This is a genomic window from Flavobacterium maritimum (assembly GCF_040049085.1).
In the GTDB taxonomy this organism is placed as follows: Bacteria; Bacteroidota; Bacteroidia; order Flavobacteriales; family Flavobacteriaceae; genus Flavobacterium; species Flavobacterium maritimum.
Map to the genome: position 1 here is coordinate 173,015 of NZ_JBDLZY010000006.1, position 230,686 is coordinate 403,700.

General features: G+C 34.7%; 190 protein-coding genes and 6 tRNA genes (2 of these 196 cut by a window edge). 120 read left to right on the forward strand and 76 right to left on the reverse strand.

What is annotated here, in order from left to right:
* The 3 genes in view from ABEB23_RS14085 to ABEB23_RS14095 are tightly spaced (at most 45 nt apart) and all read left to right on the forward strand, a layout consistent with a single transcriptional unit that may run on beyond the window.
* Nucleotides 1–1,084 carry the 3' portion of a beta-alanine-activating enzyme beta-propeller domain-containing protein gene (locus ABEB23_RS14085; protein ID WP_348813248.1) on the forward strand. Its footprint begins 260 nt before the window's first position, so 1,084 of the gene's 1,344 nt are visible here — the last part of the coding sequence; its start codon lies beyond the left edge, outside the window; the stop codon is at nucleotides 1,082–1,084.
* A gap of 45 nt (nucleotides 1,085–1,129) precedes the next feature.
* Complete coding sequence (locus ABEB23_RS14090) at nucleotides 1,130–3,763, forward strand: DUF5916 domain-containing protein (protein ID WP_348813249.1); 2,634 nt, start codon at nucleotides 1,130–1,132, stop codon at nucleotides 3,761–3,763.
* A 41-nt stretch (nucleotides 3,764–3,804) separates the two neighbouring features.
* Nucleotides 3,805–4,950 carry a hypothetical protein gene (locus tag ABEB23_RS14095; RefSeq protein ID WP_348813250.1) on the forward strand — a complete coding sequence of 382 codons (1,146 nt, stop codon included), beginning with the start codon at nucleotides 3,805–3,807 and terminating at the stop codon, nucleotides 4,948–4,950.
* 128 nt (nucleotides 4,951–5,078) lie between these two features.
* Here ABEB23_RS14095 and polA read toward each other — a convergent pair whose 3' ends face one another.
* Entirely contained in the window at nucleotides 5,079–7,922 is a 2,844-nt protein-coding gene (gene polA, locus ABEB23_RS14100; RefSeq protein WP_348813251.1) for a DNA polymerase I, read from the reverse strand.
* A 133-nt stretch (nucleotides 7,923–8,055) separates the two neighbouring features.
* Here polA and ABEB23_RS14105 point away from each other — a divergent pair, with 133 nt between their 5' ends.
* Together ABEB23_RS14105 and ABEB23_RS14110 are read left to right on the forward strand one after the other, a co-directional pair.
* Nucleotides 8,056–9,291 carry a metallophosphoesterase gene (locus ABEB23_RS14105; RefSeq protein WP_348813252.1) on the forward strand — a complete coding sequence of 412 codons (1,236 nt, stop codon included), beginning with the start codon at nucleotides 8,056–8,058 and terminating at the stop codon, nucleotides 9,289–9,291.
* A 74-nt stretch (nucleotides 9,292–9,365) separates the two neighbouring features.
* Nucleotides 9,366–9,662, forward strand: a complete 297-nt coding sequence (locus tag ABEB23_RS14110) for a thioredoxin family protein (protein WP_348813253.1) — start codon at nucleotides 9,366–9,368, stop codon at nucleotides 9,660–9,662.
* Nucleotides 9,663–9,697: 35 nt separating this feature from the next.
* On the opposite strand, the gene ABEB23_RS14115 is transcribed toward ABEB23_RS14110, so the two are convergent.
* Entirely contained in the window at nucleotides 9,698–10,330 is a 633-nt protein-coding gene (locus ABEB23_RS14115; protein WP_348813254.1) for a polysaccharide deacetylase family protein, read from the reverse strand.
* Between the two features lie 82 nt (nucleotides 10,331–10,412).
* Complete coding sequence (locus ABEB23_RS14120) at nucleotides 10,413–13,694, reverse strand: glycosyltransferase family 117 protein (protein ID WP_348813255.1); 3,282 nt, start codon at nucleotides 13,692–13,694, stop codon at nucleotides 10,413–10,415.
* A 241-nt stretch (nucleotides 13,695–13,935) separates the two neighbouring features.
* Between ABEB23_RS14120 and ABEB23_RS14125 the strand changes: the two genes are divergently transcribed.
* Nucleotides 13,936–14,006: transfer RNA gene (locus ABEB23_RS14125), tRNA-Gln, on the forward strand.
* 140 nt (nucleotides 14,007–14,146) lie between these two features.
* On the opposite strand, the gene ABEB23_RS14130 is transcribed toward ABEB23_RS14125, so the two are convergent.
* From ABEB23_RS14130 to ABEB23_RS14140, 3 genes are all read right to left on the reverse strand, one after another.
* Nucleotides 14,147–14,305 (reverse strand): universal stress protein, encoded by a 159-nt coding sequence (locus ABEB23_RS14130; protein ID WP_348813469.1) that lies wholly within the window; start codon nucleotides 14,303–14,305, stop codon nucleotides 14,147–14,149.
* Nucleotides 14,306–14,422: 117 nt separating this feature from the next.
* Nucleotides 14,423–15,130 (reverse strand): PKD domain-containing protein, encoded by a 708-nt coding sequence (locus tag ABEB23_RS14135; protein ID WP_348813256.1) that lies wholly within the window; start codon nucleotides 15,128–15,130, stop codon nucleotides 14,423–14,425.
* Between the two features lie 922 nt (nucleotides 15,131–16,052).
* Nucleotides 16,053–16,877: a universal stress protein gene (locus ABEB23_RS14140; RefSeq protein ID WP_348813257.1), complete on the reverse strand. Its 825-nt coding sequence runs from the start codon at nucleotides 16,875–16,877 to the stop codon at nucleotides 16,053–16,055.
* Nucleotides 16,878–17,051: 174 nt separating this feature from the next.
* Between ABEB23_RS14140 and rimP the strand changes: the two genes are divergently transcribed.
* From rimP to infB, 3 genes are read left to right on the forward strand one after another with little or no spacing between them, the layout of a single operon-like run.
* Nucleotides 17,052–17,516, forward strand: coding sequence for a ribosome assembly cofactor RimP (gene rimP, locus ABEB23_RS14145; RefSeq protein WP_348813470.1), 465 nt, complete (start codon nucleotides 17,052–17,054; stop codon nucleotides 17,514–17,516).
* Nucleotides 17,517–17,529: 13 nt separating this feature from the next.
* Complete coding sequence (gene nusA, locus ABEB23_RS14150) at nucleotides 17,530–18,783, forward strand: transcription termination factor NusA (protein ID WP_348813258.1); 1,254 nt, start codon at nucleotides 17,530–17,532, stop codon at nucleotides 18,781–18,783.
* Between the two features lie 48 nt (nucleotides 18,784–18,831).
* Nucleotides 18,832–21,711 carry a translation initiation factor IF-2 gene (gene infB, locus ABEB23_RS14155; protein ID WP_348813259.1) on the forward strand — a complete coding sequence of 960 codons (2,880 nt, stop codon included), beginning with the start codon at nucleotides 18,832–18,834 and terminating at the stop codon, nucleotides 21,709–21,711.
* Between the two features lie 740 nt (nucleotides 21,712–22,451).
* On the opposite strand, the gene ABEB23_RS14160 is transcribed toward infB, so the two are convergent.
* Nucleotides 22,452–22,841, reverse strand: a complete 390-nt coding sequence (locus tag ABEB23_RS14160; RefSeq protein ID WP_348813260.1) for an SPOR domain-containing protein — start codon at nucleotides 22,839–22,841, stop codon at nucleotides 22,452–22,454.
* 218 nt (nucleotides 22,842–23,059) lie between these two features.
* Between ABEB23_RS14160 and ABEB23_RS14165 the strand changes: the two genes are divergently transcribed.
* From ABEB23_RS14165 to queG, 10 genes are all read left to right on the forward strand, one after another.
* The gene (locus ABEB23_RS14165) at nucleotides 23,060–24,388 is read left to right on the forward strand and encodes a cytochrome c3 family protein (protein WP_348813261.1); all 1,329 of its coding nucleotides are present in this window, start codon (nucleotides 23,060–23,062) and stop codon (nucleotides 24,386–24,388) included.
* A gap of 29 nt (nucleotides 24,389–24,417) precedes the next feature.
* Nucleotides 24,418–27,474, forward strand: coding sequence for a TAT-variant-translocated molybdopterin oxidoreductase (locus ABEB23_RS14170; protein ID WP_348813262.1), 3,057 nt, complete (start codon nucleotides 24,418–24,420; stop codon nucleotides 27,472–27,474).
* Between the two features lie 38 nt (nucleotides 27,475–27,512).
* Nucleotides 27,513–28,916 carry an NrfD/PsrC family molybdoenzyme membrane anchor subunit gene (nrfD, locus tag ABEB23_RS14175; RefSeq protein WP_348813263.1) on the forward strand — a complete coding sequence of 468 codons (1,404 nt, stop codon included), beginning with the start codon at nucleotides 27,513–27,515 and terminating at the stop codon, nucleotides 28,914–28,916.
* Nucleotides 28,909–29,433 (forward strand): DUF3341 domain-containing protein, encoded by a 525-nt coding sequence (locus tag ABEB23_RS14180; protein ID WP_348813264.1) that lies wholly within the window; start codon nucleotides 28,909–28,911, stop codon nucleotides 29,431–29,433. Before nrfD ends, ABEB23_RS14180 begins: the two co-directional genes overlap by 8 nt.
* A gap of 8 nt (nucleotides 29,434–29,441) precedes the next feature.
* Nucleotides 29,442–29,987: a c-type cytochrome gene (locus ABEB23_RS14185; protein WP_348813265.1), complete on the forward strand. Its 546-nt coding sequence runs from the start codon at nucleotides 29,442–29,444 to the stop codon at nucleotides 29,985–29,987.
* A 27-nt stretch (nucleotides 29,988–30,014) separates the two neighbouring features.
* Complete coding sequence (locus tag ABEB23_RS14190; protein ID WP_348813266.1) at nucleotides 30,015–31,376, forward strand: quinol:cytochrome C oxidoreductase; 1,362 nt, start codon at nucleotides 30,015–30,017, stop codon at nucleotides 31,374–31,376.
* A 19-nt stretch (nucleotides 31,377–31,395) separates the two neighbouring features.
* Nucleotides 31,396–32,553, forward strand: a complete 1,158-nt coding sequence (locus ABEB23_RS14195) for a cytochrome c oxidase subunit II (RefSeq protein WP_348813267.1) — start codon at nucleotides 31,396–31,398, stop codon at nucleotides 32,551–32,553.
* A gap of 29 nt (nucleotides 32,554–32,582) precedes the next feature.
* The gene (locus ABEB23_RS14200) at nucleotides 32,583–34,379 is read left to right on the forward strand and encodes a cytochrome c oxidase subunit I (RefSeq protein ID WP_348813268.1); all 1,797 of its coding nucleotides are present in this window, start codon (nucleotides 32,583–32,585) and stop codon (nucleotides 34,377–34,379) included.
* Nucleotides 34,380–34,533: 154 nt separating this feature from the next.
* Entirely contained in the window at nucleotides 34,534–35,556 is a 1,023-nt protein-coding gene (gene ruvB / locus ABEB23_RS14205) for a Holliday junction branch migration DNA helicase RuvB (RefSeq protein ID WP_348813269.1), read from the forward strand.
* A 158-nt stretch (nucleotides 35,557–35,714) separates the two neighbouring features.
* The gene (gene queG / locus ABEB23_RS14210; protein ID WP_348813472.1) at nucleotides 35,715–36,638 is read left to right on the forward strand and encodes a tRNA epoxyqueuosine(34) reductase QueG; all 924 of its coding nucleotides are present in this window, start codon (nucleotides 35,715–35,717) and stop codon (nucleotides 36,636–36,638) included.
* Between the two features lie 5 nt (nucleotides 36,639–36,643).
* Here queG and ABEB23_RS14215 read toward each other — a convergent pair whose 3' ends face one another.
* The 6 genes from ABEB23_RS14215 to ABEB23_RS14240 all read right to left on the reverse strand — a co-directional run bounded on the left by ABEB23_RS14215 (nucleotide 36,644) and on the right by ABEB23_RS14240 (nucleotide 44,693).
* Nucleotides 36,644–37,669 carry a LacI family DNA-binding transcriptional regulator gene (locus ABEB23_RS14215; RefSeq protein ID WP_348813270.1) on the reverse strand — a complete coding sequence of 342 codons (1,026 nt, stop codon included), beginning with the start codon at nucleotides 37,667–37,669 and terminating at the stop codon, nucleotides 36,644–36,646.
* A 247-nt stretch (nucleotides 37,670–37,916) separates the two neighbouring features.
* Nucleotides 37,917–38,936, reverse strand: a complete 1,020-nt coding sequence (locus ABEB23_RS14220; RefSeq protein ID WP_348813271.1) for a LacI family DNA-binding transcriptional regulator — start codon at nucleotides 38,934–38,936, stop codon at nucleotides 37,917–37,919.
* 120 nt (nucleotides 38,937–39,056) lie between these two features.
* Nucleotides 39,057–40,802, reverse strand: a complete 1,746-nt coding sequence (locus tag ABEB23_RS14225; RefSeq protein WP_348813272.1) for a glycoside hydrolase family 13 protein — start codon at nucleotides 40,800–40,802, stop codon at nucleotides 39,057–39,059.
* A gap of 19 nt (nucleotides 40,803–40,821) precedes the next feature.
* Nucleotides 40,822–41,712 (reverse strand): carbohydrate kinase family protein, encoded by an 891-nt coding sequence (locus tag ABEB23_RS14230; protein WP_348813273.1) that lies wholly within the window; start codon nucleotides 41,710–41,712, stop codon nucleotides 40,822–40,824.
* A complete protein-coding gene (locus ABEB23_RS14235) occupies nucleotides 41,709–43,043 on the reverse strand; it encodes a sugar porter family MFS transporter (RefSeq protein ID WP_348813274.1) in 1,335 nt (444 codons plus the stop codon). The genes ABEB23_RS14230 and ABEB23_RS14235 overlap by 4 nt, the downstream gene beginning before the upstream one ends.
* A gap of 51 nt (nucleotides 43,044–43,094) precedes the next feature.
* Nucleotides 43,095–44,693 (reverse strand): glycoside hydrolase family 32 protein, encoded by a 1,599-nt coding sequence (locus ABEB23_RS14240; protein ID WP_348813275.1) that lies wholly within the window; start codon nucleotides 44,691–44,693, stop codon nucleotides 43,095–43,097.
* A 195-nt stretch (nucleotides 44,694–44,888) separates the two neighbouring features.
* Between ABEB23_RS14240 and ABEB23_RS14245 the strand changes: the two genes are divergently transcribed.
* From ABEB23_RS14245 to ABEB23_RS14380, 28 genes are all read left to right on the forward strand, one after another.
* A complete protein-coding gene (locus ABEB23_RS14245) occupies nucleotides 44,889–46,895 on the forward strand; it encodes a kojibiose hydrolase (protein WP_348813276.1) in 2,007 nt (668 codons plus the stop codon).
* A gap of 500 nt (nucleotides 46,896–47,395) precedes the next feature.
* Nucleotides 47,396–50,368 (forward strand): SusC/RagA family TonB-linked outer membrane protein, encoded by a 2,973-nt coding sequence (locus tag ABEB23_RS14250; protein ID WP_348813277.1) that lies wholly within the window; start codon nucleotides 47,396–47,398, stop codon nucleotides 50,366–50,368.
* Between the two features lie 10 nt (nucleotides 50,369–50,378).
* A complete protein-coding gene (locus tag ABEB23_RS14255; RefSeq protein ID WP_348813278.1) occupies nucleotides 50,379–51,893 on the forward strand; it encodes a RagB/SusD family nutrient uptake outer membrane protein in 1,515 nt (504 codons plus the stop codon).
* Nucleotides 51,894–52,052: 159 nt separating this feature from the next.
* Nucleotides 52,053–55,370: a VCBS repeat-containing protein gene (locus ABEB23_RS14260; RefSeq protein ID WP_348813279.1), complete on the forward strand. Its 3,318-nt coding sequence runs from the start codon at nucleotides 52,053–52,055 to the stop codon at nucleotides 55,368–55,370.
* A complete protein-coding gene (locus ABEB23_RS14265; RefSeq protein WP_348813280.1) occupies nucleotides 55,363–58,623 on the forward strand; it encodes a VCBS repeat-containing protein in 3,261 nt (1,086 codons plus the stop codon). Before ABEB23_RS14260 ends, ABEB23_RS14265 begins: the two co-directional genes overlap by 8 nt.
* Nucleotides 58,624–58,653: 30 nt before the next feature.
* Nucleotides 58,654–59,979, forward strand: coding sequence for a vanadium-dependent haloperoxidase (locus ABEB23_RS14270; RefSeq protein WP_348813281.1), 1,326 nt, complete (start codon nucleotides 58,654–58,656; stop codon nucleotides 59,977–59,979).
* Nucleotides 59,980–59,983: 4 nt separating this feature from the next.
* A complete protein-coding gene (locus ABEB23_RS14275) occupies nucleotides 59,984–60,901 on the forward strand; it encodes a GyrI-like domain-containing protein (protein ID WP_348813282.1) in 918 nt (305 codons plus the stop codon).
* A 141-nt stretch (nucleotides 60,902–61,042) separates the two neighbouring features.
* Nucleotides 61,043–62,344, forward strand: a complete 1,302-nt coding sequence (locus ABEB23_RS14280) for an MFS transporter (RefSeq protein WP_348813283.1) — start codon at nucleotides 61,043–61,045, stop codon at nucleotides 62,342–62,344.
* A 4-nt stretch (nucleotides 62,345–62,348) separates the two neighbouring features.
* Nucleotides 62,349–63,527 carry a glucosidase family protein gene (locus tag ABEB23_RS14285; protein WP_348813284.1) on the forward strand — a complete coding sequence of 393 codons (1,179 nt, stop codon included), beginning with the start codon at nucleotides 62,349–62,351 and terminating at the stop codon, nucleotides 63,525–63,527.
* Nucleotide 63,528: 1 nt separating this feature from the next.
* Nucleotides 63,529–64,467 carry a carbohydrate kinase family protein gene (locus ABEB23_RS14290; RefSeq protein ID WP_348813285.1) on the forward strand — a complete coding sequence of 313 codons (939 nt, stop codon included), beginning with the start codon at nucleotides 63,529–63,531 and terminating at the stop codon, nucleotides 64,465–64,467.
* 22 nt (nucleotides 64,468–64,489) lie between these two features.
* On the forward strand, nucleotides 64,490–65,719 hold the full coding sequence (locus ABEB23_RS14295) for an MFS transporter (protein ID WP_348813286.1): 1,230 nt from the start codon (nucleotides 64,490–64,492) through the stop codon (nucleotides 65,717–65,719).
* Nucleotides 65,703–67,568: a trehalase family glycosidase gene (locus tag ABEB23_RS14300; RefSeq protein WP_348813287.1), complete on the forward strand. Its 1,866-nt coding sequence runs from the start codon at nucleotides 65,703–65,705 to the stop codon at nucleotides 67,566–67,568. The genes ABEB23_RS14295 and ABEB23_RS14300 overlap by 17 nt, the downstream gene beginning before the upstream one ends.
* A 61-nt stretch (nucleotides 67,569–67,629) precedes the next feature.
* A complete protein-coding gene (locus ABEB23_RS14305) occupies nucleotides 67,630–68,055 on the forward strand; it encodes a CBS domain-containing protein (protein ID WP_348813288.1) in 426 nt (141 codons plus the stop codon).
* Between the two features lie 160 nt (nucleotides 68,056–68,215).
* Nucleotides 68,216–70,492 (forward strand): NADP-dependent malic enzyme, encoded by a 2,277-nt coding sequence (locus tag ABEB23_RS14310; protein ID WP_348813289.1) that lies wholly within the window; start codon nucleotides 68,216–68,218, stop codon nucleotides 70,490–70,492.
* Between the two features lie 92 nt (nucleotides 70,493–70,584).
* The gene (ruvA, locus tag ABEB23_RS14315; RefSeq protein ID WP_348813290.1) at nucleotides 70,585–71,166 is read left to right on the forward strand and encodes a Holliday junction branch migration protein RuvA; all 582 of its coding nucleotides are present in this window, start codon (nucleotides 70,585–70,587) and stop codon (nucleotides 71,164–71,166) included.
* A 25-nt stretch (nucleotides 71,167–71,191) separates the two neighbouring features.
* Complete coding sequence (sov, locus tag ABEB23_RS14320) at nucleotides 71,192–78,361, forward strand: T9SS outer membrane translocon Sov/SprA (RefSeq protein WP_348813291.1); 7,170 nt, start codon at nucleotides 71,192–71,194, stop codon at nucleotides 78,359–78,361.
* A gap of 87 nt (nucleotides 78,362–78,448) precedes the next feature.
* The gene (gcvH, locus tag ABEB23_RS14325) at nucleotides 78,449–78,829 is read left to right on the forward strand and encodes a glycine cleavage system protein GcvH (RefSeq protein ID WP_348813292.1); all 381 of its coding nucleotides are present in this window, start codon (nucleotides 78,449–78,451) and stop codon (nucleotides 78,827–78,829) included.
* Nucleotides 78,822–79,193: a VanZ family protein gene (locus ABEB23_RS14330; RefSeq protein WP_348813293.1), complete on the forward strand. Its 372-nt coding sequence runs from the start codon at nucleotides 78,822–78,824 to the stop codon at nucleotides 79,191–79,193. The genes gcvH and ABEB23_RS14330 overlap by 8 nt, the downstream gene beginning before the upstream one ends.
* Nucleotides 79,194–79,389: 196 nt before the next feature.
* A complete protein-coding gene (gene deoC, locus ABEB23_RS14335; protein WP_348813294.1) occupies nucleotides 79,390–80,133 on the forward strand; it encodes a deoxyribose-phosphate aldolase in 744 nt (247 codons plus the stop codon).
* A 19-nt stretch (nucleotides 80,134–80,152) separates the two neighbouring features.
* Complete coding sequence (locus ABEB23_RS14340; RefSeq protein ID WP_348813295.1) at nucleotides 80,153–82,270, forward strand: gliding motility outer membrane protein RemB; 2,118 nt, start codon at nucleotides 80,153–80,155, stop codon at nucleotides 82,268–82,270.
* Between the two features lie 100 nt (nucleotides 82,271–82,370).
* Nucleotides 82,371–83,273: a heme o synthase gene (gene cyoE, locus ABEB23_RS14345; RefSeq protein ID WP_348813296.1), complete on the forward strand. Its 903-nt coding sequence runs from the start codon at nucleotides 82,371–82,373 to the stop codon at nucleotides 83,271–83,273.
* 2 nt (nucleotides 83,274–83,275) lie between these two features.
* A complete protein-coding gene (locus ABEB23_RS14350; RefSeq protein ID WP_348813297.1) occupies nucleotides 83,276–83,863 on the forward strand; it encodes a cytochrome c oxidase subunit 3 in 588 nt (195 codons plus the stop codon).
* 43 nt (nucleotides 83,864–83,906) lie between these two features.
* A complete protein-coding gene (locus ABEB23_RS14355; protein ID WP_348813298.1) occupies nucleotides 83,907–84,884 on the forward strand; it encodes a cytochrome c oxidase subunit 3 in 978 nt (325 codons plus the stop codon).
* 20 nt (nucleotides 84,885–84,904) lie between these two features.
* Nucleotides 84,905–85,261 (forward strand): cytochrome C oxidase subunit IV family protein, encoded by a 357-nt coding sequence (locus ABEB23_RS14360; RefSeq protein WP_348813299.1) that lies wholly within the window; start codon nucleotides 84,905–84,907, stop codon nucleotides 85,259–85,261.
* Between the two features lie 79 nt (nucleotides 85,262–85,340).
* Nucleotides 85,341–85,982: a hypothetical protein gene (locus tag ABEB23_RS14365; protein WP_348813300.1), complete on the forward strand. Its 642-nt coding sequence runs from the start codon at nucleotides 85,341–85,343 to the stop codon at nucleotides 85,980–85,982.
* Nucleotides 85,983–85,993: 11 nt separating this feature from the next.
* The gene (locus ABEB23_RS14370) at nucleotides 85,994–86,680 is read left to right on the forward strand and encodes an SCO family protein (protein WP_348813301.1); all 687 of its coding nucleotides are present in this window, start codon (nucleotides 85,994–85,996) and stop codon (nucleotides 86,678–86,680) included.
* Between the two features lie 2 nt (nucleotides 86,681–86,682).
* Nucleotides 86,683–87,225 (forward strand): DUF420 domain-containing protein, encoded by a 543-nt coding sequence (locus ABEB23_RS14375; RefSeq protein WP_348813302.1) that lies wholly within the window; start codon nucleotides 86,683–86,685, stop codon nucleotides 87,223–87,225.
* Nucleotides 87,215–87,472: a hypothetical protein gene (locus ABEB23_RS14380; protein ID WP_348813303.1), complete on the forward strand. Its 258-nt coding sequence runs from the start codon at nucleotides 87,215–87,217 to the stop codon at nucleotides 87,470–87,472. The genes ABEB23_RS14375 and ABEB23_RS14380 overlap by 11 nt, the downstream gene beginning before the upstream one ends.
* 118 nt (nucleotides 87,473–87,590) lie before the next feature.
* Here the strand turns inward: ABEB23_RS14380 and ABEB23_RS14385 are convergent, their stop codons facing one another.
* The gene (locus ABEB23_RS14385; RefSeq protein WP_348813304.1) at nucleotides 87,591–89,000 is read right to left on the reverse strand and encodes a DUF4403 family protein; all 1,410 of its coding nucleotides are present in this window, start codon (nucleotides 88,998–89,000) and stop codon (nucleotides 87,591–87,593) included.
* A 172-nt stretch (nucleotides 89,001–89,172) separates the two neighbouring features.
* On the opposite strand from ABEB23_RS14385, the gene ABEB23_RS14390 reads away from it, so the two are divergent.
* From ABEB23_RS14390 to tsaB, 7 genes are all read left to right on the forward strand, one after another.
* Nucleotides 89,173–89,874 (forward strand): ABC transporter ATP-binding protein, encoded by a 702-nt coding sequence (locus tag ABEB23_RS14390; protein WP_348813305.1) that lies wholly within the window; start codon nucleotides 89,173–89,175, stop codon nucleotides 89,872–89,874.
* Nucleotides 89,867–91,111 (forward strand): ABC transporter permease, encoded by a 1,245-nt coding sequence (locus ABEB23_RS14395; protein ID WP_348813306.1) that lies wholly within the window; start codon nucleotides 89,867–89,869, stop codon nucleotides 91,109–91,111. Before ABEB23_RS14390 ends, ABEB23_RS14395 begins: the two co-directional genes overlap by 8 nt.
* 2 nt (nucleotides 91,112–91,113) lie before the next feature.
* The gene (locus tag ABEB23_RS14400; protein ID WP_348813307.1) at nucleotides 91,114–92,379 is read left to right on the forward strand and encodes an ABC transporter permease; all 1,266 of its coding nucleotides are present in this window, start codon (nucleotides 91,114–91,116) and stop codon (nucleotides 92,377–92,379) included.
* A 45-nt stretch (nucleotides 92,380–92,424) separates the two neighbouring features.
* Complete coding sequence (locus tag ABEB23_RS14405) at nucleotides 92,425–93,540, forward strand: efflux RND transporter periplasmic adaptor subunit (protein ID WP_348813308.1); 1,116 nt, start codon at nucleotides 92,425–92,427, stop codon at nucleotides 93,538–93,540.
* Nucleotides 93,541–93,619: 79 nt separating this feature from the next.
* A complete protein-coding gene (locus ABEB23_RS14410) occupies nucleotides 93,620–94,984 on the forward strand; it encodes a TolC family protein (protein ID WP_348813309.1) in 1,365 nt (454 codons plus the stop codon).
* 7 nt (nucleotides 94,985–94,991) lie between these two features.
* Nucleotides 94,992–96,284: an efflux RND transporter periplasmic adaptor subunit gene (locus ABEB23_RS14415; protein WP_348813310.1), complete on the forward strand. Its 1,293-nt coding sequence runs from the start codon at nucleotides 94,992–94,994 to the stop codon at nucleotides 96,282–96,284.
* Nucleotides 96,285–96,341: 57 nt separating this feature from the next.
* Nucleotides 96,342–97,010, forward strand: a complete 669-nt coding sequence (tsaB, locus tag ABEB23_RS14420) for a tRNA (adenosine(37)-N6)-threonylcarbamoyltransferase complex dimerization subunit type 1 TsaB (RefSeq protein ID WP_348813311.1) — start codon at nucleotides 96,342–96,344, stop codon at nucleotides 97,008–97,010.
* On the opposite strand, the gene ABEB23_RS14425 is transcribed toward tsaB, so the two are convergent.
* From ABEB23_RS14425 to ABEB23_RS14440, 4 genes are all read right to left on the reverse strand, one after another.
* Nucleotides 97,011–97,838, reverse strand: coding sequence for a mechanosensitive ion channel family protein (locus tag ABEB23_RS14425; protein WP_348813312.1), 828 nt, complete (start codon nucleotides 97,836–97,838; stop codon nucleotides 97,011–97,013).
* A gap of 81 nt (nucleotides 97,839–97,919) precedes the next feature.
* Nucleotides 97,920–98,405, reverse strand: a complete 486-nt coding sequence (locus ABEB23_RS14430) for a YtxH domain-containing protein (protein ID WP_348813313.1) — start codon at nucleotides 98,403–98,405, stop codon at nucleotides 97,920–97,922.
* Between the two features lie 276 nt (nucleotides 98,406–98,681).
* On the reverse strand, nucleotides 98,682–98,882 hold the full coding sequence (locus ABEB23_RS14435; protein ID WP_348813314.1) for a dodecin family protein: 201 nt from the start codon (nucleotides 98,880–98,882) through the stop codon (nucleotides 98,682–98,684).
* A gap of 107 nt (nucleotides 98,883–98,989) precedes the next feature.
* The gene (locus tag ABEB23_RS14440) at nucleotides 98,990–99,889 is read right to left on the reverse strand and encodes a NifU family protein (protein WP_348813315.1); all 900 of its coding nucleotides are present in this window, start codon (nucleotides 99,887–99,889) and stop codon (nucleotides 98,990–98,992) included.
* A gap of 167 nt (nucleotides 99,890–100,056) precedes the next feature.
* Between ABEB23_RS14440 and ABEB23_RS14445 the strand changes: the two genes are divergently transcribed.
* Together ABEB23_RS14445 and ABEB23_RS14450 are read left to right on the forward strand one after the other, a co-directional pair.
* Nucleotides 100,057–101,043, forward strand: coding sequence for a PorP/SprF family type IX secretion system membrane protein (locus ABEB23_RS14445; protein WP_348813316.1), 987 nt, complete (start codon nucleotides 100,057–100,059; stop codon nucleotides 101,041–101,043).
* 17 nt (nucleotides 101,044–101,060) lie between these two features.
* Complete coding sequence (locus tag ABEB23_RS14450; protein WP_348813317.1) at nucleotides 101,061–101,576, forward strand: gamma carbonic anhydrase family protein; 516 nt, start codon at nucleotides 101,061–101,063, stop codon at nucleotides 101,574–101,576.
* A 16-nt stretch (nucleotides 101,577–101,592) separates the two neighbouring features.
* On the opposite strand, the gene ABEB23_RS14455 is transcribed toward ABEB23_RS14450, so the two are convergent.
* The 5 genes from ABEB23_RS14455 to ABEB23_RS14475 all read right to left on the reverse strand — a co-directional run bounded on the left by ABEB23_RS14455 (nucleotide 101,593) and on the right by ABEB23_RS14475 (nucleotide 105,714).
* Nucleotides 101,593–102,306 carry a LytR/AlgR family response regulator transcription factor gene (locus ABEB23_RS14455; protein WP_348813318.1) on the reverse strand — a complete coding sequence of 238 codons (714 nt, stop codon included), beginning with the start codon at nucleotides 102,304–102,306 and terminating at the stop codon, nucleotides 101,593–101,595.
* Between the two features lie 146 nt (nucleotides 102,307–102,452).
* Complete coding sequence (locus ABEB23_RS14460) at nucleotides 102,453–103,541, reverse strand: sensor histidine kinase (RefSeq protein WP_348813319.1); 1,089 nt, start codon at nucleotides 103,539–103,541, stop codon at nucleotides 102,453–102,455.
* Nucleotides 103,542–103,901, reverse strand: coding sequence for a DUF4907 domain-containing protein (locus ABEB23_RS14465; RefSeq protein ID WP_348813320.1), 360 nt, complete (start codon nucleotides 103,899–103,901; stop codon nucleotides 103,542–103,544). It abuts the gene before it with no gap.
* Nucleotides 103,891–104,883, reverse strand: coding sequence for a Kelch repeat-containing protein (locus ABEB23_RS14470; protein WP_348813321.1), 993 nt, complete (start codon nucleotides 104,881–104,883; stop codon nucleotides 103,891–103,893). Before ABEB23_RS14470 ends, ABEB23_RS14465 begins: the two co-directional genes overlap by 11 nt.
* Before the next feature lie 15 nt (nucleotides 104,884–104,898).
* Entirely contained in the window at nucleotides 104,899–105,714 is an 816-nt protein-coding gene (locus ABEB23_RS14475) for a DUF6268 family outer membrane beta-barrel protein (RefSeq protein WP_348813322.1), read from the reverse strand.
* Nucleotides 105,715–105,977: 263 nt separating this feature from the next.
* Here ABEB23_RS14475 and ABEB23_RS14480 point away from each other — a divergent pair, with 263 nt between their 5' ends.
* Both ABEB23_RS14480 and bamG read left to right on the forward strand, forming a co-directional pair.
* Nucleotides 105,978–107,309 carry a DUF4270 family protein gene (locus ABEB23_RS14480; RefSeq protein WP_348813323.1) on the forward strand — a complete coding sequence of 444 codons (1,332 nt, stop codon included), beginning with the start codon at nucleotides 105,978–105,980 and terminating at the stop codon, nucleotides 107,307–107,309.
* Entirely contained in the window at nucleotides 107,310–108,545 is a 1,236-nt protein-coding gene (gene bamG / locus ABEB23_RS14485) for a BamG family beta-barrel-assembly machinery protein (RefSeq protein WP_348813324.1), read from the forward strand.
* Between the two features lies 1 nt (nucleotide 108,546).
* Here bamG and murI read toward each other — a convergent pair whose 3' ends face one another.
* The 8 genes from murI to ABEB23_RS14525 form a co-directional block, all read right to left on the reverse strand.
* Entirely contained in the window at nucleotides 108,547–109,323 is a 777-nt protein-coding gene (gene murI, locus ABEB23_RS14490) for a glutamate racemase (protein WP_348813325.1), read from the reverse strand.
* A gap of 113 nt (nucleotides 109,324–109,436) precedes the next feature.
* Nucleotides 109,437–109,937 (reverse strand): OmpH/Skp family outer membrane protein, encoded by a 501-nt coding sequence (locus tag ABEB23_RS14495; RefSeq protein ID WP_348813326.1) that lies wholly within the window; start codon nucleotides 109,935–109,937, stop codon nucleotides 109,437–109,439.
* A gap of 25 nt (nucleotides 109,938–109,962) precedes the next feature.
* Nucleotides 109,963–111,018, reverse strand: coding sequence for an OmpH/Skp family outer membrane protein (locus tag ABEB23_RS14500; RefSeq protein WP_348813327.1), 1,056 nt, complete (start codon nucleotides 111,016–111,018; stop codon nucleotides 109,963–109,965).
* 34 nt (nucleotides 111,019–111,052) lie between these two features.
* Nucleotides 111,053–113,812 carry a BamA/OMP85 family outer membrane protein gene (locus ABEB23_RS14505; RefSeq protein ID WP_348813328.1) on the reverse strand — a complete coding sequence of 920 codons (2,760 nt, stop codon included), beginning with the start codon at nucleotides 113,810–113,812 and terminating at the stop codon, nucleotides 111,053–111,055.
* Nucleotides 113,745–114,485: an undecaprenyl pyrophosphate synthase gene (gene uppS, locus ABEB23_RS14510; protein ID WP_348813329.1), complete on the reverse strand. Its 741-nt coding sequence runs from the start codon at nucleotides 114,483–114,485 to the stop codon at nucleotides 113,745–113,747. The genes ABEB23_RS14505 and uppS overlap by 68 nt, the downstream gene beginning before the upstream one ends.
* A gap of 3 nt (nucleotides 114,486–114,488) precedes the next feature.
* On the reverse strand, nucleotides 114,489–115,172 hold the full coding sequence (gene porG, locus ABEB23_RS14515) for a type IX secretion system protein PorG (RefSeq protein ID WP_348813330.1): 684 nt from the start codon (nucleotides 115,170–115,172) through the stop codon (nucleotides 114,489–114,491).
* A 172-nt stretch (nucleotides 115,173–115,344) separates the two neighbouring features.
* Nucleotides 115,345–116,229, reverse strand: coding sequence for an NAD kinase (locus ABEB23_RS14520; RefSeq protein ID WP_348813331.1), 885 nt, complete (start codon nucleotides 116,227–116,229; stop codon nucleotides 115,345–115,347).
* 59 nt (nucleotides 116,230–116,288) lie between these two features.
* Nucleotides 116,289–116,948 (reverse strand): CBS domain-containing protein, encoded by a 660-nt coding sequence (locus tag ABEB23_RS14525; RefSeq protein ID WP_348813332.1) that lies wholly within the window; start codon nucleotides 116,946–116,948, stop codon nucleotides 116,289–116,291.
* A 114-nt stretch (nucleotides 116,949–117,062) separates the two neighbouring features.
* Here ABEB23_RS14525 and ABEB23_RS14530 point away from each other — a divergent pair, with 114 nt between their 5' ends.
* The 11 genes from ABEB23_RS14530 to ABEB23_RS14580 all read left to right on the forward strand — a co-directional run bounded on the left by ABEB23_RS14530 (nucleotide 117,063) and on the right by ABEB23_RS14580 (nucleotide 127,542).
* Complete coding sequence (locus ABEB23_RS14530) at nucleotides 117,063–117,776, forward strand: pyridoxine 5'-phosphate synthase (protein ID WP_348813333.1); 714 nt, start codon at nucleotides 117,063–117,065, stop codon at nucleotides 117,774–117,776.
* Nucleotides 117,777–117,893: 117 nt separating this feature from the next.
* Nucleotides 117,894–118,661 (forward strand): alpha/beta fold hydrolase, encoded by a 768-nt coding sequence (locus ABEB23_RS14535; RefSeq protein WP_348813334.1) that lies wholly within the window; start codon nucleotides 117,894–117,896, stop codon nucleotides 118,659–118,661.
* A 51-nt stretch (nucleotides 118,662–118,712) separates the two neighbouring features.
* Nucleotides 118,713–119,057, forward strand: a complete 345-nt coding sequence (locus ABEB23_RS14540; protein ID WP_348813335.1) for a phage holin family protein — start codon at nucleotides 118,713–118,715, stop codon at nucleotides 119,055–119,057.
* A 90-nt stretch (nucleotides 119,058–119,147) separates the two neighbouring features.
* Nucleotides 119,148–119,504 carry a hypothetical protein gene (locus ABEB23_RS14545; RefSeq protein WP_348813336.1) on the forward strand — a complete coding sequence of 119 codons (357 nt, stop codon included), beginning with the start codon at nucleotides 119,148–119,150 and terminating at the stop codon, nucleotides 119,502–119,504.
* Between the two features lie 147 nt (nucleotides 119,505–119,651).
* Nucleotides 119,652–120,212, forward strand: a complete 561-nt coding sequence (locus ABEB23_RS14550) for a DUF3347 domain-containing protein (protein ID WP_348813337.1) — start codon at nucleotides 119,652–119,654, stop codon at nucleotides 120,210–120,212.
* A 2-nt stretch (nucleotides 120,213–120,214) separates the two neighbouring features.
* On the forward strand, nucleotides 120,215–120,775 hold the full coding sequence (locus ABEB23_RS14555) for a helix-turn-helix domain-containing protein (RefSeq protein ID WP_348813338.1): 561 nt from the start codon (nucleotides 120,215–120,217) through the stop codon (nucleotides 120,773–120,775).
* A 107-nt stretch (nucleotides 120,776–120,882) separates the two neighbouring features.
* Nucleotides 120,883–121,338 carry a heavy metal-binding domain-containing protein gene (locus ABEB23_RS14560; RefSeq protein WP_348813339.1) on the forward strand — a complete coding sequence of 152 codons (456 nt, stop codon included), beginning with the start codon at nucleotides 120,883–120,885 and terminating at the stop codon, nucleotides 121,336–121,338.
* Nucleotides 121,339–121,483: 145 nt separating this feature from the next.
* Nucleotides 121,484–124,018, forward strand: coding sequence for a heavy metal translocating P-type ATPase (locus tag ABEB23_RS14565; RefSeq protein WP_348813340.1), 2,535 nt, complete (start codon nucleotides 121,484–121,486; stop codon nucleotides 124,016–124,018).
* A gap of 1 nt (nucleotide 124,019) precedes the next feature.
* Nucleotides 124,020–126,215 carry a multicopper oxidase domain-containing protein gene (locus ABEB23_RS14570; protein ID WP_348813341.1) on the forward strand — a complete coding sequence of 732 codons (2,196 nt, stop codon included), beginning with the start codon at nucleotides 124,020–124,022 and terminating at the stop codon, nucleotides 126,213–126,215.
* A 178-nt stretch (nucleotides 126,216–126,393) separates the two neighbouring features.
* A tRNA-Glu gene (locus ABEB23_RS14575) sits at nucleotides 126,394–126,465 on the forward strand.
* 258 nt (nucleotides 126,466–126,723) lie between these two features.
* Nucleotides 126,724–127,542, forward strand: coding sequence for an MOSC domain-containing protein (locus ABEB23_RS14580; protein ID WP_348813342.1), 819 nt, complete (start codon nucleotides 126,724–126,726; stop codon nucleotides 127,540–127,542).
* A 152-nt stretch (nucleotides 127,543–127,694) separates the two neighbouring features.
* Here ABEB23_RS14580 and ABEB23_RS14585 read toward each other — a convergent pair whose 3' ends face one another.
* The 5 genes from ABEB23_RS14585 to ABEB23_RS14605 all read right to left on the reverse strand — a co-directional run bounded on the left by ABEB23_RS14585 (nucleotide 127,695) and on the right by ABEB23_RS14605 (nucleotide 130,939).
* Nucleotides 127,695–127,874, reverse strand: a complete 180-nt coding sequence (locus ABEB23_RS14585) for a hypothetical protein (RefSeq protein WP_348813343.1) — start codon at nucleotides 127,872–127,874, stop codon at nucleotides 127,695–127,697.
* A 79-nt stretch (nucleotides 127,875–127,953) separates the two neighbouring features.
* On the reverse strand, nucleotides 127,954–128,325 hold the full coding sequence (locus ABEB23_RS14590; protein ID WP_348813344.1) for a hypothetical protein: 372 nt from the start codon (nucleotides 128,323–128,325) through the stop codon (nucleotides 127,954–127,956).
* Nucleotides 128,326–128,382: 57 nt separating this feature from the next.
* On the reverse strand, nucleotides 128,383–129,390 hold the full coding sequence (locus ABEB23_RS14595) for a phosphotransferase (protein ID WP_348813345.1): 1,008 nt from the start codon (nucleotides 129,388–129,390) through the stop codon (nucleotides 128,383–128,385).
* A 135-nt stretch (nucleotides 129,391–129,525) separates the two neighbouring features.
* A complete protein-coding gene (locus ABEB23_RS14600) occupies nucleotides 129,526–129,924 on the reverse strand; it encodes an FKBP-type peptidyl-prolyl cis-trans isomerase (protein ID WP_348813346.1) in 399 nt (132 codons plus the stop codon).
* A 298-nt stretch (nucleotides 129,925–130,222) separates the two neighbouring features.
* Nucleotides 130,223–130,939, reverse strand: a complete 717-nt coding sequence (locus ABEB23_RS14605) for a DUF3667 domain-containing protein (protein ID WP_348813347.1) — start codon at nucleotides 130,937–130,939, stop codon at nucleotides 130,223–130,225.
* Nucleotides 130,940–131,392: 453 nt separating this feature from the next.
* Here ABEB23_RS14605 and ABEB23_RS14610 point away from each other — a divergent pair, with 453 nt between their 5' ends.
* The 8 genes from ABEB23_RS14610 (at nucleotide 131,393) to ABEB23_RS14645 (ending at nucleotide 138,491) form a co-directional block, all read left to right on the forward strand.
* Nucleotides 131,393–132,718: a trigger factor gene (locus ABEB23_RS14610; protein WP_348813348.1), complete on the forward strand. Its 1,326-nt coding sequence runs from the start codon at nucleotides 131,393–131,395 to the stop codon at nucleotides 132,716–132,718.
* A 238-nt stretch (nucleotides 132,719–132,956) separates the two neighbouring features.
* Nucleotides 132,957–133,631, forward strand: coding sequence for an ATP-dependent Clp endopeptidase proteolytic subunit ClpP (clpP, locus tag ABEB23_RS14615; protein WP_348813349.1), 675 nt, complete (start codon nucleotides 132,957–132,959; stop codon nucleotides 133,629–133,631).
* Nucleotides 133,632–133,797: 166 nt separating this feature from the next.
* Nucleotides 133,798–135,030, forward strand: a complete 1,233-nt coding sequence (clpX, locus tag ABEB23_RS14620; protein WP_348813350.1) for an ATP-dependent Clp protease ATP-binding subunit ClpX — start codon at nucleotides 133,798–133,800, stop codon at nucleotides 135,028–135,030.
* 258 nt (nucleotides 135,031–135,288) lie between these two features.
* Complete coding sequence (gene serB / locus ABEB23_RS14625; RefSeq protein WP_348813351.1) at nucleotides 135,289–136,524, forward strand: phosphoserine phosphatase SerB; 1,236 nt, start codon at nucleotides 135,289–135,291, stop codon at nucleotides 136,522–136,524.
* 142 nt (nucleotides 136,525–136,666) lie between these two features.
* Nucleotides 136,667–137,077, forward strand: a complete 411-nt coding sequence (locus ABEB23_RS14630) for an SRPBCC family protein (RefSeq protein WP_348813352.1) — start codon at nucleotides 136,667–136,669, stop codon at nucleotides 137,075–137,077.
* Between the two features lie 11 nt (nucleotides 137,078–137,088).
* Nucleotides 137,089–137,499 (forward strand): VOC family protein, encoded by a 411-nt coding sequence (locus ABEB23_RS14635; protein ID WP_348813353.1) that lies wholly within the window; start codon nucleotides 137,089–137,091, stop codon nucleotides 137,497–137,499.
* A gap of 93 nt (nucleotides 137,500–137,592) precedes the next feature.
* A complete protein-coding gene (locus ABEB23_RS14640; protein WP_348813354.1) occupies nucleotides 137,593–138,030 on the forward strand; it encodes an SRPBCC domain-containing protein in 438 nt (145 codons plus the stop codon).
* A 32-nt stretch (nucleotides 138,031–138,062) separates the two neighbouring features.
* The gene (locus tag ABEB23_RS14645; RefSeq protein WP_348813355.1) at nucleotides 138,063–138,491 is read left to right on the forward strand and encodes a VOC family protein; all 429 of its coding nucleotides are present in this window, start codon (nucleotides 138,063–138,065) and stop codon (nucleotides 138,489–138,491) included.
* 222 nt (nucleotides 138,492–138,713) lie between these two features.
* Here ABEB23_RS14645 and ABEB23_RS14650 read toward each other — a convergent pair whose 3' ends face one another.
* Nucleotides 138,714–140,240 (reverse strand): GH3 auxin-responsive promoter family protein, encoded by a 1,527-nt coding sequence (locus tag ABEB23_RS14650; protein WP_348813356.1) that lies wholly within the window; start codon nucleotides 140,238–140,240, stop codon nucleotides 138,714–138,716.
* Between the two features lie 102 nt (nucleotides 140,241–140,342).
* Here ABEB23_RS14650 and ABEB23_RS14655 point away from each other — a divergent pair, with 102 nt between their 5' ends.
* Nucleotides 140,343–141,137 carry a DUF2797 domain-containing protein gene (locus tag ABEB23_RS14655; protein WP_348813357.1) on the forward strand — a complete coding sequence of 265 codons (795 nt, stop codon included), beginning with the start codon at nucleotides 140,343–140,345 and terminating at the stop codon, nucleotides 141,135–141,137.
* 54 nt (nucleotides 141,138–141,191) lie between these two features.
* On the opposite strand, the gene ABEB23_RS14660 is transcribed toward ABEB23_RS14655, so the two are convergent.
* Nucleotides 141,192–143,813, reverse strand: a complete 2,622-nt coding sequence (locus tag ABEB23_RS14660) for an AsmA-like C-terminal region-containing protein (RefSeq protein ID WP_348813358.1) — start codon at nucleotides 143,811–143,813, stop codon at nucleotides 141,192–141,194.
* Between the two features lie 196 nt (nucleotides 143,814–144,009).
* The gene (gene sppA, locus ABEB23_RS14665) at nucleotides 144,010–145,770 is read right to left on the reverse strand and encodes a signal peptide peptidase SppA (protein ID WP_348813359.1); all 1,761 of its coding nucleotides are present in this window, start codon (nucleotides 145,768–145,770) and stop codon (nucleotides 144,010–144,012) included.
* A gap of 139 nt (nucleotides 145,771–145,909) precedes the next feature.
* Between sppA and folK the strand changes: the two genes are divergently transcribed.
* Nucleotides 145,910–147,046 (forward strand): 2-amino-4-hydroxy-6-hydroxymethyldihydropteridine diphosphokinase, encoded by a 1,137-nt coding sequence (gene folK, locus ABEB23_RS14670; protein WP_348813360.1) that lies wholly within the window; start codon nucleotides 145,910–145,912, stop codon nucleotides 147,044–147,046.
* Nucleotides 147,047–147,059: 13 nt separating this feature from the next.
* Here folK and ABEB23_RS14675 read toward each other — a convergent pair whose 3' ends face one another.
* The 4 genes from ABEB23_RS14675 to ABEB23_RS14690 form a co-directional block, all read right to left on the reverse strand.
* Nucleotides 147,060–149,246 (reverse strand): Ig-like domain-containing protein, encoded by a 2,187-nt coding sequence (locus tag ABEB23_RS14675; protein ID WP_348813361.1) that lies wholly within the window; start codon nucleotides 149,244–149,246, stop codon nucleotides 147,060–147,062.
* Nucleotides 149,247–149,467: 221 nt separating this feature from the next.
* Nucleotides 149,468–151,621 (reverse strand): Ig-like domain-containing protein, encoded by a 2,154-nt coding sequence (locus tag ABEB23_RS14680; RefSeq protein ID WP_348813362.1) that lies wholly within the window; start codon nucleotides 151,619–151,621, stop codon nucleotides 149,468–149,470.
* 34 nt (nucleotides 151,622–151,655) lie between these two features.
* On the reverse strand, nucleotides 151,656–152,192 hold the full coding sequence (locus tag ABEB23_RS14685; RefSeq protein ID WP_348813363.1) for an RNA methyltransferase: 537 nt from the start codon (nucleotides 152,190–152,192) through the stop codon (nucleotides 151,656–151,658).
* 74 nt (nucleotides 152,193–152,266) lie between these two features.
* Nucleotides 152,267–152,719 carry a DUF1573 domain-containing protein gene (locus ABEB23_RS14690; protein ID WP_348813364.1) on the reverse strand — a complete coding sequence of 151 codons (453 nt, stop codon included), beginning with the start codon at nucleotides 152,717–152,719 and terminating at the stop codon, nucleotides 152,267–152,269.
* 161 nt (nucleotides 152,720–152,880) lie between these two features.
* On the opposite strand from ABEB23_RS14690, the gene mutS reads away from it, so the two are divergent.
* From mutS to ABEB23_RS14710, 4 genes are all read left to right on the forward strand, one after another.
* Complete coding sequence (gene mutS, locus ABEB23_RS14695; protein WP_348813365.1) at nucleotides 152,881–155,487, forward strand: DNA mismatch repair protein MutS; 2,607 nt, start codon at nucleotides 152,881–152,883, stop codon at nucleotides 155,485–155,487.
* A gap of 145 nt (nucleotides 155,488–155,632) precedes the next feature.
* Nucleotides 155,633–155,708, forward strand: a tRNA-Gly gene (locus ABEB23_RS14700).
* A gap of 12 nt (nucleotides 155,709–155,720) precedes the next feature.
* Nucleotides 155,721–155,806 (forward strand) — tRNA-Leu (locus ABEB23_RS14705).
* A gap of 115 nt (nucleotides 155,807–155,921) precedes the next feature.
* Nucleotides 155,922–156,269, forward strand: a complete 348-nt coding sequence (locus ABEB23_RS14710) for a DUF1508 domain-containing protein (RefSeq protein WP_348813366.1) — start codon at nucleotides 155,922–155,924, stop codon at nucleotides 156,267–156,269.
* Between the two features lie 133 nt (nucleotides 156,270–156,402).
* Here ABEB23_RS14710 and ABEB23_RS14715 read toward each other — a convergent pair whose 3' ends face one another.
* The 3 genes from ABEB23_RS14715 to ABEB23_RS14725 all read right to left on the reverse strand — a co-directional run bounded on the left by ABEB23_RS14715 (nucleotide 156,403) and on the right by ABEB23_RS14725 (nucleotide 160,331).
* A complete protein-coding gene (locus ABEB23_RS14715; RefSeq protein ID WP_348813367.1) occupies nucleotides 156,403–156,609 on the reverse strand; it encodes a PG1828 family lipoprotein in 207 nt (68 codons plus the stop codon).
* A gap of 227 nt (nucleotides 156,610–156,836) precedes the next feature.
* A complete protein-coding gene (locus ABEB23_RS14720; RefSeq protein WP_348813368.1) occupies nucleotides 156,837–158,978 on the reverse strand; it encodes a S46 family peptidase in 2,142 nt (713 codons plus the stop codon).
* Nucleotides 158,979–159,089: 111 nt separating this feature from the next.
* Nucleotides 159,090–160,331: a 3-deoxy-D-manno-octulosonic acid transferase gene (locus tag ABEB23_RS14725; RefSeq protein ID WP_348813369.1), complete on the reverse strand. Its 1,242-nt coding sequence runs from the start codon at nucleotides 160,329–160,331 to the stop codon at nucleotides 159,090–159,092.
* Between the two features lie 147 nt (nucleotides 160,332–160,478).
* Here ABEB23_RS14725 and ABEB23_RS14730 point away from each other — a divergent pair, with 147 nt between their 5' ends.
* Both ABEB23_RS14730 and galE read left to right on the forward strand, forming a co-directional pair.
* Nucleotides 160,479–161,612, forward strand: a complete 1,134-nt coding sequence (locus tag ABEB23_RS14730) for a DegT/DnrJ/EryC1/StrS family aminotransferase (RefSeq protein ID WP_348813370.1) — start codon at nucleotides 160,479–160,481, stop codon at nucleotides 161,610–161,612.
* Nucleotides 161,613–161,684: 72 nt separating this feature from the next.
* A complete protein-coding gene (galE, locus tag ABEB23_RS14735) occupies nucleotides 161,685–162,698 on the forward strand; it encodes a UDP-glucose 4-epimerase GalE (RefSeq protein ID WP_348813371.1) in 1,014 nt (337 codons plus the stop codon).
* Nucleotides 162,699–162,798: 100 nt separating this feature from the next.
* Here the strand turns inward: galE and ABEB23_RS14740 are convergent, their stop codons facing one another.
* The 7 genes from ABEB23_RS14740 to ABEB23_RS14770 form a co-directional block, all read right to left on the reverse strand.
* On the reverse strand, nucleotides 162,799–163,479 hold the full coding sequence (locus ABEB23_RS14740) for a DUF4919 domain-containing protein (protein WP_348813372.1): 681 nt from the start codon (nucleotides 163,477–163,479) through the stop codon (nucleotides 162,799–162,801).
* A gap of 114 nt (nucleotides 163,480–163,593) precedes the next feature.
* Nucleotides 163,594–164,466, reverse strand: coding sequence for an ACP S-malonyltransferase (gene fabD, locus ABEB23_RS14745; protein WP_348813373.1), 873 nt, complete (start codon nucleotides 164,464–164,466; stop codon nucleotides 163,594–163,596).
* Nucleotides 164,467–164,836: 370 nt separating this feature from the next.
* Nucleotides 164,837–165,367 carry a YceI family protein gene (locus ABEB23_RS14750; protein ID WP_348813374.1) on the reverse strand — a complete coding sequence of 177 codons (531 nt, stop codon included), beginning with the start codon at nucleotides 165,365–165,367 and terminating at the stop codon, nucleotides 164,837–164,839.
* A gap of 65 nt (nucleotides 165,368–165,432) precedes the next feature.
* On the reverse strand, nucleotides 165,433–166,149 hold the full coding sequence (locus ABEB23_RS14755; RefSeq protein WP_348813473.1) for a pirin family protein: 717 nt from the start codon (nucleotides 166,147–166,149) through the stop codon (nucleotides 165,433–165,435).
* 432 nt (nucleotides 166,150–166,581) lie between these two features.
* Nucleotides 166,582–167,157 (reverse strand): Crp/Fnr family transcriptional regulator, encoded by a 576-nt coding sequence (locus ABEB23_RS14760; protein ID WP_348813375.1) that lies wholly within the window; start codon nucleotides 167,155–167,157, stop codon nucleotides 166,582–166,584.
* A 3-nt stretch (nucleotides 167,158–167,160) separates the two neighbouring features.
* On the reverse strand, nucleotides 167,161–167,478 hold the full coding sequence (locus ABEB23_RS14765) for a DUF6370 family protein (RefSeq protein ID WP_348813376.1): 318 nt from the start codon (nucleotides 167,476–167,478) through the stop codon (nucleotides 167,161–167,163).
* Nucleotides 167,479–167,534: 56 nt separating this feature from the next.
* A complete protein-coding gene (locus ABEB23_RS14770) occupies nucleotides 167,535–167,897 on the reverse strand; it encodes a DUF983 domain-containing protein (protein WP_348813377.1) in 363 nt (120 codons plus the stop codon).
* 92 nt (nucleotides 167,898–167,989) lie between these two features.
* Between ABEB23_RS14770 and ABEB23_RS14775 the strand changes: the two genes are divergently transcribed.
* Nucleotides 167,990–168,853: an AraC family transcriptional regulator gene (locus ABEB23_RS14775; protein WP_348813378.1), complete on the forward strand. Its 864-nt coding sequence runs from the start codon at nucleotides 167,990–167,992 to the stop codon at nucleotides 168,851–168,853.
* On the opposite strand, the gene purT is transcribed toward ABEB23_RS14775, so the two are convergent.
* The 5 genes from purT to ABEB23_RS14800 all read right to left on the reverse strand — a co-directional run bounded on the left by purT (nucleotide 168,854) and on the right by ABEB23_RS14800 (nucleotide 175,234).
* Complete coding sequence (gene purT, locus ABEB23_RS14780) at nucleotides 168,854–170,014, reverse strand: formate-dependent phosphoribosylglycinamide formyltransferase (protein WP_348813379.1); 1,161 nt, start codon at nucleotides 170,012–170,014, stop codon at nucleotides 168,854–168,856.
* 130 nt (nucleotides 170,015–170,144) lie between these two features.
* Nucleotides 170,145–172,004 carry a peptidase U32 family protein gene (locus ABEB23_RS14785; protein ID WP_348813380.1) on the reverse strand — a complete coding sequence of 620 codons (1,860 nt, stop codon included), beginning with the start codon at nucleotides 172,002–172,004 and terminating at the stop codon, nucleotides 170,145–170,147.
* A gap of 260 nt (nucleotides 172,005–172,264) precedes the next feature.
* Nucleotides 172,265–172,621, reverse strand: coding sequence for a bleomycin resistance protein (locus ABEB23_RS14790; RefSeq protein ID WP_348813381.1), 357 nt, complete (start codon nucleotides 172,619–172,621; stop codon nucleotides 172,265–172,267).
* 202 nt (nucleotides 172,622–172,823) lie between these two features.
* Nucleotides 172,824–174,029 (reverse strand): pyridoxal phosphate-dependent aminotransferase, encoded by a 1,206-nt coding sequence (locus ABEB23_RS14795; RefSeq protein WP_348813382.1) that lies wholly within the window; start codon nucleotides 174,027–174,029, stop codon nucleotides 172,824–172,826.
* 110 nt (nucleotides 174,030–174,139) lie between these two features.
* Entirely contained in the window at nucleotides 174,140–175,234 is a 1,095-nt protein-coding gene (locus tag ABEB23_RS14800; protein WP_348813383.1) for a fatty acid desaturase family protein, read from the reverse strand.
* Between the two features lie 108 nt (nucleotides 175,235–175,342).
* Between ABEB23_RS14800 and rsmG the strand changes: the two genes are divergently transcribed.
* Complete coding sequence (gene rsmG, locus ABEB23_RS14805; protein WP_348813384.1) at nucleotides 175,343–175,972, forward strand: 16S rRNA (guanine(527)-N(7))-methyltransferase RsmG; 630 nt, start codon at nucleotides 175,343–175,345, stop codon at nucleotides 175,970–175,972.
* 48 nt (nucleotides 175,973–176,020) lie between these two features.
* On the forward strand, nucleotides 176,021–176,695 hold the full coding sequence (locus ABEB23_RS14810) for a DUF2490 domain-containing protein (protein ID WP_348813385.1): 675 nt from the start codon (nucleotides 176,021–176,023) through the stop codon (nucleotides 176,693–176,695).
* 104 nt (nucleotides 176,696–176,799) lie between these two features.
* On the opposite strand, the gene pruA is transcribed toward ABEB23_RS14810, so the two are convergent.
* The 5 genes from pruA to map all read right to left on the reverse strand — a co-directional run bounded on the left by pruA (nucleotide 176,800) and on the right by map (nucleotide 181,917).
* On the reverse strand, nucleotides 176,800–178,425 hold the full coding sequence (gene pruA, locus ABEB23_RS14815) for an L-glutamate gamma-semialdehyde dehydrogenase (protein WP_348813386.1): 1,626 nt from the start codon (nucleotides 178,423–178,425) through the stop codon (nucleotides 176,800–176,802).
* Between the two features lie 113 nt (nucleotides 178,426–178,538).
* On the reverse strand, nucleotides 178,539–178,925 hold the full coding sequence (gene apaG, locus ABEB23_RS14820) for a Co2+/Mg2+ efflux facilitator ApaG/CorD (protein ID WP_315162671.1): 387 nt from the start codon (nucleotides 178,923–178,925) through the stop codon (nucleotides 178,539–178,541).
* A gap of 81 nt (nucleotides 178,926–179,006) precedes the next feature.
* A complete protein-coding gene (locus tag ABEB23_RS14825) occupies nucleotides 179,007–180,260 on the reverse strand; it encodes a type IX secretion system plug protein (protein WP_438861678.1) in 1,254 nt (417 codons plus the stop codon).
* Between the two features lie 68 nt (nucleotides 180,261–180,328).
* A complete protein-coding gene (locus tag ABEB23_RS14830; RefSeq protein WP_348813388.1) occupies nucleotides 180,329–181,099 on the reverse strand; it encodes a methyltransferase domain-containing protein in 771 nt (256 codons plus the stop codon).
* Nucleotides 181,099–181,917, reverse strand: a complete 819-nt coding sequence (gene map / locus ABEB23_RS14835) for a type I methionyl aminopeptidase (protein WP_348813389.1) — start codon at nucleotides 181,915–181,917, stop codon at nucleotides 181,099–181,101. Before map ends, ABEB23_RS14830 begins: the two co-directional genes overlap by 1 nt.
* A gap of 279 nt (nucleotides 181,918–182,196) precedes the next feature.
* Here map and ABEB23_RS14840 point away from each other — a divergent pair, with 279 nt between their 5' ends.
* On the forward strand, nucleotides 182,197–183,474 hold the full coding sequence (locus ABEB23_RS14840) for an acetyl-CoA hydrolase/transferase family protein (RefSeq protein ID WP_348813390.1): 1,278 nt from the start codon (nucleotides 182,197–182,199) through the stop codon (nucleotides 183,472–183,474).
* A gap of 33 nt (nucleotides 183,475–183,507) precedes the next feature.
* Here ABEB23_RS14840 and gpmI read toward each other — a convergent pair whose 3' ends face one another.
* The 3 genes from gpmI to ABEB23_RS14855 form a co-directional block, all read right to left on the reverse strand.
* A complete protein-coding gene (gpmI, locus tag ABEB23_RS14845; RefSeq protein ID WP_348813391.1) occupies nucleotides 183,508–185,025 on the reverse strand; it encodes a 2,3-bisphosphoglycerate-independent phosphoglycerate mutase in 1,518 nt (505 codons plus the stop codon).
* Between the two features lie 136 nt (nucleotides 185,026–185,161).
* Nucleotides 185,162–187,582: a DUF5916 domain-containing protein gene (locus tag ABEB23_RS14850; protein WP_348813392.1), complete on the reverse strand. Its 2,421-nt coding sequence runs from the start codon at nucleotides 187,580–187,582 to the stop codon at nucleotides 185,162–185,164.
* A gap of 180 nt (nucleotides 187,583–187,762) precedes the next feature.
* On the reverse strand, nucleotides 187,763–190,156 hold the full coding sequence (locus tag ABEB23_RS14855) for a DUF5916 domain-containing protein (protein WP_348813393.1): 2,394 nt from the start codon (nucleotides 190,154–190,156) through the stop codon (nucleotides 187,763–187,765).
* Nucleotides 190,157–190,358: 202 nt separating this feature from the next.
* Here ABEB23_RS14855 and ABEB23_RS14860 point away from each other — a divergent pair, with 202 nt between their 5' ends.
* Entirely contained in the window at nucleotides 190,359–191,069 is a 711-nt protein-coding gene (locus ABEB23_RS14860; protein ID WP_348813394.1) for a murein L,D-transpeptidase catalytic domain family protein, read from the forward strand.
* 31 nt (nucleotides 191,070–191,100) lie between these two features.
* On the opposite strand, the gene ABEB23_RS14865 is transcribed toward ABEB23_RS14860, so the two are convergent.
* Nucleotides 191,101–191,559: a GNAT family N-acetyltransferase gene (locus tag ABEB23_RS14865; protein ID WP_348813395.1), complete on the reverse strand. Its 459-nt coding sequence runs from the start codon at nucleotides 191,557–191,559 to the stop codon at nucleotides 191,101–191,103.
* A 173-nt stretch (nucleotides 191,560–191,732) separates the two neighbouring features.
* Here ABEB23_RS14865 and ABEB23_RS14870 point away from each other — a divergent pair.
* Nucleotides 191,733–191,805: transfer RNA gene (locus tag ABEB23_RS14870), tRNA-Gly, on the forward strand.
* 43 nt (nucleotides 191,806–191,848) lie between these two features.
* Nucleotides 191,849–191,921 (forward strand) — tRNA-Gly (locus ABEB23_RS14875).
* Nucleotides 191,922–191,977: 56 nt separating this feature from the next.
* Here ABEB23_RS14875 and pepE read toward each other — a convergent pair.
* Nucleotides 191,978–192,685 carry a dipeptidase PepE gene (gene pepE, locus ABEB23_RS14880; protein WP_348813396.1) on the reverse strand — a complete coding sequence of 236 codons (708 nt, stop codon included), beginning with the start codon at nucleotides 192,683–192,685 and terminating at the stop codon, nucleotides 191,978–191,980.
* A 147-nt stretch (nucleotides 192,686–192,832) separates the two neighbouring features.
* Between pepE and ABEB23_RS14885 the strand changes: the two genes are divergently transcribed.
* The 7 genes from ABEB23_RS14885 (at nucleotide 192,833) to ABEB23_RS14915 (ending at nucleotide 198,934) form a co-directional block, all read left to right on the forward strand.
* A complete protein-coding gene (locus ABEB23_RS14885; RefSeq protein WP_348813397.1) occupies nucleotides 192,833–193,594 on the forward strand; it encodes a hypothetical protein in 762 nt (253 codons plus the stop codon).
* Nucleotides 193,584–194,312 carry a carboxypeptidase-like regulatory domain-containing protein gene (locus ABEB23_RS14890; protein ID WP_348813398.1) on the forward strand — a complete coding sequence of 243 codons (729 nt, stop codon included), beginning with the start codon at nucleotides 193,584–193,586 and terminating at the stop codon, nucleotides 194,310–194,312. Before ABEB23_RS14885 ends, ABEB23_RS14890 begins: the two co-directional genes overlap by 11 nt.
* Nucleotides 194,302–195,045: a BamP family beta-barrel-assembly machinery protein gene (gene bamP / locus ABEB23_RS14895; protein ID WP_348813399.1), complete on the forward strand. Its 744-nt coding sequence runs from the start codon at nucleotides 194,302–194,304 to the stop codon at nucleotides 195,043–195,045. Before ABEB23_RS14890 ends, bamP begins: the two co-directional genes overlap by 11 nt.
* Nucleotides 195,042–195,545, forward strand: a complete 504-nt coding sequence (locus tag ABEB23_RS14900; protein WP_348813400.1) for a DUF6702 family protein — start codon at nucleotides 195,042–195,044, stop codon at nucleotides 195,543–195,545. Before bamP ends, ABEB23_RS14900 begins: the two co-directional genes overlap by 4 nt.
* A 69-nt stretch (nucleotides 195,546–195,614) precedes the next feature.
* On the forward strand, nucleotides 195,615–197,858 hold the full coding sequence (locus tag ABEB23_RS14905; RefSeq protein WP_348813401.1) for a M1 family metallopeptidase: 2,244 nt from the start codon (nucleotides 195,615–195,617) through the stop codon (nucleotides 197,856–197,858).
* A 111-nt stretch (nucleotides 197,859–197,969) separates the two neighbouring features.
* Nucleotides 197,970–198,371 (forward strand): Sec-independent protein translocase subunit TatA/TatB, encoded by a 402-nt coding sequence (locus tag ABEB23_RS14910; protein WP_348813402.1) that lies wholly within the window; start codon nucleotides 197,970–197,972, stop codon nucleotides 198,369–198,371.
* The gene (locus ABEB23_RS14915) at nucleotides 198,371–198,934 is read left to right on the forward strand and encodes a phosphatase PAP2 family protein (RefSeq protein ID WP_348813403.1); all 564 of its coding nucleotides are present in this window, start codon (nucleotides 198,371–198,373) and stop codon (nucleotides 198,932–198,934) included. The genes ABEB23_RS14910 and ABEB23_RS14915 overlap by 1 nt, the downstream gene beginning before the upstream one ends.
* Nucleotides 198,935–199,080: 146 nt before the next feature.
* Here ABEB23_RS14915 and ABEB23_RS14920 read toward each other — a convergent pair whose 3' ends face one another.
* The 4 genes from ABEB23_RS14920 to ABEB23_RS14935 form a co-directional block, all read right to left on the reverse strand.
* Nucleotides 199,081–199,722 carry an O-methyltransferase gene (locus ABEB23_RS14920; protein WP_348813404.1) on the reverse strand — a complete coding sequence of 214 codons (642 nt, stop codon included), beginning with the start codon at nucleotides 199,720–199,722 and terminating at the stop codon, nucleotides 199,081–199,083.
* Between the two features lie 191 nt (nucleotides 199,723–199,913).
* Complete coding sequence (locus tag ABEB23_RS14925) at nucleotides 199,914–201,308, reverse strand: hypothetical protein (RefSeq protein ID WP_348813405.1); 1,395 nt, start codon at nucleotides 201,306–201,308, stop codon at nucleotides 199,914–199,916.
* Nucleotides 201,309–201,320: 12 nt separating this feature from the next.
* Nucleotides 201,321–201,887, reverse strand: a complete 567-nt coding sequence (locus tag ABEB23_RS14930; protein ID WP_348813406.1) for a YceI family protein — start codon at nucleotides 201,885–201,887, stop codon at nucleotides 201,321–201,323.
* 694 nt (nucleotides 201,888–202,581) lie between these two features.
* Nucleotides 202,582–203,298: a LamG domain-containing protein gene (locus ABEB23_RS14935; protein WP_348813407.1), complete on the reverse strand. Its 717-nt coding sequence runs from the start codon at nucleotides 203,296–203,298 to the stop codon at nucleotides 202,582–202,584.
* 261 nt (nucleotides 203,299–203,559) lie between these two features.
* On the opposite strand from ABEB23_RS14935, the gene rlmN reads away from it, so the two are divergent.
* The 6 genes from rlmN (at nucleotide 203,560) to dnaG (ending at nucleotide 210,311) form a co-directional block, all read left to right on the forward strand.
* Nucleotides 203,560–204,603: a dual-specificity RNA methyltransferase RlmN gene (rlmN, locus tag ABEB23_RS14940; protein WP_348813408.1), complete on the forward strand. Its 1,044-nt coding sequence runs from the start codon at nucleotides 203,560–203,562 to the stop codon at nucleotides 204,601–204,603.
* 86 nt (nucleotides 204,604–204,689) lie between these two features.
* Complete coding sequence (locus ABEB23_RS14945; RefSeq protein ID WP_348813409.1) at nucleotides 204,690–205,667, forward strand: polyprenyl synthetase family protein; 978 nt, start codon at nucleotides 204,690–204,692, stop codon at nucleotides 205,665–205,667.
* A 209-nt stretch (nucleotides 205,668–205,876) separates the two neighbouring features.
* Nucleotides 205,877–206,437: an RNA polymerase sigma factor gene (locus tag ABEB23_RS14950; RefSeq protein WP_348813410.1), complete on the forward strand. Its 561-nt coding sequence runs from the start codon at nucleotides 205,877–205,879 to the stop codon at nucleotides 206,435–206,437.
* Nucleotides 206,424–207,125, forward strand: a complete 702-nt coding sequence (locus tag ABEB23_RS14955) for a hypothetical protein (protein ID WP_348813411.1) — start codon at nucleotides 206,424–206,426, stop codon at nucleotides 207,123–207,125. The genes ABEB23_RS14950 and ABEB23_RS14955 overlap by 14 nt, the downstream gene beginning before the upstream one ends.
* Nucleotides 207,126–207,153: 28 nt before the next feature.
* Nucleotides 207,154–208,203 carry a hypothetical protein gene (locus ABEB23_RS14960; protein WP_348813412.1) on the forward strand — a complete coding sequence of 350 codons (1,050 nt, stop codon included), beginning with the start codon at nucleotides 207,154–207,156 and terminating at the stop codon, nucleotides 208,201–208,203.
* A gap of 131 nt (nucleotides 208,204–208,334) precedes the next feature.
* Nucleotides 208,335–210,311 (forward strand): DNA primase, encoded by a 1,977-nt coding sequence (gene dnaG, locus ABEB23_RS14965; protein ID WP_348813413.1) that lies wholly within the window; start codon nucleotides 208,335–208,337, stop codon nucleotides 210,309–210,311.
* On the opposite strand, the gene ABEB23_RS14970 is transcribed toward dnaG, so the two are convergent.
* Nucleotides 210,308–210,937 carry a LuxR C-terminal-related transcriptional regulator gene (locus tag ABEB23_RS14970; protein WP_348813414.1) on the reverse strand — a complete coding sequence of 210 codons (630 nt, stop codon included), beginning with the start codon at nucleotides 210,935–210,937 and terminating at the stop codon, nucleotides 210,308–210,310. The two genes, dnaG and ABEB23_RS14970, sit on opposite strands and share 4 nt — an antisense overlap.
* A gap of 95 nt (nucleotides 210,938–211,032) precedes the next feature.
* A complete protein-coding gene (gene nadE / locus ABEB23_RS14975) occupies nucleotides 211,033–211,839 on the reverse strand; it encodes an NAD(+) synthase (RefSeq protein ID WP_348813415.1) in 807 nt (268 codons plus the stop codon).
* Between the two features lie 99 nt (nucleotides 211,840–211,938).
* On the opposite strand from nadE, the gene gldB reads away from it, so the two are divergent.
* On the forward strand, nucleotides 211,939–212,895 hold the full coding sequence (gene gldB, locus ABEB23_RS14980; RefSeq protein WP_348813416.1) for a gliding motility lipoprotein GldB: 957 nt from the start codon (nucleotides 211,939–211,941) through the stop codon (nucleotides 212,893–212,895).
* Nucleotides 212,895–213,230, forward strand: coding sequence for a gliding motility protein GldC (gene gldC, locus ABEB23_RS14985; RefSeq protein WP_348813417.1), 336 nt, complete (start codon nucleotides 212,895–212,897; stop codon nucleotides 213,228–213,230). Before gldB ends, gldC begins: the two co-directional genes overlap by 1 nt.
* An 85-nt stretch (nucleotides 213,231–213,315) precedes the next feature.
* Here the strand turns inward: gldC and yihA are convergent, their stop codons facing one another.
* Together yihA and ABEB23_RS14995 are read right to left on the reverse strand one after the other, a co-directional pair.
* Nucleotides 213,316–213,936 (reverse strand): ribosome biogenesis GTP-binding protein YihA/YsxC, encoded by a 621-nt coding sequence (gene yihA / locus ABEB23_RS14990; RefSeq protein ID WP_348813418.1) that lies wholly within the window; start codon nucleotides 213,934–213,936, stop codon nucleotides 213,316–213,318.
* Nucleotides 213,937–213,953: 17 nt separating this feature from the next.
* The gene (locus tag ABEB23_RS14995; protein WP_348813419.1) at nucleotides 213,954–214,739 is read right to left on the reverse strand and encodes an alpha/beta fold hydrolase; all 786 of its coding nucleotides are present in this window, start codon (nucleotides 214,737–214,739) and stop codon (nucleotides 213,954–213,956) included.
* 381 nt (nucleotides 214,740–215,120) lie between these two features.
* Between ABEB23_RS14995 and mraZ the strand changes: the two genes are divergently transcribed.
* The 13 genes from mraZ to ftsZ all read left to right on the forward strand — a co-directional run.
* The gene (gene mraZ, locus ABEB23_RS15000; protein ID WP_348813420.1) at nucleotides 215,121–215,594 is read left to right on the forward strand and encodes a division/cell wall cluster transcriptional repressor MraZ; all 474 of its coding nucleotides are present in this window, start codon (nucleotides 215,121–215,123) and stop codon (nucleotides 215,592–215,594) included.
* Nucleotides 215,569–216,477: a 16S rRNA (cytosine(1402)-N(4))-methyltransferase RsmH gene (gene rsmH / locus ABEB23_RS15005; protein WP_348813421.1), complete on the forward strand. Its 909-nt coding sequence runs from the start codon at nucleotides 215,569–215,571 to the stop codon at nucleotides 216,475–216,477. Before mraZ ends, rsmH begins: the two co-directional genes overlap by 26 nt.
* Nucleotides 216,478–216,486: 9 nt before the next feature.
* Nucleotides 216,487–216,834 (forward strand): FtsL-like putative cell division protein, encoded by a 348-nt coding sequence (locus tag ABEB23_RS15010; protein WP_348813422.1) that lies wholly within the window; start codon nucleotides 216,487–216,489, stop codon nucleotides 216,832–216,834.
* On the forward strand, nucleotides 216,825–218,831 hold the full coding sequence (locus ABEB23_RS15015) for a PASTA domain-containing penicillin-binding protein (RefSeq protein ID WP_348813423.1): 2,007 nt from the start codon (nucleotides 216,825–216,827) through the stop codon (nucleotides 218,829–218,831). Before ABEB23_RS15010 ends, ABEB23_RS15015 begins: the two co-directional genes overlap by 10 nt.
* Nucleotides 218,828–220,291: a UDP-N-acetylmuramoyl-L-alanyl-D-glutamate--2,6-diaminopimelate ligase gene (locus tag ABEB23_RS15020; protein WP_348813424.1), complete on the forward strand. Its 1,464-nt coding sequence runs from the start codon at nucleotides 218,828–218,830 to the stop codon at nucleotides 220,289–220,291. The genes ABEB23_RS15015 and ABEB23_RS15020 overlap by 4 nt, the downstream gene beginning before the upstream one ends.
* Before the next feature lie 6 nt (nucleotides 220,292–220,297).
* Complete coding sequence (gene mraY / locus ABEB23_RS15025) at nucleotides 220,298–221,527, forward strand: phospho-N-acetylmuramoyl-pentapeptide-transferase (protein WP_348813425.1); 1,230 nt, start codon at nucleotides 220,298–220,300, stop codon at nucleotides 221,525–221,527.
* Between the two features lies 1 nt (nucleotide 221,528).
* Nucleotides 221,529–222,860 carry a UDP-N-acetylmuramoyl-L-alanine--D-glutamate ligase gene (gene murD, locus ABEB23_RS15030; protein WP_348813426.1) on the forward strand — a complete coding sequence of 444 codons (1,332 nt, stop codon included), beginning with the start codon at nucleotides 221,529–221,531 and terminating at the stop codon, nucleotides 222,858–222,860.
* Between the two features lie 66 nt (nucleotides 222,861–222,926).
* On the forward strand, nucleotides 222,927–224,216 hold the full coding sequence (locus tag ABEB23_RS15035; protein ID WP_348813427.1) for an FtsW/RodA/SpoVE family cell cycle protein: 1,290 nt from the start codon (nucleotides 222,927–222,929) through the stop codon (nucleotides 224,214–224,216).
* Nucleotides 224,217–224,284: 68 nt separating this feature from the next.
* Nucleotides 224,285–225,373, forward strand: a complete 1,089-nt coding sequence (gene murG, locus ABEB23_RS15040) for an undecaprenyldiphospho-muramoylpentapeptide beta-N-acetylglucosaminyltransferase (protein WP_348813428.1) — start codon at nucleotides 224,285–224,287, stop codon at nucleotides 225,371–225,373.
* A 29-nt stretch (nucleotides 225,374–225,402) separates the two neighbouring features.
* Complete coding sequence (gene murC, locus ABEB23_RS15045; protein ID WP_348813429.1) at nucleotides 225,403–226,752, forward strand: UDP-N-acetylmuramate--L-alanine ligase; 1,350 nt, start codon at nucleotides 225,403–225,405, stop codon at nucleotides 226,750–226,752.
* The gene (locus ABEB23_RS15050; protein ID WP_348813430.1) at nucleotides 226,739–227,461 is read left to right on the forward strand and encodes a cell division protein FtsQ/DivIB; all 723 of its coding nucleotides are present in this window, start codon (nucleotides 226,739–226,741) and stop codon (nucleotides 227,459–227,461) included. The genes murC and ABEB23_RS15050 overlap by 14 nt, the downstream gene beginning before the upstream one ends.
* Nucleotides 227,462–227,467: 6 nt before the next feature.
* Nucleotides 227,468–228,850 carry a cell division protein FtsA gene (ftsA, locus tag ABEB23_RS15055; protein ID WP_348813431.1) on the forward strand — a complete coding sequence of 461 codons (1,383 nt, stop codon included), beginning with the start codon at nucleotides 227,468–227,470 and terminating at the stop codon, nucleotides 228,848–228,850.
* A gap of 99 nt (nucleotides 228,851–228,949) precedes the next feature.
* A protein-coding gene (gene ftsZ / locus ABEB23_RS15060) for a cell division protein FtsZ (RefSeq protein ID WP_348813432.1) crosses the window boundary here: on the forward strand, nucleotides 228,950–230,686 show its 5' portion. The gene runs 216 nt beyond the window's last position; the window shows 1,737 of its 1,953 coding nt (coding positions 1–1,737); its start codon is at nucleotides 228,950–228,952; its stop codon lies off the right edge, out of view.

Below are 230,686 nucleotides of genomic sequence, written 5' to 3' on the forward strand. Positions count from 1 at the left end.
AGGTAAAACAAATTGGAAATTTAAAACCGGAGGAGCAGTTCACAGTTCTCCGGCTATTTTCAAAAACATGGTTTACATAGGTAGTTTTGATGGTTATTATTATGCCATTGATACAAAAACAGGTCATTTGAAATGGAAATTTAAGACGGGAGGAGAGCAATGGTCTGGCGAGATAAGTTTTTTAGGAATGAAACCCGTTGACAGGTATATGGAGGATTTATGGGATTTCTTTTTGTCCTCTCCAGTTATAAATCCTGATAAACAAAATCCAAGCGTTTTCTTTGGGAGCAGCGATGGAAATGTATATGCACTCAATGCAAATACGGGTCAGTTAAAATGGAAGTTTGAAGCAAAAGGATCGATTCACTGTAGTCCAGTTCTTTATGAAAACACATTGTATATTGGCAGTTGGGATGCTAATTTATATGCCATAAATATGGAAACCGGAAAGGTGCGTTGGCAATTTGAAACTGGAAAGCAGACTGGTTTCAAAGGCATTCAATCTACTGTTGCGGTTGCCAATGGTTTGGTTTATTTTGGAGCCCGCGATCCATTTTTATTTGCGTTGAATGCTGAGACCGGAAAACTGGTGTGGAAGTATGATGCTGCTTATTCCTGGATAATCAGTTCGCCGGTTGTAGCGAATAATGTAGTGTATGTGGGGACTTCGGATACTTATGCGTTATTGGGTTTGGACGCAAAAACAGGAAAAGAATTGTTTAAGTTTAAAGCTAATGGTTATGTATATTCTTCCCCTGCTATAGTTGGTGAAACTGCTTACTTTGGAGATTTTACGGGTAATTTTTTTGCTGTAAACACGAAATCTCCGGATAAGGAATGGAACAGCTTTGCTACAGAAAACAGAAAAGCGTTTGCTTCAGAAGTATTAAATAATAATCTTCTTGACTTTTCTTATGCTGCCAAAGGAGCAGATGTTTCCATGTATGACATCAATAAAACGGTAATGGATCAGTTTTACAAATTGGGTCCCATCGTTTCTTCTCCTTTTATAGCCAATAATACTGTTTATTTTGGAAGTGCCGACGGTAATTGTTATGCCATTGAATTGCAGAATAAAAAATAATTAAACACATCAGATTACAAATAAATTAGACACTAATAAAATTGTATGACTATTAAGCAAATACGGTTTTTGCTGGTATTCTTATTCTCTTTTTGTTTTTGTTCAGGGCAAGATATGCCTAAAAATGAAAAGAGAGTTTATACCACAAAATCATTAGAAAGCCTTGAAGCACCCATAATTGATGGTGTTTTATCAGATACAAGTTGGGATATTGTAGAATGGCAGACTGATTTTATTGAAAACCTCCCCGATGAAAACACTCCGCCCACAGAGCAAACCAAGTTTAAAGTGATGTATGATTCAAAGTATTTGTATGTTGCTTTCAAATGTTATGATATTGAGCCCGATAAAATTGTGAAAAGACTCTCCAGAAGAGATGGTTTTGATGGTGATTTTGTGGAAGTCAATATCGATAGTTATCATGATAAGCGAACCGGATTTTCATTTACCATATCGGCATCGGGAGTAAAAAGTGACGAATTTATTGCTGATAACGGTAATAATTGGGATGCGAGTTGGAATCCAATTTGGTATGTAAAAACCAATGTGGATACCGAGGGGTGGACAGCCGAAATGAAAATACCGTTGAGTCAATTGAAGTTTAGTGCCAGTGAGGATCAGGTTTGGGGTTTTCAGGCAACACGCCGATATTTTCGAAAACAAGAACGTTCCATTTGGCAACGCATTCCTGCTGACGCACCGGGCTGGGTAAGTGAGTTTGGAGAATTGCGGGGTTTAATTCATTTGAAACCTCAAAAACAGCTCGAAATTCAACCGTATGCTTTAACGCAGGTGGATGTCTATGAAAAAGAAGAGGGGAATCCCTTTCGAGAAGGAAAAGAACTTCATTTAAAAGCTGGGCTTGACGCCAAAATTGGAATCACAAATGATTTGACTCTGGATTTAACCATTAATCCTGATTTTGGTCAGGTGGAAGCCGATCCGGCCGTGATAGCCTTGGATGGATTTCAGGTATTTCTTCAGGAGAAACGCCCATTTTTTATTGAGAATAAAAACATTTTCGATTATAATTTTGGAAATAATGAAGACAATCTTTTTTATTCAAGACGCATTGGTAGAAGTCCACAAGGGATTATTTCGACTCAAAAAGAGGAGTTTGTCAAGCGTCCGCAAAATTCTACTATTTTGGGAGCAGCAAAGTTTAGTGGAAAAACAAAGAACGGTTGGTCTTTAGGTATATTGGAAAGTGTTACCGCAAATGAATTTGTCGAAATTGATAATGGTTCAGAATCGCGGAAAGTCTTGGTAGAACCGCTTACCAATTATGTAGTGGGTCGTGCCCAAAAAGATTTTAACGACAGAAATAGTTTTCTGGGAGCTATTGTAACCGCAACCAATAGAAATACAGATGAACCACAATTTACTTTTTTAAGAGAATCAGCTTATTCTGGCGGTTTCGATTTTAAACACAATTGGAAAGACAGAAAATATTTTGTCACTGGGAATGTTGTGGCAAGTCATGTTTCGGGGTCCAAAGAATCCATTTCAAATACTCAAAAAGAAATAACCCATTTGTTTCAACGGGTCGATGCTGATTATGTTTCGGTAGATAGTGACCGAACATCATTGACGGGAACAGGAGGAAAGTTGGAAGCGGGGAAAGTTTCTGATGGGCATTGGCGATACAAAGCGAGTGTTACTTGGCGTTCACCAGAATTAGAGCTCAATGATATTGGGTTTCTTCGTCAGGCGGATGAAATCAAACAGACTGTATATGTAAGTTATCAATCTTTAAAGCCTTTTGGTGTTTTTAGAAGCGGAATGGTGCGTTTTGAACCATTTACGACTTATGATTTTGGAGGTTTTCATAACAGAACGTATTATGATCTTTTGGGAAGGGCAGAGTTCAAGAACTACTGGTGGGCCAATATCGGTTTTTCATACAAACCCAGAATTTATAACAATGCCTATTTACAAGGCGGGCCAAAATTCAGATTTTCGGAAGAGTTTGTGAGTTATAATGTTTTTGGTACCGACACGCGAAAAAAACTTCGTTTTGAAGCAGGTGTGTTTTTTGCACAAGGAAAGAACAATTCGTTTTCATATACAGAGTTCAATCCGAGTTTTACCTATCAGCCTACAAACGCATTGTCAATTTCTGTCAATCCCAATTATAATAGCAATAAAAGTAAAACACAATACGTTACCCAATCTGCTTTTGAAGGGGGGACACGTTATATTACATCAAATTTAGATCAACAAACAGTTAGCGCGTCGCTACGTTTGAATTATAATATTAATCCAAATTTCACCATTCAGTATTATGGACAGCCGTTTGCTTCAACAGGGAAATATTCGGCATTTAATTATGTTACCAATCCGAGAGCATCTTATTTTGGAAACCGAATAGCTTTGTATACTAACGATCAAATCTCTTATGACAGTAATAGCAATGTTTATAGTGTAGATGAAAACCAAAACGGTGTAACTGATTATTCTTTTCTAAATCCTGATTTTTCATTTGTTCAATTTCGTTCCAATTTGGTTCTTCGCTGGGAATATATACCGGGTTCCGAAATCTATTTGGTCTGGTCACAAGGAACTAACGGTTCAGGAAATCCTGTAGACGATTTGTTCGTTAATCTGGACGCCCAAATTTTAGGTAAGCAGCCACAAAATACATTCATATTAAAAGCAACTTATAGATTTTTGTTGTAAGTGAATACTGCTGGTGATTTATAAATTTTAAAAGTAATGTTATGTTTAGAAAAACGATTCAATTTCTTGCAATGCTCATCCCGCTCTGCTTGTTTTCGCAAACGGACACTATAGAAAGGTCAGTCCAATATTTGTCGAATAATAAAATGTCGCCTCAGGAATATATTGTTTCTAAGTTTGTGACAAAAGACATAGTTCTTTTGTCCGAAGAACATAGGGTTAAGGAAAATCTCGAATTGGTGAAAAGTTTAATTCCTGATTTGTATAAAAAGGGTGTTTATACAATAGGAATGGAATTTGGCGCAAGCGAAAATCAAAAGACGCTGGATTCTTTGATTCTCGCACCAGAATACAATGAAGATGTAGCCCGAAAATTGATGTTCAATTACAATTCAGGTTGGGTTTTTAAGGGATATACGGATGTATATAAAGCAGCTTGGTCATTTAATAAGTCACTTCCAAAATTAGCAAAGAAATTCCGTGTTCTGAATTTAAGTTACCGATACAATTGGTCTTCTTTTTCAGGGTACCGAACTCCTGAAAAAATGAAAAAAGTGTTCTATAAAGGAAATACAGAAGCCTATCGATTTGGGATTGTTGAGAATGAAATTATGGCAAAAGGAGAAAAGATTTTGATTCTTACGGGAGATATTCATGCCTTTACAAGATATAGATTTCCAGTATATGATTTCTTGGGAAAAGATTTTATAAGATTAGAAAACGGGTATTTCGGAAATCTTTTGTATGATAAATATCCTCAAAAAGTGTATTCGATTTTGTTGCATAAACCTTTTATGAATCGTCCTGATACAAAACCCGAATTAGTTTCACCTGCAAATGGTACAATAGAAACGATAATGCAAAAACTGAATAATGAGCCGTTGGGGTTTGATTTAATTAATACGCCTTTAGGTAAGTTGCGAGACGATAGTTATTATTCTTTAGGATATGAAAATTTTGTCTTAGCCGATTTTTACGATGGGTATGTCTTTTTAAAACCTATAAAAAAACTTTCAGGTTGTGACATTGACACTGCTTTTCTTACTGAAAAGAATTGGGAACAAGCGAAAGAAAATGTTACGGATCCGGATTGGAGACCCAGACCCAGAAGTTTAGAGGAATATTGGAAGCAAATCTTGGAATATGCTGATGTTCCAAAAAAATACGCAGAAGTAGATAAATACTAGAGTTGTTGTTAGTTTAAATTTAAAAAATCCGCCAAAAAACAATTGCTTTTGGCGGATTTTTATATTTAAAATAATCGATTAACGCTAATAGAACTGATTACTTAAAAACGGAATACTGCTGACTAAAATTAATGCGCTGCCAGCCAGTCTTTACCAGCTCCTAAATCCACGTCCAAAGGGACATCGAGTTTAAAAGCGTTTTCCATTTCGTATTTGATTATTGGTTTAATTTTTTCCAGCTCAGAATTGTGAACATCAAACACAAGCTCATCATGAACCTGGAGCAACATTTTGCTTTTCCAGTTTTCGGAAGTTAGTTTTTTATGGATGTTAATCATTGCAATTTTGATAATATCGGCAGCACTTCCTTGAATAGGTGCGTTGACAGCATTTCTTTCGGCGGCTCCACGAACTACTGCATTCGCAGAATTAATGTCTTTCAGATAACGACGGCGTCCTAAAATAGTTTGGACAAAACCATTTTCACGGGCACTTTCTATTTGCTCCTGAATGTATGATTTCAATCTTGGGTAGGTTTGGTAATAAGCTTCAATCAAAGCGGCACTTTCAGAACGGGAAAGTGAAGTTTGGTTGCTCAGTCCAAAAGCAGAAACACCATAGATAATACCAAAGTTTACTGTTTTGGCATGACTTCTTTGCTCACGCGTCACTTCTTCTAATGGAACATTGAATACTTTTGAAGCCGTTGATTTGTGAATGTCCTCATGATGTTGAAATGCTTTAATCATGTTTTCCTCACCACTTAAAGCCGCAATAACGCGTAATTCTATCTGCGAATAATCCGCAGAAACAATGGTGTAGTTTTCGTCTCTTGCGACAAAGGCTTTTCTGATTTGGCGGCCTCGTTCTGTACGAATTGGAATGTTCTGTAAATTAGGGTTATTGGAACTTAAACGACCGGTAGCCGCAACAGTTTGCATGTAGTCGGTGTGAATCCGCTGCGTGATTTTGTCTACTTGATTCGGTAATGCCTCAACATAAGTATTCTGTAGTTTTACCAATTGACGCCAATCAAGTATATCTTTCACAATTGGATAATCAGTAGCCAGATAACTTAAAATTTCCTCGCCCGTGGCATATTGACCGGTTTTGGTTTTCTTTTGTTTGGCTCCGCCAATTTTTAATTTGTCAAATAAAACGTCACCCAACTGTTTTGGTGAAGCGAGATTAAATTTCTCACCGGCAGTTTCGTAGATAGACGCTTCCAAAATCTTAATATCATCGCCTAATGTTTTGGATAAAGATTTCAAGAAATCAACATCGACCCTGATTCCTTCTTTTTCCATGTCGGCCAATACCTGTACTAATGGAATTTCAATTTCATCAAATAATTTTTTGGTTCCCGTCTTGTCTAATTCCAAGGTGAAAATTTCCTTGAGTTGCAAAGTGACATCAGTATCTTCAACAGCATATTCTTTAATGTCTTCCAAAGCGACATCGCGCATTGATTTTTGGTTTTTCCCTTTTTTACCAATTAATGTTTCGATAGATTTTGGGGAATATTTCAAATAGGTTTCGGATAAAATATCCATATTATGACGCATATCCGGATTGATGAGGTAATGCGCAATCATGGTGTCAAACAATTTCCCTTTTACAGTAATGCCATAATTAGAGAGAATTTTTAAATCGTATTTTAAATTCTGTCCAATTTTTTCAATGTTTTCATTTTCGAAAAAAGGAATGAATTTTTCGATTAATGTTTTGGCTTCATCCTGATTTTCTGGAAACGGAACATAGAACCCTTTTCCTTTTTCATATGAAAATGAGACACCAACTAATTCAGCATGCAGAGCGTCCAAACCGGTTGTTTCGGTATCAAAACAAACCGATGTTTGGTTTTGCAGGTTTTGCAATAATAATTTTGTTCCTAAATCACCTTGAATGATTTGATAGGAGTGTTCTGTGTTTTCTAGTGAATTGTAATAGTGATGACGTGTTTCTTCTGAAGTATCCTCAGGAATTGCACTCCCAAAAAGGTCAAACTGATCTTCGTTTTTGGGTTGCGGTTTCTTATATAGTTTGGCTTGGTCAACAGGAGGCGCAGTTGCAGTTAAAGTTCCTCCTTTTTTAAAAATAGCATCAAATTGTTCCGCCATTCTTCGGAATTCCAATTCGTTGAAAAGCGCATCCGTTTTTTCGACATCGGGCGTCGATAATTCATAATCCGTCTCATCAAAAATTACGGGACAATCCAATAAGATAGTTGCCAGAGTTTTAGATAGTAAACCTTTTTCTTTGTTGGCTTCAATATTCTCTTTCATTTTCCCTTTCAGCTTGTCGGTATTAGCCAAGAGGTTTTCCATTGTTCCAAATTCTTTTAGTAATTTCTTGGCAGTTACTTCCCCTACACCCGGTAAACCAGGGATATTATCGGCTGTATCTCCCATCATTCCCAAAAAGTCAATTACCTGATCTGGTCTTTCTATTTCAAATTTCTCTAATACTTCCGGAACTCCCCAGATTTCTATTCCGTTACCCATTCGGGCAGGTTTGTACATGAAAATATTCTCGGAAACCAGTTGTGCAAAATCTTTATCAGGGGTTACCATAAAGACTTTGTAGTTTTGTTTTTCGGCTTGTTTGGCAATAGTTCCTATTAAATCATCAGCCTCGAAACCTTTGACTTCAATAATTGGAATATGCATGGCTTTTAGTAATTCCTGAATATAAGGAACAGCAATTTTTATCGCTTCTGGTGTTGCATCACGATGTGCTTTGTACTCTGGAAAGATTTCATTTCTCAAATTACTTCCGCCATTATCAAAAGCAACCGCTAAATGGTCTGGTTTTTCTCTTTTAATAACATCCATCAGTGAATTCATGAATCCCATAATGGCCGATGTATCCATTCCTTTGGAGTTAATCCTTGGGTTTTTGATAAAAGCATAATAGCCGCGGAAGATTAAAGCATAGGCATCGAGAAGAAAAAGACGTTTTTGAGCAGACATATATTTAATTATGAATTTTGAATCGGTAAAAATAAACAATCGGAATTAAAGTTTAGTTTTAGAGTTAAATTTTAATTAATTAAAATCCAATGCATCCATTTATGTTGTTATTTTGTGTAAAATTTTAATTAAAATGGGTTTTAGACTTCTAATACTTAGCCTTGTACTTCTTGTTGTTGAACTTTATGCTTTTCAGGCATTACGAACTTTAGTTAAGTTAAAGTGGGTTTTGATATCGTATCAGGTTGTAAGTGTACTTCTCTTAATTTTTATTGTTTATTCTTTCATGCAATTTGACCGTTCTGTCGGTCAGACAAAGCAAACTATGTTTACCATGGGGTTGTTACTCTTGGTGTATATACCTAAATTGGTTTTGACTCTTGTTTTGTTAGGAGAAGATGTCTTCAGAATCGGGGCTGGTTCAGTGAATCATTTTATCGTAAAAAATGATGATATATCATTCCTGGCATCCCGAAGAAAATTTATTAGCCAGATAGGAATGGGGTTGGCGGCGGTGCCTTTTTTGTCATTGATTTACGGGATTTTCGAAGGGAGATATAATTATAAGGTAATCAAGCAAAGTATCTTTTTTCCAGATTTACCGGACGCTTTTGATGGTTTTAGAATCACTCAAATTTCGGATGTACATAGCGGTAGTTTTGACAATCCGGATAAGATCAATTATGCTATAGATTTGGTCAATGAGCAAGATTCAGATATGATTTTGTTTACTGGTGATATTGTAAATACCCATGCCAATGAAATGCTTCCTTGGATCGATGTTTTTAATAGAATAAAAAAGCATGAGTATGGTAAATATTCTGTTTTGGGTAATCACGATTATGGAGAATATATTACCTGGCCGACAGAAAAAGACAAAGCGGATAATTTTCAGAATATAAAAGATTTGTATGGGAAAATTGATTTCAAACTGCTGTTAAATGAGCACACTTTTATTGAAAAAGGAAGTGATAAAATTGCTTTGGTGGGAGTTGAAAATTGGGGGCATAATTTTAAGCAAGCTGGTGATTTGAATAAAGCTGCCCAACATGTTAAGAAAGAAGATTTTAAAATTTTAATGTCCCATGATCCTTCTCATTGGGAACATCAGGTGCAACATCATGAGAAGCATTTTCATTTAACATTATCCGGTCATACTCATGGAATGCAATTTGGAATTGAGATTCCAGGTTATTTTAAATGGAGTTTAGCGCAATATGTTTACAAGCAGTGGGCGGGTTTATATGAGAATTTAGGTCGCTATGTATATGTAAATAGGGGATTTGGGTACCATGCTTATCCCGGAAGAGTAGGAATAATGCCAGAAATCACTGTGATTGAACTAAAAAAAGGGCGGAATGTGACTTAATTCGTTAAAAATGCTACATTTGTAAAATAATTATCTCTTTTCGGTAGATTTAGAAAATTAAAATTTTTGGTTTTATGTCAAAATTTGGAGAACTTATAAATGCACAAGTACCTGTGCTAATAGATTTTTACACAGATTGGAACGAGTCATCTGTTTCGATGCATCCTGTAATTAGAGATGTAGCGGCTGCTCTTGGGGATAAAGCCAAAGTCATAAAAATAGACGTGGATAAAAATCAGGAATTAGCCGATGCTTTAAGAATCAAAGGTCTTCCTACCTTAATGATTTATAAAGAAGGTCAGATGATCTGGAGACAGGCAGGTGAATTGGATGCGAACACTATTATTGGTTTGGTTCAGGAACAATTATAGTTGTTACAACACATTTTCCTTTTTGATTTTATTTTTTAGGATTCAATTAAATCGAATTCAAATCCTTTTTCTTTTAATAATTCAAGTGTTTTAGGTAACGCAAATTTTAGATTGTGCGATGCTTTAACACTATCGTGAAATACAATTATACTTCCGGATTTCACGTTTGATACTACATTTTTTAAGCATTGTTCAGGACTTATAGTTTGATCGAAATCGGCGCTAAGTACGTCCCACATGATTATTTTATATCCTAATTGTCTTAATTGTTTGGATTGTTCTGTTTTTATTTTGCCGTAAGGCGGACGAAATAAATTGGTCTTTTGATTAGGCATTGCCAGTTCGCAAAGCTTGACGTTTTCTAAATATTCTTCGGTTGTAGCTTTCCAGCCGTTTAAATGATTGAAAGTGTGATTTCCGATAGAATGTCCTTCCTGAATTACTTTTTCGAATAATTTCGGATGTTTTTGAATGTTATTACCAATACAAAAGAAGGTCGCTTTTACCTCATGTTTTTTTAGCTCTTCCAATACCCACTCCGTAATTTCAGGAATAGGACCGTCGTCAAAGGTTAGGTAAATTTTATTCTTTGTGTTAGGCAAATCCCAAATATAATTGCAGAATAATTTTTTTATAAGCTGCTTCGTTTTTATCCAATAAAAGCTCATTTTTTCGGCGTTTTCACTTAAACTAAAAAATGTAGCACTTTTTTAGGTGCTACATTTTTAGTGGTTAATTTTTTAATATTCATTACTCTTTTTCGCGTCCGAATCGTTCGAACATGTTTATATAAGTGTTGAATGTGATTTTACTTTCGTTATAGAGTGCCAAATCATTATTTTTTTTCATGATTTGTAATAATCCTCTATAGCGTTCAATATCAGTGATGATCTCAATAGCAATGCTTGTTTGGTCTGAAGGTTCAAGTTTGCCATAGTAATTAAGATTCTCTCTGTATTTTTCGATTAGTTTTTTCAAAAGCTCTTGCGCTTTTGCTTTTTCACCTATAGCATAATAGCCTTCTGCAAATGGGTCAATCAAAGAATAATAGTCATATTTTTCCAGTGGCATTTTAGTCATAGCCAAATCGATGATATTTTTAGCTTTGTCTTTTTTGCCTTCAGCAATTAATTGATTCATCAATCGGGATAAGTTCGATCTATAGGTAATGCTGTTTCTTCTGGTTTCCGGGTCGTGATAAATAGAATTACTTTCACTATTTCCCCAATCCCATTTCATAACATTAGAATACATTTTATCAGAATCTATCTGTCCCATATCAAGTGGACTGCCGTCTTGAGGGACAGCATTTTTTATAGGAACCAATTTATAAACCATTCCCTCCAATTGTAAGTAGTCTTTCATCCAAAGATAGTCTTCATTATCAAAGGCACCACCGCTAAAATAAACAGGTCTTTTCCAATTGTTGTTGGCAACAAGGTCAAGCATCATTAATCTGTTTTTATACAAGGCGTTTCCTTTGATTTCGATGTCTATGTAAGGAACAATTGAATCGTAGTATTTTGGAGCAACTACTTTGTTCTTAATAATGATGTTTTTGTCTACAGGGATCCTTATTTTATTGGTTGGGTAGAAATGAATGGTTTGTCCATTTTGCATTTCAACTGTAGATTTAGGGTTTTTAATGAAATTGATAAAATCTTTTATATCCCATCTGCTTTCTATTTTTGGAATATGGGCTACATAATCCAGTTTGTCTCCGACGTATTCATCGTGCACGAATGAAATAGGCAACGGATTGGATTCGTAGGTTTTGGTTTTCATTTGGTCAATATACCAATCGGTCATGAAAAGACTCGTGTTTACGATTTTGACGTCGGTTCTCACTTTTTCAATTTCTTGAGCATACCAAAGCGGAAAGGTGTCATTGTCTCCTATCGTAAACAATATCGCATTGGGATCGCATGAATTGAGGTATGATTTTGCCATTGCTACAGCAGTATATTTTCCGGAACGATCGTGATCATCCCAGTTTTGAGAAGCCATTAAAATTGGAGCAGCCAGTAAACTTGCTCCTAAAATTATCGGTCCGGCAATCTTTGGAGCTAGATAATTTTTGGCAGTTTCGTATAATGAATATACTCCGAATCCAATCCATATCGCAAATACATAAAAAGAGCCCACTAAGGCGTAATCTCTTTCACGAGGTTCGAAAGGTCTTTCGTTTAGGTATATTTTTAATGCAAAACCTGTAAATAAGAATAAGGCCAATAAAACGTAAAAACTCTTTAAGTCTTTGTTGGCGTGATACATCAATCCTATAAGGCCTAAAATAAATGGTAAAAAGTAGTAAACATTACGTCCTTTGTTGTTTAAGACATCAGAAGGTAAATTGTCTTGAGAACCTAAATGCAGGCTGTCCATAAATTTAATACCACTGATCCAATTTCCATTTAGGTTGTCGTATTTTCCTTGAACATCACTTTGACGGCCAACAAAATTCCACATTAAATACCTCCAGTACATATAACCAAACTGGTACTCAAACATAAAACTTAAATTATCTGCAGTGGATGGTTTTTCTACTATCAGATAATCACCATAACTTTTAAGAAATTTAATGTAGCCTTCATTGTCAATTTGTTTTTGAGCATAGGCTTGTCTAAATTCAGTTACGATTTTTTCGACTTCATTTCTTAATTGGGCTATAGCTTTATTGTATTCCTCTTCGGTCAGTTGACCGGCATCAATTCCGTATTTTGCCAAATCATCCTCATAAGGATAGTCAGGGTTTAGTCTAAACGCTGGAGGGTTTGTAAAGTTCATGTAGTTTTCAATGTGTTCTGAACTCCACATTCTAGGCAAAATAGTTTTTTGATTGTCGTCACTATTCTGCTCGGCATTTTTGAAATTATTTGTAATTATGTATTTGCCGGTTTTATAATCTCTTTCGTAATTGGGTTTCTTGTCTAAATACGGTTTGTCTTTGTCTAAGCCAGCAAAGGTTTCGGTGTATTGAGGTCCGTAGAACAATGGGTTTACACCGTATTGTTCTCTGTTGTAGTAGGCTAAAACTTCTGCGGCATCAGAGGGTTTGTTTTCATTTATTACCGTATTGGCATTTGCTCTGATTGGTAACATCATCCAAGTAGAGAAACCAATTAGAATAAATAAGATGCAAAGAATGATGGTGTTATAAAAAACAAGGCCTTTTTGTTTGGTGTATTTTAAACCAAAATAAAAGAAAGCAATAAAGATTAAGGCAACAAAGATTGTCCCTGAATCAAATGGTAACCCCAAATCATTAACCATGAAAACTTCGGTTTTACCAAAGAAAGCCATAGTTAGAGGTAATAGTAATTTAAAAATAAATAATAAAATAGCGATAACAACCACATTTGCAATAATGAAATTTTTCACAGTGACAACTTCATAATTTTTGAAGAAGTATAAAAAGCCTATCGCAGGAATGGTTAATAAGGCCATAAAATGGACGCCAAAAGAAAGTCCGACAACAAGTGAAATAATCAAAAGCCATTTGTCTCCTCTTGGGGTATTCATTTCTTGTTCCCAGCGTAAGCCAAGCCAAAAAAGTAATGCAATTAATAATGAAGCCATGGCGTAAACTTCGGCTTCTACTGCGTTAAACCAAAAACTATCGGAGAATGTGTAAGCTAATACTCCTACTAATGAGCTTCCAAGAATTACAATTTCGTTTTCCTTAGTCACGTCAGAAAAACGGGAAATTAATTTTTTAAGAAGTATGGTGGAAGACCAGAACATAAATAGAATTGTAAAGGCGCTTGAGAAGACGGAAGTCATGTTAACCATTAAGGCAATTTTTGTATTGTCTGTAGCGAACATGGCAAAAAAAGCACCAATCATTTGAAATAAGGGAGCTCCGGGCGGATGACCTACTTCTAATTTGGCCGCTGTTGCAATGTATTCGCCACAGTCCCAAAAGCTCATTGTTGGTTCAACAGTAAGTGTGTACGTTATTAATGCTACTGCAAATGCAAACCAACCTATTATTGTATTCCATTTATTAAAATTGAATTCCGCCTTATTCATGTAATAAAATTTAGATTTTTTTTAAGTTACAAAGAAAATGTTTTTTTGTCTAATGAAACGAGCATTAACAAAAAATTCTAAAAAACTAATGCGATTCTGTAACGTCTTGTTTTTTAGTTTGTTTCGGTTTTTGGGGAAATAAATTCAGGGTTTGGTGAAATTTTTTTTAATAAATTTGCGCAAAAAGCTTGCAGAAAATAAAATTTGTATTAAATTTGCACTCGCTTAACAGCAACACTGATGGTCTATGGTGTAATGGTAACACAACTGTTTTTGGTGCAGTCTTTCAAGGTTCGAGTCCTTGTAGACCAACAGAAAGCCTCTCAAGAAATTGGGAGGCTTTTTTATTTATGAAAAATTAGTGTTCGTGATATTGAAAACGGGCTAATTATTTAAAGTCAATATGCTTTTAAATAATTAGCCCGTTTTTTTTTGGAAGTAAGTTGCTTTTTTTAGATTTTAAAAGCAGGTATTGGTTTAGTGGAATGGTTTACCAGATCTTCGCTAACGCTTCCGTTAAAGAAATGGGATAGAGCAGTTCTGTTGTGTGTACAGATTCCTACTATGTCTGCATTATTGCTATTGGCTAAATTGATTACTCCTTTTTCTATGTTAGCATCGTTGTATGTGTGTAGGGAGTGCTTTTAAGTTAGTTCAATAGCTACTATGAAGAATTCAATATCGACATTTATTATTGTATTAGTAATACATCGTCATAAAAATCTATTTCAGTATACAATTTTTACAGATGGAGAATCGTTCGTATCTTTTTCATAATAAAAAATGTATAAACTGCCGTAATTATACATTCCAGCGCCATCTGGTCGGGTTTCTATAAAATACTCATATTTATTTGTTAAATCTTCAGAGATAAGTGTTACTTCTTCCCAATTTGGGTTGTTGTCCCTTTGAATATAAACTTTAAAAATACTTTGGGGTGTTATAAGGTTGAAATTTTTTATTTCAACTGCACTATACCAAGGGAAAATCCATTCCAAGTCTATAAAATTTAACTCTTGCGGGGTTTTTGACATTTCGCCCACATTAATTTTTACTCTGTCTTTTGCGGTTAAACCTCTCTTATTAGAGACTGTTAATTCAAATTCATAAATTCCTTCTTCCAGTTTGCTTACTTTGGTTCGGAGTGAATTTGGACTTTCCAAATTATAGGAAGAAGGTCCAGATATTTTTTCCCAGACAAAGTTATCAATTGTTTCGTTGTAGGCATACCCTCCCGATAACCAACCAAAATCTATAGGCAATATTACCTGGAAGTCCACTCCTGCAAAAGAAATTAATTCTGAGTTTTCAGCTGAATTTATGGTGAGGGGATTTGTTTTTGGTAGGGATGTTGGCTGATTTTCTTCTGTACATCCACTATTTGTAAGCAGTGTTACGCTAAAAAGTAAAAGCCCTAATAAATTAGTTGTTTTCATAATACTACGATTTAAATGAAACTTTAATTATGTTCTTGTAAACGTAGGTTGTTTTTGTTAGGGTTTATTGTATTGGATTTGTATTGATATTTATTTAAGTAGTAACTTTTGGCAGTTTAAGCTTGTTATTGTAAATTTTAAAATAGTATATAGAATTGTCAAAAAATAAATTTTTGGGACTTGGGTGCAATTATGAAAAATCTATTTTCACATAATGGTCTTTTTTTAAATCAAATTTAAAAAAATATTATTAGAACATTGTTAAAGTTAAATTAAACTCTAATATTTAAAAGACTGATAAAGAGTACTTTAGTGTTAATTGTAAGGTGATGCGTTTAAATATAAAGTGGAAATAGTCGTTGACTTTACTCAGAAAATAATATGTATTTAAAATAATGTAAAAACCTAAAAGTAATTTTTGATATGCTGCTTTTAGATTTATTTACAGAACTTTATCAAAAACACGTTTTGTATTTCTTTTGTATTTCAATAAGATTTTTTTTCAGTTTCCAAAATGTCAAAAATATCTTTTACTAGCAGTATGATAGTATCATCTTTTTTATGTGAGCAACTTTTTAATTTAAAGTAATCAGAGCAATTGTTTGATTCTATGTATTCGATAATATTTCTCACAAATACCATTAAGCTAATGGAAATTTTAGGGTTTTTATAATTGTTTAAAAAGTAAATAAATACGTCATTATGATGTTTAATAAGATTGAAAAGTATTTCAATGTTTTTCAATATTTTTCTTGACGTTTAATATAGTCCTTGTTGACCAACAGAAAGCCTCTCGAGAAATTGGGAGGCTTTTTTATTTATGAAAAATTAGTGTTCGTGATATTGAAAAAAGGGCTAATTATTTAAAGTCAATATGCTTTTAAATAATTAGCCCGTTTTTTTTGGAAGTAAGTTGCTTTTTTTAGATTTTAAAAGCAAGTATTGGTTTAGTGGAATGGTTTACCAGATCTTCGCTAACGCTTCCGTTAAAGAAATGGGATAGAGCAGTTCTGTTGTGTGTACAGATTCCTACTATGTCTGCATTATTGCTATTGGCGAAATTGATTACTCCTTTTTCTATGTTAGCATCGTTGTATGTGTGTAGGGAGTGCTTTTTGACATCAAAGTTAGCAACAAAGTCATTCATGATTTTTTCCGCTGCAATTGTTGTTTTGAAGCTATTTGGAGTGCAAATCATTACTAATTTTAGGTTTGAATCGAAAAGATTAGCGAATTCGACCATTTTTCTGAATGGTTTTTTTGCTTCTTTTGAAAAATCGGAGGCAAAAATAATATTGTTAGCTTGGAATTCTTTGTCTTCTTTTTTAATGACTAAAACAGGAACTTCTGAAAGACGAACTACTTTTTCGGCATTAGAGCCAACAAGTAATTCTTCTAATCCTGAAGATCCGTGAGATCCCATGACAATTAAGTCTATTTCTTTCTTTTTGCAAAAAGCGATAATTCCGTCGAAGGCTCTTTCGAAATGTACGGCCTCAGTGATTTGGATCCCTTTTAAATAAGGGCTTTCTTTTATTTCTTCAAGTTTTTCTTGTGCTTTTTTTATGTATAACATTACTTCTGGGATACTGCTGCCTCCGCTAATTGCGTCGCTCATTTGGTGAGGTAGTTCTAGCATGTGAAGTAAAAATATTTCGGCATTATTTTTTTTGGCGATTTGTGAAGCTGCTTTTAAGGCTTTTTCGGCATGCGATGAAAAATCAGTAGGAACTAAAATTCTTTTCATAATAATGAATGGTTTGATTGTGGGAAAATTCAATTTTTTTTAACGTAAGTATAAAGATAGGGAATTTTTAATAGGAATCAATTATTTAGTTTGTAAAAAAACACTATATTTGCACCGTTATTTATTAAAATCTAGATAATGAGGGGACTAAATGTCCCCTCTTTTTATAAAAATATGACATTTAAAGAAAAAGTAAATACGTTGTTGACAGAGGCTCTGTTAGATAAGCCGTCTATTTTTTTGATTGACTTAACTATCACAGATGCTTTTAAAATTATTGTGTCCTTAGATGGAGATAATGGTGTCGCTTTGCAAGATTGTATTGATATAAGTAGAGCGATAGAGAATAATTTAGACAGAGAAGAGCAGGATTATTCTCTTGAAGTGGCTTCGGTGGGAGTTGGTTCGCCGTTAAAAATGATAAGACAATACAAGAAAAATGTTGGCAGGACCCTGATTGTAAAGACTGCCACAGAAAATATTGAAGCAGAATTAGTTGAAGCTAATGATGATTTTGTAATTTTGTCTTGGAAAGCAAGAGAGCCAAAGAAGATCGGAAAAGGTAAAGAGACAGTTCAAAAAGAACTAAAATTACCTTATGTAGATATAAAAGAAGCAATTGTTACAGTAACATTTTAATTAAAGAATTCGCATGGAAAATTTAGCATTGATCGATTCATTCTCAGAGTTTAAAGATGATAAACTTATTGATCGTGTAACCCTTATGGCTATTTTAGAAGATGTATTTAGAAATGCATTGAAAAAAAAATACGGTTCAGATGATAATTTCGATATCATTATAAATCCTGATAAAGGAGATATGGAAATTTGGAGAAGAAGAGTAATCGTTGCAGACGAGGATTTGGATTTTGAAAACGAAGAGATTACTTTGACAGAGGCTAGAAAGATTGAGGCCGATTTTGAAATTGGAGAAGAAGTTTCTGAAGAAGTGAAGTTAATTGATTTAGGAAGAAGAGCTATTTTAGCTTTGCGTCAAAATTTAATTTCAAAAATTCACGAACATGATAATACAAATCTTTATAAGCAATTTAAAGATTTAATTGGAGATATTTACACTGCGGAAGTGCACCATGTGCGACCTAGAGTTGTAATTTTGGTTGATGATGAAGGAAATGAGATTGTTTTGCCAAAGGAAAAACAAATACCATCAGATTTTTTCCGTAAAGGGGATAATGTAAGAGGTATAATCGAAAGTGTGGAATTAAAAGGAAATAAACCTCAAATTATTATGTCTAGAACTTCTGAGAAGTTTTTAGAAAAATTGTTTGAACAAGAAATTCCTGAAGTATTCGACGGATTGATCATGGTGAAGAAAGTAGTGAGAATTCCTGGTGAAAAAGCAAAAGTAGCTGTTGATTCTTATGATGATAGAATTGATCCGGTTGGTGCTTGTGTGGGTATGAAGGGTTCTCGTATTCACGGAATTGTTCGTGAGTTAGGAAATGAAAATATTGATGTTATCAACTATACTAATAACATTCAATTGTATATAACCAGAGCATTAAGCCCTGCAAAAGTTTCTTCTATTAAAATCAATGAGGAAACAAAAAGAGCTGAGGTGTTTTTGAAATTGGAAGAAGTTTCAAAAGCGATTGGTCGTGGAGGACACAATATTAAATTAGCGGGATTATTGACGGGCTATGAATTAGATGTTATCCGTGAAGGCGATGTTGCTGGTGCTACTGCTGATGAAGACGATGTTGAATTAACTGAGTTCTCAGATGAAATCGAAGACTGGGTTATTGAGGAGTTTGCAAAAATTGGTTTGGATACTGCAAAAAGTATTTTGAAACAAGACGTAGAAGATTTGGTAAGAAGAACAGACCTGGAAGAAGAAACAATTCAGGATGTAATTAGAATATTGAAAGAAGAATTTGATAGTTAGTCATTTCTTCTAACAACACAACAAAAAAGGTAATAATAAAAAGGTTTTATGTCTGAAGAGAGAATTATTAGAATAAACAAGGTTTTAAGGGAATTGAATATTTCTTTAGAAAGAGCTGTGGATTATCTAAAAGATAAAGGGATTGCTATCGAAGCAAATCCAAACACAAAAATTTCTGATGATGTATACAATGTCTTGTGCGGTCAGTTTGCGGGTGACAAAGGGAATAAAGAGGCTTCAAAGGAAGTAGGGGAAGAGAAAAGGAAAGAAAAAGAAGCTTTACGTGTAGAGCGTGAAAAAGAAATTGAAGACAAACGTAAACAAGAAGAAGAGAGATTAAAACAACAAGAAGTTATAAAAGCGAGAGCTGTTGTGACAGGACCTGTTCAGGTTGGGAAAATTGATCTCAATCCTAAAAGGCCAGCAGTTGTTCCGGTAGCTCCGAAGGTTGTTGAAAAAGAAGAAATTCCTGTTGTTAAAGCAAGTGCTGAAAAACCAGAGACAGTTGAGCCTGTTCAAAAAGAGCTTGTTCAAAAAGAACCTTTAGAAGATAAACCTGTTTCAGACAAAAAAGAAGTTAAACCTGTTGTTGGAATAAAAGAAGTTAAAAAAGAAACACCTGTTGCGGACAGTAAAGTGGTTGAAAAGACCGAAGAAGCACCTGTTGATGAAACGATAACGACTCAGTATCAAAAATTGTCAGGTACAACTCTTACGGGTCAGGTAATTGATTTGTCTCAATTTAACAAGCCTAAAAAGAAAAAAGAAGAGCCTAAAATTACTCCTAATAAACCGGGTACTCCTGGTGCAGCTGGAGCTAATAGTGCAAATAAAAATAAACGCAAGAGGATTGCTCCAAAACCTGGCGCTCCTAGACCGCCTGCTACTCCTGGAGTTCCAGGTGCACCAAATCCTAATAAGATTACACCTAATGCTGGTGGAGGTGGGTTTAATGCTAACAGAAGTGCAAGACCTGGTTTTGTAAAAGGAAACAGACCTGCAATTGTTGCAAAAGTGGAGCCTACAGAAGAGGAAGTAAAAAACCAAATCCGTGAGACTTTAGAAAAACTTCAAGGTAAAGGAAGTAAATCTAAAGCGGCTAAATATAGAAGAGATAAAAGAGATACACACCGTCAGAAATCTGATGATGAGCAAAGAGCTTTAGATGAAGGAAGTAAAACGATTAAGGTTACTGAATTTGTTACTGTAGGTGAAATCGCTATTATGATGGATGTGCCAATTACTAAAGTTATTGGTACGTGTATGTCACTTGGAATCATGGTTACCATGAATCAGCGTTTAGATGCTGAAACATTAACGATTGTAGCTGATGAATTTGGTTATGAAGTTGAGTTTATCACTGTTGATATCGAAGAAGCAATTCAGGTTGTTGAAGATAAAGAAGAGGACTTAGTTTTCAGAGCGCCTATTGTTACAGTAATGGGACACGTCGATCACGGTAAAACATCTTTATTGGATTATATTCGTAAAGAAAATGTTATCGCTGGTGAGTCTGGAGGAATTACACAGCACATTGGTGCTTATGGAGTGACTTTGGATAACGGACAAAAAATTGCATTTTTAGATACTCCTGGGCACGAGGCGTTTACAGCGATGCGTGCACGTGGAGCTCAGGTTACAGATATTGCGATTATCGTAATTGCTGCGGATGATGATATCATGCCACAAACGAAAGAGGCGATTAGTCATGCTCAAGCTGCTGGTGTTCCAATTATTTTTGCAATAAATAAGGTGGATAAGCCAAATGCTAATCCGGAAAAAATTAAAGAGAGATTAGCAAGTATGAATTTACTTGTTGAAGATTGGGGAGGGAAAATCCAATCACATGATATATCTGCAAAAACAGGTCTTGGAGTAAAAGACTTATTGGAAAAAGTATTATTGGAAGCTGAGATTTTAGATTTAAAATCAAATCCAAATAAAGCCGCGCAAGGTACCGTTGTTGAAGCTTATCTTGATAAAGGAAAAGGATATGTTTCTACTATATTAGTACAACACGGAACTCTTAAAATTGGTGATTATATGTTGGCTGGTAAACATCATGGTAAAATTAAAGCCATGCATGATGAAAGAGGTCATATAGTTACAGAAGCGGGACCTTCAACTCCTGTGTCTGTTTTAGGTTTAGATGGTGCAGCAACCGCTGGTGATAAGTTCAATATTTTTGAAGATGAAAAAGAAGCGAAACAAATTGCATCTAAACGTTCTCAATTAATGCGTGAGCAATCAGTACGTACGCAACGTCATATTACCCTTGATGAAATTGGACGTAGAATTGCTTTAGGTCAATTTAAAGAATTGAACGTTATCCTTAAAGGAGACGTGGATGGATCAGTTGAAGCATTATCTGATTCGTTCTCTAAATTATCTACTGAAGAAATTCAAATTAATATCATACATAAAGGGGTTGGGGCGATTACAGAAACAGATGTTATGTTGGCTTCTGCTTCTGATGCGATTATTATCGGATTTAATGTTCGTCCTGCAGGAAATGCAAGACAGTTGGCTGATAAAGAGGAAATCGATATCCGTTACTACTCTATTATTTATGCTGCTATCGATGACTTGAAAGATGCAATGGAAGGAATGTTAGCTCCTGAGATGAAAGAAGAAGTCTTGGGTACTGCAGAAATTAGAGAGATATTTAAAATTTCTAAAGTTGGTTCAATTGCTGGTTGTATGGTGATGGATGGTAAAATTGCCAGAAATGCTAAAATTAGAGTTATTAGAGATGGAGTGGTTGTACATACAGGAGAACTGTTGGCACTTAAACGTTTCAAAGATGATGTGAAAGAAGTTTCTAAAGGTTACGATTGTGGTATTCAAATTAAAAACTACAACGACATTGAAGAGAGAGATGTTATTGAGGCTTACCATGAGGTAGCTATCAAAAAGAAATTGAAATAGAATATTATATTATATCTTATAAAAATCCCGATTCGTCGGGATTTTTTTTGTTATAGTTTGAATGTAAGATTTTAGCTTGTAAGTTGTTATTTTTCTTTTTGGTTGACGGTATAAAAATAAAAGGTTCGTTCTTGTAGTGATGGAAATTGAAGCTTTTTAGGAGTGATTTTTATATGTGTTTTTTGTTTCAATTTCGAAAGCCGATAAGTTGGTTCTGGTGGAATATCATCTGTTTGTACCGAATTGGTTCTTAAAACGTTTATATATAATAGGTGTAAGTTTTATAATTTCTATAAATTGGAGACTATTTTAATGATTTTTATATTTTGTACTAGTAGCGGAAGGTGATTCGGGTAGTGTGGGAAGTTTGGTTAAATTAGATGGTTGCTGGATTTTAAGGTTGTAGATAATATACCGGAGTAATTTTTTGCAAAGGTAGGGAAGTAGTATTAGTAAGTCGGGTTTGATTTTTTGTTCTTTTGTTTTCTTGAAATCAAATGTGATTGGGAAAAGAATGTTTTGAGATATTTGTTTTTTAATGATGTCAGGCTATCATCTTTGTGTGAAAGGGTATTGTGGTGTTTTTAAAAGACGTGTTTCTGTTGTTTTTATGATATATGGAAATAGTAAGTGTAAAAAAAAAACCACTCGTTTACGAGTGGTTTTTTAGTAGGACAAGGTCAATGTTGTTTTCTTTACAATATATAGGAGTGAAGTTGTCTGATTAAGTGAGTTTGTTCTTACTTGCTCGGTTTGATTAAAAGTACATTTTTGTATCTCTTTTTTATGTCAGCTAAATTTCTTTCCGCTTCAATTCTTGTCTTAAAATTACCAACCCAAACTTTATAATTAGGTGTGTTGAACACGATAGTGCCGTCAATATTTTCGAATTCCTGTTTAAAATCGGATAAAGTTTTTTTAGCTTTTTCACTGTCCCCACTGAAGATTTGAATTTTATAGCGATCATTTATTGTAAGGGAAGCATTAATTTTTCTTTTTTCATTTAGTAATTGTTCGAATTTTGGGTCTTGATTTACGTTGATATTTTGATTCTGGGCTTGTAGGTAACCAGTTGAAAAACTAAGGAAAACAATAAGTAGGGCGCGGTTTTTAATCGTTAAAATTCTCATAATAAGGTGTTTTTTAGGCAAAAATAATACTTAATGAACGAAAGGGAGTTAAAAATATTATTTAGAATTAATATAAATTGAATTTAAGACTATTTTAAGGTTTTGAGAATAGTTCTTAAGTCGTATTTTTGTCCGAGTTTTAAAAATAATGTATTTGTTTTTTCTGAAAACGATTTAGAAAGAACTGTACCAATTTTAGTGGATAATCATTATACTATATGAAAAAGGTGGGTAACCATAATTCGATCTCAAGGAAATTATATTTTGGCTTAGCTCTAATGCTAATTTTCTCATTGTCTTCATTTGCTCAAGATGCTGCTCCTGCAGCTGCTGATGCTTCTGCGGCTCCTGCTGCAACAGGTGGAGATCCTGCAAAAGGTAAAGAGCTGTTTAATGCTAATTGTGCGGCATGTCATAAATTAGATGCAAAATCTACGGGTCCTGCCCTAAGAGGTGTTGCTTCTAAATATGAAATGTCTTGGATTTACAAATGGGTGCATAATAGTTCTGATTTGATTAAGTCAGGAGATGCTGCTGCAGTAAAAGTTTTTGAAGAAAACAATAAGGCTGTCATGACTGCCTTTCCTCAATTGTCAGAAGGGGATATTGATAATATAATAGCTTATACTTCTGAGCCAAAAGCGGAAGCTCCGGCTGCTGCAGGTGCTACTGCTGCTGTTCCAGGTTCTCCGGCACCGGAAAGTGGTATTTCTAATAATATAATACTTGGAGCTCTAAGCCTTGTTATGGCTATGCTTGTGGTAATGTTGTTTTTGGTGAATAATGTTTTGCGAAAAGTGGCAAAGTCAAATGGTATTGAAGTAGCTCCAAAGGAACCTACAATGCCTATTTGGAAAGCGTTTGCTAAAAATCAATTTCTAGTATTGGTTACTTCAATTTTCTTATTGTTGGCTGGTGCTTATTTTGTTTATGGGTTTTTAATGCAAGTTGGTGTTGATAAAGACTATTCTCCAATTCAACCAATTCATTTTTCACACAAGATACATGCCGGTGATAATGAAGTGAATTGTAAATACTGTCACTCTGCGGCACGTGTGAGCAAAAATGCAGGAATTCCTTCTTTGAATGTTTGTATGAATTGTCATAAAAATATATCTGAAGTGGCTGAGACTACGGCTACTCCTGAATACAGCAAAGCGTTCTATGATGAGCAAATTCAAAAATTATACACAGCGGTTGGATGGGATAAAACAACTCAGACATATACAGGTAAATCTCAGCCTGTAAAATGGGTTCGTATTCATAATTTGCCTGACTTTGTTTATTTTAATCACTCACAACACGTGACTGTTGCTGGAATTGAATGTCAAACTTGTCATGGTCCTGTTCAGGAATTCGAAATTCAAAAACAATTTGCTCCATTAACAATGGGTTGGTGTGTAGATTGCCACAGAAAGACAGATGTTAAAATGGAAGGCAATGAGTATTATACTAAAATCCATGAACAACTTTCTAAGAAATATGGTGTAGACAAATTGACTGCAGCGCAAATGGGAGGTTTAGAATGTGGTAAATGTCACTATTAATCAAATTATTAAGATTTTAATATTTATATATGTCATCAAACAAAAAATACTGGAAAAGTGTTGAAGAACTAGACGGAAATAGTTCTATTGTTGAGGCGCTTAAGAATAACGAATTTGTTGAAGAAATTCCAACTGATGAATTTTTAGGGAATGCAGATGCTTTGTCTTCTTCTTCTACAACACGTCGTGATTTTTTAAAGTACGTTGGATTTAGTACTGCGGCAGCTACGCTTGCAGCTTGCGAAGGACCTGTGTATAAGTCAATACCTTATGTGTTGCAGCCTGAGCAAATTATTCCTGGTGTTGCCGACTATTATGCAACTTCTGTTTTTGACGGTTTTGATTTTGCTAATCTTTTAGTTAAAACTCGTGAAGGTCGTCCTATTAAAATAGATAATAATACTATCGCTGGGGCTAAATTTACTGCCAATGCTAGGGTTCATGCCTCTATTTTATCATTGTATGATAATTTACGTTTGAAAGAACCTAAGATTGAAGGTAAAGACGCTTCTTGGTCTGATGTGAATTCGAAAATTGCTTCAAGTATTGTTGATGCTAAAGCAAAAGGTGGTCAGGTAGTATTGTTAACAAATACATTAGCAAGTCCATCAACTGAAAAGTTGATAGCTGATTTTATTGCTAAGAACCCAAACTCTAAACATGTTGTTTATGATGCTGTTTCTTCTTCTGAAGCACTTGATGCATTTGAGGCTGTTTATGGTGAAAGAGCTTTGGTAGATTATGATTTTTCAAAAGCTTCGCTTATAGTTTCTGTTGGAGCTGATTTCCTAGGAGATTGGCAGGGTGGTGGATATGATTCTGGTTATGCTCAAGGCAGAATTCCGAAAAACGGAAAAATGTCTCGTCATTTTCAGTTAGAAGCTAATATGACGTTGTCTGGTGCTGCGGCTGATAAGCGTGTGCCAATGTCAACTGCAAATCAAAAGCAGGCATTAGTTCATATATATAATATTGTAACCGGTTCTTCTGTAGCTGTAAGTTTAGATGATAAATTTAAAGCAGAGGTTACAAAGGCAGCTCAACAATTAAAAGCTGCTGGTTCTAAAGGTGTTTTGGTTTCTGGTATTGAGGATAAAAATGCTCAATTGTTAGTATTGGCTATTAACCAAGCATTGGTTAGTGAGGCGTTCAGTACTTCTGGAACAAGACAAATCAGAAAAGGATCAAACGCAAAAGTAGCTCAGTTGATTAATGATATGAAAGCTGGAAGCGTTCATACTTTGATTATGAGTGGTGTTAATCCTGTTTATACTTTGGCTGACAGCGCATCGTTTGTTGAAGCGCTTAAAAAAGTTAAAACATCAATTTCTTTTTCTTTAAAAGAAGATGAGACTGCGTTAGTGAGTACAATAGCTGCTCCGGTGCCTCATTATTTGGAGTCATGGAATGATATTAGTATTACAAAAGGTACCTATAGTTTAACTCAGCCTACAATTCGTCCTTTATTCAATACTAAACAATTTCAAGATGTTTTATTGTCATTAAATGGTATTCCTGGGACTTTCTACGATTATTTAAAAGCGAATGCTGCTACAATTATTGCTGGTTCTTCTTGGAATAAAGTATTGCATGATGGTGTTTTTGTGGGTGCAATTCCTGCGGTTTCTGCAGTTTCTGTTGATTATAGTGCCGCTGCAAGTGTTTTGGCACAATCAAAATCTGCTGAAGGTTTCGAATTAGTATTGTATACTAAAACGGGATTAGGAGATGGACAGCAAGCTAATAATCCTTGGTTGCAAGAGTTTCCAGATCCAATAACAAGAGTTTCTTGGGATAATTATGTTACTGTATCGAATGCTGATGCTAAGAAGTTAGGATTGTCTAACGAAATTGTTGCAGATGGTGGTCTAAACGGAAGTTATGCTACTATTGCAACTGCAGATGGTGTTAAGTTAGAGAATGTGCCTGTTATTGTTCAGCCTGGACAAGCAGTAGGTACTTTAGGTTTAGCTTTAGGTTACGGTCGTAAAGCAGCTTTAAAAGAAGAAATGATGGTAGGTTTAAACGCCTATTCACTATATAAAGGTTTCAATAATGTGCAGTCTGTAACATTGGTGAAAGCTGGCGGTGAACATGAATTTGCTTGTGTTCAAGGTCAGAAAACATTGATGGGAAGAGGAGATATTATTAAAGAAACTTCTTTAGAGATATTCAATACTAAAGATGCTAAGGAATGGAATGAAGTTCCGATGGTATCTTTGGATCATAAACTGGTTGAAGCAACCAAAGTTGATTTATGGGATTCTTTTGATCGTTCAGTTGGGCATCATTTTAATTTGTCTATTGACTTAAACGCTTGTACTGGTTGTGGTGCCTGTGTAATTGCTTGTCACGCCGAGAACAATGTACCGGTTGTTGGAAAAGAGGAAGTTAGAAGAAGTCGTGATATGCACTGGTTGCGTATTGACAGATATTATTCGTCTGAGAGTACTTTTGAAGGTGATAATGAAAGAAAAGAAAATATTGCAGGATTGTCCAGTTCATTATCTACATTTAATGAAATGGAAAAAGCTGGAGATAATCCACAAGTTTCATTCCAACCTGTAATGTGTCAACATTGTAATCATGCGCCTTGTGAGACTGTATGCCCTGTTGCTGCAACTTCACATAGCCGTCAAGGTCAAAACCATATGGCTTATAACAGATGTGTTGGTACTCGTTACTGTGCTAACAACTGTCCTTATAAAGTACGTCGTTTTAACTGGTTTTTATATAACAAAAACAGTGAATTTGATTTCCATATGAATGATGATTTAGGACGTATGGTTTTAAATCCTGATGTTAACGTTCGTTCTCGTGGAGTTATGGAGAAATGTTCAATGTGTATTCAAATGACACAAGCAACAATTCTTAAAGCAAAAAGAGAAGGAAGAGCAATCGTTGATGGTGAATTCCAAACAGCATGTTCAAATGCTTGTTCTACCGGAGCAATGGTATTTGGTGATGTGAATGATGCGGAAGCTAAAGTTACTAAACTTGCTGCTGATGAAAGAATGTATCATTTATTGGAGCATGTTGGAACAAAACCAAATGTGATTTATCACGTTAAAGTTAGAAATACCTAGTACAAAAAATAATTAATTAAGAAACAAGATAAAGGATTATGTCGTCTCACTACGAAGCAACCATTAGAAAACCTTTAGTTATTGGTGATAAATCTTATCACGACGTAACAGTAGATGTAGCTGCGCCTGTAGAAGGTAAAGCAAACAAACATTGGTGGATTGTATTTACAATTGCATTAACAGCTTTCCTTTGGGGATTAGGCTGTATAATCTACACCGTATCTACAGGTATCGGAACATGGGGATTAAATAAAACTGTTGGATGGGCTTGGGATATCACTAACTTCGTTTGGTGGGTAGGTATCGGTCACGCAGGAACATTAATTTCTGCCGTATTATTACTTTTCCGTCAAAGATGGAGAATGGCAATTAACCGTTCTGCTGAAGCAATGACTATTTTCTCAGTTATTCAAGCAGGTTTATTTCCAATCATACACATGGGGCGTCCGTGGTTAGCATATTGGGTTTTACCAATACCAAACCAATTCGGTTCTTTATGGGTGAATTTTAACTCACCATTATTATGGGACGTATTTGCAATTTCTACCTACCTTTCGGTTTCATTAGTTTTCTGGTGGACTGGTTTATTGCCCGATTTTGCGATGTTGCGTGATAGAGCAATTACTCCCTTTAATAAAAGAATTTATTCAATATTAAGTTTTGGTTGGAGTGGTAGAGCAAAAGACTGGCAACGTTTTGAAGAAGTATCTTTAGTTCTTGCAGGTTTGGCAACTCCTCTTGTACTTTCTGTACATACAATTGTATCGATGGACTTTGCTACCTCTGTTATTCCAGGATGGCATACCACGATTTTTCCTCCTTACTTTGTGGCTGGTGCGGTTTTCTCTGGATTCGCGATGGTAAATACCTTGTTGATAATCATGAGAAAGGTATCGAACCTTGAAGCATACATTACTATTCAACATATCGAGTTAATGAATATTGTAATCATGATTACTGGTTCTATCGTAGGTGTGGCTTATATAACAGAATTGTTTGTTGCTTGGTATTCTGGTGTAGAATATGAACAATATGCTTTCTTGAACAGAGCTACAGGTCCTTACTGGTGGGCATATTGGTCGATGATGACTTGTAATGTATTTTCTCCTCAATTCATGTGGTTCAAAAAATTAAGAACAAGTATTATGTTCTCTTTTATAATTTCAATTGTCGTAAATATTGGAATGTGGTTTGAAAGGTTTGTAATTATTGTAACATCCTTGCATAGAGATTATCTTCCATCTTCATGGACAATGTTCTCTCCAACATTTGTTGATATTGGAATATTCATTGGAACAATAGGTTTCTTCTTTGTATTGTTTTTGTTATACTCAAGAACTTTCCCTGTAATAGCTCAAGCAGAGGTAAAAACAATATTGAAAGGAACAGGAGATAATTACAAAAGAGAAAGAGAAGCAAATAAAGATTCACATCATGAGTAATAAAGTAATATACGCCATTTATAATGACGATGATATTTTGATGGACGCTGTAAAAAAGACACGTGCAGCGCATTATCATATCGAAGAAGTTTTTACTCCTTTCCCGGTTCACGGATTGGATAAAGCTATGGGATTAGCCCCAACACGATTAGCCATTTGTGCCTTTTTGTATGGTCTATGTGGTATTTCTTTTGGAACATGGATGATGAATTACATCATGATTCAAGATTGGCCTCAGGATATTGGTGGTAAACCAAGTTTTAGTTATATTGAAAACATGCCTGCCTTTGTGCCAATTATGTTTGAAGAAACAGTATTTTTTGCTGCACACTTAATGGTTATTACTTTTTATATGAGAAGTAAATTGTGGCCTTTTAAAGAAGCAGAGAATCCTGATGTGAGAACAACAGATGATCATTTTTTGATGGAAGTTGCTGTTAATGAAAATGAAGAAGAATTAGTTTCTTTTTTTCAAAGTACAGGAGCTGTAGAAGTTAAAGTAATAGAAAAGCAGTAATCATAGCTATGAAAACGATATATAAAATAACACTTTTATTTGGTTTAACAGTATTAGTTTCGTCTTGTCATAGTACTGACGCTCCTAACTATCAGTATTTTCCAAATATGTATGAATCTGTAGGTTATGAGACCTACTCGGAGTCTAATGCATTTAAAGACGGTAAAGAAGGACAACTTCCAGCTAAAGGATCTATTAATAGAGGTTTTGAAGTGTATGAATATGAAAATTCGACAGCGGGATACGAGCTAGCTAAAGCTAATCTTAAATCGCCTTTGGATTCTTTAAGTAAAAATTTAGATAAAGGTAAAGAGCTTTTTGATATTTATTGCATAAGCTGTCATGGTGCTGCCGGAGACGGAAAAGGTAAATTAGTAGAAAGAGAAAAGTTTCTTGGTGTGCCAAGTTATGCAGATAGACCAATTACTGAGGGAAGTGTATTTCACGTAATTACTTATGGTTTAAATGCAATGGGTTCACACGCTAATCAATTGAATGCCCATGAACGATGGTTGGTTACTGACTATGTTCTAAAACTAAAAAGTGAATTATAATTGTTGAACAAACTGATCGTAATAGATATGTATACATTTTCAAGTAAATTAAAAACTTTTTCTTTCATCTTAATGGCTGTTGGTCTTTTAGGAATTGGATATGGTTTTTTAACTGCACCTAAAGATATTCAAGAAGTTGAAAAAATACTTGCTGCAGATAGTCATGGTGGTCATGGTGCTGTTCAGCATGAGGTTTCAAAATCTTCTCATGAAGTAAATGCTTCTGAGCACGGTGAAGCTGCTGATGTTAAAGAGGCTGCGGAACATAAGGAACATTTAACACACGTTTTGCATCAACTACAAAATAAACCTTGGTCAGCATTATATGTTGCTTGTATTTTCTTTTTATTGATTTCTATGGGTGTGCTAGCATTTTATGCTATTCAACAAGTTTCACAAGCTGGTTGGTCTCCTGTTTTATTCAGAGTTATGCAAGGAATTACAGCTTATTTGCCAGTGGGTTCTGTTTTGTTTTTTATTCTGTTAGTAATGTGTGGCCTACACTTTAATCATATATTTACATGGTTAGGAGAAGGTGTGACAGATCCTAAAAGTTTAAATTATGATGCAATTATTGCAGGTAAATCAGGTTATTTAAATTTTCCATTTTGGATTGTTAGAGCGGCAATATTTTTATTAGGATGGAATTTATACCGTTTTTATTCTAGAAAAAATTGTTTAGCTCAAGATGAAGCTACTGACGATCTTTTCTACAAAAAGAATTTTAAAATTTCTGCGGGATTTTTAGTTTTCTTCATTGTTTCTGAATCTATAATGTCATGGGATTGGATTATGTCTATTGATCCTCACTGGTTTAGTACTTTGTTTGGATGGTATGTATTTGCTAGTTTCTTTGTTAGTGGTATAACAATGATTGCAATGGTAACTTTATACTTAAAATCAAAAGGATATTTAGAACATGTTAATACTAGTCATATTCATGATTTAGCTAAATTCATGTTTGGTATCAGTGTTTTTTGGACTTACTTATGGTTCTCTCAATTTATGTTGATTTGGTATGCGAATATCCCTGAAGAGGTAACATATTTTGTGACAAGAATACAAGAATACAATCTTCCATTCTTTGGAGCTGTTGTTATGAATTTCCTTTTCCCATTATTGATATTAATCAATACTGATTTCAAAAGAATTACTTGGGTTATTGTTATGGCTGGTATTGTAATTTTGTTAGGTCACTATATTGATTTCTTTAATATGATTATGCCCGGTACTGTTGGAGATCAGTGGTTTATTGGGGTATCAGAAATTGCATCCGTTCTTTTCTTTTTAGGTTTGTTTATTTTTGTTGTTTTCACAGCATTAACTAAATCTCCATTGTTAGCGAAAAGAAATCCATTTATAGAAGAAAGTAAACATTTTCATTATTAATATTTAAAGAAATAAACAGATGACAAGTTTGTTGGTAATTATAGTTTTAGTTTTATTAGCTGTTGCCCTGTGGCAATTGACGAAAATATTCGATCTTACGCAAGTAGGAAGTTCAGATTCGGACGATTCTCAGATAGCTACAGATAATGACAATAACGTCCAAGGTTATTTAATGTTTGGTTTCTTGGCTTTTATCTATATTTTTACAATTTACGGATTGTTTAAATGGGGTTCGTTGCCACTTCATACACCTGCTTCAGAGCATGGTGGTGATGTAGATAATCTTATGAATATTACTTGGGTGTTAATATTTACAGTTCAAGCAATAACACAGGTATTGTTACATTATTTTTCTTTTAAATATAGAGGAAATAAGGATAAAAAGGCTTTGTATTTTGCTGATAATAATAAATTAGAGGCGATATGGAGTGTTATTCCTGCTGTTGTTTTGGCTGGACTAATTTTGTATGGACTTTATGCTTGGAATAACATCATGTTTGTTGATGAAGAGGAAGAAACTATCGTTATAGAATTATATGCTCAACAGTTTAACTGGAAAGCTAGATATTCTGGTACTGATAATGTTTTAGGAAAAGCTAATGTTAGATTTATTGAAGGTCCAAACGCTGTAGGTGTTGATTTATCTGACCCATATTCTCAAGATGATATTGTTGTAACTGAATTGCATATTCCAAAAGGAAAGAAAGTGCATTTTAAAATGCGTTCTCAGGATGTTTTGCATTCAGCCTATATGCCTCACTTTAGAGCACAAATGAATTGTGTTCCAGGGATGGTTACTGAATTTGCTTTTGTGCCGACATATACAACTTCAGAATATAGAGAGTTACCATTTATGGTTGAAAAAGTGGCCAATATTAATGCTCTAAGAGCTAAAAAAAGTATTGAGTTAGTGGCTAAAGGTCAAACCGCACTTGATCCATATACTTTTGATTATTTGTTGCTATGTAATAAAATTTGTGGTGCTTCGCATTACAACATGCAAATGAAAGTTATTGTTGATACACCTGAAGATTACAAAAAATGGTTAAGTGAACAAGTAACTTTAGTAAACGAAATTAAAGCGGCTAATGAACCTGCTCCTGTTGAGAATGCAGTAGGGACAGATTCCACTAAAACTAATGACACCGCAGCTGTTGCTAAAATAGCTATGAAATAATTATTAAGAAAAATTTAAAGTATACATATATGTCAGCAGAAGGTCACGATCACGGACACGATCACGAACACGAACACCACCATAAAGAAACTTTTATTACTAAATATATTTTTAGTATAGATCATAAAATGATCGCAAAACAGTACTTGATTACAGGTATTGTTATGGGGATTATTGGTATTGGTATGTCAATGCTTTTTAGAATGCAATTGGCATGGCCGGAAGAATCATTCAAAATCTTTAATGTATTATTGGGTGATAAATTTGCTCCAAACGGAGTAATGACTAATGATATTTATTTGGCTTTGGTTACCATTCACGGAACTATAATGGTTTTCTTTGTACTTACGGCTGGATTAAGCGGAACTTTTAGTAATTTGCTGATCCCGCTTCAAATTGGGGCTCGCGATATGGCTTCTGGGTTCATGAATATGATTTCCTATTGGTTGTTTTTCTTATCTGCCGTGATAATGTTATGTTCTTTATTTGTTGAGGCTGGACCTGCTTCAGCTGGTTGGACAATTTATCCTCCATTAAGTGCATTGCCTCAGGCGATTCCTGGTTCAGGAACTGGTATGACATTATGGTTGGTTTCAATGGCAATTTTTATTGCTTCATCATTAATGGGATCTTTAAATTATATCGTTACTGTTATTAATTTAAGAACCAAAGGAATGACTATGACGAGATTGCCTTTAACTATATGGACATTCTTTGTGACTGCTATTATTGGAGTTGTTTCATTCCCGGTTTTATTATCTGCAGCCTTATTGTTGATTTTTGACAGAAGTTTTGGAACATCATTCTTCTTGTCTGATATTTACATCGCTGGAGAAGTATTGCATTATCAAGGTGGTTCACCAGTTTTGTTCGAGCACTTATTTTGGTTCTTGGGGCATCCTGAAGTTTATATCGTAATTTTACCTGCAATGGGACTTGTTTCAGAAATTATGGCTACGAATTCTCGTAAACCAATTTTTGGATATAGAGCGATGATTATGTCAGTTTTAGCAATTGCTTTCCTTTCAACAATCGTTTGGGGACATCACATGTTTATCTCTGGTATGAATCCATTTTTAGGATCGGTATTTACCTTCACAACATTATTGATTGCTATTCCATCTGCGGTTAAAGCTTTCAACTGGCTTACAACTTTATGGAAAGGAAATTTGCAGTTAAATCCTGCGATGTTGTTTTCTATCGGGATGGTTTCTACTTTTATTACAGGTGGTTTGACTGGAATTATTCTTGGAGACAGTACTTTGGATATTAACGTTCATGATACGTATTTCGTTGTAGCTCACTTCCACTTGGTAATGGGTATATCTGCTCTTTATGGAATGTTTGCTGGTATCTATCATTGGTTTCCAAAGATGTATGGCAAAATGATGAATAAAAACTTAGGTTATATTCACTTTTGGGTAACAGTAGTTTGTGCTTATGGTGTGTTTTTTCCAATGCACTTTATCGGATTAGCTGGATTACCAAGAAGATACTATACTAATACAAACTTCCCATTATTTGATGATTTACAAAACGTAAATGTTCTGATAACTACGTTTGCATTAATTGGTGGTGCTTTCCAATTGGTTTTCTTATATAACTTCTTCAGTAGTATTTTCTACGGTAAGAAATCAGTTCAAAATCCATGGAAATCTAATACATTAGAATGGACAACTCCTGTAGAACATATGCACGGAAACTGGCCAGGTGAAATACCTCATGTACATCGTTGGCCTTATGATTACAGTAATCCTGAGCACGATGAGGATTTTGTACCTCAAAACGTTCCAATGAAGCCAGGTGAAGCGGTATTGCATCACTAGAATTCAAAACATAAATATAAACACCTCTCCGAAAGAAGAGGTGTTTTTTCTTTTAGTGCATTGATGGGAATTTAAAATGATCGTTATAGAGGATCTATTATAATCTCTTAGGGTGCATTTCTTGTAAACTCATTAGTTTCTTTATCTTTGTAATATGAATGAAAATTTAGACCCTACTAATAAAGGATATAATTCTGATGAACTCGATCTTGAAAAAAGGTTGAGACCATTGTCTTTTGATGATTTTGCAGGACAAGACCAGATTTTAGAAAATCTTAAAGTTTTTGTTCAAGCGGCAAATCAAAGAAATGAGGCACTTGATCATACTCTTTTTCACGGTCCTCCAGGTTTGGGTAAAACGACTTTAGCTAATATTTTGGCCAATGAATTACAAGTTGGTATAAAAATAACCTCTGGTCCAGTCTTGGATAAGCCTGGGGATCTTGCAGGTTTGTTGACTAACTTGGAAGAGAGGGATGTTTTGTTTATCGATGAAATTCATCGTTTAAGTCCAATAGTGGAAGAATACCTGTATTCAGCGATGGAAGATTTTAAGATAGACATCATGATTGAGTCTGGTCCTAATGCGCGTACTGTGCAAATCAATTTGAATCCTTTTACATTAATCGGTGCAACAACACGCTCGGGTCTGCTGACAGCTCCTATGAGAGCCCGTTTTGGTATTTCTTCGCGTTTGCAGTACTACACTACGGAACTTTTGACGTCTATTGTTGAACGAAGTTCTTCTATTTTGAAAATGCCGATATCTATGGAGGCTGCAATAGAAATTGCCGGCAGAAGTAGAGGGACGCCTCGAATAGCGAATGCATTATTGCGTCGTGTGCGTGATTTTGCTCAGATTAAAGGAAATGGTACCATCGACATCGAAATTGCGAAATATAGCTTAAAAGCGCTTAATGTTGATGCACACGGCCTCGATGAAATGGATAATAAAATATTAAATACAATTATAGATAAATTCAAAGGTGGTCCGGTAGGCTTGTCTACTTTGGCAACAGCCGTATCCGAAAGCAGCGAAACAATTGAGGAGGTGTATGAACCATTCCTAATTCAGGAAGGTTTTATTATGCGCACCCCTAGGGGTAGAGAAGTCACTGACAAAGCATATAAACATTTAGGTAAGTTGAAAACGAACATTCAAGGGGGCTTGTTTTAAATTTGATTAAAAGTCTCTAGTGTCGATTAGGAGCTGTTTCCTGCTATTCGCTGTATCTTTTCCTGCTTAAAGAAAGCAGTAAAAGGATGTCGCTTCTATCAGGGCTATTGTATTTAGGAGATCAACGCCTGTTTTGGAATTATATATTCATCATTTCTATCATAGATAATAAATTAAAATACACGCAATTCATAAAATCCGAAGCCAAACGGCTCGGGTTTTTGTCTTGTGGGATATCCAAAGCTGAATTTCTGCAACAAGAAGCGCCGAGGCTAGAAAGTTGGTTGAAAAATCAAAGAAATGGCCAGATGTATTATATGGAGAATAATTTTGATAAAAGATTAGACCCAACCTTGCTGGTGGAGGATGCCAAAAGTGTAGTGTCTCTTTTATTGAATTATTATCCTTCAGAATTTCAAGAACCAGACTCTTATAAGGTTTCTAAATATGCCTATGGTGAAGATTACCATTTTGTTATTAAAGAAAAACTGAAAGAGTTCCTGTTTTCAATTCAATCTACGATTGGTGAGGTTTCCGGTCGTGCTTTTGTTGATTCCGCGCCTGTTCTGGATAAGGCATGGGCTGCGAAAAGTGGCTTAGGTTGGATTGGTAAAAACAGTAATTTATTAACGCAAAAAGTAGGTTCGTTTTACTTTATAGCCGAATTAATTATTGACTTAGATTTAGAATATGACTATGCTGTTACGGACCATTGTGGCACTTGTACTGCTTGTATTGATGCCTGTCCAACCCAAGCGATAATTGCGCCCTATCAGGTTGATGGCAGTAAATGTATTTCCTATTTTACAATTGAACTTAAAGACAATATTCCTCAGGAGATGAAAGGAAAGTTTGAAGATTGGGCTTTTGGTTGTGATATTTGTCAGGATGTTTGTCCTTGGAACAGGTTTTCAAAACCACATAATGAACCTTTGCTTAAGGCAAAACCAGAAATGCTTTCTATGTCCAAAAAAGACTGGGAGGAAATAACAGAAGAAACCTTTAAAGTTGTTTTTAAAAATTCCCCTATCAAAAGGACCAAATTTCAAGGTCTGAAAAGAAATATTGATTTCCTAAAGTAGAGTATTTAATTTCTTAAAGTGGAATCTCGTACTATTATACTCGTGTCTAATTCGATAGTTCTTGGATTAAACTGAATTCCTTCTTTATGGCAATTTATTTCTTCTAATAATAAATTAAAGGATGCAATTCCCATTTCATGACTAGGCTGATCTACCGTACTTAATTTTGGGGTGATTACCTGTGACATAAACCAGTTACTAAAACCTATTACGGCAACTTGACTTGGGATTTTAATATCGTTTTCATTAAAGAAAGCCAAAACGCCAACAGCTACTAGGTCTGTAATTGCAAAAATACCGTCAACATCCGGATGATCTTGGATGATTTGCTCTGCAAAATCTTTTCCTTCCAGGAAAGTTACTTTTTCACAAGTATAAACTAATTTAGGGTCAAACGGGATGTTGTTTTTTTCTAGTGCTTTTTTGTATCCAATGTAACGATCAATTGAGTTTTGTGGATTTAACGGGCCACGGATATGGGCAATTTTTGTACAACCATTGTCAATTAAATGCTGAGTAGCATTGAATGCTGCTTTTTGATCATCAATAACCACTTTTGAGCAGGTAGTCAATTTTGCAATTTTATCAAACATTACAAATGGAATCTCTCTGTTGATTATTTCCTTTATATGATCGTCATTATTTGATTCATTAGATAATGACATAATGATTCCGTCCACTCTTTTATTAATAAGGAGTTCGACTTGTTTTTTTTCTAAATCCAATGTTTCACTTGACTGTAATATGATGACTAGATAGCCATTCTTTTCAGCTTCATCGATAATTGAATTAATCACATTTGAAAAAAAATGGTGCATTACTTCCGGAATAATCAAACCAATGGTTTTTGATTCTTTGGTCCTTAAATTTACGGCAAAACTATTAGGCGTATAATGTAAAGTCTGTGCAAGCTCAATTACTGCATTTTTAGTTTTCTCACTAACATCAGGATAGTTTTTTAAAGCTTTAGAAACTGTTGTTATAGAAATTCCTAATTTGGTCGCAATTTCTTTAAGAGTTATGTCTTTCATGAAGATTATATCTACTTGTTTAATTTTGGAAAAAACTTTTTTAATCTAAAATTTTACACAAGATATTAAATTTTATCTTAAATTCTTTCGGAATGTTTAATTAAACAAATTAATACGATTAAGTTAAATTAAGTAGAGAACCGTTTTTTAGTAGATCATGCAATAGTATTGTTTTAAAAATAAACAGCAGTCCCATTTTCAAATAAGAAGTGAGAAGAGTGGAAAGTGTATGTTTAAACTGTTTTTTTTAGGTGGACTCTCTTTCAATTATAGATGTTTCCAGTTCTATAGATTGAAAAACAACAGCTTCATTATTTTTTTTAGCATTTATTTCATCAAATAAAACAGAAGCTGATTTTTGACCAATTTTAAAGCCGGGTTGGTCGATTGTAGTCAGTTTGGGAGTAATAATGCTTGACATAAACCAATTGCTAAAACCAAAAACGGCGACTTGTTTTGGAATAGAAATGCCGATTTCGTTGAAATATTTTATAACTCCGATGGCTACTAAATCGGTTACTGCAAAAATTGCATCAATTTCAGGATGTTCATCGATTATTTTTTTTGCATTCTCATAACCATCTTCAAAATCCAAATTGTTTTCACATAAATATACCAAAGAGGGATCGTATGGAATGTTATGGTCCTCAAGCGCTTTTTTATAACCCAGAAAACGGTCTATTGAATTTTGAGGCAAATAAGAACCTCGGAAATGGGCAATTTTTTTATATCCTTTTTTTATCAGATAGCTAACAGCATCATAAGCTGCTTTTCTGTCGTTAATGGTAACCTTTGAACAGTTTACAATTTTTGCAATTTTATCAAAAAGAACTAAGGGTGTATTGTTTTGTTGAATCATTTTTAAATGGTCGAATTCCCCCGTCTCATTCGATAGTGAAATTAGAATTCCATCTACTCTTTTATTTAATAAAAGGTCAATCTGTTTTTTTTCCAGTTCGTATTTTTCGTTAGACTGCAAAATAATTACCATGTAATTTCTTTTTTCTGCCTCTTCAAGAATTCCTTCAATTACATTCGAGAAAAAATGGTGAACAACAGTTGGAACTATCAGTCCTATTGTTTTGGATTCTTTTGTTCTCAGGTTTACGGCAAAACTATTTGGGGTGTAATGTAATTCGGCAGCCAAATCAATTACTGCTTTTTTTGTCTTTGGACTAACATCAGAATAATCTTTTAATGCCTTAGATACCGTAGTTATAGAAATTCCAAGCTGTGATGCAATTTGTTTGAGAGTGGCGTCTTTCATGTATGGGTGCCCTAAGTTATAAATATCAATAAAAAAACTGTTTCTGAAAAACAAATCTACAATTTAATTTGTAAATCGATTTTCAAAAAACAGTTTAAGTTTAGAGATATTATTTAAGGTCTATTTTAACTCTACTATAATGGCTTCATAAGGCCTTAAAATATTGTTCTTTATTTTTTTGGTATTTGTATAATTATCTAAAAGGATTTTAGATTTGGCCGTTGATATTCTAATATTATATGTTGCATTCTTTTCCGAAAAATTTAATAATATTAATAACTTTTTCCCGTCCAGCTCTCTGGTGTATGCGAATACATCCGGATTGTCTTTGTCTAAAAGAGTGTATTTTCCATAAACAAGTGTTGGTTCCTTTTTTCGTAATGCTACCAAGTTTCTGAAATAATTCAATACTGAATTAGGATCTTTTTCTTGAGCTTCGGCATTAATGGTTTCGTAATTTGGATTTACTTTTAACCAAGGCGTTCCTGTCGTAAAACCTGCATTTTTAGAAGTGTCCCATTGAAAAGGAGTTCTTCCGTTTTCTCTGGAGGTTTGTTTTTGACCTTCTAAAAAAGCATTCAAATCACCTCCTTTATTTTTTAATCCAAAATACTTATTACGGGTGTCTACATCGCGATAATCATCAATTGAATTAAAGCGAATGTTTACCATTCCTAACTCATCACCATAGTAATAATAAGGAGTTCCACGCATGGTCATTATAAAAGTTGAAAGCATTTTTGAAGAGACTTCTCTAAATTCGGGTTGGTCATTTCCAAATTTACTTACCATTCTGGGCTGATCATGATTCGCCAGAAAAATAGATAACCATCCTTTGTCTTTGAATGCTTCGTCATATCGGGAGAAAATCTGTTTGTATTTTACAAGACCAAAATCTTTTAGATGGCTACCAATATCGACACTTTCAAAATGATAGGCCATGTCTAATTCTTTTCGATCCGGATCAACAAATTTTATGGCATCTTCAGGTGAACTTCCTGCACCTTCAGAAACGGTCATGATATCATATTTGCTAAAAACTTCCCTGTTCATTTCTTGCAGATAGTCGTGTAAATGAGGTCCGACACCATAGTATTTTATAATGTTTTTTTCATATCCTTTCGGAAATTCTGGCCATGTAGTGTCTTTTGAAGCGAATTGAAACGCATCCATTCTAAAACCATCTATTCCTTTGTCCAGCCAAAAGCGCATCATTTCGTAGATCTCTTGTCTAAGTTTTGGGTTTTCCCAATTTAAATCAGGCTGTTTTACTGAGAAATAGTGAAGGTAATACGAATCGGTTTGTGCATCGTATTTCCAAGCTTCGCTATTTACATCAAAAAAGCTCCATCTATAAGTTGGCTTTCCTTTTTCTGCTGGCCACCAATGGTAGTAATCTCTATATTTATTATCTCTGGAACTTCTGGCTTGTTTGAACCATTCGTGTTCATCACTACTGTGATTAACCACCAAATCCATGATTAACTTAATGTCACGTTTGTGCATTTCCTTTAGCAAAAGGTCAAAGTCTTCCATGGTTCCAAAATCCTTCATGATATTTCGATAATCGCTGATATCATAACCATTGTCGTCATTTGGAGACGTGTAAATAGGGTTGAGCCAGACAGCATCTATACCCAAGCTTTTTACATAATCCAGTTTCGAAATAATTCCTTTTAAATCTCCCACGCCATCGCCATCACTATCCTTGAAACTTCTGGGATAAATTTGGTAAATAACAGCTTCTTTCCACCATTTGGCATCGATGTTTTTTAGTATTGTAGTTTTTTCATTTTGTGCCAACAGCTTTAAGCAAGGAAGTAATAATAAAGTTAAAAGCAAAAATGTAGAATGATTCTTTTTCATGATAAATTCATTGTTTGAATTAAGTAAGCGGGTTCATAAAAGCATTAATTTCTTCCCCTGATATTGTAGGATTCGCCCCTTCTTTCTGCGCTACCAAAGCCCCTAATGCACAAGCAAAATTAATAGCGGATTGTGGATCATTCTCGGTTAGTAGCTTACTTAATAAACCTGCCAAAAATGAATCGCCCGCTCCCACAGTGTCAGCAACGTCAATCTTATAACCACTGTTGTAATACAGTTTTTCATTATAATACAAAACAGCACCATGGCTTCCTTTGGTTACACAAATGTGTTTGGAATTTGTTTTTTCTGCGATATAAAAGATGTTTTGTTCAAGCGAGTGGAAAGGCGAGTTAAGATCCTCGCTTATTTCGTACAATTCATCATCATTAAATTTTATAAAATCAGCTTTTTTCATCAAATCGATGAGTAATTCTTTAGTGTAAAAAGGAGTACGTAGATTGACGTCAAATATTTTGTATTTAGCTTTATCCAAAAGTCTTAGTAAGGTCTGATGCGATACGGTATCCCGACAAACCAAACTTCCAAAAATCATTGCATCTGCAGCTGATACTGCATTTTCTGCTTCGGGTGTATATTCGATTTTATCCCAGGCTACCGGATAATTGATTGTGTAAGAGGCGGACCCTTTGTCGTTTAATTGGACAATAACTTCTCCGGTCGCAAAGGTTTCGTCCACTTGAATAGTGTTCGTAGAAACACCATTTTCCTGAATATAATGAACGAGTTCTTTTCCTATCTCATCATTTCCCACTCTGCTTATTATTTGGGCGTTCATGCCTAGGGAAGCCATGCGGAGTGCTACATTTAATGGCGCTCCACCAATTTTTCTATGGGTAGGAAAAACGTCAAACAAGACTTCTCCGTAACAGATTATTTTTTTTTTCATGATAATTGTTTGTTAAGTAAACTTTCAGATAGTTCTTCTAATGTTCTTCCTTTGGTTTCGGGCATTTTTAAGAAAACCCAAAGCAATTGGAAAACCATCATGATACAGAAGATGGCAAAAACGGTGGTGGTTCCAATTTCTTTAAACAAAAAAGGGATAAAAGAAGGTATTAATGCTGCTAAGATCCAGTGAACTGAAGTACCAAAAGATGTTCCTGCGGCTCTAAGTTTATTAGGGAATAATTCGGAAATAAAAACCCAGATAACGGCACCCTGACCGATGGCATGAGAGGCGATAAACAAGAAGAAGAAAATAGGAACAGCCATTCCTTTCCACTCGTAAAAGAAAGCTGTAGTTACCAGACCCAATGAAATAATATAACCTACGGAGCCTAAATACATCAACGTTTTTCTTCCATATTTGTCAATAAGTGAAATACCGATCATGGTAAATATTAGATTGATGAGTCCGATTCCAATACTGCTTAAAAATGAGGCTGATTTTTCTAATCCTGCCAATTCGAAAATACGTGGAGCATAGTATAAAAAGGCATTTATACCTGAAAGTTGGTTGAAAAACGCAATAAAAAAAGCCAGTAATAATGGTTTTCTGTATTTTTTCATGAAAATAGACTCTTTTTTTCCTTCGGGGGTGGTTTCATTTTCAATAGCGGCAATTTCTTCCTCAATTTGAGCGCCACTATTGATCTGTTTCAAAATTGAAATGGCTTTCTCCCGGTCTTTTTTGTATTCCAAAATCCAACGAGGACTTTCTGGAATTCCAAAAACTAAAAGCGTGTAGATAAAGGATGGAAAAGCTTGTACGCCCAACATCCATCTCCATGAATTTTCTCCTATATCTCTTAAATAGTAGTTTGATGTAAAAGCCATAAGGATGCCGAAAACAATGTTGAATTGGTATAAAGCGACTAATTTTCCTCTATCTTTTGCCGGAGCAATTTCAGAAACATACGTTGGCGCTGCAATAGTGGAGGCGCCAATTCCAATTCCTCCAATGAATCTAAAAATAGAAAAGAAGAAGGGATCATTTGCCAATGCTGTTCCAATTGAAGAAATGAAAAATAACAATCCAATGATTATCAATGTCTTTTTTCTTCCTAAAATATTAGTTGGTAAGGCGCCGAAAATAGCGCCAATAACGGTTCCCCACAATGCGGAAGACATTACTACCAGTCCATGAAACAAATCCGAAGAGCCCCATAATAGTTGCAATTGTTTATCGGCACCTGAAATTACTACGGTATCAAATCCAAATAAAAATCCTGCCAATGCTACAACAATTGACCAATAAAGTATTTTTCGGTTATTCATTTTTTTATTTTTTGGTTAGTGGTTTTTGGTTGTTTGAAAAAGTATCTGATTTTACCAGATTCCTTTAATTTTATTGATAGTCAGATTCCTGATTTCTTGTTTTTCGTCAGTTTGGATACTTAATTTTGTGTAGGGTTTCGTCGGGAATATTTGTTCAGTGAAACTGTAAATACCACCGTTTAGGAAAATTTCAACAGATGACCAATCTAAAATAATTTGATAATCAACAGTATTTGAGGTTATATTTGGAATAGCGGTTTTATGGACATCTTTTCCAAAAGTTTTTTCAAAATTCACTATTCCAGAATGTCTTCTGTCTATCGAGAAAGTCTTTTGTTTAGCGTCATAATTGATTACCAGCGAATCATTAACATTATTAGAAAAGACCAATTTTAAATTTTTTGCTTCAGCTTTGAATTGTAATTCGGATTGGTTGAAGTAATCATAAGTGAAGGTGGTTTTTTCTTCGGTTTTTATAGAAATTAGGTCTTTGGAAAATTCAGAAACCTGCTGTTTTTTGAATTGCTCAACTGGGTTGCTTTTTAGTACATAATTTCCATTTACTTTCGAAAGAGAGAGTTCTCTTGGTAATGTCATGGCGCTTCTCCAGTTTTTTGTTGGAGTGTTTCGGGCGTATAACCAGTTGCTCATCCAGCCTATGAATATTCGCTTTCCGTTTGGAGCGTCATTATAGGTGACTCCGGCATAATTGTCGGCGCCGTAGTCAATCCACTTAATGTCTTTTTGGTCTGTCTTAAAGCTTTTTCCGTCAAAATCTCCTATGAAATATTGGGTTCCCGAACCTCCATTTGGTGCGCCGGGATTTATACTGATTAGTAAAATCCATTTTTCCTCTTGTGAATGCCCGACTTTTAGTTTGAAGATGTCGGGACATTCCCAAACACCACCATGGGCACCAATGTTTTTGCCGAATTCACTTTGGAGTTCCCAATTAATTAAATTTTTTGATGTATAAAATTTGGCATGATCTCCAGCGACTAGAACCATAGTCCAGATTTTGGCAGTTTCGTTCCAAAAGACTTTTGGATCTCTGAAATCTTTTAAAACTAGATTACTGATAATTGGATTTTTATCATATTTAGTCCAAGTTTCTCCTTCGTCCAGACTATAAGCCAAGCCTTGTGATTGTGTGTTTAGTTTTCCCGCTTTTTCAATTTCCATGTTATGATAGGTGAAAATAGCGATCATCGGCGGATTTTCTTTTGTTCCTAAGCCAGATGTGTTGTGAATGTCTATGACGGCACTTCCTGAGAAAATGAGTCCTAGCTGGTCAGGAAATAAAGCTATTTTTTTGTGATTCCAATGAATTAGGTCTGTACTGGTGGCGTGTCCCCAATGCATTGGCCCCCAAACGATATCTTCCGGATAATATTGATAGAATAAATGATAGATTCCTTTATAGTAAACCATTCCGTTAGGATCATTCATCCATTTTTTTTCAGGGGAAAAGTGAAATTGTGGTCGATAAGGTTCTTTGTGAAATTTTGTTGAGTCAATTGTTATGGTTTCTGAACTGGAAATTGCAAAGGAAGTGTTGCTTTCTTTTTGACAAGAATTTAGTAACAATACGATTAATATTGCAATCACTAAGGCGCTTACAGCTAGTAGTTTATCCCATTTTGAATCCATATGATGATCTTTTTATCATTTTTAATCCGATAAAAATAGAACTCATTTTCTTAAAAAAATCACTATCTAAAAATCGACAACGTTTTCGGAATCCCGAAAACGTTGTCGGTCGAAAATTTAATGGTCTTACGCTATTAAATCTAATTTTTAAAAATAAATGATTTAAGTTTGAAAATATTATAAAACTATGAAATTATGATTTTAAATCCTAAATTTTTATTATTAATGTTATTTGTTGGGCCATTTGTTAATGGTCAAGCAAAATCAGATGAATGGCATCTGACTGCTAATTCGAGGGAAAACTATTTCGGAGTGGCGATGGCGAATGGTCAAATAGGAATCGTGACGGATGACACACCGCTTAAGACTAAAGAAATTATTTTGAACGGTGTTTATGACGGTAGTCCGGAAAATGGTATCAGTAGAATTGTTCGGGGAATCGAATTTTTGAATCTTCATTTGAGCGTAAATAACGAGGAGATTAAATCGGATAATATCAGCAACTGGAGTCAGGTGGTCTCAATGAAGGAAGGTACAAGTACAACTTCTTTTTCATTTAAGGATTATGCGAAGATTAATTATACGATTTTGGCTAATAGGGCCATTCCATATTCAGCGATGGCAATTGTTGAAATTACTCCTGTTAAAGATATCGAAATAAAGGCTGATAATTATATGGTTGTTCCGGAGGAATTGAAGGGAGCCAAAAGCCAGTTTCGTGTTTTAAAAGACAATCAATATATGATGCCAGTTTTTGGAACAGCAGCTAAAACCTTAAATGGGAAATACACTGTTGCAGCCTCTACTACTTTTCTTTTTGACGGGCAAAATGAAACTTTGAAACAGACTGGAAATGAAGTTGGTTTTGTTAAAAAATTAGAAAAGGGTAAAAAATACCGTTTTGCCATTGCGGGTGGAATTTGTACTTCAAAAGATGTTACAGATCCATTAAATGAATCTGAAAGGCAACCAATATACGCTTTGCAGGAAGGAATTGATAAATTGCTCAATCGCCATAAACAAGCTTGGGCCGAATTATGGAAAACAGGTGATATACAAATCGAAGGGGATTTAGATGCACAACAACGCGTTCGTTTTGCTTTGTATAATTTGTATTCCTATATACGTCCTGAAACGAGACAAAGTATTGCGCCGATGGGATTGTCTTCGCAGGGATATAATGGTCATATTTTTTGGGATACTGAACTTTGGATGTATCCGACGCTTTTGGCTTTACAACCAGATATGGCAAAATCATGTTTGGATTATCGTTCTGACAGATTGCAAAAAGCAAAACAGAAAGCAACTATTTATGGTTACAAAGGAGCGATGTATCCATGGGAATCAGATGATACAGGGGAGGAGGCTACGCCAACCTGGGCTTTGACCGGGATTTTTGAACAGCATATTACTGCCGATGTTTCGATTGCGTTTTGGAATTATTACACATATACCCAGGATAAATCCTGGTTGAGAAAGGAATGGTCAGTCCTTAAAGAAACTGCGGATTTTTGGGTTAGTAGGGTGGTTAGGAATCAGGATGGAACTTATTCCATTTTGAATGTTGTAGGTGCTGATGAATACGCGCAACATGTAGATGACAATGCTTTTACCAATGCATCGGCTATTGAGTCTTTAAAGAACACCATTAAAGCCGCAACTATTTTAAATGAAGTTGTCGATCCTAAATGGAAAGAGGTGTCTGATAAATTGATGATTCATTCAGAAAATGGAGTAACTCAGAACTATAAAGGGTATAAAGGTCAAATGATTAAACAGGCCGATGTAAATTTATTGGCTTATCCTTTACATATCATCACAGATAAGGCTCAAATCAAAAGAGATTTAGAGTATTACACTGAAAAAATAGATAAAAAAGACGGTCCGGCCATGGCTTCCGGAGTTTTGTCGGTTTTGTATGCAAGATTGGGTGATAAAGAAAAAGCGTATGAGTATTTCGTTAAATCGTATTTGCCAAACAGTCGTCCGCCTTTTGGAGTTTTTTCAGAATCAGCGAATAGTAACAACCCTTATTTTGCGACAGGGGCAGGCGCTATGCTTCAAGCAGTTATTTATGGATTTGGAGGAGTAGAACAAACCGATTTAGGTTTGAAGTATAATAAAGGACTTTTGCCGAAAAACTGGAAATCGTTAAAAATTATCGGTCTGGGGGTTGATAATAAAATGATAACAGTAGAGTAATTTTTTTGCCTCGAATGCTCTAATCCTGATTTTGATGATCAGGATTGTACGGTGTATTCGAGGTTTTTTTATTTAGTGTTTTGATTTAGTATTATTTCAGGCAGACTTTTTTAGTTGAATTCTGTTTTGAAATTGTTAAGGTCGAAAAAACAATATGATTGGCAAGAATGTTAATTTTATTATAAAGTCAATCTAAAATTGAAGTATTCGCAATTTTTTCAGTAGAAAGCGCCTTGTTGTAATCAATCGTATGTGTTTTTTAGTTAAGAAATCCAAAAAAGAAGCATTATGTGTTTTTTTATTGGGTTTTTTTTATGTTTAATATAATTTTAATATTAAAATTTTGAACTATTAATTTTTTAAATCGAAAACGTTTTCGGCGCAACGAAAACGTTATAGTTTGTGGTTTTCATAAAATTATCTTAAAATTATCACTACGTTTGATTTTATATTTAAAACAAACCATTTAAACAAATTATTAACCAACTTATTTATTACGTATGAAAAATAGTCTACTTAAAGGCTTAATGGTGTTTCTAACCATGCTATGTACTAGCTTGACTTATTCGCAAGATGTGTCAGGTACGGTTTCAGATTCCAGCGGTCCGCTTCCAGGGGCTTCTGTATTGGTAAAAGGAACAACAAATGGAGCACAAACTGATTTCGATGGGGGTTTTACTATCAGAAATGTTGGTCCAAACGCAGTTTTGATCTTTAGCTACATTGGTCTTAAGAGTCAAGAAGTAAATGTAGCAGGAAAAACCTCAGTTAAAGTTACCTTAAAAGAGGATTCTGCAGAATTGAAAGAAGTAGTAGTTATAGGCTACGGTTCTGTTAAGAAGAAAGATGCAACAGGTGCAGTTGATCAAATCGGTTCAAAAGATTTTGACAACGTAACCTCTCCTTCACCTGCTCAATTGTTGAGAGGTAAAGTTGCGGGTGTTCAGGTAACTCAGTCAAGCGGGGAGCCGGGAGCCGGAGTTTCAATTAGAGTACGTGGAAATTCGTCTATCCGTTCAGGAAACGGACCATTAATTGTTATCGATGGTGTGCCTTTGGATGGTGGAAATGTTTCTGCCGGTGGGGATGATTTATTAGGTACTTCATCTGCAAGAAATCCATTAAACTTTGTGAATCAAAATGATATAGAAAGCATGAGTGTTTTAAAAGACGCGTCTTCAACAGCTATATATGGTTCTCGTGGGGCTAATGGTGTAATTGTAATTACTACTAAAAAAGGGAAATCTAAAGAGCCTCAATTAAATTACAGTACATCTCTTCAGTTTGGTGAAATGTCAGGTGATTTTGATGTGATGAATGCTAATCAATTTGTAGATGCAGGAGGAAATGATGAGGGATCAAGAGGTTATTATTGGAAGGATGCCGTAATGCGTTCTAGTTTTACAATGAATAATGATTTGTCTTTTAGTAAAACAACTGAAAATTCTAACACTAGATTGTCATTTGGAGCTTCTAATACAGACGGACTTGTTAAAAACACGGGAATGGATAAATACAGTGCAACATTGTATAACTCTAATGACTTTTTTGGAGGTGCTGTGAAAATCGAGTCTAGATTGGTATATGCGGCTATCAAAGATGAAGCTACGCTTTTGGCAAACAATTCAGGTTATATTGGAAATGTATTGGGTACTGCATTATATTGGAATCCTACATTGCCAATATATAATCCAGATGGTTCTTACCATGTGGTGAGTAATACCTACTTGAATCCAGTGCAATTGTTAAATTCGTATAAAGATTACACGAATACCAGTAAGTTGCTGGGAAGTATTAATACGACTTGGAAAATCAATGACCACTTCAAATATCAATTCTTATTCGGTATTGAGACTTCAACTTCAACCAGAAAAAGTCAATTGTTGCCTTCTATCAATATTCAGAATGTAGCTCAGGCGACTATTCCTGGAACAACGACGGTAAAATATGGTCAGGCATCAATGAATACACAAGATAAATTCAATAAAACATTTGAACACACTTTAAGTTATAATAATGATTTTAGTGATAATTTCAATTTGGATGCCTTACTTGGTTATTCTTACTATGATTACAATGCTGATGGTTTTACAGCTATGGGTAGAGGGTATGATGCTAACCAAACGAATTTAATAGACAATATTGAAGGTGGTTTGCAAAATGAATACAGAGCCACTTCATATAGAAACAGAGTGGAATTACAATCTTATTTTGGTAGAGTTAATGCCACTTTATATAAAAAATTAATAATTACAGGAACATTGCGTTCTGATGGTTCTACTAAACTGGGAGAGAATAATAAATATGATTATTTTCCTTCTGTAGGTGTTGCTTACAAAGTTGTTGAAGGAAAAGAGGGTGTATTGAACAGTTTAAAAATTAGAGGTAACTATGGAATTACCGGTAATCAGGAATTCGCGCCAAACTCTGCAATCGCAAGAGCTTCTTATGGATTAAATGGTACTCTGAACGTTGATAGTAATGCTAACGCTGATTTGAAATGGGAAACAACAACCTCTTATGGTTTTGGTGCAGATTTCGAATTGGTTAATAATAGATTATCAGGTTCGGTTGATTATTTCTATAGAGATACTGAGAACTTAATTTTCCCTGTTCCTGCTGCTGCGACGCAACCAGGACCACCATCTCCACGTTACAAAAACTTGCCTGGGAACTTGATTAACAAAGGGGTTGAAGTATCCTTGAATTACAAAATATTGGATAAAGAAGACCTAACATGGGATATTTCTGGGAATGCGTCTTTCTTAAGCAATAAAATGACAAATTTTGCTGGATTCGTATCAACGGGAGCATTAAATGGGCAAGGTTTGTCTAATGCTTACGCACAGATTATTACTAATGATGAGCCTATTTACAGCTACTATTTATATGAATGGAGAGGATATGATGCTAACGGAATGTCTATTTATGCTGATGCTGCCGGTAATGATACGGATCTAGGAACAGCGGCAAAAAAATTGTTGGACAAGCAACCGTTACCAACTATGAATCTTGGAATAAATACTAGTTTAACTTATAAAGCGTTTGACGCAAGTGCTTCTTTTTACGGTGCTTTCGGACATTACCTTTACAATAATACGGCAAATGCTTATTTCTTTAAAGGCGCATTCCTTGGAGGACGAAACGTTACCGAAGAGGCTGCAACTTCTCCACAAGCGCAAGGGGATCCAAATTCACCATCCACTAAGTACTTAGAAAAAGGTGATTTCTTTAGAATGGGTAATCTTACTGTTGGATACACTTTCAAAGGGGATGCTTTAGAGAAATACAAGATTAAATCAGCTCGTATTTATATGAATGGTAATAATTTATTTGTGATTACTGATTATTCAGGTTTTGATCCAGAGGTTGATACAGATAAATCATTAAACGGAGTACCTTCTGCAGGGATGGATTACTTATCTTATCCTAGAGATAGAAGTTTTGCTGTTGGACTTAACGTAACATTTTAATTAAAAGACAATGAAAAGAATAAATATTATAAAAACCATCCTATTTGCCGGTACAGTTGTTTTTGGTGTTAGTTGTACGAATCTAGAAGAGGAAGTACTAGATGGTGTTGTGATAGCTGGGGGCTCTGGTGGAGCTGTAAATACTGCCTCAATATTAACCAGTGCTTATGAAGGATTAAGAGGTTTTCAGACACAAGGGCAAGTTTTTGCTTTGGATGAAATGTCAACAGATGCTTTAGTTGGACCAACTCGTGGAGGTGACTGGGATGACAATGCAGCATGGAGACAAATCCATGTGCATACTTGGGCTCCGGATCATGGAGAGATCAGGAATGCTTGGAACACTTTATTGTCTCAAGTGCATAACTGTAATTTAGTTGTTAATAATGGTACAGCTTCTGAAGTTACCCAAGCTCGTTTTTTAAGAGCATTCTATTATTATAATGTAATTGATTTGTTTGGTCAGGCTCCATACAGAGAAGCAGGTTCTCCATTAGAAGATGATCCGAAAGTTTGGACCAGAGTAGAAGCAACAGCTTTTGTAATCAGTGAATTGGAAGCGGTAGTGTCACAATTGCCGGCGAGAACTGCTGGAGATGCAAGTATTGCAAATGCAGATGCAGCTCACTTTTTATTAGCAAAATTGTATTTGAATAAAGCAGTATTTACAGCTGAAAATCCTGCGGGTCCTTATACGTTTGCTGCTGCTGATATGAATAAGGTTATCGAGCATGTTGATGCCATTAACAGTAGTTTAGCTCCTGATTATTGGGATAACTTTAAACCGGAAAACAATACATCGCCAGAGATATTGTTCTCTTCTAAAAACGTCAGAGGTGGTGCTGGTGGTGGTATTCAATTTCATTGGAGAATGTCGATGCACTATAACCAAACACCTGACGGATGGAATGGTTTTGCCACTGTAGCTGAGTATTACGAGAAGTTTAATCCAAACGATAAGCGTATTAAAAATGCGGATCCTGCAATCATTGCTAACTTTGGTAACCCAGTTGGATTGCAAGTTGGACAAATGTACAAACCGGGAGGAGTTGTTCCGTTGAAAGACAGAAATGGAAATCCACTGATTTATACCCCTGAAGTAACATTAATCACAAGTGGTGCCACTCTTGAAACTGCAGGTATAAGAATGCAAAAATACATCCCGGATATCTCTAATATAGGAACTCCGGAAAATGATTTCGTTTTTATGCGTTATTCTGATGCTTTGTTAATGAAAGCAGAAGCTATTTTAAGAGGGGGTACTGGAAGTGTTGGTACTATTATGACGGATATTGCTGCAAGAACAGGTCAAGCAGCTTCTCCTGCTACTCTAGATGGAGTATATCTTGAAAGAGGAAAAGAATTATGGTTAGAGGGATGGAGAAGAAATGACATGATTCGTTTTGGAACATTTTTAGGGGAAAGAGAACTGAAAAAGTATGTTTCAGATGCTAGATACGCATTGTATCCAATACCGGCAGATGCTTTATTTAATGCCAATTTAAAACAAAATCCTGGTTATTAAGATAATGATTACTATTAACATGTTTTGAGTTAGTTATAAAGAGGGTATTTAGTACCCTCTTTATTTTATAATTAATTTTTATTTATTTTCTAATGAATATTATATAAATTAGGCAATTCTAACCAATCAAATTTCCTAACCAAATACTACGCATATAATATGTCAAATCGTTTTGTCTTATTACCCCTTATTATTTTCTTTTTTTCTAATTGTTCCAAAGAAAACGCAGAAAATCCAGATGTTTTATTCTCTAAACTGGAAACTTCACAAACTGGAATTGATTTCCTAAATGAAGTAAAAAATGGAGAGAATATGAATATATTCAAGTACAGAAATTTTTACAATGGTGGCGGTGTTGCCATTGGAGATATCAATAATGATGGTTTATCAGATGTCTATTTTACTTCAAACTTTGGGACTAATAAATTATACTTAAACAAAGGAAAATTTAAATTCGAAGATATTTCTAAAAAAGCTGGTGTAGAAGGTACCAAAACATGGTCCACCGGTGTTGTTATGGTTGATTTAAATGCAGATGGTTTACTAGATATTTATGTATGTAATGCAGGAAATAGTATGGGTGACCAACAAAAAAATGAACTCTTTATTAATAATGGGAATGGTACGTTTACTGAAAAAGCAGAAGAATATAATCTGGCGGACACTGGTATTACTACCCATGCCGCTTTTTTTGATTATGACAAAGACGGTGATTTGGATGTTTATATCCTAAATAACAGTTTCATTCCGGTAAGTAGTCTTAATTATTCTAATAAAAGAGAATTGAGAGATAAGGACTGGGATGTCGCAGACATACTTAAAGGGGGAGGCGATAAATTGCTTCGAAACGATAACGGAAAATTCCAGGACGTTAGTGAGGAATCAGGGATATTTGGTAGCTTAATCGGCTTTGGCCTTGGTGTTACCGTAGGAGATGTTAATGGTGACTTGTATCCGGACATTTATATTTCCAATGATTTTTATGAAAGAGATTATTTATACATAAACAATAAAAACGGAACCTTTACCGAACAAATTCAAGGATGGACTTCACACATTAGCCAATCTTCAATGGGGGCTGATATGGCTGATATTAATAATGATGGTAAAGCGGATATATTTGTAACAGATATGTTGCCGGAACCAGATGAACGTTTGAAAACAACTACAAGTTTTGAAAACTATGATTTATTCCTTAGAAAATTAAATCTGGATTTTTTCAATCAATACATGCAAAACACCTTGCAACTTAATAGCGGAAGCAATGAATTTCTTGAAATTGCCAATTACGCCAATGTCGCTAAAACGGACTGGAGTTGGGGTGCTTTATTATTTGATATGGATAATGACGGATACAAAGATATATACGTGTGTAACGGAATTTACCACGATTTAACCAATCAGGATTTTGTTGACTTTTTTGCAAACGAATTCATGCAAAAAATGGTGATTACTGGCAAGAAAGAAGAAATAGAAACAATTATCAACAGAATGCCAAGTACCGCAATTCCTAACTATGCTTTCAAAAACAATAAAAATTTAACCTTTACAAATGAAGCTCAAAATTGGGGATTGGATACTCCAAGTTTTTCAAATGGGGCGGCTTATGGCGATTTGGACAATGATGGCGATTTGGATTTGATCGTGAATAATGTTAATATGGAAGCTTTTGTTTATCAAAATAATTCAGAGAAAAATAAAAGCAACCATTATGTAAAAGTAAAATTAAAAGGTGATCAACAAAATCGATTTGGAGTTGGAAGTATTGTTGAATTGTTTTCGGGTTCCGAAATCATAAGACAAGAGTTAATTCCTTCCAGAGGGTTTCAATCGTCTATTGATTATGTGATGACTTTTGGAATTGGAACAAAAAAAATTGATTCCTTACAAGTAATTTGGCCAAATGGTAAATTTCAGACTATTAAAAAAGTAGCAAATAATTGCACTGTTAATTTGAAAATTGCAGATGCCAAATCGAATTATGTTTCTAAAAGCAAAGCTTCAAAATCAATTTTTTCAGAAAAGAAAACACCTTTCTTAGCACATAAGGAGAATGATTATATTGATTTTGATTATGAAGGATTAGTGTCAAAAATGATTTCGCAGGAAGGCCCTTCACTTGCGGTGGCCGATATTAATGGTGACGGTAATGAGGATATCTTTATTGGAGGAGCGAAAGGTCAGTCCGGAAAAATATATTTGAACAAAGGGAATGGTAGTTATTCTGTAGTTGCCCAAAAAGATTTAGAAGGCGATGCTAATTATGAAGATACAGCAGCTAGTTTTTTTGATGCTGATAATGATGGAGATCAAGATTTATTAGTGGGTTCTGGCGGAAACGAAAAAGCAGATCAGAAAAATTATAAGAACCGTTTGTATTTGAATAATGGAAAAGGAACTTTTGTAAAAAGTAAAAGCAATATTCCGACAACCAATAATAATGTTTCCGTAATTGCAGCAAATGATTTTGATAATGATGGTGATGTTGATGTCTTTATTGGAAGCAGAAGTGTTCCGGGTGTCTATGGTATCGATCCTAAACATTTGTTATTAGAGAATGATGGAAAAGGAAATTTCACTAACACCATAGACAAAAAAGCATTCAAAGTGAATTCGGTTGGAATGATAACTGATGCGGTTTGGGAAGATATTGACAATGACTCCAAGAAAGATTTAATCTTGGTGGGAGAATGGACAGCGCCGGTGATTTTCAAAAACACGGGAAGACGTTTAGCCGAATTTAAATCTAATTTGACAGAATATCAGGGTTTTTGGAATTCAGTAAGTTGTGTGGATTTAAACAATGATGGTAAAAGAGATTTAATTCTTGGTAATAAGGGAACGAATACCAGTTACAAAGCAACAAAGGAGAATCCAATGAAACTTTTCGTTAATGATTTTGATAGTAACGGTACGATTGAACAAATAGCAACCAGATCTGTTGACGGCAAGGATTTACCAATCAGTCTGAAGCAAGAATTGGCCAAACAAATTCCATCAATAAAAAAGAAAAATTTGAGTTACGCGGACTATTCCAAAAAAACATTTCAGGAATTGTTTGCTCAGGAAGTTGTTGATAATTCCATCCAAAAGACAGTAAATATTCAAGAAAGTGTTATTGCAATCAATAAAGGAAATGGAAAATTTGAAATAAAACTATTGCCTAAAGAAGTTCAATTTTCATGCGTAAATTCAATTTGTACGATGGATGTAAATAATGATGGAATTCTGGACTTGATTTTAGGAGGGAACCAATACGAGTTCAAACCACAATTCTCCCGATTGGATGCAAATCATGGTAGTGTGTTATTAGGTAGTAAAAAAGGAACTTTTTCTTGGATGCCTTATAATCAATCTGGTTTTTATTTAAAAGGAGAAGTGAGACAGCTAAAAGCAATAAAAGATAAAACTAAAGCTGTTTCAATTATAGCAGTAGTAAATAACAATACCCCTAAAATATTTAAGCGCAATGAATAATTTTTTTAGAATAGGACTGGCTTCATTGCTGTTTATTGGTTGTTCAGAGAAAGAAGGTCAATTGTTTGAAAAACTTGATTCGGAAGAAAGTAATATTACCTTCAAAAACCAATTATTAGAATCCAAAAACATTTCCATTTTAGATTATCTCTATTATTATAATGGTGGAGGTGTTGCCCTTGGGGATATCAATAATGATGGTTTGGTGGATGTTTATTTTACCTCAAATCAAGGGAAAAACAAATTGTATTTAAATAAAGGCAATAATAAGTTTGAGGATATTTCTGCAAAAGCAGGCATCGAAGGTCAAAGCGATTGGAATGCGGGGGCTATCATGGCAGACGTAAATGGTGATGGATATCTTGATATTTATGTTTGTGCGGTAGTAGGCATAAATGGTTTTGAAGGCCAAAATGAATTGTTCATTAATAATAAAGACAATACGTTTACTGAAAGTGCTGCCGAATATGGTCTTGATCTTGATAATTACAGTTCTTCAGCTGCTTTTTTTGATTATGATTTGGATGGCGATTTGGACATGTATCTGTTAAATCATGCCGTCCATTCCGAATTGTCTTTTGGGAATGCGGATACCAGAAATAAAAGAAGCTATGAATGTGGTGACAAATTATTCCGAAATGACAACGGAAAATTTACAGATGTAAGTGAGCAGGCAGGAATCTTTGGCGGAGCCAATGGATACGGTTTAGGATTGGCAGTTTCAGATTTTAATTTAGACGGTTATCCAGATATTTATGTGGGGAATGATTTTCATGAAGATGATTATTACTATTTAAATAACGGTGATGGGACTTTTACGGAAAGTTTGAAACAATACTTTGGACACACTAGCAGATTCTCAATGGGAGTTGATGTTGCTGATGTCAATCATGATGGTTTTCCTGACATTCTTAGCTTAGACATGCTTCCGGAAGATGAGAAAGTCTTGAAATCTTCATTGGGGGATGATAATGTTCAAATGCTAAAAATGAGAACCGAAAAATTGGGGTATCATTATCAGTACACCAGAAATATGTTGCAATTGAATCAAGCGGGGAAACACTTCACCGAAACGGCTTTATTGAGTGGCGTTGCAGCAACAGATTGGAGCTGGAGTACTTTGTTTGCGGATTATGATCAAGATGGAGAACAGGATATATTCGTCTGTAACGGAATTCCGAAGCGACCAAACGATTTGGATTATGTGAAGTATTATTCAAATGATCAAATCAAAAGTAAAATCAGTACGACAAAGTTATTGGATAAAGAAGCTTTGAAGAGAATGCCAAAAGGCGCTGTAACGAATTATGTTTTCCAAGGTTCAGCTGATTTGGAATTTAAAAATCGCTCCAATGATTGGATAGAGAACGATTCTATAATTTCAAATGGTAGTGGTTATGCGGATATAGATAATGATGGAGATTTAGATGTTATTACCAATAACACGAATAGTATTGCGTCAGTTTATGTAAATAAAACCGATGCCACATCAAATTATTTAAAATTGAAATTACAGTTTGGAGGAAAAAATACTCTAGGAGTTGGAACTAAAGTTATCTCTTATGCCAAAGGCAAGAAACAATTCAAGGAATTGCAAACTACCAGAGGATTTCAATCTTCGTCAGAACCAATAATTCATTTTGGTTACGGAAAAATAAAAAAGGTAGATTCTTTGGTGGTTATCTGGCCTGATAAAACCTATCAAACCTTAAAGAATGTTAAAACCTGTCAAACACTTACTGTAAAAGCTGATAAGAATAGAAAAGTTTTTGATTATAGAAAATTGCATCCTGCCGTTTTACCCATATTGAAAAAAGTGGAAACAGGTTTAGGAATTGATTTTATTCATCAGGAAAATGATTTTACCGATTTCTTAGCACAAAAATTAATTCCTTATCAGCGTTCGGATCGTGGCCCTGCAACGGCAATAGGGGATTTGAATGGAGATGGGAAAGATGATATTTTCTTTGGGGGTTCTAAAGGGAAAAAGGCTTCTGTTTACATTCAAAACCCAAATGGATTTACCAAAAAGTCTTTTGCAGAAATCGAAAAAGATTCTGTTTTTGAAGATGCTTCCGCCGTAATAGGTGATTTTAATAATGATAAAATAAATGATTTGTATGTAGCTTCCGGTGGAGGTGAAAATGCATCTGATTTGCAGGATCGATTGTATGTAAGTAAAAATAGTCAATTTATAAAATCAAGTTTGCCAAAACTGACTCAAAATGCATCGGTTGTTAAGACTTTTGATTATGATAAGGATGGTGATTTGGATGTTTTTATTGCAAACAATTCCAGAAACAATCGATTTGGAAGTATGCCAGATTGTTATTTATTGAACAACAACAAAGGGATATTTACTATTGTTGAAAGCAAAACGTTTGAAAAAATCGGGATGGTTACTGATGCTGTTTTCAGTGATTTCAACAAAGACGGGAAAATCGATATTGTTGTAGTCGGTGAGTGGATGAAACCTACTTTTTTTGCCAATACTAAAGGGAAATTTGTAGATATTACCACAACTGTTTTTCCAGAAAAAAGCAACGGATTATGGCAATCTGTAATTCCTTTTGATATTGATCACGATGGTGATGAAGATTATTTAGTTGGAAACTGGGGGATGAATTCAAAATTCAAAGCTTCACAAGATTTTCCAATGAAAATGTATTATGATGATTTTGATGCCAACGGATCTTTTGAAACTATAGTGGCTATAGAAAAGAAAGGACAGTATTATACCACACTAGGACTAGATGAATTGGCTGAACAATTTAGCGGGATGCTGAAAAAGAAATTCAATAGTTATAAATCATTTGCAGGAAAAAAGATAGATGAAGTTTTTGATCCAAAAATGTTGGAAAAAGGAAAACTATTTGAAGTGCATAATTTAAAATCAGGGTATTTGAAAAATGAAAACGGGAAATTTACTTTTGTCCCATTTTCGAATAAAATGCAAGTGGCCCCTATTACTTGTTTTGTGAAATCTAATTTTGATTCAGATCATAATGATGAGGTTTTTGCAGCCGGAAATTATTTTGGGGTTTCACCTTATCACAGCAGATTTGATGGTTTTTCAGGAGCTTTAATCAAAAACGAAAAAACAATATTTTTAGGGAATCAAATCGGAATTGATTTGACACAGAAAGCAGTAAGGCATTTGGATATTGTGAATTTTAATGGTAAAAAGTATGTTTTAATTACCATAAATAATAAAAAAGCAGAGTTGTATGAGATGCCCTCAACAAAGAAATAATATATAAAGTAATCTACAAATTAATAAAAAATGAAAACGAAAATTTTTGGTGTTGCAGTGATTTCACTTCTTTTTGTTTCTTGTGCAAAGAATAAATCTATTGAAGTTACTCCCAACGAATACCATGCATCAATAGACAATGTGACTCAAATTATGGTTCATGATATTTTTTCGCCAACAGTTGCGAGTCGGATTTATGTTTATCCAAATATAGCGGCCTTTGAAGTGATGGCACAAAATAGTAAAACTTGTATGAGTCTTCAGAAGCAATTAAAAGGACTCGATTCTATTCCTGTTTTAGACGCAAAAGCTGGCATTAACAAAAATGTAGCTGCGCTTGTGGCTCACATGGAAGTGAGTAAGGCTTTAGTTTTTTCTGAAGATTTAGTTGAGAAGTTCAGAGACAGTTTGTACCAAAAGTGGAGCGATGAAAATGCAGATGAGTTTGAAGCTTCTAAAGAATACGGACTTAAAGTTGCCGAACGCATCAAAAAATGGATGAGTAAAGATAACTACAAGGAAACCCGAACAATGCCGAAATACTCTGTTTATGCTAACCAACCTGGAAGATGGCAGCCCACACCTCCAGCTTATATGGATGCTGTGGAGCCACATTGGGGTAAAATCAGAACAATGGTTTTAGATTCGGCCTCGCAATTCAAACCTGTTCCGGCACTTCCTTTTTCTGTGGAAAAAAATTCAGCTTTTTTTAAAGAAGTACAAGAGGTGTATGATATAAGTAAAGAAATGGTTAAAAAGGGAGATGATTCTGAAGAGATTGCAATAGCGCAATTTTGGGATTGTAATCCGTACGTCTCCGTTAGTCAAGGACACATGATGTTTGCTAAAAAGAAAATTAGTCCTGGAGCGCATTGGATGGGAATTACAAAAATTGCGTGTAAAAAAGCAAATGCTGATTTTGAAAAAACAGTCTGTGCTTATACAGGAACTTCTATTGGTCTGTTTGAGGCATTTATAAGTTGTTGGGATGAAAAGTTCAGAAGTAATGTAGTGCGTCCAGAAACGGTAATCAACCAAAATATTGATGAAAATTGGAAGCCATTATTGCAAACACCTCCATTTCCTGAGTACTCCAGTGGTCACTCTGTGGCTTCCACTTGTGCAGCTACTATTTTGACAGCTGTGTTTGGAGAGAATTTCTCTTATGTTGATGATACGGAATTACAGTTTGGTTTGCCGGCGCGAAAATTTAAATCATTCAATGATGCAGCCAAAGAAGCTGCAATGAGCCGTTTTTACGGAGGAATTCATTACAAAGCTGCAATCGTTAACGGTATCGGCCAAGGTAAAAATGTAGGAGATTTTATTGTTAAAAAAATAAAAATGGTTAAGTAATAGAATGGTAATTAGAAAAAAAATTATAATTGGATTTAGTGTTTTATTTTCTTTGTCTCTGGTCTGGTATCTGTTTATAAAGGAAAATGATTATTGCATTTCGTTTAAAGTAAAAACGGCAACAGGGACCGTTTTTCAAGGAATTGAGGAATGGTCTTCAGCGCGATTGCCATATGAAAAAGAAAGTTATACTGTTCTGGAAAAGAAAAATTTTGATTTCATTAAACAAGAAATGAGAAAAGGAAATGACCTAATGATTTATACTTGGGATATTACTGTAGTAAATGATTCGGTTACAAAAGTCAATGTTGGTATAAAAGACCTGAATCATAGTTTGTATAATAGATTGACCGCACCTTTTTTTAAGACCGTTTTCAAAGAAGAGCAAATCAAAAAGATCAAGGATTTCAAAGAAGGTTTAGATAAGCATTTAGAAAGTATTAAGGTGAAACTTGATGGAGAAAGTGTGTCAAAAGAAACCTTTGTCGCTTACATCAGTTTGAAGAGCAAGCTACAGGAAAAGGCAAAAACCATGATTATTAATGACCCCATTATTACGGGATTTTTGTATACCCATGGTATCAAAATTACGGGAAAACCCTATTTGGAAATTACAAATTGGAATCTTGATAAAGAAACAATCGATTTTAATTATTGCTTTCCGGTGGATAAAAACATCAAAATTATCGAAGATGAGGAAGTGAAATTTAAAACTTTACCTGCAATAAAAGGCTTAAAGGCTACCTATTTTGGGGATTTCGGAACTTCATATAGTGCTTGGTTTTCTTTATTGGATTATGCTAAAAAGAGTGATATTAAACTTAAAAATACAGTTTTGGAGCATTTTCTGAGCAATCCTTTTAATGGGGGAGATGAAAGAGAGTGGGAAGCACAAATTATTATTCCTTTTGATACAGAATAAAGAATACTTTCCTTATTTAATAGTGTGAGTTCGAAAACGTTTTCGGTTGTTCCGAAAACGTTTTTTATTTTAATTCTGTCCCAGATTGTTGATTTTAAATTTAAATTTAAAACTTCTAATAACGAACTTAAAATAAGGACGATGATTAAAAAGGTAAAACTGGATTTTTGGCAGATTTGGAATATGAATGTTGGTTTTTTTGGCATCCAATATAGTTTTGGATTACAACAAAGCGCAGTGAATCCGATCTATGATTTTTTAGGAGCCAGTCCAGATGAAATACCATTGCTTAATCTTGCAGGTCCGGTTACAGGATTGTTGATACAACCTCTTATAGGTGCTTTAAGTGACAAGACCTGGCATCCCAGATGGGGAAGACGTAAACCTTATTTTTTTGCAGGTGCTTTAATGTGCAGTATTTGTTTGTTATTGTTTCCTTACAGTAGTTCGTTGTGGATGGCAGCAGGTTTGCTTTGGATTCTGGATGCGGGTAATAATACTGCTATGGAACCTTACAGAGCTTTTATTGCTGACAAATTAAATGAGGAACAACAGCCTGTTGGTTTTCAAATGCAGAGTTTTTTTACTGGGTTAGGACAAACCTTGGCTAACTTATCGTTGTTTATTTTTCCAATGATTTTTATTGGCAAAACCGGTTCACTGCCAACATGGGTGTACGCTTCCTTTTTTTTAGGTGCGATCTGTTCTATTGGTTCTATTTGGTGGAGTATGAGAACCACTAGCGAAATACCACCTTCTGCAGAAGAGCTCGCTCATCTTTGGGCTGAAAAGGGTGGTTTGTTTAAACCAGTTGTAGAGATATTTGCTGCAATTGGAGATATGCCAAAAGTAATGTGGCAATTGGCTTTGGTATATTTGTTTCAATGGTATGCTCTATTTTGTTATTGGCAAAACTCTTCTAAAAGTATTGCTTTGTCTGTTTGGAATGCGACACCTAAAAGTAATCCTGAGGCATATGAAGAAGCAGTCGGATGGACAGGATTGGTTAACGGATGGTATAATATTGTCACTTTTATAACTGCATTTGCATTGGTCGGTTTTGCAAAAAAATACGGTGCAAAAAATGTTCATGCTTTTTGTTTACTGTTGGCTGCAATCGGTTTTTTAGCGTTTCCGAATTTAGAAAATAAAAATTTACTGTTTTTTGCCATAACCGGTTTTGGTATTGGGTGGGCAAGTATGATGGGAATACCTTATCTCATAGTTGTTTCAGATATACCAAAAGAGCGATATGGTGTTTACATGGGAATTATCAACATGATGATTGTTATCCCGATGATTATTCAAAATTTATCATTTGGTTATATCCTGAAACACTTTCTGAATAACGATCCTCGATTGGCAATAAGTTTTGCGGGAGTGTTATTAGGTATTAGTGCAATCTGCACACTGTTTATTAAAACTAAAAAAGCTTCAATTTAATAATATGAATATTGATCGTAATTATACTGAAGCGATAAAACTATTGCGTAGCGTTTCATCATCAGAAGGGTTTTTGGCAAGTGCACAAAACATCTCCAATTACAAAAGAGTCTGGGCGCGTGATGGCGTAATCTGCGGATTGGCGGCACTGGCATCCGGTGATGATGAGTTGATAGAGACTTTCAGGAAAACATTAGAAACTTTAGCCAATAATCAACACGCTAATGGAACCATCCCGTCAAATGTTATGATTGATGGTATTGAGGTTGAAGTGAGTTATGGTGGATTGGCAGGAAGGGTAGATGCAGTAACTTGGTTTATTATTGGGATTTGTCAATATGCTTTTTATATAAAAGAGCACACTTTCGTGGAAAAATACGAAAACAATATCCAAAAATGTTTGCAGCTTCTTGAAGCTTGGGAGTTTAATAACAAAGGATTGTTGTATGTACCACTTTCAGGGAACTGGGCCGATGAATACATTACAGATGGTTATGTGCTGTATGACCAATTACTTCGAATCTGGGCTTTAAAAAGTTATAACCATTTTGCTAAAAAAGAGTCGATTGCTTCTAAAATTGAAAAAATAACAGAACAAATAGAAATTAACTTTACTCCTGGGTCTGTCGGCGAAAGATACCACGAAAGAGCGTACAATGAAGTGAATATTCGGCAATACATGCCATGCTCTTTTTCGCCTGCAGGATACAAAACTCAGTTTGACGCTTTTGCTAATTCCTTGGCTTTGTATTTAAATATTGGTTCTGAAAATTTTCAAAATACGATTTTAGATTATTCGATCAGACTTAAAAATGAAAGGGCCTTACAATTAATTCCTGCTTTTTGGCCCCCCATTCATGAAACCGATTTAGATTGGAATCTGCTAAGGAATAATTGTAAATACGAATTTAGAAATTATCCCAATGAGTTTCATAATGGAGGAAGCTGGCCAATGGTCAACGGGTTTTATGGATTGGCTTTGCTTTCTAAAGAAAAAGAGAATGAAGCAGCACAACTTTTGGATGCCATAAATGAAGCCAATGCCATCGAAGATTTTAGCTTTTATGAAAATTTCAACACGGAAACAAAAGAACCAAACGGAGTTCCTTTTTGTGCATGGAGTGGCGCGGCGGCAGTTATGCTGCATCAAAGTATACATACAAATTTTAAATTTTTAGTTTAGATTGGAAAAAACAATTGATATTATCAGTGTGGGAGAGGTGCTTATTGACTTTATCGGTCATGAGGTAAATACTTCGATAAACAGAACAAAAGATTACCACCGTTTTCTGGGAGGCTCGCCGACTAATGTAGCGGTTAATGCCGCAAGATTGGGGTTAAAATCGGTATTGGTCGCCACATGCGGTCAGGATGGTTTGGGAGAATATATTGTTCGAAAATTAAAGGCCAATAATGTAATTACTTCTCATGTAAGAAAATCAGAAAGCGAACCAACTTCAGTTATTTTTGTTTCGAAATCTACAGGAACACCTGATTTTATTCCTTATAGAGAAGCGGATTATCAAATAGATCAAAGCCAAATTACAGATGAATTACTGGAAAGTGCCAAAATTTTCCATACTACTTGTTTCGCTTTAAGCAAAAATCCAGCTCGTACAACAATTTTAGAAAGTGCAAAAAAAGCTAAGGCTTTGGGCGTGCAAACCAGTATCGATATCAATTTTTCAGAAAGAATATGGCCCAATCGAGAAGAAGCCAAAGAAGTATTGCGCGAGTATTTGTCGACGAATCCTTTGGTGAAATTAAGTGAGGATGATTGTTACCGTCTTTTTGCGGAAGCGAAAACTGAAGATTATATTTTTGAATATTTCCATGAATTAGGAGCCTCAACAATTTGTCTGACAAAGGGAAAGGATGGTGTGGTTTTATCGGATAAAAAATTTGGAATGTTTCATCAAAAAGCAACCCATATAGATGAGATAAAAGATACAACTGGGGCGGGTGATGCCTTCTGGACAGGTTTTTTGTATGCACAACTGTTGAATCGGAATTTGGAAGACTCCATTACGATTGCTCAAAAACTTGCAGTGCTGAAGCTTCAGAATGTGGGCAGATTACCGGAAGGAATTAACTTTCAGGAGTATTTGAATACTAATTTATAAACCGTAAAAAATAAAGAAAATAATGCAAAAAAGTACCATTAAGATTGCCATGTATCTCAATTATTTTGTTTTTGCAATTCTGCTGAACAGTGTAGGAATTGTAATTCTGAAATCTCAAGCAAATTATGGAGTAGATGAATTGCAAGCCAGTATTTTGGAAGCATTCAAAGATTTACCGATTGCAATTGTTTCCTTTTTAGTGGCCTCTTTTTTACCTAGAATTGGTTATAAAAGAGCAATGTTAATAGGACTCGCCTTGGTTTCATTGGCCTGTGTCAGTATGTATTTTGGTAATTCATTTACGGCAGCTAAAGTACTCTTCGCTACCGTTGGGGTATCTTTTGCTTTGATAAAAGTATCCGTTTACTCACTCATTGGAACAATTACAGAGAATCAACAAGAGCATAACAGTATGATGAGCAGTATTGAAGGCGTTTTTATGATAGGAATAGCTGTGGCTTATTTCTTATTTCCTGCTTTCAATTCGGATACGAATCCGGATTCATGGTTAAATGTTTATTGGTTATTGGCCGGAATTTCATTGGTTTCTTTTTGTTTTTTGTTTTTTGCAAAATTTGAAAACCAAACAGAGATACCAGGAGTTAATTTGGTTGATGATTTTGCCCAAATGTTCAAATTATTTGCGCAACTTTTAACAATAGTATTTGTTATAAGTGCTTTCCTGTTTGTAATGATTGAGCAGGGGATAATGTCATGGCTGCCTACTTTTAATAGCAAAGTGCTACATCTTCCGGAGAATATCAGTATCATGATGGCAAGTATTTTAGCAATCACATTAGCTGTGGGAAGACTTTTGGCGGGTGTGATTACGAAAAAAGTAAATTGGATTTGGGTGCTAAGTTTTTGTATTGTTATGGCGATGCTTATTGTGGTTTTCGTTCTTCCAAAAACGGTTGGACTGGATGTAAAAGAGATTGATTCGTTAGGAGATATTCCGTTAATTGGATTTGCATTTCCATTGGTAGGACTTTTTATTGCGCCTATTTATCCACTGTTGAACTCGGTCGTGTTAAGTGCCTTGCCGAAAAAACTGCACAGTTCAATGACAGGGTTGATCGTTGTGTTTTCTGCATTGGGTGGAACTCTAGGGTCCAGAATCATCGGTTATTTGTTTAAAAATGAAGGGCCTGAAAACGCCTTCTACTATACATTAATTCCAATGGCTTTATTGCTTGTTTCTTTCTTTATACTAAAAACACTTACTTCTAAAAAAAATGAAATTATTACTTAACATAGATAAAGTCTTCAGTGAATTATTGCAACAGGAAGACACAGATCGGGATAAAAAAATCACTAAAGATGACAACGGACCTAAAAAGTTTGTTTTGGTTGATGAAACTACAAAGGAGCAGAGGATTGTTGAGGGAACTTATCATTTGTCAAATTTGCTGCAAGAATTAGCACAACTCAAAGAAGCGAACCGTGAGTTGGGAGAGGTTGATCTGTATCGCATTCAAGAAAATCCTGTAGAAAGAATTTCAAGAAAAATAAGGGAGGATTACTGGAATGAACTCACGAGAACTATCGATAAAAAAGGATTGACGCAAATACTTCAAGATGAAAAAACCACGAATGAAGTTCCTACACTTTATGTTTCGGCTAAAGATAAACAGGGGGTAGCTTATTTTCAGGAATTGGAAAAAGAGCTTCAAAATTTTAAAGTGGCCATTTTGCCTGAAGATTTTACCATGGATTATGTTGAAACTTTAAATACCAAACCGGGTATTTTGGCTTTGGCTTTAGAACAAAAAATCTACAGTTTGCAAGGCGTTCCTTTTGTTGTTCCTGGGGGTAGGTTTAATGAGATGTATGGATGGGACAGTTATTTTATTGGAGTTGGGTTGATAATAGACAATCAGTTGGAGAAAGCCATGTCGATTGCTGATAATTTCAGATATCAAATCATACATTACGGTAAAATCTTAAATGCGAACAGAAGTTATTACTTGACAAGAACACAGCCACCTTTATATTCTTCGTTGCTGATTGACATCGTAAAACAAAAAGTACCAAACCAAGAGTGGTTAAGAAGTCATTTGGAAACTGTAATATTAGAGTATAATACGGTTTGGATGGTGCAAGGAAACCGATTGACACCAGCGGGTTTGAATCGGTATAAAGCTGATGGAGTGGGGATGCCGTTTGAAGTGGAACCTGGACATTTTGATGATGTTTTGGAACCTTATGCTAAAAAATACAACTTGCCAATTCGAGAATTTGAAAAACAATACCTGAACCGAACTCTGGTAGATGCAGAACTGGATGCGTATTTTGTTCATGACAGAAGCTTGCGAGAAAGTGGTCATGATACTACGGATAGATTGATTAATACCTGTGCCAATTTAAACTCTGTTGATATCAATAGCTTTCTTTATAAATATGAAAAGGATATTGCTTATCTAATCAAAGAATATTTCAATGATTCCTTTCAGGTAGGTACGGAGATTTATACTTCTGAAGAATGGAAGGAAAAAGCCCGTTTTAGAAAAGATAAAATAAATGAACTTTGCTGGAATGAAGCTGCAGGGATGTATTTTGATTATGATTTTGTACATAAAAAACAGTTTCCTTTTGAAGCGGCAACTACATTCTTTCCTTTATGGGCTGGATTGTGCAGTGAACATCAGGCTAAAAAATTAGTTGAAATTGCTTTGCCTCAATTTTTGAAAACCGGTGGAATAACCGGAAGTACAAAGGGCAGTGTAATGCATGCACCTGAAAACGCACCCCAACGACAATGGGATTATCCTTTTGGATGGGCGCCACACCAGATGTTGCTTTGGGAAGGATTGATCAATTATAAGTTTTTTGACAAAGCTCAAGAAATGGTGTACAGATGGTTGTGGCTCATTACCAAGAATGCTGTGGAATATAATGGGACTATTCCGGAAAAATTTGATTTAGAAATAAGCTCTCACAAAGTTTTTGCTGAATACGGAAATGTAGGAACCGAGTTTGACTATATAGCAAAGGAAGGTTTTGGATGGGTGAATGCCTCCTATCAATACGGATTACAGGTTTTACATAACAAGCTTAAAGAAAAATTAAATAACCTGGTTTCGCCAGATGATTTATTTTAAAAGTAAATGTGTTTTGAATGTTTATTTTTTTTAACTTTATCTTCCATTAAATTAAGTAAACATGACTGTAGATCAAATATTAAGCACAAAAGGGAAGGAAGTATATTCTGTTCTTTCTACGAATACTGTATACGAAGCATTAACAGTAATGAGCGACAAAAACATTGGGGCTATTCTTGTGATTGAAGATACGGTTTTAAAAGGGATTCTGTCTGAAAGAGATTATGCCAGAAAAATTGTTTTGAAAGCTAAGACTTCAAAAAAAGCCTTAGTTCATGAGATTATGGAAACTGATGTGGTGACTGTGAAAAAGTCTGATAATTTAGAGGCTTGTATGGAATTAATGAATTCAAGAAGAGTACGGCATTTACCGGTTTTAGAAAATAATATAGTTGTTGGAATTATCTCTATTAGTGACGTGGTAAAAGCAATAATTGAAATGCAAAAAGATACAATACAACATTTGAATTCTTATATTACACAATAAAATATACTTAAAAAAGTATGTTAAGAATAGCTGCAAATTGATGCAGCTATTTTTTTTTGAACCGATATTAGGGTTTGTTTTATACAAAAGAATGGGTAAAAAGTCCTCTTTTTTTAAATCAAGACTCCTATCTTTGTAAGCTAGTAAAAAATCGAACAAAATGGACAAAAATAGCAAAAGAAGAGAAGCGTTATTATATCATGCAAAACCACAACCAGGAAAAATTCAAGTAGTTCCTACTAAAAAATATGCAACTCAAAGAGACCTATCTTTGGCATATTCACCGGGTGTTGCTGAGCCGTGTTTAGAAATTGCTAAAGATGTAAATAATGTTTATAAATATACTGCTAAAGGTAATTTAGTTGCCGTAATCTCTAATGGTACAGCTGTTTTAGGATTGGGAGATATTGGTCCCGAAGCTTCAAAGCCGGTAATGGAAGGCAAGGGATTACTGTTTAAAATCTTTGCAGGAATAGATGTTTTTGATATTGAGGTTGGAACCAAAGATATTGAAGAGTTTATTCAGACAGTAAAAAATATAGCGCCAACTTTTGGAGGAATAAATCTGGAGGATATTAAAGCACCTGAGTCTTTTGAAATTGAAAGACGTTTGGTGGAAGAATTAGATATTCCTGTAATGCACGATGATCAGCATGGTACTGCCATAATTTCTTCTGCTGCTCTTTTGAATGCCTTGGAGCTTGCGGGTAAAAAAGCGGAAGACATGAAAATGGTCGTGTCTGGAGCGGGTTCAGCTGCTTTGGCCTGTGCCGATTTATATATTTTGCTAGGGGTGAAATTAGAGAATATTTTAATGTTTAATAGTAAAGGATTGTTGACAAAAGACAATCCGTCATTATCTGAATTACAACAAAAATATGCCAAAGACATTCCGCCGATGAGTCTTGAAGAAGCATTAGTGGATGCAGATATTTTCTTGGGATTATCCTCGGGAAATATTATGAGTCCAAAAATGTTGTTGGGAATGGCTGATAATCCAATCGTTTTTGCAATGGCAAATCCTGAACCGGAAATCGATTATAATTTGGCGATTGCAACTCGAAAAGATGTTATCATGGCAACAGGAAGATCTGATTTTCCTAATCAGGTGAATAATGTACTTGGGTTCCCTTATATTTTTAGAGGAGCATTAGATGTTCGCGCTACAAAAATAAATGAAGCTATGAAAATGGCGGCAGTTAAAGCATTGGCTGCCTTGGCAAAAGAAAATGTTCCAGAGCAAGTTAATATCGCTTACGGAGCCAAAAAATTAACTTTTGGTAGAGAATATATCATCCCTTCTCCATTTGATCCAAGATTGATTACTGTTGTGGCTCCTGCTGTTGCAAAAGCTGCAATGGATTCTGGTGTAGCGCTAAATCCGATTACGGACTGGGTTGGATACGAAGAAGCCCTTTTAGATAGATTAGGGAATGACAATAAAATGGTTCGATTGATTACCAATAGAGCCAAAATGGATCCAAAAAGTATCGTTTTTGCGGAAGCAGATCATTTAGACGTACTTAAAGCAGCCCAAATCGTATACGAAGAAGGGATTGGTTTCCCAATTTTATTAGGAAACAAAGAAATAATTTTGGAATTAAAAGAGGAAATCGGTTTTACTGCAGATGTCCAAATTATAGATCCAAAAGAAACAGAGGAAGAAGGAAGAAGAAATAGTTTTGCGTCAAGCTATTGGAAGACCAGACAAAGAAGAGGAATTTCATTATTGGATGCACAGAAATTAATGCGTGAAAGAAACTATTTTGCTGCTATGATGGTTAATGAAGGGGAAGCGGATGCTTTGGTATCCGGTCATTCCAGAAGTTATCCTTCGGTGGTTAAACCGATGTTGCAGCTGATTGATAAAGCACCTGGAGTTTCTATTGTTGCTACGACAAATATGATGATGACCGGTCGTGGTCCTATGTTTTTATCCGATACTGCAATAAATGTAAATCCTTCTGCAGACGATTTAGCGAAAATTGCTATCATGACTTCTAAAGCGGCAAGAATGTTTGGTGTTGAGCCAGTAATTGCAATGATATCGTATTCAAATTTTGGTTCTTCAAACAATGAAAGTGCTGCAAAAGTTAGAGAAGCAGTGGCTTATTTGCATGAAAATCATCCGGATATGATTATTGATGGTGAGCTGCAAGCTGATTTTGCCTTGAATCCTGATATGCTAAAAGCGAAGTTTCCTTTTTCTAAATTAGCGGGCAAAAAAGTAAATACATTGATTTTTCCAAATTTAGAATCCGCGAATATTACTTATAAACTCTTGAAAGAATTGAATGGTGTTGGTTCAATAGGACCGATTATGTTGGGAATGGGTAAACCGGTTCATATATTCCAATTAGGAGCTAGTGTTGAAGAAATGGTAAATATGGCAGCAATTGCAGTCATTGATGCGCAGGAAAAACAGAAGAAAAAATAAATTTAGTGGAATTGTTGTAAAACAACAAGAACCATTATAAAGAGGGTGATTTTCTTTGTTAATTTTATTATATTTGGTAACACAAAATTCATATGATAGCACATTTACAAGGAAAATTAGTGGAAAAAACACCGACACAGGTCGTTATCGACTGTGCCGGTGTTGGTTACCATGTTAATATATCTTTACATACTTATACATTACTTCCTAATACTGACTTTATAAAGTTATTTACACACCTTCAAATAAAAGAAGATTCCCATACTTTATTTGGATTTGTAGAAAAATCAGAAAGGGAGATTTTCAGAATGCTTTTATCGGTTTCCGGAATAGGAGCAAGTATTGCCCGAACAATGCTTTCTTCGTTAGATCCTAAACAAATTACCAATGCAATTGCATCGGGCGATGTTACGACAATTCAATCCATAAAAGGAATTGGCAGTAAAACAGCACAAAGAGTAATTCTTGATTTGAAAGAAAAAGTCTTAAAATTGTACGATTTGGACGAAGTTTCGATGGCTCAAAGCAATACAAACCGAGATGAGGCGTTATCTGCTTTGGAGGTTTTAGGTTTTGTCCGAAAAACATCTGAAAAAGTGATTGAAAAAATCATAAAAGAAGATCCGGACGCGACTGTTGAATCAATCATTAAGAAAGCTTTGAAGAGCTTATAAATGCATTAAAGAAACATCAAATTGTATGAATAAAATTTGTATTTTATTGCTAATTTTATTTTCTGGGATTGTATCTCGAGCCCAAGTAAAACAAGCGGCTCCGGTTGAGGATACCGTTAAAACTGGTTTTGCTACCGGAAAAATCAAGATTAAAGATCCACAAAGTATTCTTTCTGCCTATACTTATGATCCTGTTACAGACAAATATGTTTACACCAATTCTGTTGACGGATTTTCGATTAATTATCCAATAATATTAACGCCTAAAGAGTATCAGGATTTAGTCTTAAAAGAATCAATGCGCGATTATTTTAAGAAAAAATCGGATGCAATAGAGGGTAAAAAAGAGGGTAGCGAAGAAGCGAAAAAAGATTTGCTTCCGCGGTATTACATAAAATCAGGTCTCTTTGAATCTATTTTCGGAAGTAATACCATTGACGTAAAACCAACCGGATCTATTGAAATGGATTTGGGTGTGCGTTATACCAAACAAGATAATCCGGCTTTTTCACCCAGAAACAGATCGAATACATCTTTTGATTTTGACCAAAGGATTAGTATGAGTCTGATGGGAAAAGTGGGTACCCGCTTGAGTGTAAATGCGAATTATGATACCCAGTCCACTTTTGCTTTCCAAAACTTAATTAAATTAGAATACGCTCCTTCAGAAGATGATATTATTCAAAAAATTGAAGTGGGTAATATAAGCATGCCGTTGAACAGTTCTTTGATTCGGGGGGCACAAAGTTTATTTGGAGTGAAAACACAATTACAGTTTGGTAAAACAACAGTTACAGGTGTTTTTTCAGAACAAAAATCACAAACAAAAAGTCTTGTTGCTGAAGGGGGTGGAACTATTGAAGATTTTGATTTGTATGCGCTGGACTATGATAACGACAAGCACTTTTTCTTATCTCAATATTTTAGAAATAAATACGACGCTTCTTTAAAAAATTATCCATTTATTGATAGTAGGGTGCAAATTTCGCGATTGGAAGTTTGGGTGACCAATAAACAAAATCGTGTCAACACTACTAATAATAATTTAAGAAATATTATTGCACTTCAGGATTTGGGAGAAGGACAATTGACAGATTCCAAAGGCGATGAAATTAATAATGTAGTGGTTGCAAATCCTATTCCTGCAGGGTTTTTTCTTGTTTCGCCAAATACTCCAACAGACAACTCAAATAATAATTATGACCCAGAATTAATTGGGAAAGGGGGATTGTTGAATAGTAACATTCGTGAAATTGTAACTGCAAGTTCCGGTTTTGAAAATACTGTTGTTGAAGGGCAGGATTATTCCAAATTAGAAAATGCAAGAAAATTGAATCCTAATGAATACACTTTTAATGCTCAATTGGGATATATTTCATTGCAACAACGATTAGCGAATGATGAGATATTGGCGGTAGCTTATCAGTACACCATTGGAGATCAGGTGTATCAGGTAGGGGAATTTGGAAATGACGGTGTGGAAGCGACAGTAGTTGGAGCGGATAACAATTCTAATCAGACGATTATTACCCAGAGTTTGATTCTGAAGATGCTGAAAAGTAATTTGACCAATGTCAAAAACCCGGTTTGGAACTTGATGATGAAAAATATTTATCAGATTCCTGGAGGATATCAGTTGAAGCAAGAAGATTTTAGATTTAATATTCTTTATACAGATCCTTCGCCTTTAAATTATATTACAGAAGTAGCAGGAAGTCCTTTTCCTTCGAATCCGCTTCCGGAAAATGAAGTGGCTGAAACACCTTTGTTGAAAGTCTTCAATTTAGATAAATTGAATTACAACAATGATCCACAAACTGGTGGTGATGGTTTTTTTGATTTTATGCAAGGTTTAACGATAGATGCTCAAAATGGCCGAATCATTTTTACCACTAAAGAGCCGTTTGGAGAATTATTGTTTTCGAAATTAGATACTAATGGGGCGGATTATAAAGACGAAACCACCTATAATGGAAACCAAAAGAAATATGTGTTCCGGAATATGTATACTAATACTCAAACAGGAGCATTACAAAGTATAGATAAAAACAAGTTCCTGTTAAGAGGGAAGTATAAATCCTCAAGTGGAGACGGAATTCCGATAGGTGCTTTTAATGTGCCGCAAGGATCTGTTGTTGTTACCGCCGGAGGAAGAGTTTTGGTTGAAGGAATCGATTACAGTGTAAATTATCAATTAGGAAGGGTGCAGATTTTAGACCCATCCCTTCAGGCTTCCAACACGCCGATTGAAGTTTCCTTAGAAAATAATTCTATTTTTGGTCAACAAACCAGAAGATTTATAGGTGTAAATGTCGAGCATAAAATTGCAGAAAAATTTTTGGTAGGTGCCACCTTCTTAAAAATGACCGAAAAACCATTTACCCAAAAATCCAGTTTTGGGCAAGAATCAGTAAATAATACCATTTTTGGATTTAATACGAATTATTCAACAGAGGTTCCTTTCTTGACCCGCTTGGTGAATAAATTGCCTAACATGGATACTGATGTTCCGTCTAATCTTTCGGTGGTCGGGGAAGTTGCATTTTTGAAACCAGATACCCCAAAAGCGGATCAATTTGAAGGAGAATCTACCATTTATGTGGATGATTTTGAAGGCTCACAATCTACTATTGATATGCGCTCACCATATGCCTGGACATTGTCATCAACACCAGTTAACGATTCGGAAAGCATTTACAATTTTAATGAAAGTTCGAATGATTTGAGTTACGGTTTTAAGAGAGCTAAATTGGCTTGGTATTCAATAGATCCGGTTTTTTATACCAGTAAGCCATCAGGGATTTCAAATGATGATTTGTCATTCAATACAACCAGAAGGATTTATAGTGAAGAATTGTATCCTTTAACCGATATTGCCCAAGGACAATCTCAGGTAGTAAACACCTTGGATTTGAGTTATTTTCCTTCAGAAAGAGGGGCTTATAATAATAGTCTTAATGTATCCGCAAATCCAAAAGATAATTTTGGAGGGATTATGCGTTCCTTAAATGCAACAAATTTTGAACAGGGAAATGTCGAGTATATCCAGTTTTGGGTATTGGATCCTTATGTTGGATCTGGCGAAATACCACAGTCTAATACTGGTAAAATTTATTTCAATCTTGGAGAGATTTCAGAAGATGTTTTAAAAGACGGCAGGAAACAATATGAAAACGGCCTTGGTCCAGATCAAATATTAGCCAGTCCCAAACCAATTTGGGGAGATGTTCCAGCTTCGCAATCGTTAGTGTATGCCTTTGATACAAATGCAGCTAATAGAACCAATCAAGATGTCGGTTTGGACGGTTTGACAAATGATAAGGAAGCAACGACTTATAATAACTTCGCCTCCGAAACAGATCCGGCAGCGGATGATTATACTTATTATTTGAATACGTCCGGAGGAGTAATTCAACGGTACAGAGATTATAATGGGGTTGATGGTAACTCAGCGGTAGATATTAATGATGCCAATAGAGGTTCAACAACAGTTCCGGATGTAGAAGATATCAATAGAGATAATACTATGAATACGATCAATGCGTATTATGAATATAGTATTGACATTAGACCCGGGATGACAGTAGGTGAAAACTATATAACAGATGTTAGAAATACTCAAGTCGAAATGGCTAATGGGGCTTTAACTGATGCAAGATGGATCCAGTTTAAAATTCCAGTTTCCCAACCGGAAAATACAATAGGAGGTATTTCCGATTTTAGATCAATACGATTCATGCGTATGTTTATGACCGGTTTTAGCGAGCAGGTAACCGTTCGTTTTGGAGCATTGGATTTAGTAAGAGGAGATTGGAGAAGATATACCAATACGCTTGACTTTAATGATACGGATGTATCGAATGACAATACCGATTTAGATGTTTTGGCCGTAAACATTCAGGAGAATAATGAAAGATGTCCTGTGAATTATATTTCTCCTCCTGGTGTTGAACGTGAGCAATTATACAATAACAATACAGTTATTGATCAAAATGAGCAGTCACTTTCCTTAAGAGTTTCCGGTAATGGATTGGAACCTGAAGATTCAAGAGCAGTTTTTAAAAATGTAAATATTGACATGCGTCAATTCAAAAAATTGAAGATGTTTTTACATGCGGAATCTTTGCCAAATGAAATCGCAATTCAAGATAATCAGATGGTAGGTTTTATTCGTTTTGGAAATGATTTTAGCGAGAATTTTTATCAGATTGAAATACCTTTAAAAGTTACGCTGCCTGCTTCATCGTCTAGTTCGGATTGTTCTTCACTCAGTGCAGAAGTTGTTTGGCCTGAAGAGAATGAAATCGATTTGTCATTATCATTACTGACTGATTTGAAGATTAAAGCAATGAGTATCGATCCAAGTACATTGCCTTTGGATGGTATTTATTACCAAAACGAGGATGAATTGGATCCTTCACTTTCTGGTAAATCGAATAAATTAAGGTTAGGGATTAAAGGAAATCCTAATTTTGGTATGGCCAGAACCCTTATGGTAGGGGTTAAAAATAATGAACTTCATCAGGATATTAAAGGGGAAGTTTGGTTCAATGAGCTTCGTTTGTCTGAAATGGATAATCAAGGTGGAATGGCGGCGATTCTTAATGTAGATTCTAATTTAGCTGATTTTGCTACTGTTTCTGCGACAGGTAGAAAAACTACTATTGGTTTCGGTGCATTGGAGCAGGGGCCAAATGAAAGAAGTCGTGAGGATATTCAGCAATATAATATTGTTACAAATTTTAATTTGGGTAAATTATTACCGAAAAAATGGGGTGTTAATTTACCGTTTAATTATGGTATCGGAGAGGAAATGATAACTCCGGAATACGATCCTTTTAATGAAGATATTAAACTGAATCAATTGTTGGATAATACTACCGATGAAGCAGAAAAAGAAAATATTAAAAATAGAGCTATTGATTATACCAAACGTACCAGTATCAATTTTATAGGAGTACGTAAAGAAAGAAGTCCTGAGAAAAAACCACATGTTTATGACGTGGAAAATTTTACTTTTTCTCAGTCAATCAATGAAGTGGAACACCATGATTTTGAAGTTGAGGATTATTTGGATCAGCAGGTGAATTCTGCTGTAGATTATACATTTACTTTTCAACCTAAACCTGTTGAGCCTTTCAAGGAAACAAAATTTATGAAAAAAAGTGACTATTGGAAGATGTTGAGTGATTTTAACTTCAATTATTTGCCTTCGAATATTTCATTTAATACTGATATAATCAGACAGAATAACCGTCAGCAATTCAGACAAGTGGATGGTGTTGAAGGGATCGCTTTGGAACCATTGTACAGAAGAAATTTTGCTTTCAATTATCAGTACGGATTTAGTTATAATTTGACGAAATCATTGAAATTAAATTATACCGCTTCTTCCAGTAATATTGTGAAAAATTATATGAATGATGACAATGTGCCTATTGAGAGTTTTTCAATTTGGGACAGTTATTGGGATATAGGGGATCCAAATCAGCACATGCAACAGCTGGTATTGAATTATGAAATTCCACTTAATAAAATTCCGATATTCAGTTTTGTGAAAGCTAATTACTCCTATACAGGAGATTATAGCTGGAGACGTGCTTCCGAAGCCTTATCGGAAATACAAATTGATGGTGTTAATTATAATTTAGGGAATACGGTTCAAAATGCAAACTCCAATAATTTGAATGCTACATTCAATATGGAAGCATTTTATAAATATTTGGGATTAACGAAGACCAAAAATAATACCGCGCCAAAGCCTAAAGCAGCAGCGCCTAAACCAGGGGAAAAAATTGTGAAAACAAATGTCCAACAACCTGCTAAAAACAACGCATTTGTAGATGGTTTGATTGGGGTTTTGACCAGTGTCAAAAATATACAAATGAATTACACCTATAACAGTGGTACTATATTGCCTGGATATACACCCGGTGTTGGTTTTCTTGGTTCGTCAAAACCATCCTTAGGTTTTGTTTTTGGAATTCAGGATGATGTGCGATATGAAGCTGCTAAAAACGGTTGGCTTACCAACTATCCGGATTTTAACCAAAACTATTCGGAGGTCACCAATGAAATGTTTAAAATGACAGCTAATATTGATTTATTGCCGGATTTGAAAATTGATTTATCAATGGATAAGTCTTATTCGAAGAATTCTTCTGAACAATATGATATTACTGATGGGGAATATAATGCCAGATCACCTTATAGCTATGGTATTTTTGGTATTTCAACGGTTTTGATTGGGACTTCTTTTTCAACCAGTGATGCAACAGGCTCTGCAGCATTTGATGATTATAGAGAAAATAGAATTACTGTTGCCAATAGACTGGCTACTCAACGCGGGATAGATATTACGAATCCAGCCAATCTTGATGCGGAAGGATTTCCCTTGGGATATGGGAAGAATAGTCAAGCGGTATTGCTTCCTTCGTTTTTAGCTGCTTATACAGGCAGTAACGCTTCGGATGTTTCTCTTGGCATTTTTAGAAGTTTCCCGATTCCAAACTGGGCTATAAAATACAATGGATTGATGCGTTACAATTTTTTCAAAAAGAATTTAAAACGAATATCGTTGCAACATAATTATAGAGCTTCTTATACAATCAATAATTTCAGATCTAATTTTGAATATGATAAAGATAATGAAGATCATGAAGGCAAGGATGTCAATGGTAATTATTTTAATCAAACCATTATGTCTAATATTAACTTAGTGGAACAATTTAGTCCTCTTATTAGGGTGGATTTTGAATTGAAAAGTTCATTGAAAGTGCTTACTGAAATCAAGAAGGACAGGGCTTTATCGATGAGTTTTGATAATAATTTGCTAACGGAGGTAAAAGGAGTGGAATATATCGTTGGGTTAGGGTATCGAATTAAAGATGTGATTTTCTCTTCCAGATTAGCAGATAATCCAACGGGAATTATAAAAAGTGATATCAATATAAAAGGTGACTTGTCATATAGAAACAGTGAAACCATTGTTCGCTATTTAGATTATGACAACAATCAATTGGCTGCTGGACAAAACATTTGGTCCCTGAAAATTACGGCCGATTATGCTTTTAGCAAAAACCTGACTGCTATTTTCTATTATGATCATTCATTTTCTAAAGCTGTTGTGTCGACTTCTTTTCCTTTGACAAATATTCGTTCCGGATTTACGCTGAGATATAATTTTGGGAATTAATTTTTTAAAATCAGAACAAGAATTGTTTAGAAGATTGTTACATTTGTCCAGTAAAATTTCAATAATTAATTATCAATACGTATTTATATGAATATACCAGCAAATTTAAAGTACACTAAAGATCACGAGTGGGTTAGTTTAGAAGGCGACATTGCAACAGTAGGAATTACTGATTTCGCACAAAAAGAATTGGGAGATATTGTATATGTTGAAGTAGAAACTTTGGATCAGACTTTAGAAAAAGATGAGGTTTTTGGTACTGTTGAAGCGGTAAAAACAGTTTCTGATTTATTTCTTCCATTGTCTGGAGAAATTATTGCTTTTAATGATGCTTTAGAAAGTGCTCCGGAAAGTGTAAATACAGATCCTTATGGTGCTGGATGGATGATAAAAGTGAAAATTTCTGATATGGCAGAAGTTGAGGGCTTGCTTTCAAGCGAATCATACAAAGAATTGATTGGTGCTTAAACGACTTTTTTTTTGGATAGCTTTATGTTGGGCAGTCATTATTGCTTTTTTTTGTTTGACAAGTTCAAATAATATTCCAGCTGTAACTATTCCATATATTGATAAATTCGTGCATGCTTTTTTTTATTTTGTATTTACTTCGGTTTTGTTTTTGTTTTTAAAAAAACGAATGGATAGTAGCGATAAGCTAAGACCTTTGGTTATTTCATTATTGATTGCTGTTTTTTATGGATTAGTGATTGAGCTAATGCAGGAACTGTTTACAGTGAATAGAAAAGCGGAGCTATCGGATGTTATTGCAAATGTGTCGGGAGCATTAATGGCGTTTTTTATCATCTATCATTACGAAAATAAAAAGGTTTAATTTCAATTCAATTAGAATACAGTCCCACTTCGGTGGGGCTTTTTTGTTTTTAGACAGTATTTTATTTTCTTGTAAATAGTAATGAGTGAATAAAAGAGGTTGCCAATTTTAAAAGTAGCTGTTTATATCAAACTCATTTGAATATAAAATGTATTTTTGTGAATTGGAGCTGTCACTAATTAGAAATTATGAGATCATGAATATCAGACAATATTTAGATTCGACCTATTTAAAAACTGCAGAGCAGGCAGGCATCGCTGAAAGTGAAAGTGTTCTTATAGCAAAAGAATTTATTCAAGAAGCTATTGACGAACGTTTTAAACTAATTATGATTCGTCCTGATCGGGTAGCTTTAGCAAAAAAAATGATTGCTGAAGCGAATTCAAACCTTCAAGTAGGGACTGTAATTGATTTTCCTGAAGGGAAGTCCGGTTTGGAAGCGAAACTCAAAGAAGCCAATCAGGCCATTAAGGATGGAGCAGATGATCTTGATTTCGTTTGCAATTACGAAGCATTCAAAAATGGTGATGTTGATTTGGTAAAAGAAGAAATTCTTAAATGTACACAATTGGGATTGGCTAATAATAAGGTGGTGAAATGGATAATTGAGGTGGCTGCGCTTAATGATTCACAAATTATACAATTATCAAGTTTGATAAAAAATCTGGTAATTACAAACTTTAAAGAAGAGTCTTATTCGTCTGTTTTTGTGAAATCATCTACGGGGTTTTATAAAACTGAAAACAATTTGCCAAATGGAGCTACAGTGTCCAGTATTATATTGATGTTGGAAAATGCATCTCCGCTTCCTGTGAAGGCTGCTGGAGGAGTTAGAACCTATGAAGAAGCACTGGAAATGATTAAGCTTGGGGTGAAACGAATCGGGACTTCTGGGGCAAAGGCAATTGCGAATGGAGAAAAAACACAAAACGACTATTAAATTTTCAATCAAAAGCAATATGAAAAAAAGTTTTTTAGCTTTATTTTTCTTTTATACTCTTTCTAACTATTCCCAAAACACAAATAGTGCAGTTCAGTCTGCCAACGCTGCCGAGCGATTTCCTGTTTTTCCAAGTTGTGAAAATTTGCAATCTAAAGTTTTAGAAAATTGCTTTTACAATCAGGTTCAAGATTTTGTTTTTGGAAATTTTATTGTTCCTGATAATTTAAAACAAAACAATTTTCAAGGAACTGTGAAAGTGCTTTTTGAAGTTAATAGTGATGGTGTTTTTAAAGTGATTTATGTAGATGCTGCCCATCAGGATTTGGTAAAGGAATCCGAAAGGGTTTTTGGTAAATTTCCAAGGATTCAACCGGCAACTTATAATGGAAAGCCTACTTATTCAAAATATACTATTTCTATTGTAATACCATTAAAGAGCAGGGAAGTGTTAGCAGCAGAAGCACTGGCTAAAGCAGATATTTTGAATAATGATACGGAAAAACTGACTGAGTTGGATAGTATTGTATATAAAAAATACCGTAATCCTGAGTTTGAAAGTCATCTAAATGTTCCTTTATCCCATAGTTATTATGCGCAGTTTGATGCTGCTTTAAATAAGGTAGGCAGTAATAATCATACCGGATCAAAACCATTTACCTATAGTGAGGTTTCGAAGTATTATGATCTTAAAGCAGTCAATGAAAAGATAAAAAAGGAAGCTTCAGGTTGGTGGGCCAGAAAATTATGGAATGAAAGTATGGTTGAAGTTCAGGGTGAAGACTATTGGTTTACACTGAATCCAATATTCGATTTGGAATTGGGTAAGGCTTCTAAAAGTGATGTTTCCTATACGTATATAAATACAAGAGGAATCAATTTTCGTGGAGGACTAGGGAAACAACTTAATTTTACTACAACCATTTTTGAAAGCCAGGGGCGATTTGCTGATTATTTCAATCGGTATGCAGAATCCATAAGACCCTCAGGAGGGAATCCGGCAATTATTCCAGGGATTGGTATTGCTAAAGAGTTTAAAACGGATTCCTATGATTTTCCTTTGGCGGAAGCCAATTTGACTTTTGCACCCAATAAGTATTTTGATTTCCAGTTAGGGTATAGCCGAAATTTTATTGGTGATGGATACCGTTCACTCTTGGAGAGTGATGGAGCCAGTCCATATCCTAATTTTAAAATAAACACCAATTTTTGGAAAATTAAATATACAAATACCTACATGTGGCTCAAGGATGTTCGTCCGGAGGTTACAGTTGAAAAGACTTATGCGACTAAATTTATGGCGAACCATTATTTGAGTTGGAATATTTCCAATAGATTGAATCTTGGTTTGTTTGAATCGGTGATTTGGACGAATACAAATGACAGAGGTTTTGATATGACTTTTGTGAATCCAATTATTTTTTACCGTGCAGTGGAATTCTCGTCGTCTTCACGAACTGGTAATGCTGTTTTGGGGCTGACCTATAAATACAAATGGAGTAATCAAATTAATTTATATGGGCAGTTTTTGCTTGATGAATTTTCTCTTGATGATATTAAAGGAGGTAATAAAAGTTGGGCTAATAAATATGGGTTTCAGCTTGGGGTCAAATATTACAATGCCTTCCATGTTGATAATTTATTGTTGCAGTTAGAATGCAATTATGTTCGTCCGTATGTGTATTCTCATAGTGATCCAATTACGAATTATGGTCATAATAATCAAAGTATGGGACATCAATGGGGAGGTAATTTTAGGGAATTTATTGCTATTGCCCGATATCATAAAGACAGGTATTTTGCAGATGCAAAAATAACTTTGGGTACTCGAGGTTTAGATTTTGACACCACTGAAGATAGTTATAATTACGGGCAGAATATCTATAAGGATTATGATGTGAACAGACCGTTTGATGTTGGAGTGGAAGTAGGTCAGGGGAATAAGACAGCTGTCTTTATTGCGGATGTTCAAGCAGGATATTTGGTGAATCCGGCAACAAACCTGAAACTTTTTAGTAGTTATATATATAGAAGTTTTGACCCAGTGCAAAATACAGCCACCACTTTTTATGAAAGCACTCATTGGTTTACAGTAGGTTTGAGAGCGGATATTTTTAATTGGTATTTTGATTATTAATTTCTGTTTTTTTGCTTTAAAATTTTTTTTATGAATTGTTTTTTGTCAAATCCCTTTTGATACGCTACTTTTGCAAAAGTTTTTTTAAAAAATAGTAGTGTTGAATACAATGCCAAATACAATTTCTATAAAATCTATATATATTGACTTCAAAGCAATTACTAAAGCCGGATTGGCTATTAGTGTTGTTTTTTCGTCTATTGCCGGATATGTTCTTGGTGCAGATGAGTTTGGTTTTTCAAGTTGGCTGGTGTTGCTGAAGTTGGCTATTGGAGGCTATTGTATGGTAGGTGCATCCAATGCTTTTAACCAAGTTATCGAAAAAGATTTGGATGCCTTGATGGATCGAACTAAAAATCGTCCAGTTCCTGCAGGAAGAATGTCGCCAAATCTAGCCTTGATTATAGCGAGCCTTCTTACAATTATAGGGCTTACACTATTGTATACTATAAATCCAAAATCGGCTATGTTCGGTGCGATTTCTATATTTTTATATACGAGTGTTTATACACCTTTAAAAACAATGACATCTTTGTCGGTTTTTGTTGGGGCTTTTCCAGGAGCAATTCCTTTTATGTTAGGGTGGGTAGCTGCGACGGGTGAATTTGGTATTGAAGCGGGGACATTGTTTTTGATTCAGTTTTTTTGGCAATTCCCTCATTTTTGGGCTATTGGATGGTTTTTGTATGAAGATTATGAAAAAGCAGGTTTCTTTATGTTGCCAACAGGAAAAAAAGATAAGGGAACAGCTTTGCAAATTATTTTATATACGGTGTGGCTTATTATAGCTTCACTTTTGCCAGTTTTAGGACATACAGGTCAATTGTACATTACTCCTGTAGCGGCAGTTGGTGTGTTTTTGTTGGGTCTTTGGATGCTTTTTTATGCCGTAAGATTATATAAATTGAGAACTGCCAAAGCAGCAAGAACATTGATGCTTGTCAGTGTTTCTTATATTACCTTGTTACAATTAGTTTACATATTAGATAAATTTTTAAGATAGTTATGGATATAACAATGACAACAGACGAACACAAATCAAGAAAGGCAAGGTCTTATAAATTGATATTGTTGTTTGCTATAGTAAGTATGATAATGATGTTTGCTGGACTAACAAGTGCTTTTGTGGTTAGTAAGTCAAGAGCCGATTGGTTGAAGGATTTTCAATTGCCGACTGCTTTTTTTATCAGCACAATTGCAATAATAGGATCTAGTGTTACTTTTCATTTGGCAAAAAAAGCAATTCAAAAAAATAATCAAAGTGCAACCACCCGATTTCTTTTGGCTACCTTAGCACTTGGAATTGCATTCGTAGTATTGCAATTTGTTGGTTTCGGACAGATAGTGGCGAATGGGTACTATTTTACTGGAGCAGCAAGCTCAATCACAACAACATTTCTGTATATAGTGACTGTTGTGCACTTATTACACCTTGCTGGAGGATTGATTTCTCTTTTGATTATTATTTATAATCATTTTAAACAAAAATACAATTCAACTCAAACTCTTGGAATTGAACTAGGTGCGATGTATTGGCACTTTCTCGATTTATTGTGGGTTTATTTATTTTTATTTTTATATTTCTTTAAATAAGAAAAAAACGTAAATTTGGGAACTTTTTAACGAATTAACTTTTATGGAAGCGACAGTTACTACTGCAAATAGTGAAGAAAAAACTTGGGGAGGCGGCAATGAGCCAATGGGAGCAAGTTATGGCAAATTGATGATGTGGTTTTTTATCGTATCAGATGCTTTAACATTCTCTGGATTTTTGGCAGCTTATGGTTTTTCTAGATTTAAATTTATTGAAACATGGCCTTTGGCTGATGAAGTGTTTACTCACTTCCCATTTATGCATGGAGTGTCTGCTCCTATGTATTATGTAGCATTGATGACATTTATTTTGATTTTTTCTTCTGTGACAATGGTTTTGGCTGTTGATGCAGGACATCAAATGAAAAAAAGCAAGGTGGCTATCTATATGTTTTTAACGATTATTGGAGGTCTTATTTTCGTTGGCTCACAAGCTTGGGAATGGAAAAACTTCATAAAAGGTGAATATGGGGCTATTGAAACAAAAGGTGGAAGTTTGCTTCAGTTTGTTGATAAGGAAGGCCATAGAGTAGCTTTGGCTGATTTTGCTGCGACTTTACCGGAAGAAAGAGAGCAACTGACCAAAAATAAAGGAAAGTGGTTTATGAAAGAGGGTAGTTTGCCATCTTATTCTGTGGCTGAAGTACAAGCTGGTTTCAAAGCGCATCCTGAACTTTTGATTAGAACTGAGGTGATAACTAAGGATAAAAAGAAAACAGTTTTGTCAAGAGAAGAGTCTGAAGCAAGATTAGGTCAGGCGAGTTTAGTTGTAGAAGGTGCGAACTTGACAAGAAATGAATACGGAAGTAAATTATTTGCCGATTTCTTTTTCTTTATAACAGGATTCCACGGATTCCACGTTTTCTCAGGAGTGGTTATAAATATCATTATCTTTTTTAATGTTCTTTTGGGAACATATGAGAAAAGAAGAAGTTACGAAATGGTTGAAAAAGTGGGGTTATACTGGCACTTTGTGGATTTAGTTTGGGTATTTGTATTTACAGTATTCTATCTCGTTTAATTTTCAAAAAAGTAATTATCATGTCACACGCACACGAACACGTATCTAATACAGGTAGAATCTGGAAAGTATTCGGAATATTATCTGTTGTTACAATAATAGAGGTTATTCTTGGTATTGCGAAACCGGAATTTCTTCATATGAACAATTTTTTAAGTATGAATTTGCTTAATTGGATATTTTATGCATTAACAATTTTTAAAGCATATTATATTGTATGGGCATTTATGCACATGGAAGGTGAAAAGAGTACTTTGAGAAATGCAGTTGTTTTACCATTAATTTTTCTAATATTATATTTGCTTTTCATTCTTTTGACTGAAGGGGATTATATTTATGGGGTTTTTAAAGATTCTACTATTAAATGGAATTTTTAACAAGATATTAATTCAAGAAAAGGGTACGCATTGCGTACCTTTTTTTATTTTTGCACTTTAAATTTTTTATTTTTTCATAATGAAAAAAAATATAGTTCTTTTTGTCCTTTTTATTTTACCTATTGTTGCCTATCTCTTTTTTGCATCAGGCGTGAATAGTTTTACAAAGCTACCTGTTATAACCCCAAAGGTTGCCGATTTTGGTAATTGGAAATCTTTAGATGGGCAAAAAATTAGTTTGAATGGTAAAGTAACTGTCCTAGGGTTCTCCGGTACTGAACTTTTGAAAAACAGAGGTAATTTGTTTAACTTAAATCAGAAAGTTTATCAAAGATATCACACTTTTAAGGATTTGCAATTTGTTGTCATTTGTCCGATTGGTACTGAAAAGGATGCTAAAAAAGTTATTGATGCTTTGGCTGCTTTTACAGATGTTTCCCAATGGTATTTTGTTTTTGCCTCCCATGATGAAATTAGCGAGTATTATAATCAACTGAAACTGGTTGGAAAATTAGACGCTAACTTAGGGACACCTAATGTTTATATTGTTGACAAAGAAAGAAATCTTAGAGGCAGAAAAGATAACAAAGATTATAAAGAAGGCTACAATACATTTCACCCTGCAGAATTAAGTAATGAAATGTTAGATGATTTTAAAGTCATTCTTTATGAGTATCGTGCGGCGCTTAAAAAGAACAATAATGCCTCAAGAAAAATTTAATTCATAAAATCATGCTTAAAAACAAATCATATATTGGAATTTCATTAGTGATTCTAATTTTTGGAATCTACGCGATACCGAAAATAGTGGATAGGATTCAAAATAATGGTGTAGTAAAAGGAGGTCGTTTAGATAAGGTAAGTACTGATTCAAAAGAAACGGAGAGTTTGATTAAAATTGGTCCGGCTCCCAAATTTGAATTAACGAATCAGGATAATAAAACCATTACAAATGAAACTTACAAAGGGAAAGTATATGTATTAGAATTTTTCTTTACTACCTGTCCTTCGATCTGTCCAAAAATGAATGCCAGCATGTTGGATATTGAGCAGAATTTTTTTGGTAATCCTAATTTTGGTATTGTTTCCATTAGTATAGATCCTGAAAATGATACACCTGAAGTTTTGAAAGCACATGCTAAGGTTTTGGGAAGTAAATCCTCCACCTGGAATTTTTTGACTGGTGATAAAGACTATATTTATAATTTGGCGAATAAAGGCTTTAATCTTTATGCCGGTGAAAATAGTAAAGTAAATGGTGGTTTTGAGCATTCTGGCTTGTTTGCCTTAATTGACAAAAACGGAAATATTCGTTGCAGGAAAGATGATTTTGGAAATCCAATTTTGTATTATGATGGATTGGATAAAAATGGGGTTAAAGATATTCAACAAGATATCAAAGTATTATTAAACGAATAAAAATGAAAGAAAATTCTATAGATCAAAGATTTAATAAATTTATAATTATTGTCTCGATTGTAATTCCAGTAGTTGTTGCAGTTCTTTTTGGAGTGAAGCTAAAAGATTTTGGATATGATGTTGCTCCACTTTCGTTTTTGCCTCCTATTTATGCCACTATAAATGGAATAACTGCTCTAGTTTTGATAGCTGCGGTTGTATCGATTAAAAAAGGAAAAAGAATTCTGCATGAAAGATTAATGACTACGGCTATTTCTTTATCGGTAGCTTTTCTTGTAATGTATGTAGCTTACCACATGACTTCTGATTCTACAAAATTTGGAGGAGAGGGAACAATCAGATTGGTTTACTTTTTTATATTGATATCACACATTATTTTATCAATCGCAATCATTCCGCTTGTTCTAATCAGTTATGTAAAAGCATTGGCAAGTAAATTTGATAATCATAGAAAAATTGCTAAAATCACTTTTCCTATTTGGTTATATGTGGCAGTGACGGGCGTAGTGGTGTACTTGATGATTTCCCCTTATTATGTTAGATAAAAATAAAAAAAACAGGTTTGAGGCAAATTCCAAGATCAAAAGTATTTTTTTTGGAATTTGTATTTTCTTGATTAGTGTTTCTGCAAATGCGCAATGTGCCATGTGTCGTGCGGCATTGACTAGTGAAGGAAATAAAGCAAAAGCAGAAGCCGTAAATGACGGAATTGTTTATTTAATGGTAATTCCCTATATCCTGGTTGCAGGTATTGGGTATGCCGTTTATAGAATGAAAAAAAAGAAATCGTAAGCAATATATCAATTGCAATGTCAATAGCAATGACAATGAAAAAAGTCAGTCTTAAATAAATGTTTTTTTGAGACTGACTTTTTTGGTTTTTAAAGGCAAATACTGGAAACTGCTGACTCTACTTCAATCCGTCCACAGATACATTTACAGTTCCGTTAATCTTTATAAACGCGATGATGGCCTGATTAGTCAATTGGATTTTTTGAAATTGAATGTCTTCCATTTTTCCGTTCACAAAGACACCCGGCATAGGTGAATAATGCTGTAAATAGGTCATCATGCTTTGTTTACCCTCTTCTAGGTTTGGTTTTATCGAATAGCGGCAACTTTCTTCGATCTTTTTTAAAATATATCCTTGTGCAAGCCAGTTTGCAGTTCTCATTAATTTGTTTTTTGTGTCTAAAGCGTAGTCTAATTTATCAAAGAATATTTCTTTTGTTTGTTCGTTGTATTGTGGGAATCCTGCAAGATAAATAGTTCCGTTTACTGAACCTAAAATGTCCAGGGCAATAACCATTTTTCCGTCTTTGTGCCAAATAGCAACGTTTTCAACTTTTACTTTTTTGCTTCCGGAACCCAACTCCTGACCGGCAAAATTCTTAGTCATAATTTTTGAAGCTTCCTGGTAGGTGGAAACTGCAGCAATGTTGGCTGTGATTTGTTCGGGAATTTTTGTAACAGGTTTTAAAACGATTTTGTTAGGGTTAAATTTTGATTCCGGTTTTTGCCCTATCAAAGTTTCCATCGTACATTTCATACCCATTTCCAGCATAAAGGTGTCGTTTTTTAGTTTTGCATTGGTCGAATAGATTTCGATAGGTGAAATTCGAAGCCAGCTGTTATAAGTTTCACTCATTTGGAAAGGAGTACAAATTTTTTCCAAGGCAGCCAAAACATTGGGCTTGAAATCCATTGATTTTGAAATGGATGCGTCAATATTTTTTTCAATTTTAGATTTGAAAAGTTTGATGGCCGGGTTAATCAAATAAGTAACCGGCATATTTTTTCCAAAGACGGTCATCGTTGGACTTTCGTTCCAATCTAATGATTTTAGTTCGGTTTTGGTGTTTAGTTTCCAATTGTTTAAACTAACATCACTAATTAAAGTGACCACGCCATTCAGGTTGAATTCTTTTGTATTGTATAATTCCACACCTAATTTTTTTGTGCCGATTCTGTATTTTACAATAGCTTTTAACGGTAAAATGGTTTTTATTCTTTCTCCTGTACTCCCGGGATCATTTACTATGGTAATTGGAGCCAATTTCCAAACTTTCATTTCGATATCGTCATCTTCTATGTTGTTGTCTTCGTATATCAATCCATTCAAAAGTGAGTTGGTTTGATTTTCAATGTCCTTTAATTTAATGCTAATGGGAAGATTGATAAAAGACGGTGTGGTTTCGTAGACCAAAGGAACTGCATCGTCCGGTTCGGGTTTTAAAGTAGCTATTTTTTGTGAAGTAGAGCAGCCGGAAACTAATATGAGAATTAGGAATATAATTAGAACGGGGATGAATTTTAGCATTTTAGTTTAGTTTGATAAAGCAAAATTAGTAAAACAAATATATTTTAATATTAAACTGTAACATTTTCAATCAAATAAAGTCTTATTCACTTTATTGGGTTACCGGAGCAACGTTTTTATGGTTGTGATTTTTTTTACGGAAGAATTATTATTGTTTTAAAATTATCTTATTATGATTGAAATTAAAGACTTACATAAATCCTATAAAATGGGAAATTCCGAATTGCATGTGCTAAAAGGAATTAATTTCAATATTAAAGAAGGTGAATTGGTCGCTATTATGGGGTCTTCTGGTTCTGGAAAATCTACGCTGCTTAATATTCTTGGTATTCTTGACGAAGCAGATGCGGGACTTTATACTTTAGATAATGTGCCTATCAAAAAATTAAATGAAACTATTGCTTCCAAATACCGAAACCAATTTCTTGGTTTTGTTTTTCAATCTTTCAATTTAATTAATTACAAAAGTGCATTGGACAATGTTTCTTTGCCATTGTATTACCAAGGTTTAAAGAGAAAAGAGCGCAATGAGATTGCAATGAAATATATAGAAAAGGTTGGTCTGGCTTCACATTCACACCATTTGCCAAATGAACTTTCCGGAGGTCAAAAACAACGTGTGGCTATTGCCAGAGCTTTGGCTTCGAACCCTAAAGTTTTATTGGCCGATGAGCCTACGGGAGCATTAGATACATTGACTTCTTATGAAGTGATGGAGTTGATACAAGGAATCAATGATGAAGGTAAAACCATTTTGATAGTTACGCATGAGCCGGATATTGCCGCCATGTGTAAAAGAAATGTGGTCTTGAAAGATGGATTGATTATCGATGATAAATTAGTAGAACAAGTTAGAGCTTCTTCTTATGTTTAATATAGAACGTTGGCAAGAAATATTTGAGGCTATTGCCAAAAATAAACTGAGAACTTTTCTCACGGGTATTTCTGTGGCTTCAGGAATCTTTATTTTGGTTATTCTTTTGGGGGTTGGAAAAGGTTTGCAAAATGGAATTGAAAAGCAATTTGAACGGGATGCAGCCGGAATAATTGAGGTGTGGTCAGGAGCAACCACAAAAGCCTACAAAGGACTTAATCCAGGAAGACAAATACAGTTTAGAAATAGTGATTACGATATTTCGGTTCAGAAACATGGAGAGCAATTTGATAAAAATGGATCAACTTATAATGCTTGGGGTGCTACCATTTCACATGGTAAGGAATCGGGGAGCTATCAATATCGTGGTGTGAATCCGGATTATCTAGCAATTGAAAATGCTACTGTTGTTCAAGGCCGATTTGTAAATACTAATGATTTGATTTATAATGAAAAAGTGGCTGTAATTGGGATGAAATTGAAGTTGGATATTTTCAAGGATGCCAACCCTATTGGTGAACAAATTACAGTGAACAATATTAACTTTAAAGTAGTTGGTGTTTTTACCGACCCCGGAGGAGAAAGAGAAGAAGGAAGAGTGTTCTTGCCGTTGTCTACTACACAAAAGGTTTTTGGTGCAGGAGATAAGATTAGTAATATGTTTTATACTCTAAAAAAGAAAGACACCTATGAAGAAGCTTTAGCTGAAGCGGCTAAATTTACTACTGATCTGGGAGTGTTGTTGAGAAGTAAAAATATGGTTGCTCCTGATGATGAAAGTGCTATTGGAATTCATAATTCTACTGTCGAAGCCAAGAAATTTTATGATTTGAATCTTTATATTCGATTGTTTTTTTGGTGGGTTGGAATATGTACCATTATTGCGGGTGTTGTTGGTGTAAGTAACATTATGATGATTATTGTGAAAGAGAGAACCAAAGAAATTGGTATCCGAAAAGCACTTGGAGCTTCGCCAATTTCAATTATTATGATGATTTTGCATGAGTCTATTTTTATTACGACAATTTCTGGCTTTGTTGGGCTTTTGACTGGATTAGCACTTTTAGAATTAATTGGGCCCCATGCACAAAGTGAATATTTCGTGAATCCGCAAGTAGATTTTACGGTGGCTATATCAACCTTAATTGTTTTGGTAATTGCAGGTGCCTTAGCGGGATTTGTTCCAGCTTATCGAGCGGCCAAAATTAGACCTATTGTAGCACTTAGAGACGAATAATTATGTTTGATAGAGAAAACTGGAACGAAATTTTAGAAGCTTTAACCGCCAATACCTTCCGAACGCTGCTTACAGCTTTTGGTGTATTTTGGGGAATATTTATTTTGGTAATATTATTGGCTGCTTCAAATGGATTGGAGAATGGTGTCAAAAAAGGATTTGACGGTATTGCTACCAACACCATGTTTATGTGGACCCAAACCACTTCGAAAGCCTACAAAGGGTTGCCAAAAACCAGGCGATACGATTTTAAGAACAATGATGTTGAGGCTTTAAAACAAAAGTTCCCAGATTTATTATATGTTTCCCCTCGTAATCAATTAGGAGATTTTAATGGGGTGAGTAATGTAATCAGAGGAACAAAGACAGGAGCTTATACTATTTATGGTGATTATCCTGAATTGATTAAGCAAGAGCAAATGGATATCGTTAAAGGGCGTTTTGTCAATCAGCAAGACATACTTTTAAAACGTAAAGTGGCTATAATTGGTAATGGTGTTATCAATGAATTGTATATGAATGCCGAAGAAGTAATAGGGACTTATGTTAAAATAAATGGAGTCAATTTTATGGTTGTTGGGGTTTATAAATCAAAGTCCCAAAATAACGGAAATGCAGAATCGGCTCAAAAAAATATTTTTATTCCCTTTACCACTTTTCAACAAGCCTTTAATTTTGGTGATACAGTAGGTTGGATGGCGCTTACCGCAAATGATGATGCGTCGATTACGGCTCTTAAACCTGGAATTCTGGCCTTCATGCGCGAAAGACATTATATTCATCCCGATGATGAAAGAGCTGTTGGTAATTTTGACTTGTTTCAAGAATTTCAAAAAGTGCAAGATTTGTTTCTTGTGCTTAAATTCATCGCTTATTTCGTTGGGACATTAGTGTTGTTGTCCGGTATTATAGGAATTTCAAACATTATGCTTATCGTCGTAAAAGAACGAACCAAAGAAATAGGAATTCGAAGAGCATTGGGTGCAACACCAGGGGCTATTCGATCTCAAATATTATTAGAAGCAATTTCTCTAACTATAATAGCAGGTATGTTTGGGATAGCAGTAGCTACTGGATTACTGGCCATTCTCAATATGGTTTTGGCATCAATGCCTACAGACGGAATGATGTTTGTTAATCCGAGTGTTGACTTAGTGGTGGTTTTTATAGCCCTGTTAATTCTGATTGGTTCGGGTTTATTAGCTGGATTTATTCCGGCGCAAACTGCCATAAATGTTAAGCCTGTTGATGCATTAAGAACCGAATAAATTTTCAATCAAAAAACAATAATAATCGAATAAAAAATTCAAGAAATGAAAAAAGGAGTAACCATAACTGTATTGATTTTAATAGCGCTAGTTTTTTTCGGAGCTTTATATTACTTGTACGCCAAAAATCAGGAATCTCCTATAGTTTTTGAAACTGATAAAGTTGAAGTTAAAACTATAGTAAAAAGTACAATCGCTACCGGTAATATTGTACCGGATGAAGAAGTATTGATTAAGCCAAATATTTCGGGAATTATAGAAGCTGTTTATATAAAAGCTGGAGAGTCAGTGAAGGCTGGAGACATGATTGCCAAAATTAAAGTGGTTGCAAATGTATCTAGTTTGAGCAGTTCGCAAAATCAAGTGAAAACGGCAAGAATTGAATTAGATAACCAAGAGAAATTATATCAAAGACAAAAAACTTTGTTTGATAAAGGAGTAATTTCTGCTAATGATTTTGACGCGGCTCAATTGGCCTATAATCAGGCTAAGCAAAACTATAGCGCTTCTATACAAGGGTTTGATATTGTAAAAACAGGAACAACTGCAGGTTTAGGGAATTATGCCAATACTTTGATTCGTTCTACTGTAAACGGAATGGTGCTGGATGTTCCGGTAAAAGTAGGTAATCAGGTAATTGAAAGTAATAATTTTAATGAAGGGACTACTATTGCAAGTGTGGCCGATATTGGGAGAATGATATTTGTTGGTAAAGTAGATGAATCTGAAGTTGGGAAGATTAAATTAAATATGCCAATCGAAATTACTGTTGGTGCAATTGAAAATAAAAAATTCACAGCTGTTTTAACTTATATTGCCCCAAAGGGAAAAACAGAAAATGGAGCAATTCAATTTGAAATTAAAGCTACTTTGACTAATAGAGACGATACTTTTATCAGAGCGGGATTGAGTGCTAATGCTTCTATTATATTGGAAAAAGCAGAGAAAGTTCAAGCTCTGAAAGAATCCTTAATTCAGTTTGATAAAAAAACACAGAAACCTTATGTTGAAGTGCAAACCGGAACTCAAAAATTTGCAAGAAAGGATTTAGTGTTGGGAGTTAGTGACGGAATTTATGTAGAAGTGAAGAGTGGAATTAAAGCCTCGGATAAAGTAAAAGTATGGAATCAAGGCTTGCTAAAAGAAGAGCCGAAAAAATAGAGGAGGCTCATAAAAGAATTTTAGTTTAAAAAAATGTTAAATTTGTGTAGTACCTTTGCTACACTTTCATTCAAAGTATATGAAAAAAAATAGTTGTATCAGTTTCGTTTTTATTTTGCTGTTTGGACTTTCAGTTCAGGGGCAATCAAAAAAGTGGACTTTAGAAGAATGTGTAAAGTACGCAATAGACAATAATATTTCCATCAAACAAACCGAATTAGACTCTAAGACGGCAGAAATTGATAAAAAAGGCGCAATAGGAAGCTTTATTCCTTCTTTTAATTCGAATGCCTCGCACTCTTGGAATGTGGGTTTAAATACAGATCCTACAACAAACGTTAAACGTAATCAAACTACTCAATATACATCGATAGGTGCAGGTGTTGGTTTTGATATTTACAAAGGAATGCAAAATCAAAATACGCTTCGAAAAGCAAATCTTTCTATTGTTGCAGCCAAGTATCAATTAACAAAAATGCAGGAAGATGTGGCGCTGAATGTTGCTAATGCATTCTTGCAGGTGCTTTTTAATAAAGAAAATCTAAAAGTGCAACAAGAGCAGCTGGCTATAAATGAAAAACAATTAGTGCGTTCAGAAGAATTGGTGAAAGCCGGTTCGGTTCCAAGAGGTGATTTATTAGACATAAAAGCCACTGTAGCTACAAATAATCAAAATGTTATTGCTGCCGAAAATGCCTTGTTGATTTCCAAATTAAGTTTAGCCCAATTATTACAATTAAAAGAATTTTATGATTTTGATGTAACAGATGAGACTACAGCAAAAGACGAAAACAACATACTGGCTCAAACTCCAATTGCTATTTATGAAAAAGCAAAAGAAGAGAGAACTGAATTGAAAATTGCTAAAACCAATCTGGAAATTGCCCAAAAAAATGTGGCTATTGCAAAAGGAGGTTTTCAACCTACATTACAAGGTTTTTACAATTTTAACAGTACAATTTCTTATGCTGATACTTATACGATGGTAGATGGTGTACTTGTACCGCAAGCCGCACGTCCTTTTGGAGAGCAGTTTAATGATAATAAAGGTCAGGCTTTTGGAGCACAATTATCAATTCCTATCTTTAACGGATATTCTGCAAGAAACAATGTGGAACGTTCTAAAGTGAATTTGGAAAAGTCAAAAATTGCTGTGGAGCAACAGGAATTGGATTTGCAGCGAAATGTATATACCGCGTTTACGGATGCTAAAGGCGCAATGAATGCTCATGAATCTTCAATTGTAGCATTAGAATCAAGACAAGAAGCTTATAATTACGCTAAAGAAAAATATGCAGTGGGTTTAATGAATTCGTTCGATTTTAATCAGTCACAAACCTTGCTAACTAATGCGCAATCAGAAGTTCTTAGAACCAAATATGATTACATCTTTAAAATCAAAATATTAGAATTTTACTTTGGAATTCCGATTATCAAAAACTAAATTTATTATGTCAAAAAAAACAATTTATATCTTAATAGGATCAGCATTAGTAATTGTTGCTTTATTGGTAACACTTTCAAAATCTGGGGTTATCGGAAATAAGGATAAAGGGAAAGAGGTTGAAATAGCAAAAGTGGAAGCCACAACAATTGTTGAGACTGTTTCTGCTACAGGAAAAATTCAACCGGAGATTGAAGTGAAAATAGCTTCTATGGTTTCGGGTGAAATTATTGAATTGCCAATAAAAGAGGGTCAGGTCGTTAAGAAAGGCGATTTATTAGTTAAGATAAATCCAGATTTATATACTTCCGGTTTGAACCGAAGTGTAGCAAATTTATCAGGTGCTAAATCGACCCTAAATCAAGCAGAGGCCTCATTTAATGAAGCGAAAACAAGTTATGATAGAAACAAAGTGTTATTTGGGAAAGGAATTATTTCAAAATCAGATTGGGATAAAGCTGTAGCTTCTTTTGAGGTAGCAAAGGCAAACAAACAAACCGCTTATTTTAATGTGCAGAGCGCCTCAGCATCAGTAATTGAAGCTAAAGATAATCTTGGAAGAACAACTATTTATGCTCCAGCAGATGGTACTATTTCTGTATTGAACGTGGAACTTGGTGAAAGAGTTTTAGGGACACAGCAAATGGCAGGAACAGAAATTTTGAGAGTGGCCAACTTGAATAATATGGAAGTGGAAGTGGATGTGAATGAAAATGATATTGTCAAAATTAAGGTTGGAGACGAGGCGAAAGTAGAAGTAGATGCTTATTTGAAGAAACAATTTAAAGGTGTGGTTACTAGTATTTCCAATTCGGCCAGTTCTACTTTGACAGCTGATCAGGTAACTAATTTTAAAGTTAAGGTCAGAATTCTTAAAGAATCCTATCAGGATTTATTAAAGGGGAAACCAGATACTTACTCTCCTTTCAGACCTGGAATGACTGCAACGGTTGATATTATTACCAAAACAAAGGCGAATGTTTTGTCAGTGCCAATAAGTTCAGTAGTTGTTAAATCAGATACTGCGGCAGTTAAGGAAATCAAAGTAGATGATCCTCAATCTGAGGAGAATAAAGTGAAACCAAAGAGTGACAAAAAGTTTGAATGCGTATTTGTTAAAGTCGGAGATAAAGCTAAAATCAGAATCATAAAAACAGGTATTCAGGATGATGCTAATATTGAAGTTTTAACAGGTCTAAAAAAGGGCGATGTGGTCATCACTGGACCTTATACTACAGTATCAAAGGAATTGAATTCCGGGGATAAAGTAGTTTTAAAAACAGAGAAAGATAAGAAGTAAGTAGGTCGAATAGTTGTAATTTCGATTAAAACTTTAAACTATAAAATTTAAATTATTTTGTCTTACATATTAAATTTAGAGACCGCTACTAAAAACTGTTCTGTTGCGCTTGCAAAAGAAGGGAAAACGATTATTTATAAAGAAATTGCAGACGAAGGCTATTCCCATGCCGAACGTCTGCATGTTTTTATAGAAGAAGTTATAAAAGAAGCAGGGATTTCAGTAAATGATTTGGCTGCCATTGCAGTAAGTCAAGGTCCCGGCTCTTATACGGGATTACGAATAGGTGTTTCGGCAGCTAAAGGTCTGTGTTACGCATTAGGTATCCCTTTGATTGCAGTTGATACCTTGCAAATATTAGCTTCCCAGACAAATATTTCGGAAGGACTGATTGTTCCAATGCTTGATGCTCGACGAATGGAAGTGTATAGTGCTATTTTTACTCCTGATTTTGAAAACCAACGCGCTACTAAAGCGGAAGTAATCACAGAAGATTCATTTGACGATTTTGAGAAAAAGCTTTATTTTGTGGGTGATTGTGCGGATAAATGCAAGTCGGTACTGACTAAGGAAAATTTTGTTTTTTTGGAAGATATAAAGTTTCCATCGGCAAAAGAAATGAGTTCGTTAAGTTTTTTGAAGTACAAAAAAAACGACACTGTTGATGTCGCTTATTTTGAACCTTATTACTTAAAAGATTTTATGATTACTACTTCAAAGAAGTAATTATGAGTTATTCTTAGAAAATTCTTTGACAAAGGGTTGTATGACAATTCCGGCAGTATCAAATGCCTGTTTGCAATTCTCTAGGGTTTCAGAGAAAACAGAGCCGTAATCTTCATTGTTTGCCCAAGGTCGTACGGCAAGCTGTATGGCGTTATCAGTCAGGTTTTTTACTGAAACTTCGGCTGCTGGTGTCTGTAGTATTTTAGGGTTGTTTTTTAGTACGGCTGTGATAATATCTTTGGCTTTCTTAATATCGGTGTCATAGGAAATAGCAATCGTTAAATCAGCTCTTCTAAATCCTTGCAGGGAGTAATTGATAATGGTGCCATTTGATAAAGATCCGTTTGGGACAAAAATAGTTTGATTGTTGCCCGTGATCAGTTTGGTTACAAATATTTGTATTTCACTAACGACACCCGTTACTCCTTGTGCTTCGATGGTGTCACCAACTTTAAAGGGTTTGAACAGTATAATCAGCATTCCTCCGGCAAAATTAGATAAGGATCCCTGTAGTGATAAGCCAACTGCAAGTCCCATAGCTCCAAGAATTGCCACAAATGAAGAAGTTTCTATCCCTAGTTTTGAGATGAAAGTAACAAATAAAAGGCCTCGTAAGACCCATAGTAAAATATCAGCCAGGAATTTAGTTAACGTAGGATCTAGTTGTCTTTTAATCATGATTCTCCTAATGAATCTGTTGATAAGACGGATAACGTAAAGACCCACAAAAAGGATTGTAAATGCAGAGATCACTTTTGGGGAATAATCAATCAATAATTCGACGAAAGTATTGGCATAAGTAGTTAGCTGATTTGGATTCAAGTTCATTTTTTAAATAATAAAAACCCTCTCAAAAGAGAAGGTTTGTGTTTGTGTGGCAAAGATATAAATTAAATTTTTTTCTTAAAATTAATCAGCATCTTCTACGTTTTTTTTCTGTATTTCTTCCAGGTTTTTAGTTCCGTTTTCACCCGAATCTATCGTTGTGATTTCTGCTTCTTCGATTAGAATTTCTGTTTTTTCAGAGGTTGCTTCAGTATTGCTTTTCAAGCGTTCCAATACGTCTCCTAAAATTATACCCGCTTTATCCGAATATTCATCTAGGGTTTCTTTTGCTTGTCCTGCAAATTCTTCAGCTTTCTCTATAATTGGATTAACGGCTTCTTTTATTTTTTCTATTGTTTCTTCAGCTGCTATTTCTGCTTTTTCTATAATTGGAACGGCAGTTTCTTTTGCTTTTTCTACAGTTTCTTCTACAATTGTTTCTGCTTTTTCCAAATAAGGGGTTGAAGCTATTTTTGCTTCTTCTGCAGCAATTTCTGCTTTGTTGGCAATTTCGTTGGCAGTTTCTTTGGCAGAATCAAATAAATTTTTAAAAAATGATGATAGTCCCATAGTGTTTTTACAGTTTGATTAGTCTACAATGATAAACAAATTTTTTCAGTATTGCTTTATTAAATTATTAATAATTTACTGAAAATCAGGTGGTGGTAAAAAGTGTGGTTTCTTGGTTGTGGCGTTCATGTGGCTTTTTTAGCCCAGATAGCAGTGGAAATCCTTTTTATTTTTTCTTTAAAAATAAAAAGATTAAAACGGATAGCTGGAAATAGCTTCTGAAAATAAAAAAAGCGTCTCTTATGAAACGCTTAAAATTAATGCTTAAAAATTAATCTATTCTAGCTCGAAAGTTAATTTTAAAGTAACTCTGTATTCAGTAATCTTACCATCATTTACGGCAGCACTATGATCTTTAATATATACAGAGCGTATTTTTTTTAATGATTGTGACGCCTTGGCAACTCCTTTTCGAGTTGCGTCTTCCCAGCTAATTTCTGAATTAGCCAATACTTCAATTACTTTTAAAACTGACATAATTTCTATTTGTTAAATTAGCTATTAAAGGTACTTGATTTAAATATTTTATTAGTAAATCAAATATTTTTTTAATTTAATATTAACATTGTCAGTTGGTTAAGTATTTATGCGTTTATTGCTTCTACTTTGATGCTTTCATCATTCAACATGCTTTTTAACATGTTTTCAATACCGCTTTTTAAGGTAAAAGTAGAGGAAGGGCATCCGCTACAGGCGCCTTGTAAAATTACTTTTACGGTTTTGTCAGCTTCGTTGTAAGAATCAAAGGCAATATTTCCACCATCAGCAGCAACGGCCGGTTTTACATATTCTTCCAAGATATTGATGATTTGTTGTGAGGTAACATCTAAATTGTCGAATTCTTGGTTTTTATTGTTCTCTTCTACGGTTGCAGCTTGAAGGAAATTTTCATCTAATACAGTTCCACCGTTTTCAATATATTGTTTGATGAAACTTCTTAGTTCTAATGTGATTTCCTGCCAGTCATTGATGTCGTATTTGGTTACAGAAATGTAATTTTCGTCAATGAAAATTTCTTTTACATAAGCAAATTTGAATAATTCTTTGGCTAATGGTGAAGAACCGGTTTGGTCAATATTTTTATACTCTACCGCCGTTTTGGTCAACATTCTGCTTACCACAAATTTTAAAGCAGCCGGATTAGGAGTGGTTTCTCCATAAACAGTGATAGGCTGTTTTTTTGTTTTGTTTTCTTGTTCGGCAATTATGATTCCGCCATTATTGACATAGTTTTCTATTTGCTCGGCTACAGCATCTTTTACATCATCCCATTCTACGATGCTAAATCTTTCGATGGCGATGAAATTTCCCGATATGTAAACTGTTTTTACAAAAGGAAGATAAAAAAGTTGTTGTGCAAGTGGAGAAGTTTTTGCCTCGTCTATATTTTTAAATTCAAAACTTTCATTTTGAGTAATAAAGTCTGGGAATTCAAATTTTAATATGGTCGGGTTTTGGGTCTCTTTTATAATAATTTTTGTCATGATCAATTGTATTTTTTTGCAAATTTAGTGAAGTTATTTTCTATGAATAACTATATTTGGTTTTTAATGTAATAAATTAACTTTATTTTAGTTATGTAAGGGATTATTTGTTTTTTTATCTAATCCTTATTGTTATTTTAGCCCAAATTTTATATAAAACTGCCCCGATGTATATCAAAATTAAATTTTTAGTTACCCTTTTTTTTATTAGTCTTTATTCTTATTCTCAGGAAGGAATCCCAGTTTATTCAGATTATTTATCAGATAATTATTATTTAGTTCATCCTTCAATGGCCGGAGCTGCAAATTGTGCTAAATTGCGATTAACAGGCCGGAAACAATGGTTTAACCAAGATGAAGCGCCAGAGTTGCAAACCTTAAGTTTTAATGGAAGAATTGGAGATAAATCAGGTGCAGGTATTATTCTTTTTAATGATAAAAACGGATATCACTCTCAAAAAGGAGTTAAACTAACCTACGCCTACCATCTTATGTTTTCCAGAGATGAGATCGATTTGAATCAGTTGTCTTTTGGTATCAGTGGAGGATTGATTCAAAGTCAATTGGATGAGTCTGAATTTTCAGGATTTGACCCTATTGTATTTGGACAAGTTCAGGAGGATTCTTATTTCAATGTTGATTTTGGATTTTCTTATAATTATTTAAATTTCTATGCCCATGCTACTGTTCAGGGGGCAATTGAAACCAGACGAGAAATTTATACAGAATTTGAAAGCGATAATCTAAGAAAGTTTCTTTTAAGTGCGGGTTATGTTTTTGGAGATAAAGACAAGATATTATGGGAGCCTTCTATTTTATTTCAGTTAATTGACAAAACCAAGGAAAAATCCATTGACCTTAATTTAAAAGCCTATAAAGAGTTGGATTTTGGAAGAATTTGGGGAGGTTTATCATATAGAAGAAGTTTTGATGGTGCGGAATACATCAATGGTACTGATGTTTCAACTCAAAAATTGCAATATATCACTCCTATTGTAGGGATTAATTTTGATAAATTTATGTTTGCCTATACTTATTCGAGTGTATCAGGTGACGTAAAATTTGATAATGGAGCCTACCATCAAATAACTTTGGGGATTGATTTGTTTTGTCGACCAGACAAATACGAATGTAATTGTCCAGCTATTAATTAATTGTAATTGGGAATCTCATGTTGATAAAATCGGTTAACGGAATAGAGCCATCAATACCTGAAGATTGTTATGTGGCTGAAAATGCAACAATTGTTGGTGATGTAACTTTTGGAAGTTCGTGTAGTGTGTGGTTTAATGCAGTTATTAGGGGAGACGTAAACTTTATCACAATCGGAAATAAAGTTAATATTCAAGATGGTGCAGTTATTCATTGTACCTATCAAAAACATCCCACAATAATTGGTAGTAATGTTTCTATTGGGCATAACGCCATTGTTCATGGATGTACGATTCATGATAATGTATTAATAGGAATGGGTGCTATTGTAATGGATAATTGTGTGATAGAAAGTAATTCTATTATTGCGGCCGGAGCTGTAATTACACAAAATACTGTAGTACCGTCAGGGAGTATTTACGCGGGTGTTCCTGCTAAAAAAGTGAAGGACATCAACCAATCTGATTTTGCCGGAGAAATAGAGCGTATATCAAATAATTATGTGATGTATTCCAGTTGGTTTAAGGAAGAATAGATTTTGGCTTCTTAGGCTATAAATTGATCTTTTCGAAAAATGCTGTCTTATAACTTTCGCTGATCGGTATTCTTTTTTCGGTAATTATAACTTTGTTCTTCTGAATGGATTTTACGTGTTTTATATTGATGATATATGATCGATGAATTCTCGCAAATCCCTTTGACGAAAGTAAGTTTTCCAGTTTAATAAGGCTAATTAAGGTTAGGGTATATTTATTGTCAGTGGTATATATTTTTACATAATCCTTCAAGCCTTCGATATATAAAATATCAGAAAAATTCAATTTTACATTTTCGTATTCAGCTCGGACAAACATAAAATTCTGATCAATTTCCGGGATTGAAACCGGATTGGTGTTTAAAGACAATGGCTGTGGATTGAAAATCTGTTGCGCCCTTAAAACCGACTTTAAAAATCGATGAAACGGAATAGGTTTTACCAAATAGTCAACGGCTCCGAGATTAAACCCTTCTACTGCATAATTAGAATAAGCAGTTGTAAATATGATTAATGGTTTTTTTTCGATAGCATTAATAAAATCAATTCCTGAAAAATGGGGCATTTCAATGTCCAAAAAAATCAAATCTACATGAGACTGATTGATGATTGAGATTGCATCTATGGCATTGGTAAATGTGTTTACTAATTCAAGAGTGTCTACTTTACTGACAAATTCTTTTAGTAAATCAACAGCTAATGGCTCATCATCTATAATTACACATTTCATTTATTTACTATTAAGGATTCGATAAGATATTTGAATTAATACTCTGGCAAAAGTATTTGGAAACAGGGTATTTATGTTCTAAAATTTCGTTAAAAAGGTGTAGGGACATTTTTTATTTTTTCTTTCTGGGATATTAAAAGACGATTTTAATGAATGGTTGTCTGGAGCCCGTCCAGTTCTAAATTCAAATGAACTTTATAGAATTGGTTTTCTTCTGTTATTGTCAGTTTATGTGCATTCGGGTAAAGAAGGGCCAGACGATTTTCTATATTTGTCATCCCAATCCCGGAATTTTCTGGGTCTTTTGTTTGGTTTTCTACTTTATTCTCAACCCAGAAATCGAGAATGTTATTTTCTATGGTTATTTTTATTTTGACGTAAGCCGCTCCTTTATAATCCGTACCATATTTGAAGGCATTCTCAATGAATGAAATTAATAGCAAGGGCTCAATGAATTTATTTTTTGTTTCACCATGAATATTGATGGTGATATTTTCAATATTGTTCAATCGCAATTTTTGCAGCTCAATGTAGTTTTGAATGTAATTAATCTCTTTTTCCAGTAAAACAAATTTATTGTCAGTTTCATAAAGCATATACCGCATTAATTCAGACAAAGTTACTATGGCGTCTGGAACCAGATCTGATTTTTTATGTGCCAATGAATAAATACTATTGAGTGAATTGAATAAAAAATGAGGATTGGTCTGTTTTCTTAAATAAATTAATTCGGTATTTGTTCTATGGGTTTCAGCAATTAATTTGTTTTGCTCATTGTTATAAAATTCGGATAATGTTCGAATAATAGTGCTGACAGCAGCGATTAAAACATAGAAAAAAGAGCCCGCTATTTTAAAATAAAAAGGTTGTTTTTTCTTAAAAAGAGGATTTCGTATTATTTCGTTCCCTGAAGGACCCATCATTCTTGGGGGTCTCATTTCTCGGAATTCTGGTATGAAATATTGAACACGAATAATCATAAAAATAATAATGAGCACAATCAGAACAACAAAATAAGGCCAGTATTTTTTTTGTAAAAGCAGAGCAGGTACCAGATAGTAGAAATTGAAATAAAACAAAATGATTCCGGTAAGCCATTGTATATAAAAATCAGCGTTGATTCGAAACGGACTTTCATAAAATTGGATTAAAGATGTAATAACGAAGAAACCCCAAATAATACCATGAAATAGTATTTTGTTGGAATTGTTATTTCTCAATGGAGCAAAGTTCATTTATGTTTTTATATTTAATGCAATTAAATCCTTTTTGGTTACTGTTGGAGACAAATCATCGTTCAGTCTTTGTAATACTAGGTTTCCGACTTTCAGAGCGTCATTTTTAGTTTTAAAGCTTTTTAATTCGCTAATAACGGGTATGATTGTTTGTTTTATAATTATCTTTTCTTGATGAACTATAACATAACCCCATCCGGTAGGGGTTTTGAAAGAGTGAATCGTGAGGTTATTATTTTTATTGCAGCCAATAATTAGTACCAGTCCCAACAAAAGTAATAAAGTATTCTTGGCTATTCGAAAAGAAAAATTCTTCTGGAGGGTTGTCCAGAAGAATTTGGTTTTGATATTAGTTATCATCGTCATCTTGTTCTTCTAAAGGTTTAAATTCCCATGAATCGTCAAAGTAGGCAGTTCCTGTTCTTCCAAGCATAACAAAACCTCTTTCATTGATTGAAAATCCTATTGCATCTGTTCTTGCAGACCCTTCTAATGGTGTTTTTTCTTCCCAGATATCTGTTGCTGGATTGTATTCCCAGATCGTTTTTGAACTTTCCCCACAGGCAACATAACCCAGACCATTTATAGAGAAGCTCGATGCATTTGAACGGGCAATTAAGTAATTATCGTGGTCATCTTCATCATCGTCTAAATCTCTTTTTCTGGTCCAAACATCAGTTGCAGGATCAAATTCCCAAAAGTCAACCTGGTAAGTACCGCTATTGATTCCGGTTCCTAAATACGCTTTGTCATCAATTATAAATACAGTTGCATTTCGTCTTTTATTTCCGCTAAAACCGTTCACTAGTGTCCATGTGTTTTCGGTTTGATTGTATTGGTAAAAATCTTTCAGATAGTTTCCGTCATAACCTGTACCAAAATAGGCTTTGCCTCCCACCTGAAATCCAACTGCAGAATAGCGTGCTGTACCAACAAAATCAGCTTTTTGCTCCCAAGTATTGGTGCTTGGATTGTATTCGTAAAAATCTTTTAATTTATTTGTTCCGTCGTAACCAAGACCCACATAACCTTTACCATTTAATTCAAATCCCGAAGCAGAACTTCTTTTTACACCTGTAAAATCGGCTTTTTGTTCCCAATAGTCACCCGTCGAGTTGTAGGCCCAAAGATCTTTTAGATATTCATCACCTGTATAGCCAGTTGTCACATATGCATAGGTGCCAATCACAAAGGAGGTTGCGCTGGATCTGGCAGGTCCATCAAATGAAGATTTTTTCACCCAGTTTCCTAGGATTTCTTCATCTTCTTCATTGCTGCAGCTAACAGATATTAGACCGATAATAAGTGTTGCGAATAATATTCCTTTTTTGAAACGATTCATAATGTAGTGTGTTTATTAATATTTGTATTTTATGCCAATATTTAAGATGTAGCCGTTATTTATGTTGAAATCAAAATTTGTAGTTCCATCACTGTTTTCTAATGTATATTTTTTATTAAAATCGTATCCTCCTTTTAAAGTGACGAACCAGTTCGTATCCATGTTTCTTTCGTATTCTAGTAATGAAGTCATTTGTGAAAAGCTTGCTTTTGAGGCTGTATTGTAATAGTCTATAGTTCGTGGGTAATCTAAATTGTAATATTTTCCATTAAAGCTGTTTGTTATGCTGAATTTATTTCGAATATTATTTGAGTAGGATATTTTTGAGTTTGGAAAACCAATTTCCATGTATGAGTCTCCATTAATTTGATGATAGAAAGAAAAAGAGGGCAGGATTTCAGGTTTGCCAAAAACAGTTGTTCTTCCTATTCCAATGTTAATTTTGTTTTTGGTATTTAGTTCATGACTGATGCCCAGATTGCCTAAAATAGAGAGGTCTTCAAAGTCAATAGTGTTTTCATAATTGAAGGTGGGTGTCATTTCAAAATTCAATTTTGTTTTCTCGCTAAGCTGATGTGATAGTTCAAAAGTGTTTTCGAAACTGTTATACTGATTCAGATTATTTTGTAAACCATAATTTTCTATTTGATAATTAACATCAGTTTTACTGTATTTGAATGTGTTTGTTATTTTAGTTTTAGTATTTATATTCCCAAAAACGCTAAGTCCAAACCCAGTCTCATTTATGGTTATTTCTTCTGTAGGTGCTGTTTTGATATTCAATTCGAGGGAAAAGCCATTTTGACCTAAGGCACTATAAATTGGTATCATAAACAGAATTGCTGTTAAAGTCTTTATTCTCATTATTTGTTTATTGGTCCAAAAGTATAAGTCCTGTTTATTTTAAAAAAAGAAGATATATAAGTGACCTGTTTATATAGACAGAATGGCAAATAATTGGGGTGAATCAGTAATCTCGACCCGAATGCTAATCATAGATGTTTTATTGCTTTTTATAGATGAAATAGGGATGACGGTATATGTTATTATGCCTTCTTAAAAGGGGTCTTATATATTTGTCCAAAAAAATATTTATGTACAAGAGATTCTTAGTGTTCTTTTTTGGTTTGGGTTTAATCTCGTGCAATTCGGATGCTGATGCGGGTGAGTTTGTTGTTGGAGCCGATTATTTAGCTGTTAATAATAAGGTGATTTTAATTGATACTGTCACTGTTGAAGTTGGGACAATTAATTTTGATTCTTTGGTTACCTCTAATAAAAGCAGAATTTTGGTTGGGAATTACGATGATCCGATTTTTGGAAAAGTCAAATCAGACAGTTATTTTCAACTGTCAACCGGAAACTATGCGCTTTATAATTTAAGCTCTGATACGGATGCAACCAATTATGTTTTCGACTCTATTGCCATGATTCTGAAATACGATAATTATTTTTATGGAGATACTACAAAAGTTCAGTCTTTGAGTATTCATCGGTTGACTCAAAATGTAAAGGCAGTTTCTGACGATGAGGATAATGTCAATTTTTACAATAACTCTACTTTGAGTTATGATGCGCAAAGTTTGGGAGACATCAGTTATGTACCGTATCCCAGGGGGAGGGATTCTATTAATATAAAGATGTCTAATGATTTTGGGAGTGATCTTTTTTTAAAGTTAAAAAAGCGGGAGTTAACAAATCTGGATGAGTTCACAGCATATTTGAAAGGGTTTGTACTGAAATCTACTTCGGGAGGTTCTTCTTCAGTAATTGGGTTTAATTCGTCTAGTGTAGTTCGGTTGTATTATTCCAAATATCAGGACGAGTCCGAAACATCTTTGGTAAAGAATTTTTCGATTTTGGATGCCACCAAACAATTCAATAATATATCGTTGGACAGAACTGGTACAATCATTCAAGATTTACCTGTTTCTACCAGTAAATTATCAAGTTTACAAACCGAAAATAAAGCTTTTATTCAATCAGGAACCGGAATGGCCTGTCGCATTGATTTTCCAAATATCAAGCAGTTGAAATACATTGCTGAAAAAGGAGCAATTGTAGATGCTGAATTAATAGTAAGACCAGTTAATAATTCCTATTCGGACACTTATCCTTTGGTGGACTCTTTACAGGTTTTTGTCAGTGATAAATTAAATAGAATTAAAGGATCATTATACAATTCTGAAGGGAATGTAATTTATGCGACACTGAATAAAGCAACAGATGAATTTAATGAAAATGTGGGGTACAAAATTCCTCTTGGATCTTTTTTGCAAAGTGAAATGGTAAAACAGTCGGACACGAAGTACTCTTTAATTCTTACGCTACCAAGTATTTCGAAGGCGGTCGACAGACTTGTCTTGGGAGACCAGAAAAATGCTGGAAATAAAGTGCAATTGAAAATTTATTACATTACTTATTAAATGAAAAATAAAATAATAGTTACAGGTTTGCTAGTCTTTATGTCGATCGCTTCCTTCTCACAAAGTATTTCCAGTTCCCCTTATTCTCTTTACGGTTTAGGGAGTTTATATGAGTCTGATTTTGGATTACTTCCCGCTATTGGTTCATCGGGGATGGCTTTACCTTCGGATCGATTCATCAACAATTTAAATCCGGCTTCTTTAGCGTTTATGTACAGGAATCATTTTTTGTTTGATGTGGGTGGTAAATCTATTTTAACAAGCTATGAAGATGATTCCAAAAAAGAAAGCAGGAAGAATTTTCAGTTTTCCCATATAGCATTTGCTTTTCCTATAACAGCGAAATCGGCTTTTAGTATGGCTTTAAAACCCTATTCGAGTTCAACTTTTAAAATATCTAATTTGACTATGCCAATTCAAGATAGTCAGGAAAGCTATGTTTTGGATGTTACTGGTTCTGGAGGATTAAATGACTTTGATGTTTCTTATGGTTATCGTGTCAATAATAAATTAGCTTTGGGACTTTCGACTTCTTTTCTTTTTGGAAACACTACAGATGATCGAAGTTATACGATTTCCAGTTCCGTTACTAATATCTTTAAAAAAACATATTATAGCGGGATAAGGCCTGTTCTTGGTGCTCAGTTTAAGGTTGATTCTACTTTTACGGTAGGAATGAAGTTAAAATCACCAACAAGAGTTCGTGCTACGAAAGAACAAACGGTTAGTTCTGTGAATACTTCTACCACTATAGTTGTTGAATCCGAACTTCAGTCAGAGACGGATGATTATTATATGCCTTCAGAATTTGGAATTGGATTCAGCAAGGTTTTTAAAAACAATTTAAATCTTACTTTTGATTATGAAAAAGCATTGTGGGAAAATACTAATCAGTCTGAATTATATGGAACTTTTGTCAATCAGGATAAGTTTGCTTTAGGTTTTTCTTTTAAAAAACAAAAAGCATATAGAAGTTATTTTGACCGAATTCAGTATGCTGCAGGTCTAAATTATGATACTGGTTATCTTGAAATTGATAATAAGAGGCTTGATAATAAATCAATCTCAGTAGGTCTTTCGCTTCCAATTGAAAATACATTTTCGGCATTAAATGTTACCTATTCATACGGGCAAAAAGGAAGAATCAGCAACAGTCTCATCAAGGAAAACTATCATAAGTTATCTCTTAATTTGTGCTTGGATGGAATCTGGTTCGTTAAACGTAAGATAGAGTAAATCAGAAATCTATTTCTTCTATTTTGTATTTGTTTTCTAAAATTTCGGATAATACTTTCGGATCTGAATTAGTATAAAAAATAGGAGTACTTTCTTCGGCTGTTGAAAAACCCACCTGATCTCTTAAGATGTTTTGAGTTTGTTTGGCAACGGCTTGACCAGAATCGATAATCTGGATATGTGGAGGAAGTATTTTTTTTATTTGCGGAATCAGATAAGGATAATGGCTGCATCCTAAAACAAGGTAATCTATGTTTGCTTCTATCATTGGAGTTAGATAGGAGTGAAGCAATTTTGACATTTCAGGTGAATTGATTTGTCCACTTTCAATTAGTGTTACCAGTCCGTGGCCTACCTGTTCAATGATTTTTGTGTCATGAAACATTTCAGTGGTTTTATTAAATAATTCACTGTTTAATGTTCCTTGTGTGGCAAGAATTCCTATTATTTGAGTTCTGGAATTAGTGGCAGCAGGTTTGATTGCCGGTTCGATACCGATAAAAGGGACGCTGTATTTAGATCTTAATTCCTGTATTGCATTTGTGGTCGCCGTATTACAGGCTATGACGATCAGTTTGCAATTCATCTTAAGCAGAAAATCAGTGTTTTTCATGCTTAAATCAATAATCTCTTGTTTTGATTTTTGACCGTAAGGAGCATTCCTGCTGTCGGCCAGGTAGATGGTTTTTTCATTGGGAAGGAGTTGATGGATTTCTTTCCAAATCGATGTTCCCCCAATGCCGGAGTCGAAAATTCCTATAGGTTGATTGTTGTTCATAGTAACAAAGTTACGTGCTAGAGATTAAATATCCTAAAAAATTATAATATGGCAAAAAAAAACTGCTCTATCCTGAATTTGGGATGAGCAGTTTTTTTTAAGGTAGTTTTATATTAAAAACCTAAATCTTTTTTTACATCAGCAGTCAAGTTTGGACCATCTGCAAGTAAAAGACTTGAACCATCAAGAACATATTGGAATCCTTTTGCTTTTCCTACTTTTTGAATAGAAGCTCTAACTTTTTCCATTAATGGTTTTACGATATCAGATTCTTTTTGTTGTAATTCTTTTTGAGCATTGTCTCTAAAGTCAACGATTCTTTTTTGCATGTCTTGAACTTCTTTAGAACGTTCTCCGTTTACTGCGTCTGTAACAGTTGTAGCCTCAGCTTCGTATTTTTTTAGTTTTGCTTGGTATTCTTCAACCATTTTTTTATAATCGGCATCATAAGTAGTGCTCAATTTTTCCAGTTGTTTTTGAGCATCTAACATTGCTGGCATTTTTGACATAATTTCACTTACGTCAACGTGAGCTGTTTTTGCTTGAGCAGTAATAGTTTGAGATGCTCCGAAAACAAGTATTGCAGCAATTAGTAAAGTTTTGATTTGTTTCATCGTGTTTAAAATATTTATTAATTAATTATTGTTTAGTATCTTGCTTTAATTGTTCTTCTTTTAACTTTTCTTCTTTTAATTTTTCTTCGTTTGCTTTTTTAAGAGCTTCTCTTTCTTCGAGCGTTTTTTTCTTTTTCTCCTCTAATGCTTTTTTACGTTCTTCTATGACTCTTTTTCGTTCCTCAAGTGTTTTCGCTCTTGCGTCAGCTTGTTCTTTTTTTGCTTGTTCTGAAGCCGTTTTTACAGAATCACTTTCTGGAGTCGCTGTTGTCGGAGTTGTTGTTTTAGAATCCTCTGTCGTTTTTGCAGTGGCAGAAACCGTGCCATTTTTTTTAGCTTCTCTTTCTGCTAACAGTTGCTTTCTTCTGTCTTCAAATTCTTTTTTCTTTTGTTCCTGAAGCAATTTTCTTTCTTCAAGGATTAGGTCTCTGGCTGCTTTCTTTGCATCTAAAGCTTTTTGTCTCTCTGCCAATGCAGGGTTTTCATCTATTGCATCTTCTGCATTTTCCTTCGCCTCTTCTTCTTTTAATTGTTTCTTAGATAGCTGTTCCCTTTTTTCGGTGCGGTTTAAAATACGTAGTACCTGATCGCTAATGTCAAATCTTTTTGCTGCAAAAAGCATGGTGAAATCCGAAGATTTATCAAATATGAAATCATATTTTTTAGTTTCTGCAATATCTTGAACGGCTGTAAATATTTGGTCTTGGATTGGTTTTGCCAAAGCTGATTTCTGGGTGATTAAATCACCGTAGGCACCAAACCTTTTTTGCTGATAGTCCAATCTTTCGTTTTCAAGAAACTTGATTTCAGTTTCCCTTTCATCAATAAGTTCTTTAGTCAGTAAGGGACTTTCTGCTTTTAAAGCCTCTTTCAGTTTATCTATTTCATTTTTTTTAGTTTCAATTTCTTGTTTCCATTTTTGTGCCTTTTGATCTAACTGGGTTTGGGCTTCTTTATAATCGGGTACATTCTCTAAAATGTATTCCATATCAATATAACCAACTTTGGTTCCCCTTGTTTGTGCCTGGGTTATAGTTCCTGTAATGGCGGCTAAAAATAGAAATAAAAATTGTTTTCTCATAACTTTAATGTATTAGAAAAATTTGTTTCAAATTTTAAAACTGTTGCCCAATGATAAAGTGGGTTTCCCAACCATTTGGAGTTGATGATTTCGTATTTGGTCCTGTTGGTAATCCATCAAATCCATAACCGAAATCAATTCCCAATAATCCAAAGGCAGGCATAAATACACGTAAGCCAGCTCCTGCAGAGCGATTTAATGAAAATGGGTTGTAATTTTTTAAAGTGTCAAAAGATGAACCTGCCTCTAAAAATGTTAACGCATAAATCGATGCTGATGCTTTTAATGTTATTGGATAGCGCATTTCTAATGAGAATTTGTTGAATACAGTGGCTCCAATTGGTTCTCCCGAAGTGTTTACCGGAGTCAAAGAATTATTTGGATATCCTCTTAATTGGATTGTTTCCCTTCCATCCATAGAATAATTCGCTAATCCATCTCCTCCTAAATAGAATCTCTCAAAAGGAACAATACCTCTGTCTTGATTATAGGCACCCATGAATCCAAATTCTGATAAAGTTCGGAGTACTAATTTACCATAAATTTTTGTATACCAGTCTGCTTTGAATTTAATTTTGTAATATTCTAGCCAGTTGAACTTCTTTTGGTCTACTAAAGCTGGATCTGCTGCAGCATCCTGATAGTTAGCAACACTATTTGGGTATGGATTTGAAGAAGTTGGAACAGCTTCTAAATAATCGCCTGCGTTTACTTGAACTCCATTGGATCCGGTGTATGTGGATCCTTTATAAACGTATTTATATTCCTCTTGATTTTCCAGGTCTGCATAATCAACTCCATTCATCAAAGAATATGGAGGTGTTAATTTTGCCGTTACATTAAACTCAGAACCGTATGTTGGGAAAATTGGATTAACTCCTTTATTGCTTCTTGTTAATCCTACCGTATAAGCTAAGTTTCTTGAAGCTCCATCTCCAAATGAAAATAATCCCGTATAATAGTTGTGTAAGTCATAATGTTGGTAACTCACGGATTGTGATAATACAAAATAATCATCTGGCACAGTAAGTCTTTTAGCTAGTCCTGCCGATATAGTCAAGATGTTAAAGCTTTTACTTTTATCCACTTTTTGAGTCACATAATTGTTTTCATATTGCTGACTGTAGGATAGAGATGAGCTGAATTGTACCGGTTTCTTTCCTCCAAACCATGGTTCTGAAAATGATAAACTATAGGTTTGAAAATAGGTACTGGCTTGTAATCGTAAAGACACTTTTTGACCGTCTCCCATTGGTAGCGGTTTATAAGCTTCTTTGTTAAACATATTTCTGGCCGAAAAATTGTTAAAGGACAATCCTAAGGTACCGATGAAACCGCCTCCACCGTAACCACCCTGAAGTTCTATTTGACTGGAGCCTTTTTCTACTAAATTGTATTCTATATCAACGGTTCCTGCACCTGCGTCCACATTTTTGAATTTTGGATCAATTGCCTCAGGATCAAAAAATCCTAGCTGACCGATCTCACGGATAGTTCTTACCAACTCTTCTTTGCTATATTTTTCGCCTGGTTTTGTTCTTAACTCTCTGTAGATGACATGATCGTTTGTTTTGTCGTTTCCAACTACGGTAATTTTGTTGAAATAAGCTATTGGACCTTCGGTAACTCTAATTTCAAAATCGATGGTGTCGTTGGCTGTTTTTACCTCAACGGCATTAATGTTAGAAAATAAATAACCATTGTTTTGATATAAATTAGTGATGTCTTCACCATCTGGTTTTGATTTATCAGCGATTCTTTTTTCTAATAAAACGCCATTGTAAATGTCACCTTTTTTAACACCTAGAACTCTGCCTAAACCTTCATCGGAATATACCGTATTACCTAAGAATTTAATGTCGCCAAAATAGTATCTGTTTCCTTCATTAACCTTTATTTTGATTGCTAAAGAGTTTTTTTCTTTGTTGTAAGCTACAGAATCTGAAAGAACTACTGCGTCTCTGTATCCTTTTTCTTTGTAAGCTTCAACTACTTTTTCTAAATCAGTTTTGTATTTGTCTTTAATGAATTTGGAGGCTTTTAGTACACGGAAGAAATTCTTCTGTTTAGTGTCTTTCATTGCACTTCTCAGGTTTTCATCAGTGAGTTTTACATTCCCCTCAAAATCAATATTGTCAATTTTTACTTTTGTACCCTTATCAACGGTAACAAGCATATTTACCTGATTTACAGTTGAAGTGTCGACAACGGTGTTGATGTTGACTTTGGTGTTGTAAAAACCGTCTTTCTTGTATTTATTTTCGATGTAATTTTTGGTAGTAGTAATTAGATTTTCGTTTACTACTTTATTTTTGGTAAGGTTGTTGTCCTTTATTAAGCCCTCTACTTTGCTTTTCTTAACGCCAACAAATTTCACCTCGTTTAATTTAGGTAATTCTTCCAGATTTAAATCCAGATAAATACTGTCATTCTCTACCTTGTTTACATAAAATGAAATTTCATTGAAAAGGCCAAGTTTACCAAGTTTCTTGATTGCGTTACTTATTTGTTCTCCGGGAATAGTGATTTCCTGACCTTTTTCAAGACCTGAAAAAGTAATAACAGTTTGTGTGTTGAAACTTATTTTGCCAATAACGTCTACGTTGGCAAGGATGTATTTTTTTCCTTGGTCGAAAGGAACTCTGTCTTGGGCTTTAATTTGAGAAAAACTTCCAAAAATCAATAGGGTAAGGACTATTTTTATGCTTTTATGTAACACTAAAAAATTATTTAATTTGTTCACTTGTTTTTCCAAATCTACGTTCTCTTTTTTGATAACTAACGATAGCCTCATATAAATCTTGTTCTTTAAAGTCTGGCCACAAGATGTCAGTAAAATATAATTCTGCATAGGCAATTTGCCATAGCAGAAAATTACTTATTCTATGTTCTCCACTGGTTCGTATTAATAAATCTACATCCGGTAAATTTTGCGTGTAAAGATGCTCATTTATAATTGAATCGTCAATAGACTCTATTGAAATTATATTATTTTTAACTTTATTACTGATGTTTCTGACAACATTTACAATTTCTTCCCTTGAACCATAACTTAAGGCTAGGGTTAGGGTTAATCGGGTATTGTTTTTGGTTTTATTCATAACATCTTGAAGCTCTTTTTGCGCTGATTTTGGCAATTTTTCTAAATTACCGATAGCATTCAATTTGATGTTATTGTTTTCCAGTGTGGTAAGTTCCTTTTTTAAAGAGTTGATTAGTACTCGCATTAAGGTTTCAACTTCGAGTTTTGGTCTGTTCCAGTTTTCGGTTGAGAATGCGTACAGTGTAAGGTATTCTATTCCTAATTTAGCACTTGCTTCGATGATTTTTTTTACAGATTTTGTTCCGTTTTCGTGACCAAAGGCTCTCAAAAAGCCTTTTTGTTTGGCCCAACGACCATTGCCATCCATAATAATGGCCAGATGTTTAGGTAATTTGGTCGTGTCTATAGTATTTAGTAAATCCATTTTTTATTCTGCGCAATAACAAGGTGTGTTTCCAAAGGTGTACGTTAGGGTAAGACCTGAAAAAACATACCAGTCATTATTATTTAAGTTTCCAAATCGTAAGTTCTCTAAATTATCATTCGTTGGGTTACTTCCGTCGATATCATCTGCAAAAGTATATCGGGCTCCAACTTCTAATCCTATAATAAAATTGGGGGTAATGTTTGATTTTATTCCCACAATCATTGGGATTGCAACAGTTCCATGATTAGAATCTGACTTTGTTACTCCATTTTCAATATACAAACTATCGTAGTGCACATAGCTTAATCCTGAAAATACATAAGGAGTAGTTTTATTTTTTGATTCATGAAGATTAAATTCGAAAAAATTAAATTCAAGACCGGCGGCGAGTTCTTTTATGTTGTTTTCAAACTGATATCCTCTTAGGTATCTTCCGGCTTCTTTAGAATCAAGGTCGTTCGCTGATATTTTTGATTGGGTATAAGAAAACCGATAAGCATGTCTCGGACTTTTATTCCATTTGTAAAGTATTCCCAGTGCCGGCTCGTTTGGTGCAATATAAGTGGTTGATCCAACATCTCCAATATAGTTACTTCCTCCAAGAAAGACACCGAACTCATGGATTTGAGCATTGAGGGTCATTAATGGGAATAAACATAATAATAAATTAAAAATTTTATTCATTTTACAGAGAATTGCGTGCAAATATAATAATTATCAATACCAATCAATGCCCATTAGGCTAAATGTGATGTTTTTTGAATAATGGGTCTCCCTGATTTAGGTTAAATGGGATTTAATAATAGCAAAACGGGAAAAAGAGGGGGAATCGTATAGAATGAATTTAAATATTAATCTAGTTTCTTTTGTCTTCTCCCCAAAGTAATTTGTTTCGGAGTGTTTTTAGGAATGTTTCTTCTGGGATTTCGACCATATTGATGTGAAAAGGGGTTTTTTTAACAATCAATATTGATTCATTCTTTACGGAAGCAATTCTGGAATCCAACGAAACTAAATATTGGTCATCTCTACCGGAAACACGGAGTCGAATTTCTGTTTCGTCAGGAATTACGAGCGGTCTGGCATTTAGATTGTGGGGAGCGATGGGAGTTATAACTAAACTTTTTACATCCGGTGTCAAAATAGGGCCACCGCAACTAAGAGAATAACCGGTAGATCCTGTTGGAGTGGATACGATAAGACCGTCAGCCCAATAGGAATTTAAAAATTCATCGTTTAGATAGGTTTCTATCGTAATCATTGAGGTGGTATCTTTTCGACTGACTGAGATTTCATTCATGGCAAAATTGATGTCGTCAAAAGCTTCGTTTTCGGGAGAACAAGACAAACTCAATAATGAACGTTCTGAGATTGTGAATTTTTTCTCTATTATGAACTGCATGAATTCTTCAATATTTTCTTTTTGAACCGTAGCTAAGAATCCTAATCGGCCTGCATTTATTCCTAAAATTGGGACTCCTGAATCTCGAACTAGCGTAGCAGCTCTTAAAATTGTTCCGTCACCACCGATGCTTATGAGCATGTCAAAACTGCCATTGAGTTCTGTGTGTGATGAGAATGTTTTGTATTCTTCGTGGATGATTCCTTTCTCATTTAGCATTTTTAGAAATTCTGCCTCAATAATCATCTCAACATTGTTCTTAGTAAAAAAAACAAAAATATCTTTTATAATTGGTTCTGTGCTTACAAGATAATACTGCCCGTATATAGCTACTTTCATCTGTGGTTTATTGATTAGCGGTCTAATAGTTTGTCTGTTCCAATGAAACAACGATTAAACTAGATGTTTAGGTATTTGTCCAAATAATCGGAACGTTCCTTTAAATTATTAATGTAATTGTCTTCGTGATGTTCCGATACAATCTCATAATTATACCTTCTGAAAGTTTGGATTATTTCATTCATGGCGCCCAAACTTACTTTAATTGTGATTTCGATGCTTTCGACATCAGAATCCGAAACAAATAAACCTAAAACTTTCCCATTATTGCTTTCTATAATTTGGGTAATTTGGCTCATCGAATAATCTAAAATGGCTTTTTTTATAATAATTATTCCTCCCGGTTCTTTTAGAAATGGAGTTTCATGAAAAAATTTCATAATGTCGGCTATTTCGTAATACCCTACATATTTATTGTTTTCATCTAAAACAGGAACTATATTGGTTTGGTTTTTTGCAAAAACTTCTAAAACGTCCAACCAAATTAAATTTGTTCGGGCGAAAAAATGTTCAAGCGTATATTTATAATCGCCAACTTTTTTATCTCCGTCAAAAGTTTCTAAATCATCGGTAGCAATGCTTCCAATATAGATTCCCTCTTCAACAACAGGAAAATGTGAAAAGTTCAGATCAATAAGAAAGTCTTGAGCAGCGGCGATAGTTTCCTGGCTGTCAATGGCTCTAAAATCATTGGTAATATAGTTCGCAATCTCTGTCATAAATCAATCCTCAATATTTCATGCAAAATAATCAAAAAAAGGCAAAAACTCCTAAGTTTTACTTTGTATTTTTGTCTCAATAAAATAGTTTTTCGAAAATCAATATCAGTTTATATGACAAAGTTAAGTGTAAATATCAATAAAATTGCAACTTTGCGAAATGCTCGCGGAGGAAATGTTCCCGATTTGTTAAAAGTAGCAACCGATATTCAAAAATTTGGCGGACAAGGAATCACCATTCATCCCAGACCTGATGAACGTCATATTCGCTATCAGGATGCCCGTGATCTAAAAGCCATTGTTTACACCGAGTATAATATCGAAGGAAATCCAGAGAAAAGTTTCATGGATTTAGTTCTCGAAATCAAACCGACACAAGTAACCCTTGTTCCGGATGCAGTTGATGCAATCACATCAAATGCGGGTTGGAATACAATTAAGCACGCAGATTATTTAACCGAAATTGTTCAGGAGTTCCAAAGAAATGGTATTCGCACTTCCATTTTTGTTGATCCGGTTCTCGAAATGATTGAAGGAGCAAAAAAAATAGGCACCGACAGAATTGAATTGTATACGGAATCTTATGCGCATCAATATGGTTTGGGCAATAAAAAAGGGATTGGACCCTACGTTGAGTCAGCAATTTTAGCCAATGAACTTGAATTGGGAATCAATGCCGGACACGATTTAAGTCTCGATAATATTCAGTTTTTCAATCAAAATATTCCAGGATTGTTGGAAGTTTCGATTGGACATGCGCTTATTTCAGAAGCTATTTATTTAGGTTTGGAAAATGTAATCAACATGTATTTGCAAAAATTAAAATAATTAGGGCGTAACCACAAGGGTCGGGCTATGCGTTACAAGTCCTCACAAAACTCCATTTATTCCGTTTTGTTCCGGGCTTTTCACTGCTATCCCTTACGCTCCAAACACAACAACTTCATGCTTTATTCAAAAATAGAAGGTTCAGGCAAACCGCTTTTAATTATTCACGGATTTCTAGGCATGTCCGACAATTGGAAAACTCTGGGTGCACAATTTGCGTCCGATGGTTTTCAGGTTCATTTACTCGATTTACGCAATCATGGCCGAAGTTTTCAGTCGGATGAATTTAGTTATGAATTAATGGCTCAGGATGTATTTGAATACTGCCAGTTCCATAAATTAGAAAAAATTAATATTATAGGACATTCTATGGGAGGAAAAGTAGCAATGCTTTTCGCAACCATGCATCCGGAATTGATAGATAAAGTGATTGTAGCTGATATTGGGCCCAAGTTTTATGCTCCCCATCATCAAGATATTCTTGCAGGATTAAATGCTGTTGATTTTTCAAAAAAACCCAGCCGCAACGAAGTCGAAGAAATTTTGTCGTCCTATATTTCAGATTTTGGAACTAGACAATTTCTGATGAAAAATTTGTATTGGAAAGAACCAGGACAATTGGCGTTCCGATTTAATTTGGACGTTTTCAATAAAAAAATTGACCAAATCGGAAAACAATTGGCGGCCGATTTAATTTCTGAAAAACCGACACTTTTTATCCGAGGCGGAAAATCCAATTATATTTTAGACAGCGATTTCGAAAATATCAAACGTCATTTCCCTAATGCGACTTTGGAGACGATTCCTAATGTTGGACATTGGCTTCATGCCGAAAACCCAACAATGTTTTATCAGTTGAGTAGTTCTTTTTTAAAGACAAATTAAAAATTATTAGATTTTTTACTACATTTAATAAATTTTAAAAATCAGATACTTATGAAATTATTAATTAGAATTCTTCTTACTGCCGCTTTGGTTTTGCTTATATCTAACTTTATGCCCGGAGTTCATGTTGATGGATTTACAACTTCTATTATAGTTGCCATGGTTCTGGGGTTGTTAAATATATTTATAAAGCCCATAATGGTATTGCTTACTTTGCCTTTTACGATAGTGACTTTCGGTCTGTTTTTATTAGTTATTAATGCCTTGATTATATTACTGTGTACAAAAATTGTGGGTGGATTTGTGGTAGATTCTTTCTGGACTGCCTTACTTTTTAGTGTTATCTTGTCCATTTTACAGTCTATTTTGTATGGAATAATTGGTGAGAAAAATTAAAAAACAACTATCCGTAATTTCCAATTAACAGTTTTATAACTAAAGTAAAATCGTTCTTTTTGTATCTTTATCCTTTTGAAAGTATTAAAAATGATCAAACAGGTTTATATATTGCTTCTTGTTTTATTTGGCGCTCTTATAGTGCCAAATAAAGTAGTTGCATGTGGTACTCAAACCGAAAAATCTTGTTGCAGTAAAAAATCTTCTTCGGAAGATGCCAATTGTAATAAAGACAATCATTCAAAAAATAAAAAGAACAACAGTTGTAATGGAAAATGCAATCACTCAACTTGTAGCTTTTCGACAACTCATTTCGGAATAGTTTCTCCTTTTAATTCCGATTTAAAACCAATCTTCGTTTGGTCTGAGAAACAAAGATTTCATTTTTCAGTAAACACTGTTTCTTCAGGGTTTCTTTCCATTTGGACTATTCCTAAAATAGGGTAAATTGTTTTTTTGACAGCCATAAAAGGGTCTTATTTAGAGTATATAAGCGCACTTTAAAAACACATTTTATCGTTAATTACAATTTGATCTTAGTAACATATCTGCTATTTCATAATTGTATACGATTAATTAAAATTTATTTAAACAATGGAAACAAGATTAAAAATAATGATGATAGCATTTACAATATTGTTATCATTCACTTCCTGCAATGCAAAAACAAAAAATACAGAAACAGAAATATCGGATCATTCATCGATGAATGTAGCGCAAGAAGTTTCACAACTGAAAGCAGTTTTTGATAATTATTTTATGTTGAAAGACGCCTTAGTGAAAAGTGATGGCAAAAAAGCTGCTGCAATGGCGAAAGACTTGTCATCATCATTAAATGGGGTAAAAATGGAAACTTTGAAAACAGAGGAACATTTAGTTTGGATGAAAGTGATGAAGGAGTTGAAAGAAGATGCCGGGCGTATTTCTGAAACAGAAGACATAAAGCGCCAACGGGATTATTTCTCAAGGCTTTCAAAAAATATGTACTCCTTAATAAAAGTATCAAAATTAGCCGAGCCGGTGTATTATAATAATTGTCCGATGGTTAATGGGGGCAAAGGAGCCAATTGGTTAAGTAAAGAGAGTGCTATCAAAAATCCATATTATGGATCACAAATGTTAAGTTGTGGTAAAACAATAGAAAAGATACAATAAGTATGAAGCTCTATATTAAAAATATGGTATGCGATCGTTGTAAAATGGTTGTGAAATCCGAATTAGAAAATATGGGAATTTTTCCTGTTTCAGTGGAATTGGGAGAAGTGGAATTAGCAGAAGATTTCAAAGGAAATGAGAAACAAGATTTTGAAAAAAAGTTACAATTGCTCGGGTTTGAATTGTTAGAGGATAAAACCACTATAACGGTCGAAAGAATTAAATGCCTCATTGTTGACTTGGTTCATCATCAGGATATAGAATTAAAAACGAATTTGTCAAACTATTTGTCTGAGCAATTTCTGCAGGATTATAACACATTGAGTAATTTATTTTCGGATGTTCATGGAGCAACAATTGAACATTATTTTATTTCACAGAAAATTGAAAAGGTAAAAGAGTTGTTGCTATATGACGAGTTAACATTGAGTGAGATTGCAATTAAATTAAATTATAGCGATGTGGCACATTTGAGTAATCAGTTTAAAAAAATAACTGGTTTTGCTCCTACTCATTTCAAAAGATTGAAGGAAAACAGGAGGCTACAAATTGATGGTTTATAAATTTTACAAATCATTTACAAAATTATACAATACCCAAAAAATAGAGGTATTGTACCTTTGAGTCATTAAAATGAAGTTTTAGTTTTAATATTTAAATTAATAAAAAAATGAAAAAAATACTTATCGTACTAAGCGTATTCTTAGCAGTAAATACAATGGTTTTAGCACAGGAAACAACAAAGCCTACTCAAAAAGAAGGTGAAAAAACAATGTACACCTGTCCGATGCATCCAAAAGAAATGAGTAGTAAAGAAGGGGAATGTGGCAAGTGTGGGATGAAAATGGTTAAAACAACGGAAGTAAAGTATAACCATGCAGTTAAAGGAAGTCAGGCCAGTAAAAAAGTTGTTACTAAATATGTTTGTGTAAATGATGGACAAACTTCAGATAAACCTGGCAAATGCCCTAAATGCGGAACTCCAATGAAAGAAGCTGGAAAGATGACCTATTCTTGTCCGATGCATCCAAAAGAAATGAGCGATAAACCCGGTAAATGCCCTAAATGCGGAATGGCGATGACTCCAAAAGATTCGGTCAAAAAAGAAGAAAATCACAAACATTAATCATGTATTTAAATCGGTTCCGTAAATTTTATAGAACCGATTTTTAATTTATGAAATCACCACTAACAACTTGTTTGTTGCAAACAGACACCAATAAATATAGAGCGATACCATATGTGACCGCTACAAAATGAATTATGCATTTATGAAACATAAATATACAATAACCGGAATGAGTTGTGACGGATGTCGTTCTAAGGTCGAAAAAACATTAAATGCCGTTGATGGGGTTGAAGCAAATGTTTCGTTACAGCCGCCAATGGCCGTTTTAACAATGGAAAACCATATTCCAACTGCTCAATTGCAGGAGGCACTAACAGCCATTGGAAAATATACAATAACAAATAGCAATGCTGCTGATGCAAATGAAGCAGTGGGTGAACCAATTGCGAAGTCATGTTGTGGGAATCCCGCTCATAATCATAAAACAGCCATTGTAATGCCGAGCAGTGCTCATGGCAAATACTATTGTCCCATGCATTGTGAAGGAGAAAAGGTATATGATAAACCGGGAAGTTGTCCGGTATGCGGAATGAATTTGGAAAAAGTCCCCGAATTGAGCGTCGCAAAAGTAATGTACACCTGTCCGATGCATCCCGAGGTAATCAAAGAAGGTCCCGGTTCCTGTCCCATTTGCGGAATGGATCTGGTGCCTATGGAGCCAACGGATACCGAAGAAAATAAGGTATACAAAGATTTGTGGCGAAAAATGAAAATAGCCCTTTTCTGCACAGTTCCAGTTTTCTTAATTGCCATGATTGAAATGATGCATAACAATCCATTATTGAAAGTAATGGATATAGAGAAATGGAATTGGGTGCAGTTACTGCTATCTCTTCCGGTAGTTTTCTATGCTGGCTGGATGTTTTTTGTTCGTGCCTGGAAATCTGTAATTACCTGGAATCTCAATATGTTTACGCTTATCGGGATTGGAACCGGTATCGCTTTTTTGTTTAGTATTTTCGGAATGTTTTTTCCTGATGTTTTTCCTGATGAATTCAGAACGAGCCATGGAACGATAGGTCTCTATTTTGAAGCGGCAACAGTCATATTGACCTTGGTTTTGTTAGGTCAGTTACTCGAAGCCAGAGCGCATAGCCAAACCAGTGGCGCCATCAAAGAATTATTGAAGTTAGCACCAACCGAAGCGACCTTGGTTGTTGATGGAAAAGACAAAGTGATATCTATTCACGACATCAAAAAGGGAGATTTGCTGCGGGTAAAACCAGGAGATAAAATTCCGGTCGATGGAAAAATAACGGATGGACAAAGTACAATAGATGAATCGATGATTACTGGTGAACCTATTCCTGTTGATAAAAAAATAGGGGACAGCATTAGTTCGGGAACTATAAACGGAAATAAATCCTTTGTGATGATTGCAGAGAAAGTAGGTTCGGAAACCTTGCTTTCGCAAATTATACAAATGGTAAACAATGCCAGCAGGTCTAAAGCACCTATTCAGAAACTGGCGGATAAAATTGCTAAATATTTTGTACCTATTGTAGTTTTTACTTCTGTTGTAACGTTTTTTGTATGGGCAAAATTCGGTCCGGAGCCGGCAATGGTTTATGGTTTCATTAATGCTATTGCGGTATTGATTATTGCCTGTCCCTGTGCATTGGGATTAGCCACTCCTATGTCGGTAATGGTAGGTGTCGGTAAAGGCGCCCAATCGGGAGTTTTGATAAAAAACGCCGAAGCATTGGAAGGGATGAATAAAGTGAATGTTTTGATTACTGATAAAACAGGAACCATCACCGAAGGAAAGCCATCCGTTGAAAAAGTATTCTCCTTAGAAAACGAAGACGATTCTCTATTGCAAAAAATAGCTTCCTTAAATCAGTATAGTGAACATCCTTTGGCACAGGCCGTAGTTAATTTTGCGAAAGCAAAGAATGTTTCATTAATTGAAGTCAAAGATTTTGAAGCTGTTGCCGGTAAAGGAGTTGTTGGGACTGTAAACAATGACAAAGTTGCACTCGGCAATAAAAAATTAATGGAGCAAGTGAATGCAGTTGTTTCTGAAGTGTTAGAGAATAAGATTATAGCAGAGCAAAAACTCGGGAAAACAGTTTCTTACATTGCTGTTAATGGAGTTGCCTTGGGATTTGTCTCTATATCGGATGCTATAAAAACAACAAGTTTAGAAGCTATAAAAGAATTGATGCGTCAAGGAGTTGAAGTGATCATGCTTACCGGTGACAATGAAAATACCGCAAAAGCAGTTGCATCAAGTTTGAACTTAAGTTCCTATAAAGCCGGTTGTTTACCCGAAGATAAACTCAAAGAAATTCAACGGCTGCAAGCTGAAGGGAAAATTGTTGCCATGGCCGGTGACGGAATAAACGATGCTCCGGCATTGGCGCAAGCTGATATTGGAATTGCAATGGGAACCGGAACCGATGTTGCGATTGAAAGTGCTAAAATCACTTTGGTAAAAGGCGATTTACAAGGAATAGTGAAAGCTAAAAATTTGAGTCATGCCGTGATGAAAAATATCAAACAAAATTTGTTTTTTGCTTTCTTTTACAATGTCTTGGGTATTCCAATTGCTGCGGGTGTTTTATATCCTGTTTTTGGGATTTTGCTTTCGCCAATGATTGCTGCTTTGGCTATGAGCTTCAGCTCTGTTTCGGTAATTGCAAATGCATTGCGATTGCGAAATTTAAAACTATAAAATGAAACTCAAATCAATAATCATAATCTTGTTTTTTACCTTACAGGCTGAGGCGCAAAAAGTCGTGCGCTACGATCTGTATGTAAAAGATACCATTGTGAATTTTACGGGTAAACCCAAAAGGGCGATTGCCGTGAATGGACAAATTCCGATGCCTACACTTACTTTTACCGAAGGGGATATCGCTGAGATTTATGTGCATAATGAATTGAATGAAGATACCTCTTTGCATTGGCATGGGATATTTTTGCCTAACCAATACGATGGTGTTCCTAATCTTACGCAAATGCCAATCAAGCCGCATACAACCCATAAATATACTTTTCCGATTATTCAAAACGGAACACATTGGTATCATAGTCATACGGGTTTGCAGGAACAAATTGGAATGTACGGTTCTATGATTTTAAATAAAAAAGCAGATAATCCAACTTTTAGAAAGGGAATAGATGATTTGCCGACGATTCCCGTTATTTTGAGTGAGTGGACGGATAGGAATCCTAAAAATGTACATCGGATGCTGCACAATGCAACGGACTGGTTTGCTATTCAAAAAGGTTCAACCCAAAGTTATACAGAAGCTATAAAAGAGGGACATTTTAAAACCAAACTGACCAATGAATGGAAGCGGATGAATGCGATGGACGTAAGTGATGTCTATTATGACACATTTTTAATCAATGGGAAAAAGGAATTAATGGCCCCGAATTTTAAGTCGGGAGATAAAGTCAGATTAAGAATTTCAAATGGGGGTGCATCAACCTATTTCTGGTTGACCTATGCGGGTGGAAAAATTACAGTTGTTGCCAATGACGGTAATGATGTCGAAGAGGTAGAAGTCGATCGATTAATTGTTCCTGTCTCCGAAACTTACGATGTGGTTGTAACCATTCCAGAGGACAAAAGTGCGTATGAATTTTTAGTTACTTCAGAGGACAGGACGAAATCGGTATCACTGTATTTAGGCGATGGTGCTAAGCAATTGATGAAGCCACTGCCTAAGTTGAACTATTTTGAAGGCATGAAAATGATGAACAGCATGATGAAGATGAATGGGGATTTGGATGATATGGGAATGCAGATGTCGCTCAACCAAATGGATATGAATACGGTAATGTATCCTGAAATTACAGGAAGTAATCAAAAGGGAGATGAGCATGAAAGTCACAATGCAAATGCTGATATCGTTACCTTGAATTATGCGATGCTCAAATCACCAACAAAAACAACATTGCCAAAAGACGCCCCTATAAAAGAATTACGGTTTGAATTATCGGGAAATATGAACCGCTATGTTTGGAGTTTGGATAATAAAGTGGTTTCGGAAACGGATAAGATTTTAATAAAAAAAGGCGAAAATGTACGTATCATTTTGCGTAATGGCTCTATGATGAGACATCCCATGCATTTGCATGGACATGACTTTCGCGTAATTAACGGGCAAGGGGATTATGCACCATTAAAAAATACGATTGATATTATGCCAATGGAAACGGATACACTGGAGTTTCATGCAAATGCAAGCGGTGACTGGTTTTTTCATTGTCATATTTTGTATCACATGATGGCTGGAATGGGAAGGGTTTTCAGTTATGAAAATTCTCCTGTGAATCCAGAGATTCCGAATCCGAAATTAGCGCGACGCAAATTGTTTGCAGATGACAGAGCTTTTCATTTGATGGCAGAGAATGATTTTGCAACCAATGGAAACGACGGGATGGCAATGCTGGGAAATACACGTTGGAGTATTGGAGCAGAATGGCGTTTGGGATATAATGGTCATCATGGTTACGAGACGGAAACACACATTGGAAGGTATCTTGGAAAAATGCAGTGGATTATGCCGTTTATTGGTTTCGACTGGAGGTACAGGAAAATGGAAGAGGGAGACATGGAAGAAAATCTTTTTGGTCAAACCAATACTAAAGATAATCGGGCGGTTTTCAGTGCGGGAATCGAATATACTTTGCCGATGCTCATCAAAGCACAAGCGGAGGTTTTTACCGATGGGAATTTCAGATTGCAATTCGAACGCATGGATATTCCGGTTTCTAAAAGATTGCGGATGAATTTAATGTGGAATACGGATAAAGAATACATGGCGGGTTTGCGCTATATCATTAAGAAAAATGTTGGAATTACAACCCATTATGATAGTGATATGGGGATGGGTTTTGGCGTGAATTTGAATTATTAAGTTAATTCTAAAAAAAAACTCAGATTGTTTAAAAAACACACTTATTTTGGTAGATGTTGATAATGAATTGATTGCAATTTGCAAGTTTAATACAGACTGTTTTTATTTGAAGGCTTTTGATTTTGCTATTGTGCAGCTCAAAAATAGTGCTATTTTTGCAGCCGCAATAAAAAAGCAGGGCCCGTTCGTCTATCGGTTAGGACGCATGGTTTTCATCCATGTAAGAGCGGTTCGATTCCGCTACGGGCTACATTTATAAATAGCAAACTTTAAAAGCCTCGAAAATTATTTTTCGAGGCTTTTTTTATCTATTTCAAAGTAAAGGCAAAGTCTCCCGACTTTGTGTTGAATCCTATCTGTCGGTAACATTTTACTCTTACGATTGTATTTGCTCATTATTGCGGGTACAAAGTCACAGATGTTTGGGCAGTGTATATGATAAATTTATTCTTTGGATTAATACTTTGCGGAGCTGGGTTTTTTGTAGTTTTGAAAAAAATATAGCGCTATGTTGCAACTTTCAGAAATCTGGATTTATCCTGTAAAATCATTGGGAGGAATTAAACTCCAACAAGCTCAAGTTACGGATCGCGGTTTGGAACACGACCGTCGATGGTTATTAGTTGATGAAAACGGATTGTTTCTGACGCAGCGGGAATACCCAAAATTGGCGCTTTTTCAACCCGAAATCGAAGGCGATTTCTTGACTATTACGCATCGGGAAAAAGTGGCAACGATTAAAATTCCACTCCATCAATCTTTTTCTGAATCTGTGGCAAAAATAAATGTGACTGTTTGGGATGATACGATTCAGGCTCATGAAGTAAGTCCGGATATTTCCCGTTGGTTTACACAATACGTTGGATTTCCTGTTCGATTGGTTTATATGCCGGATGAAAGTCATCGAAAAGTAGCGACTGAATATGCAGTTACGGAAAACGATATTAATTCTTTTTCAGATGGATATCCTTTTTTATTGATTGGTCAATCGTCATTAGATGATTTGAATTCCCGTCTAAAAGAATCGCTACCGATGAATCGGTTTAGACCAAATTTTGTTTTTACCGGCGGTAAAGCTTATGAAGAGGAATCTTGGAAGGAATTCACAATTGGAGGATTGACTTTTTTTGGAGTAAAGCCTTGCGCAAGATGTATAATGACAACGGTAGATCAAGAAAAAGGGGTGATTTCAGGAAAAGATCCTTTACTTACTTTGTCAAAATACAAGAAAGCAGGAAATAATGTGTTGTTTGGACAAAATTTGATTGGCCCCAAAGAAGGAAGTGTGCGTGTTGGAGATGAGGTAATTGCATTGGTTTCTGTTTGAGTTTAGTTTTCCCTTTAAGAGTATACTTTATAAGCCATATTCGTTGCCTATTGGAATACTTATAAAGTCGGGAGACTACTAAGAGTAACCCGACTTTTAATGTTGTTCTCGTTTTTAAAATACTTCGTTTAGCGTATTTACAGCTAATGAAATCAATCTTTTTTATGTTGTTCTGTGTGATTTTGATTTCCATTAATCGTATGATGTCCCACATTCATTCCGTTTGACATTCCGATCATAAAGGCGGTAATAATTAGCATAATTTTTCTTTTTGCCCAAAGAATAGGGCGTTTGGATTGCTCCAAACGTGGTTTGTTGTTGTGTTTATACATTTTGTAAATGATAAATGATTAGACATTTGTTATCATCTTTATGCATGGAATTGCATAAATGCGTAGAAAAGAAAATTTTCTAGGCTGTGTATAAACTTTTATAGGAGTTTCTTGAAGCAATCATATCATTTACAAAGAGGTGTTGGATTGTAAATGAACTTATTTTTTGATAAATCAGGGTTTGTAATTTTAGAAGAACCTGAATTTGAAGATTATAAATATCTTGAAATTTGAGGTATGTAGCACTAAATAGGAATGCGGTTTTTTCAGATGAATTTACCTGATTGAACGTATATAATTTCGAACCCTTATCGTTTAATTCTCTTCTTAGAATTAGGTTCGAGAATTGGTAATAGTCAGCTGAATTTGATTGAGAATCTAAAACACCATCATTCGCCATCAGGCCAAAAGCCAGAAAGAGTGAAATCAGATATTTTAAATACTTTGTCAATCTATTTAATTTGAATTAGCAATTTTAGTGATATGTAGTTCAATGTTCCTATCTTTCTTAGGATTTTGTGGTAAAAATACTATTTATTTTCGAATCATTATATTCAATCCAAGATTTCATTCTTCCGATATACATTTTCAGGTAATTTTCCGTCAAAAATATATTAGACCAATCAAATCGTTGCGATTGTACGCCAAGATAAAAAATCCAAATGGCGGCTCCGGCATCAGGAATCATTTGTATTTCTTCTTCGGATAGTGTTCTTATGCTTTGATAACCCTTTAAAAAACTTTGGATTTTTAGTTCGTATTCGTCTTTATTGACTTCGATATGGAACAGCTGTTTGCAAAAATAAGCAACATCAAAAATCAACAAGCCGTTTCCACAAAAATCAAAATCGAAAAGGGTTGCTTCGTTTGGGTCTTTAATGTTCATGTTGTCGTACCAAATATCCATATGAACAATTCCTTTTGGAACCTTTGCGAAATCAATTTTCTCAAAGGTTTTACTGATTTTCTCGCTTTGTTTTTTGATGAATTCCATTTCCGCTATTGTCTCCGGGAAATATTGCTTTGCATATTCATACGGCAATTGAATCAAGGTTTCTAGATTGTAATTGATGCGGTCAATACTTTTATTAGCCGTTATTGTGTGGATTTTTGCCATAAGCCAACCGATAGTGAAACAAGTGGCAGCATCCATGAATCGTATTTTTTCTCCTTCGGCAAAGGAGAAAAGTACGGCGTGTCGTATGCCTTCCGGCGCGTTTATATCTTGTATGTAATGGCCTTTTTTGTCTACAATAGGAAAAGAAATACTAATGTGATTTTCTTTTAGAAGATGCAACAAATTGATTTCTTCCTGGATTTGGGATTTAGAACGCCAGTTGTAAAAGTAAACACGCAATACATATTTTGTTTCGTTGTCAGAAATGAAATAAGTATGATTAATCCCTGTTCTAAACAATTGGCAAGTGCAGTTTTCGTTCAGGCCATATTTTTCTGTAACCAATTGTCCTAAGGCAGTGGCTGAAAGTGTCGAAGTTGTAACGGGAAAATGTGTCATTTTTTTAAAAATTGCGGGCTCGGATTGCAAATCTACATTATACATTGGTTTGCAAAGCACAGTCAACAATTAAATATTTTAAAGTCGGGAGAGCTAATGGTGTTTGTTGTCGATGAGATGGTGTAAGTGCGAATTTTATTTTCGTTCAATTCTGTCTAGCTTCATTTTGATGACTAAAATCGAATCAGGAGAAACATTGTCTGGGTATTCTTTTCTTTTTACAAGATAAGGAGGAGCGATTAGTTCTCGAATTTCGCCAACTTTCATTCCTCTTAATCCTTCATCTACCGCTTCGGTTGCTTGATTTCCGCCAATCAAAACTTTAACTGGCGAAGTGGAATTGTAATTTGAATATAAAACAGTTCCGTTTCTATAACTTGTTGTTTCATATATAAAAACGTGATCGCCTGCTTTAGCTCTAATTCCATTTCCCTTTTCTAAAACACGATAATTTAGACCTGATTTTGTCGAAACAATTCTATTCGAACAGCTAGTAAGTATTAAGAATAAAAATATTCTAGATAATAGTTTCATATGCAATTCTTTTAAGTTTAGTCCACTTACGACCAGAGGTTTACGACTAAATTAGCCTTAAATTTCGGATTAGCCAAAACTCCCAAATACAAAACCAACTTTCCATTAAGCCAATTGCCCAAATCCTATGCTGGCGCGAGCGTCCCGCTTGTGCCTATTATTTGAATCAATTTAAATCTATATCAAAATCGTTTGGTCCTTTGTTTATGGTTTTTTACAATATAATATTTTCAAGGGCACGAGCTGGACGCTCGCGCTAGCGGGGGAAATTGTATTCCTTTTTTATTGTTCATAGTTTTTAATGTTTACTTAATAAATCTATCAATGTTCCAAAAATAACTGGTAAAATCCAAAACGTAATCATCCCTAAAATATATGCACCGAGTGCTTTTAAATAGCTCGCCACTTTTTTCTTGTCAAAAAAATGTCCGATTGCCCAAGTACAATATGCAATGCCTATTATACCCGCAATTGTCATTATGTGAAAATGTGTCAGACCTTCTATGAGTACAAAAACGGAAAAAATTAACATTCCCATTCCCATAACAAAACAAAGCATTATCAAGATTTCGTAAAAGTTATAGTTGTACTTTCTAAAAAATAGTTTTAACCATAAAGCAATGAACACCCCCATCATAATGTTTGCATAGCCATAATGGTCTTGCACCCATTTTACGATTGAGCCTGTAGTAGACTTTATAGCTTCGTGATATTTTACATAGCCGTCTTCAATGTGGAAAAAGTGGGTAAAAAGTGTATAAATCAAAGAGGTTACAATTATGAAAATAATTGGCTTCACAAGTCGAGTTCTATTATGTGTAAAATAATTCCTAATGTTTTGTCCTGGATTTAGAATGAGTTCTCTGATTGTATATAAAATTCCACGTTCAAAATGTAAAACATGTTCAATTTCGTGCATTATGTAATGTCCGTCAATTCTTTTCAGTTCGGCTGGTTGTCCACAGTCTGGACAATACTTCGAGGCTAATTCTTTGTTGCAAGTTTTACAATTCATATTTTTTCTGTGAAATTTCTTTTGTTTGTGGTCGGTTGTATAATAGCAGCTAACTTGCGCATAGGTCTGATAGTATCCGACTTATTCAACCTAAATCGGGCTGCTTTGTCTGACTAGTACCAGTGTTTATTTACTTTCAAATATATAAATAAATTATTACAAATTATCAAGGAGATTTTTTATTGCTGAATACCTCCAGCCGCGTGAAGGACGGCAGTAGAGCTCTTTTATGGACTGCCTTTTTTGGGCAGGCGATAAAAAGCGGGAACGAACAGCCTGACCCGTAGTTTTTACGGAGGGACACGCCCAAATTATTTGCCTTTTCGGACCTGTGATTTTGTTAAATAACTGCCTAAAATTCAATCAAAAAGGTTAGGGAGTAAAATACTTGGTTGGCTAACAAAAATTTTATAATTTTGCAACCCAATTTTATTATGTAAATTAAAGAAGAAGATGGATATTAAAAGAGTAGCAATAGACGCTGTGAATGAAACAATTGTAATGACAGTTGTTCACATGGATTACAAAGGTCAAGTAGCAAAAAGAATAAACGAAAAAATGCCTTTGGCAACTGTTAAAGGATTTAGAAAAGGACAAGTACCTAAAGACCTTGTTGAAAAACAATACGGTAAAGCAATCAAACAAGAAGAAGTTAAGAAAGTGGTTGATTTAGCTTTAGAGCGTTTCGTGCAATCTGAAAGATTAAACCTTTTGGGAACTCCTCTTGCTAAAGAAAACGAAAATTTTGATTGGGATGCTGAAGAATTAGTATTCGAATACGAAATTGGTTTAGTGCCAAACTTCGAATTAGACTTAGATGCTAAAAACGATATCATTAAATATATAGTTACTGCTGACGATAAATTGATCGAAGGTCAAGTAGCCCGTATCCAAAAACAATTTGGTACAGCTATTCCTCAAGAAGTTGTTGAAGCTGGTTCTGATCTTACCGGAACTTTCTCTAACGAAGAAAAAGGAATCAATAATAAAACAACTTTCTCTTTAGATATTTTCAAAGATAAAGCGACTGCTGATAAATTCATCGGTAAAAAAGTAGGTGATGTAGTAACGGTAAACACAAAAGGTTTATTTGAAGATGATCATCAATTGATGGACTTCATGAAAGTAAGTCATGATGATGTTCACGGTTTAGATGTTGATGTTGATTTCACTATCGAAGCCATCACAACAGCTGAATTGGCTGAATTAAACCAAGAATTGTTCGACAAACTTTTTGGAGCAGGTGTTGTAGCTTCTCTTGAAGATTTGAAAGCAAAAATCAAAGAAGATGCTGAGTCTCAATTTGCTCAACAAGCAGACCAAAAATTATTAGGAGACGTTACTGAATTTTTAATCGAAAACACAAAATTCGATTTGCCAGCTGAATTCCTTAAAAAATGGTTGCAAACTGTTGGTGAGAAAAAATTGTCTGCTGAAGAGGCTGAAGTAGAATATGCACGTTCTGAAAAAGGATTGCGTTTTCAATTAATCGAAGGTAGGGCAATGGCTCAAAGTAACATTCAAATCACTTTTGAAGATTTGAAATCGTTTACTACGAACGCTATCAAACAACAAATGGCACAATTTGGACAAACAAATCCATCTGACGAGGAAGTTCAAGGAATTGTTGCTAGAGTTTTGTCTAACCAAGAAGAAGTAAAAAGACTTTCAGATCAAGTAGTAGCTGCTAAATTGTTAGAATTGTTCAAAGAAAAAGCAAATCCAACAACTAAAGAAGTTACTTACGAAGAATTTATTGCTGCTTCATACGGAGAATAAATTTCTTAGTCTGTAAGGTCATAAAGTCAAAAATTAAGAAGGGCAGAAATAGGATGAAAGAAAACTATTTCCCTGACGGTTTTTAAACTTTATGAATTTATTACAGATACGAAACAATAAAAAATAGTTATATTTGAGCGTCAGAAAAAATATTTTTTGACGCTCTTTTGTTTGATGCTTTGCATTATGTTTGAGCTACTTTCAGACTTTAGACTTTCAAACTTTTAAACTTAAAAAAATGAACTACGGTAAAGAATTTAAAAAATTTGCTACAAAGCACCAAGGAGTAAATGCAATGTATTACGATAAAATCGTAAGCGCAATGACTCCAACAAACATGACTCCATATATCATCGAAGAACGTCAACTGAATATTTCCCAATTAGACGTTTTTTCCAGACTGATGATGGACAGAATTATATTCTTGGGAACAGGAATTGATGACCAAATTGCAAATATCGTTCAGGCACAGTTATTATTCTTAGAAAGTGCCGATGCTTCAAAAGACATTCAGATTTATTTGAATTCTCCAGGAGGAAGTGTTTATGCAGGATTGGGAATTTATGACACTATGCAATACATCAAACCTGATGTAGCTACTATTTGTACAGGTATGGCTGCTTCTATGGGAGCGGTTCTTTTGTGTGCCGGAGCAGCAGGAAAACGTTCTGCTTTGCCACATTCAAGAGTAATGATTCACCAACCATCTGGAGGAGCACAAGGAGTTGCTACAGATATGGAAATCAACTTACGTGAAATGTTGAAATTGAAAGATGAGTTGTATAAAATTATCTCTCATCATTCAGGACAAACTTTCGAAAAAGTACATAATGACAGTGAGCGTGATTACTGGATGATTGCCGAGGAAGCAAAAGTGTACGGAATGATTGATGAAGTTTTAATAAGAGGATAATTTTTAAGTTTCAGAGTTACAAAGAAGCTACGTTTCAAAGGTAGCAACTTGTAGTTTTGAGGTTAAATATAAAGATTAAAAAAGAAGTTTTAGGTTAATAGATTTTCGGAGTCCTTTTAGCAGACTTTGTACCTGTGTACCTATGAATCTTTGTAACTAAATAAAAATGGCAAAAGTAGTATTAGAATGTTCGTTTTGTGGGAGGAAAAAGCCAGAGACCAATTTATTGATTGCTGGTATCAATGCACATATTTGTGATAAATGTATCGAACAGGCACACGGAATTGTTTTAGAAGAACTTAAATCCAGCGGAAGTTCAAAACTGGTTGGTGATTTGATTCTTAAAAAGCCAAAAGAAATCAGAGCGTTTTTGGATCAATATGTTATTGGCCAAGACCAAACTAAAAAAGTAATGTCGGTTGCGGTTTACAATCACTACAAACGTTTGATGCAACAGCAATTGGATGATGAGGTAGAGATTGAAAAAAGTAACATCATCATGGTGGGACAAACGGGAACAGGAAAAACATTAGTGGCTAAAACCATTGCCAAAATGTTGGATGTGCCTTTGGCTATCGTGGATGCTACAGTTCTTACTGAAGCTGGTTATGTGGGGGAAGATGTTGAAAGTATTTTGACACGTTTGCTTCAAGCTGCTGATTATGATGTAGCCAAAGCCGAAAGAGGAATTGTATTCATTGATGAAATCGATAAGATTGCCCGCAAAAGCGATAATCCATCGATTACACGTGATGTTTCCGGAGAAGGAGTGCAACAGGCCTTATTGAAATTATTGGAAGGAACTGTTGTGAACGTTCCTCCAAAAGGAGGGCGTAAACACCCGGACCAAAAATTTGTTGAGGTAAATACCCAGAATATCTTGTTTATAGCCGGTGGTGCATTTGATGGTGTGGAAAGAATTATCTCCAAACGATTGAATCGTCAAGCGGTGGGTTACAGTACTTCAAAAAATGTGGATAATATTGACAAAGACAATTTGTTGCAATACATTATCCCGAAAGACATCAAAGATTTTGGATTGATTCCTGAAATCATTGGTCGTCTACCAGTTTTGACACACATGGATCCTTTAGACAGAGAAACATTGCGTGCTATTTTGACACAACCTAAGAATGCCTTAATCAAACAATACGAAAAATTGTTTTTGATGGATGAGGTAGAATTCTCTATCACGGATGAAGCATTGGATTTTATTGTTGATAAAGCTTTAGAATACAAATTAGGAGCCCGTGGATTGCGTTCTTTATGCGAAGCTATCTTAACGGATGCCATGTATGAATTACCAAGTTCTGAGGATAAAACATTAGTAATCGATCGAGATTACGCCAAAGAAACCCTGAATAAAAATTTATTGAAGCGATTGGAAATTGCTTCTTAAGGATTGTTTTTTTGAAATAACAGAAACCTGCTCATTTACTTGAGCAGGTTTTTTTATTGAGTATTGCCGTTTGACAAGAAAAATGTCTGTCTGGGGCTTATTTGCAACTATAAATGTGATTGGGTAAACAACCAATTGTATCCAAAGGGTTCAGGAAGTTTAAGTTCCCATTTTCTCTTTGTGAAAAAACAGGGGATATTCTTTTTTATAAGCGATAGATTGCCGATTTTTGCCGATTGTAAATCAATATAAATAAAAATGGCATTAGAAGATAAAGAGATTATTTTGTTAAAAGTTTCTGGTCAGGATAAACCTGGAGTAACTGCTGGTTTAACATCCATATTGGCGACTTATGATGCCATTATTTTAGATATTGGTCAAGCCGATATTCACGATACGTTATCTTTAGGGATTTTATTTGAAATAAAAACGGGTTCTTCTTCTGCACCAGTTTTGAAAGATTTATTGTTTAAAGCGTATGAATTGGAGATTAAGGTTAAGTTTATTCCGATTACTATTCCGGATTACGAAAAATGGGTAAAAGCACAACGAAAGCAACGTTATATCATAAATGTTTTGGGCGAAACATTGACCGCTATGCAATTAGCGGCTGTGACCAAAATAATGTCGGACCAAAATTTGAATATTGATTCTATCATAAGATTAACGGGTAGGACTTCTGTAGTTGAAAAAGAAGAGTATCCCCGTTCTTGTGTACAATTATCCGTAACTGGAAATATTGTCGATAAAACCTTGATGACTGCCAGTTTTATGGAAATTTCCAGAACCTTAGATGTAGATATCTCTTTTCAAGAAGATAATATGTACAGAAGAAACAGACGTTTGGTTTGTTTTGATATGGATTCTACTTTAATTCAAACCGAAGTAATTGATGAATTAGCTGATTTGGCCGGTGTTGGTGAGCAAGTTAGAGCCATTACAGAATCGGCTATGAATGGTGAAATTGATTTTAGCGAAAGCTTCAAAAAACGTATGGCTTTGTTAGAAGGCTTGAGTGAAGAAGTATTGCAAAAAGTTGCTGAAAATCTACCCATAACAAAAGGGGCACATCGATTGATGAAGGCCTTAAAATATTACGGCTATAAAACCGCTATTTTATCTGGAGGATTCACCTACTTTGGGGATTATTTGCAAAAGGAGTTAGGGATTGATTATGTTTATGCGAATCAATTGGAGATTAAAGACGGTAAATTGACAGGTAAATATTTGGGTGAAATTGTTGATGGTCAAAAGAAAGCTGAATACTTAACAGCTATTGCCGAAAAAGAAGGTATACATATCAACCAAACTATTGCAGTGGGTGATGGTGCAAATGATTTGCCTATGCTGAACCTGGCTGGTTTAGGAATTGCTTTTCATGCCAAACCAACGGTTAAAGAAAATGCAGCTACTTCTATTTCCAGCCTAGGTCTCGACGGTGTTTTATACCTGTTGGGTTACCACGACAGACATATTGATATGATGGAAGAGTAGTAAATTCTGAAAACGATAGTAGAAAAACCTTAGTTCTTATTTGGAGCTAAGGTTTTTTTATACCTTAGAAAAAAATAATTGCAAACGATAAACGAATTTAAATTAGTCGTAACTTTAATATCCTAAATTTTAAAATGATACTATGATAACAGTTCAATGTGAAATAAATAAGTCGATTGAAAAAGTTTGGAAATTATGGACTTCTCCAGATCACATTATGCAATGGAATAATGCTTCTGATGATTGGTATACCCCACATGCCGAAAATGACTTAAGAGTAGGAGGGAAATTCAAGTATACCATGGCTTCAAGGGATGGCACGATGAGTTTTGATTTTGAAGGGGTGTATACCAATGTAGCAAACCATTCTTTAATAGAGTATAAACTTGCTGATAATAGAAAAGTAATTGTTACTTTTAAAAGTCAAGAGAACGGAGTTGTAGTTACAGAAAAATTTGATCCGGAAACAGAAAATTCCGAAGCTTTGCAGCAACAGGGTTGGCAGGCTATATTGGATAATTTTAAAAAATACGCTGAAAATATTTCTATTTAAACTGAAACAAAATGACAAAGCAAATATGGCTTAATCTCCCGGTAAAGGAGTTAACTAAATCAAAGGTTTTCTTTGCTAATATCGGATTTTCTTTTAACGAGCAGCACGATACGGAGCATTCCGCAGCTATGTTAGTAGGTGAAAAGAATTTTGTAGTGATGCTTTTTGAGGAATCAATGTTTGGTGGTTTTGTGCAAAATAAAATTACTGATACCAAATCAAGTTCTGAAGTTTTAATTTCAATTGATGCCGAGAGCAGGGAAGAAGTCGATGAATTAGCACAAAAAGTGATCGAAGCGGGAGGAACAGTTTTTGCCAAGCCTGCGGAGAATCAAGGATGGATGTATGGTTGCGGTTTTGCCGATTTAGATGGGCATCGATGGAATGCATTATTCATGGATTTTAGTAAATTGTCTAAATAATGAAAATATAAAATCATAATAATTCAAAAGCATAAATGCTGATGAAGAATGGAGAGACCAAAATTCCTATAAAAAAAACGGATATTATTAAATATGGAAATACTAGACTTTAAAATTGAAATTAATGCTCCAAAAGAAAAAGTATGGTCCGTTTTGTGGGATGACGAAACCTATAGAAAATGGACAACTGTTTTTTGCGAAGGGACTTATGCTGTAAGCGATTGGAAACAAGGCAGTAAAATACACTTTCTTTCGCCTAATGGGGAAGGAATGAATAGTGTTATCGATACGAAGATTGATAACGCGTATATAGCTTTTAAACATTTGAGTGAAATCAAAAATTTTGAGGTTATGCCTGTTGATGAAGCGACTAAAGAATGGACAGGGGCGATGGAAACGTATCGGCTGACCGAAGACAAAGGTGTTGCTGTTTTAGAGACTAAAATAGATGTCGTGGATAAGTATGTAGACTATTTTAAAACTACATTCCCTAAAGGTTTAGAAATGGTAAAGAAACTTTCGGAAGAATAGAATAATCAAATAATAAATTTAAAACTACAATTATGGCATCAATTAATCCTTATTTAATTTTTAATGGAAATTGCGAAGAAGCATTTCTATTTTACCAATCTGTATTTGGTGGTGAGTTTCCTTATGTGGGGAAGTTTAGTGATATGCCTGCGGGTGATACGAATCCTACGCTTTCGGAAGAAGATGCAAACAAAATTATGCACATAAGTTTGCCAATTGGTAAAGATTCGGTCTTAATGGGAAGTGACAGCAATTCGGCTAGCGGTGAAGTTGTTTTTGGCGCAAATATATCCATCTCTATCAATACTGAAAGTAAAGAAGAGGCAGACAGACTTTTTAATGGACTTTCTGCCGGTGGGAATCCATTCATGCCAATGAATAAAACGTTTTGGGGAGCTTATTTCGGAATGTTTGTAGATAAATTTGGAATCAATTGGATGGTGAATTTTGATGAAAAGTAAAAACAATAATTGCGGTCTATTCCAATAAATCGCAACCGTGTTTATCTCAGGGGAATATTTTTTTATTGGTGTTGAAATAAACGGCTGGGTTCTTTTTTATGCTCACCGATTTCGAATTTTGGAATGCTTTGCAAATTCCTCTTGCACCGCATCCCATTCTTTTTGGCCCGCAAGACCCCAGAAGAATTATTGTGATGAGGATATAAAGAGAATTTTTCATCTTTATTCGTTATATTGAAACTGCATACTTTTCAATTGCTCCAGATAATCGCGATGATTTGAAAGTCTCGGAATTTTATGTTGTCCGCCCAATTTGTCTTTGTCCTTTAGCCAGTCATAAAATAAATTTTCTCGGGCTACATTTATTACCAGTGGATTAAGAGTCATATTGTTGTAACGCTTCGCCTCGTAATCGGAATTTAGAGTTTGTAAGGTTTCATCAAGTATTTTTTGGAAAGTGCTAATATCTGCCGGTTTTTTCTTGAATTCTATTATCCATTCATGCGCACCCTTTTCTTTGCCTTTCATAAAAACGGGAGCTACCGTATAATCAACAACTTCAGTATGCGTGATTTTACAGGCCTTGGCAATAGCCTGATCTGTATTCTCAACCATTAATTCTTCTCCAAAAACATTAATATGATGTTTGGTTCTGCCTGTAACCCTAATTCGGTATGGACTCAATGAAGTAAAACGAACAGTGTCCCCAATCAGATATCGCCATAGACCAGAATTAGTCGTAATCACCAAAGCATAATTTTTGAAAAGTTCTACATCGGCCAAACGAATGGTTTTTTGATTGGGTGTTCCAAAAGTATCCATCGGGATGAATTCATAAAAAATACCGTAATCTAACATTAATAATAAATCACTGGAATTATTCAAATCCTGAATGGCGAAAAAACCTTCGGAAGCATTATATATTTCGTAATATTTGAAATCCTTTTTTGGGAGAATTTTTTGGTATTGTTCGCGGTAAGGTTCGAAATTTACGCCGCCATGAAAATAGACTTCCAAGTTGGGCCAGACTTCAAGTAGATTTCCTTTTCCGGTATCTTCCAAAACTTTGTTCATTAAAACCAATAGCCAAGATGGAACTCCTGCAAAACTGGTTACGTTTTCGTTTTTGGTTTCATTTATAATGGCAGCAATCTTGGTTTCCCATTCACTCATAAGTGAAATTTTGTTACTTGGTGTGCTGCTGAATTCTGCCCAAATAGGCATGTTTTCAATCAAAATGGCTGACAAATCACCAAAAAAAGTATTGTTGTCTTCGTATATTTGAGAACTTCCTCCGAGGCGAAGACTTTTTCCCAGAAACATTTCTGAGTCTTCATTATTGTTTAAATACATGCACAATAAATCCTTACTTCCTTTGTAATGGCAATCTTCTAATGCCTCATTACTCACTGGGATAAATTTACTTTTTGCATTGGTTGTCCCGCTTGATTTGGCAAACCATTTTATGGGAGTTTCCCAGAAAACATTCTGCTCTCCTTTTCGGGTTCGTTCAATCAAAGGTTGTAATTCTTCGTAGGAAGAAACAGGAACTCTTTCTGTGAAAGTTTGGTAGGAGTTTATCGATTCATAATCATATTGCTTGCCAATAGCGGTATTTTCTGATGCCCTGATTAAATTCATCAGCAATTCTTCCTGAACTTCATTTGGATATTTTAAAAAAAGTTCAATTTGGTGAATTCGTTGTTTCAGAACCCAAGATGCAAAAGAATTGATTATTGTTAGTGGCATTTTTAAATTAGGAGTTATGAATTATGGGTTATGAATGATAACTTTACCAAAAATAACAAATTTTGTTTAACTAGAAACGATAAACACGAAACTTTAAATATAATGACTTACGAAGGAGTACTTACAAAAATGCAAACGGAATTTGGTAATCCAATCCAATATTATCTGGTGTTTGAGAATAGTTTTTTGAATGTGAATCAATTGTTGGGTAAGGATCTGGAAATCAATTTTGTGGGTTTTCAATGTTTGAATTGCGCAAAAAAGAAAAAAATATTTCGTCAGGGATTTTGTTATGACTGTTTTTATTCAAGCCCAGCTGTAGGTGATTGGATCATGAAGCCCGAATTAAGTACTGCCCATCTAGGTATACAGGACAGGGATTTGGCTTATGAAGAAAAAGCACAGTTACAGCCTCATATTGTGTATTTGGCTTTGTCTAGTGAGATAAAAGTGGGGGTAACGAGGAAAACACAAATGCCGACCAGATGGATTGATCAGGGGGCTTCGCAGGCGATCTCTATTGTTGAAGTTCCCAATAGATATTTGGCTGGAATTACGGAGGTGGCACTAAAAAGTCATTATGCCGATAAAACTAATTGGCGAAAAATGTTGACCAACAATATTGAGCAGGTTGACCTGATAGCTGAAAGGCTCAAAGTCGAAAGTTTAATTCCAGCTGAAGTGCAGGAATATTTCTATTTACAGAAAAATGATTTGTACGAAATACAATATCCCGTTTTGGAATATCCAAAAAAAGTAAACAGTTTGAGCCTAGAAAAAACGCCTTCATTCGGTGGGAAATTAACAGGGGTTAAAGGTCAATATTTGTTGTTTGAAGACGGAACTGTTTTTAATATTCGGGGTTCCGAAGGATATGTGGTAAAAATAAATGTGTAAAAAAAAAGGCCTAAAAGTATTTCAACTTTTAGGCCTTTTTTAATGTGGAGGAATTTAAGGAGTAGTTGTTTTTGGCTCCTCAGTTTTTTTCTTCTTGAAGAAACCGTTAAGCACTTCACTCGCTTTAGTTTTTACAGCCTCAGTTGTTTGCTGTTTGGTAGTTGCTGCCGCTTTGGTAGTGTCTTTTGATTTGGTGTTTTTATTAATCAAATCAGTTAGGGCAGCTGTACCTTGTTTTGTGTATTTATCTTTTTGTTGTTTTACTAATTGATTGGTTAAATTAGTAACCGCACTTTTCATGTCTGTTGAAATTTTCGGATTCGTGAAACTTCCTGTCATTAAAGCATTTATTGGAATGTTTTCTAATTTGGCCGCATCAGCAGGGGACATTTTTGCAATAAATGCATTGGCTTCTGAACCTAAATATTTTGCAGGAACATCAAACTTCAAATTGTAATTCATGCTTTGGTCAAAACCATGCGTTCCGCCAATAGTTGCTTTTATATCTTGATATTTTATATCAAATGGTTTTACATTTACTTTTCCATCCTTGAAAGTAATCGCGGCTTTTAAATCATTTAGATTGATTTTGTTTACGTCGATGAATTTCAAATTAGAACCCAAGGCTGTTAGCAAAGTTGAGTTTTTAGAATTTATAGTCGTAGAAAGCAGTTGTCCCAACAAATCTCCTGATATTGTTTTTAAGTCGGGAGTTAGTTCTGTCGCATCAAGATTTCCGTTCAATTTAATGTTCGAATTTAATTTTCCATTAATGATTCCGGCTATCGGTGCGATTTTTTTCAACATATCCAATTGGGTGAATGATTGTGCTATATCCACTTGATTCAAATTCAAGTTCATATTGAAAACAGGTGTTTTTTCTTTTGTGGAAACGGCACCATTAACGCCAATTGTTCCTCCAAAAATGGAAGTCTTTACATTTTCTAATGTTACTTTTTCATCTTTGACAATCAGTTTTCCAGATACATCTTTCAATTTTAAATTGTCATATAAGACAGTATTGGCTTTGGCGGTTAATGTACAATTCAAGAAAGCAGGTATTTTCATCGCTTCAGCTTTTTTGGTTTCAGCTTTAGCAGGAACAGCTTCTCCTGAAGTCATAAAATCATCAACAGCCAATTGATTGGAACTCATATTGAAATTTCCTTTTAGCTCTTGGTTTTTAAACATAAAACCATAGAAATTTTCCAAAACACCGTTGATACTAATGTCACTTTTTCCAGTAGTAGCATCAAATTGTTTTAAATTTATTGTACTTGGATTAAATTGTACCAAGGCTTTGCTGATATTCATCGATTTATTGTTTTCATCAGTATATTTAAATCCTGATAAACTCATTGTACCAGCGTTTTTGATGTTTTGGTATTGACTTTTTTCTACTGAAGCCATGTCAAATTGAGTCGTTACATCTGCTTTTAAAATACCTGCTAAAGGTTTGTCTAATTTTATAGGATAGGCTTTTGAAAGGTTCCCGAGATTGATTGTTCCTTTTAACGCAGCATTTACAAAAGGATTTACAGTAATGTTTTTAATATTTGCTTTGGCATAAAAAACATCCTGATCGATTCGGAATGAAAGCTTGTCTAAATTGACATAGGTGTCATTCAAGATTCCTGTTTCGTTCACAATTTTAGTGTCAATTACAATATTCTGAACAGATTTTGGCAAGTTAGGATATTGAAAAGAAGCATTGTTTGAAGCGATTGCAATGTTGAATTTGGGAACCGTTGTATCTGTAAGCATTCCTTTGGCAAAACCCGCAACGGTAAAATCACCTGTTGTTTTTACACCGTCTAAACTCGAAGCATAAGCAGAAGGGATAAGTCCTAAAAAGTTCGTGAAAGCAGAGGTTGGAGTTTTGAATTTTAAATCATAGTTCTGACCCGCTTCGACCATTTGGATAAAGCCATCAAATTCTAATGGTAGTTGATTGATCAAAGCTTTGTTTTCTTTGAAGGTATATTTGCTTTTTTCCAAATCAATACCCAAAACAGCATCTAAAGTCAGTGAAACATTTTTCATGTAATTGACTTTATCCATGTCTAAAGAGACTTTAGCTGTTGACTGTGTTTTTAAATCCAGCTTTGAAGCCGTAAAATCACCTGTTCCTTCATGGTTTAGGCTGTCAATAACCATTTTTATTTTTGAACCTTCGTCAGTATAACGAAATGTGAAATTTTCGATTTTGTAATTTTGGATTTTTAAGGAAAGGGGTTTGCTTTTCTCGTCCTCTTTGGTATTTGTTTTGTCTTTTAAAGCAATATCAAAGTTTCCGATTCCATCTTTGTTAAAAATAATATTTATCAAACCGTTTTCAGAACTGATTCCTTCAATATTCAAAGCCTCTTCTTTTCCTTTGAAAAGTTCTTTGATACTCATTTGTAAATTTAATTCACCTAAGGAAACTAATGTGTCTCCTTCAAAAGGCGCTTTGTTGATGATGGCCAGGTTTTCTATGGAAACATTGGCATTGGGGAAATCTTTAAATAAACTTAAATCGGCATCAGCAAAACTAACTTTGGCGTCTACACTTTCATTGATTGCGTCGGCTATTTTAGCTTTGATTTGATCTTTAAAAAAATACGGAATGGCAAACAATGCCGTAACGAATAAAAGAAGTACGATTCCTGTGATTTTTAGAGCGTTCTTTAACATATATAGCTATTTGGGGGTTGAAATTTCAAAAAATAATAATATTGATTTTGTGCAAAAATAGGTTTTTATCTGAAAGCTGCTTTGTAATTTTTTCATAAAAAAATGTAAGAAAAATTATTTATTAGCTTGAAGTGGTTAAATAAAAAATCCGTTTAAGTGTTTACTGAAACGGATTTATGAGATTTAAAAAATTGTTTTATTGAATGGTAATATCAAAAGGCATCATTGCCTGAATTCCTTTTTGTGTTTGGATTTTTTTTATTTGTTCCATCATCCTATAGTTTTCTTCGCCAATTTCTTCTTTAATGAACGCTTCTTTTGATCGGGCAAAGGGAAGGCTTTCTAAAAAGTCATCAAAGTTTTTCTCGTATTCAGGATAGTCTTGAGTGCTGTAGTTTTTTGTTTTTCCTAAAACAGCAGCTTCTTTGATCGCATCATCCAAACCTCCTATTTTATCAACAAGTCCAATTTTTAAAGCATCTGCGCCGGTCCAAACTCTACCTTGTCCGATAGAATCCACTTCAGCAGCTGACATTTTTCGCCCATTGGCTACACGGGAAACAAACGTTTTGTAAACTTTTTCAACGCCTTCTTGGGTAACTGCTTTAAATTTTTCATCCAAAGGAAGAAATGGACTGTATCGAGCCGAATTTTCATGTGTTTTTACCTGTTCAACATGAATGCCTATTTTGGTCGTTAATTGACTAAGATTAGGTAGTATTCCAAATACACCTATTGATCCCGTAATAGTATTTTTTTCTGCAAAAATTTTATTGGCATTACAGGCAATGTAATATCCGCCAGAGGCAGCGTAATTTCCCATAGAAACCACAACAGGTTTTACTTTTTTGGTTAATTCTATTTCTCGCCAGATCAAATCAGAGGTTAAAGCATTTCCGCCGGGACTGTTGATGCGGAGTACAATTGCTTTTACATTTTCGTTTTTTCTTGCCTCGCGAAGGGAGCGACGCATGGAACCTTCTCCAATAACATTGACATCTCCTTCGCCACTGTGAATTTCGCCTTGAGCATAGATAATGGCAATTTCGTCGCTGGAATCTGTTATTAATGAAGTAGTAGCTACTTTTCTGGCGTAGTCGGCAATGGTTACTTTGTTGTAATCGTCCTTGCTGTCAACTTTTAATGCTTTTTTAATGGCGGCGTGATAAACATCTTCGTAAGCTATTATGTCTACTAATTTTTGCGCTTTTGCCATTTCTGGAGTTCTGGCCAAAAGACCATTTGCAATTTGATTTAATTTGGCTACAGACACATTTCTGCTTTTTGATATATCAGTAACAACAGAATTCCAAACCGAATTTAATAAAGTGGTAATTTGTTCTCTGTTGGCATCGCTCATTTTGTTGTCAAGGAAAGGTTCCACGGCACTTTTGTATTTTCCATGTCGTATCACTTCCATTTTTACACCAGACTTGTCCTGTAAATCTTTAAAAAACATAATTTCTGAAGATAATCCTTTAAAATCCATGTCTCCCACAGGATTCAAGTAAATCGGATTCGCAACAGAGTTTAAATAATATTCTTTTTGTGAATAGGAATTGGCGTAGGCCATTACAAATTTCCCGGAATTTTTAAAATCTTCCAAAGCATCACGAAGTGCTTTACTTTGAGCCATTCCTAATGAAGAACTGTTGTTTAGTATAGAAATTCCCTTGATGTTTTCATCAGTTTTTGCGGCTTCAATAGAATTAAGTACTTCTGAAAGGCCAATATGTTTTTTATCGGAAAAAATAGTTACCCAAGGATCTTTATATTTTCCGGCATAATCGTTTTTTATATCTTCTAAATTCAACTCGATTACTGAATTTTCTTTTGTCTCCAAACCTTCCGGTTCTCCTCCAAAGATGGCTCCAATAAGGATTATCCCAAAAAAGAACAACATCATAAAGACAAAAATACCAATAACGGTTGCTAAAACATTTCCTAAAAATTTCATGATTGTATTTTTTTTATAAGTAGCAAAATATGCTGATGTGTTACAGATTTATATTTTAAAAACACTAAACGTAGTTATCAACACAGGCTGCAAATATATTGCTAATTCTAAAATACTTTTAGTTAATTTGCATCTTATTATGAAATCACAACATCAGGTCGTTTTATCTATAGGCAGCAATCAAGGCAATCGTTTGGAAAATATCGAAAGATGTTTGCAATTGATTCATCTGGAAATTGGAACAGTAATTAGAGTTTCAAGATTATATGAAACACCGTCTTGGGGTTTTGATAGCGAAGCATTTTACAATTGTGCTTTAGTGTTGCACACTTTTAGTGCTCCAAATAAAATTCTGTCTCAGGTTCTAAAGATTGAAAAAAAAATGGGGCGAATTCGAACGGATGCGCAAGGATATCAGTCCAGAGTTATTGACATCGATTTGATTGTCTTTGATGATCAGGTTATAGATTCAGAAAAGCTTCAGGTTCCTCATCCTTTGATGCAAAACAGAAAATTTGTTTTACTGCCTATACAAGATTTAAATTTAAATTGGGTTCACCCTGTTTTAAATAAATCAATAGATGAGTTGCTGGAAATTACTCCTGATGCAAGTATTTGCAAAGTAGTCCGCAGTTTGAATAGCCCGATACAAAGTATTCCTTTAGAAAACTACAATTATATTGCTTTTGAAGGTAATATCGGAGCGGGGAAAACGACTTTGTCGATGAAGATTGCTGAAGATTTTAATGCCAAGACTGTTTTAGAAAGGTTTGCAGACAATCCTTTTTTGCCTAAATTTTATAAAGATCAAAACCGATATGCTTTTCCTTTAGAAATGTCTTTTCTGGCTGATCGATATAAACAATTATCAGATGATTTGGCGCAATTTGATTTATTTAAAGATTTTATTGTTGCAGACTATCATATTTTTAAATCATTGATTTTTGCAAAAATAACTTTGGCGGATGATGAGTATCGCCTTTATCGCAATTTGTTCGATATTATTTACAGAGAGATGCCCAGACCGGATTTATATATTTATCTGTATCAAAATTCAGAGCGGTTATTGCAAAATATAAAGAAAAGAGGCAGGAGCTACGAACAAGAAATTCCAGCCGATTATTTGGATAAAATTAATAATGGCTATCTTGATTATATTAAATCACAAACGGATTTGAATGTTTTGATAATCGATGTGTCCAATCGTGATTTTGTAAAAGACCACGAGGATTACCTTTATATTTTAGACGAAATTCAGAAAAAAATTAGTCAATAAAATTCAATTTAAATTATCTTTTCAAAGAAAAGTGACCTCTTTTTTCAGGACTATTGGCATCTAACTTTAAAACATACCAATAATCCGAAGACGGTAAAAGATTCTTGTTGTAGGTTCCGTCCCATGTTTGGTTTACCAGATTAAGTTTTGTAATGAACTTTCCGTATTGATCAAAAATGGTTACTTCAGCTTCCGGATAATTAATTAATCCTTCTACTTTCCAAGTGTCGTTGTAAGCATCATTGTTTGGCGTAAAAAACTTTGGGATAGATAGTACTATAAAGGTTTGTGTGTCGAAGGTGCAATAATTTATTTCTCTTACATAAGCAGTTTGGAGGCCGCCAGAAACATTGAAGAATACATTCGAAGATTGATAGTTAGTTCCGTCAATAGAATATTCAAAATAGGTTTGCGGATTGTTTAAGTGAACTGTGACGGTTGTTTCGTTAACATCTATCCTATTTATTTCGGGAACAGCGTGCTCTACTACGGTGGTTTTTTTTGTAATAGTACAGTTTTCGGGTGCTGGACTGGTTATATCTACGGTATAAGCTCCTGTGGCAGAAACGACAATTGTTTGTGTTGTTTCTCCGGTTGACCATAAATAGGACATGTTTGAAACATTTGCATCTAAAACAACTGTATTTGGGGGGCATAATGCTACTTGTTCATCTGTTACCGGAGGAAGTGGATAAATTTCGATTTTAAAAGGTGTTCTTTCAAGGGATATGCAGTCATTATTATTGGCTTCAGCATAAAAGGTTGTGTTTTCTGAAATTTGTGGAGTTATATAAAGTGATCCTGAGCTTAATAGTTGCCCGCCCGTAATTGTTGGAAACCAATTAATTATTCCTTCAGACGCATTTGCTTTTAGGAAAAAGATTCCTGAACCACAAACGGGTTGAGGAATCTCTACTGTGGTTATTGTGGGTGTATTGTTGACTTTTACTTCGACGGCTGTTCTTTTTGTTGAACAGCCAGCAATTGTGCTTTCTACATAATAGGTAATTGTGGAATTTAAAATTGGAGTTGTATAATTTGCTCCCGTTCCTAGTAGTTTTCCACCAAGTTCCGTATCATACCAATTTAATGTTCCTGCTGATGCTGTAGCTTGAAGAATACTGCTGCCTAAGTTGCATATTTCAGGCGCTATAGTGCTTGTAATTGAAAGGATAGTTAAAGAAGTACTAGTTGCTATGTGAGGAGATGTGTCTCCTGGCATACCGCCATATTCTACTATGTATCCTTTTGGATAGTTAAGATTTGCAGGGTCTTTTACTCCATAAAGATCTAAGTCATTCCAAGTTCCTTTTTGCCCATTGTTTGGATCTGTGATATAAGTATAATCTTCAACTCCAGGTTGTTTTATGAGCTCTTTTATTTTTCCATTGTCGGGTTCTTTATAGCTATTCCAGTAAGCAAAAGTTGTGGTGTAACCAGATTCAAGCCCATTCCAAAAAACGATCCCCTTTTCTGGACCTGATTGCCATTTCCATTCCCCCTCCTTTATTACGTCACTACCAGCTAACCAACCGTTTCCAGAGAGTTGTTCTCCGACGAATTTAGCCTCATCTAATGTAGTAACGGTTGCTAAGTATCCTTGCAGTCCAAAATAGGTGCTTGCCTCTGCTGCTCTTTTAGCATTTCCCCAGGAAACACCAGGATTCGAGACAAATTGATAATAATGTTTTGTTGAAGGAAGGTAATTTGCTTGTCCAAGAGTTATGGAGAAACTTCTAGTTCCTGAAGGTGTAGCTGAATTATTTTTAAATTCTATATCCTTGACAGCATTGATAAAATCAGTATAAGAAACGGGGCTTCCTGTAGGACTTGATAATGTGAGTTTTCCAGTTCCATTATTCCAGTTTGCAATCACAGATGGGTGGGAACCAGTTAAGATTAAGGTGTCCTCGCCATTTACGTATCCAGAAGCGATTTGGATAAAAATAGATTTACCACTATTGTTGCCAGGGTCATTAATTGTAAAGTCAGTTACAATTTTTATGCTAGTCTGTGGGCAATAGATTTGATTTCCAGTTGCATTAATTGTAAAGGACGCATTTTTAGCGGCTTTAAAAGTTCTATTTGTTCTTTGTTTGAATGAATTTTTGAATTCTTCTTTTGGAAGACAAACTGATTTGGTTGCAAATGACAAACTAAATTGTAATAATAAGAAAGCCAAAAATAGTTTAAATTTCATATCAAGATAATGTTTTTTATTTAGAAATATGAAATCTGTATTGGGTCTCATTTATTCTAATGTTAAATTTTTGACACCTTGATTCCGTATTATAAATATTAAACTGAATTATTCCGAATTTATTATTTTGAAAGAAAAATAGTGGTAAATTAATTTACAGAAAGGATATTTAAACAATTTAAAAGTTTATAGGAGTAGTGTTTTATAAAAGTAATTTTTATTTACCTCTTCAGTGAGAAATGACCTCTTTTTTCAGGACTATTGGCATCTATCTTTAAAACATACCAATAATCCGAAGACGGTAAAAGATTCTTGTTGTAGGTTCCGTCCCATGTTTGGTTTGCCAGATCAAGTTTTGTAATGAACTTTCCGTATTGATCAAAAATGGTTACTTCAGCTTCCGGATAATTAATTAATCCTTCTACTTTCCAAGTGTCATTGTAAGCATCGTTGTTTGGCGTAAAAAACTTAGGGACAATTAGCACAATAAAGGTTTGGGTATCGTAGCTGCATAAACTAACTTCTCTTACATAAGCAGTTTGGAGACCGCTTGGAACATTAAAGAATACATTCGAAGATTGATAGTTAAGTCCATCGACAGAATATTCAAAATATGTTTGTGGGTTGTTTAAGTAAATTACGACCGTAGTTTCGTTAACATCTACCCTGTTTATTTCAGGAACAGCATGTTCTATTACAGTGATTTTTTTTGTACTTGTGCAATTTTCGGGTGCCGGACTGGTTACATTTACGGTATAAGCTCCTGTGGCAGAAACGACAATTGTTTGTGTTGTTTCTCCGGTAGACCATAAATAAGACATGCCAGAAACTGAAGCGTCTAATGTTACTGTTCCAGCTTTGCATAAAACAACTTCCTGATCAGTTACAACAGGCGGAGTGTAAACAATTACATCTACAGGGATTCTATTTGGGGAAACGCAACCGTTATTGTTTGCCTCTGCATAATATGTGATGTTTTGACTAAGAGCTGGAGTTGTGAAACTGGTTCCTGTTCCTGCAATAGTTCCTCCGGTTAGAGAAGTATACCAGTTTATAACGCCAGCATCAGTTGTTGCTTGCAGCGTTACGGATCCAGCACCGCATCTTGATTGGGGAGTATTGGTGGACGTTACTGTGGGAATAGTGTAAATAGTTGCTGTGATGGGTGTTCTGGCTGTTGCGCAGCCAGCATCTACATAATAGATTGTAGTTGTTGCCAAGATAGGAGTGGTGAAGTCATTGCCGGTTGATAAGGGACTTCCGCCTGCTGCTACACCATACCAACTTATTGTTCCTCCTGTAGCGGTTGCTTTAAGTGTAATGGCTCCTGGTCCACAATTTGACGCTGGAGTTGTTGCTGTGATTTTAGGGATCGTAATGGTTGTACTTGCTGCGATTTGAAGAATTGGATCTCCAGGCATTCCGCCATATTCAACGACATAACCTTTGGGTTGGTAAGAACCACTAGCAGCTCCTGTATTGGTTAAATCATTCCAAGAACCTTTGATACCAACACCAGATTCTGTAATATGGGCATAATCTTCTTCTCCTAAATTGTTGGGTTCTCCATTGTTCCAAAAAGTAAAAGAAAAATTGTCTCCGGTTTCTGGGCCTGTCATCCATTTCCAGACTCCTTCGGTTTGTGAGTCGCTGCCACCAATCCATCCTGTTCCAGATGCTTGTTCGCCGATTAATTGCGCTTCGTCCAGAGCTAATACTGTAGCTAAATAGCCATTAATGCCGTAATAACTGCTTGCTTCTGCTGCAATTTTCGCATCAGTCCATGTTATGCCTATGTTGGGAATAAATTGATAATAATGTTGTGTTGAAGGCAAATAATTCGCCTGTCCAATGGTAATGGAGAAATTTCTAATTCCTGACGGTGATGTCGAAGAATTACTGAACTCGACATCTTTTATGGCTTCTACAAAGTCGGTGTAAGCCACTTTTGTTCCAAGAGTTGGACTCGATAGTTTTAGCTTTCCAGTTGTAATGTCCCAGCTTGTTGTTATTAATGGGTGTGATGCTGAATTTGTTAATGTTAATTTGTCTTGTCCGTTTACATAACCGGAAGAAATTTGAATGTAAATTGCATCAGTGCCAGGTTCGGCGGGATCATTTGTTATAGTAATTGATTCTACAATTTTTACCGAAGTGCCAGGGCAGTATATTTGGTTTCCGGTAGCTGTAATTACAGGAGGTGCTATAGCGACTGTAAATTTATTTTTAGTTTCAGAATGGGTAACTGGGGTAAAAGTTTGATGCGGAATAGTAATAGTGTCTTTTTTAATGGAATAAAATGGAATGATTGCGTAAGTCGCATTCGAAATAAATAAAAAGACTAAAGTTATTTTTAAAAAAGTATCTATTCTCATTTTATAAAAGTATTACTATTCTTGATTTGTTTTTTTATTTAGGCCAATTTAGTTTTTGAAACAAATCCCAGACTACAATGCCGGCACTTACCGAAATGTTCAAAGAATGTTTGGTTCCCAATTGAGGGATTTCGATTGAGCCATCACATATAGCAACAGCTTCTTGAGAAACACCGTGTACTTCGTTTCCAAACACCAGCGCATATTTTTTTCCTTTTTCAACTTCAAAGTTCTGTAGAAATATGGCGCTTTCCACTTGTTCAATAGCCAAGGTAATAACGTTCTCTTTTTTTAAGTTTTCTATTACTTGAAGAACATTCTCATTATGCTCCCAAGTAACTGTTTCTGTTGCGCCAAGAGCGGTTTTGTGTATTTCTTTGTTTGGAGGAGTTGCAGTGATGCCGCAGAGATATATTTTTTCAATTAAAAAGGCATCTGCTGTTCTGAATACAGATCCAATATTGTGCAGACTTCGAATGTCATCCAGTACCAAAATAAGAGGTGTTTTTTCTGATTTTTTGAACCCTTCTATAGATTTCCTGTCCAGCTCACTGTTTTCTAATTTTCTCATTCTTTTTAAATTATGCTTATAAAAAAAGCTTCCGAAATTGAAGGAAGCTTTTTTTGATATATTATTTTGGGAAACTAGCTTTTTTGAGCAGCACCATCTGCTAAAACAGTTCCTTTTATAGTAAGCGTTTTTGTTGCTTGTCCAGCTGCGTTAGAGGTTATAGTTACCGTTTTTGTAAATGGCCCAACTCTATCTGTAGCATATTTTACTCCAATAACTCCTTTTGCACCCGGCGCAATAGGTTCTTTTGGACTTGTAGGAACTGTGCAACCACATGAACCTTGAGCATTAGTAATGATTAATGGAGCGTTACCGTTGTTAGTAAAAACAAATTCACGTTTTCCATCTGAATTGTGAGCAATAGTCCCGTAATCAATAACTTCGTCAACAAAAACCATTCCGGCTCCGTTTACTTTTGCAGTAGCTGCTTTTGCAGTTGTAGTTTTTGCTTTTTTAGAAGTTTCTTGTGCGGTAGAAGATAAAACTCCTAGTACAAGTAGCATAGTTACTGTAATTATTTTTTTCATGATTGATTTAATTTTTAATTATTCACAAATCTATATAAAAAATAGAAATCTGATACTAAATTTTTCTTAAAAATATTTTAATTTTCGAAGACTTCGTTATTCGCTATAAAATATATAAATTCGCTGACACATTTTTTTTTCATTTATTAAATACAACAAATTTGGCAGCTAAAGATAAAGTAGTTAAGGAAACACCTTTAATGAAGCAATATAACGAAATTAAAAGGAAATATCCGGATGCTTGTTTGTTGTTTCGTGTAGGAGATTTTTATGAGACATTTGGAGAAGATGCGATAAGAGCTTCAAAAATATTGGGAATTGTCTTGACAAAACGCGGAGCCGGCTCTGAAACAGAGACAGCTTTGGCGGGTTTTCCACACCATTCTTTGAATACCTATTTACCAAAATTAGTTAAAGCCGGTCTTCGTGTTGCGATTTGCGATCAACTGGAAGATCCGAAAATGACCAAAACTATTGTAAAACGAGGTGTTACAGAACTTGTGACTCCAGGGGTTTCAATGAATGATGAGGTCTTGCAATCTAAAACGAATAATTTTTTAGCATCCATTTATTTTGCTAATAAATCAATAGGGATATCATTTCTGGATGTGTCAACGGGGGAATTTCTGACTGCGCAGGGGAATTCAGAATACATTGATAAATTACTTCAAAATTTTAATCCAAGTGAAGTTTTAATTCCAAAAAACAATAAGAGTGATTTCCGTGAAACTTTCGGAGACGATTATCACAGTTTTTATTTAGAAGACTGGATTTATAAAGAAGATTATGCTTTCGAAATCTTGACCAAACATTTTCAGACAGTTTCTCTAAAAGGATTTGGAATCGAAGAATTGAAAGAAGGAATTATTGCTTCAGGCGCTATTTTATATTATTTATCCGAAACGCAACATAATAGAGTGCAGCATATTACTGCTATTCAGCGTATTGCTGAAGATGCTTATGTGTGGATGGATCGCTTTACGATTCGAAATCTAGAATTGTACCATAGTTATAATCCTAATGCCGTTACGCTGCTGGATGTGATAGACAGGACGCTTTCGCCAATGGGTGGTCGTTTGCTAAAACGATGGTTGGCCTTGCCTTTGAAGGATAGTAATAAAATACAAAGCCGTCATCAGGTGGTTTCGTATTTGAAAGAAAATCAAGAAGTCTTAAAAAGTATCCAGTATCAAATTAAGCAAATTTCTGATTTAGAACGATTGATTTCCAAAATCGCGGCTGGAAAAGTATCTCCTCGTGAAGTTGTTTACCTTAAGGAATCTTTGGATGCAATTATTCCTATCAAGACTTTGGCTTTAGAGAGTCCGCAAGAAGCTGTAAAAGTAATCGGTGATAGTTTGCATAGTTGCGATTTGTTGCGGGATAAAATTAAAACTACTTTAAATCAAGATGCTCCAGTAGCTATTGCCAAAGGAAATGCGATTGCAAAAGGCATTAGTGAGGAGTTGGATGATTTGAGGGCGATATCGACTTCCGGAAAAGAATATTTGGAAGGAATTGAAAAAAGAGAATCAGAAAGAACTGGAATTTCATCTTTGAAAATATCATTTAATAATGTTTTTGGGTATTATATCGAAGTTCGAAATACACATAAAGATAAAGTTCCGCAGGAATGGATTCGAAAACAGACCTTGGTGAATGCAGAGCGATATATTACCGAGGAATTGAAGGAATATGAGACAAAAATCCTTGGCGCTGAAGAGAAAATCCATAAAATAGAACTGGATTTGTTTGAACAATTGGTCAGTTGGATTGCGACATATATCAAGCCAGTGCAGATGAATGCTAATTTGGTAGCGCAATTGGATTGTTTGTGTTCTTTTACGCAATTGGCTATTGAGAATAATTACATCTGTCCGGAAATTGACGATACCTTCGAATTGGAAATTAAAAACGGAAGGCATCCGGTTATTGAAAAACAATTGCCGGTTGGAACACCCTATATTGCCAATGATGTTTTTCTGGATAGAGAAACACAGCAGTTGATTATGATTACAGGGCCTAATATGTCTGGTAAGTCGGCTATTTTGCGTCAAACTGCCTTAATTGTGCTCTTGGCTCAAATGGGAAGTTTTGTTCCTGCAGACAGTGTTAGAATGGGAATAGTGGATAAAATATTCACCAGAGTTGGGGCTTCTGACAATATTTCGATGGGGGAATCAACATTTATGGTTGAAATGAACGAAACAGCCTCTATTTTGAATAATATTTCAGACAGAAGTTTAGTTTTGTTAGATGAAATAGGAAGGGGAACCAGCACCTATGACGGGATTTCGATTGCTTGGGCAATTGCAGAATTTTTACACGAACACCCCTCTAGGCCTAAAACACTATTCGCGACCCATTATCATGAGTTAAATGAAATGAGTGAATCGCTTTCCAGAATCCAGAATTATAATGTTGCTGTAAAGGAATTGAAAGAGACAGTGCTTTTTATTAGGAAATTAGTAAAAGGAGGTAGTGCACATAGTTTTGGGATACATGTTGCAAAGATGGCGGGAATGCCGCAGATAGTAATTTTAAAAGCACAAAAGCTGCTGAAGAAGCTGGAGAAAGATCATTCCAGCGATGCGTTAAACGGAATTAAAACGGCAAAGGATGAAATGCAAATGAGTTTCTTTAATTTAGATGATCCTTTATTGGAAGAGATCAAAGAAGAGATCTTAAATTTAGATATCAATACAATAACACCAATGGAAGCATTGATGAAGCTGAATGAAATCAAAAGAATGCTGACTAAAAAATAATTTTAATTTTAAAGTTTACGTTATCAGAAGATTAGAAATTATCTGTAAAATTTTTATAAAAAAGGCTTGTGTAATTGAATTAATGTACTAAATTTGCATCCGCAATACAGAACAAGTATCGCGGTTCTTTTTAAGAATTGAAAATGCGAAAATAGCTCAGTTGGTAGAGCGCGACCTTGCCAAGGTCGAGGTCGCGGGTTCGAGCCCCGTTTTTCGCTCCAACGCCATATAATGCTCGGATGGTGAAATTGGTAGACACGCTGGACTTAAAATCCAGTGAACAGCAATGTTCGTGCGGGTTCAAGTCCCGCTCTGAGTACTAAAACCTCTTCAATTGAAGAGGTTTTTTTTGTTTTAGAGTGTTTGGTTTTGGTGTGAATGCATATTCTGATGCTTTCGGTAATAATTATTCAATTTGTATTATAGACTAGATTATGGGAGCTTTTGTGATTAGTAAGCGATTCAATGATGAATATAAGTTTGTGTTCACTTCCAGAAAGGGGAAGACTATATTTACGAGTTTGAGTTATGAACTTAAATTTGAGTGTGAAGAGGATATTGAAAAATTCAAGCAGAATATTGAGTCTGCTGATTTTTTAAAGTTTAAATCTACTAATGGGAAGTTTTTTTTTAAACTGCTTTTAGGGGGAGATCATTTTGCGACCAGTAGAAAGTATACTACACAGTTGCGACTTCAGAAAGGGATTGATGAGATTGTTAAGTCTGCTTCTAAATCAGAGATCTTGGATTTTTCTGAGAATGATTTTATTTTTCCAGATTAAAGGATTTAGGGTAGGTTGGTGTAGTGGTAATTTGTTTGGCGGAGAAGATGTCTTTTTTTTGCTAAAATTAAAGCGCAAAAAAAAGCCGTAACACTAAGTGTAACGGCTTAAATTTTTTCTGTGTAATTTAGAATTACTTAGCAGCAGGAGCTTCAGCAGCAGGAGCAGCAGCAGCAGAGTCAACAGCAACAGCAGCAGTGTCAGCTACAACAGCAGCAGAATCAACAACTACAGCAGTAGTGTCAGCAGCTACAGCCTCTTCAGCAGGAGCGTCAGCTTTTTTACATGATACAACAGTTAATACAGCAACAGCAGCTAAACTTAAAAATACTTTTTTCATCTTACTTTATTATAAAAGGTTAATTATTAATTCGTGGCAAAGATATAAATTTTTTAATATGTAAAATATTTTTTTATTTTTTTTTTCAAAAATAATATTTTCACCGACGCCAAAACAATTCACAATTATCGTGCCAGTTAATTAGTGTAATTGATAAATATTTGACATTACTATTGTTTCTTTGTTTTTTGGTTGTTTTTGTTATTAAGGTTTTCTTTTCCAGTAAATTACTTTTTTTTAGGATGAACCAGTTTTAACTCATTTATCAGGTTTTTTGCTCCGGCATATTTATCTATAATGAAAAGAATGTATCGTGCATCGACCATAATGTTTCTACAAATGCTAGGATCGTAATAGATATCACTCATGGTTCCTTCCCAAACCCGGTCAAAATTAAGGCCTATTAAATTCCCTTTGGAGTCAATTGCCGGACTTCCCGAATTTCCTCCTGTTGTGTGATTCGTGCCAATAAAGCAAACGGGCATTTTGCCTTTTTCACCATATATACCATAATCTTTGGTTTTATATAGATCTATTAATTTTGCAGGGATATCAAATTCATAGTCTCCAGGGATGTATTTTTCCATCACACCGTCTAAATAGGTTATAGGCGAGTAAATTATACCGTCTTTAGGCTCGTATCCTTTTACTTTTCCGTAAGTAATCCTCAATGTGCTATTAGCATCCGGAAAAATTCGGCTTCCTTTATTTAATTCCAATTGTGCTTTCATATACGTACGTTGCAATGCTGTAATCTTTAAATTGATTTCGTCGTATTTTGGGGCAACTTCTTTCAGGTATTTGTCGGCTAATTCTTTTACAAATAGAAATCCATTGTCATTGTTCAAATTTGTGAGTACCGTCTGCGTGTCGCCGGTTAACAATTCTTTTAGGCCTGCGTAATTTAGTAGTTTAGATTTCGAATAAATTGCTGTGGCCAAATTTTTAGTGTCCACATTTGTCAAGCTTTGTGGTAAAAACTGTTTTGGTGATTTAGTGGCGTACAATTCGATCAATTGCTCAAAAACCTTTTCATCGACAGTAGCATTAAAATCTTTGTAGAAATCATTTAATCCGGTTATCAGATTGTTTTTTCGATCTGTAAAGGATTGCTCTCCTTTGGTTTTGTAAACTTGTTCCAGTTGGTACAATTTGTAGCCAACGCTTAATAATTCCGTGTTGACCTGTACAACTTCTGTGAAATAATCTCTGGCAGAGGCGTATGGAGCTATTTCTGCGTAGTTTTTTTCGAAATCAGCTAAAAGTGTTCCGTATTCATTTTCTTTGCCGGCTTTTACTATTTTTTGCTGAAAAGCTTTTTCAGATTCTCTCTTAATGGCAACGGCATTTGATTTTTTTAATCCTTGGGTTTCACCAATCCATTTTTTCCAATAATTGGCAATTCTGGCGTATTTCGCGGCATACTGAATTTTGATTGCATTGTCTTTTCTCATGAAACTATCAGCAACTTTCAATGCTTTGTCTCTTATTTCGATTTTTGCCGGATTTAGCTCCTTTGCAATTTGTTCAATCGCAACAGCTGGTAAATATTCATTCGTTTTTCCTGGATAACCAAAAACTAAAGTAAAATCATCTTGGGCTACGCCATCAAGTGAAATTGGTAAGAAGTGTTTTGGTGTATAAGGAACATTGTCTTTTGAATAAGCTGCCGGACGATTGTTTTTGTCAGCATAAATTCTGAATAATGAAAAATCACCGGTATGACGAGGCCAAACCCAGTTATCTGTATCGGAACCAAATTTCCCTACAGACGAAGGTGGAGCACCAACTAAACGGACATCTGTAAAGGTTTCTGTTACAAAAAGCATGTATTGATTGCCCTCGTAAAACGTTCGGATTTTGTTTTCCTGCCAGTTTTCCTTAGGTAAAGAATTGGTTAAGGAAGTGATGTTTTCCTGAATTTTCTTTTGTTTTTCTAATTCGGAAGTAAGTGAAGTAACTCCTTCTAAAACAGCAGTGGTCACATCTTCAATCTTGACAATGAAAGTGACTTTTAAATTCTCGTTAGGCAATTCGTCTTCCATTTTGTAAGCCCAGAAACCATCGGTCAGATAATCATGATCTACTGTAGAGTGCGATTGAATCTGTGAAAATCCACAGTGATGATTGGTTAAAATCAGTCCTTTTGGGGAAATTACTTCGGAGGTGCAACCACCATTAAAGTGCGGGACGGCATCTTTTAAACTCGATTGATTGACATCGTAAATGTCTTTTACCGACATTTTCATGCCTAAATCTTTCATTTCTTTTTCATTCATTCCGTTTAATAACGAAGGGATCCACATGCCGCCTTGCTGGGCCTGTGTTTGAATAACAAATAATAATAGGATTAATTTAAAAAATTTCATGATATTGAATTTAGGTTGTAATTTTTATCTGCTTTGTTGGGAAATGTAAAATACGGGATAAGATGCCATTTTTTACAGTTCGAATCTCAAACCGATCAGGGCTTGGCGATTTTAAATTGAATTATTCAAAATGTATTTAAGGATAATGGCAGTGGCTCCTTTGTTCATTTGGACGAAAGTTTCACACAAAAGTCCTTTTTCTTGTCGGAGGCTGTCGTCCAGGATTAGATTTCTGAATACTTTATTTAAATCTATGGCATTGGTAATAGAGATACAAGCTTCCATGTTTACGAGAGCTGTTGCTTCCGCAAAATGAGAATAGTTTGGTCCAATCACAATTGGAACGCCAAAAGTTGCCGGTTCCAGTAAATTATGGACACCGGGATTTCCAAAACCACCACCTACATAAGCAATATCGGCATAACTGTAGATTTTGGTTAAGATTCCTATTGTGTCAATAATGAAAACCTCGTAGTCGGCAAGATTCTTATTTTCTTTTTCCGTAAACAGTACTGTTTTTTTGGTGATGCTGTTTTGTAATTGTTGGATTTGTTCGGCTTTTATATTATGGGGCGCAATTATAAATTTTACATTCAATGTATTCGAATTAATAAAATCAACTAATAAATTCTCGTCTTTCGGCCAAGAACTTCCCACAACAATGGTTAATGTATTGTCTTTAAATTGAGAAATAAAATTTAAGGAATTATCTTTTTCTAAGATTGCGGCAACCCGATCAAATCGAGTGTCTCCCGAGACAGCTACATTTGTTTTGCCTAATCCCAGTAATAATTTTTTTGAATTTTCATTTTGTACAAAGAAATAATCAAAGGTGTTCAGTGCTTCTCTGTAAAAACCACCGTACCATTTGAAAAAAAGCTGATTTTCTCTAAGGATTCCCGAAATCAGATAGGTTTTTGTTTGTAGTTTCTTGAGTTCAGCTAAATAATTTGGCCAATATTCATATTTGATAAAAAACACCAAATCCGGATGAACGAGTTTTAAAAATTTTTGTGCGTTTTTTTTGGTGTCCAATGGCAGGTAGATTGTTACATCGGCAACGGTATTGTTTTTTCGTACTTCGTAACCGGAAGGGGAGAAGAAAGTGATTACAATTTTGTGCAAAGGAAACGCTTCTTTGATTTTTTCAATCACGGGTAGGCCTTGTTCGTATTCGCCTAAGGAAGCTGCGTGAAACCAGATTGTTTTGTCGGTTGGTTTTATTTTTTGTTCTAAAACTGGAAAAACAATCTTTCTGCCCTCTATGAATAATTTCATTTTTGGACTGAAAAGAGCTATGAGTTTTAGTAAAAAACCAGCAATTTGAACGATTAGATTATAAAGAAAAAGCATACTTGAAATTTTGTGGCTAAAATACGTTTTCTTTATATTAATTTGATTGGTTTAAACTCTTTAAATAACTATTTTTGTTCTGCATTTTTAGAAAGCATACGGGCATTTCCAAAACCTTAAACTTTCGAACTTTAAAGAAAAATTTCAATGAGAAAAATTCAAATGGTTGACTTAAAAAGTCAGTATGATAAAATAAAAGAAACCGTAAACACTTCCATTCAGGAAGTTTTGGACACCAATGCCTACATTAATGGACCTCAAGTTCATAAATTCCAAAAATCTTTAGAAGAATATCTGGGTGTAAAGCATGTAATTCCGTGTGCTAATGGAACTGATGCTTTGCAAATTGCCATGATGGGCTTAGGTTTGAAACCTGGCGATGAGGTAATCACTGCCGATTTTACTTTTGCTGCAACTGTTGAGGTTATTGCTTTATTGCAGTTGACACCAGTTTTAGTAGATGTTGATATGGTAAATATGAATATTTCTATCGAAGGAATCAAAAAAGCAATTACACCAAAAACCAAGGCTATTGTGCCGGTACATTTGTTTGGCCGTGCAGCTAATATGGAGGCTATTATGGCAATTGCCAAAGAACATAATTTATATGTTATTGAGGATAATGCGCAAGCGATTGGAGCCAATTATAAGTTTGCGGACGGAACTAAAAAGAAAGTTGGAGCTATCGGAAATGTAGGAGCTACTTCATTTTTTCCTTCCAAGAATTTAGGATGTTACGGTGATGGCGGGGCTATTTTTACTAATGATGATGCCTTAGCCCATACCTTGCGCGGAATCGTAAATCACGGAATGTACGAACGATATCACCATGATGTTGTAGGGGTGAATTCCCGTTTAGACAGTATTCAGGCGGCGGTTTTAAATGCTAAATTACCTTTGTTGGATGAATATAATAAAGCAAGACAGGATGCAGCCAGAAAATATACTGCTGCTTTCGAAGGACACAAAAATATTATAGCTCCGAGTATTTGTGATATTTGTGATTGTCATGTTTTTCACCAATATACTTTGAGAATTATTAATGGGGATAGAGATGGTTTAATGCAACATTTGTTAGACAAAGGCATTCCATGTGCTATTTATTACCCAATTCCGTTGCACTCGCAAAAAGCGTATATGGATACCCGTTACAAAGAAGAAGATTTTCCGGTTACGAACCAATTGGTAAAAGAAGTAATTTCGTTACCAATGCATACCGAATTAGATGACGAGCAAATAAAATTCATCACTGATAGTGTGTTAGAATTTTTAAATAAATAGTCTATTTCGATTGTTATTTAGTTAATCATCAACCCGATTAACGGACTTGGCAAATAAACAAATCAACATTAAATGAAAATATTAGTAACAGGCGGTTTGGGATTTATAGGATCTCATACAGTAGTGGAATTACAGAATGAAGGATTTGAAGTCATAGTTATAGATGATTTGTCGAATACATCACTGAATGTATTAGACGGGATTCAGAGTATTACAGGAAAAGTTCCCGCCTTCGAAAAGTTAGATTTGCGCGAAAAGGATAAAGTACAGGATTTTTTCATAAGACATCATGATATTTCAGGAGTAATACATTTCGCAGCTTCAAAAGCAGTTGGTGAAAGTGTAGAGAACCCGTTGCTGTATTATGAAAACAACATCAATACTTTAGTTTATATTTTACAAGGATTGCAACAAAAAGAGGATGCCAGTTTTATTTTCAGTTCTTCCTGTACGGTTTATGGTCAGGCCGAAAAAATGCCAATTACCGAAGATGCTCCTGTTCAGACGGCCATGTCTCCTTATGGGAACACCAAACAAATAGGAGAGGAAATCATTACAGATACGACCAAAGTAACTAATATCAATGCTATTTTGTTACGTTATTTCAATCCGATTGGAGCGCATCCGTCAACTGAAATTGGAGAATTGCCTATAGGTGTACCACAAAACTTAGTGCCGTTTATTACACAGACCGGAATTGGTTTGCGCAAAGAATTATCCGTTTATGGAGACGATTATCCAACTCCTGACGGTACTGCTGTTCGCGATTATATTCATGTAGTGGATTTGGCGAAAGCCCATGTTATTGCTTTGCAACGTTTGTTGAATAAAAAGAATGTATCTAAAGTGGAGACTTTTAATCTTGGAACTGGAACGGGAAGTTCTGTTTTGGATGTAATTCAAGCTTTTGAAAAAGTTAGCGGGCAAAAATTACCTTATAAAATTGTAGCGCGTAGAGAAGGAGATATTACTTCAGCTTACGCCAATACTGATAAAGCGAATACGGTCTTAGGTTGGAAAGCAGAATCCACTCTGGAAGACGCAATGGCCAGCGCCTGGAAATGGGAGCAGAAGATTCGTTCGTAGAAATATACTGTAGTGCATCTTTATAAACAAAATCCCAAAGTATCGAGTGATAGTTTGGGATTTTTTGTTGTGAAATTTAGTTTTAAATACTTTAAAAGCCTTATTTGAAATCGTTGCTGAGATAATTCAAACAAGGACTGACATCAAAATAAAAACCAGGAATGTTGTATTGATTTTCGTCTAATTTAAGATAATCATAATGCTCAATAAGACTTTGTTCTCCTCCAAAACTAAAACCTAACATGTTTAATAAATCATATTCGTTTGATGTGGTTATGACATAAAATGCTGTCTCTTTACTTATTCCGTCACCGGAACTCATTAACGCGGTCATTATTATATTCATTTTTACAATGACTTTTTCTAATTCGGTTTCTTTGTTAAGTTGTTTTAAGCAGTAGCTTTTATAGTTAAGAGTTCTTAAATCAAAGGGATTGTCGTATAGAATTAAGTCTGATAATTTAATTATTTCCTCATAATCTTCATTTGATAATTTTTCTTTATCTATTAAAGTTCTCAGTTTTTCTGAATGTTTGGAACTGGAATAAGGAGAATAATTTTTTTGAAATGTAAAGCCATAATATAAATGCCTTTTTTCTTCTAATGTCATGGTAGTATCAGCAGCATTAAATTTGTCAACTAATTTTGAATAGTAAAATTCAGATGTTTTTTGTTTGATTTCTGACTCTATCTTTTTATAGTCAGGAGCTTCAATTTTTGTTTCTTGAGAATAAATATTTATCCAATTGATAAATAAAACAATGAAGAGTATTTTTTTCATTTTTCAGAGATTTAAGAATAATTAAAAATATAAAAAAATCCTCACAAACATCTGCTTGTGAGGATTTTTAATTTATTTAAAATCTGAATATTGAGACTGAATACTATAAGCTAGTTAAGCATTAGCTGTTGCAGCTTCTTTGTCAATTTTTCCAATTAATCCGGCTAATACTTTTCCTGGACCAACTTCAGTGAATAAAGTAGCCCCGTCTTTAATCATTTGTTGTACAGATTGTGTCCATTTTACCGGAGCAGTCAATTGAATGATTAGGTTTTTCTTGATTTCGGATGGATCAGAAACTGCGCTTGCCGTTACATTTTGATATACTGGGCAAATAGGAGTAGAGAATGTTGTTGCTTCAATAGCAGCAGCTAATTCTTCACGAGCGGGCTCCATCATTGGAGAGTGAAAAGCTCCACCAACCGGTAATAATAAAGCACGTTTTGCACCTGCTGCTTTCATAGCTTCACAAGCTTTTTCTACCGCTGTAGTTTCTCCTGAAATTACTAATTGTCCTGGACAGTTATAATTGGCAGCTACTACAATTCCGTCAATTGAAGCACAAACTTCTTCAACTATATTGTCTGCTAATCCTAAAACTGCTGCCATGGTAGATGGTTTTATTTCACAAGCTTTTTGCATGGCCAAAGCTCTTTGCGAAACCAATTTTAGTCCGTCTTCAAAAGACAAGACGCCATTGGCAACTAAAGCTGAGAATTCACCCAAAGAATGTCCTGCCACCATTTCTGGTTTAAAGTCTTCTAGGGTTTTAGCTAAAATTACCGAATGTAAAAACACTGCCGGTTGAGTCACTTTAGTTTTTTTCAATTGCTCGGCTGTTCCTTCAAACATGATGTCTGTGATGCGGAAACCTAATATTTCATTAGCTTTCTCAAATAATTCTTTAGCTAAAGGAGAGTTTTCATATAAGTCTTTACCCATTCCTGTGAACTGTGCACCTTGACCTGGAAATACGTATGCTTTCATCTGTAGTTTTTTATTGTTGTTTATTTTATCAGATGGAACGCCCAAAGAGGTATTCCATATTTTTGATTTCAATTGGGTGCAAAAATACTATTTTTTTGGCATTTATTTGGAAAGATAAAAAACAGACATAAAAGCAAACCCCTATACTTCAAAATGAAATATAGGGGTTTGTCCTAAATTGACATCACTTTTATAAAATGATTTGTAACTACGCAGAAGGTGCTCAGGTTATAAAATGCTAATTTTATAAGGTTTAGGAGGACGATTCTAAAGAGGTAGAACAATACTGCTATCCGTTTAACCTTAACTTAGAATCTTAGCAACTTAGTATCTTAACATCTTAACTACTGTACTGAGTAGTTGTAATGATTTATTGTTTCAATAATTGTAATTCAATGTTTAGACGAACGTCATCACTTACCAAAACACCTCCGGTTTCTAAAGCAGAGTTCCAGTTCAATCCCCAATCTTTACGGTTTATTTTTCCTGAAATAATTAGTCCTGCTTTGGTGTTTCCCCAAGGATCGGTCATTAGTCCACTGAATTCTACTGGAAATTTTACAAATTTTTGTACTCCACGAATTCCTAAATCACCGGCCAATTCATAATTTTCATCATCTACTTTAGAGAATGAAGAGGCTTTGAATGTTAATTTTGGATGGTTTTCAGCGTCAAAAAAGTCAGCACTTTTTAAGTGATTGTCTCTGTCTGCATTTCGAGTATCAATAGAATTGATATCAGCTGAAAATTCGATAGCTGCATTTTCGAAAGAATCCCCTTCGGTACTGATTGTTGCATCGTATTTTCCAAAATTACCGGATACATTAGTAAACATCATGTGTTTTACTTTAAAACCTATCTCTGAGTGTGTTGGGTCTATTGCCCATTTTGTTGTTGTCATAATTTTAATTTGTTGTAATTTGTTGTTTTTATAGTATGTTATAAGTTTCTCTTTTTTTCTGATTATTAAAATTGCATTGGAACTTCCATCAATAAAAATTCGGCATCAGAGGTAGCTTTTATTTTTACAGAATCGATATCCCAGATTCCAAAACCATCACGAGTGTTAAGTTCTTGGTCGTTTACAGCGATGTCACCTTTAAGAACAAACACGTATAAACCATTTCCTTTTTTCTTGATTGTATAAGGTAGTTCGATATTTTTATCAAATTTTCCTAAATGGAACCAAGCATCTTGGTGAATCGCAACACCGCCGTCTTCTGGCTTTGGTGAAACAATCTGTTGCAATTGATTGTGTCTTTCTTCTTCTTTTAGGGTAATTTGATCATAACGAGGACTAACATTTTTTTCATTTGGGAACACCCATATTTGCAAAAATTTTACTTCTTTGTCCTTGTTTTTGTTGTATTCACTGTGTTGTACTCCAGTCCCTGCACTCATTATTTGGATATCCCCTTTCTTGATTACAGTTTTGTTTCCCATGCTGTCTTGGTGTTCCAAATCCCCTTCAAGAGGAATGCTTATGATTTCCATATTGGCATGAGGGTGTGTGCCAAATCCCATTCCGGCCGATACAGTATCGTCATTTAGGACTCTTAAGGCTCCGAAGTTCATACGTTCCGGATTGTGATAGTTTGCAAAACTAAAAGTGTGATGACTGTTTAACCAACCATGATTGGCATGACCGCGAGTATTGGCTTTATGTAATACGATATTTTTCATAATTTTTGAATTTGTGTTTTGAATGTGATTAAATCCTATTGTTTCTGCTTCGTTAGTTGATAGTTTGTTGGCTATTGCGCTTCCGGTAATTACGGCACTTGTTCCGAGTAAGCTTCTTTTAATAAAATCTTTTCGATTCATAACTGTTATTTTGGTGATACAAAGATATAACTGATTGACTTGTAATGTACTTAACCTAGATTAAGAAATGAAAATAATGAAATTGGGAGCTAATTGGCTGTTGCGTTTACGCTAATTATGGCCCTCGTTTCCAGTAAACTTTTTCTACTAATTATTTTTCGATTCATAACTGTTATTTTGATGGTACAAAGATACAGCCGGTCGATTTGGAATCTACTTAACCTAGATTAAGAAATAAAAAACCCGACAGATTTTGTAGATCTGTCGGGTTTAAGTGGAATAAGGAATTTTTTATTTTTTGAGTAACCTTGCTTTCATTTTACTGAAAAATTCTGGAGTTACACCTATATAGGAAGCGATTTGTTTTTGAGGAAGGCAATTGACTAATTCTTTATATTTTTTGGTAAACTTGTCATATCGCGCTTCTGCGGTAAAACTCAAGTTGTCAATTAAACGTTGCTGATTGGCTACGAGTGAGTTTTCGATAAGAATTCTGAAGAAACGTTCCATTTTTGGAATGGTATTGTACAACTGTTCTTGGTTTTCTTTTGATAAAAGAATCACTTCAGCATCTTCATTTACCTCAATGTATAATTGTCCCGGACGTTGAGAAAGATAACTGTACATGTCAGCAATCCACCAACCGGGGCAGGCAAAACTCATTACATGTTCTACGCCATTTTCATCAATCGTGTAACTGCGTAAAATACCTTTGGTAACAAAAAAAGAATAGGTACAAACTTCAGCCTCTTTTAGCAGAATGGTTTTAGCTTTATAGGTTTTGGTTTCTGTTAACGATAAAAAAAGTGTCTGTTCTTCCGGAGTCAGTGAGACATGTTTAGCAATATTTTCAAGAATTAAATTCACAGACTAATTTTTAGGAAGTAATTTAAAAGACGTCGCTTTGAATCGATTGTCGGTTACTTCTCCAACGACTTCTGCTTTTCTGATGGCAGCGCAAAAACCGTCTTCGGCATGTGCATCACCATGGGAATCGATAGAACTGCCATCAACAAAATAAGTTTTTCCATCTATTCGAATGGCCAATTCGCAGCCGTGTCCTTCCATTCCAAATTGACATTGTCCGCAGGAAGCTTCTACAATTTGAGATTTAGGTTGCTCTTTTTTATCTTGTGCATTTGTTGTTATTGCTGTCAATATGAATAACAGGTATAGTAGCTTTTTCATGTTCTAAGAAATTAGTTTTGCTAAGATAACTGTTTTTATGGGGAGCTGTAAAATTTTTAGATGGAATAATTTTTAAACATATAAATCCATAATAATCGCGAAAATCGAATGTTAAAAGAAGATAAGGCGATAATTGTACCTGCAATAATAGGGATCATTCTCAAATCGAATGTTTCTTTAAAGAATAAATGAGCAATTAGATATGTTGCAATTCCTTGTGCTACCGTTAAACCGTAATTTACATACATGGCTCCGAAGAAATAGCCCGGTTCTTTTTCAAATTTATAATTGCAATGCGAACAATATGCATTCATTTTAGGAAATCCAAGATTGAAGAAAATGTTTTTTTCATTAAAAACTTTACCTTCGTGACAATGAGGGCAGTCGTTATTTAGGATGTGGACGATGGCGTGTGACATTTTAATAATTTTTTCCAAAGGTATTTCATATTGGTTTCCTGAATGTTTTCTATATTCGCTAATTATAGCACAATAAAGACATTGGGTGAAGTATGAAAAAATATCCTATTTACAATATTCAACGGTTTAACGATAGTGCAGTGAATAGTGATTTGTATATTAATACTTTTAAAAATCATTTAATCAATCACAGTTTTGTTGAAGAGCCGCATCGGCACAATTCGTATGTACTGGTATTTTTTACCAATGGTTCCGGAACACATGAAATTGATTTTACAACGTTTCATATTCAAGCGGGGAGTATGTTTTTTTTACAGCCCGGACAAATGCATCATTGGAATTTATCAGACGATATTGAAGGGTTTGTTATTTTCTATTCTCAGGAAATGTATAATCTTTATTTTGGTCAAAAAAGTATTGATGAGTATCCTTTTTATTCTTCTGTAAACAACAAACCCGAAATGGTTTTTGATCAAGCCGAATCAAAAGCAATAGTTCCTTATTTTGATAGTATGATTTCTGAAATTAGAGGAAATAAAATGTTGAAACAGGATAAGATTATGAATCTTTTGGATATTATTCATATTGAGATTGCCCGAAAATATAATGTAACCCATCTTTATGAAGCACATTCGTATAATGTGAAAATTAAGGACTTTGAAGTGCTTTTAGAAGGGTATTTTAAAACACAAAAACTGCCCTCTTTTTATGCTTCACGGCTTCATATTACGTTAAAGCATTTGAACAGAATATGCAACGAGATCCTGAAAAAGACCACAACCGAAGTGATAATCGATCGGGTTATTCTCGAAACTAAGCGAATGTTGATGGATAAAAAATTGACTGTAAACGAAATCGCCACAGCTGTAGGCTATGACGATTATTCTTATTTTACACGATTATTCAAAAAGCATGTTGGAATGACGCCGACCGCTTTCCGGATTTCTAAACAATAATTAGGAATTGACAGTTACGAGGGAAGCAGCTTTTTTGGCTCTTTCAACAATTTCTTCAATTGGAGTTTCTAAAGTGTCATGTGCTAAAGCCACTCCCATTCTTCGATAAGGTCTTGAGCTGGGTTTTCCAAAGATTCTAAAATCAGTTTTGGATAAAGCAGCTATATTTTCAATTCCGAAATAAGTAGGATTTGTTGAATGTTCCGAAGCTAAAATAACAGCACTCGCTCCGGCTTTTTCTAATATGATTTCTGAAATGGGTAAACTTAAAATCGCACGTAAATGCAATTCGAATTCGTTGAAATTTTGTGTTCCTGCCAACGTCACCATTCCGGTGTCATGGGGCCTTGGCGATAATTCTGAGAAATAAACGCCATCATCAGCTAAGAAAAATTCAACTCCAAAAAGTCCTGCGCCGCCCAAAGCTTCGGTAACTTTTTCGGCCATGTCTTGTGCTTCATATAAATCTTTGTCGGAAATTCGGGCAGGTTGCCAGCTTTCCTGGTAGTCTCCACGTTCTTGACGATGGCCAATCGGTGCACAAAACAGAGTTGGGTTGTTGTTTTGAGCAATAGTTAGCAAGGTAATTTCTGAATTGAATTTTACAAAAGCTTCTACGATTACTTCTACAACGTCTCCACGAGAACCTTCAACGGCGTAATTCCACGCTTTTTCAATATCAGCTTCTGTTTTGATAGTGGATTGTCCTTTTCCAGAGGAAGACATTAATGGCTTTACCACACATGGAATTCCAACTTCCAATACTGCTTTTTGCAATTCTTCAGCTGTGGTGGCATAACGGTAATTGGCGGTTTTTAATCCTAATTCCTTTGCGGCCAAATCACGTATTGCTTTTCTGTTCATGGTAAAATTGGCAGCTTTTGCCGAAGGGACTACTGTGATGCCTTGCTTTTCGTATTCGTAAAAACGTTCGGTACGAATCGCTTCTATTTCCGGAACAATAAAATCGGGTTTGTGTTTAGCTACTATTCGGTCTAGGGCTTCTCCGTCGAGCATATTGATAACTTCAAATTCGTGGGCGACTTGCATGGCCGGTGCATTTTCGTAACTGTCAACTGCAATGATGGTTTGTCCGATTCGTTGCGCAGCGATTACAAATTCCTTTCCTAATTCGCCTGAGCCTAGTAGTAGTATTTTCATGTTTCAATTTGTTAGGGACAGCTCGCGAGCTGTCCGTACTGGATTTTTTTGTGTGCGGGATTATGGTCACGCCCAAATTTAAGAAAAAAACCGATGGCTTTATTTTATAAGCCATCGGTTTTGGTAGGTATTAATCTTCCTCAATTTCAAATTCGGCATCTTTTTCCCAAATTTCCATTTCACAAGGTTTGCAATTGAATTTCAATTTGTATTCTAATTCTCCTTGTTTTAACACCAATGGTTCTTTTAGTTTGGTTTCCATGGTATCTCTGTGGTATTTAGGACATTTTTCCAATTCGTATTTGATGCAATATTTAGTGGTCATTACACGGGATTTTCCTGGATCCCATTGCAATTCAAATGCTTTTTCAATTTCGGTAACACCGTGTCGTTCGTAAAATTTACGTGCAATCTTGTTGGAAACATTGTACATGAAATCCAATTTGGTTTCCGGATATGGATGTGATGTTTTTACGATTTGATGTTCTTCACGTTTGTAATTGGTCAAACGAATTTCTGACAATTGCTCATAAACGGTTCTGCGCATTTCGTTGATTTTAGAAATAGGAAGGAACCAGTTTTCTGAGAACATCACATTGATTTCATCAGCAGTATAAGGCGTAAAACCTGTTTTGGCCAATTGTGTTTTGATATTTTCGGTAATAGACTGATTGTTTTTGGTTTGTTCTTTAGCGTGGACCAAATGAACGGTACTCACATTGCCATCTTCATCGGTAGCTATTAATTCAAAACCAGTTTCGTTTTCGGTCAACAATAAGGTAGTGCTTATTTTTCTCACAGCACTGTCTTCCCGTTCCACGATTTTAATGAAAGCGGCGTCATTGTTGCGATAAATGAAGGTTCCCGGAGCAATTTCTTTCAGGACGTTTGGGTAAGCCAAACCATTTTCAACTTTGTTTACATAAATACCATCAGCTTCATTGTTTTCGTTGATAAAACAAAGTCCATCACCATTGTTCAATAAATGCCCGTTTTCTATTTCATATGAATTTCCGATGGTTTTGATCAGTTTTCCAATGTATTGTCCTTTAGATTTTGGACTTTCCCACGAACCAATTGAGCTGTGACGTTCATTAACGAAATAATCGGTATAACCACGGTTAAAGGTGCGATTTAAAGCTGAATCAAAAGTATATGTACATTTACCCGAAGAAGCTTTGGTGTATTTATCGTTGCCTTCCAGAAAAGCTTCCAGTTTTTGACGTAAGTAAGAAACGTTGTTTTTTACATAGACGATATCTTTTAGACGGCCTTCAATTTTGAAGGAGCAAATTCCGGCTTCTATTAGATTTGGAATTTGGTCAGAAACGTCAAAATCTTTAATAGAAAGCAAGTGACTGTTTTTGATTAAAGTATCGCCATGACCATCGATTAAGTTGTATGGCAAGCGGCAATTTTGTGCACAGGAACCTCGGTTGGCAGAACGCTCGCCATTGGCCACGCTCATATAGCAGTTTCCGCTGAATGATACGCACAACGCACCGGTCACAAAGAACTCCAATTCGACATCTGAAGCATCACTTATTTCTTTGATTTGGTGCAAGTTCAATTCACGGGCGAGTACCACACGTTTAATTCCTGCATCAGCGAGAAACTTAATTTTATCGGCATCCCTGTTGTTGGCTTGTGTACTGGCGTGCAACACGATGGGAGGTAACTCCATTTCCATGATTGCCATGTCTTGTATGATGAGTGCATCAACACCTATATGGTACAATTCCCAAATCATCTGGCGACAAGTTTCGAGTTCGTTGTCGTAAAGAATGGTATTGATTACTACAAATACTTGGGCGTTGTATAAATGGGCATATTTTACTAATTCGGCTACGTCTTCAATCGAGTTGGTAGCGTTAGAACGCGCACCGAATTGTGGCGCACCAATATAAACTGCATCGGCACCACTGTTGATGGCTGCCATACCGTGAATCAAATCTTTTGCCGGAGCAAGTATTTCTATCTTTTTTTTCATCTGTCGCTGATGATAATTTATTTATTTCTAAAACTTTAGGATTTTTGGCTTTCGCCTAAAAAAGTTTGCAAAGTTCTTATAAATTATCCGAGTTTTCTAATTCAGGCATGGATTTTTTGGAAATAACTGTGTTAAAAGAAAAAACGATAATTAAAATGGATTAAGTGCCGTTGAAGTTTTCTTTCTGTTTTTGTGGTTTGAAACAATTATTGTAATTAATAAGCGTAGGGACAGCTCGCGAGTTGTTCCTACTAAATTTGTTATAAACTTTGTCCGAAAGTGAGTAAGTTATTGTCAGGATCGAGTATCGAAAATTCCTTTTGTCTCCAAGGTTTGATTTGCAAATGTCCTGATGGATGAATGCTTACATTGTGGTTTAACAAAGTTCGATACAATTGGTCGATGTTGTCGGTACGAATGTATACTTGACCATAATTTTCTTTTGGATCAATTGTTGCAAATTCAAAAAAATGAATTTGAATACTGTCTTTTTGAACCATTAAATAACCGTCAAAATCTGCGCTGCCAAATTCTTCGAAACCTAATTGATTAACATAAAAATCACGTGTAATTGTTTTGTTACGCATGGGTAGTTTGGGGTTAATGTCGGTCAGCATATTGATTTTGATTTTAATTATTGAATACGAATCAAATATAAGAATAATGGGATTTGTTTTTATGCGGAGGGACAACGCGGGAGTTGTCCTTGCAAATTGCGTTAGTATGGAGTGTGGGTGTGGTAAAAAAAAAGTTTAAAGTTCAAAGTAATGAAACTTTGAACCTTAAACTTTATATAATAAACCTTAAGTGTTTTTTGTTTTATGCAGGAACTTCAGTTAATGTAACCGCGTCTTTGATTCTGCGTAATGCTTCTTTTAGTAATTCTTCGCTGGTAGCATAAGAAAAACGAATACAGTTTGGATTACCAAAAGCATCACCAGTTACGGTAGCTACATTGGCTTCGGCCAAAAGGTACATAGAGAAATCATTGGCATCCTTAATAACTGTACCTCTCAATGTTTTTCCAAAGAAAGAAGATACATCTGGAAATACGTAGAATGCTCCTTCTGGAACATTGATTTTGATTCCTGGAATTTCTTTCAATAATCCAACCACTAAATCTCTACGGCTATGGAAAGCATCAACCATGTGTTTCAATACACTTGGATCTGCATCAACGGCAGTAATGGTAGCGCGTTGTGCAATACTGTTTGCACCACTGGTTACTTGTCCTTGAATTTTTGTACACGCTTTAGCAATAAATTCTGGAGCGCCGATATATCCAATTCTCCATCCTGTCATAGCGAAAGCTTTTGCTACACCATTTACAGTAATTGTTCTGTCAAGCATTCCTGGAATTGAACCGATACTGCAAAAAGTTCCTGAGAAATTGATATGTTCATAGATTTCGTCGGCAACAACAAAAATGTTTGGATGTTTTTCCAATACTTTAGCCAATGCAGTTAATTCTTCTCTGTTGTAAACAGATCCACTTGGGTTACAAGGAGAACTGAACCACATCATTTTTGTTTTTGGTGTGATAGCTGCTTCTAATTGTTCTGGTGTGATTTTGAAATCCGTATCTACAGAAGTTGGAACTTCTACAGGTACACCACCTGATAATTTTACGATTTCAAAATAAGAAACCCAGTATGGTGCAGGTAAAATTACTTCGTCACCATCGTTTAACATCACTTGAGCAATGTTGTATAAAGATTGTTTAGCTCCTGTTGAAACTACAATTTGAGATGGTTTGTAATCTAAACCATTGTCTCTTTTGAATTTTCTGCAAATTGCTTCTTTTAAATCACCATATCCTTCAACTGGAGAATAAGTGCTGTAGTTTTCATCGATAGCTTTTTTTGCTGCTTCTTTGATGAAGTCTGGTGTATTGAAATCAGGTTCACCTAAGCTTAAACTGATAATGTCTTTTCCTTGTGCTTTTAATTCTCTAGCTAAAGCAGCCATAGCTAATGTTTGCGACGTAGACAGATTGTTAATTCTGTCTGAAAGTAGATTGTTCATTAAATTTGTGTTGAATACCCCGAGTTTCCAATTGGAAAGTAGGGGAGGTTAATTATTGTTTTTTAGTTTTTTAATGTTTTATAGCGATATACTGTAGTACATCTTGATTTTTATATAAGCTCCGGTTTCATTCCCAAATCTTTTAAATGTTTGAAATGTGCTACAACGGCAGATCTCATCGTTTTGTATTCGTAATAGGGTAAGTTGCATTCTTTAGCGGTTTCTTTTACAATTTTTGCAATTTTACCGTAATGAATGTGACTGATATTTGGGAAAATATGGTGCTCAATTTGGTGATTTAAACCGCCTGTATACCAATTGACAAGTTTGTTTTTTGGCGCAAAATTGGTTGTGGTGAACAATTGGTGAATAGCCCAAGTGTTTTCGATTTCTCCATTTTCATTTGGAACAGGATTAGTTGTTTCTTCAACTACGTGTGCTAATTGAAAAACAACACTCAATATAAGTCCGGCAGTGTAATGCATAACAAAGAAACCAATAAGTACTTTCCACCATGTGATTCCAATAACTATAGGTAACACAATCCAAATAGAAACGTAGATTATTTTTGTGATGATTAGCGTAGTCCAAAGTATTTTTGGGCTTTTTGGTTCTCCATAGGATAATTTTCTTTTCAGATAATTTCTCATTTGCTTAAAATCGGTAGTGATAGCCCAATTGAAAGTTAATAAACCATATAAAAAAACGGAGTAATAGTGTTGAAAGCGATGGAAACTATGCCATTTTGCTTCTTTTGTAAATCGGATGATTCTTCCGGCATCAAGATCCTCATCATGTCCTGGAATGTTGGTGTAGGTGTGGTGCAAAACATTATGTTGCACTTGCCAATTGTGTACATTTCCTGCCAAAACATAAATAGAGCCGCCCATGATTTTATTTACCCAACTTTTATTGGAATAAGATCCGTGGTTCCCATCATGCATTACATTCATTCCAACTCCGGCCATACCGATTCCGATGACGATTGTTAAGAGTAAATGTGCCCAAAAAGGCATGTCAAGTGTAAGGATTAAAAAGTAAGGTGCCAGAAAAACGGTGAATAGAATTATTGCTTTTAAATGCAATTTCCAATTTCCTGTTTTTTGGATATTGTTTTCTTTGAAATAGCTGTTTACCCGTGAGTTAAGCGTTCTGAAAAATTTCAGATTATCTTGCTTTGCAAATGTAGGTGAGGTGTTGATCATATATTTTTTTAATAATCCCCAAAGATAATTATTATAAATTTTCAATATGCAAAATTGAGTTAAATATTTCAAAGGGAAAAAGAGTACTTTTGTTAAAAAAATAGCGTAATGGACGAGATTCTTAAGTATTTTCCTAATTTGACTGATATTCAGAAAGATCAGTTCCAAAAGTTGGATTTTTTATATCATGATTGGAATGAAAAAATAAATGTTATTTCCAGAAAAGATATTGATGCTTTGTATACGAAGCACATTTTGCATTCGTTGGGAATTGCAAAAATTATAAATTTTGAACCGGGTACTTATGTTTTAGACGTGGGTACTGGTGGTGGATTTCCAGGAATTCCGTTGGCGATTCTTTTTCCGGAAACCCGTTTTTATTTAATAGATGTTATTGCCAAGAAAATAAAAGTGGTTCAGGCTGTTGCAGATGCCTTGGAATTAAAAAATGTGAAAGCAGAACAAATACGTGCCGAAAATGTAAAAGGTGATTTTGATTTTATTGTAAGTAGGGCGGTGACTAATATGCCGGATTTTGTTTCTTGGGTCAAGGGTAAAATTAAAAAACAACAGAAACACGAATTAAAAAACGGTATTCTTTACCTTAAAGGTGGTGATTTGACCGAGGAGCTAAAGGATTTTCCGAAAGCAACACAATATGATTTAGCTGATTTCTTTGAAGATGAATTCTTTGAGACTAAAAAAGTAGTGCATTTGCCGTTGAAATTTACGGTATAAATCCGGTCTATTATATAAATTCTTAACGTTAAAACAATTCAAAATTAAATGATAAACAAAGTGCGATCATTGTGCTTTTTGTTGTTGCTGTTTTTAACAGCTAATATAAATGCGCAAGACTCTGAAGTAGGAAATTGGTTTATGTATGTTGGTAACCAAAAAATAAATAATCGATTTAATTGGCATAACGAAGTGCAATATCGAAACTATAATTTCATAGGGGATCTCGAGCAACTGCTTATAAGAACCGGTTTGGGTTACAATTTGTCTGAAAATAATAATAATGTGTTGCTTGGATATGCTTACATTCATTCAGAACCTTATGTGCAAGGAACCAATGATAAGTTAAAAACGGATGAACACAGAATCTTTCAGCAATTTATAACGAAACAAAAGTTCGGAAGAGTAAATTTTCAACACCGATATCGTTTTGAACAACGATTTATTGAAGATGATTTTAAAATGCGTTTGCGTTATTTCCTCTCTTTGAATATTCCTCTAAACAAAAAAAGTTTGGAGAAAAATGCTGTTTATGCTTCGGCGTATAACGAAATTTTCATCAATACAGAAGGAAATTATTTTGATAGAGATCGTATTTATGGAGGTGTTGGATATTGTTTAAGCGAAAATTTTAAAGTTGAGGCTGGTGTAATGGCACAAATTTTACCAGACAGGAGTAGGACTCAATTTCAAATTATGATTTTCAATAATTTGCCTTTTTAAATTTTAATATTGAAAAAAAACAAAACCCACAAGAATTCAAAAATAATTTGATTCTTGTGGGTTTTTTAATAGTTCTACTTTTTATATCTAAACTTAGAAAAGTATTATCCTAAAAATGGATATCTGTAATTTTCTGGAGTAACAAAGGTTTCTTTGATAGTTCTTGGAGAAACCCAACGCAACAAGTTCAATACAGATCCTGCTTTGTCATTAGTTCCTGAAGCTCTTGCTCCACCGAAAGGTTGTTGACCAACAACGGCTCCTGTAGGTTTGTCGTTAATGTAGAAATTACCAGCAGCATTTTCTAATGCTTTCATAGCGTATTCAATAGCATAACGATCCTGACTTAAAACAGCTCCTGTCAATGCGTACTCAGAAGTTGAATCAACCAAAGCTAAAGTTTCTTCCCATTTAGCATCTTCGTAAACATAAATAGTCAATACTGGTCCGAATAATTCGGTTTCCATTGTAGAGTATTTAGGATTGGTAGTTACGATAACTGTAGGCTCAATAAAATAACCAACAGATTTGTCGTAATTTCCTCCGGCAATAATTTCAGCATCAGCATCTTTTTTAGCCTGATCTATAAAACTAGCCAGTTTGTCAAACGAAACTTCTGAAATTACAGAAGAAACAAAATTTGTTGTGTCTCCTGGTGATCCCATTTTCATTGAAGCCAAATCAGCCACTAATAACTGTTTTACTTCAGGCCAGATTGATTGCGGGATGTATGCTCTTGAGGCAGCAGAACATTTTTGTCCTTGGTATTCGAAAGCTCCTCTTGAAAGTGCCGTAGCAACTTGAGCAGGAATTGCTGATGAATGTGCCACTACGAAATCTTTACCTCCAGTTTCACCTACGATTCTTGGGTATGTTTTGTAATTGCTGATGTTGTGACCGATTTTTCCCCAGATGTCATTAAATACACGAGTTGATCCTGTAAAGTGGATTCCGGCAAAGTCACGACTTGCAAGAAGTGTTTCTGAAATCATTGCTGAATCACCATTAACTACATTGATTACACCATCTGGTAAACCTGCTTTTTTGAAAACTTCCACAATTACATTCGCAGAGTAAACTTGTGTAGCACTTGGTTTCCAAATGACAACGTTACCCATTAATGCTGGAGCAGCTGGTAAATTACCTGCGATTGCCGTAAAGTTAAACGGGGTAATGGCATATATAAAACCTTCAAGAGGTCTGTGTTCTAATCTATTCCAAACTCCTTCTGAAGAAGCTGGTTGCTCAGCATAAATTTGAGCCATGAATTGCGCATTAAAACGCAAGAAATCTATAAATTCACAAGCAGCATCAATTTCAGCCTGGTGTACTGTTTTTGCCTGAGCAATCATAGTGGCAGCATTTATCTTTGCACGGTAAGGTCCAGCAAGTAATTCAGCAGCTTTTAAAAAGATTGAAGCTCTGTGCTCCCAAGATAAATTAGCCCATTTCTTTTTGGCTTCTAAAGCCGTAGCAATAGCTTTTTCAACATGTTCTTTTGTGGCTTCATGATAATGTCCAACTACATGTTTGTGGTCGAAAGGAGGGTTGATCGGTTTGGTGTTTCCTGTACGGATTTCTTCTCCACCAATGTATAAAGGAACATCTACGGTTTCACTGTACATTTTTTTGAAAGTGGCTAGAACTTCTTCTCTTTCCGGACTTCCGGGAGCGTAGGACTTAACGGGTTCGTTAAACGCTTTAGGGATGTTGTAAATTCCTTTTGGCATATCGAATGGATTTTAATTGTAATTAAAAATAAAACTCAGTAAATCAAATAATTTGACGCAAAAATACGACGATATTTTAAAATATTGTTATTTTTAACAAAATTTAAGTCAAATTAATTTAAAGCAAAAGGGGCGCTCAATCTGAAAGTAGGTACAATAACTTTGAAGGTTTTTGTAGTAGTAAAATTAACCATATCAAAATGTCCTTTCATGGCACCGTGAGGAGATGATAATAAACAGCCAGAACTGTAAATGTGAAATTCGCCAGGTTTTAAAACTGGTTTTTTGCCAATTACGCCTTCGCCATCAACCACTTCTAAATCATTAAGGGAGTCGTAAATTTCCCAATGTCTCGAAGTTAATTGAACGGAATCCTTGCTGTGATTTTCGATTTTAATTTCATAACTAAAGGCAAAATGAATTCTGTAGTTTTTGAAGTAAGTGCCTTCAAAACTAGTCAAAACGGAAATTTTTATACCTCTTGTTATTTGAGAAACCATATTAAAGTATTAAATATGTGTTTAATATGGACAAATTTACAAAAAATTGATTTCGTTCAGTCAATTTTTAGAATGTTTTTTTTAATTGGTGATATTTAATGAGTTTGCGGTTCCTTTTCCAATCACCCTGTCGTATCGGTCGTTATTTTCCTTGTAATAAACAAGAACAGTATATTCATTTTCAGTTTGGTAGAAATTTCCGTCAATAGCATTTTCGAAGTCAATATTTCCTTTGTCGTCTGCTATTGTATATTGAAAATTTGTAGTCCCTTGTTTTATTAAAACTGCTTTTTCAAAAATTGCTTTTTCAGAATTATAATCCATTTTGTATTCTGAACTGAGGCTGTAATTATTAAAATTCCCGGTAATATAGATGTTTTTATTCATTCTAAAAGTTGGAGCGGAAAGACTAAAATAGACCCATGCATAATCGGCTTCAATATCACTGTTTTCTGCGTTCAAGTTGCGAGCCGCAAAATTACCATTAATGTCTTCGGTGACTGAATACGGGAAATTAGCTCTGGCATTATTTGTATATAATCGTGAATTATACAGCGATTCGTTGTAGTCAACTCGTGCTACATTATTATTGGCTGCCCGGAGGTCTTTGTTGTCAAAAAACAAAAATTCATTTCCTGCCCAAAATTGAGTTTGTGTCTCATATTTGTAAATTAGATCGTTCCCAATTGTGTATTGGGGAGGGATATTCTTGATTTCAGTTGCAAATTGTCCGTTTTGAAGCAAGACTACCTTTACGTTTTTTATGGGGTTCTGGAAATTAAAGGCATTCGTTTTTATAATAAATTCCAGATTGTGTTTGGATTCCAAATAGCGAACCGTTCGTGGTCTTTTTACTTGAATGAGAACGACAGCAGGATTTTCATAGAGAATAAATTTTCTTGAAAAAACAACTTCTTTGTCTTCGTTTAAAACTTTCAGAATATAATTACCACTTATACGTAATTTGGTGTACTCATTAGGGATTGATAAGGTATAGTGGGAATAGGTCTGCAAGGTATTGAAGGAATTTGAATAGTCCTGAATTCGCTGGGTATCAAAACCTTGTAAATAGTCGCTTTTTGGGATATCTGAAGGAATCCAATTGTAATCACAATGGGTTATTTCGTAGTAGTAATTCGCTTCATTGCCAAACAGGTCATCAAATTCCAACTGAAAGCCATCTCCAAAAGGAAAAATTGGATTGACATTTTCGTTGTTTTGTACAAAAGTGACTGTCTTGATGTTATAGGGTGGAGTAACCTCATTTTGCACTTGGGCAGAAACTGAAGTGATGAGGAAAAGAAACATTATTTTTCGAAAAAAAGAAATCGGCATAATGGTCTAATTATAATAATGTAAATATAACGAATTATGCCGCTCTATCGTATCTAAAAAAAACGATTCTATTTGAAACAAACAGGAATGATTTCGCCTTTTGCCAAACAGTATTTTTCTACCAATTCTGGAGCTATTTTGTTGGTGTAATCTTCTTCGACAACTTTAAAACCAATACTTCTTAGTTTGTCAAAATAATCGTAACCATAAATACGAACATGATCATACTGGCCGAAGATTTTGGCGCGTTCTTTCTGGTCTGTAATACTGTCGTCAGCAAAAGTTACAGCTCTGGATAATTCCTGTGGAATTTGTAAAATCGCCATACCTCCTGGTTTTAACACTCTGTATAATTCTTGCATCGCTTTGGTGTCATCCGGAATGTGTTCTAAAACGTGGTTGCATAGAATAACATCGTATTGATTATCTTCGAAAGGCAAATTGCATATATCTGCTTTTACATCGGCCAAAGGAGAAAATAAATCTGTTGTGGTATAATCCAGATTTTTTTGATTTCGAAACAATTTATAGAAAGCTTGTTCTGGCGCAAAATGCAATACTTTCTTTTTTTCTTTTGACGTAAAAAAATCGGTTTTGTCATTTAGATATAACCATAACAAACGGTGTCTTTCTAAGGAGAGAGTACTTGGAGAAAGCACATTGTTTCTTTGGGTTCCATAACCGTAAGGTAGGAACATTCGAAAACTCTTTCCATCGATAGGGTCGGTGAATGTATTTCCTTTTAGTGCCAGTGCAAGAACTGGACGTGCCACGTAGCTTAGACGAATAAGAATAGGACGCGGAATAGTATTGAGTACAAGTTTAAAGAGTTTTTTCATTATAGAACTAAAGGTGTTTTTCTAAATTCATCCTCTTCGTTACTCACAATTCCTAATGCTTTATAGATATACCCGAAAGTAGATAAGATTTCAGGCTTCCCATCAATAATGGCTACGTCGTGTTCGAAATGTGCACTTGGTTTGCCATCAGCCGTAAGGATTGTCCAGCCGTCTTTTAATTGTTTGATGTTTCTTGTTCCCATGTTAATCATCGGTTCAATAGCTACAACCATTCCTTCTACCAAAAGTTTTCCGCGGCCACGTTTTCCGTAGTTTGGCATTTCAGGATCTTCATGCATTTTTTGTCCAACACCGTGCCCTACTAATTCACGAACGACACCATACCCATGTGCTTCAGTATATTTTTGAATAGCACTTCCTACATCTTCAACACGATTTCCAGCTTTTAATTCACGTATACCAACGTATAATGATTCTTTGGTTACCTGCAATAGTTTTTTTACTTCTGGAGCAACTTCTCCAATTTCAAATGAATAAGCGTGATCTCCATGATATCCGTTTTTATAAGCACCACAGTCTACTGATATTACATCTCCGCTCTCTAGCGGTTTGTTGTTTGGAATTCCATGAACCACTTGTGCATTTGGACTCATGCAAAGGGAATTTGGAAATCCGTATAGACCAAGAAAACTTGGTTCAGCACCGTGATCACGAATGAATTCTTCGGCTAATTTGTCTAAATATAAAGTGGTTACTCCTTCTTTGATTTCAGAAGCAATCATTCCTAATGTTTTTGATACGATTAATGCACTTTCTCGCATTAATTCTATTTCTTCACGTGATTTTACAATAATCATAATTTCGAATTTTCAGTTTGCAAAAGTACAATTTTACCAGAACTTTTAATAGCAAATATTTGTTAATAAAAAAGTTGCCTTATTTGCAGATATAAAATAGATTTTCTAAAAGTACTATCAGGAAACTACATGGAAGCTAAATTGGTTTATTTTGCTTTGTATGGTGTTTTTTCAATGTTTTTTCGCAAAATTTTGCTTCAATATTTAGATAAAATTGAGAATATTTTAAAGAAAAGTATTTTTGAAGTATCTTTATAAAGATTTAATTAAATGATTTTTATGGGTAAATATGTAACAGCAGAAGAGGCGGTAAAAATTGTAAAATCAAATGACAGGATCTATGTCCAGGCGGCTGGAGCAACTCCAACAATTTTAACTAATGCGCTTACAGAAAGAGCTTCAGAATTAAGAAATGTTGAGATTTGTCATTTGCATACCGAAGGACCGGCGGCTTACGCTAATCCCGAATTGGCTGAGAGTTTTCATGTAAATTCTTTTTTCATTGGTAAAAACGTGCGGCATACTTTAGCGGCCGGAAATGGTTCTTATACTCCTGTTTTTTTGAGTGAATTACCACGTTTGTTCCGAAAAAAAGTTTTGCCTTTGGATGTAGTTTTTATTCATGTGTCTCCTCCGGATATTCATGGATATTGTTCTCTTGGTGTTGCTGTAGAGGCTTCCATAGCGGCTATAGAAAGTGCTAGAATCGTGATTGCTCAAGTGAATCCTCAAATGCCAAGAACTTTTGGAGACGGGATTCTTCATATTTATGAAATTGATTACTTAGTTGATGTGGAAATGTCAATCTATGAGAAAGAAGAAGATGTTATTTCTCCGGTAGAAGCAAAAATAGGAAGTTTTGTTGCCTCTTTAATTGAAGATGAAAGCACCTTGCAGTTAGGGATTGGTTCTATTCCTAATGCCGCTTTAGCTAATTTAACGAATCATAAAAATCTGGGATTGCACACTGAAATGTTTTCAGATGGTGTTATTGATTTGATTTTGAAAAATGTTATCAATTGTAATTACAAGGGAGTGTCCAGAGGAAGAGTTTTAGCTACTTTTATGCTTGGTTCAAAAAAGTTGTATGATTTTGCTAATGACAATCCTTTTATTGAATTAAAAGAATCGTCCTATGTTAATGATACTGCAAAGATCAGAAAGAATCCTAAGATGGTAGCTGTCAATTCAGCTATTGAAGTTGATGTTACAGGACAAGTATGTGCTGATTCGATAGGGAGTAATATGTATTCGGGTGTAGGAGGGCAAATGGATTTTATTCGAGGAGCTTCTTTGAGTGAAGGTGGAAAAGCTATAATTGCATTGCCTTCAATAACTAAAAATGGAGACAGCAGAATTGTTCCTTTTTTAAAACAAGGTGCTGGTGTGGTTTCTACTCGTTCTCATGTTCAATATATAATTACAGAAAACGGCATTGCTGATTTATATGGAAAAACACTAAAACAACGTGCGGTTGAGATGGTAAAAATTGCTCATCCGAATCATCAGGAATGGATTGAAAAAACCTACTTTGATTTAGCAAACACTCTTAAATAAAAAAAAGCGCCAATCAGGCGCTTTTTTTACGTTTTAAAGTAACGAATGGCAGGTCATTGCTGCGGGTTTCTCGATTCCCATTAATTCTAAAATTGTAGGGGCAATATCACCTAAAACTCCGTCATGTATTTCTTTTAAATCTTTGTCTACCAAAATAATAGGCACCGGATTTGTAGTGTGAGCTGTATTTGGGCTTCCGTCAGGATTAATCATAGTTTCACAATTTCCGTGATCGGCAATTACTATAGTTGTATAATTATGAGCCAACGCAGCGGTAATAACTTTTTCGGTGCATTTGTCAACTGCTTCGCAAGCTTGTATAGCGGCACTCATGATTCCGGTGTGTCCCACCATATCTCCATTGGCGAAATTCAAGCAAACAAAATCAACTTCTTCTTTTTCAAGTTCTGGAACTAAGGCATCAGCCAGTTCAAAAGCACTCATTTCCGGTTTTAAATCGTAAGTGGCAACTTTCGGAGAGTTTCTCAAAATTCTTGTTTCTCCTTCAAAAGGAGTTTCTCTTCCTCCCGAAAAGAAAAAAGTAACGTGAGGATACTTCTCTGTTTCAGCAATACGAATTTGTTTTTTATGTGCTTTTTCTAAAACTTCACCCAGAGTTTCTGTAATGTTGTCTTTGTTGTAAACCACTTTTACATTTTCATAGGTTTCGTCGTAATTCGTAAGGGTAACATAATACAAATTCAGTTTATGCATGTTTTCCTCATGAAAATCTTTTTGCGAAAGCGCTTCTGTCAATTCACGGCCTCTGTCTGTTCTGAAATTGAAGAATATAACAACATCATCTTCTTGGATAGTTGCAAGAGGCTTGTCGTTTTCATCCACCATTACCAATGGGTGAATAAATTCATCGGTAACATCATTTTTGTAGCTTTCTTTAATAGAGGCAACTGCGTTTTTAGAATGTGTTCCAGTTCCGTTTACGACTAAATCATAGGCAAGTTTTACTCTTTCCCAACGTTTGTCACGGTCCATTGCATAATAACGGCCGATTACAGAAGCTATTTTTACAGAAGTATTAGCGATATAATTTTCTAAATCCTGAATGTATTTTTTTCCGGATTTTGGGTCAACGTCACGTCCATCAGTAAAGGCATGAACGAAAACATCTTTCAATCCGTATTGTTGAGTGGCATCTATTAATCCTCTTAAATGAGAAGTATGAGAGTGGACACCGCCATCAGAAACCAAACCTAAAAAATGTACTTTTTTGTTGTTTTCTTTTGCGTATGTAAAAGCATCAATCAGAACTTGTTCTTTTATTAAAGTGTTATTGGCTACAGCCAAATTTATTTTGGCTAAATCCTGATAAACAATTCGGCCTGCACCTAAATTCATGTGTCCCACTTCACTGTTTCCCATTTGGCCTTCAGGTAAACCTACATTCAAGCCATCTGTACGAAGTTGGGCGCTCGGATAATTTTTATAAAGACTGTTTATGAACGGAACATTTGCATTATCTATTGCGGAAACTTTCGGGTCCGGAGATTTTCCCCAACCGTCTAGTATCATAAGAATTACTTTTTTATTCATGGTAATTTTTTTACGCAAAGATAAAGAATTTCGAAAAAAAAATGTTCTAGTCAAAACCACTATTATATATATTTAAGTGAACAGAACCATTAAATAATAATTCTATTATATTAAGCTATTTTTTTAGAAATAATGCCTATAAAAAATAATTTTTTACCTGATTGTAGTCTATAAAATAGCGAACACTTATTGATAAAGTATGGCCTAAGGCATCATTATTAAGCAAATTGGTGACATTTTGATCGAATTTTTTATTGATGGTGCTTTCATAGTTTGAAGCAATGTTTCGATACAAAACAGAGACTTGACTTCCGGGAGCAAACCACCAGGAATACGATAGGTCGAAATTCCAAGAGTAATAACTGGAGTCTTTGTTTTCTGAATAAGTCATGTTATCTGTAAGTCTTCCGTTTTGTTCCAAAGACAAAAAGTTTTTGTTTTCGGCATAAGACCAATATTGGCGTGCCGAAAGATCAAAATTCATTTTACTGTTGATAGAATATTTACCGGAAAAGGTATTAGAATAGGTTATTACGTTTCTGTTGGCGAAGATAATAGCGTTTTCGGTTGCAGGATTCAGGTCTTCGTCGATGCTGTCAACAAATCCTTTATCATTGTTAAGCCTGGAAAAATAGAAATTATAATTCAGGGAAAATTTATCGCTAAAACGATATCTCGGACCAAGAGAAAACTCATAAGAAGTCCTTCCTGACTCATTCAGTTTCTCATAACCCGGATTAAAATCGATGGCAAATTTGTTGTTGTAATTGGAGGAGATATAAAACCAGCCGGCATATCTGGTAGGTTTGATCACATATCTGTTTTCTGCTCTTGGTTCGTAATAATCGTATTTTTCGAAAGGATCAACATTAATTCCAAAACCAAAAAAGTGATTCTTCTTAGTTTCAAGATTCACATTTACATTGAAATTGTTACTTTGAATTTTTCCTGTTTCTTTTTGAAATTGAAAGTAAGTGTTATAATTAACCCTAAAGCTGTTGAAATACTTTGTTGGGTTCAGAATTCTGTAATTGGCATTGCCGTACAGGCTATAATAATTGGTTTCGAAATTAATTCCTAGATCATTGTTGTCGAAATCTTTCGTGTACAAATCGCCTCCCACAGTGTATCTGTATTTTCCGGAAGTTTCAGAAAATTTTAAAGTAGTAGCAATTCCTTTTTTATCCTCAATATCATTTACGTAACTGTATTTAAAATCGCCTGCGAGATTATAGGTGTTCTTTTTGGTGTTTAAATCCCAAACCAAGGCTGATACATTTCCATCACGAAAATTTCCGTTGCGTATCACATTGGTGTTTACAAAAGCAATTGATGAATTTTTTCGAAAGCGCTGATCTAAAACTAAGACATTGTAATTAGCCAAAGGCTCGAGCAATTCCCTTCTGGTTTCTTGTGTGTCGGAATTCAGGAAGGTAGCATAGGTTTTTTCGGTAACTGCGTTTAGAATTCCAATGCCTAAGCCGTCTTTGGTTCTGCCCGAAACTTTTAGGGCATTGATGAGGTTGACATTTGCGGGATTGTCTATTATTTCTTCATTATCTGCAGCTGTCGGATATTTGGAAGGGTTTCCTCCAATTCTTCTAGTGTAAAGCAAATTTCCTTTGCTGAATAAATCAGTTCCTTCAGTGAAGAACGGCCTATTTTCGTTGAATTGCTGTTCAAAGGGACCTAAATTCAGGATTTTCTCGTCGTATTTTGTTTGTCCAAAATCGGGAACTAAAATCGCATCCAAAGTAAATGCATCATTGATTCCGTATTTTACATCCAACCCGCCTTTAAGAGTTCCATACGTTTTTTGATGGCCATTAGCATTTAAATAAAAAGAAGAATAGGGCAAAAGGAAAAGACGAATAGGAGGTTTGATGTTTTCAATTCCCTCGATCGTTCCGTTTTGTTGGGTAAATGTTCCAATTTTTGAATCAATATAATTCCATGAATATTTTTGACGGTCCCGTCTTATTTCCCTAAAGAAATTGAGTCCCCAAGTTTGTTTTTTCTCAGCGGAGAAACGCAAAGCAGCATAAGGAATTCTCATTTCTACAATCCAGCCTTTATCTGTAATTACAGCTTTACTTTTCCAGACAGCATCCCAAGAGTAATCTTCGCCGTTTGCATCTGTTGCCATGCAATCAGCTTGTCCGTCTGCTGCATTTACAAAAAACTGAAAATTTTGTTGTCCGTCATTAAAGCCATTAAGGAATACGCCAAAGAAATCTGAGGTTCCAAATTCGTCCCTTTTTGTGATTTCTTTCAAAATTTTGTTGGGCTCATTGTCATATAATAGTGCTCCAATATAAATAGCGTCATTGTCATAAATTACTTTAACATCTGTTTTTTTGTTTTCTGGAATTGGTTTTCCGTTGTCAGGTGAAAACATGATGAAATCTGTGGCTACAGGAACTGATTCCCATGCTTTTTCATCTAACTTTCCGTCAATCAAGATATTTTCCGAAATGAATTTGGTTTGTAGTGTTTTTTTTTGGCTATAGCCAAATAATGAAAATAGAACGACACTTATAAAAAGTATTTTTCTCATACGATTTTTGTTTGATTTTGATGATTGATGAAAGCTATAAAAAATATAGTCGAGGAAATAGACTCTTAATTTTTGTGTTTGTTACAGTTTTTCGATAAAAATTGGTGTTTCTGTAAATTCAAAAAGTCAACAGATTGAAAAAGACTGTTTTTTAGTTGTTGTTATTAAGAAGATTTTTTTTCAGAATTTATTTTTCACAACATTATAGTCAATAAAATAGCGAACGCTTACAGATAAAATATTGGTCAAGTTGTTGTTTAGAACATTGTGAATATTGGTAGATAGATCTTTTTCTACAATATCTGTTCTTTCTAAGGCATAGTTGCGGTACAAAAATACTAATTCACTTCCGGGAGCAAACCACCAAGAGTAGGATAAGTCAAAATTCCAAGAGTTGAAATTCCGGTCTTTATTTTCGGAGTACTCGTTATTTGGAAGTAAATAGCCGTCGTCTTGTAAGGTGAAGAATTCATGATTTTTAGAATAAGACCAATAATAACGAGCTGTTAAATTTAGAGTCATTTTGTTGTTGAGGGCATATTTGCCGGTAAAATCATTTTGAAATATTTCGCGGTTACGTTCAGCAAAGATGATTCCTGTGTCATTTGTATCTACCCATCCACGGTCATTTTTTTTATTGGTATAATCTAACGCATAGGCTAAAGAAAATTTGTCGTTGAATCTGTATTTTGGACTTGCGTAAGTACCATAAGTAATTCTTCCGTCTTCGTCAAACTTTGTAAAAGAAGGCGTGATGTCAAATGTTAGAGGGTGATTTCTATTGGATTCAATTCCAAAATAGGAAGCGATTCTTTTAGGTATGTAAACATATCTGTTGTATTCGCGAGGTTCATAAAAGTCAAAGGTTTCAAAGGGACTTAATACCAAGGCGAATTCAAAATAATTATTACTGAGTGAGGTTGCTTTGAAAACTGTTTTGTACCATGCTTCCTGTTTTTTGCTGGTTGTGTTTTGAATTTCCAAGTTCAGTTCCTGTTCTACTTTGAAAGTATTGAATACAGATGTTGGATTTAATATTCGGTAACTTCCATTGGCCATGAAATTATGGTAATTAGTGTAAAAAATAATTCCTAAATCATTAATGTCATAATTCTCAGAAATATATTTTCCACTCAGAAAATAGCGGTACTTCCCACTTGTTTTTTCAAAATTTAAAGCGGTTTTGTATCCATTATAATCTTCCAGCGTATTGATGTGGCTAAATTTAAAATCACCATATAAACTATAGGTATTTGCTTTTGTATTTAAATCAAATAATAGGGCAGAAACATTAGCGTCCCTAAAATTCCCGTTTCTAATGGTGTTGGTGTTTACAAATGAAACCGAGGAATTTTGGTTAAAACGTTGGTCTAAAACAAAAACATTGTAATTGACTAAGGGTTCTATAACTTCTTTTCGGTTTTCATTTGTTAGGTTGTCATGAATAGTGGCGTAGGTTTTCTCGGTCACAGCGTTTAAAAATCCGATTCCCAATCCTTTTTTGGTACGGCCGGATATTTTTATAGCATTAATCATATCAACACTACTAGGGTAATTCGTTACTTCTTCGGTTTCTGTTAGCTCGGGTTCCGTGGTTGGCGCGCCGCCAATTCTTCGGGAATAAAATAAACCGCCTTTGGTGAATAAATCAATACCTTCTGTAAAAAAAGGCCTGTTCTCTTCCAGCTGTTGTTCGAATGGTTCCAGATTTAGAATAGCATTATCAAATTTGGTTTGTCCAAAATCTGGAACTAAAATAGCGTCAAGTGTAAACGAATCGTTTATTCCGTATTTGATGTCCAAACCAGCCTTAAAAGTAGTAACCGATCCAATATCGCTTTTTTGATAATATAAAGAGGAGTAGGGGATAAAGAAAAGTCGGGTAGGAGTGTTGATGTCTTCAATTCCTTCAAGAATCCCTGCTTGTGGAATTACAGCGCCGATTTTTGTGTCAACGCGATTCCAGGTATATTTTTGAACATCCCTTTTTATCTCACGCATAAAATTCAAACCCCAAGTTTGTTTTTTAGTATCAGAAAATCGTAAAGCGGCATACGGTATTTTCATTTCCACGACCCAACCCAAATCAGTAAGAGTTGCTTCACTATCCCAGATTGCGTCCCAAGTAAAGTCTTCATAATCTTCTGTTGCCAGACAGTCCATTTGAACTCCTGATGCACTCACAAAAAATCTAAAATCCTGTTGGCCGTCATTGTATCCGTTTATATAAACTGCGAAATGATCGGAAACACCAAAAACGTCTCGATTTGTGATTTCTTTTTGGATTTTATCGGGTTCATTGTCATGTAAAATGGCAGCTATATAAATTGCATCATTGTCATAAAGAATTTTTACGTCTGTTTTTTTGTTAATGTCAATCGGCTTGCCGTTATCAGGTTCAAACATGATAAAGTCGGTTGCTGTATCGGCTGATTCCCAGGATGTTTCGTTGATTTTTCCATCAATGATGATGTTTTCTGTAGTAGATTTCGCCTTAATGGTTTTTTTTTGTCCAAAAGTGCTATAACTAAGGAAAATAAAAAAAAACGAAACTAAAACACCAAATTTGGGCATATATTAAGATTGAGGATAGGCAAAAATAACAAAATTAACATTAAAAGTGATGAATTTGTAATTTATTTGACTTTGTCTGAAATGTTAAATTGTATTAAAATTGTATTAAAAATGGTTCTTTATTGATTTTTGGTTTTTTTCTCAGGCTCTAGTTTTTCTATTTTTGTAATCCCAAGATTAATGTATAACCTAAATATAATCAATGATTTATAGTATTTTACCAACCCTGTTGTTTTCCTTGTTTTCTTTTTCTTCAAGTAAAACTTTTATTTCAGATTCTAAAAATAGCAATCCTGTTGAGATTGTAAAAGAGGTGAAGCCTAATTTGGATTCTACTGTTGAAATGGTTTATAATAATTTACATTCCAATCAATATGTATTACCTAAATTGGAAAGTTTTTCTAAAGCTCTCAAAGGATATTATGCGCTAAAAGAAAAAGGCTTAATCAAGAAAAATATTTTGACGTTGGTTGACTTCAGTTTGTCTTCCAATATCAAAAGACTTTGGGTTATCGATTTAGCTACAAATACTATTTTATTTCAATCTCTTGTGGCTCACGGAAGAAATACCGGAGAGGAATTCGCGAACAGTTTTTCGAATGCTGCACAATCTTTCAAAAGCAGTGTAGGATTTTATGCTACAGGTGAAATATATAATGGTAAACATGGGATGTCATTAAAATTGGATGGATTAGAAAAAGGTATTAATGATAATGCAAGAAATAGAGGAGTAGTGATTCATGCTGCAAATTATGTTTCCGATGCATTTATTAGAAACAATAAAAGATTAGGAAGAAGTCAAGGATGTCCGGCACTTCCTGAAGAATTATCTAAAGGTATCATTAGTGTTATAAAAGAAAAATCCTGTTTGTTTATTTACCATCCTTCGGTAAAGTCACAATTTGCCTCTTAGATTCGCAGGAGAATATTAATAATTATAAAAGCTAATTCTGAAAGGGATTGGCTTTTATTTTTTTAAACATGACAAAATGTTCTCCAACTTCTTTTATCTCAAATGAGGAGCCGATTTTTTGATAATTCATTTTTTCATAAAAACCGGTTGCTTCAGTTCGGGCATTAAACCAAATTAAATCAGAATCATTATCAAGACAGTATTTTTCGGAATGCTCGACAAGACTTGCACCAAGACCTTTCTTTTGATGCTCATTCAAAACGGCCATGCCGCGAATTTGAAATTGTTTTTCTTCAGAAAACAACTTGTTTTTTGCTTCGAATATTGAAATGACACCAATAAGTTTATTTTCATCAAATAGACCAAAATGGGTTGTTGTTTCTAAATCGTCCCCTTCAAAATGACAACTTTCTATTGGTTTTTCGCTTCGAAGAACGGGATGTCTTACGGGAAATGTTTCAATCGCACTGATTTTTTTGATGCTTTGCATTATTTTTTATATTTTTTTTTTGGAGTGAATAAAGGTATAATATTTTAAGTATAAATTCTTTATCTATCGGTGATGCTTTGTTTGAAAAGATTGTAGAGCGGTCGGTCTGTTATTTTTTTTAAAAAAACTTGCATCGAAGCAAACTTATTATTTATATTTGCACCGTTGTTAATGCGAAAGTAGCTCAGTTGGTAGAGCTCCAGCCTTCCAAGCTGGTTGTCGCGAGTTCGAGCCTCGTCTTTCGCTCTATAGTCTCATTTTTTTGGAGATTTTTTATTGATTTTTTTATGCGAAAGTAGCTCAGTTGGTAGAGCTCCAGCCTTCCAAGCTGGTTGTCGCGAGTTCGAGCCTCGTCTTTCGCTCTTAAAAAAAACCTCAAACTTTCGTTTGAGGTTTTTTGTTTTATTAATGTGTTCTGTTATTTTAAAAAACTCAAATCAGTTCCGCTTTCTATTTCTTCAGGTGTTTGATTTTGTCTAAAAAGTCTGGCTGTCAAGCTTCCTTTTAAAATAATCTTTTCTCCTTTTACATCAAGCCAACTTCCTTCTCTTAATCCTAAAACAGGAACAGAATTAAAAGCGTGGAATTCCTTTATTCTTGTTTCTCTCGTTTCACCCATGTGTGTGGATTGATCATCGGGATCCAAATAATGGGGATTAAGGTTAAAAGGAAGCAATCCTAATGTTTGAAAACTAGGTGGATAAATAATAGGCATGTCGTTTGTAGTTTGCATGGTCAGTCCGCAAATATTGCTACCGGCACTTGTTCCTAAATAAGGAGTTCCGTTTTTTACTGTTTCGGCCAGAACATCCATAAGTTGGTTTTTGTACAATTGGGTAACCAGTAAAAAAGTGTTGCCGCCTCCGGTAAATATTCCTTCTGCATTTTTAATAGCGGTTGCTGGATTTTCAAATTCATGAATTCCTTTTACATTAATATTTATTTTAGCGAAAGCCGATGCCACTTTTGACGTATATTCTTCATGAGTAATACCTCCGGACCTTGCGTAAGGAATGAAAAGTATTGTTTTGCAGTCTTGAAAATGTTGTTGCAGTTCAGGTAATAAGTAGTCTAAGTAGTCTCCTCCATGCAGTGTGGAGGTACTGGCGATAATAATATTTTTCATGTTAGTTTGGATAAAAATATGATGGGTTAAAGGTATAAAATTGTATTTTTTAATTAACATATTTTTACCAAGTCCTTAGTAATTAATTTGGATGGTCCTAGGATACTTTTACAGAATGTTCCGGACGTAAGAATTGATTGTATAAAGATGATTAGAGTTGTTTGCTTTTTGTTTATTTTGGTTGCAACCAAGGTTGTGGCTCAAGAGGCTGTTCCCTATGAATTGAAAGGAAAAGTAAACGCCAATATGTTGAATCTTGATGGTATTTACATTGTAAATTTAAGAACAGAAAAGACTGCTGTTACAGAAGAGGAGGGATATTTTTCAGTATCAGCTGCAATTGGTGATACATTACTGTTTTCTGCGGTTCAGTTTAAAAGTATTAAAGTAGCTTTGACTAAAGAACATTTTGAAAGCGAGTTATTCTTGGTGAAAATGGAACCGATCATGAATAAATTAAAGGAAGTTATTATTCGGAGGTATGATAATATCAATTCGGTGGCTTTGGGGATCGTTCCAAAAGGACAAAAAACATATACACCTGCAGAGCGGAAACTGAAAACAGCCACAAGTATTGATGCTACTGCAAATGCCGGAACAATGGCAGGAGGTTCAATTTCTGCAGATCCTTTGATTAATCTTCTCTCGGGGAGATCTGCCATGCTCAGAAAAGAATTGGAAGTTGAGAAGAAAGAGTTTTATATGGTATTGTTAGAGGAGATGTTCGATACAGACCATTTTGTAAATAAGTTGAAGATTCCGTTGGCTTATGTGAAAGGATTTGAATATTTTGCAGTCGAAAACGATAAGTTTACTAAAATATTGAATGTAAAGAATAAAACCACAGTTGAATTTTTATTAGGTGAGCTAGCTACAAAATATAACGAAATGATTGCCTGTGAAAATTAATTATACACTATCTCTTTTTTTGTTTTTATTATCCCAGATTATTTTGGGGCAAACCGTGAATGAAAAACAAGTTCATGGGAAAATAAGTGCTGATACCACTGCAGTTGAAGGCATAAATATTGTTAATTCTGCCACAAATAAAGCTACAATTTCAGATAAAAATGGGTTCTTCTCCTTATTTGTAAAAGAAGGCGATATTTTGGTGTTTTCTGCTGTAAATCTTGTAACTTTACGTAAGGAAGTGGCTAAACAAGATTTGATTGGAGATGTATTTCAAATTCAAATGACACCTAAAAGCATTCCGCTCAAGGAAGTTGTAATTAATGAATATCCACAAATAACTGCCGAAAACTTAGGGATAATTCCTTATGGCCAAAAGAAATATACTCCGGCAGAAAGGAAATTATACACAGCGACTTCGGGGAATGGTATAGATGGTTTGCTGAATACAATTTCTGGGCGTAAAGCCATGCTTAAAAAAGAAATTGTGGTCGAAAAGAAAGAGCAATTGTTAGTGAAAATTGAAAATCTTTTTGAAGAAAAATATTATATCGAAACACTCAAAATCAAGGTTGATTACATTAGAGACTTTCAATATTATTGTATTGAAGATGCTAATATGGCTTCTGCATTATGGTCTAAAAATAAGACACTGACCATGTTTTTAATTACAGGATTAGCTCAGAAGTATAACCAAATAATTAACAATGAAAACTAAAGTCGTAATTCTTTTTTTATTGTTTTTTGCTCAATTTAGTTTTGGACAAATTGGGTTGAGAAAAAATTTGCACGGTCAAGTGGTAAATGATTCGTTGCGTGTAGATAATGGGTATGTTTTTAATATCAATGCAAAAACCAGAACATATATAGGCTCTGACGGTTTCTTCGATATATCGGCAAAGGCCAAAGATACTTTGCTTATCTCCAGTTTAGCATTTAAATCTAAAAGAGTAATTCTGACGCAGGAAAATTTGAGTTTTCCGTTATTGGTTGTGAAATTGCAGTTATTTGAAAATAAATTGAGTGAGGTTGTTATTCCAAACAGAAAAGACTTAAATCCAATTCCTGCTAATACGCAAGGAGTAGTAGATAGAGAATATTTTGATGATTCAAAATCATCACCTAAAAACACTACAATGCATCCCCATAGTATTGAAAACGGAATGGATTTTGTCCGAATTTTCAAAGATGTTTCTAAATTATTTAAAAAACAATCACCTGAAGTTATCGCACGTCAGGATTTTCAGGAGTACGCCACGAACTCTTTAGAGCCTTATTTTTTTACCGATATATTAAAGCTACGGGATGATGAAATTGGGCTTTTCCTTATCTTTTGTGAAATTGATCCTAAGTCCAAAACACTCATGAATCCTGAGGATAAATTCCAACTAATCGATTTTTTGATTACAAAAAACGATGAGTTTAAAAGAATTACTACTTTTGAAAAATGAAAAAAACAATCCTTTATCTCTTTTTGGGCTTATTATTTTTAACGGTTTCTTCCTTTGATTTTCATAAGTTTTATGTGGCAGTTTATCAAGTCAATTATGCTTCTGAAAAGAAAATGCTCCAGATAACTTCCCGTATTTTTGTTGATGACCTGAACAAAGCAATTGAAAAAAAATACCACAAGAAAGCCTTCTTGGCGACCGAAAAAGAGTCTCCGGAAGATATCGTTTTGCTTAAAAAGTATCTAGCGGAAAATCTTATTTTCAAAGTGAACGGACAAAACAAAACTGTCAATTTTTTAAGTAAAGAAATGGAGGGTGATGTACTGATCTGTTATTCCAGCATAAAGGAAATTGCTAAAATAAATTCGCTTGAAGTTCAGAATTTTATTTTGGCAGACTGGAATTCGGAACAGCAAAATATCATGCATTTTTCAGTATTAGGAGAGAAAAGAAGTGTGCTTTTTACTGCATTTAAGCGAAGTGAAATGTTAAAATATTGATTAATACGAAGAAATTTGTTAGAAATTATTATTTTCACCCGCTCAAATAATTGGTATTCTGTAATAAATATGAAAAAAATCTCTCTACTGTTAATTCTTCCGACAATTTTATTCGCTCAGGAGAAATCGCCTTCAGTTGCTCCAAAGCAATCCGGAAAATACGATACTAATAAATTTAGCCAAATGTATGATTTATTGGCAACGCCCAATATGTTTCGTACAGCATCTGGAGCTCCGGGGCCAGCTTATTATCAACAACAGGCTGATTATAAGATGGATGTAGAGTTGGATGATAAAAATTCAAGATTAAGCGGTTCTGAAACGATTACCTATTATAATAATTCTCCTGATAGTTTAGAGTATTTATGGGTACAGTTGGACCAGAATCAAGCGGCTAAAAATTCACAATCACCATTGGCTGAAAGTGAAAAAATAGAACAGGTTTTACCTGTTGAAAAATTTGCAGACGAGTATTTGAAACAGGGGTTGGAGCGTGGTTTTAATATAGAATACGTAAAAGATGCTAAAGGGAATCCTTTGTCATACAGTGTTAACCAAACTATGATGCGTATTAATTTACCAGTACCAATGAAGCCAGGTACAAGCCTTTCCTTTTCTATTAAATGGTGGTATAATATCAATAATTACCAAAAAGGCGGAGGTCGTTCGGGTTATGAATTATTCGAAAAAGAAGGAAATAAATTGTATGTGATAGCCCAGTTTTTTCCAAGAATGGCCGTTTATAATGATGTTGAAGGTTGGCAAAATATGCAATTTTGGGGAAGCGGAGAATTTGCTTTGCCTTTTGGAAATTACGATGTAAATATTACGGTTCCGGCGGATCATGTGATGGAAGCAACCGGGGAATTGATGAATAGAAGTGAGGTGTTTACGCCAGCTCAGTTAAAAAGATATGAGTTAGCACAAAAATCATTTGACAAACCAGTGGTTGTTGTAACTCAGGAAGAAGCAGAGGCTAGCGAAAAAGGCTTTTCGGAAAAGAAAAAAACCTGGAAGTATAGTGCCAAAAATGTAAGGGATTTTGGAATTGCTACATCACGAAAGTTTATTTTTGATGCTATGGCAGTTAAATTGAGTACTAAAACAGTGATGGCAACTTCTTTGTATCCTAAAGAAAGTAATCCGCTTTGGGGTGAATATTCTACCAAAACTGTTGCGCATACGCTAAAAAGTTATTCAGAACATACCTTTGACTATCCTTATCCAAAAGCAGTATCTGTTTCGGCTGAAGACCAAGGAATGGAATATCCTATGATTTGTTGGAATTACGGTCGTCCTGATGAAAATGGAGTGACCAGTGACAGAATAAAACATGGAATGATGAGTGTAATCATACATGAAGTAGGGCATAATTTTTTTCCTATGATTGTGAATTCTGATGAGCGTCAATGGACTTGGATGGATGAAGGATTAAATTCATTCATGGAATACATGGCTGAGCAGGAATTAGATGCTAATTATCCGTCAAACAGAGGACCAGCCAAAAACATTGTGCCTTACATGAGTGGGGATCAGAAATTTTTGGAACCTATAATGTCTAATTCAGAAAGTATCGTGCAATTTGGTAATAACTCTTACGGAAAACCCGCTGCCGGACTCAATATTCTAAGAGAAACTATCATGGGAAGAGAGTTGTTCGATCATGCTTTTAAAGTGTATGCTAACAGATGGAAATTTAAACATCCTACACCGGAAGATTTTTTCAGAACTATGGAAGATGCTTCTGCAGTTGATTTGGATTGGTTTTTCAGAGGTTGGTTTTATTCAACGGATTTTGTGGATATTGGTATAGAAGAAGTAAAACAATATTATGTTTCTGAAAATCCAACCGCAGAATTGAAAAATGTAAAAGTGAGAAAAGGTCGTTTTGGACAGGAAAAAGGTCCTTTTGTTTATTTGATACCTGATAATAGTACGGAATTAGCAGCAGATAAAAAAAGGCCTCTACAGCTTGATGAGGTTAAGTCTCTTTCTGATTATGTCAATCAAAATCTTTCGACAGAGGAAAAAGCAAGCCTAAAGTCACCAAAATATTTCTATGAAGTTGCTTTCAATAAACCGGGAGGGATGCTAATGCCAATTCTTGTTGAACTTACTTACGAGGATGGAACAAAAGAAAATTTTAAATATCCTGCGCAAATTTGGAGAAAAAATAATGATGTAGCCAGAAAGGTATTTGCGACAGCGAAGCCAATTAAAAAAATACAAATTGATCCAAAATTAGAAACAGCTGATATTGATGTGACCAATAATACTTGGCCGAAAGAAGAAGTTAAATCTAAATTTGATTAAAGAAATAAAAAAAAATAAAGACTCATTTTGAGTCTTTATTTTTTTTAAGAAAAAATTAAAAAACTGGGATTCAAAATTTGATATCTTTGTCTCCAAGAAAAAACGGAAATTATGTTTGGTATAGGAGGAGGTGAATTAATTTTTATCATGTTTATTGTATTGATGCTTTTTGGTTCTGATAAAGTGCCGGAAATTGCTCGTACGATGGGAAAAGCGATGGCGCAGTTAAAAAACGCCACCAATGATATAAAAAATGAAATTCAAAAAGAAGCGGATGCAAGTGGTTTTGATCAAAAAACTTTGACCGATTTGACGGGTAATATTACGTCCGAAATTAATAAAGCCAAGGACAGTTTATTGGGAGATACATCTGCCTTCACTGATATTCCGAGTACGTTTTCTTCAGAAATCAACAAAACTAAAGAAAGTCTTTTGGGAGATACGACAACTCAAATTGCTAAGGCAACGGAAGAAATTGACGAAATTACTGGTCCTATAAAACGTCAGATGTAATGATAGAAAAATTACTGGCGTTCGATACCCAATTATTTGTTTATCTCAACGGTTTGGGTTCCGAAACTTTTGACGGTTTCTGGCTATACATCACTAAACAATCCCATTGGGTTCCTCTTTTTTTACTTTTGTTGTATCTGATTTATAAAAAATTAGGAACGAAACAAACCTTGTATTTACTGCTTTTTATAGCTGTTCTGTTAACGGTTACAGACCAAACTACCAATTTATTCAAGAATGGATTTCAAAGGTTGCGTCCGTGCAATAATCCAGAAATAAAGTCTTTTATTCGAATTGTTCAAGACCGAGATTCTTATAGTTTTTTTTCTGGTCATGCCGCAAATAGCATGGCAGTAACGATGTTTTTATATTTAAATCTAAAACGTTATTTCAAATTCCTGGGGTTTCTTTTTTTATGGCCTTTAATCTTTGCTTATAGCCGAATTTATCTGGGATTGCATTATCCGTTAGATATTATTTCAGGTTACTTATGTGGGGCTCTTTTCGGATTTTTAATGTACAAAGGGTATAAACTAGCACAAAAAAAATATTTTCCACAATAATTATTTGAAGCTGTTTCCTGCTATCCACTCTATTTATTGTATTCTTCCTTCGTGAAAATTACGATAAAAAAGTATGCCTTCGGGGCTCGGGGCGGGAACTCATTTCTAGAAAATATTCTTTTTTTAAGTCGCCACGATCTGTCTTCTTAAAGTACTCGGCTTACAGTTAATCCGTCACGAATAGGTAACAAAACGGTTTCAACTCGAGGATCGTTTTTCAATCGCAGATTGTATTCTAATAATACTTTTGTGCTCACATCATTCTTTTGTAAAGGTTCCAGGACTTTGCCACTCCACAATACATTATCAGATAAGATAATACCGCCTTTAGTCATTTTTGGAACCATCAACTCAAAATAGTTGAGGTAATTCTCCTTGTCGGCATCAATGAAAACCAAGTCAAATTTCAGGTCTAAAGTCGGAATGATATCCGTTGCATTTCCCAAATGCTGTATAATTTGTTTTCCCCAAGGTGATTTGTCAAAATGTTTTCGTTGAAAATTAACCAATTCTTCTTTGATGTCAATTGTGTGTAGTTGTCCATTTCCCTGCATTCCTTCGCACAAACATAATGCGGAATAACCTGTATACGTTCCTATTTCAAGAATGTTTACCGGACGAATCAGTTTTGATAACATGCTTAAAACGCGTCCTTGAAAATGGCCACTAAGCATTCTGGGAAGTAAAATTTTCTGATAGGTTTCTTTGTTTAAAGCGGCTAAATGTTCAGGTTCCTTTTCAGAATGTTGTTCGATATAATCTTCTAAGTCTTGGGAAATGAAATGCATTTTTTTTTATATTTTCAATTGCAAGCAAAGTTACCAAATTCAGAGTCAAAATCGAGTTTGCAGTTCTAATTTTGTTTAATTCGTAGCTAATTATAATTGAAAAGACAGGGATATAAAAAAAGGTCTAGTACTTTTCTTTTGAAAAGTACTAGACCTAATAAATATAATCTACTTGTAGTTATTTTAATGAATTAGAATGAAATTGCTGCTTCAAATACCAGACCGTTGAATTTACCACCATAGAAGTTGTTAGCATTTCCAGTTGGTACGTTTCCTACGAATTGTGTGTAGTTTTTATAGTTTTGATTTACGTAATCTAATTTTGCTACAATGTTTTTAGTCATGAACCAACCAATACTTGATTCAAATCTGTCTACAGTAACTTTTTTTGCATCAGCATTAGATAATTTTCCAGATACAGTATTGTATTTTCCTGCGATATAGAATTGTTCTTTTTTTCCAAATCTGTAAACAATATCTCCTGCATATTGGTCAGCTGTACGTTTGTCATCAACACCTGCTTTATCACCTCCTGAAGCTAATTCTATTGTTCCAAAGAATTCAAGACCTTTGTATTTTACAAATGGGTTGATCATGTAAGAAGTAGCCCAGTTTTTGAAGTTAGGGTTGTAAGTAGCTTCTGGAGTAGAAGTTGAATTATAACTAGTAGCAACATCAACACCGTTATTTTTATAAGCAACATTGTTTAATACACCCCAGAAACCAAATCCTGATCTAGAAGAAGCATATAAGTTTGAGTTACCCAAGTTTGCATTATGGTAATATGAACCTGTAATTCTTACTCTCAAATCTTCGTTAAGTTGTTTGTCATAACCAAGTTTAGCTAAGATTGTAGGGCTAACTCCTGTATTTGGATTTGGAGTAGCAGCAGTAGTATTTGGGAAAGTAACTTCTTGAGTACCTTGATTTAAGTTGCCGTTTGTTGCCCCCAACATACTTACCAATCCGTTTCTGTTATAATATACTTCGATTCCCATCTCAGTAGTGAACGAATTCATGATGTTGTTTCCAACAAATGCATTTCTAAGTGTGCTACCGTTGTCAGAACTTTTAAAGTGAGCATCCCCGAAGTTGTTCTCCATTTGCCCGATTTTAATTGTAGCGTATTTCATGATTCCTGCAAGGAAGTCTTTTTTAATGAAGTCTAGCTTGTCAATTTGTAAATATCCACCTCTTGCATAAGTGTCATTATGGTGTCTAGAAGCTAAATAAATATCTAGGTTTACTCTTACACCATCAAACAACTGAGCTCCAATAGTCATATCAGCAGCGGGAAGGACAAAATTATTTTCAGTATTCATTAATCGATATCCAGTAATTTGTGAAGGTGCAGCAAAAGTTTTAGGTTGGTCGTTGAACGAATTTATTGCTTGGAAATCCATATTGAATGCACCTCCTAAGTCAACACTGAGTCCTTTGAACTCTCTGTCGTCTTTTTGTACATCAAAAACGTTGATTCCGTCTTTACTTCTTGGAATTTGATTTTGCATATCGCCGAAGGTTACTTGGGCGTTTGCGGCAGCCATAGATGTTAGTGCTGTAACTAAGAGGTAAAATCTTTTCATGATTAGTTATTTTTATTTGAAATTAATATTGAATTTTATTGTAAGGTCGTTTCCGGTTTTGATGGTTCCTAACAGAGCCGTTGGTGATTTCATTCCAAACTCCGTGAATGTAATTTTGTTGGTTCCTTGTAGAGAAACAATGCCGTTAGTAACAGTAGTTTTTACTTGTGTTTTTAAGTCTTTACTTACTCCTGCAATTGTATACGTTCCAATTAGGTTCCAAGTTGATTCATTTACTTTTTCAGCTGACTTTAGGACATATTTAATGCTTTTGAATTTTTTGGTTTTCAAAGTTTCGTAAGCCACTTTATCCATGCTTGTTTTTTCGCTTTTTATGCTTTCTGATAAAAGAGTTACTGTGATGGCATTGATCTCTGTTAATTTTGAATCAGTAACAGTGAAATTTGCTGTTCCCGTTCCAGAGTTGGATTTCATTTCCCAATCATGTAGTGTTGATGTACCAAATACAGAAAAGTTTTGTTTTGTGTCTAAGGAATAACTTTTTTGAGCATTTGCGGATGATACTGTTCCTAAGAATATTATCGTTAAAAGGAATGATTTAATTATTGTTGATTTCATTACATTATTTATTTATTAGTAATCAGTTTGAAATAATTTTTGGTTTGCAATCCATTTTTTAATACTAATTGCTGTATTAATATGAGACAAATTTATCCCCATTGAACGAAATAATACATGATAAAAGTCATTGTTAAAGTTTTATTAAAGTTGTTATTTAATAAAGGATATGGGAGAATTAGAGGTGAAAAGTTGTGTTCTTTAGCTATTTTAAAATAAAATCGCATAAAAAAACCGTTTATGTTTTGCGATAAATAATTATAAAGCTAATTAAGTGTAAAAAACACAACTGTGTTAAAAATGTATTGTGCTTGAATTTTATGAATTGTAGGAAAGGAAATTCAAAGATTATTTTTTATTTCTCTTAGTTGTGTAGGATTTTAATTGCAGTTGAATAATCTAAATCCTAGTGTCATTTTTTTTTCGAATTATTGAGAGAAAATAAAGAGTGAATTATTGTTACAAATAATGGGTATTTGATAATAATAGTTAAATTATTAACAAACAAAAAGAAGTGAATTCACTTAAAAAAATGATTTCACTTCTTAGCCTTTAAATTGGAGTGCTTATTTTATCCAAATAATTCCTTGCTTTTTTTGTCTTTAATTATCACTGTCGTTTTTTAAAGCCTCAATAGTTTTGCTGGGCTCTATTGCAGTATTGTTATTGATGTTTGTTAAAGCAGGCTTGTTGGTTATTGTTTTTTATCTTTATTGGAATAGTCAGATTCGCTAATTTCATCATTTGAAACCAGTATAGGAGTTAAGTCATAAAGCGATGCAACTTGTTCTCGTGTCAAAGCGATATCATAGATTTTTAAATCATCAATATCTGCATTGATACTTATCAATGTGTTTGCTTTTCCTATTTTGAAAACAGATCCTAGTGTGTTGCGGTTAGTTCCTTTAAATGATTTTAGTAATATGCCATTTCTATAAATGCTTGAAACATTGCCATCATAAGTAAATGTATAGTTGTACCAAGTGTTTTCCACTAGCGTCGCTGTTGTAATTAGATCATGAGAAGCTCCCCAGCCCGCGATGCAAAGGTCAGAAGAAGCAGAATAGGCTTCTTGATGGATTAATCCGCAGTACTTAGCGTTTAAAGGTGAGCCGTATCCCCATATGTAGTTTGCTTCTGTAATGTCATTAAATTTGACCCAAATAGAAACTGTTCTAGGGGAATTTCCTTGCGGTAAGTTTCCAATATTTGCTTCTAAGGATTCATTAATTAGTCGTATTGCTCCCTTTGGATTCCCAGTCTTGTCCACTACATATTTGGCGGTTCCGTTGAAAGTTGCAGTTTTTGTTTTGTTTACCAGACTGCCATTAAAATTGAAATCTTGTACTGGAGTTTGGGAGTAGGAGTTTAAAAAACAATAAAGAAATAATAAGACTAATTTTTTTCTCATAATTAATTAAGCATAAATAGAAATTGGGGGCGTCAAATACTTTGAATAATCTGTGAATGTATATTATTTTTGAAAGAGGTGAAAATTATACCGATGAACAGCTCTGTTTATCGTTTAAAGTCGTATTCTGAATAAATTCTTATTTTTTTTGCCATAGTTATATGCTTTAATGTAAGTGAAATTGGGTGCTTTTTAATTGAATTTAGAGAAAGATATTTTAAGAAATTGAAGGTTTCGATAAATACTTAGTAAATTTGCAGCATGCAAATCGAGAAAAAAGACATACGAGCCTTATCTAAAGAACAATTACGAGATTTTTTTGTCGCCAATGGAGACAAAGCGTTCCGTGGTAACCAAGTTTATGAATGGTTGTGGAGTAAAGGTGCACATAGTTTTGATGATATGACTAATGTGGCCAAAGCAACTCGTGCTATGCTCGAAGATCATTTTGTTATCAATCACATAAAAGTGGACACGATGCAACGAAGTGAAGACGGCACAGTAAAGAATGCGGTACGTCTACACGATGGTTTGGTAGTGGAATCTGTTTTAATACCAACAGAAACAAGGACTACTGCTTGTGTTTCGAGCCAAGTAGGTTGCAGTTTGGATTGTAATTTTTGCGCTACAGCGAGATTGAAAAGAATGCGAAATCTAGAGCCAGCAGAAATTTATGATCAAGTAGTTGCTATTGATAAAGAAAGTCGTTTGTATTATAATCATCCGCTTTCGAATATTGTATTCATGGGAATGGGAGAACCTCTTATGAATTATAACAATGTCTTAAAAGCTATTGAGATGATTACTTCTCCGGAAGGTTTAGGAATGTCTCCGAAACGAATTATGGTATCGACTTCAGGTGTGCCAAAAATGATTAAGAAATTGGCAGATGATGAAGTAAAATTCAAACTCGCCGTTTCGTTGCACTCAGCAATTGATGAAATCCGTTCCAGAATTATGCCTTTTAGTGAAAATTTTCCTTTGGCAGATTTACGTGAAGCGTTGGAATATTGGTACAGAAAAACCAAAAGCAAAGTGTCTTATGAATATGTGGTTTGGAAAGGGATCAATGATAATAAAGCTTCTATTGATGCTTTGGTTAAATTTTGTAAATATGTTCCTTGCAAAGTTAATTTGATAGAATACAATCCAATTGATGATGGTGAATTTCAACAAGCTTCTGAAGAATCCATAAATGCTTACATAAAAGCACTGGAAGCTAGTGGTATTGTAGTAAAAGTACGCAGAAGTAGAGGTAAAGATATTGATGCGGCTTGTGGGCAATTAGCAAATAAAGAAGCTTAATCAAACTTCGTTGAGTGAAAATAAAATTCAAAACAACATTGTGGATTTGTAAGATTGTGTGGTAATATTGTATATTTGAAAACTAAATGAATATTACTTCTCAAATAAAACAGCCCATCTTTGACGAAATGGAACTTTTTGAAAAAAAGTTCTACGAGTCGATGACTTCTAAAGTGGCCTTGTTAAATAGAATCACTTACTATATTGTGAATCGAAAAGGAAAACAAATGCGTCCGATGTTTGTTTTTTTAACAGCAAAAATGGTTTCTGGTGGTACTATAAATGAAAGAACTTATCGTGGTGCCAGTGTTATTGAATTGATTCATACTGCAACTTTAGTGCATGATGATGTGGTAGATGATAGTAATCGTAGAAGAGGTTTTTTCTCTATTAATGCACTTTGGAAGAATAAAATTGCGGTTTTGGTTGGTGATTATTTACTTTCAAAAGGACTTCTGCTTTCAATAGATAATGGTGATTTTGACTTGTTGAGGATTATTTCTGTTGCTGTTCGTGAAATGAGCGAAGGGGAATTACTTCAAATAGAAAAAGCCCGCAGATTAGATATTACAGAAGAGGTTTACTACGAAATTATACGTAAAAAGACAGCTACCCTTATCGCTGCCTGTTGTGCCCTTGGCGCAAAATCAGTCATTGAAGATGATACTCAGGTGGAGAATATGCGAAAATTCGGCGAACTCATCGGAATGGCTTTTCAAATTAAAGATGATTTGTTCGATTATACTGAAGAAGCCATTGGTAAACCTACTGGGATAGACATCAAAGAACAGAAAATGACTTTGCCTCTTATTCATGTTTTAAATACGTGTACCCCAAAAGAGAAAAGCTGGCTTATCAATTCTATAAAAAACCACAACAAAGACAAAAAACGTGTCAAAGAAGTTATTGCCTTTGTGAAAAACAATAATGGATTGTCTTATGCCGAAAAAAAGATGGTTCAATTCCAGAAAGAAGCACTTTCAATTTTGGATAATTACCCGAAGTCCGAATTTAAAGATGCACTGATTTTAATGGTGAATTATGTTATTGAAAGAAAAAAGTAATTTTTTATAAAAATAATTTCCTTTCGTTACCCTTTGATTTTATTGTCTTTTTTCATTTTTTAAATTTTAAAAATGAAAAAAATGTTTTTGTGATGCAACCTTTTTGCATTGTGAATCGTCTATGCTTATAGAAATCAGATTCATGATTAGAAATCAATTGGAATTATAATCGAAAATATTGAAATGGAATATTGGCATCTAAATAATTTATGAAAGTAATTAACTTACATCAAAAGGAAAACCAAACAATCCAGTTGGCTGTCGAAGGTAATCGACAAGCGCAACAAAAGATTTATAGTCAGTTTTCTCCGAAAATGCTAAGTGTTTGTCGTCAATATATCAAAGACATTCACCAGGCTGAAGATGTAATGATTACCGCTTTTATGAAAGTATTTGTTAATCTCAAAAACTTTGAACAGAAAGGAAGTTTTGAGGGTTGGATCAGACGAATAATGGTGAATGAATGTATTTCTTTTATCAGAGTCCAGAAAAAAGTAAAGTATTTGGAAGACGAAGTATACTTTGAAGAAAATTTCAATCCTATTGAGAGCCAGTTTTCTGTAGAAAATATTCAGTTTCTGATTGATGGTTTGCCAGATGGTTATAAAATGGTTTTCAATTTATATGCTATTGAAGGATACAAGCATCATGAAATTGCAAGTATGTTGGGCATAAATGAAGGAACATCAAAATCACAATTATCTCACGCCAGAAAAATGCTGCAACAGCAGATTAATACCTTTAAAAAACACAATAATGGAACCGAATAAACTTGAAAAGCTATTTGCTGAAAAACTGGAAAGTAGGGAGATTAAGCCATCTGAGGGAGCTTGGGACAGATTAGATGCTATGTTGACTGTTGTTGAAAAGCCAAAACCAAAACGAAAATTTGGGTGGTTGTATTTTGCGGCAAGTGTTGTAGGTCTTTTGTTGATAGGGACAGTTTTTTTTAATCAAAAAGACAGTGTAGTAGTGGATCCGTCAAATAAAATAGTCATTGGAAATTCAATTGCGCCTAAGGAACTAAAAGCTGCGTCCTCAGATCCCCTAAATGGAGAGTTAAGCCACGGTGAAACTAAAGATTCCGCACTAGCCCAAAAGGCAATTGTGAAAAATAGTCAAATTCCAGCTTCAAATAAAGAATCATTAGTCACTAATAATAATAATCAAAATCAAGTAGCAGAAGTTTCAATCAGCAATCAAAAAACAGAACAAAAATCAATTTTATCTACAACCAATGCTGTTTCAGTTGACGAACTGTTAGTATCGGTTGAAAATCCGTCAAAGAGCGAAAAACAATCAAATCAAAAACCGAGTATAGAAGTAAATGCAAATAATTTGCTTTCTCAGGTAGACGGTGAATTAGAGCTTACTTTTAGAGAAAAAGTAATTAATAAAGTCAATAAAAATTACCAAACTGTAAAAGTGGCTTTGTCTAACAGAAACAATCAGGAATAAATCATCAATCAAATTTAAATCAACAATCATGAGAAATTTTACAATTTACTTAGCGGCTTTATTTTGTCTTTTTGCAAGCAAAATGTTAAGTCAGGAAACCTTTGAAGAAAAAGCAAAAAAGATTGCTTTAAACATTGAAAATATTACAAAAGAAGAAAAAGAGGCATTGAAATTAGAAGTGGAAGCGGTTAATAATCAATTGCAAAACGGTACTATTACTCAAGAAGAAGCTGATAACAAAAAGAAAGTATTGGCCGAAGCCAGAGCAATTAACATTGAGTCTAGAGTTGCTAAAGAGCAAGAAAAATTAAAAGATTTAGTCCAAGAGAAGGTTGATGGAAAAATTAGTGAGAATGATTCCATAAAAGTAGATAGAAGAAAGTCTATTACGGTATATTTTAATGATAAAGAATGTAAAAGCGAAAAAAGAATGAAATCGGAAAAAAGAACAACTACCCAGTTTGTTTTTGCAGCCGGTTTAAATAATCTGATGGCTGATGGCGATTTAAAAGATGCTGATTATGATTTTATAGGGTCGCATTTCTACGAATGGGGATTTACCTTCAACACCAGATTAGCCAAAAAGCATAATTTACTGCATGCCAAATATGGGTTTTCTTTGATGTATAACAATCTTCGTCCAACGGATAATAGAAAATTTGTAGTAAATGGGGATCAGACGAATCTTGAAGAAAGTGCAATTCATTTGGATGATTCTCGTTTTAGAAACGTATATTTTGTGGCTCCGGTGCATTTAGAATTCGATTTTTCGGGAAGTGAAACCAAAGATGATAAGCAATATTTCAGAACGCATAAAAGTTTTCGAGTTGGTATGGGAGGATATGCTGGTATTAATGTTAAATCAAAACAAAAACTGCATTATCAGGACAACGATTACAAAGCGGAAGAAAAAGTAAAAGGAGATTTTAATGTCAATAATTTCATTTACGGTTTAAGTTCTTATGTTGGCTATAAAGCAATTAGTCTGTATGTGAAATATGATTTAAATCCTTTGTTTCAAAACAATGTGATTGATGAGAATAATATTTCATATGGACTTAGATTTGATTTTAATTAAGAATTATTTGAGTTAGTATTATACTTTGGGAAGCGTTTTGAAAGAAGCGCTTTTTTTATTTTAGATATCGAAATATCAACTTTGATTTGTGTATTTTTGCACACTTTCATTTACTAAATATTTTATTCAAATTGATTTCAAAAGCCACTATAGATACTGTTTTCGAAACTGCTCGTGTTGAGGAGGTTATTGGTGATTTTGTACAATTAAAAAGAGCGGGAAGTAACTTTAAAGGGTTGAGTCCTTTCTCTGATGAACGTTCTCCGTCGTTTATGGTTTCGCCTGCCAAAGGGATTTGGAAAGATTTTAGTTCTGGAAAAGGAGGGAATGCTGTGGCTTTTTTGATGGAACACTCGCATTTTACCTATCCGGAAGCCATTCGATTTTTGGCCAAGAAATACAATATAGAAATCGAGGAAACAGAGCAAACTGATGAGGAAAAAGCCAATACCGATGTTCGCGAAAGTATGTATTTGGTTTCTGAATTTGCCAAAGATTATTTCCACAATACACTTTTACATTCTGAAGAAGGTAAAGCCATTGGTCTTTCTTATTTCAAAGAGAGAGGTTTTACAGGGGAAACCATAAAGAAATTTGCCCTAGGTTATTCGCCGGAAGGTTGGGATGTTTTTACCAAAGAAGCTTTGGGTAAGGGATATAAATTAGAATTCCTGGAAAGTACGGGTTTGACAATTCCAAAGGATGACAGACCCTTTGATCGATTCAAGGGGCGTGTTATGTTCCCTATACAAAGTATGTCAGGAAGAGTGTTGGGTTTTGGTGGAAGGATTTTAACAAATGATAAAAAAGCAGCAAAATACCTGAATTCCCCAGAAAGCGAAATTTACCATAAAAGTAAAGTGCTGTATGGGATTTTTCAGGCTAAGCAAGCTATTGCTAAACTTAATAATTGCTATTTAGTTGAAGGATATACTGATGTTATTCAGTTTAATCAATCCGGAATTGAGAACGTTGTCGCTTCTTCAGGAACTGCTTTAACTCCTGATCAAATTCGATTGGTCAATAGGTTAACCAAAAATATAACGGTTCTTTTTGATGGAGATGCTGCCGGATTGAGAGCTTCTATTCGAGGAATCGACTTGATTCTGGAAGAAGGGATGAATGTCAAAGTATGTACTTTTCCTGATGGTGACGATCCGGACAGTTTTGCAAAAAAAACGACTTATGATGATTTAGTTGCTTATTTGGAGAATAATGCGAAAGATTTTATTCAGTTCAAAGCTTCGCTTTTGATGAATGAGGCTAAGAATGATCCTATAAAGAAAGCAGATTTGATTCGGGATATGGTGTTGAGTATTTCTAAAATACCAGATAGGATTCAAAGGGAAATATATATTCAGGAATGTTCCCGAATTATGGATATTTCGGAGCAAGTACTGGTGAGTACTTTGGCACAATTGGTGAAAAAAGATGTTGCTGAGGTTGGTAAAAAACAAAAGCAGGAGCAAAAAGCATTTGAAATTGTAAAAAATGAAAGCCCAGTCCAATCTGAAAAAGTCGATGTGCTTTATCGTCTGGAACGAAAAATCATTGAAATTCTTTTGTTATATGGGAATAAAAATGAAGAATTCGAAGATGTGCTTTTAAGAACAAATGAAGAAGGGGAAATTGAGCATTTTGTTGAAAAGAAAGAATACAAAGTATATCAAAGAATCTATTTGAGTTTGCAGGAAGATGAGGTTGAATTAGCAAATCCGTTGTTTAGAGATATATTCAATGGGCTAATTAATTATTATCTTCAAAATGAAGATTTTGGAATTGAGCAATATTTAATGCATTTACCTTCTGATTTTGCTCAGGAAGTGACCGATATTTTGATGGAAGATGAAAGACTTTCTCTGCATAACTGGGAAGGACAGAATATTTTTCCAAAAGGCAAGAGTGAAACTATAAGTCAATATGTGTCTGAAACGATACTTACGTTGCGTTGGTTCTTGGTAGATAAAATAATCGAAGAATTAAAAAGCTCTATATCATCTGAGCCGGATTCAGATAATACAGAGCCTTTATCAATGGCGATGGATTATTACAAACTTATTAATTCTTTTTCGAAAAAATTAGGAAGGGTAATGTCTCGTTACCATTAAACAATTTCAAGTGTTTTGGCTTTATTTACCAAATCCACAAGATTAGTAACATTCAGTTTTGTCAGTAATCTTAACTTGTAAGTACTGATCGTTTTCTCATTAAGTTTTAAGATTTCAGCAATTTCGTGGTTCTTTTTGCCGTCACTTAAATAACGTAAAACTTCAACTTCGCGATTAGATAGCTTGCGATACAATCGTTCGCTTTTGCTTTGTTTTGCGATTAAAGCCAAGTTTTTCTTGACCGTTTCGTTCATGATTATTTTTCCTTGGTGCACTTTAATAATCGATAAGCCTAAAGTTTCCAGTTTTTCTGTTTTATGCACAAAACCAGAAACTCCGGCTTTGATGGCATTTGGTGCATAAATTTGTTCTGAAAGACCACTGAAAATAATGATTTTGGTTTTTGGGAAATTCTTCAAGAGTGATTTCACTTCAAAAATACTGGAAAGACCTTCCAGTTCCAAGTCTAGTACTAATACATCAATATCCTTGGTAAGGAGTATGTCCCTAACCATCAAAAAGTTACCAACATTGGCAACAATTGAAATGTCTGCATGATCTTTAAAGTAAGATTTTACTCCAAAATGCACAACGGGATAATTATCGGCTATACATACTTTAATCATAATTTAAATTTTTTAAGAATTGTTTTTGTTTTTTTTGGAACAGTAAAATTAATAAAAAAATTCTGTAAATAATTGCAAATCAGTCTAAAATATAATTACTTTAATGAATTAGGAAGTAAACAAACAGGAATTGGATTCATTTTGTGCTGGTTTACAGTGTTTAATCGTCTATAAGTTTCGAAAACGACTTTTTCTCTTCCTGAGAAATCGTCTGCGGATTTTCCTTTATCATCCTCTAGCATGGCCCATTCTAATTCGTCATAACTGGCTCCCAATTGATCCTCATCAGTTCTTTCATCGCCAAAAAGACCGTCAGTTGGTGCTGCATTTAAAATAGTATCCGGCACTTTTAAATAGGCGCCTAAAAGAAATACTTCTGATTTCATCAAATCGGCAATTGGACTTAAATCAACTCCACCATCACCATATTTTGTGTAAAAACCAACACCAAAATCTTCGACTTTGTTCCCTGTTCCAGCAACCAATAATCCATAAATGCCGGCGAAATAATATAAAGTTGTCATTCGCAAACGGGCTCGGGTATTAGCTAAGGACAATCCTAGTCTGCAGGAGTCTGTATCTGCGGGTACTATTTTTTTAAAATCATCAAATACAGAAGTTAAGTTGGCTTCTGTACTTGTTACATTTGGAAATCTTTTTTTTAATTGTTCGATATGTTCTCTTCCTCGACATACATGACTTTCTGCTTGATGTATAGGCATTTCTACGCACAGAACTTTTAGTCCGGTTTGAGCGCATAAGGTAGAAGTGACTGCAGAATCAACCCCTCCTGAAATTCCCACAACAAAACCATTCACTTTTGCGTTTTCAGCGTAAGTTTTTAACCAATTTACAATGTGAGCGTTCGCTTTTTCAACTTGAAGAATACTTTTTTTAGTCATAATAGTTTAGGTATTAAAAAGCAGGAATGTATATTTGCAAAATCAATTCGTAGTGTGTTCGTTTTCCTGGTACTTTGGAAACAAATTTAATTAATAAATATGAAAATATATCTGTTTTCTGTAGCCTTTTGTTTATTTTTCCTGTCATGTGACAAGAAAACTGCCGTAGAAAAAGCGGTCACAGAAATTCCTTTAGAAATAAAAATAGAGCGGTTCGATAAAATATTTTTTGAAACTCCTGCCAAAGATTTGCCTAAAGTCAAAAAAGAGTACCCATTTTTTTTTCCGGAGGGGACTGATGACAGTGTTTGGTTGAATAAATTGCAAGATCCGATTTGGAGGGAATTATATACTGAAGTAGAAAAAAAGTATTCTGATATTGAACCAGTGAAAAGTGAACTTACTTCGCTTTTTAAACATATTAAATACTATTTTCCAGAAACTAAAACTCCAAAAGTAATTACCATTATTTCTGAGATGGATTATAACAATAAGGCTATTTATGCGGATAGTTTGGTTATTATTTCTCTTGAATTGTATTTGGGGAAAGGACATAAATTTTATCAATTTCCAAATTATATAAAGCAGAATTTTGAGGAAAAGCAAATGATGCCAGATATTGTTACCAGTTTTTCGACAAAAAAAATAGCGCCAATTACGGATAAGCATTTTCTTAGTGAAATGATTTATTTTGGGAAAGAATTGTATTTGAAAGATTTACTGCTGCCGGAGTATAGTGATGCTGATAAAATGGGGTATACACCCGAACAAATCAAATGGTGTCAGGAAAATGAGAGTTATATATGGCGTTATTTTTTAGAGAATGAAATGTTATATAGTGATGACCAGAAATTAATTCCGAGATTTATTAATCCGGCTCCTTTTTCTAAATTTTATCTGGAAATTGATAATGAGTCGCCTGGCCGGGTTGGTGCTTGGATAGGATGGCAAATGGTTCGGTCTTATATGAAGAATAATGATGTACCTTTGTCTGATTTATTAAAAATCAATGCAAAAGAATTGTTTGAGAAGTCAAAATATAAACCCAAAAAATAATGTCAGATAAAAACACATCAGAAATAAAATTTATAGTAGAATTAGATCAAAATCGCGTTCCCGAAAAATTAATGTGGACTGCTGCGGATGGCGGAGTTGAGAAAGAAGAAGCAAAAGCTATAATGTTGTCTATTTGGGATAGTAAAGTAAAAGAGACTATGCGTATTGATTTATGGACAAAAGATATGCCGGTTGATGAGATGAAGATATTCTTTCATCAAACTTTGGTTGCGATGTCAGACACTTTTAATCGTGCTACCAACGACGAAAAAATGGCGGATACCATGAAAGATTTTTGTGATTATTTTGCCGAAAAATTAGAACTTAAAAAATAGATTAGTTTAAGTTTTTTAAAAATAAGAAATCCCAAAACATTGTTTTGGGATTTCTTATTTTATTGAAAGAGTATATTTTATTTTTCTAAAATTGACTATTGTTTTTGAAAACTTCCTGGTTTACCTCGTCAATATAGTTTAAAACAGCATCTTTTCCGATTCCTTCTGTTGCAGATGTCACAAAATAATGGGGCATTTCGGCCCAGTTATTAGCAAACATTTTCTTTTTGTAAGCAGCAATGTGAGAATCAATTTTTACCTTACTGATTTTATCGGCTTTGGTAAAAATGATGCAAAAAGGAATTTCACTTTCGCCCATGTAAGACATAAATTCAATATCAATGTTTTGTGCCTCATGGCGAATGTCAATTAAAACAAAAGCGCAAACCAGTTGTTCTCTTGTTTCAAAATAGTCAGTGATAAATTGCTGAAAAATTGATTTTGTTTTTTTTGAAACTTTCGCATAACCATAACCCGGTAAATCAACTAAAAACCAATTATTGTTAATCAAAAAATGATTGATCAATTGAGTTTTTCCTGGTCTTCCGGAGGTTTTAGCCAGATTCTTATGGTTTGTCAACATATTTATCAATGAAGACTTACCGACATTAGATCTGCCTATAAAAGCATATTCTGGCAAAAAGTCTTTGGGACATTTGTCAACTTGAGAATTGCTTATGATGAATTCGGCAGTATTAATTTTCATGATTGCTGGGTGTGAATTTATTCTTTTTCAGAACGAACTTGTAAATGTGTTTTAGTTAGCCAGTCTTCCAATAGACGATTAAACTCTTCAGGCTGCTCCATCATGGCGGCATGACCGCATTTGTCAATCCAGTACAGTGAGGAGTTAGGTAGCAGTTTATTGAATTCTTCTGCAACTTCCGGAGGAGTAACTTTGTCATTTTTTCCCCAAATGATGCAAGTTTGAACATGCATTTTTGGTAAATCTTTGGCCATATTGTGACGAATGGCGCTTTTGGCAATGGTTAATGTTTTTATCAATTTTATACGATCATTTACGGTAGCGTAAACTTCGTCTATTAACTCAGGAGTAGCTATTTTCGGGTCGTAAAATACATCTTCAGCTTTTTTCTTGATGTATTCATAATCTCCTCTTTTAGGATAGCTGTCCCCCATAGCACTTTCATATAAACCTGAACTTCCTGTGATCACTAGTCCGGCTACTTTTTCAGGGTACATTTTGGTGTGGTATAAAGCAATGTGACCTCCTAAAGAATTTCCTAAAAGAATGACCCTGTCGAGTCCTTTGAATGTGATAAAGTTCTTTACATAAATAGCAAAACTTTTCACATTTGTTTTTAAAATGTTTTGTGTGTAAATAGGTAAATCAGGGATAATTATTTTATATCCTTTGTTAGAAAAATAACTGGCAACAGCGTCAAAATTACTTAATCCTCCCATCAAGCCGTGAAGTATCACTATCGGAATTCCTTCTCCTGCTTCATAATAGCTGTATTTGCCTTCTTTTTTATAGTGTTTTTCCATGTATTCTAGTCCAAAATTTCAATTTCGACAAATATAGGATTTAATAAATTAAAATAAATTTTTGTAGGTATTTTTTAACACGAACATCGGTATTTATTTGGATAATGGTAAGATTCAGGGTTTTGTTTTGTCTTAAAAATCTTCATTTTAAATTATAAATTATTAGGGTTCAGATTCTTGTTTAATGTTAAGAAATTGATGTGTTTTCGGTTTAATATTAACATTCTTGCAAGGAAATCTAAAAACAGCTAACGTCCTGATTGTCCAAAAATTAAGGGTTTTTATTCGAAAGTGGGTAAACTTATCAACAAAGTGGTATATAGTGGTAAATTGTGGTAATAAATTTTATATTTTTGCTCTATACCTTTTAATATATTTTTCTTGAATACAATTGTAGGGACATATGAGTGTAAAGTCGATGCTAAAGGGAGGCTATTGTTGCCTTCACCTTTAAAAAAGCAGTTGGCCTTGTCTCTTCAAGACGGTTTTGTTTTGAAGCGTTCCGTTTTTCAATCTTGTTTGGAATTGTATCCAATGCAAGAGTGGAATTTGATGATGCAAAAAATTAATAAGCTGAATCGATTTGTAAAAAAGAACAATGATTTTATCAGAAGATTTACCGCAGGTGTAAAAGTGGTTGAAATAGATGCTTTGGGTAGATTGTTGGTTCCTAAGGATTTAGTTTCTTTTGCTAGTATAAGTAAGGATGTGGTTTTTTCTTCCGCAGTTAATATAGTGGAGATTTGGGATAAAGATCTTTATGAGAAATCGATAAGTGGAGAGGATATGGATTTTGCGGATTTGGCTGAGGAAGTAATGGGTAATATAAATGACGACGACAATGGAATATCATAATCCGGTTTTACTGAAAGAATCTGTTGATGGTTTAAATATTAGGCCTGACGGAATTTATGTAGATGTAACTTTTGGTGGCGGTGGACATTCAAAAGAAATTTTGAAAAGATTAGGGCCAAATGGTAAATTGTTTGCTTTTGATCAGGATGAAGATGCGTTAGCTAATGCGTTGCCAGATGAAAGATTTACACTTATTAATGAAAATTTCAGATATATAAAAAGGTTTTTGCGTTTTTATGGAGTGAAAAGTGTGGATGGAATTTTGGCAGATTTAGGTGTTTCATCACATCAGTTTGATGTGGCTGAAAGAGGTTTTTCTACGCGATTTGATGCTGAATTGGATATGCGAATGAGTCAGAAGAATGATTTGAATGCTTATAAAGTAGTTAATGAATATGATGATGCCAATTTAAGAAGAGTGTTTTTGGATTATGGAGAATTAAAAAATGCGCCAGCAATTGCGAGAGTTATTATTGAAGCAAGAGAAAAGTCTCCAATCAAAAATACGGAGCAATTGAAATTGGTTTTAGGGCGATTTTTGCCTGCGCATAAAAGCCATAAGATTTTAGCTCAAATGTATCAGGCGATCCGAATTGAAGTTAATCAGGAAATGGATGTTTTGAAAGAGTTTTTGGAACAGTCATTAGAAGTTTTGAGTCCGGGTGGAAGATTGAGTGTGATATCTTATCATTCCTTAGAGGATAGATTGGTAAAAAGATTTATTAAAAACGGCATGTTTGAGGGTGAGCCTGAGCGTGATTTTTTTGGTAATTTTTCTGTTCCTTTCAAAACAGTAGGGAAACTGATTGTGCCAAATAACGAGGAAATAAAAGTGAATAATAGAGCACGTAGCGCAAAATTAAGAATAGCTGAAAAGATATAATTAAGGGAAATGAAAAACGGAGTGTATAGTCTATTGAAAGCTAGATTTCTTATCGATGATGATGCGATAAAAAATTGGCGTTTTATCGTGTTTGTTATTCTTCTTGCAATCATCATGATTGCCAATACGCAACGATATGAACAAAAGGTCTTTAAAATAGCAGAGTTGACAAATCAGGTAAAAGAATTGCGTTCGGAATTTGTTGACAGGCGTTCGGAATTAATGAAATTAAAAATGGAGTCCACTGTTGCTAATAAAATGCTTGAAAAGCAGATTTTTCCATCGACAGTTCCTCCAGTAAAAATAAAAGTAAAAAAAGAAGAAGAGGAAAACCTTTTTAAAAAAATATGGCAGTAGAAGATAAACATATATCCTACAGAATTTATCTGGTTGCTTTTGCTATCTTTTTGATGGCTATTGCGATTGCTGTAAAATTGACCAATATTCAATGGGTTGAGGGGGATTATTATAGAAAATTAGCCAAAGAAAGAACCGTTAGAAATTTTGTTATTCCTGCTAATAAAGGGAATATCTATTCAGCAGACGGAAGTCTTTTGGCAACATCAATACCGAATTATGAAATACGTTTTGATGCTGTTACTCCAAAATCGGAAGCTTTTGAGAAAAACGTAAAAGCATTAGCGGATTCGTTGTCGTCGGTTTTGGAAAAACCTTCTAATTTTTTCGAAAATGAGTTGAGAAAAGCTCGAGCTAACAAAAACAGGTATTATTTAGTCGCCCGTAATTTAAGTTATACCCAATATATGAAAATAAAAGGATTTCCTTTATTTAATATGGGCGCGTATAAAGGTGGAATTATCATTGAGCAGGAAACTGTGAGAGAGAATCCTATCGGGAAAATAGCGGAGAGAACAATTGGTTATATTGGATTTGATGCTTACGGGCATGAAAACCCAGTGGGTATTGAAGGTGCTTTTGGGAAATACCTTAACGGTAAAGACGGGAAGATATTAAAACAAAAAATTGCTAAAGGTCAGTGGAAACCTATACGGGATATCAATGAAGTTGATCCTCAGGATGGGTATGATATTATATCAACAATTGATGTTTATATTCAGGATATAGCACACCATGCTTTGTTAAAACAGTTAGAACTTTATCAAGCTGATCACGGCTGTGTTGTTGTTATGGAGACGAACACAGGACATGTTAAAGCAATTTCTAATTTAGGAAGAGACGAGAAATCTGGAATGTATTCTGAAAGATTAAATTATGCTGTTGGTGAGTCGCATGAGCCGGGTTCTACTTATAAATTAGCAGATTTAATGGCGCTTCTGGAAGATAAAAAAGCGGATACCAGTGATGTCTATGACAGTAAAGGCGGGGTTGTTGTTTATTCTGGAAAAAAAGTACGTGATTCACACGAAGGTGGTTATGGAAAAGTTTCTTTGGCCAGAGGTTTCGAACTTTCGTCCAATACCGTTATGGTGCAGGCTGTTTACAATAGTTATAAAAATGAACCTTCAAAATTTGTTAATCACCTTAATGATTTTGGTTTGAACAAATCTTTAGGGCTCCCTATTAAAGGGGAAGGAAAACCATTTGTTCCTCAGCCAAGCGACAAACACTGGTCGAATATCTCGTTGCCTTGGATGGCTTTTGGGTATGGTGTTCATATTACTCCATTACAGACATTAACTTTTTATAATGCTGTTGCAAATAATGGGGAAATGGTTAAACCTCAATTTGTTTCTGAAATTAAAGAATGGAATACAACCATTAAGAAATTTGATAAGGAAGTATTGAATCCAAGAATCTGTTCGCAGGGAACTATTTTGAAGTTGAAAGCGGTTTTAGAAAATGTTGTTAAAAAAGGAACAGCGTCAAAATTGTATTCTAAAGATTTTTCTATGGCAGGCAAAACAGGAACGGCTGCGGTGAATTATAGTAAAGACGGAGGGGCTGGTAAGTACTATGCTTCCTCATTTGTTGGTTATTTTCCAGCGGATCATCCTAAATATTCTTGTATAGTTGTGGTTCATAAGCCAAACACTGCAAATAATAATTATTATGGGGCTGACGTTGCAGGTCCAGTTTTCAAGCGTATTGCGCAAAAGATTTTTACGGATGCGCCTTCGACAAATGAAATAAAGAATTTGAACCGAAAAATACAAAAACAAGATAAAAATTACGATACCTATTTTGTTAAATCCCAAAAGAAAGTAAAATCAATCCCTAATGTAAAAGGGATGGCGGGTATGGATGCTATTGCATTATTGGAAAACATGGGCATGAAAGTAAAAGCGGTAGGCGTAGGGAAGGTTAAGAAGCAATCGCTTCAGGCAGGACAAAACTTAGTAAAAAACACAACTATATTATTAGAATTATCGTGAGTATACTAAAAGACATATTATACAAAGTAGCAATCGAAGCGGTAAAAGGTTCGACTGAAATTACCATTAACAAAATGGATTTTGATTCTAGAAAAATTGAAAAAAATGATGTTTTTGTTGCCATTCGAGGTTCAGTGTCTGACGGACATGATTATATTGAAAAAGCCATTCAGCTTGGGGCTGTCGCAATTGTTTGTGACGTACTCCCTGAATCGTTAGTTGATGGAGTGACCTACATTCAGGTAAAAGACACTAATAAAGCGCTAGCTTTTATGGCCGCAAATTATTTTGGTAATCCTTCAGAGAGTTTAAAATTAGTTGGTATTACTGGGACTAACGGTAAAACAACCATTGCGTCTTTATTATATCAATTGTTTAAAAAGGCTGGTCATAAAGTGGGCTTGTTATCAACAGTGAAAATTTTGGTTGACGATGTAGAATACAAAGCAACACACACAACGCCGGATTCAATTACAATTAACCACTACTTGTCAGCAATGATTGATGCTGGAGTTGAGTATTGTTTTATGGAAGTGAGTTCTCATGGAATTCATCAAAAACGTACAGAAGCTTTGCATTTTGCAGGTGGTGTGTTTACTAATTTATCGCACGATCATTTAGATTATCACGCTTCTTTTGCGGAATATAGAGATGTTAAAAAATCATTTTTCGATAATTTGCCTAAATCAGCTTTTGCCTTATCTAATATTGATGACAAAAATGGACAGGTGATGTTGCAAAACACAATAGCTAAAAAACTGACCTATGCGCTTAAATCATACGCTGATTATAAAGCACAAATTTTGGAAAGTCAATTATCCGGTTTGTTGTTAAAGATAAACGGAAATGAAGTTTGGGTGAAATTGATTGGGACTTTCAATGCTTATAATTTATTGGCAATCTACGGAACGGCGGTTGAATTAGGGATGGAGAGTCTGGAAGTACTCCGTTTGTTGTCTGATTTAGAAAGTGTCTCAGGGCGTTTTCAATATATTGTTTCCAATAGTAATATTACTGCCATCGTTGATTATGCACATACACCGGATGCATTAGAAAACGTGCTAAAAACGATAAACGATATTCGTACAAAAAACGAACAGTTAATCACGGTTGTGGGTTGCGGGGGTAACAGAGATAAATCCAAACGTCCTATTATGGGTGGGATTGCATCTGAATTAAGTGATAAAGCTATTATTACTTCTGATAATCCAAGAGACGAAGAACCAGAGGTTATTATTAATGAGATGGAGCAAGGTGTTGCACCTCAGAATTTTAAGAAAATATTGACTATAACAGATAGAAAGCAAGCCATAAAGACCGCTTGCCAATTGGCGCAGCCAAACGATATCATATTAATTGCTGGTAAAGGTCATGAGACATATCAGGAAATTAAAGGAATTCGTCATGATTTTGACGATATGAAAATTGTAAAAGAAATATTAGACCAACTCCATAAATAGAAAAATATGCTATATTATTTATTTGAATATTTAAACAAAACACTGGATGTGTCAGGGACTGGCGTCTTTCAATACATCACATTTAGGTCAGCATTAGCTTTAATGCTTTCCTTGCTGTTGTCTACCATTTATGGAAAAAGGATTATTAGTTTTTTACGTAATCAACAAGTAGGAGAAACGGTTCGTGAGCTTGGTTTGGCAGGTCAAAACGAGAAAGCTGGAACACCAACTATGGGAGGCTTAATCATCATATTTGCCACTCTTATTCCAGTTCTGCTTTTTGCAAAATTGCACAATATTTACATTGTATTATTGATTGTTACTACTTTGTGGATGGGGACTATTGGTTTTATTGATGATTATATTAAGATTTTCAAGAAAGATAAACAAGGTTTGAAAGGGATCTTTAAAGTAATTGGGCAAGTTGGTTTGGGATTAATCGTAGGGTCGGTACTATATTTTAGCCCGGCGGTTACGGTACGAAAAGATACTGCTAAGGTGGATATTTTTAAAGCGCCTACAGAAAGTGTAATTATTCAGGCTCCAATTGAAGAAAAATCGACAGCGACCACTATTCCTTTCTTTAAAAATAATGAGTTAGATTATGCTAAAGCCTTAGCATGGACGGGTGAAGGATATGAAAAATGGGCATGGTTGATTTTTATACCTGTTGTTATTTTTATTATCACAGCAGTTTCTAATGGGGCTAATTTAACAGATGGAATTGACGGATTGGCTGCAGGTACTTCCGCAGTGTCGGTTCTGGCGTTGGGGATATTTACCTTCGTGTCCGGAAATATCATTTTTTCAAATTATTTGAATATCATGTATATCCCTAATTCAGGAGAAATGACCGTTTTTATTTCCGCTTTTGTAGGTTCATTAATTGGATTTCTTTGGTACAATTCTTATCCCGCATCTGTTTTTATGGGAGATACCGGTAGTTTAACAATAGGTGGAATTATTGCGGTATTAGCTATTGCTGTTCGAAAAGAATTGTTAATCCCCCTTTTATGCGGAATATTTCTTGTTGAAAATTTCTCAGTGATCTTACAGGTTAGTTATTTTAAATATACTAAAAAACGTTTTGGAGAAGGACGAAGAATATTTTTGATGTCGCCATTGCATCACCACTATCAGAAAAAAGGGTATCACGAAAGTAAAATCGTTACTCGATTCTGGATTGTAGCTATCATGTTAGCCATATTATCAATTGTTACTCTAAAATTAAGATAGTATGAGATTAGTTGTTTTAGGCGGCGGGGAAAGTGGAGTTGGAACTGCTATTCTTGGTAAAGAAAAAGGATATGATGTATTTGTGTCTGATTTTGGAAAGATAAAGGAAAATTACAAACAAGTTCTTACTGATAATAAAATAGCTTGGGAAGAAGAAAAGCATACCGAAGATTTGATTCTGAATGCTGATGTAGTAATGAAAAGCCCTGGTATTCCAGAAAAAGCAGCAATTGTAAAAAAGCTTATTGAAAAAAGAATACCGGTTATTTCAGAAATTGAGTTTGCTGCTCCGTTTACAGAAGCTATTACAATCGGGATTACTGGAAGTAACGGAAAAACCACTACCACAATGCTAACCTACCATTTGTTGCAGTCGGCAGGTTTGAATGTTGGATTGGGAGGTAATATAGGAAAGAGTTTTGCCTGGCAGGTCGCAGAAAACAAATTTGATTCGTATGTCCTGGAGTTAAGCAGTTTTCAATTAGATGGAATCATAAATTACAAACCGCATATTGCAATCATTACAAATATAAGTCCAGATCATTTAGATCGTTACGATTATAATTATCAAAATTATATTGATTCAAAGTTTAGAGTAACCATGAATCAGACGGAAGAAGATTATCTTATTTATGATGCAGATGATGAGGCTATCGCCGAATGGTTGAAAAATAATAAAACAAAAGCAAAATTAATTCCTTTTTCATTGAAAGAAACGTTCAGCGAAGGAGCTTATATAAAAGACAACAAAATGGAAGTAAAGATCAATCAAGAAGAGTTAACAATGGAGACAGAGCACATTGCCTTGGAAGGAAAACATAATATGAAAAATGCCATGGCAGCAACATCTGTAGCAAAATTGATGCAAATAAGAAATGCGACAATACGTGAAAGTTTATCGAATTTTCAAGGTGTGGAGCATCGTTTAGAAAAAGTATTGAAAATACAAAATGTACAATACATCAATGACTCAAAGGCGACCAATGTGAACGCTACTTTTTTTGCTTTGGATAGTATGAACACACCTACAGTTTGGATTGTTGGTGGGGTTGATAAAGGAAATGATTACAATGAATTAATGTCGTTGGTACGTGAAAAAGTGAAAGCGATTATTTGTCTTGGTGTCGATAATAGAAAAATTATAGATGTTTTCGGAAACGTTGTGGATATCATGGTTGAAGTTACGGATATGAACGATGCGGTACGTATGGCACAACGATTAACAGAAAAAGGAGATACAGTGTTGTTGTCGCCAGCTTGTGCCAGTTTTGATTTGTTCGAAAACTATGAAGACAGAGGAAAACAATTTAAACAAGCAGTTCATAACTTATAGAAAGCCAATTGTTAAAGTTGCTCAACATTGAACTTTAAACAAGAAAAACTTTAAACAAAATATAAAATGAAACAACTAATAAACAATCTAAAAGGGGATAAAGGCATTTGGTCATTTGTGGCCTTATTAGGCTTGTTTTCCTTTATGCCTGTTTTTAGTGCCAGTAGTAATTTAGCCTATTTAGGTCATGGAACCGGGAATACTTTGGGTTATTTGGTGAAACATCTAGCGCATATTTGTATTGGTTTTTTGATTATTTATTGGGTTCATAAAGTACCGTATCATTATTTCAGGGCGATATCCAGAGTAGGCTTGCCTGTTGTCTGGATATTGTTGGCTTATACTTTGATTAAAGGAACTGTTATAGCTGGAGCAAATGCCAGTCGTTGGATAAAGGTGCCATTTATTGGAATAACATTTCAAACATCAACATTAGCAGCAGTGGTGTTGTTTATATTTGTTGCCCGTTATTTATCGAAAACCAGAGAAGAACCAATAACATTCAAGTCGTCCTTCTTGGAGCTTTGGTTGCCTGTATTTATAACTTTGATGTTTATTTTACCTGCCAATTTTTCGACAACTGCTCTTATTTTCTCAATGATTTTAATGTTAACTTTTATTGGGAAATATCCATTAAAATATATTGCTACTATTGTAGGTTCGGGAATAGTATTTTTAGCTTTTTTTATTTTGCTTTCAAAGGCTTTTCCAGATTCAAAATTTTTTAGTAGAGTTGGGACTTGGGGCAGTAGAATAGAAAATTTTACAACAGACAAGCCGGATGAAGATGATTATCAGATTGAAAAAGCTAAAATCGCAATTGCTTCTGGGAAAATTTATGGATTGGGTCCGGGCAAAAGTGTTCAGAAGAATTTTTTACCACAATCATCTTCCGATTTTATCTTTGCTATTATTGTTGAAGAGTACGGACTTATAGGTGGTTTAGGTGTGCTTGGTTTGTATTTGTTATTGTTATTTCGATTTGTAATTGCATCGCATAAGGCGAATACATTGTTTGGCAAATTAGTCGTCATTGGATTGGGTTTTCCAATTATTTTTCAGGCGATGATTAATATGGCAGTCGCAGTTGAGTTGTTGCCAGTCACAGGACAGACATTGCCGCTTATTAGTAGCGGAGGAAGTTCGATCTGGATTACCTGCTTTGCACTTGGTATCATTATAAGTGTAACAAAAAAAGAGGAAGAAATAGCTCAAGAATTAAAGGAAAAAGAAATTAGAGACATAGCGCTTCAGAAACTAATTGATAAACAATTGGAAGAGGATACCGTGACAGAGGAGGAGTATTCAATTGTAGATAATACGGAGAATCCTATGCACGCAGTTTTGAATAAATAATTAGCTCTGGAAAGAAAAAAGAATAGTACGAATAAGTATATTTTGTAAAAACATAGCAACTAAAAAAAATGGGGAAATACAAATTCATATTAAGCGGTGGTGGTACAGGGGGACATATCTATCCGGCAATTGCTATTGCCAATGAATTAAAATCTCGTTTTCCTGATGCAGAAATCCTTTTTGTGGGTGCCAAAGATAAAATGGAAATGCAAAAAGTGCCTCAAGCAGGATATCCTATAAAGGGACTTTGGATTGCCGGTTTGCAAAGAAGACTAACGCTTGATAATGCGCTTTTTCCAGTGAAGCTAATGGCGAGTTTGTGGGAGTCCAGAAAAATTGTTAAGAGATTTAAACCCGATGCTGTTATTGGGACCGGTGGTTTTGCGAGTGGCCCTTTGTTGCAGGTGGCCAACGCTATGAATATCCCGACGGTTATTCAGGAGCAAAATTCATATCCAGGAATAACTAATAAATTGTTAAGTAAGAAAGCGAATGCCATTTGTGTGGCTTATGAAAATTTAGAACGCTTTTTCCCGGCTGATAAAATAATTTTAACTGGAAATCCTGTGCGTCAGGATTTAATTGATATTGAGAGTAAAAGAACGGAAGCTATTTCTTATTTTAAATTAGATTCCAATAAAAAAACAATTTTGGTGCTTGGAGGAAGTCTTGGTGCCAGAAGGATTAATCAATTAATCGAAAAGGAACTGGAGAAAATGCTTTCCCAAAATGTTCAGGTGATTTGGCAATGTGGGAAATTTTATATTGAAGAATATAAAAAATACAACCAGCCCAATGTACAGGTGATGGCATTTATCGAACGAATGGATTTAGTGTATGCAGCAGCAGATATAGTTATTTCGCGTGCCGGTGCTTCTTCTGTTTCGGAATTATGTATTGTTGGAAAACCCGTGATTTTTATTCCTTCGCCGAATGTTGCCGAAGATCATCAAACTAAAAATGCGCAAGCAATTGTAGATAAGAAAGGGGCTATTTTGCTTAAGGAATCGGAGCTTGATTCGCAATTTAGTCTTGTTTTTGAAGCTTTGATTAAAGATGGAGGAAAACAAAAACAGTTAAGCGAGCATATAAAACAATTGGCTATGCCTGGAGCAACCAAACAGATTGTTGACGAAATTGTAAAGTTAATCAGTTAGAAAGAGAGAATAGATAAAAGACATACAAAATGAACTTAAATCAAATACATAACGTCTATTTCATTGGAATTGGAGGTATCGGAATGAGTGCTTTGGCTCGTTATTTTAAAAATATCGGAAAGCAGGTTTCTGGCTACGATAAAACCCCTTCAATGCTGACGAATGAGTTAATTGAAGGAGGGATCTCAATTCATTTTGAAGATAGTATTGGTTTGATACCAAAGGACTTTTATGTTGAAAACACATTGGTAATTATTACACCAGCTGTTCCGGTAACTCATTCGGAATGGAATTATTTCTTGGAGCGTGATTATCAGGTTAAAAAAAGAGCTGAAGTGTTAGGAATAATTACAGATGATACATTTTGTTTCGCTGTAGCTGGAACACATGGTAAAACTACAACATCCAGTATTTTAGGTCATGTTTTGTATGAAAGTGGTGCTGATGTTACTGCTTTTGTAGGCGGGATTGTTGAAAATTATAATTCGAATTTGATAGGAAGCGGAAAAACTGTTACCGTTGTGGAGGCCGATGAATTTGATCGTTCATTCTTGCATTTGCATCCAGATATTGCCTGTATTACTTCAATGGATGCAGATCATTTAGATATTTATGGTACCAGCGACGCTATCGAAGCCTCGTTTGTTGAATTTGCAAATAAAGTAGAAGATAAAAGCAAACTGTTTATTACGAAAGAGTTGCCGATTGAAGGTCTTACTTGTGCTGTAAATGAAGAAGCTGTTTTTAAGGCTTTTAATGTTAGAATTGAAAAATCCAGCTATGTTTTTGATGTTCAGTCTCCAAATGAAATAATAAAGGATTTACAATTTGGTTTACCAGGAAGACACAATTTGATGAATGCTCTGATGGCTATCGCAATGGCAAAAACTTACGGCACCCCGACCGAGGCCATTGCAAAAGCCATAGCATCATTTAAGGGGATAAGAAGAAGATTCTCGTATCAAATAAAAACGGATGATTTGGTTTATATTGATGATTACGCACATCACCCTACCGAAATAAATGCGGTACACCAAGCAGTAAGTGAATTATATCCAAATCAAAAAGTATTGGCGGTTTTTCAGCCACATTTATTTAGTAGAACGAAAGATTTTGCTGATGATTTTGCAAAAAGCTTGTCTTTATTTGACGAAGTTCTTTTGCTGGATATTTATCCCGCGCGTGAATTACCTATGGAGGGTATAACTTCGCAATGGTTAATGGATAAAATGACTAATAAAAATAAAAAACTGGTATCTAAAAGCGATTTAATTACGTCAATTTTAGGTAGTGATGCATCCGTAATTGTTACGATAGGAGCAGGAGATTTGGGTGAATTAGTTCCATTCATAAAAAAAGCTTTAAATGAAACTATTTAATTGGACAAATATTCGATTAATTCTCATGTTTGGATTAGTGATTTTCCTGTTTTCGTTTACGTCAAATCGAAATAAAAGCAGAAAATTAACCAAATCTGTAGTGGTTTTTGTTGATGATAATGCTCCATTTGTTAAACAGGAAACGGTTAATAAATTGTTAATAGAAAATAAAAGGGATGCATCAGACATTGAAAAAGATAAATTAGATTTGAATAAGGTAGAGAAATCCATAGACGCACATGAGATGATTGAAAAATCAGATGTTTTTGTGAGTATAGATGGCGTTCTGAAAGCAGTTGTGAAACAAAAGACTCCTATAGCGAGATTTGTTGATGGGGAGAGCTCTTTTTATATTGATTACGAGGGGAATAAAATGCCTTTGTCAACTAACTTTACAGCTAGAGTTCCACTTGTTTCTGGGGTGATAAATAAAAAAAATAACGAAGATTTAGCTAGATTATTTCGTACGATCTATGACGATGATTTTTTGAAAAAAAATATCATTGGTGTTCAAATTATGCCGAATGGAAGCTTGAAAATGCTGAATAGAAATTTTAGTTTCCAAATTGATTTTGGTAGAATCATCAATGTGGAGCGAAAATTTAAAAATTATAAAGCTTTTTTTCAAAAAACAGTTTTGGATAGTTCGTTGTATAAATATAGTAAAATAGATCTCCGGTTTACGGAACAAGTAGTTTGCACTAAATAATAGAAAATGGAAAAAGAGAATATTGCAGTAGGTCTAGATATTGGGACAACCAAAATAGTTGCTTTAGTAGGCAAAAAAAATGAGTATGGTAAACTAGAGATTTTGGGTGTTGGTAAATCCAAAAGCTTAGGTGTGGCGAGAGGTGTTGTTAATAATATTACGCAAACAATACAATCTATTCAACAAGCAATTCAGGAAGCTGAAAATAATTCGGGTTATAAAATAAAAGATGTTGTTGTAGGAATTGCGGGTCAGCACATTCGTAGTATTCAACATACAGATTACATTAGTAGAAGCAATCCTGAAGAAGTAATCGGCGGGAAAGATATTCAACTGTTAATTGATCAGGTAAATAAATTGGCAATGTTGCCTGGAGAAGAAATTATACATGTGTTGCCACAAGAATTTAAAATCGATGGCCAAACCGAAATAAAAGAGCCAATCGGAATGTATGGCGGAAGATTAGAATCTAGCTTTCATGTTGTGGTGGGTCAGGCTTCGTCGATTAGAAATGTTGGAAGATGTATTCAGAGTTCGGGTATAGAATTATCAGGGTTGACTTTGGAGCCATTAGCTTCAGCTGATGCGGTTTTGAGTCAGGAAGAAAAAGAGGCTGGTGTAGTGCTTATTGATATCGGAGGTGGAACAACCGACTTAGCTATTTTTAAAGATGGTATTATTCGTCATACAGCAGTAATTCCTTTTGGTGGTAATGTCATTACAGATGATATCAAAGAAGGATGTTCAATAATAGAAAAACAAGCCGAATTATTGAAAGTTAAATTTGGTTCTGCCTGGCCGGGAGAAAATAAAGATAATGAGATTGTTTCAATACCAGGTTTAAGAGGAAGAGAGCCAAAAGAAATTTCGTTAAAGAATCTGTCAAAAATTATTCACGCTCGCGTTGTTGAAATAGTTGAGCAGGTTTTTACCGAAGTAAAAGCATATGGACATGAAGATCCTAGAAAGAAATTAATAGCCGGAATTGTTCTTACAGGAGGAGGTGCTCAATTAAAGCATATAAAACAGTTGGTTGAATATATCACTGGAATGGACACCAGAATTGGATATCCGAATGAGCATTTAGCGGGAAATTCAGACGAAGAGATATCTAGCCCTTTATATGCTACAGCAGTAGGATTAGTGATGAACAGTATTGAGAATAAAACACAAAGTGCTGTGAAGATGGAAGTGGTAGAGGCTCCAAAAGCAGTAGTTTATAGAGCTCCGGTTGTTCTTAATGAGGAGGCAGAAGAGACAAGAGATGAAGTGGAGCAAGTAGCTCAAGGCTATGGTAAAAAAGAAGAATCCACTGAAACAAAAATAAGAAGATCGTTTTTCGATCGTTATGTAGATAAGATTAAAGATTTTTTAGATAACGCAGAATAGTATTATCAGGAATAAAAAGTTGTCGGTTCTCCTTTTTGCCCCGAGCCTAAAGAGAAATAAAAAATTAATAATAAACAAGAATTTCAAAAAAACCATATTATGACAAGCAACTCAGAATTTGGAAGTATTTCATTTGATTTACCAAAAAACCAATCAAATGTAATCAAAGTTATTGGTGTAGGTGGTGGTGGTAGTAATGCCATCAATCATATGTTTAAACAAGGAATCAAAGGCGTGGATTTTATTGTTTGTAATACAGATTCCCAGGCTTTACAAAACAGTTCTGTGCCAAATAAAATTCAGTTGGGAGTAAATTTAACTGAAGGACTTGGTGCTGGTGCAAATCCAGATGTTGGACAGCAGTCTGCTATTGAAAGCATTGCTGATATCGAAAAAATGTTGGACCGCAACACAAAAATGGTTTTCATCACCGCAGGAATGGGTGGAGGAACAGGAACAGGTGCTGCGCCGGTAATTGCTCAGCTTGCCAAAGAAAGAGAAATTCTTACCGTTGGGATTGTTACAATTCCTTTCCTGTTTGAAGGTAAAGTACGTCAAGAGCAAGCGCTTTTGGGTATTGAAAAATTACGTAAACAGGTCGATTCCCTTATTGTTATTAATAATAATAAACTAAGGGAAGTATATGGAAATTTGGGTTTCAAAGCCGGATTTTCAAAAGCGGATGAAGTTTTGGCTACAGCCTCAAGAGGTATTGCTGAAGTAATAACACATCACTATACTCAAAATATCGATTTAAGAGATGCTAAGACAGTTTTGTCTAATAGTGGAACTGCTATTATGGGTTCATCTGTCTCTTCAGGTGAAAACAGAGCAAAAGAGGCAATTATTGCTGCTTTAGATTCTCCATTATTGAATGATAATAAAATCACTGGTGCCAAAAACGTATTGTTGCTTATCGTTTCTGGATCTAATGAAATTACTTTGGATGAAATTGGAGAAATCAATGATCATATACAATCTGAGGCAGGTTACAATGCTAATATTATCATGGGGGTTGGTGAAGATGAAACCCTTGGTGATGCAATTGCTGTAACTATAATTGCTACAGGTTTTGATATTGAGCAACAAAATGAAATTGTTAATACAGAGCCTAAGAAAATTATACATACGTTAGAAGACGAGCAAAAGAGCGTTCATAACTTATCAGCCAAAACGGTTACTGCATTTGATTTGAATAGTGAAACGCAAGTGTCAAGTTCAAGTGAAAGAGTTGTTTTTGAATTATTGGATGATACTGTTCCGGTTCCAGAACCAGCAAAAGAAGTGCCTGTAATTAACAAAGAAGAATTAATGGTAATGTCTGAATTTATAAAAAATCTAGACGTGACTTTTGAAATTGTTTCACCAATTACTGATATTGATTTTACGATAACAGCTCCAGAAGTAGTTAATACTCCAGAAGTAAAAGCAGTGCAACCAAAAGCTGTTGAAAGACAAGAACAGACTACTTTCTCTTTTGATTTGCCACTTTTCAAAGCAGAACCAGTAATAGAGAAAAAGGTTGAAGAGAATAAGGTTTTGTTTGAACTGACTAACGAAACACGTGATATCAAAGTAAATGAAGCTGTTCAGTTTGTTCCGGTAACGGAATTGACAGATAAAGGAATCATTAAATATTCGCTGGAAGAATATATGGAATTGGAGCAAGATTTTACAGCGTCCAAACCAGTAGAAAAACCGGTAGAGGTAATTCCTGCTGAGTTGAATATTACAATGAAGAGAGTAGAAGAATCTACGCCAGCACCGTCTAGTTTTGAGAATGTTTCTCCAATGGAAATGACTATTGAAGAGACGTTGAAGCTAAGAGCTGATGAA

Bases quoted from the DNA above. Each gene is read 5' to 3' on its own strand.
- ABEB23_RS14605 (WP_348813347.1), bottom strand. From the start codon at position 130,939: ATGAATTGTAAAACTTGCAACAAAGAATTAGCCTCGAAGTATTGTCCA.
- serB (WP_348813351.1), top strand. From the start codon at position 135,289: ATGGCATTAGAAGATAAAGAGATTATTTTGTTAAAAGTTTCTGGTCAG.
- ABEB23_RS14810 (WP_348813385.1), top strand. From the start codon at position 176,021: ATGATAAACAAAGTGCGATCATTGTGCTTTTTGTTGTTGCTGTTTTTA.
- galE (WP_348813371.1), top strand. From the start codon at position 161,685: ATGAAAATATTAGTAACAGGCGGTTTGGGATTTATAGGATCTCATACA.
- bamG (WP_348813324.1), top strand. From the start codon at position 107,310: ATGAAAAATAAAATAATAGTTACAGGTTTGCTAGTCTTTATGTCGATC.
- ABEB23_RS14685 (WP_348813363.1), bottom strand. From the start codon at position 152,192: ATGAGAAAATTAGAAAACAGTGAGCTGGACAGGAAATCTATAGAAGGG.
- ABEB23_RS14495 (WP_348813326.1), bottom strand. From the start codon at position 109,937: ATGAAACAAATCAAAACTTTACTAATTGCTGCAATACTTGTTTTCGGA.
- ABEB23_RS14350 (WP_348813297.1), top strand. From the start codon at position 83,276: ATGGATATAACAATGACAACAGACGAACACAAATCAAGAAAGGCAAGG.
- ABEB23_RS14960 (WP_348813412.1), top strand. From the start codon at position 207,154: ATGAGAAATTTTACAATTTACTTAGCGGCTTTATTTTGTCTTTTTGCA.
- pepE (WP_348813396.1), bottom strand. From the start codon at position 192,685: ATGAAAAATATTATTATCGCCAGTACCTCCACACTGCATGGAGGAGAC.
- ABEB23_RS14260 (WP_348813279.1), top strand. From the start codon at position 52,053: ATGTCAAATCGTTTTGTCTTATTACCCCTTATTATTTTCTTTTTTTCT.
- ABEB23_RS14395 (WP_348813306.1), top strand. From the start codon at position 89,867: ATGTTTAATATAGAACGTTGGCAAGAAATATTTGAGGCTATTGCCAAA.
- ABEB23_RS14425 (WP_348813312.1), bottom strand. From the start codon at position 97,838: ATGAACTTGAATCCAAATCAGCTAACTACTTATGCCAATACTTTCGTC.
- ABEB23_RS14595 (WP_348813345.1), bottom strand. From the start codon at position 129,390: ATGACACATTTTCCCGTTACAACTTCGACACTTTCAGCCACTGCCTTA.
- ABEB23_RS14970 (WP_348813414.1), bottom strand. From the start codon at position 210,937: ATGATTAAAGTATGTATAGCCGATAATTATCCCGTTGTGCATTTTGGA.
- gpmI (WP_348813391.1), bottom strand. From the start codon at position 185,025: ATGAATAAAAAAGTAATTCTTATGATACTAGACGGTTGGGGAAAATCT.
- ABEB23_RS14925 (WP_348813405.1), bottom strand. From the start codon at position 201,308: ATGAAAAGATTTTACCTCTTAGTTACAGCACTAACATCTATGGCTGCC.
- ABEB23_RS14400 (WP_348813307.1), top strand. From the start codon at position 91,114: ATGTTTGATAGAGAAAACTGGAACGAAATTTTAGAAGCTTTAACCGCC.
- ABEB23_RS14295 (WP_348813286.1), top strand. From the start codon at position 64,490: ATGCAAAAAAGTACCATTAAGATTGCCATGTATCTCAATTATTTTGTT.
- sov (WP_348813291.1), top strand. From the start codon at position 71,192: ATGAATAAAATTTGTATTTTATTGCTAATTTTATTTTCTGGGATTGTA.
- ABEB23_RS14250 (WP_348813277.1), top strand. From the start codon at position 47,396: ATGAAAAATAGTCTACTTAAAGGCTTAATGGTGTTTCTAACCATGCTA.
- ABEB23_RS14415 (WP_348813310.1), top strand. From the start codon at position 94,992: ATGTCAAAAAAAACAATTTATATCTTAATAGGATCAGCATTAGTAATT.
- ABEB23_RS14720 (WP_348813368.1), bottom strand. From the start codon at position 158,978: ATGAAATTTTTTAAATTAATCCTATTATTATTTGTTATTCAAACACAG.
- ABEB23_RS14520 (WP_348813331.1), bottom strand. From the start codon at position 116,229: ATGAAAGTAGCTATATACGGGCAGTATTATCTTGTAAGCACAGAACCA.
- rsmG (WP_348813384.1), top strand. From the start codon at position 175,343: ATGGACGAGATTCTTAAGTATTTTCCTAATTTGACTGATATTCAGAAA.
- ABEB23_RS14355 (WP_348813298.1), top strand. From the start codon at position 83,907: ATGGAAGCGACAGTTACTACTGCAAATAGTGAAGAAAAAACTTGGGGA.
- ABEB23_RS14905 (WP_348813401.1), top strand. From the start codon at position 195,615: ATGAAAAAAATCTCTCTACTGTTAATTCTTCCGACAATTTTATTCGCT.
- ABEB23_RS14435 (WP_348813314.1), bottom strand. From the start codon at position 98,882: ATGTCAGTTTTAAAAGTAATTGAAGTATTGGCTAATTCAGAAATTAGC.
- ABEB23_RS14610 (WP_348813348.1), top strand. From the start codon at position 131,393: ATGGATATTAAAAGAGTAGCAATAGACGCTGTGAATGAAACAATTGTA.
- ABEB23_RS14830 (WP_348813388.1), bottom strand. From the start codon at position 181,099: ATGAAAAAACTCTTTAAACTTGTACTCAATACTATTCCGCGTCCTATT.
- ABEB23_RS14755 (WP_348813473.1), bottom strand. From the start codon at position 166,149: ATGAAAAATATCGTATTACATAAAGCCAATACTCGCGGTCATGCCAAT.
- ABEB23_RS14930 (WP_348813406.1), bottom strand. From the start codon at position 201,887: ATGAAATCAACAATAATTAAATCATTCCTTTTAACGATAATATTCTTA.
- purT (WP_348813379.1), bottom strand. From the start codon at position 170,014: ATGAAAATACTACTACTAGGCTCAGGCGAATTAGGAAAGGAATTTGTA.
- ABEB23_RS15035 (WP_348813427.1), top strand. From the start codon at position 222,927: ATGAAACAACTAATAAACAATCTAAAAGGGGATAAAGGCATTTGGTCA.
- pruA (WP_348813386.1), bottom strand. From the start codon at position 178,425: ATGCCAAAAGGAATTTACAACATCCCTAAAGCGTTTAACGAACCCGTT.
- ABEB23_RS14540 (WP_348813335.1), top strand. From the start codon at position 118,713: ATGAAATTATTAATTAGAATTCTTCTTACTGCCGCTTTGGTTTTGCTT.
- ABEB23_RS15015 (WP_348813423.1), top strand. From the start codon at position 216,825: ATGGCAGTAGAAGATAAACATATATCCTACAGAATTTATCTGGTTGCT.
- ABEB23_RS14450 (WP_348813317.1), top strand. From the start codon at position 101,061: ATGTTGATAAAATCGGTTAACGGAATAGAGCCATCAATACCTGAAGAT.
- ABEB23_RS14675 (WP_348813361.1), bottom strand. From the start codon at position 149,246: ATGAAATTTAAACTATTTTTGGCTTTCTTATTATTACAATTTAGTTTG.
- ABEB23_RS14140 (WP_348813257.1), bottom strand. From the start codon at position 16,877: ATGAAAAGAATTTTAGTTCCTACTGATTTTTCATCGCATGCCGAAAAA.
- ABEB23_RS14460 (WP_348813319.1), bottom strand. From the start codon at position 103,541: ATGAACTTTGCTCCATTGAGAAATAACAATTCCAACAAAATACTATTT.
- ABEB23_RS14255 (WP_348813278.1), top strand. From the start codon at position 50,379: ATGAAAAGAATAAATATTATAAAAACCATCCTATTTGCCGGTACAGTT.
- ABEB23_RS14860 (WP_348813394.1), top strand. From the start codon at position 190,359: ATGATTTATAGTATTTTACCAACCCTGTTGTTTTCCTTGTTTTCTTTT.
- ABEB23_RS14690 (WP_348813364.1), bottom strand. From the start codon at position 152,719: ATGAAAAAAATAATTACAGTAACTATGCTACTTGTACTAGGAGTTTTA.
- ABEB23_RS15050 (WP_348813430.1), top strand. From the start codon at position 226,739: ATGAAACTATTTAATTGGACAAATATTCGATTAATTCTCATGTTTGGA.
- ABEB23_RS14310 (WP_348813289.1), top strand. From the start codon at position 68,216: ATGGACAAAAATAGCAAAAGAAGAGAAGCGTTATTATATCATGCAAAA.
- ABEB23_RS14565 (WP_348813340.1), top strand. From the start codon at position 121,484: ATGAAACATAAATATACAATAACCGGAATGAGTTGTGACGGATGTCGT.
- ABEB23_RS14545 (WP_348813336.1), top strand. From the start codon at position 119,148: ATGATCAAACAGGTTTATATATTGCTTCTTGTTTTATTTGGCGCTCTT.
- ABEB23_RS14525 (WP_348813332.1), bottom strand. From the start codon at position 116,948: ATGACAGAGATTGCGAACTATATTACCAATGATTTTAGAGCCATTGAC.
- map (WP_348813389.1), bottom strand. From the start codon at position 181,917: ATGATTATTGTAAAATCACGTGAAGAAATAGAATTAATGCGAGAAAGT.
- deoC (WP_348813294.1), top strand. From the start codon at position 79,390: ATGAATATCAGACAATATTTAGATTCGACCTATTTAAAAACTGCAGAG.
- ABEB23_RS14600 (WP_348813346.1), bottom strand. From the start codon at position 129,924: ATGAAACTATTATCTAGAATATTTTTATTCTTAATACTTACTAGCTGT.
- ABEB23_RS14910 (WP_348813402.1), top strand. From the start codon at position 197,970: ATGTTTGGTATAGGAGGAGGTGAATTAATTTTTATCATGTTTATTGTA.
- ABEB23_RS14195 (WP_348813267.1), top strand. From the start codon at position 31,396: ATGACAAGTTTGTTGGTAATTATAGTTTTAGTTTTATTAGCTGTTGCC.
- uppS (WP_348813329.1), bottom strand. From the start codon at position 114,485: ATGGATTTACTAAATACTATAGACACGACCAAATTACCTAAACATCTG.
- ABEB23_RS14405 (WP_348813308.1), top strand. From the start codon at position 92,425: ATGAAAAAAGGAGTAACCATAACTGTATTGATTTTAATAGCGCTAGTT.
- murG (WP_348813428.1), top strand. From the start codon at position 224,285: ATGGGGAAATACAAATTCATATTAAGCGGTGGTGGTACAGGGGGACAT.
- ABEB23_RS14935 (WP_348813407.1), bottom strand. From the start codon at position 203,298: ATGAGAAAAAAATTAGTCTTATTATTTCTTTATTGTTTTTTAAACTCC.
- ABEB23_RS14530 (WP_348813333.1), top strand. From the start codon at position 117,063: ATGACAAAGTTAAGTGTAAATATCAATAAAATTGCAACTTTGCGAAAT.
- ABEB23_RS14430 (WP_348813313.1), bottom strand. From the start codon at position 98,405: ATGGGACTATCATCATTTTTTAAAAATTTATTTGATTCTGCCAAAGAA.
- ABEB23_RS14950 (WP_348813410.1), top strand. From the start codon at position 205,877: ATGAAAGTAATTAACTTACATCAAAAGGAAAACCAAACAATCCAGTTG.
- gcvH (WP_348813292.1), top strand. From the start codon at position 78,449: ATGAATATACCAGCAAATTTAAAGTACACTAAAGATCACGAGTGGGTT.
- ABEB23_RS14580 (WP_348813342.1), top strand. From the start codon at position 126,724: ATGTTGCAACTTTCAGAAATCTGGATTTATCCTGTAAAATCATTGGGA.
- ABEB23_RS14920 (WP_348813404.1), bottom strand. From the start codon at position 199,722: ATGCATTTCATTTCCCAAGACTTAGAAGATTATATCGAACAACATTCT.
- ruvA (WP_348813290.1), top strand. From the start codon at position 70,585: ATGATAGCACATTTACAAGGAAAATTAGTGGAAAAAACACCGACACAG.
- ABEB23_RS14715 (WP_348813367.1), bottom strand. From the start codon at position 156,609: ATGAAAAAAGTATTTTTAAGTTTAGCTGCTGTTGCTGTATTAACTGTT.
- bamP (WP_348813399.1), top strand. From the start codon at position 194,302: ATGAAAACTAAAGTCGTAATTCTTTTTTTATTGTTTTTTGCTCAATTT.
- ABEB23_RS14790 (WP_348813381.1), bottom strand. From the start codon at position 172,621: ATGCTGACCGACATTAACCCCAAACTACCCATGCGTAACAAAACAATT.
- ABEB23_RS14200 (WP_348813268.1), top strand. From the start codon at position 32,583: ATGTCAGCAGAAGGTCACGATCACGGACACGATCACGAACACGAACAC.
- ABEB23_RS14275 (WP_348813282.1), top strand. From the start codon at position 59,984: ATGGTAATTAGAAAAAAAATTATAATTGGATTTAGTGTTTTATTTTCT.
- ABEB23_RS14825 (WP_438861678.1), bottom strand. From the start codon at position 180,260: ATGCCGATTTCTTTTTTTCGAAAAATAATGTTTCTTTTCCTCATCACT.
- ABEB23_RS14885 (WP_348813397.1), top strand. From the start codon at position 192,833: ATGATTAGAGTTGTTTGCTTTTTGTTTATTTTGGTTGCAACCAAGGTT.
- ABEB23_RS14750 (WP_348813374.1), bottom strand. From the start codon at position 165,367: ATGACAACAACAAAATGGGCAATAGACCCAACACACTCAGAGATAGGT.
- ABEB23_RS14135 (WP_348813256.1), bottom strand. From the start codon at position 15,130: ATGAAAACAACTAATTTATTAGGGCTTTTACTTTTTAGCGTAACACTG.
- ABEB23_RS14095 (WP_348813250.1), top strand. From the start codon at position 3,805: ATGTTTAGAAAAACGATTCAATTTCTTGCAATGCTCATCCCGCTCTGC.
- ABEB23_RS14850 (WP_348813392.1), bottom strand. From the start codon at position 187,582: ATGAGAAAAATACTTTTTATAAGTGTCGTTCTATTTTCATTATTTGGC.
- ruvB (WP_348813269.1), top strand. From the start codon at position 34,534: ATGAATGAAAATTTAGACCCTACTAATAAAGGATATAATTCTGATGAA.
- ABEB23_RS14190 (WP_348813266.1), top strand. From the start codon at position 30,015: ATGTATACATTTTCAAGTAAATTAAAAACTTTTTCTTTCATCTTAATG.
- ABEB23_RS14105 (WP_348813252.1), top strand. From the start codon at position 8,056: ATGGGTTTTAGACTTCTAATACTTAGCCTTGTACTTCTTGTTGTTGAA.
- apaG (WP_315162671.1), bottom strand. From the start codon at position 178,925: ATGGTTTCTCAAATAACAAGAGGTATAAAAATTTCCGTTTTGACTAGT.
- nrfD (WP_348813263.1), top strand. From the start codon at position 27,513: ATGTCGTCTCACTACGAAGCAACCATTAGAAAACCTTTAGTTATTGGT.
- ABEB23_RS14390 (WP_348813305.1), top strand. From the start codon at position 89,173: ATGATTGAAATTAAAGACTTACATAAATCCTATAAAATGGGAAATTCC.
- ABEB23_RS14725 (WP_348813369.1), bottom strand. From the start codon at position 160,331: ATGCTTTTTCTTTATAATCTAATCGTTCAAATTGCTGGTTTTTTACTA.
- ABEB23_RS14555 (WP_348813338.1), top strand. From the start codon at position 120,215: ATGAAGCTCTATATTAAAAATATGGTATGCGATCGTTGTAAAATGGTT.
- ABEB23_RS14635 (WP_348813353.1), top strand. From the start codon at position 137,089: ATGACAAAGCAAATATGGCTTAATCTCCCGGTAAAGGAGTTAACTAAA.
- nusA (WP_348813258.1), top strand. From the start codon at position 17,530: ATGGAAAATTTAGCATTGATCGATTCATTCTCAGAGTTTAAAGATGAT.
- ABEB23_RS14170 (WP_348813262.1), top strand. From the start codon at position 24,418: ATGTCATCAAACAAAAAATACTGGAAAAGTGTTGAAGAACTAGACGGA.
- ABEB23_RS14180 (WP_348813264.1), top strand. From the start codon at position 28,909: ATGAGTAATAAAGTAATATACGCCATTTATAATGACGATGATATTTTG.
- mraY (WP_348813425.1), top strand. From the start codon at position 220,298: ATGCTATATTATTTATTTGAATATTTAAACAAAACACTGGATGTGTCA.
- ABEB23_RS14165 (WP_348813261.1), top strand. From the start codon at position 23,060: ATGAAAAAGGTGGGTAACCATAATTCGATCTCAAGGAAATTATATTTT.
- ABEB23_RS14235 (WP_348813274.1), bottom strand. From the start codon at position 43,043: ATGAATAACCGAAAAATACTTTATTGGTCAATTGTTGTAGCATTGGCA.
- ABEB23_RS14915 (WP_348813403.1), top strand. From the start codon at position 198,371: ATGATAGAAAAATTACTGGCGTTCGATACCCAATTATTTGTTTATCTC.
- ABEB23_RS14215 (WP_348813270.1), bottom strand. From the start codon at position 37,669: ATGAAAGACATAACTCTTAAAGAAATTGCGACCAAATTAGGAATTTCT.
- ABEB23_RS14115 (WP_348813254.1), bottom strand. From the start codon at position 10,330: ATGAGCTTTTATTGGATAAAAACGAAGCAGCTTATAAAAAAATTATTC.
- ABEB23_RS14730 (WP_348813370.1), top strand. From the start codon at position 160,479: ATGAGAAAAATTCAAATGGTTGACTTAAAAAGTCAGTATGATAAAATA.
- rlmN (WP_348813408.1), top strand. From the start codon at position 203,560: ATGCAAATCGAGAAAAAAGACATACGAGCCTTATCTAAAGAACAATTA.
- ABEB23_RS14465 (WP_348813320.1), bottom strand. From the start codon at position 103,901: ATGATAACTAATATCAAAACCAAATTCTTCTGGACAACCCTCCAGAAG.
- ABEB23_RS14360 (WP_348813299.1), top strand. From the start codon at position 84,905: ATGTCACACGCACACGAACACGTATCTAATACAGGTAGAATCTGGAAA.
- ABEB23_RS14410 (WP_348813309.1), top strand. From the start codon at position 93,620: ATGAAAAAAAATAGTTGTATCAGTTTCGTTTTTATTTTGCTGTTTGGA.
- clpX (WP_348813350.1), top strand. From the start codon at position 133,798: ATGGCAAAAGTAGTATTAGAATGTTCGTTTTGTGGGAGGAAAAAGCCA.
- ABEB23_RS14660 (WP_348813358.1), bottom strand. From the start codon at position 143,813: ATGTTAAAGAACGCTCTAAAAATCACAGGAATCGTACTTCTTTTATTC.
- ABEB23_RS14740 (WP_348813372.1), bottom strand. From the start codon at position 163,479: ATGAAAAAAATACTCTTCATTGTTTTATTTATCAATTGGATAAATATT.
- ABEB23_RS14585 (WP_348813343.1), bottom strand. From the start codon at position 127,874: ATGTATAAACACAACAACAAACCACGTTTGGAGCAATCCAAACGCCCT.
- porG (WP_348813330.1), bottom strand. From the start codon at position 115,172: ATGAATAAAATTTTTAATTTATTATTATGTTTATTCCCATTAATGACC.
- ABEB23_RS14470 (WP_348813321.1), bottom strand. From the start codon at position 104,883: ATGAATCGTTTCAAAAAAGGAATATTATTCGCAACACTTATTATCGGT.
- murI (WP_348813325.1), bottom strand. From the start codon at position 109,323: ATGAACAACAATCAACCTATAGGAATTTTCGACTCCGGCATTGGGGGA.
- ABEB23_RS15010 (WP_348813422.1), top strand. From the start codon at position 216,487: ATGAAAAACGGAGTGTATAGTCTATTGAAAGCTAGATTTCTTATCGAT.
- ABEB23_RS14865 (WP_348813395.1), bottom strand. From the start codon at position 191,559: ATGCAAAGCATCAAAAAAATCAGTGCGATTGAAACATTTCCCGTAAGA.
- ABEB23_RS14955 (WP_348813411.1), top strand. From the start codon at position 206,424: ATGGAACCGAATAAACTTGAAAAGCTATTTGCTGAAAAACTGGAAAGT.
- ABEB23_RS14340 (WP_348813295.1), top strand. From the start codon at position 80,153: ATGAAAAAAAGTTTTTTAGCTTTATTTTTCTTTTATACTCTTTCTAAC.
- ABEB23_RS14225 (WP_348813272.1), bottom strand. From the start codon at position 40,802: ATGAAAAAGAATCATTCTACATTTTTGCTTTTAACTTTATTATTACTT.
- ABEB23_RS14245 (WP_348813276.1), top strand. From the start codon at position 44,889: ATGATTTTAAATCCTAAATTTTTATTATTAATGTTATTTGTTGGGCCA.
- ABEB23_RS14795 (WP_348813382.1), bottom strand. From the start codon at position 174,029: ATGAACAATCTACTTTCAGACAGAATTAACAATCTGTCTACGTCGCAA.
- ABEB23_RS14550 (WP_348813337.1), top strand. From the start codon at position 119,652: ATGGAAACAAGATTAAAAATAATGATGATAGCATTTACAATATTGTTA.
- rimP (WP_348813470.1), top strand. From the start codon at position 17,052: ATGACATTTAAAGAAAAAGTAAATACGTTGTTGACAGAGGCTCTGTTA.
- ABEB23_RS14500 (WP_348813327.1), bottom strand. From the start codon at position 111,018: ATGAGAAAACAATTTTTATTTCTATTTTTAGCCGCCATTACAGGAACT.
- ABEB23_RS14120 (WP_348813255.1), bottom strand. From the start codon at position 13,694: ATGAATAAGGCGGAATTCAATTTTAATAAATGGAATACAATAATAGGT.
- murD (WP_348813426.1), top strand. From the start codon at position 221,529: ATGAGATTAGTTGTTTTAGGCGGCGGGGAAAGTGGAGTTGGAACTGCT.
- ABEB23_RS14300 (WP_348813287.1), top strand. From the start codon at position 65,703: ATGAAATTATTACTTAACATAGATAAAGTCTTCAGTGAATTATTGCAA.
- ABEB23_RS14285 (WP_348813284.1), top strand. From the start codon at position 62,349: ATGAATATTGATCGTAATTATACTGAAGCGATAAAACTATTGCGTAGC.
- ABEB23_RS14185 (WP_348813265.1), top strand. From the start codon at position 29,442: ATGAAAACGATATATAAAATAACACTTTTATTTGGTTTAACAGTATTA.
- ABEB23_RS14680 (WP_348813362.1), bottom strand. From the start codon at position 151,621: ATGAGAATAGATACTTTTTTAAAAATAACTTTAGTCTTTTTATTTATT.
- yihA (WP_348813418.1), bottom strand. From the start codon at position 213,936: ATGAAAATTAATACTGCCGAATTCATCATAAGCAATTCTCAAGTTGAC.
- ABEB23_RS14440 (WP_348813315.1), bottom strand. From the start codon at position 99,889: ATGACAAAAATTATTATAAAAGAGACCCAAAACCCGACCATATTAAAA.
- ABEB23_RS14655 (WP_348813357.1), top strand. From the start codon at position 140,343: ATGACTTACGAAGGAGTACTTACAAAAATGCAAACGGAATTTGGTAAT.
- ABEB23_RS14710 (WP_348813366.1), top strand. From the start codon at position 155,922: ATGGGAGCTTTTGTGATTAGTAAGCGATTCAATGATGAATATAAGTTT.
- ABEB23_RS14365 (WP_348813300.1), top strand. From the start codon at position 85,341: ATGAAAAAAAATATAGTTCTTTTTGTCCTTTTTATTTTACCTATTGTT.
- ABEB23_RS14230 (WP_348813273.1), bottom strand. From the start codon at position 41,712: ATGAAAAAAAAAATAATCTGTTACGGAGAAGTCTTGTTTGACGTTTTT.
- ABEB23_RS14220 (WP_348813271.1), bottom strand. From the start codon at position 38,936: ATGAAAGACGCCACTCTCAAACAAATTGCATCACAGCTTGGAATTTCT.
- ftsA (WP_348813431.1), top strand. From the start codon at position 227,468: ATGGAAAAAGAGAATATTGCAGTAGGTCTAGATATTGGGACAACCAAA.
- sppA (WP_348813359.1), bottom strand. From the start codon at position 145,770: ATGAAATTTTTAGGAAATGTTTTAGCAACCGTTATTGGTATTTTTGTC.
- ABEB23_RS14945 (WP_348813409.1), top strand. From the start codon at position 204,690: ATGAATATTACTTCTCAAATAAAACAGCCCATCTTTGACGAAATGGAA.
- ABEB23_RS14370 (WP_348813301.1), top strand. From the start codon at position 85,994: ATGCTTAAAAACAAATCATATATTGGAATTTCATTAGTGATTCTAATT.
- folK (WP_348813360.1), top strand. From the start codon at position 145,910: ATGAAATCACAACATCAGGTCGTTTTATCTATAGGCAGCAATCAAGGC.
- gldB (WP_348813416.1), top strand. From the start codon at position 211,939: ATGAAAATATATCTGTTTTCTGTAGCCTTTTGTTTATTTTTCCTGTCA.
- nadE (WP_348813415.1), bottom strand. From the start codon at position 211,839: ATGACTAAAAAAAGTATTCTTCAAGTTGAAAAAGCGAACGCTCACATT.
- ABEB23_RS14785 (WP_348813380.1), bottom strand. From the start codon at position 172,004: ATGAAAAAAAAGATAGAAATACTTGCTCCGGCAAAAGATTTGATTCAC.
- ABEB23_RS14765 (WP_348813376.1), bottom strand. From the start codon at position 167,478: ATGAAAAAGCTACTATACCTGTTATTCATATTGACAGCAATAACAACA.
- ABEB23_RS14855 (WP_348813393.1), bottom strand. From the start codon at position 190,156: ATGCCCAAATTTGGTGTTTTAGTTTCGTTTTTTTTTATTTTCCTTAGT.
- ABEB23_RS14445 (WP_348813316.1), top strand. From the start codon at position 100,057: ATGTATATCAAAATTAAATTTTTAGTTACCCTTTTTTTTATTAGTCTT.
- ABEB23_RS14240 (WP_348813275.1), bottom strand. From the start codon at position 44,693: ATGGATTCAAAATGGGATAAACTACTAGCTGTAAGCGCCTTAGTGATT.
- ABEB23_RS14280 (WP_348813283.1), top strand. From the start codon at position 61,043: ATGATTAAAAAGGTAAAACTGGATTTTTGGCAGATTTGGAATATGAAT.
- polA (WP_348813251.1), bottom strand. From the start codon at position 7,922: ATGTCTGCTCAAAAACGTCTTTTTCTTCTCGATGCCTATGCTTTAATC.
- ABEB23_RS14270 (WP_348813281.1), top strand. From the start codon at position 58,654: ATGAAAACGAAAATTTTTGGTGTTGCAGTGATTTCACTTCTTTTTGTT.
- ABEB23_RS14650 (WP_348813356.1), bottom strand. From the start codon at position 140,240: ATGCCACTAACAATAATCAATTCTTTTGCATCTTGGGTTCTGAAACAA.
- clpP (WP_348813349.1), top strand. From the start codon at position 132,957: ATGAACTACGGTAAAGAATTTAAAAAATTTGCTACAAAGCACCAAGGA.
- ABEB23_RS14645 (WP_348813355.1), top strand. From the start codon at position 138,063: ATGGCATCAATTAATCCTTATTTAATTTTTAATGGAAATTGCGAAGAA.
- ABEB23_RS14380 (WP_348813303.1), top strand. From the start codon at position 87,215: ATGTTAGATAAAAATAAAAAAAACAGGTTTGAGGCAAATTCCAAGATC.
- ABEB23_RS14995 (WP_348813419.1), bottom strand. From the start codon at position 214,739: ATGGAAAAACACTATAAAAAAGAAGGCAAATACAGCTATTATGAAGCA.
- infB (WP_348813259.1), top strand. From the start codon at position 18,832: ATGTCTGAAGAGAGAATTATTAGAATAAACAAGGTTTTAAGGGAATTG.
- ABEB23_RS14375 (WP_348813302.1), top strand. From the start codon at position 86,683: ATGAAAGAAAATTCTATAGATCAAAGATTTAATAAATTTATAATTATT.
- ABEB23_RS14800 (WP_348813383.1), bottom strand. From the start codon at position 175,234: ATGATCAACACCTCACCTACATTTGCAAAGCAAGATAATCTGAAATTT.
- ABEB23_RS14560 (WP_348813339.1), top strand. From the start codon at position 120,883: ATGAAAAAAATACTTATCGTACTAAGCGTATTCTTAGCAGTAAATACA.
- rsmH (WP_348813421.1), top strand. From the start codon at position 215,569: ATGACGACGACAATGGAATATCATAATCCGGTTTTACTGAAAGAATCT.
- murC (WP_348813429.1), top strand. From the start codon at position 225,403: ATGAACTTAAATCAAATACATAACGTCTATTTCATTGGAATTGGAGGT.
- ABEB23_RS14305 (WP_348813288.1), top strand. From the start codon at position 67,630: ATGACTGTAGATCAAATATTAAGCACAAAAGGGAAGGAAGTATATTCT.
- ABEB23_RS14160 (WP_348813260.1), bottom strand. From the start codon at position 22,841: ATGAGAATTTTAACGATTAAAAACCGCGCCCTACTTATTGTTTTCCTT.
- ABEB23_RS14385 (WP_348813304.1), bottom strand. From the start codon at position 89,000: ATGCTAAAATTCATCCCCGTTCTAATTATATTCCTAATTCTCATATTA.
- ABEB23_RS14775 (WP_348813378.1), top strand. From the start codon at position 167,990: ATGAAAAAATATCCTATTTACAATATTCAACGGTTTAACGATAGTGCA.
- ABEB23_RS14840 (WP_348813390.1), top strand. From the start codon at position 182,197: ATGGGTAAATATGTAACAGCAGAAGAGGCGGTAAAAATTGTAAAATCA.
- ABEB23_RS14640 (WP_348813354.1), top strand. From the start codon at position 137,593: ATGGAAATACTAGACTTTAAAATTGAAATTAATGCTCCAAAAGAAAAA.
- ABEB23_RS14110 (WP_348813253.1), top strand. From the start codon at position 9,366: ATGTCAAAATTTGGAGAACTTATAAATGCACAAGTACCTGTGCTAATA.
- ABEB23_RS14475 (WP_348813322.1), bottom strand. From the start codon at position 105,714: ATGATACCAATTTATAGTGCCTTAGGTCAAAATGGCTTTTCCCTCGAA.
- gldC (WP_348813417.1), top strand. From the start codon at position 212,895: ATGTCAGATAAAAACACATCAGAAATAAAATTTATAGTAGAATTAGAT.
- ABEB23_RS14505 (WP_348813328.1), bottom strand. From the start codon at position 113,812: ATGAGGCTATCGTTAGTTATCAAAAAAGAGAACGTAGATTTGGAAAAA.
- ABEB23_RS14480 (WP_348813323.1), top strand. From the start codon at position 105,978: ATGTACAAGAGATTCTTAGTGTTCTTTTTTGGTTTGGGTTTAATCTCG.
- ABEB23_RS14900 (WP_348813400.1), top strand. From the start codon at position 195,042: ATGAAAAAAACAATCCTTTATCTCTTTTTGGGCTTATTATTTTTAACG.
- ABEB23_RS14630 (WP_348813352.1), top strand. From the start codon at position 136,667: ATGATAACAGTTCAATGTGAAATAAATAAGTCGATTGAAAAAGTTTGG.
- fabD (WP_348813373.1), bottom strand. From the start codon at position 164,466: ATGAAAGCATACGTATTTCCAGGTCAAGGTGCACAGTTCACAGGAATG.
- ABEB23_RS14090 (WP_348813249.1), top strand. From the start codon at position 1,130: ATGACTATTAAGCAAATACGGTTTTTGCTGGTATTCTTATTCTCTTTT.
- ABEB23_RS14265 (WP_348813280.1), top strand. From the start codon at position 55,363: ATGAATAATTTTTTTAGAATAGGACTGGCTTCATTGCTGTTTATTGGT.
- ABEB23_RS14770 (WP_348813377.1), bottom strand. From the start codon at position 167,897: ATGTCACACGCCATCGTCCACATCCTAAATAACGACTGCCCTCATTGT.
- ABEB23_RS14535 (WP_348813334.1), top strand. From the start codon at position 117,894: ATGCTTTATTCAAAAATAGAAGGTTCAGGCAAACCGCTTTTAATTATT.
- ABEB23_RS14570 (WP_348813341.1), top strand. From the start codon at position 124,020: ATGAAACTCAAATCAATAATCATAATCTTGTTTTTTACCTTACAGGCT.
- ABEB23_RS14455 (WP_348813318.1), bottom strand. From the start codon at position 102,306: ATGAAATGTGTAATTATAGATGATGAGCCATTAGCTGTTGATTTACTA.